Below are 230,686 nucleotides of genomic sequence, written 5' to 3'. Positions count from 1 at the left end.
TCACGATCAGCGGCAACACCGTCGCCATCGGCAGCACCAGCGGCGGCGCCGCCTTCGACCTCTCCGGCAAGCTCCTGTGGAGCCCGAAGCCGACCGACTCCTGCTACGACGCCGGGTACGGCGGCGGCGAGAAGCTGGTCGCGGTGCGCAAGTGCGGCACGTACGAGCAGCGGCAGCTGCACATCCAGACCATCGACCCGAAGACGGGGAAGGTGATCTCGGAGTACAAGATGGCCCAGGGCATCGAGTACGCGAGCATCGTGTCGACCAACCCGCTCGTCGTGGCCGCCGACGTCGGCGACTCCGCGGGCGACGGCAGCGGCATCTCCGACTTCTTCTCCATCGACAACAAGACCGGCAAGCTGCGCACGCGCATCTCGGCGCCGGGCGAGCAGTTCGCGGCCCGCTGCGAGGGCGTCACCCGCATCGAGTCCTGCAACCAGCTGGCCGTCGGCAACGACCGGCTGTACCTGCCGACCGAGGAGCACGACGGCACCGGCGAGTACAGCCAGACCAACGAGATCGTCGCCTTCGACCTCAGCACCGGCAAGCAGACCGGGCAGCGGGCCGACGCGGGCGACGGCTACACGATCTCGCCGCTGCGCATGGACGGCGGCAACCTGATCGCGTACAAGCGGCCGCCGTACGACAAGGGCGGGCAGATCGTGAGCATCGACGGGGGCAGCTTCAAGCAGACGAAGCTGCTGGAGAACCCGGCGAACGACTCGGTGCGGGACGTGGAGGCCGGGATGTCGCCGGAGTACTCCGAGTTGCTGTACGGCGACGGGCACCTGTTCATGTCCAAGGTGTACGCCAGCAAGCGGACCAGCAGTACGAGGGAGAAGGAGTACCTGGCGGTCGGCTTCGGTACGAGCTGATCGATCGGTGTCCGCTCGATGACCGACTGAGTGCGGGTACGGTCCCGTCCCTGTTCAGGGGCGGGACCGTTCGCGTTTGGCGCGGTCAACACCGAAGGAGAGGAATTTCGGCGATCGGGGCGATTCTCGCCGGTAGGGGGAGCGCAACGTCGAACAAGCGTGTAGCTTCCGGGGGCATGAAGGCGGGGGCCGGGGGGCTTCCATCTGGGGGGTCCGGGGTGACTGGGGGGTTGCTCGATGGGAGTGCGGCTCATGGTGGTCGACGACCACCGACTGCTGGCGGAGGCGCTGGCCTCGGCGCTGAAGCTGCGGGGGCACCGGGTGCTGGCCGCGGCGGCGCCGGCCGCGGGGGCGGCGGAGCTGGTGATCACACGGGCGCCGGAGGTGTGCCTGCTGGGGACGGCCACGCCGGCGGAGCCGGGGATCTTCGACCCGGTGGTGCGGATCAAGCGGGAGCGTCCGCAGGTCGCGGTCCTGGTCCTGGGGCCGGTACCGAGCCCGCGCGGCATCGCGGCAGCCTTCGCCGCGGGCGCTTCCGGCTACGTACGTCACGATGAGCGCATAGAGGGTGTCGAGCGGGCGATCATGAAGGCCCGGGCGGGGGAGGCGGCGGTGGCGCCGCAGCTGTTGCAGGGGGCGTTCAGCGAGTTGCTCAACCCGGCGGCCCAACCGGACGACGAGGGCCAGCGGTTGCTGTCGATGCTGACGCCGCGGGAGGTGGAGGTCCTGGTCCGCGTCGCCGACGGCGAGGACACCCGCCTGATCGCGGCGGGCATGGGCATCGCCCCTTCCACGGCCCGCACGCACGTCCAACGGGTCCTGATGAAACTGGGTGTCGGCTCCCGCCTGGAGGCAGCGGCCCTGGCGGCACGCACGGGCTTGCTGGACCGCGCGGGGTCACTACAGCGGACGGTGACGCCCGATCCGGGGCCGGACACCCCGTAGCCGTCCTGCCTTTCATGAGCGGAGTACCCGCTGACCGTTGCCGGAGGACGGCGGGTGGGGCGGCCAGGGCCCGAGCGCGGGTAGTCCGTGTGCCGCTACCGGTGAGACCGCGGGCGGGCGTCCGGCCAGCCAGGCCGCCAGGTCGCGCACCCGCCCGGTGACCACCGTGCCCGGCCGGGCGCCGACGGACCACTCGCGGCGCGCATCTTCGGCGTACAGGCGCGTGCCTGCCGGCAGACGGCCCAGGAGGAACGCGATGACGTGAGTGGCCAGATCCTCGGGCCAGTCGTCCGACCGCACGCCGAGGTCCAGGTCGGCCATGTGGATCCATGCCTCGCGCCAGCGTGCCCGGACGGTCGCGGCCAGGTCGGCGTTCCGGAACGTGACCGGACGTTTCCAGTCCTCCTCGCCGGCGCGTGCCCAGACCGCCTCCAGGCGGGCTGTGTGTGCGGCGAGTCGGGCCCGGTGCTCGGCGGCGCTGCGGCCGGCCGTGGCCTCGATGATCGCGTCGCGCTCGTCCACGCCACCGTCGTAGGCCGCCACCAGGTCCCCGCGCAGGGCATGCTCCGCGAGACGGGCGAACATCCTCGCGTTGTCGGTGAGATGCGCCAGTACATGGCCACGGGACCAGCCGGGAAGGGCGGACGGTTCGGCGAGCTGCTGGTCGGTCACGTGGGCGACGAGCCGTTCCAGGGTGCCGTGGGCTTCGACCACGGCCGCGACGGGTGGTTGCATGGGCTGCCCTCCTACGAGGCGGGAAGCCGGTCCACGACCGCGGGGGCCTCGGCGGCGAGGTGCTCGAGGGGCTCACCGCTGAGTCGGCATACCGTCCACTCGTCCAGGAGTTCGACCCCGAGTGACTTGTAGAACGCGATCGTCGGCTCGTTCCAGGCCAGGACCCACCATTCGAAACGCTCGTAGCCCTTGCTCCGGCAGATCGCGGCGAGCGCGGCGAGCAGCGCCCTGCCGTGTCCCGCGCCGCGGGCGTGCGGACGTACGTAAAGATCCTCCAGGTGCATGCCGCGTGTGCCGGTCCAGGTCGAAAAGCGCGGGAACCACAGGGCATAGCCCACGGCCTCACCCGTGTCCTCGTCCTGGGCGATCAGGACGGACGCTGCCGGATGTTCGCCGAACAGCGCCTCGTGGAGCTGTTCCTCAGTGGCTCGGGCCTGCTCGGCGGCCCGTTCGTACGCGGCGAGCTCGCGGATCATCGCGCGGATCTCCGGGACGTCGCTCGTAGTGGCGGCACGGATCATTTCGGCTGGTTCTCCTCACAGATGGTCAGGTCCGAGGGGAAGGCGTGGCCCCGGCCCGGCAGTCCGGCGATCGCCTCGGCGGCGCGGTCGAGTTCGGCCTCGGTGGTGTAGTAGTGCGGCGACAGCCGGACCAGGGGGTGCACGCCGCGGTCCTCGGTGTCGAACGGCGTGTGTCCCGGGGAGGTCGTGCTGACGTTGATCCCGTGCCGGGCGAGCGCGGCGGCCACCTCGGCGGCGGGCACGCCGTCGACCTTCGCCGTGACGATGGCGCAGCGGTGCTCACCCTGGTCGTGCACGGTGACGCCGGGCAGGCCGGCCAGCCGGGACCGCAGCGCGGCGCCGAGCGCCAGCGCCCGGTCGCCGATGGCGGTCAGGCCCAGATCCAGCGCCTGCCGCACGGCGGCGCCCAGGCCGAGGACGGCGGCGTAGTTCTTCTCCCACGTCTCGAACCGGCGGGCGCCGTCGTGCCAGCTGAAACCGCGGCCGCCGTCCCAGGTGGCGGCCGCGATCTCGGTGACGAACGGGTCGAGGCGCTCCAGCATCTCGGGCCGCACCCACAGGAAGCCGATCCCGCGCGGCCCGCGCAGGAACTTGCGGCCGGTGGCGGTGAGCATGTCGCAGCCGATCTCGCGGACGTCGACCGGGAACTGGCCGACCGACTGGGTGGCGTCGAGCAGGAACGGCACCCCGGCGGCCCGGGTGATACGGCCGATCGCGGCGGCCGGATTGATCAGGCCGCCGCCGGTGGGGACGTGGCTGACGCCGACCAGCCGGGTGCGTTCGTCGATCATCCCGGCGAGCGCGGCGGTGTCCAGCTGCCCGTAGGCGTCGTCGGGGACGACCACGATCTCGGCGCCGGCGCGCCGCGCTGTCTGGAGGTATGCCAGTACGTTGCTGCCGTACTCGGCGCGGCCGGTCAGGATGCGGTCTCCGGGCCGGAAGGAGAGGGAGTAGAACGCGGCGTTCCAGGCGTGCGTGGAGTTGTCGAACAGGGCTGTCTCGGCAGGCCGGCCGCCGACGAGTTCGGCGATGTCGGCGTAGGTGCGGTCGATGCGGTCGCGTTCCCGCTCGGCCGCCTCGTAGCCGCCGATCTCCGCCTCCAGCTCCAGGTGGGCGGTCATGGTCCGTAACGTGCGCCGAGAAAGCAGGCCGGCGCCCGCGTTGTTCAGGTGCACCCGGTGCGCGACCCCAGGCGTGTCCCGGCGCAGTGCCTCGATATCCATGCGCCCCACGCTGCATGAGCCCCCTTGCATCAGTAAAGTGAATCTTTCCGGGCATGATCGGCCAGAAAAACTGATGCTTACGGGGATGAAGGCACCGTGTACAACCTGCGCCGGCTGCAGATGCTGCGGGAGCTGAAGCACCGCGGCACGCTGGCGGCCGTCGCGACGGCCTTGTCCTACAGCCCGTCCGCCGTCTCCCAACAGCTCTCCCTGCTGGAGAACGAGGTCGGCGCACCACTGCTCCAGCCGCACGGCCGCCGGGTGCGGCTGACCCCGCAAGCCGACATCCTGGTGGCCCACACCGAGGCGGTACTGCGCCAACTGGACCAGGCCGCGGCCGACATCGCCGCGTCCCTGGCGGAGGTGACCGGCACCCTGCGGGTGGCCGGGTTCCAGACGGCCGCACTGGCGCTCCTGCCGCGCGCACTGACCTGGCTGGGCGAGACCCACCCGGGCGTGCGGGTGACGTTCACCCAGGCCGAGCCGGACACCGCGCTGCCCGCCCTCCTCGCACGGGACTGCGACCTCGTCATCGACGAGGTCTTCCCCGGCCGGCCACAGGCCCGCGCGACCGAGGTCGAACACCAGTTGCTCGCGCGCGACCTCATGCGGCTGGCCACACCCGGTCCGGCGGAGCTCGCGGAGCTGGCCGGCCGGCCGTGGGCGATGGAGCCGGCGGGCACGCCCGCCCGGGAGTGGACGACGGCCGTGTGCCAGGAGGCCGGATTCGAGCCGGACGTCGCGTTCGAGACCGCCGACATGCTGGTGCACGCCGAGCTGGTGGCGGCCGGGCACGCGGCGGCGTTCCTGCCGGACCTGTTGTGGCACGACCGCCGGCCGCCGGTCGCGCTGTACCACCTGGAGGCCCGTCACCACCGGGACATCCTGGTCACCGTCCGCTCCGGAGCGGCCGGCCACCCGCTCATCCGCGCCCTGCTGGCCGCGTTGTCCGCGGCGGCGGACGACGCCCGGGCCGCCGCGCACCGCCACCTCACCGGACGACGCGCACCGGCGCGCACTCCGCAGGAGTGACCGGTCCGCGGTACGGAGGTGGCCCGGGCCGCGCGGAACGAGTTCAGCGCGTGGTCGTGGCCAGGCGCAGCCCCAAGGCGACCAGCACGCCTCCGCTGACCGCGTCGACGCGACGCCGGATCCGCGGCCGGCGGAACCAGGCTCCGGTGCGGCCCACCACAGCGGCCAGGCTGAGGTAGAACACCGTTTCGATGAGCACCTGCACCGCGGCCAGCAGCGCGGTCGTGGCGAACAGCGGACGGCTTGCCGGAACGAACTGCGGATAGAACGCGATCATGAAGAAGGCGGCCTTGGGGTTGGCCAGCATCACCACTGTTCCTTCGCCGAAGGCCGCCCACCATCCCCCTCGGCTCGCGGGAGGCGTGATCGGCTCTTCCGCGTCTGCCGGTGCGGCCTCCGGGCGGGTGCGGCTGCGCCACGCCGTGCGCCATGCCTTGACGCCGAGGTAGACCAGGAACACCGCACCGACCATGCGCAGCACGACGAACGCCACCTCGGAGGCCGCCACGAGAGCGGTCAGACCGGCACCGGCGGCCAGCGCCCACACGTACAGACCTGCTTCGAGCCCCAGGACGGTGGGTACGGCCGCCCGCCACCCGCGCAACGCCGCCTGCCGGAAGATCAATATCATCGCCGGCCCCGGCGACGCCGAGATGAGGAGCACGGCGACCACGAACGGGGGTAACAACCCAAGGAGATCCATGAGTTGATCGTGCCAGCGCCCGGTTGCCCGCTCAACGGCTCACCCACCGAGGGCCCGACCAGGGCCACCGGGCGCCCGCCGTCACTCCGTCGGTTCATCCCCCGGCACGGCATCCGGCGGCACAGGTGCCACCGGCCGCAGCTTCAGCCAGACCAGGAAGAACACCCCCAGCGCGAGCATCCCCAACCCGGTCCACAGGTTGATGTTCACACCCTCCGCCTTGTCGAGGTCGGCGTCGGACGCGGTGAACCCCGCGATCGTGACGATCACGCCGTAGACCACGAACAGCCCACCGATGATCCGCCGGATGTCGAACAGCCGCGCCGCCGTCGCCGACTTGCCCTGCAGCTCGGTGACTTCCCGCTGCACGTCCTTGTCGGAGTAGAACTCGGACATCTGTCAATCCTCCCTCGGTCAGAACGAGAACGGGATGTAGCAGGCCGCGGCCAGCACGATCGCGCCCCAGCCCAGCAGTGCCGGCCTGCGATACCAGGCCTCGTCCCCGGGTGCCGGCGGCTCCGCCATGCCGGGCGAGGTCGTGCCGTAGACCAGCCCCCGGAGTTCCCCGACCGGCTTCGGCGCGGTGAAGAGCGACACCGCCACCATGACGACCGCGCCCGCGACGAACCCCGCGATCGCCGAGACGAAGTTGGCCCCCCTGGTCGGAGGGGATGTCGATGATGCCCTGCTTGTAGATGACGAAGTAGTTGACCATCGCGGCGGTGGTGCCTGCGAGCAGGCCCCAGAAGCCCGACTTCATGGATGTCCGCTTCCAGAACATGCCGATGATGAAGACGACGAACATCGGCACGTTGAAGAAGGAGAACAGCGTCTGGAGGTAGCTCATGATGTTGGAGAAGGACGCTGCCAGGAACGCCGTGCCGATGGAGGCCAGGACGCCGATCGCGGTGATGAGACGGCCGAAGCGCACGTAGTACGCGTCCTCCCGCCCCTTCACCACGTACTTCGCCCAGATGTCCGTCGTGAACACCGTGTTGAACGACGACACGTTCGCGGCCATGCCCGCCATGAAGGCCGCGAGGAGACCGGTCACGGCGATGCCCAGCACCCCGTTGGGCAGCAGCTGCTCCATCAGGTACGGGATCGCGTCGTTGTACTGCAGGTCGGAGCCGGACGTACCGATCTTCGGGACCAGCACCGCGGCGACCAGACCCGGGATCATCACCAGGAAGACGATGAAGATCTTCGGGAACGCGGCGATGAGCGGGGTGCGCTGGGCCGCCGAGAGGTTCTTCGCCGACAGGGCGCGCTGCACCTCGGCGAAGTTCGTCGTCCAGTAGCCGAAGGAGAGCACGAAGCCCAGGCCCAGGACGATCGTCAGCCAGTTCGCGCCCAGCGGGTTGGCGCTGCCGATGCCCGTGCCGCCCCAGGAGGTCATGAAGTCGGCGCCGTGGGACTTCGTGAGGGAGTCGGACAGGCCGTCCCAGCCGCCCACCTTCTTCAGGCCGAGGGCGGTGATGGGGATGAGCGCGGCGAGGATGACGAAGAACTGCAGGACCTCGTTGTAGATCGCCGAGGACAGACCGCCGAGGGTGATGTACGCCAGGACGAAGAAGCCGGCGACCACGATCGCCACCCACTCCGGCCAGCCGAGCAGCGCCTCGACGACGATGGCCATGGCGTAGAGGTTGACGCCGGCGATGAGGATGGCGGCGAAGGCGAAGAGTCCCGAGCTGAGCAGGTGCGCCGCCCTGTCGAAGCGCAGCAGCAGGAACTCCGGGACCGAGCGGACCTTGGAGCCGTAGTAGAAGGGCATCATCACCAGGCCGAGGAAGACCATGGCCGGGATGGCGCCGATCCAGTACCAGTGCGTGGTGTAGACGCCGTACTGCGCGCTGTTGGCGGCCATGCCGAGGATCTCGGTGGCGCCCAGGTTGGCGGCGATGAACGCGAGGCCGGTGACCCAGGCGGGCAGGGAACGGCCGGAGAGGAAGAAGTCGAGGCTGGTCTTCACCGAGCGGCGGGCGGCGAAGCCGATGCCGAGGACGACGACGAAGTAGATGCCGAGGATCGTGTAGTCGAGCCAGTTCGTGGGGAGCCGCAGTTCGGCTGCCAGGTGGACGGGGGGATGCGTGGGGGGATGCATGAGCCCTCGCTTCGTTGCGTGAACCGATACCTCGCGGAATCTACGCCTCGGTCTTCAGATGTTGAACACGTCTGATGATGCTCTTTGTTTGATTGTGATGTTGACGATTGGGGGGAGTCGTGTTTTGATATGTTTGGTTATGTTTGAAGGATGAGGAGTCCGGCGTGAAGAAGACCTCGACCCGGCTGGCCGACGGTCGCGAGCTCATCTACTACGACCTGCGTGACGACACCGTGCGGGACGCGGCCGACCGCCGCCCGCTGGACCGCACCGTCACCACGTCCGAGATCCGCCGCGACCCCCTGCTCGGCGACTCCGTCGCCGTCGCCTCGCACCGCCAGGGCCGCACCTACCATCCGCCGGCCGACGAGTGCCCCCTGTGCCCCTCCGAGGGCGACCGGCTGAGCGAGATCCCGGACTCGTCGTACGACGTCGTCGTGTTCGAGAACCGCTTCCCCTCGCTGGCCGGCGACTCGGGCCGCTGCGAGGTCGTCTGCTTCACGTCCGACCACAACGCGTCCTTCGCGAGCCTGAGCGAAGAGCAGGTCGGCCTGGTGCTGGAGGCGTGGACGGACCGTACGTCGGAGCTGTCCCATCTGCCCTCCGTCGAGCAGGTGTTCTGCTTCGAGAACCGGGGCGCCGAGATCGGCGTGACCCTCCAGCACCCGCACGGACAGATCTACGCCTACCCCTTCACCACCCCGCGCACCGCCCTGATGCTCCGCTCCGTCGCGGCCCACAAGGAGATGACGGGCGGGGAGAACCTCTTCGACGCCGTCCTGGAGCGGGAGCTCGCCGAGGAGCGGGTCGTCCTGGAGACCGACCACTGGGTGGCCTTCGTGCCGTACGCGGCGCACTGGCCGTACGAGGTCCACCTGTACCCCAAGCACCGCGTGCCCGACCTGCTCGGGCTGGACGAGGCCGCGCGCACAGAGTTCCCCAAGATTTATCTGGAACTCTTGAGTCGCTTCGACCGGATCTTCGGTGAGGGCGAGCCTCCGACCCCGTACATCGCGGCCTGGCACCAGGCCCCGTTCGGCGCGCTGGAGGAGTTCGACGGGGTCGTGCGGGAGGACTTCGCGCTTCACCTCGAGCTTTTCACCATCCGCCGCACTTCCGGCAAGTTGAAGTTCCTCGCGGGTTCCGAGTCCGGTATGAACGTCTTCATCAACGACGTGCCGCCGGAGCGCGCGGCCGAGCGACTGCGAGAGGTAGCGAGTTCATGAGCGGGAAGTACCTGGTGACAGGCGGCGCGGGTTACGTCGGCAGCGTGGTTGCCCAGCACCTGCTGGAAGCCGGCCACGAGGTCGTCGTCCTCGACAACCTCTCCACCGGCTTCCGCGAGGGCGTCCCCGCGGGTGCCTCCTTCGTGGAGGGCGACATCCGCGACGCCGCCAAGTGGCTGGACTCCTCCTTCGACGGGGTCCTGCACTTCGCCGCCTTCTCGCAGGTCGGCGAGTCGGTCGTGAAGCCGGAGAAGTACTGGGACAACAACGTCGTCGGCACCATGGCCCTGCTCGCGGCGATGCGCGAGGCGGACGTCCGCAAGCTCGTCTTCTCCTCGACGGCGGCGACGTACGGCGAGCCGGAGCAGGTTCCGATCGTCGAGTCGGCGCCCACCTCCCCGACCAACCCGTACGGCGCCACGAAGCTCGCGGTGGACCACATGATCAGCGGTGAGGCGGCCGCCCACGGCCTGGGCGCGGTCTCGCTGCGCTACTTCAACGTGGCCGGGGCGTACGGCGAGTACGGCGAGCGCCACGACCCCGAGTCCCACCTGATCCCGCTCGTCTTCCAGGTCGCGCAGGGCAGGCGCGACGCGATCTCCGTCTTCGGCGACGACTACCCGACGCCGGACGGCACCTGCGTGCGCGACTACATCCACGTCGCGGACCTGGCCGCGGCCCACCTGCTGGCGCTGGACGCCGCCACCACCGGCGAGCACCTGATCTGCAACCTCGGCAACGGCAGCGGCTTCTCCGTCCGCGAGGTCATCGAGACGGTCCGCCGGGTGACCGGCCACCCGATCCCGGAAGTGGTCGCCCCCCGCCGGGGCGGCGACCCGGCGGTCCTGGTGGCATCGGCCGCCACGGCCCGCGAGAAGCTGGGCTGGAACCCGTCCCGCGCGGACCTCGACGCGATCGTCGCGGACGCCTGGGACTTCGCGCAGCGGCGCGACAACTAGTACGGAACGAAGGGTCAGGGGTCAGGCATGAGCGAGGCTGTTGCCGACAAGGCCGCCGGGGCGGTCGCCGAGCGGTTCACGGAGCTTTACGGCGCCGAGCCGCACGGAGTCTGGGCGGCACCGGGCCGCGTCAACCTCATCGGTGAGCACACCGACTACAACGACGGCTTCGTCATGCCGTTCGCCCTGCCGCACCAGGCGGTGGCGGCGGTCTCCCGCCGTGCGGACGGCGTGCTCCGCCTCCACTCGGAGGACGTCGAGGGCGGGGTGAGCGAACTCCGCCTGGACGACCTGTCCCCCCAGTCGGACAAGAACTGGACGGCGTACCCGGCGGGCGTGGTGTGGGCCCTGCGCGAGGCCGGCCACGCGGTGACCGGCGCGGACATCCACCTGTCCTCCACGGTCCCGTCGGGCGCGGGCCTGTCGTCCTCGGCGGCGCTGGAAGTGGTCGTGGCGCTGGCCCTCAACGACCTCTTCTCCCTCGACCTCCGCGGCTGGCAACTGGCCCGCCTGTGCCAGCGCGCGGAGAACGTCTACGTGGGTGCCCCGGTCGGCATCATGGACCAGACCGCCTCGGCGTGCTGCGAGGCCGGCCACGCCCTCTTCCTCGACACCCGCGACCTCTCCCAGCGCCAGATCCCCTTCGACCTGGCGGCCGAGGGCATGCGCCTCCTCGTGGTCGACACGCAGGTCAAGCACTCCCACAGCGAGGGCGAGTACGGCAAGCGCCGTGCGGGCTGCGAGAAGGGCGCGGCCCTGCTCGGTGTCAACGCCCTGCGGGACGTGCCGTACGCGGAACTGGACGCGGCCCTGGCCCGCCTCGGCGACGAGGAGGAGGTCCGCCGCCTGGTCCGCCACATCGTCACGGAGAACGAGCGCGTCGAACGGGTGGTGTCCTTGCTGGAGTCGGGCGAGACCCGCGCGATCGGCCCGGTCCTGGCCGAGGGCCACGCCTCCCTCCGGGACGACTTCCGCATCTCCTGCCCCGAACTGGACCTGGTCGTCGACACGGCCCTCGCCTCCGGCGCCCTGGGCGCCCGCATGACCGGCGGCGGCTTCGGCGGCTCGGCGATCGTCCTGGCGGAGGAGGCGGACGTGGACGCGCTCACCAAGGCCATCCAGGAATCCTTCGCCGCGGCGGGCTTCACGGCACCCCGCGTCTTCGAGGCGGTCCCGGCGGCGGGGGCCCGCCGCCTGCGCTGACGGACGGACCGATCGGGCGCCCGGTCCTCCACGAGGAAGGGCGCCCGGTCATCTCTCCGCGAGGTCAGCGGTTGACGGCCTGGTACTCCTGGACCGCCACGTCGGTGGTGGTGGCGAACGTGCCGCTGGGCAGGTCACCGCCCGTGCCGCCCGCGCCTTCCCAGCTGATCTCCCAGGTGAGAGTCGCCTTGAGGCCGTAGGAGCCGTCCCCCGAGGACCGCAGGTACCGCACCCCGCACGGAGGCGTCAGCTCCGCTTTGCCCCTGGCGTACGGCTCTCCGATCGACCCGTCGTCGTTGATCCCGCACTCACCGGACGCCGGAAGGCTCTCCGCGTCCTCCGTCCCCGGATCGAGGTGCAGGCTCACCGGCTTGGCGGTCGTGGTCGCCCACAGCCCGGTCCCGGGCAGACTCGCCGTGACGGAAACCGGCTTGAAGGTGCCCTTGTCCAGCCAGACCCACGTGGGGGCGTTCACCGTCGACTTGCCGTTCGGCGCGAGGGAGACCTCGGTCGGCGGCACGACGGTCCGCTGATGGGCAAGCCCGGCGAGCGTCTCGGTGTCGATGGCCTGCGGGACGTCGGGGTTCTCGCCGTTGTCCACCCAGAAGGGATCACGCGTGCAGGCCTTGGCCGCCGGGTCGTCCTTCATCTCCGGGTTCCTGACAGCCACCCACCACATGCCCTTGTCGTTCTTGTCGACGTTGAAGTCCTTGTAGGGGTGGCCTCCCTTGTAGCGCGCCTTGAGGTCGGCGATGCCCTCGGGCGCGCCGCCGGCCGACTCGTACATGGACCACTTGGCCTCGTTGAAGGTCTTGAAGTCCTCGGCCTTCCAGTACGGCTCGTACCAGCAGGCCGGCGGCTCCCAGTCCACGGCCGTAGAGGTGATCGGACCGCTGTCCTTCGCCTTGGAACCCGGGGCCTTGATGGTGACGCGGGATTCCAGGACCCGGCCGGACGAGTCGCCGGAGGTTTTCCTCTCCTGGGGGCCGATGGTGTCGAACCCTCCGGCCGCGGCCGGAAGCGTCCCGAGGCCGACCAGCGCCGTGGTGAGCGCGGTCACTCCCACGCACCGCGTCAGGGCTGGCACTTCTGCGACCCCCGGTCCTCGGTGAGATCCCACGTCTGCCAGACCCCGTCCTCGTTCTTCTTCAGGCCGAGGTTGTAGAAGACGTAGCTGTTGGGCGTGGTCTTGGTGCCCTGCAGCTTGTTCGTCTCGCGGTTCTTGAGGTCAGCCTTGCTCTCGTCGACGCAGTACGTCAGCGCCGCCGACTTCTTGTCGAACACCGTCACTTGGCGGTCGAAGTAACGCAGGGTGCCGGCCCAGCTGGTCTTCTTGGCGATGGCGCCCTTCGCGTACTGGTAGATGCCCACCAGCGCGTTGTCCGTGTAGTAGAAGGCCATGCCCGACTTCTTCATGTCCCCGTAGGCCATGGCCTGCCACACCGTGCTGACGGTTCTCTCGTTGTCCGCCAGGATCGCGTCCTTGACGGCGTCGCCCGTCTGCTGCCCCTCGAAGACCAGCTTCATATCCGAAGGCAACTTGATCTCCGGCCGATCGATCCCGTCCGCCGTCGCGGACACCGACGGCGAAGCCGAGGGCGAATCGGCCGAATCCGCACCGGCGATCTTGTCGGACGACGCCCCGTCACCTCCCCCCGAGCCGCAGGCGGTCAGCAGCAGGGCCGCGGAAGCGGTGAGCGCGGCTGTCACGAGCCGAGCAGGGCGGTTCACGGTGTTCTCCCGTTGAAGTGGGGGGACAAGTCAAGCGAACCAACGCTATCGGTGGGCCTGACCGCGACGGCGACGAGGGCTTCAGCCCAGCCGCTTGGTCAGCGTGTACTCCGTGATCCCCGGCGGATAGTCCGGCACCACGCACACCACCTCGTACCCCTGCTTCTCGTAGAAGCGGGGGGCCTGGAAGTCCCATGTCTCCAGGCGGGCCGCGTGACAGCCCCGGTCGCGGGAGGCGATGCGTTCCGCCTCCGAAAGCAACCGGGCACCCATGCCCCGGCCCCGGTGGCGTTCGTCGACCCACAGGTACGTGACGTGGAGCCAGGACGCCCAGGTGTATCCGACGAGGCCGCCCGCCAGGCCGTCGTCCGTGTCGTTCACAGCCCACACGTGCAACGGGACGTCCCTTTCGTCCGGTGTCCCGCGCAGGGCGCGCAGCACCGGAGATGCGGCCGTGTTCGTTTCCCGCAGGCGTGTACGGAGCAGATCACGTCGGGCCTTGTCGACTTCTGTCTCAAGACGGAACATGCGGCACACCATAAACGCGCAGGGCAGTCAGTTCTGCAAATAACCTTCCGCTCCGGGCCCCCGGCCGTACTCTGATGAACAGCACCGGTGGGGGCCGGTGCCGATCAGGGGGCGAGACAGCCGGGTACGACACCCGGGGTGGGGGTAGCGGTTTCTGCACGGCGGCGGCCGTGCGGCTTCGGCGACCCGGCCGGACTGCTGTGAGGACGGACGGACAGATGCAGCAGATCCGGGCACCCCGGTGTCGTACCCGCGCGGTGCCGTCTTCCGACGATGGGGTATCCCCTGCTCTTATGGAGCCTGGGGGAGGGGGTTACGTGGTTCGCATCCGAGTCCTGGTCGTCGACGACCATCGCATCTTCGCCGAGTCACTCGCGGCGGCCCTTGCCGCCGAGCCCGATGTCGACGTCTCCGCGGCCGGCAGCGGCCCGGCCGCGCTGCGCAGTCTGGAGCGGGCGGTCGCCGAGGGGCGGCGGTTCGACGTGCTGCTCGTCGACGCCGATCTGGGCGGCAAGGTGCCGGGCGCCCGCCCGGCCGTACCCGTGCAGGAGGGCAACGAGGACGGTCTCGTCGACGGGATCTCCCTCGTCACGGGCGTGCGGTCCGCGCAGCCGAACGTACGGATCGTCGTGCTCGCCGAGAAGGACGACCCGCGCCGGGCCGCGCTCGCCCTGCAGGCCGGGGCCTGCGGATGGGTCGCCAAGGACTGCTCGCTGTCCCGGCTGCTCACGGTCATCCGGGGCGTGCTGCGTGACGAGACGCATCTGCCGCCGGCCCTGCTGACCGGCGTGCTGCGGGAACTGACCGCCGCGCGCAAGCACCGCACGGAGAGCGAGCGGCTCGTCGAGTCCCTCACTCCGCGTGAGCGGGAAGTGCTGCGGTGCATGGTGGCGGGGCTGGGGCGCAAGGCCGTCGCCGAGCGCCTCTTCCTGTCGCCGCACACGGTGCGGACGCACATGCAGAACGTGCTGGGCAAGCTGGGCGTGCACTCCACGCTCGCCGCCGTCGCCCTCGCCCGGCGTGCCGGAGTCGGCCCCGCCGACCTAGCCGGGGATGTTGTCGAACGGGGCGGTCAGCTGGCGTAGCAGCCCCGCCAGTTCGCCGCGCTGGGCGCGGGAGAGCTCCGCGAGGATCGCGCGCTCCTGGTCCAGCAGCCCCGCCAGGGCCTGGTCCGCGCGGTCCCGGCCCTCGGCCGTCAGCCGGACCAGGACGCCTCGGCGGTCGCTGGGGTCGGGGAGGCGTTCCACCAGGCCCTTCTTCGCCAGGCGGTCGATGCGGTTCGTCATCGTGCCCGACGTGACCAGGGTCTGGGTGAGGAGCTGTCCCGGCGAGAGCTGGTACGGCGTGCCGGCGCGGCGCAGCGCCGTCAGGACGTCGAACTCCCACGGCTCCAGGCCGTGCTCCGAGAAGGCCAGCCGGCGTGCCCGGTCCAGATGCCGGGCCAGTCTGCTCACGCGGCTGAGCACCTCGAGCGGTTCGACGTCGAGGTCCGGGCGCTCCCGGCGCCATGCTGCGACCAGCCGGTCGACCTCGTCCTCCATGGCGATCAGTGTAGTGGTTGTGTCGACGTAGAGTCTCTTGATGTTGATTTTCTTGACGTCAAGATAAATCTGGTGTCACGCTGTGTGCGCGTCCCTTACGGTCATCACGGACACCAGGAGGACCCATGCCCGCAGCCGCCGCCCCCACCTGGGACCCCGCCCAGTACCTCCGCCACGCCGGCCACCGCGCCCGCCCCTTCGCCGACCTCCTCGCCCGCGTCCCCGACCTCCCCGGCGACCCGCCCCGGATCGCCGACCTCGGCTGCGGCCCCGGCCATGTCACCGCGCTGCTCGCCGCCCGCTGGCCCGCCGCCCGGATCACCGGCTACGACAACTCGCCCGAGATGCTCGACAAGGCCCATGTCGATCACGAGGGGCCCACTCCGGGCGGCGGCCGTCTCGACTTCGTCCACGCCGACGCCCGCATGTGGGCGCCGGACGAGCCCTGCGACCTGATCGTCAGCAACGCCACGCTCCAGTGGGTGCCGGGGCACCTCGACCGGTTCGCCGACTGGGTGGCCGGACTGCAACCCGCCGGGACCTTCGCCTTCCAGGTGCCCGGGAACTTCGACGCCCCCAGCCACCGGCTCATGCGCGACCTCGCGCACGCACCGCGCTGGCGCGACCGGCTCGCCGGCGTCCTGCGCCACGGCGACGCCGTCCACACCCCCGAGGCCTACCTGGAGCGGCTCACCTCGCTCGGCTGCACCGCCGACGTGTGGGAGACGACGTACATCCATCTGCTCCAGGGCGAGGACCCCGTGCTCGACTGGGTGAAGGGGACCGGCCTGCGGCCCGTGCTGACCGCCCTCGCCGACGACCCCGAGGCGCGGGACGCCTTCCTCGCCGAGTACCGGGCCGCCCTGCGCGAGGCCTATCCGACGGGGCCGCACGGCACGCCGTTCCCGTTCCGGCGCCTGTTCGCCGTGGCCCGGAAGGAGGCGTGATGATCACCGCCCTCGACCATGTCCAGCTCGCCGCCCCGCCCGGAAGCGAGGAGCGGCTGCGGGCCTATTACGTCGATGTCCTCGGCATGACCGAGATCCCGAAGCCGCCCCTGCTCGCCCGGCGCGGCGGATGCTGGTTCCAGGCCGGTGCCGTGCAGCTGCACCTGGGGATCGAGGAGGACTTCCGGGCGGCGAAGAAGGCCCATCCCGGTCTGCGGGTGACGGGCATCGACGCGTACGCCGCCCGGCTGGAGGCCCACGGGGCGCCCGTCACCTGGGACTCCGCCCTGCCGGGGCACAAGCGCTTCTACGCGCAGGACCCCGTCGGCAACCGCCTGGAGTTCCTCGAACCTCTCTAGGCCTTGCGGCGCCCTATCAGGTGCGGCTTGGCCTCCAGTCCGTCCAGGCCGTGCCACGCCAGGTTCACCAGGTGCGCGGCCACCTCGGCCTTCTTGGGCTTGCGTACGTCCAGCCACCACTGGCCGGTCAGGGCGACCATCCCGACCAGGGCCTGGGCGTACAGCGGGGCCAGCTTGGGGTCAAATCCGCGGCTCTTGAACTCGCGGCCCAGGATGTCCTCCACCTGGGTTGCGATGTCCGAGATGAGGGAGGCGAAGGACCCCGTCGACTGGGGGATGGGGGAGTCACGGACCAGGATGCGGAAACCGTCCGTGTACTCCTCGATGTAGTCCAGCAGGGCGAAGGCGGCCTGTTCGCACAGTTCGCGGGGGTGACCGGCCGTGAGAGAGCTGGTCACCATGTCCAGCAGGCGGCGCATCTCGCGGTCCACGACCACCGCGTACAGCCCTTCCTTGCCGCCGAAGTGCTCGTACACCACCGGCTTGGAGACCCCAGCCTTCGCCGCGATCTCCTCCACCGACGTGCCCTCGAAACCCTTCCCGGCGAAGAGCGTGCGACCGATCTCCAGCAGCTGCTGGCGGCGCTCGGCACCGGTCATCCGGGTGCGACGCACTCGCCGCGGCTTGTCGTTGCTGGGGGTGCTGCTCGAGTCGGTCGCCACAGCGACCATCATGCCGCCTTGACGGGCTCCTTCCCGCGCCGGGAGCCGCCTTCCCCGGTGTTACGGCGCGAATCGATACGCGAGCGTGACGGCCAGCGCACGTCGTACGCCCAGCCGAGCATTTCGAACCAGCGGATCAGCCGGGCGGAGGAGTCCAGCTGGCCGCGCATCACCCCGTGCCGCGCGGAGGTGGGGTCGGCGTGGTGCAGGTTGTGCCAGGACTCACCGCAGGACAGGACCGCCAGCCACCACACGTTGCCCGAGCGGTCACGCGACTTGAAGGGGCGCTTGCCCACCGCGTGGCAGATCGAGTTGATCGACCAGGTCACGTGGTGCAGCAGGGCCACCCGGACGAGCGAGCCCCAGAAGAACGCCGTGAACGCGCCCCACCAGGACATCGTGACCAGCCCGCCGATCAGCGCCGGAAGGGTCAGGGACACGACTGTCCACAGGACGAACTGGCGGGAGATCGCGCGGAGCGTCTTGTCCTTGATCAGGTCCGGGGCGTACTTCTCCTGCGATGTCTGCTCCTCGTCGAACATCCATCCGATGTGCGCCCACCACAGGCCCTTCATCAGGGCCGGGAGCGTCTCGCCGAACCGCCACGGCGAGTGCGGGTCGCCCTCCGCGTCGGAGAACTTGTGGTGCTTGCGGTGATCGGCCACCCAGCGGACCAGCGGGCCCTCGACCGCCATGGACCCGGCGATCGCCAGCGCGATCTTCAGCGGCCGCTTGGCCTTGAAGGAGCCGTGGGTGAAGTGACGGTGGAAACCGATCGTGATGCCGTGGCACCCCAGGTAGTAGAAGAACACCAGCAGACCGAGGTCCAGCCAGCTCACGCCCCAGCCCCAGGCCAGCGGGACCGCCGCCAGCAGCGCGAGGAACGGGACGGTGATGAAGAGGAGGAGGGCGATCTGCTCGATGGACCGCTTCTGCTCGCCGCCCAGCGTGGCGGCGATGGCTTCTGGGTCGGTTTCCTGACCGGGCGCCTTCGGGGCGTTTTCGATCACGTCGGAACTACTGGTCATACGCGTCCCCTGGGGGGTATGTGGATGATGGAGAGGGTGCCGGGTCACGGGAACCCCGCAGTGCTTCCTACGGTTCCGTAACCTACGGCTTCGTAAGTATGGCAGCGCGTCGCCCGGCGGCAAGAGCCCGAGAGATGCGCGTCCCGGCCGACACCTATCCTGGAGTCGGTCGGACAGCGCGGTCCGCTCTGATTTCCTCCCGGATGTCCGATCCGTATGCGGCACCCGCCGCGCGAGACGCCGTCCGGGTACCCCCTCCCAGACGAGCTTCAACACTGCAAGGAGCCGCACCTGTGAGCAGTGCCGACGACCAGACCACGACGACGAGCAGTGAGCTGCGTGCCGACATCCGCCGACTGGGTGACCTCCTCGGAGAGACCCTCGTCCGGCAGGAGGGTCCCGAGCTCCTGGAGCTCGTCGAGAAGGTCCGCCGCCTCACCCGTGAGGACGGCGAGGCCGCCGCCGAGCTGCTGCGCGGCACCGAACTGCAGACCGCGGCCAAGCTGGTCCGCGCGTTCTCCACCTACTTCCACCTGGCCAACGTCACCGAGCAGGTCCACCGCGGCCGCGAGCTGCGCGCCCGCCGCGCCGCCGAGGGCGGACTGCTCGCCCGTACGGCCGACCGGCTCAAGGACGCCGACCCCGAGCACCTGCGCGAGACGGTCCGCAACCTCAACGTCCGCCCCGTGTTCACGGCCCACCCGACCGAGGCCGCGCGCCGGTCGGTCCTGAACAAGCTCCGGCGCGTCGCCGCGCTCCTGGAGACCCCGGTCATCGAGTCCGACCGCCGCCGCCTCGACATCCGCCTGGCCGAGAACATCGACCTCGTCTGGCAGACCGACGAACTGCGCGTCGTCCGCCCCGAGCCCGCCGACGAGGCCCGCAACGCCATCTACTACCTGGACGAACTGCACGCCGGCGCCGTCGGCGACGTCCTGGAGGACCTCACCGCCGAGCTGGAGCGCGCCGGGGTCAAGCTCCCCGACGACACCCGCCCCCTCACCTTCGGCACCTGGATCGGCGGCGACCGCGACGGCAACCCGAACGTGACCCCCCAGGTCACCTGGGACGTCCTCATCCTCCAGCACGAGCACGGCATCAACGACGCCCTGGAGACCATCGACGAACTCCGCGGCTTCCTGTCCAACTCCATCCGCTACGCCGGCGCCACCGAGGAACTGCTGACCTCCCTCCAGGCCGACCTGGAGAACCTCCCCGAGATCAGCCCCCGCTACAAGCGCCTCAACGCCGAGGAGCCCTACCGGCTCAAGGCCACCTGCATCCGGCAGAAGCTGGAGAACACCAAGCAGCGCCTCGCCAAGGGCACCGCGCACGTGCCCGGCCGCGACTACCTCGGCACCAGCGAGCTGATCAGCGACCTGCGGATCATCCAGAGCTCCCTGCGCGAGCACCGCGGCGGCCTCTTCGCCGACGGCCGCCTCGCCCGCACCATCCGCACCCTGGCCGCCTTCGGCCTCCAGCTCGCCACCATGGACGTACGCGAACACGCGGACGCCCACCACCACGCCCTCGGTCAGCTCTTCGACCGGCTCGGTGAGGAGTCCTGGCGGTACGCGGACATGCCCCGCGACTACCGCGCCAAGCTCCTCGCCAAGGAACTCCGCTCCCGCCGCCCCCTCGCGCCCACCCCGGCACCCGTCGACGCGCCCGGCGAGAAGACCCTCGGCGTCTTCCAGACCGTCAGGCGGGCCCTGGAGGTCTTCGGACCCGAGGTCATCGAGTCGTACATCATCTCCATGTGCCAGGGCGCCGACGACGTCTTCGCCGCCGCCGTCCTCGCCCGCGAGGCCGGCCTGATCGACCTGCACGCCGGCTGGGCCAAGATCGGCATCGTGCCGCTGCTGGAGACCACCGACGAGCTCAAGGCCGCCGACACCATCCTCGAGGACATGCTCTCCGACCCGTCCTACCGGCGCCTCGTCGCGCTGCGGGGCGACGTCCAGGAGGTCATGCTCGGCTACTCCGACTCCTCCAAGTTCGGCGGCATCACCACCAGCCAGTGGGAGATCCACCGCGCCCAGCGCCGCCTGCGCGACGTCGCCCACCGCTACGGCGTCCGCCTGCGCCTCTTCCACGGCCGCGGCGGCACCGTCGGCCGCGGCGGCGGCCCCACCCACGACGCCATCCTCGCCCAGCCCTGGGGCACCCTGGAGGGCGAGATCAAGGTGACCGAGCAGGGCGAGGTCATCTCCGACAAGTACCTCATCCCGTCCCTGGCCCGGGAGAACCTCGAACTCACCGTCGCAGCCACCCTCCAGGCCTCCGCCCTGCACACCGCACCCCGCCAGTCCACGGAGGCTCTGGCCCGCTGGGACGCAGCGATGGACGTCGTCTCCGACGCCGCCCACGCCGCCTACCGCCGCCTCGTCGAGGACCCCGACCTGCCGACGTACTTCCTCGCGTCGACGCCGGTGGACCAGCTCGCCGACCTGCACCTGGGCTCCCGGCCCTCCCGCCGCCCCGGCTCCGGCGTCTCGCTCGACGGCCTGCGCGCCATCCCGTGGGTGTTCGGCTGGACCCAGTCCCGGCAGATCGTCCCCGGCTGGTTCGGCGTCGGCTCCGGCCTCAAGGCCCTGCGCGAGGCCGGCCTGGACACCGTGCTCGACGAGATGTACGGACAGTGGCACTTCTTCCGCAACTTCATCTCCAACGTCGAGATGACCCTGGCCAAGACCGACCTGCGGATCGCCCAGCACTACGTCGACACCCTCGTCCCCGACGAGCTCAAGCACGTCTTCGACACCATCAAGGCCGAACACGAACTGACCGTCGCCGAGGTCCTCCGCGTCACCGGCGAGAACGAACTGCTGGACGCCGAACCCGTCCTCAAGCAGACCTTCGCCATCCGCGACGCCTACCTCGACCCCATCTCCTACCTCCAGGTCGCCCTGCTCAAGCGGCAGCGCGACGCGGCCGCCGCCGGCGAACAGCCCGACCCGCTGCTCGCCCGAGCCCTGCTCCTCACCGTCAACGGCGTGGCAGCGGGCCTGCGCAACACCGGCTGACCCGCTCCCCGGACACGACCGTGCCCCCGAGCCCGTACGGGCTCGGGGGCACGGTCGCGTTCCACGTCAGCCGCGGCCGAGCTTCCGGCGACGGAACACCAGGAAGCCGCCACCAGCGACCAGCGCCGCGGCCACACCGGACAGCAGACCCACCGGCGCCCCGTTGCCCGTCTCGGCGAGATCACCGTCGGCACCGCCCTGCGGCGACGCCGACGCCGACGCGCCCCCGCCGGCCGACGCACTCGGGGACGCCGAGGAGGTCGGGGACGCCGACGAGCTCGGCCCGGCCGACGGCGACTCGGACGCCGAGGACGAGGACGAGGGCGACGGCGACCCGGACGGCGTCGAACCGCCGGGCTCCTGCTCGTCCTCACAGTCCGTCCAGAACACCTTGTGCTTGGCGGCACCCTTCTCGCCGTCGAAGTTCCAGAACAGCTTGTAGTGCCCGTCGGGCAGCGACAGATCCTCCGTACGGCCATGGCCCTGGCCGTCCAGCGTGAGCGCGCCGGACTTCACCGTCTCCCCCTTGTTCTCGCTCGGGGGGATCGCGTTGATGTGCCAGTCGACCTCCTGGACGCCGTCAAAACCGAAGGCGTCCAGGTAGAACGTGCACACGTGAGGCTCGTTGCGGCGCAGTTCCTCGCCCGTCGAAGCGTCGTGGATCTTGACCGTGCCGTTGTCACCGGGAGGGGTCGCGTGGGCGGCCGGAGCGAGCAGGAGGACCGCGGAAGCGGCGGCGCAGACAGCGCCGGCGGGCATGAGGGTTCGCATCGAGAGGACGTCCATCTTCGTGAAGGGATCGGGAAGATGTGGAGGGGGCGGCTCAGCTTCCAGCCTCGCCCGAGGCCCCGTCAAGCACGAACGCGCAACGCTCGTCCCCTCCACAGAAGGGAAGAACGCCACAACACCTCAGACGGTCACTCAGGCGGTCATTCAGGCGGTCATTCAGGCGGTCATTCAGGCGGTCACTCAGGCAGTCACTCAGACGGCCACGAAAGCCGCCGTCAGCAACGCCACCCCCGACAACGCCATCACCCACGCCCCCCGCGTGCGCAGCAGACCGCCCGCCACCACCACCGACGCCAGCAACAGCGCACCACCCAGCGGAATCCACGCGTACAGCACCCCGGCCGGACCCGAACGCACCGCCTCATCGCTGCCCGGCTTCATGACCACCGTGTAGGTCTGGCCCTTGCGCACCGCGACCGACTTCTCCAGGACCACCCGCGACCGCGGCTGCGAACCCTCCGACAGCGGCGCGTACCGGCCCGTACACGTGTCCGGCCCGCACCGCGTCACATCGACCGTGCCGTGCTCCCGGCCCTTCGTCAGCATCACGTGCTGCGCCGTACCCCACGACGCCCACACACCCGCGATCAGGATCAGCACCGCCACCGTGCCCATCGCCGCGAACCGACCCAACCGCAGCACGGCATGGGCGCTCTGGTGAGTGGTGGCGGCGGCGGAGGCAGGCATGGCCGGGATCATTGGCCATACCCGCACGGCCGGTCAACTCCCGTGGGTGACAAGTCAGGAGTTGTACGTGCTTTGCGCCCGCTCCAGCCCCTCGATCACCAGACACTCCACCGCGTCCGCCGCCCGATCCACGAAGTAGTCCAGCTCCTTGCGCTCCGCCGACGAGAAATCCCGCAGCACGAAATCCGCCACCGGCATCCGCCCCGGCGGCCGGCCGATCCCGAACCGCACCCGGTGATAATCCGCCCCGAACGCCTTCGTCATCGACTTCAGCCCGTTGTGCCCGTTGTCCCCGCCACCCAGCTTCAGCCGCAATATCCCGTAATCGATGTCCAACTCGTCATGAATCGCCACCACATGGGCGACCGGCACCTTGTAGAAATCCCGCAGCGCGTTCACCGGCCCGCCCGACAGATTCATGTACGACATCGGCTTCGCCAGGATCACCCGCCGGCTCAACGGCCCCGGCGGCCCGATCCGGCCCTCGACGACCTGCGCCTGCGCCTTCCCGGCCCGCTTGAACCTCCCCCCGACCCGGTCCGCCAGCAGATCGGCCACCATGAAACCCACGTTGTGCCGGTTCCCCGCGTACTCCGGCCCCGGATTGCCCAGCCCCACGATCAGCCACGGAGCGGCCGCATCGGTCGTCACGTCCATGTCTCCTTCATACGCGTCGGCCGCTGCTCCGCACGGGAACAGCGGCCGACGAAACGACGACGAAGAGGATCAGGCCTCGGCGGCCTCGTCGCCCTCGGACTCCTCGCCCTCGGACTCCTCGGCCTGCGCGGCCAGGACCTGCAGGACGACCGTGTCCTCCTCGACGTCCAGCGTCGTGCCCTTCGGCAGCGGGATGTCCTTGGCGAGGATGGAGTCACCCGCCGTCAGACCCTCCACGGAGACCGTCACCGACTCCGGGATGTGGGTCGCCTCGGCCACCACCGGCAGCGCGTTCAGCACGTGCTCCAGCAGGTTGCCGCCCGGGGCCAGCTCACCCTCGGTGTGCACGTAGATCTCGACGTTGACCTGCTCGCCACGCTTCACCAGCTGCAGGTCCACGTGCTCCAGGAAACCCTTCAGCGGGTCACGCTGCACGGCCTTCGGAATCGCCAGCTCGTTCTGCTTGCCGTCGATGTCCAGCGCGATCAGCACGTTCGGCGTACGCAGCGCCATCAGCAGGTCATGACCCGGCAGGGTCAGGTGCAGCGGGTCCGAACCGTGCCCGTACAGAACACCCGGAACCTTGTCTTCACGACGGATACGGCGCGCGGCACCCTTGCCGAACTCGGTGCGCGTCGCGGCGGAGATCTTCACCTCGGACATACTCACTCCTCGAAGTCAGAAACGGACGTGGTCACCCGGCCACGAACGGCCTGCTACGAAGAGCGCGTCGATAACGGACCGCCGCACAAGCTTCCAGAAGAAGCGGTACGGCCTCCCTCGCCGAGCAACTTCAGCAGTCTACTCGGCGACGGAGGCCGCACCCAAAACGATCTACACAACCCCGGTCAAGAGGACCAGGGGTTCCTACTGCTCGTCGAACAGGCTCGTCACCGAACCGTCCTCGAACACCTCACGCACCGCACTCGCGATCGTCGGCGCGATCGACAGCACCGAGATCTTGTCCAGGTCCGCACTCAGCTCACCCGGCGTCGGCAGCGTGTTCGTGAACACGAACTCACTCACCCGCGAGTTCTTCAGCCGATCCGCCGCCGGACCCGACAGCACACCGTGCGTCGCCGTCACGATCACGTCCTCCGCGCCGTGCGCGAACAGCGCGTCCGCCGCGGCACAGATCGTCCCGCCCGTGTCGATCATGTCGTCCACCAGGACACACACGCGCCCCTTCACCTCACCCACGACCTCGTGGACGGTGACCTGGTTCGCGACATCCTTGTCCCGGCGCTTGTGCACGATCGCCAGCGGCGCGCCCAGCCGGTCGCACCAGCGGTCCGCGACCCGCACCCGGCCCGCGTCCGGAGACACGACCGTCAGCTTCGCCCGGTCCACCTTCCGGCCCACGTAGTCCGCCAGCAGCGGCAGCGCGAACAGATGGTCCACCGGACCGTCGAAGAAGCCCTGGATCTGGTCCGTGTGCAGATCCACGGTCAGCAGCCGGTCCGCACCCGCGGTCTTCATCATGTCCGCGATCAGACGCGCCGAAATCGGTTCACGTCCCCGGTGCTTCTTGTCCTGCCGCGCGTAACCGTAGAACGGCACGATGACGGTGATGGAGCGGGCCGACGCGCGCTTCAGCGCGTCGATCATGATCAACTGCTCCATGATCCACTTGTTGATCGGAGCCGTGTGGCTCTGGATCAGGAAGCAGTCGGCACCACGTGCCGACTCCTGATAACGCACATAGATCTCCCCGTTCGCGAAGTCGAAGGCCTTCGTCGGGACAACCCCGACACCCAACTGCTGGGCGACCTCCTCGGCAAGCTCGGGGTGGGCGCGGCCGGAGAAGAACATCAACTTCTTCTCGCCGGTCGTCTTGATCCCGGTCACAGCACTGTCTCCTCAGAGGTGTCGCAGCTGGGTGTCGAGAGACCTCTCAGCCGGCTTGCTAGAGGCCGTCTCCACTGGTGGGGGTGCGGGTATGCACTTATCACCGTACGCCGTGTTTGAGGCACCGGTTTCCGGTCAGCCCTCCTCGGCCGACCCCCGGGAAGCCGCCTCGGCCGCCTTCGCAGCCGCGCTCCCCGGACGCTTTCGAGCCACCCAACCCTCGATATTCCGCTGCTGACCACGGGCCACGGCCAGCGAACCGGGCGGCACATCCTTGGTGATCACGGACCCGGCGGCGGTGTACGCGCCGTCCCCGACCGTGACAGGCGCCACAAACATGTTGTCCGAGCCCGTACGGCAATGGGAACCGATGGTCGTGTGGTGCTTCTCCCGACCGTCGTAGTTCACGAACACGCTCGCGGCGCCGATGTTGGAGTACTCACCGATCGTCGCGTCACCGACATACGAGAGATGGGGCACCTTCGTCCCCTCCCCGATCGACGCGTTCTTCGTCTCGACGTACGTCCCGATCTTGCCCTTCGCACCCAGCCGCGTCCCCGGACGCAGATACGCGTACGGCCCGACGGACGCCCCGGGCCCTACCTCCGCACCCACGGCCACCGTGTTGTCGACGCGCGCACCGGCACCCACCCGGGTATCGGTCAGCCGGCAGTTGGGCCCGACCTCCGCACCCTCCCCGAGATGGGTCGCCCCGTGCAGCTGCGTGCCCGGGTGGACGACAGAGTCCTGCTCGAACGTGACGGTGACGTCGATCCAGGTGGTCGCCGGGTCGATCACCGTCACACCGGCCAGCATGGCCTCGGTGAGCAGCCGGTCGTTGAGAATGCGACGGGCCTCCGACAGCTGCACGCGGTTGTTGATGCCGGCGATCTCACGGTGGTCGCCCGCGACGGACGCCCCGACCCGGTGCCCGGCCTCACGCAGAATGCCGAGGACATCGGTCAGGTACTCCTCGCCCTGGCTGTTGTCCGTCCGCACCTTCTTCAGCGCCTCGGCGAGCAACTGCCCGTCGAACGCGAACACCCCCGAGTTGATCTCCCGGATCGACCGCTGGGCGTCGGTGGCGTCCTTGTGCTCCACGATCGCCGTCACGGCACCCGAGTCGTCCCGCACGATCCGGCCGTAGCCGGTCGCGTCCGGCACCTCGGCGGTCAGCACGGTGACCGCGTTGCCGTCTGCCGTGTGGGTCGCGGACAGGGCCCGCAGCGTCTCGCCGGTCAGCAGGGGGGTGTCCCCGCACACGACGACGACCGTCCCGTCGACGGACCCGCCGAGCGCCTCCAGCCCCATCCGCACGGCGTGCCCCGTGCCGTTCTGCTCCGCCTGAACCGCCGTGCGGACGTCCGGGGCGATCTCGCCGAGGTGGGCGGTGACCTTCTCCCGGGCGTGGCCGACCACGACGACCAGGTTCTCGGGCTGCAGCTCGCCCGCGGCGGCGAGCACGTGTCCCACGAGACTGCGGCCGCAGAGCTCGTGCAGGACCTTGGGTGTGGCCGACTTCATACGGGTGCCCTCACCCGCTGCGAGAACGACGACGGCTGCCGGGCGGTTGGCGCTCACGGGATGCCCTTCGGCTGTGGATGGGGTGGGGTGACATCCGCAGGATACCGGGGGGTTTTGTGGGGGGTGGGGGTGTGGGGCCTGACCGGGGGGTCATCGGTCAGGACCCGAACCGAGGCTGTGTCTTCTGTGGGCTCCCGGAGAAGGATTCGAACCCTCATTCAACGGACCAAAACCGTTTGTCCTACCCTTAGACGATCCGGGATAAAGTGCGCGCTATGTCCGGTTTGGGTGATCGGCATTGCGCGCGGACTCCACTATGCCGTACCAGGACCCCTCGATGCGACGGTACAGATCGGCACCCTTCAGGACTTTGATGACAAGGCAACCCCGATAGGAATCGCCGACGTTCTTGCGGCGCGTCTTCGGGTTGTGCTTCTTCAGTGTCGTCTTGTTGAAGGCGGAGCGACCGGCGCCGACGACGCCTGCCCAGTACCTCTCGGCGCCCGCCACGTCGGCCGACTCGTGGATCATCACGGTGAACCTGAGGCGCTCACGTTCCACTCCCAGCAGGTCGAGCCAGGCCAGGAACACCCAGATCATGCCGGGGTCGCTATTGACGAAGCAGACGTTCTCGCGGCGGTCGTAGGGCTTGTCCTTGCCTCCCTCGGCCCAGTAGAGGCCGACTCCCAGCAGGAACAGCTCTCGGGGCGACAGATCGCCGACCGCCTGCTTGGCAGCCTCCTTGGTGCGCTGCCGTTCCTCGTCACGCAGGCGCATGGTGGCTTCCCAGCCCCGCCTCGCGATCGCCGACGCCTCCTCGGGGGTTCGCTTGCGCTCGGGCGTCGGCAGATCCCGTACCCACAGCGAGATCGAACTCTTCGAGCACCCCAGCTCCACCTGGATCTGGTCGTACGTCCAGCCCTGGAGTCGGAGCTCCCGGGCCCTCTCGCGGAGGTCGTCCTTCGCGTTCGGGCGCTTGGTCCATTCCGGCGGCGGCTCGCCTTCCAGCAGGCGGTTGAGGATGTCGTTGTTGTCGACGTGTAGTCGGTCGCGGATCTGGCGCCGGCTCAGCCCTGCGCGTCGCAGCGCCACTGCCCGTTCCCGCAGTCCCTCGAAGTCGGCGTATTTGCCGGTGGCATGTGTCATACGCATACCGTCCGGGCGGAATGGAGGGTTCCGGGGTCGAACGGTGAGCGATTCAGCAGTTCGAGGGATATCGGGCCGTATCGCAGCCGAACGGTCACGGAGTGTGGTGTGGGCCAGTGCGGGAAACTCGCCGGAAAACCGGCGCGGGCCGCCCGTAGGCTGGGAGGCATGACCGCGACGGGGGAAGACCATGTGACGGCCCGGGGAGGGCCGTGGTGGTGGGCCAGGCGGCGTAGTGCCGTGTTCGATGTGAGCCTGGCCGTGGTGTCCGCGCTGGAGTGCGGGCTGGAGGGGGTCCCGTTCGCCAGGGACGCCGGGATTCCGGCGCCGGCGGGGGTCCTGTTCGGGCTGGTGGCCGGTTCCGTGCTGCTGGTGCGGCGGCGGTGGCCGATCGCCGTCGTGCTGGTCTCGATCGCCATCACGCCGGCCGAGATGGGTTTCCTGATGGGCGTGGTCGGCCTGTACACGCTGGCCGCGGCCGAGATGCCCCGGCGGATCCTCGCCTCGCTGGCGGGGATGTCGCTGGTGGGGACGTTGATCGTGACGTTCGTGAAGACGCGGCAGGACGTGTCGCGGGGGGATTTGGACCTGGGGGACTGGTTCGTTCCCTTCGCCGCCGTCACGATGTCGCTGGGCTTCACGGCGCCCCCGGTGCTGCTGGGTCTGTACGTGGGGGCGCGGCGGCGGCTGATGGAGAGCCTGCGGGAGCGGGCGGACAGTCTGGAGCGGGAGCTTCAGCTGCTCGCGGAGCGTGCGGAGGAGCGGGCCGAGTGGGCCCGGAACGAGGAGCGGACGCGGATCGCCCGGGAGATGCACGATGTGGTCGCGCACCGGGTGAGCCTGATGGTCGTGCATGCGGCCGCGCTGCAGGCGGTGGCGCGGAAGGATCCCGAGAAGGCGGTCAAGAACGCCGCGCTGGTGGGGGACATGGGGCGGCAGGCGCTGACCGAGTTGCGGGAGATGCTGGGGGTGCTGCGCAGTGGCGGGGAGCCGCGGCGTGAGCGTGCTGCCTCGGTGCCGCTGGCGGCGGTGGGGGTGGCTGCCGCGGCGGCGGCTTCGCGGGCGGCCGATGACGAGGGGCCGTGTCTGGCGGAGATCGAGGAGCTGGTGGGGCAGTCGGCCGCGGCGGGGATGGTGGTCGATCTGACGGTGGAGGGGGATGCGCGGTCGTATGCGCCGGAGGTGGAGCAGACGGCGTACCGGGTGGTGCAGGAGGCGTTGACGAACGTCCACAAGCACGCGGCCGGGGCGAAGACGTATGTGCGGCTGGCGCATCGGGTGTCGGAGATCGCGATGCAGGTGGAGAACGAGCCGCCCGAGGCGGCGGCGTCGTCGGCGCGGTTGCCGTCCGGGGGGAACGGGCTGGTGGGGATGAAGGAGCGGGTTGCCGCGCTGGGCGGGGTGTTCGTGTCGGGGCCGACGGACGCGGGGGGTTTTCGGGTGTCGGCGGTGATTCCGGCGTCGTAGCCGGGCAGGGGCGTCAGCCTGTGGTCAGGCGTGTGGGTTCCGTGCCGGCGATGAGGGTGGACAGGGCCTGGTCGATGTCGGGGCCGAGGTACCAGTCGCCGGTGTGGTCGAGGGTGTAGACGCGGCCTTCGGTGTCGATGGCGAGGAGGGCCTGGCTGTCGGTTTCGGCGCCGAGGGGGCAGACCTCGGTGCCGAGGGCGCGGCCGAGGTCGCCGAGGGTGCGGGCCATGTGGAGGCCGTGCAGCGGGTCGAGGTGGAGGGTGGCGGGGGCGACCTGGCGGCCGGGGCCGGTGGGGGTGATGTGGAGTCCGCCGAACTCGGCCCAGGCTTCGACGGCCGCGGGGAAGACGGTGTGGCGGTGGCCGGCGGGTGAGACGTGGTCGCGCAGGGCGTCCGCCCAGATCTCGGCCTGTTTGATGTCCCAGCGTCCGGGTTGCCAGCCGGCGGCGCGCAGGGCGGCGTCGACTTGTACGGCGAAGCGGGTGGTGGACGTGCGGTCGGTGTGCATCTGCCCTTCGTCTCGTCGAGGTCATGGGGGGCGTGGCGCAGTGGTGCCGGTGGTGTTTTCCGGTGTGCGTGAGGGGCGTGTCAGCCGGTGGTGGCCGCCGGGTCGACTATGCGGACACCGAAGTGGGCGCTGAGCGCGGTGCAGGCGCGGCAGGGGGCGGCGAAGCTGCCGTGGAGGGGGTCGCCGTCCTCGCGGATGCGGCGGGCGGTGAGTTTGGCCTGCTTGAGGGCTTTGCGGGCCTCGCCGTTGGTCATGGGTTTGCGGGCGGCGCGTTTGCTGCGGGCGGCGTCGGCGGCGGTGATGTGCCGGGAGATGAGGATGGTCTCGGCGCAGCGGCCGGTGAAGCGGTCGCGTTGGGTGCTGGTGAGGGTGTCCAGGAAGTCCTGGACGAGGGGGTGGAGGGCCGGGGGTGTGTCGCCGCGGGCGGCGGTGCCGGTGAGGGTGGTGCCGCGGACGGAGAGGGCGGCGGCGATGGTGGGGAGGATGCCGTCGCGGCGGTGGTGGAGGACGGGGGCGTGGGCCGCTTCGGTGGCGCTCCAGCCGATGCGGGGGTCGCCGCCTCGCGGGTCGGCGGACCTGCCGGTGTGTGGTCCCGTCTGTGTCGCGTTCATGATCGCCTTCCCCTCCGTGCATCCCCCCGGGGGTCACAGACTGCCAAATGGCGTGGCTGGTGCGGAAGCTGGGGCGCGGTGACACGCCCGTACCGGGGCGTGCCGTCACGGTGGGGTGACGGCTGGTCACGGAGGCGGAGGGGGTGGCGGACCGGTGCCGGTGACCGGTGTCGTCGTACCGCATAGGCTGTCGGCACCGCGGGCGATGCGGTGATCCGTTCGGAGATCGATGTGGTGAACCGGAGGGTGATCCGTGAGGTGGGCGCGTGCGGTGACGTGCACCGAGGTGCACGGCAGTTGAGACAGAAGACGTGACAGTCGATACGGGTCGTAGTGCGCCGAAGGTGGTGAATACGGGCCGTACAGAGTGCCGCAGGGGGCAACCGCCATGACGACAGGTCGGCTCGGGCAGCAAGCCGCGCCGCCGAACGCGGCCTACGCCGGGCAGGTCGTGCATTTCCCGGATCCGGTCCGGGCGGCGCGTCACCCGAGAGGGGTACGGGTCGACGAGGGTGGTTACCCCGACTTCTCGCCCTACGCGCGTGCGGCCGCGGAGATCGCGGAGCCGCCGGAGGGTTTCGGCGTCGACGAGTTGCGGCTGACGGACTACGTGTCGGCGAACATGGCGCTGGCGTCGTCCGGGCACGAGCTGTGGGACACGGTGCCGGCGGTGGCGACGCCGCACGGCTGGACGTGGCACCACGCGGTGGGCACGCGGCGGCTGGAGCTGGTCCCGGTCGAGGTGAAGGCGTTGCTGCGGCACCACGGCGGCGTGGCGACGTCGGGTGTCGACCAGTCCAAGCGGGGCACGCGGCCGTTGCAGGAGACGCGTCCGGCGCATTTCGGGCTGCCGAAGTCGGGCGTGGCGGTGACGGAGGCGCAGGTGCAGGGGGCCGAGGAGGACCTGGGCTACCGGCTGCCGGGCCCGTACCGGTCGTTCCTGAAGGCGGCGGGGGGTTGTGCGCCGGTGGGTGCCGCGCTGGACGCGGAGCTGGGGCTGCTGATCGACCAGCCGTTCTTCACGGTGCGGGACGAGGCGGCCGTGAACGACCTGGTGTACGTCAACAAGTGTCTGCGTGACCATCTGACCAAGGACTACCTGTGTGTCGGGTTCGTCCAGGGCGGGCTGCTGGCCGTGAAGGTGAAGGGCGAGCGGATCGGTTCGGTGTGGTTCTGCGCGTACGACGACGCCCGGGACGTGGATCCCGCGCTGCCGCCGGCGGAGCGGGTGGAGCGGCTGCTGCTGCCGTGCGGGGACGACTTCGACGTCTTCCTGTCGCGGCTGGCCGGTAATCCGCCGGAGTTGGAGACGGTGGCGAATCTGATGGTGGACGGCGGGTTCGCGCGTGTGGTGCCGGTGGGTGCGGTGTCGTCCTCGGCCGTGGGGGAGTGACTTCAGCGATGGTGACGTTCGCGCAGGCGCAGGAGCGCGCGGAAGAGTGGATCAACGGGGACGTGCCGTCGTACCAGCATCGTGAGGTGCGGGTGCGGGAGTTCGACCTCGGGTTCGTGGTGTGGGCCGAGGACCGGGCGGACGGGCCGCGTTCCGACGGTGGCGCGCAGCGGCTGGTGATCGCGCGGGACAGTGGGGAGGCGACGCTGTGGCCCGGGCTGCCGGTGGGTGAGGTGATCCGCCGGTACGAGGAGGAGTACGGCCGTCGGGACACGGCGGAGGAGCCGGCGCCGGCTCCCGCGGCCCGGGTGGATCTGAACCAGACGTCCTTCCTGCTGACTCCGCCGGAGTGGTTGCAGGACGCGGCGGACAAGCTGGGGATTCCGGATCGGCGGGGGGCGGGTACGCAGGCGGGTGCCGCGTCGGCTTCTGCATCTTCTGTTTCTGCTGGTGATTCCGCTTCCGGTGCCTCGTGGCCTGCTGCCGTGGGGAGCGACCCGGGGAGTGACCCCGGGGCGGGGGCGCCGGGTGCGCCGGCCGGGGCTACGCCCTGGGCCGGTACGGACACCAACGGCGATGCCGGTGACGACCGTTCCGTACCGCTGCCCGCGACGGTCTTCGCGCCGCCGCTGAGCGAGACCGACGGTGAGACGCCGCCGCCGGCGACGCCCGACGCCAAGACGGCGCTGATGTCGGGCGGCAGCCAGCTTCCGCCGACGGCGGTCTCACCGGCGATCGACGATCATGCCGGTCCCGCCGGTCCCGCCGGTCCTTCCGGTGTGCCGCAGCCGCCGGCCGGGCCGGGTGCGCCGGCGCGGCCGCTCGCGCCGAACGCCGGGGACATCGCCGACGCCGCGACCAGCAAGGCGACTCCGCCGCCGGGGCGTGGCCGGGGTACGGGTCCGGCGACGCCGCCTCCGCCGGGCGCTCCCGGGACGCCGGGTGCGCGGCCTGGCAGTACGCCTCCGCCGTCGGGGCCCGGGGCGCCGGGTACGCCCGCGGGTGGTTACGTGCCTACGCAGCTCGTGTCGGCGCTTGGGCCGGAGGGGCCCGGGGGGCCTGCGGGGCCTGGGGGGCCGGGCAGCGAGGGCGCCGGTGCGCCGCTGCCGCCCCAGCAGCCGCCGGGTCCTCCCGGTGCGCCGAACCAGCCCGGTGCGCCGCAGCCTCCGGGTGCTCCGAACCCGCCCGGCGCTCCCGGTGGTACGCCTCCGGGTGGTGTCCACCATGCCGCGACGATGCTGGCCGACCCCGGTCGCGGCGCCCCGGGTGCGCCGCAGCCTCCCGGGCCTCCGGCTCCTCCGGGCGTGCCCGGTGCGCCTGGTGCGCCCGGCAGGCCTGGTGGGCCTGGAACCCCCCAGCCTCCTGGTGCCCCGGGTGCGCCCGGCGGCCCGGGTCCCGTGCACCACGCGGAGACCATGCTGGCCACGCCTCCGGCGGGCGGCCCTGGCGTGCCCCCGCCGCCGCAGGCCCCCGGCACACCACCGGCCGCCCCGGGTGCGCCGGGCGCTCCTGGCGTACCCGGGGCGCCGCCGATGCCGCCGCCCGGTGGGATGCCGCAGGGCGGGATGCCGCCCGGCCCGATGCCCCCGGGCGGGATGCCGCCCGGCCCGATGCCCCCGGGTGGGATGCCGCCCGGCGCGATGCCGCCGCCCGGTCAGCCGGCCCCCGGGCAGCCTCCGGCGTACGGCTATCCGCCCGCGCCCACCGGGCAGCCGACGGTCGGGCCCGGCTACCAGGCCGTGCTGCGCTACCGCGCGCAGGACGGGTCCGAGCAGCAGCTGATCCGGCGTTCGGCGCCGGGTACGCCGCACCCGGAGTGGCAGATCTTCCACGAACTGCGGGCCATGAACGTGCCGCCGGACCAGGTGCTGGAGCTGCACACCGAGCTGGAGTCGTGCGAGCTGCCGGGTGCGTACTGCGCGCGGATGATCCGGGAGCAGTGGCCGCAGGCGCGCATCACAAACATCGCGCCGTACGGTACGGACCACGCGAGCCGGCAGCAGGGCATGCAGCAACTGCTGGCTCACCAGGGCGAGTTGCACCAGGTGGCGGACGGCCCGGCGCGTCCGGCCCCGGTGCGGGCGCCGTTGCCGCCGGTGCAGGCGGTGCCGCCGGTTCCGCCGGAGGCCATCGCGCAGGAGCTGGGTGCCGCGTTCGGGCCGGGGGTGTTCCGGTTCGAGCAGGCCGCCGTGTCCCGGCAGGGTGTGCCGCCGGTCGTGGCGCACACGCTGGTGGCGGCGGGCCTGCCGATGGACATGGGCCCCTTCTTCTGGGCGCAGGCGCAGCCGGGCCGGCCGGTGCCGACGCTGGCGGAGCTGGCGGCCGAGCGCGGTGTGCAGCCGGCTCCGGACGCGGGTTCCTACCTGGTGATGGGCAGCGACTTCGGCAAGGCGATCTGCGTGCAGTACGGCACGGCGAACATCGTCGCCGTGCCGGTGGAGGCGGGGCCGGGCGGGGCGCCCGTACCGCCGCAGTTCGTGAACACCGGGCTGCCGGAGTTCGCGCGCTGTCTGGCGCTGCTCGGGCGGATGTGGCGGCTGCGGTTCGGGCTGAACCAGGAGCAGGCGGGCCGCTGGACCGTCGACTTCCAGGCCCAGTTGGCCGCGCTCGACCCGGCGGCGCTCGGGTCGCCGGAGAGCTGGTGGTCGGTGCTGCTGGAGCAGATGTGGGACGGGCTGCTGTGACGCGTCGGCGCTGAGGCGTTCTCGAGTGACCCCGGTGCGGAGTGTCGCGTGAGGGACACTTCCGTCTGATCCGCCAAGATGTGCGCGAAATCATCCCGTTTCGTGCTCGATCGCGCCTCGGCGTGGTGGAGAGGGGCCCCAGCATGAGCAGCGCATCGGCGTCCCCGCACGGCTTCCTTGCCGTGCGGGGACGCGGTTACCGTCCCGAGCAGGTCGACGAGTACGCCGAGGCCCTCTCCGACGACCGTGACGCGGCCTGGGAGAGGGCCGCCCGGCTGACGGTGCTGGCCCGGCAGATGGACGCGGAGCTGGAGCGGCTGCGGGAGGCCGTCGCGGGGCTGGTCCCGCAGACCTACGAGTCGCTCGGGGAGCGGGCGCGGCGGCTCTTCGAACTCGGCCGGGAGGAAGCGGCGGCCGTGCGGGAGGGGGCGCGGCGGGAGGCGCGGCACCTTGTGGACGGGGCGTGCGCGTCCGCGGTCGGCGTGCGCGAGTCCGCGCAGACGTACGCCGATGCCGTACGCGCCGACGCCGACGAACGCGCCCGGCAGCGGCTGCTCGCGGCGCACGCCGAGGCGGACGAGATCCGGGCCGCGGCGGGCCGTGAGGCGGACGAGCAGCGGGGCGAGGCGCAGGCAGCGTTGCGGGAGATGCGGCAGCGCACCTCCGGGATGCTGGCCGATCAGGCCAAGGAACACGCCGAGCGGTGGGCGGAGTGGGACGAGGAGGAGGCCGCCCGGGCAACCGCGCTGGACGCCCGCCACGCGGAAGCGGTGACGCGCGCCGAGGGGGCGCTGACCGAGGCCGAGCAGGCCTTCGCCGACGCCGAGGACTCCGCCCGGGACCAGCAGGACGAGGCGGCCGCGCGCGCCGCGGAGCTGCTCGCCGAGGCCCGCGGCCACGCGGAGTCCGTCGAGCAGGAGACGCGACGAGTGCTGCGCGAGCACGCCGAGCGCGGGGACGACGCACGGGCACACATCGACCGCGTACACACCAGCCTGACGGCGTGGGCGGGCAGGGCGGAGGCGGAGTAAGTGGCCACCGGCCGGCCGGCGCGTGTTGCCGAGGCTGTCGTCTGCCGTCCGTTGGCCGTCGCTTCTGCGTGGCGCGGCGGGGCGTCGTCGAGCACCGGCCGGCGGCTGCGGGTTGGTGTCGCCGCGAGCACCGGCCGGCCGGCGCCCGTCGCCGACACTGCCGCCTGCCGCCCTGCCCTCCGGGTCAGCGGTCCCTGCGGGCCGCGCCTGCCAGGATCCAGGCCTCCACCGCCTCGTACTCGTGGCGTTGTTCCTCCGAATTGCGGCGGCCGGAGGCCAGTGTGCCCAGCCAGCCGCAGGCGAAGCCCAGGGGGATGGAGAGCAGTCCCGTGGTGGTGAATGGGAACCAGTTGAAGTCGGCGTCGGGGAAGGCGGAGACGGGCGAGCCGGAGACCAGGTTGGTGCCCGGCATCAGCAGCAGGACCGCCAGCGAGCCGCCGATGAGGGTGCTCAGCAGGCCCGTTCGCGTGAAGCGGCGCCAGAAGAGGCTGTAGACCAGGGCGGGCGCGATGGCCGAGGCGCCCAGGCAGAACGACAGCGTCACCAGGGGTTGCAGGCTGCGGTGCTGGACGAGCGTGGCCAGGAGGATCGCCGGGATGCCCACGGCCAGTGCGGAGAGGCGGGCCAGCGTCATCTCGCGGCGGGGCGACATCTCCCGCACCCGGGCCGCGAACACGTCGTGCGCGAGGGAGTTGGCGCAGGCGAGGATCATCCCGGCGACCGAGGCGAGCAGCGTGAGGAAGACCGCCGTGGTGACGGTCGTGAACAGGAACGTCTCCGCCGATGACACGTCCGCGCCGAACGCCGCCTGCGAGCCCAGCAGATACGCCGTGTTGCCCTGCGGGTCGACCTGCGCGATCACCGCCCGGCCGACCAGCGCGGTCGCGCCGAAGCCGACGACCGTGATGATCAGCACGAACAGGGCCACGCCCGACACCGCCCAGGACATCGAACGCCGCACCTGCCGGGCGCTGGAGGCGGTGTACATGCGCATGGTGACGTGCGGCAGTACGCCGCCCCCGAGGACGACCGTCAGCTGCGCGGTGATCATGTCCAGGTCGGGGCTGGGGCCGCCCGCGAACTGCAGGCCCGAGGAGAGGAACGCCGAGCCCACGCCGCTGTGCGCGGCGGCCGCGTCGAACAGGGCCCCCGGGTCCCAGCCGAACCGGTTGAGGATCAGCACGGCGACCACCATGCCGGAGCCGAGCAGCATCACGATCTTCAGGATCTGGATGAGGGCGGTGCCCTTCATCCCGCCGATCGCCGCGTAACTGATCATCAGCGCGCCCACGCCGATGATGCAGCCCGTCTGCAGCGACTCGCCGGAGAAGCCGAGGACGAACGCCATCAGCTGCCCGGTCCCCGCCAACTGCACCACCATCAGCGGCAGCAGCGCCGCCAGGGTCACCGCGCAGGCCGCGATCCGGACGCCTCGTCCCGGCATGCGGCGGGTCAGCGCGTCGCCCATGGTGAACCGGCCCGCGTTGCGCAGCGGTTCGGCCAGCAGGAACATCAGCAGCATCAGGGACAGTGCCGTACTGAGGGCCAGTACGGTCCCGTCGTAGCCGAACAGGGCGATCACGCCGCCCGTGCCGAGGACGGTCGCGGCGGAGATGTAGTCGCCGGCGATCGCCAGGCCGTTGCGCATGGGGGACAGGGAGCTGTAGCCGGTGTAGAACTCGTCGAGGTCGTCCCGGTCCGGGCCCGTCATCACGCACAGCAGGAGCGTGATCGTGGCCACCGCCGTGAAGCCCACGAGCGACATCGACTGGGCGTTTCCGCTGAACTCGGTGGTCACCGGCTTCCCTCCCGCCTGGCGTCCAGTTCGGCCTGCTTGCGTATCCGGTCCGCGATCGGGTCGACGCGGCGGCGGGCCGTCTGCTCGTACAGGGCGATCGCCAGCCAGGTCACGGGGACCTGGACGAGCGCGAGCAGCAGACCGGTGGGCAGGCCGTCGGTGACGGTGCTCGTCATGAACGACGGGGCGAACGCCGACAGGATCAGGAACAGGACGAAGTAGCCGAGAGCGGTGAGCGTGGCAACGCGCCGCTGCCGGCGGTAGGCGCCGCGCAGCACGCGCAGGTCGCTGTGGTGTCCGAGCGCGGTGTGGCGCTGGGGACGCCTGCCGGCCGGTTCGGGCTCCTGCTGTGGCACCCAGGGATAGCTGTCGTAGGAGGGCATGGAATCCGGCGGTCGGTAGGGGTAGGACGGTGGCGGCGGGTCGTAGGACATCCCGGTGCTCCTTGCGCGGGTCGGATCCGGTGCGGCGGACCGCAGGGAGGTGGGGGCGGGCGGCCCCGCACGTTACTTCGGAGTACCCGGGCTGCGCGAGGGTTTCGGCAAACTGATCGGTCGGTGTGCGCTTACCTTTTTGACCTCGGGTGTTACTCGGGATGACCCGTGTTCGCCGGAGGTGCCGGTGGCGCGGAGACCAAGTTCCGCCGCAGGAAACGGCGTCCGGGCCGGCCGCCCACGGTGGTGTCCTCGACGTGGGTGAAGCCGTTGCGGGCCAGGACCGTCATGGAGGCCCGGTTGTCCAGGGTGGTGACCGCGGTGAGGGAGGTCAGCCCGTAGCCGGTGGCGGCCAGGCGGCACACCTGCGCGACGGCCGTCGTGGCCACGCCCCGGCCCGCGGCCCGTTCGCCCACCCGGTAGCCGAGTTCGGCGCAGCCGTCCGCCAGGTCGAGCAGGTTGACCCGGCCGACCAGGTTCCCCTCCTCGTCCAGGACGACATGGAAGCGGCACACGCCCGCGTCCTGCTCCGCGAGGAGCGCCCGGAGGCGTTCGGCGAACCCCTCCGCCGTGAAGTAGGCGTCGCCGCGGTCCGGCACCGTGCGGGCGAAGTACGCCCGGTTCTCCTGCTCGAAGGCCAGCAGGGCGTCCGCGTGATCGGCCCGGAGCGGTTCCAAGGTCAGCATGCCCGGGAGGATACGTACCGTCAGTCCTTGAGCACCGGGAATTTCCGGGGCGCGAGGAACAGCAGCACCAGGAACGCCAGTGCCGCCGCGCAGGAGGCGCCCAGGTAGACGGCGTGTACGGCCTCGGCGATGGCCCGCCGGGTCGCCTCCGGCGCGGTGCCCGCGTCCAGGGCCCGGGTCACCGAGTCGAGGTCGCCCGCACTGCCGAGCCGGGCGGCCAGCACCCCGTTGGCGACCGCGCCGAAGACCGCCGCGCCGACCGTCTGGCCCGTCTGACGGCAGAACAGCACGGACGCGGTGGTCGTGCCGCGCTCCGCCCAGCCCACCGTCGACTGCACGCCGACGATCAGCGGCAACTGGAACAGGCCCAGCGCGGCGCCGAGCAGCAGCATCAGCAGGGTCGGCTGCCAGGCCTGCCCGGGGTACGGCAGGAAGGGGAACGCGAACAGGATCAGCGCGGCCGCTCCGATGCCCAGCATCGCGGTGTTGCGGAAGCCGATCCTGCGGTACACGTGCTGGCTCAGGGCCGCCGATACGGGCCAGCTCAACGTCCATACGGAGAGCACGAATCCGGCGGCCACGGGCGCCAGGCCCAGCACCGACTGGGCGTAGGTGGGCAGGAACACCGACGGCGCCACCATCAGCAGGCCCAGCGCGCCCAGGGCCAGATTGACCGCGGCGATCGTACGGCGCCGCCACACCCAGCCCGGGATGATCGGCTCCGCCGCCCGGCGCTCCACCAGCACCACGACCGCGACCAGGGCGAGTCCCGCACCGAACAGGGCGAGTGAGGGCGCCGACAGCCATGGCCACGCCACCCCGCCCTGCACCAGGGCCGTGAGCAGCATACCGCCGCAGGCGAACACCGCGAGGGCGCCGGCCCAGTCCACGCGCGCGTGCCCGCCGCTTTCCCGCTGCGGCTCGTGGAGGTGACGGACGATCAGCCACAGCGCGACCGCGCCGATCGGCAGGTTGACCAGGAAGATCCAGCGCCAGTCCGCGTAGGCGGCGAGCACACCGCCGAGACCCGGGCCGGCGACCGCCGAGACCGCCCACACCGTGGACAGCTTCGACTGGATCCTGGAACGGTCCTTCAGCGGGTAGAGGTCGGCGGCGAGCGTCTGCACGGTGCCCTGGAGCGCGCCGCCGCCCAGGCCCTGCACGACGCGGAACGCGATGAGCGCCCCCATGTTCCAGGCCAGCGCGCACAGCAGGGAGCCGGCGAGGAAGACCACCGAGCCCGCGACGAGGACCGGTTTGCGGCCGAAGGTGTCGGAGAGCTTGCCGTAGACGGGCAGGGTGACGGTCACGGCCAGCAGATAGCCGGAGAACAGCCAGGAGAAGACGGAGAAACCGCCGAGGTCCCCGACGATCTGCGGGACGGCGGTCGAGACGATGGTGGCGTCGAGCGCCGCCAGCGCCATCGAGAGCATCAGCGCGGCGACGACCGCTCCGCGTCGGCCCGTCGCGGCGGGACGTGCGGCCTCACGCGCCGCGGAACTGGTGCTGCCCACCCCGGTCCTCCCCCTCGTGTCTGCCTGCCCCTTGCACCTACCTGCCGCCGGACAGCTTCCCACTTGAGCCTGACGTAGCGGGAGGGTGGAGCCTGGACGGGCCGGAGGGTGGAGCGAACCCTGAGGCGGCCTCCACCCTCCGGTGGACTGCCCCTAGGGGTACCTCCGTACTACGACCTGGGGAGGGTTCGTACCGGCGGAGGACGAGACGCGCGGGGGGCGGTCCTTAACCTGGCTTTATGCCGCCGGGGGGGCGGTTGTGCACACCGGCGGGGGTGGGGTTTTCCACAGGGAAAGACTGCGCTGAGCACCAGGGCGCGGGACCCCTCCCCGCCGCGAGACTGAAACGCGTCGGACGGATTCGTCGTCCGGCCTCGCGTACCAGCGGCTGTCGAACAGGCGACCGCCTTCACCATCTGCTGACCGATATAGGAGACATACCGTGACTTCGGCTGTGACCATTCCCAGGCACGGGGGTACTGGAGGGCGTACGGCCGTTGCCGCGCGGGCGCGGCAGGTCGTGAAGGCGTACGGGACCGGTGAGACCCGCGTCGTCGCGCTCGACCACGTCGACGTGGACATCGCACGTGGCCAGTTCACCGCGATCATGGGCCCCTCGGGGTCCGGCAAGTCCACGCTCATGCACTGCCTCGCCGGGCTCGACACCGTGACCGAGGGGCAGATCTACCTCGACGAGACCGAGATCACCGGTCTGAAGGACAAGAAGCTCACGCAGCTGCGCCGGGACCGGATCGGGTTCATCTTCCAGGCGTTCAACCTGCTGCCGACGCTGAACGCGATAGAGAACATCACGCTGCCCATGGACATCGCGGGCCGTAAGCCGGACAAGCAGTGGCTGGCGCGGGTCGTGGAGACCGTCGGGCTCGCCGACCGGCTCAAGCACCGGCCCACCCAGCTCTCCGGCGGCCAGCAGCAGCGCGTCGCCGTGGCGCGGGCGCTGGCGGCCCGGCCCGAGATCATCTTCGGGGACGAGCCGACCGGAAACCTCGACTCGCGCGCCGGCGCCGAGGTGCTCGGCTTCCTGCGGCGGTCCGTGGACGAGCTGGGCCAGACCATCGTGATGGTCACGCACGACCCGGTCGCCGCCAGTTACGCGGACCGCGTCCTCTACCTCGCCGACGGCCGCATCGTCGACGAGATGTACAAGCCGACCGCCGAGGCCGTCCTCGACCGCATGAAGGACTTCGACGCCCGGGGGCGCACGTCATGACCGTCATGAAGACCTCGATGCGCAACTTCCTCGCGCACAAGGGGCGGATGGCGCTCTCCGCGATCGCCGTCCTGCTGTCGGTGGCCTTCGTCTGCGGCACGCTCGTCTTCACGGACACCATGTCCACGACGTTCGACAAGCTCTTCGCGGCCACGTCCTCGGACGTGACGGTGAGCGCCAAGGGCGCCTCCGACAGCGGCGAGACGACCGCCGACAACGGCAAGCCGCCGGTCATGCCGGCCTCCGTGCTCGGCGAGGTCCGCAAGGCGCAGGGCGTGAAGTCCGCCGAGGGCGCGGTGTTCTCCACCTCCGTGACCGTCGTGGACGCCGACAAGGACAGCCTGTCGCCCTCCAGCGGCGCCCCGACCATCGTCGGCGGCTGGAACAGCAACGAAGCCCGCACCATGAAGATCACCTCCGGTGCGGCCCCCGAGAGCGCCGACCAGATCATGGTCGACGCCGACACCGCCGACAAGCACGACCTGAAGCTCGGTGACGAGATCGGCGTGATCAGCGCCGTCGGCACGCACACCGCGAAGATCTCCGGCATCGCCGACTTCACCGTCACCAACCCCGGCGCGGCGATCTTCTACCTCGACACCAAGACCGCCCAGCAGGCCCTGGTCGGCGAGAGCGGCGTCTACACCAACGTCAACGTCACCGCGGCCTCCGGCGTCAGCGACGCGCAGCTGAAGAAGAACGTCTCGGCCGAACTGGGCTCCGGCTTCCAGGTGCAGACCGCCAAGGAGACCGCCGACGCCAACCAGAAGGACGTCGAGGGCTTCATGAACGTCATGAAGTACGCGATGCTCGGCTTCGCCGGGATCGCCTTCCTCGTCGGCATCTTCCTGATCATCAACACCTTCTCGATGCTGGTCGCCCAGCGCACCCGCGAGATCGGCCTGATGCGGGCGATCGGCTCCTCCCGCAAGCAGGTCAACCGCTCCGTGCTGGCCGAGGCGCTGCTGCTCGGCGTCGTCGGATCGGTGCTGGGCGTGGGCGCGGGCGTCGGCCTCGCGGTCGGCCTGATGAAGCTCATGGGCCAGATGGGCATGGAGCTGTCCACCGACGACCTGACGGTGGCCTGGACGACCCCGGTGGTCGGCCTCGTCCTCGGCGTGGTCGTCACCGTCCTGGCCGCCTACCTGCCCGCCCGGCGCGCCGGCAAGATCTCCCCGATGGCCGCACTGCGCGACGCGGGAGCCCCCGCGGACGCCAGGGCCGGCTGGATCCGCGGCGTGATCGGCACGGTCCTCACCGGCGCCGGCGGTGCCGCCCTGTACCTGACGGCACAGGCCGACAAGGCCACCGAGGGCTCGCTGTGGCTCGGCCTCGGTGTGGTGCTGTCGCTGATCGGCTTCGTCGTCATCGGCCCGCTGCTCGCCGGCGGTGTGGTCCGGGTCCTCGGCGCCGTCCTGCTGCGGATGTTCGGCCCCGTCGGCCGCATGGCCGAGCGCAACGCCCTGCGCAACCCGCGCCGCACCGGCGCGACGGGCGCCGCGCTGATGATCGGCCTCGCCCTGGTGGCGTGCCTGTCCGTGGTCGGCTCCTCGATGGTGGCCTCCGCCACCGACCAGCTCGACAAGACCGTCGGCGCGGACTTCATCGTCCAGTCCGACAGCGGCCAGCTGATCACCCCGCAGGCCGTCAAGGCCGCGAAGTCGGCGCCGGACGTGGAGCGGGTCACCGAGTACAAGTGGACGAAGGCCGACTTCACCACCCCCGACGGCAAGACGCTCAAGGACACGGCGATCACGGCGGCCGACCCGTCGTACGCGACGGACCTGCGCACCGAGACGGTCGCCGGCAAGCTGCCCGACGCCTACAAGCCCGACTCGATGTCCGTCCACGAGAAGTTCGCCAAGGACCACGGCATCAGCCTCGGGTCCAAGATCAAGGTCGCCTTCAAGGACGGCTCCACGGCCGCCCTGACGGTCCGGGCGATCACCAGCAGCGACGTCGTGATCGACGCGGGCGCGATGTACACGTCCGTCTCGACGCTGGCCAAGTACGTCCCGGCCGACAAGATGCCGCTGGACTCGCTGCTCTTCGCCAGCGCCAAGGACGGACAGCAGGACGCCGCCTACAAATCCCTGAAGTCGGCGCTGCACGACTACCCGCAGTACACCGTGCGCGACCAGACCGACTACAAGGAAGCGCTGAAGGACCAGATCGGCCAGCTGCTCAACATGATCTACGGCCTGCTGGCCCTGGCGATCATCGTCGCCATCCTGGGCGTGGTGAACACCCTGGCCCTGTCGGTGGTGGAGCGCACCCGGGAGATCGGCCTGATGCGGGCGATCGGCCTCTCCCGCCGTCAGCTGCGCCGCATGATCCGCATGGAGTCGGTCGTCATCGCCCTCTTCGGCGCCCTGCTGGGCCTCGGACTGGGCATGGGCTGGGGCGCCACCGCACAGCAGCTCCTCGCCCTGGAGGGCCTGGGAGTCCTCGAGATTCCCTGGCCGACGATCATCGGCGTCTTCGTCAGCTCGGCGTTCGTGGGGCTGTTCGCGGCACTCGTCCCGGCGTTCCGGGCGGGCCGGATGAACGTCCTGAACGCGATCGCGACCGAGTAGCCGCCCAAGGCCACCGCACACGGGGGTTGCGGAGGACGGGCCCGCCCCGGAGGTTTCGGCCTCCGGGGCGGGCCCGGTGTTCGACAGGGCGGGAGCACCCATGGTCAGCCCGCCGTCAGCCGCTCCAGGAGGACGTACCCGTCGGCCTTGCCCGCGACGGCGTACTCGGCGCCGGGGTGCAGCCGCCGGGCGTAGCCCACGGGGTCGCGGTACCTGCCGTCGATGTTCTCCAGGGCGATGTACCCGGGGGTGACGCCCTGGGTGCCGCCGAGCCAGAGGACCCGGCAGCGCGAGGTCAGGCGGCTGATCGGACCGATGTTGGCCTCGACGGTGGCGCCGTCGGGGATCCGCGCCAGGAGCCGCTCGACGCCGGAGACCGGGGCGGGCTTGCGGTAGACCTCGGCCTGCGCGAGCTGCGCCAGCGGCAGCGAGGTGGTCAGCGCCAGGGCCGCCGCGACGACGGCGGACGGCAGCTGGGCGGCGTACGAGCTCAGCCACGGACGCGGGCTCGTGCGCGCCGCCGCGAGGGCGTCGACGAGGGCCAGGAAGACGACCGGCATCAGGACCGCGCTGTAGTGCCAGTCGGTGCCCCAGTAGTGCTCGTCCCCGGACAGGAAGCGCCAGCCGAGCGTCGGCAGGGCCACCAGCAGCAGCGGGGAACGCAGGGCGAGCAGCCCTGTGGTGGGGATCAGCAGCCAGGCGAGGGTGCGCAGCTTGGTGCCGAGGCCGTCGACGGGGCTGCCCGACTCGCTGACCTTGTTCCAGTAGTCGTAGGTCCCGGAGGTGTTGAACGACGGGATGACCACGGTGAGGACGAGCAGCGTCGCCGCCATGCCGAACACCGCGGCACCGAGCGCGTACGCAGCCGTCCGGGGCGACGAGCCGCGCGCCCGCCACGCGACGACCAGCGCGATCACGGCCAGCGTCAGCCCCAGGTCCTCCTTCACCAGCACCAGGGGAAGCGCCCAGTACAGGGCCGCGCGCCGGCGGTCCGCGAGCAGGGCCTCCAGGGAGAAGGCGATCAGCGGGACGGCGAAGCAGATCTCGTGGAAGTCGAAGTCGACGGCGCGCTGGACGCCCCAGGACAGCCCGTAGGCCAGGCCGAGCGCGAGACCGCGGCGGCGGCCGAGCAGCCGGGCGGCGGCGCGGGTGACGGGTACGGCGGACAGGGCGAAGAGCGCGGCCTGCGCGACCAGCAGCGTGACCGGCGAGGGAAGCAGCCGGTACACCGGCGCGAGCAGGGCCGTCACGGGGCTGAAGTGGTCACCCAGGATGTCGAACCCCGGCCCCTTGAGGTCGGCCACCGGAGCCCGCAGGTGCGCGTACGCCCGCACGACCTGCTCGAAGATGCCCAGGTCCCAGGAGAGGGTCGTCATGTGCCGGTACCGGCCGACGGAGACGGCCGCGTAGGCGGCGCAGAGGGCGGTGGCGAGGATCCACGGGTCCCACCGCGCGCGGTCCGGGGGCGGGTCGTCGCGGGGCAGGACGACCGGCGTCGGTATGGGGGGCTCTGAGACCTGGAGGGTGGGGGTGGGCATGCCGGGCCTTACGGGTGGGGGTACCGCTCGGGGGACCGGACCGATCTTGCCGTGGCGAAAACGACCGGTGGGGGTGATGTTGTGAAGGTTGGGCGGCTGATTCCCTCTTGACCGGCCGCACGGGCGTGACCATGACGCCGCACGGGCTTGCCGGAACAGGCGTTGTCCACAGCCCCGCCGCGCGGACGCGCATCGTCGTACGCTGGAGACCCCCGGCCCGCGGCGCGCGTCGGGCCCGTCGTGTTGCCCACCCCTGGACGGAAAAATCCCCGAATGAGCCTGCACGGTCTGCTCGACGCCGTAACCAAGGACGCCGCCCTCGCGGAAGCGATCAACGCGGCCGCAGACGGCAACCGCATGCATGTCGACCTGGTCGGCCCCCCTGCGGCCCGCCCCTTCGCGGTCGCCGCCCTGGCTCGCGACACGGGCCGCCCGGTGCTGGCGGTGACGGCGACGGGCCGCGAGGCGGAGGACCTGGCCGCGGCCCTGCGCTCCCTCCTCCCGCCGGAGGGGATCGTGGAGTACCCGTCCTGGGAGACGCTCCCGCACGAGCGGCTCAGCCCCCGCAGCGACACCGTCGGCCGCCGCCTGGCCGTGCTGCGCCGCCTGGCCCACCCCCGCCCCGACGACCCCGAGACCGGCCCGGTCTCCGTCGTCGTGGCGCCCGTGCGGTCGGTTCTCCAGCCGCAGGTCAAGGGCCTCGGCGACCTGGAGCCGGTCGCCCTGAGGACCGGACAGACCGCCGATCTGAACGAGATCGTCGACGCCCTCGCGGCCGCCGCCTACGCGCGCGTGGAGCTCGTGGAGAAGCGCGGCGAGTTCGCCGTGCGCGGCGGCATCCTCGACGTGTTCCCGCCCACCGAGGAACACCCCCTGCGCATCGAGTTCTGGGGCGACGACGTCGAGGAGATCCGCTACTTCAAGGTCGCCGACCAGCGCTCCCTCGAAGTCGCCGAGCACGGCCTGTGGGCGCCGCCGTGCCGCGAGCTGTTGCTCACCGAGGACGTCCGCGCGCGGGCGCGTGCCCTGGCCGAGGAGCACCCCGAGCTCGGCGAACTGCTCGGCAAGATCGCCGAGGGGATCGCGGTGGAGGGCATGGAGTCCCTCGCGCCGGTCCTGGTCGACGAGATGGAGCTGCTGCTCGACGTGCTGCCCAAGGGGTCCATGGCCGTCGTGTGCGACCCGGAGCGGGTCCGCACGCGTGCGTCGGACCTGGTGGCCACGTCGCAGGAGTTCCTCCAGGCCTCCTGGGCGGCCACCGCCGGCGGAGGCGAGGCGCCCATCGACGTCGGCGCGGCCTCCCTGTGGTCCATCGCCGACGTCCGGGACCGGGCCCGCGAGCTGGACATGATGTGGTGGTCGGTGTCGCCGTTCGCCGCGGACGAAGAACTCGACGCCGACACGCTCAAGCTGGGGATGCACGCCCCGGAGACCTACCGCGGGGACACCGCCAAGGCCCTCGCCGACACCAAGGGCTGGCTCGCCGACGGCTGGCGCGCGGTGTTCGTCACCGAGGCGCACGGCCCGGCGGCCCGAACGGTCGAGGTGCTGGGGGGCGAGGGCATCGCCGCCCGTCTCGACACGGATGTGGCCGAGATCTCCCCGTCGGTCGTGCACGTGGCGTGCGGCTCGATCGAGCACGGCTTCGTCGACCCGGCCCTCGGACTCGCCGTCCTGACCGAGACGGACCTGACGGGCCAGAAGGCGGCGGGCCGCGACGGCGCCCGGATGCCGGCCCGCCGCCGCAAGACCATCGACCCGCTCACCCTGGAGCCGGGCGACTACATCGTCCACGAGCAGCACGGCGTAGGCCGCTACATCGAGATGGTGCAGCGCACCGTGCAGGGCGCGACCCGCGAGTACCTGGTCGTCGAGTACGCGCCCGCCAAGCGCGGCCAGCCCGGCGACCGCCTCTACATCCCCACCGACCAGCTGGAGCAGATCACCAAGTACGTCGGCGGCGAGGCCCCCACCCTGCACCGCCTCGGCGGCGCCGACTGGACGAAGACGAAGGCCCGCGCGAAGAAGGCCGTCAAGGAGATCGCGGCCGACCTCATCAAGCTCTACAGCGCCCGCATGGCCGCCCCCGGCCACGCCTTCGGCACGGACACCCCCTGGCAGCGCGAACTGGAGGACGCCTTCCCCTACGCGGAGACGCCCGACCAGCTCACCACCATCGCCGAGGTCAAGGAGGACATGGAGAAGTCGGTCCCGATGGACCGGCTGATCTGCGGCGACGTCGGCTACGGCAAGACCGAGATCGCCGTCAGGGCCGCCTTCAAGGCCGTCCAGGACGGCAAGCAGGTCGCCGTCCTGGTGCCCACGACCCTGCTGGTGCAGCAGCACTTCGGGACGTTCAGCGAGCGGTACGCGCAGTTCCCGGTGAACGTGAAGGCGCTGTCCCGCTTCCAGACCGACACGGAGGCCAAGGCGGTCCTGGAAGGCCTGCGCGAGGGCTCGGTGGACATCGTCATCGGCACCCACCGCCTGTTCTCGTCCGAGACCAAGTTCAAGGACCTGGGCCTGGTCATCGTCGACGAGGAGCAGCGCTTCGGCGTGGAGCACAAGGAGCAGCTGAAGAAGCTCCGCGCGAACGTCGACGTGCTGACCATGTCCGCCACCCCGATCCCCAGGACGCTGGAGATGGCGGTGACCGGCATCCGCGAGATGTCCACGATCACGACGCCTCCGGAGGAACGGCACCCGGTGCTGACCTTCGTCGGCCCCTACGAGGAGAAGCAGATCGGCGCCGCCATCCGCCGCGAGCTGCTGCGCGAGGGCCAGGTCTTCTACATCCACAACCGCGTCGAGTCCATCGACCGGGCCGCGGCCCGGCTGCGCGAGATCGTCCCCGAGGCGCGCATCGCCACCGCCCACGGCCAGATGTCCGAGCAGGCCCTGGAGCAGGTCGTCGTCGACTTCTGGGAGAAGAAGTTCGACGTGCTGGTGTCCACGACGATCGTGGAGTCCGGCATCGACATCTCCAACGCCAACACCCTGATCGTGGAGCGCGGCGACACCTTCGGCCTGTCCCAGCTGCACCAGCTGCGCGGCCGGGTGGGCCGGGGCCGCGAGCGCGGGTACGCGTACTTCCTCTACCCGCCGGAGAAGCCGCTCACCGAGACCGCGCACGAGCGGCTCGCGACCATCGCCCAGCACACGGAGATGGGCGCCGGTATGTACGTGGCGATGAAGGACCTGGAGATCCGCGGCGCGGGCAACCTGCTCGGCGGCGAGCAGTCCGGCCACATCGCGGGCGTCGGCTTCGACCTGTACGTCCGGATGGTCGGCGAGGCCGTCGCCGACTACCGGCGCCAGCTGGAGACCGGCGAGATCGAGGAGGAGCCGCCGCTCGAGGTCAAGATCGAGCTGCCCGTCGACGCGCACGTTCCGCACGACTACGCGCCCGGCGAGCGGCTCCGGCTCCAGGCGTACCGGGCCATCGCCTCCGCCAACACGGAGGAGGACGTCAAGGCCGTACGCGAGGAACTCGTCGACCGCTACGGCAAGTTGCCCGAGCCGGTGGAGAACCTGCTGCTCGTGGCCGGTCTGCGGATGCTCGCGCGGGCGTGCGGCGTCGGCGAGATCGTGCTCCAGGGGACCAACATCCGGTTCGCGCCCGTGGAGTTGCGCGAGTCGCAGGAGCTGCGGGTCAAGCGGCTGTACCCCGGGGTCGTCATCAAGCCGGCGACGCACCAGGTGCTGGTGCCGCGCCCGAAGACCGCGAAGGTCGGCGGGAAGCCGCTGGTCGGGCGCGATCTGCTGGCGTGGGTCGGGGAGTTCCTGACGTCGGTGCTGGGCTCCTGACGCCGACGTTCTGTCAGGCCACCGGTCGTACGCGTGCGCCGGTGGCCTCGCGCAGGGCCGCCGCCAGCCGGTCGCGGACCGCGGCCTGCGCGGCGATGCGCGCGTCCAGCACCGCGAGCCGGCCGGCGGCGACCCGGAGCGCCTCCTCGGAGGCGGGCCCGGCCGTGACGTCGCCGTCCAGGCAGGGCAGGAACACCCGTACGTCGTCGAGCGTCAGGCCCACGTCCAGCAGCCGGCGGACGTTGCGGACGCGGACGGCCGTACCGGCGTCGTACAGGCGGTAGCCGTTCGCGGCGCGTTCGGAGGTGATGAGCCCCGCCTGTTCGTAGTGGCGCAGGGCGCGCGGCGTCGCGCCGGTCGCCGCGGCGAGTTCGCCGATCCGCATACGAGGTTCCGCCATGCGCGTCAGTCTCATGTGACGACCGCTCCGCCGTCCACCGGAAGGACCACGCCGGTGACGAACGATGCCTGCGGCGAGGCCAGTTGGGTGATCGCCCACGCCACCTCCTCGGGGCGCCCGACCCGGCCGAGCGGTGTGTGCGCGAGCTGCCAGGAGCGGATCGCGGCCCGCTGCTCGGGCGTGTAGCCCGCGTGGTCGGCGATGGGCGTGCCGATCGCGCCCGGCGCCACGGCGGCGACCCGGATCCCCAGCGGGGCGAGCTCGACCGCCCAGCTGCGCGTGAGCACCTCCAGGGCCGCCTTCCCGGCCGCGTACAGGGAGTTGCCCGGCCAGCCGCGCTGCCCGACGGCCGTCGTCACGTTCACGATCACGCCCCGGCTGTCCTCCAGAGCCGGGAGCGCGGCCTGCACGAGCAGCACGGGGGCGAGGAGGTTCGTCGCGAGCTGGGGCTCGACGGCGGCCCGCGTGTAGGTGCGCAGGGACTGGGTGTTGACGATGCCCGCGTTGTTCACGAGCACGTCGATGCGGCCGTGACGGTCGAGCGCCGTACGGACGATGCGTTCGGGACCGTCGTCGGCCGTGATGTCGGCGACGAGCGGGCTGATGCGGGCCGGGTCGTGAGCGGCGGTCTCGGCGAGGGGCGCCGCGCGGCGGCCCACCGCCACGACGTGTGCGCCCTCGTCGGCGAAGGCGTGGGCGGTGGCCCGGCCGATGCCGGTACCGGCGCCGGTGACGAGCACGGTGCGGGGGGTCTTCGAATCCGGGGATGCCATACGGGGATCGTCGGACCCTGACGTCAGTGTCAAGGTCAAGCGAAGCCGCCCGCAGGAGCTGTCTCTCCACGGACGGCCTCTGAGGGCGGAGGGCTACTGCTGGTCGGGCCGTTCGCGGTCGCGGTCGCGGTCCATGCCGAGCGATCCCTCGACCCGCTGCTGCCCGGCGTCGATCTGGTCCTCGTACCTGCCGCCGGTCCTCTCGTTCATCTCCTGTTCCGCGGAGTCGGAGCGATGCTTGCCCTTGTTCCGCGCCTGGCTCTTGAACTTGTCGAAGATGCCCATTCAGAAAACTCCCTCCGGAGGTAGCTCAGAACCGACGATACGCGTGGCATGCGAGGAATGCCCGTTTAAGTCCGATGTGGTCTGGACCTCTCCCTCGCTACCGTGGGAGCAGGCACACGCCGCCCGTGCGGAGGCGGAACAGGCAAGCAGGGGAGGGACGCACGGTGAGGCGTCTGAGGCGCGGGGCGGCACTGGCCGTCGCGATGATGTTCGCCGGTTCGGCACTGGCCGGCTGTGAAGGCCTGACCCCGCCCGCGGACGGCGGCGGAGCCTCGGGCTCCGGCGTTCCGGCGGCCGGCGACGGACGGGCCGTGAACCCGCTGGACAACCCGGACGGCACGAAGCCGGGCCTGGCGGCGATCACGTCCGCCGGGGACAAGGAGAGGGCCCGTGCCCTGATCGGGAAGGTGGAGACGAAGGGACGCGGCCCCAGGACGGGCTACGAACGGGACAAGTTCGGCTACGCCTGGATGGACTCGGCACCGGCCGACGTCCCCTTCGCCCGCAACGGCTGCGACTCGCGCAACGACCTCCTGAAACGCGACGGGGAGGACCTCCGCTTCCGGTCCGGCTCCGACTGCGTCGTCATGGCGCTGACGCTGCACGACCCGTACACCGGCAAGGTCATCGAGTGGACCAAGTCCCGTGCGACGAAGGTCCAGATAGACCACGTCATGCCGCTGTCCTACGACTGGCAGATGGGCGCCTCGCGCTGGACGAAGGACAAGCGGGAGGCCATCGCGAACGACCCGCTCAACCTCGTCCCGGTGGACGGGCCGACCAACGGCTCCAAGAGCGACTCCGGTCCGGCGTCCTGGCTGCCCCCGAACAAGCGGATCCGCTGCGCCTATGCGGTGCGCTTCGCCCAGGTGTCGCTGAAGTACGAGCTTCCCGTCACGGCGGCGGACAAGCGGATGATGCTGAAGCAGTGCGGAGGCTGAAGCCGGGTGAGGTGAGCCCGGTCGGAGCCTCCCGGATGCCGGGCGGACTCGTCGCGCTGGCGCTCGGCGGGTTCGGCATCGGTCTGACCGAATTCCTCATCGCCGGGTTGCTGCCCCAGGTGGCGTCGAGCTTCACGGTGTCCGAGGCGGCCGCCGGCCGGCTGATCTCCGGATACGCGCTGAGCGTCGCGGTGGGAGCGATCGCGCTGACCGCGGCGACGGCACGGCTGCCCCGCAAGCAGGTCCTGGTCGGCCTGGTGGCCTTGTTCGTCGCCGGCAACCTGCTCTCCGCCGTCGCGCCGAACTACCCGGTGATGCTGCTCGGGCGGATCGTCGCGGCGTTGTGCCACGGTTCGTTCTTCGGCATCGGCTCGCTGGTCGCGCGCAGTCTGGTCGCGCCGGAGAAGAAGTCCCAGGCCGTGGCGGTCATGTTCGCCGGGCTGACGGTCGCGAACGTGCTGGGCGTGCCGTTCGGCGCGCTGGTCGGTGAGCGCTGGGGCTGGCGGGCGGCGTTCTGGGCGGTCACCGCGATCGGCGTCCTGGCCTTGGCGGGAATCGCCGCGCTGGTGCCCGCGCGGGCCGGCCGGACACCCCCGCCCACGGGGACGGCCGGGTCGGACCCGGTGCCGCCCAGCGGCCTGCGGGCGCAGCTGCGGGCCTTCCGCTCCTGGCAGGTCTGGCTGACGCTGACGGCCACCGCCCTCGGCTACGGCGGGATGTTCGGTGCCTTCACCTACATCGCCTACACCTTCACCGAGGTCAGCGGCTTCGCCTCGGCGGATGTCGCCTGGCTGCTGATGGTCTACGGCGTCGGCCTGGTCGTCGGGAACCTGGTCGGCGGGCGCGCGGCCGACCGCGACCGTGACCGTGCCCTGGTCCTCGCCCTGTTCGGACTCACCCTCACCCTGGCCCTGTTCGGGCTGCTCGCCGGCAGCGCGACCGCTTCGGTCGTCCTGGTGTTCGTGATGGGGGTGACAGGGTTCGCCAGTGTGCCCGGGATGATCACGCGTGTCACCGACTTCGCGCACGGGGCGGCCCTGGCCGCCAGCGCCAACGTCTCCGCGTCCAACGTCGGCAACGCCCTCGGCGCCTGGCTCGGAGGCCTGGCCATCACCGCGGGCCTGGGCTACACCTCACCGCTCTACGTCGGCGCCGGCATCGCCCTGCTGGCCACGGTCGTCATGGTCATCGCCGCCCGGCAGGCCAGGACCGGCCAGGTCGCGGACCGGGTCCCCGCACGGTAATTCGGTGCGGGCCGTGCGCCCGCACACCTACCGTGGCCGCATGCAGCCGAAGACATCGAGCCTCGCCGACCGCCCGGAGATGCGGGAGCGGGTCGTCGGGATGGCGAACAGCTGGCCGGAGTTCGTGATCCAGGACCTCGTCGGTGCCGCGCACTTCCCGCGGATCGCCGCCGAACTCCCGGAGTACGTCCTGTTCGCCGAGGACGAGCAGGGCGAGGTCGTGGCGAACGGTTTCAGCGTGCCCTTCGCCCTGAATGCCGAGGGCCGTGGCCAACTGCCCGGGAACGGCTGGGACACGGTCCTCGTGTGGGCGTTCTCCGACCTGCGCCGCGGAGTGAGCCCCGACACCGTCAGCGCGATCTCGATCTCCGTCGCCCCGCACGCCCAGGGCCGCGGCCTGTCCGCGCTGATGCTCTCGGCCATGCGCGACAACGCCCGGGCGCGCGGTTTCCGGGAGGTCGTCGCCCCGGTCCGCCCCAACGCCAAGCACCTGGAACCGCACACGCCCATCGAGGAGTACGCGCACCGGGTCCGCCCCGACGGCCTGCCCCAGGACCCGTGGCTGCGGGTCCACGCCCGGGCCGGTGCCACCATCGACTCCGTGGCACCGGCGTCCATGACGGTGGCCGCCTCACTGGCGGACTGGCGCCGCTGGACGGGGCTGCCCTTCGACACCCGGGGCGACATCGAGGTGCCCGGTGCCCTGGTACCGGTGCGCTGCGAGCCGGAGCGCGGGTACGCGGTGTACGTCGAGCCCAACGTGTGGATGCGGCATCCTCTGTGACCACGTCGCGGGCGCATGGCGCAGGGGGCCTGACCGGCCCGGAGACCCGGACACCCCGGACCCCGGAGACCCCGGAGGACAGCCGCGCCGGCCCCCGGTCGCGGCTCCCCTCACGGACCGGTCCGCGCGGCGGTGCCGGAAGTCCCGGTGAATCGTTGGTCGAATGGGTTGGCCAGAGCCTGGCCACTGCCTACCATCGATCACCGCAAGACCTTGTGCGCCCGCCCGTCGCCCGACCACCACCCCTGATAGAGGCGCTGCGCGCCGCACCTGTCATTGCAATCTCCTCGGGAGGTCTCCTTGCACCGCCGCCGTCGCACCGCGCTCGTCCTCACCGCCGCGATCGCCGCCGCGGCGCCCCTGCTCACCGCCTGCGGCAATGACGCGCATCCCGGCGCGGCGGCCGTGGTGGGCGGCCGGCGGATCACCGTGTCCCAGCTGGAGGACCGGGTCGGCGAGGTGCGCGCGGCCCAGCGGGCTGCCGTGCGGGACGACGCCCAGTACCAGCAGGCCATCGCCGGGACGGGCAAGCTCACCCGCGACACCCTGCACACCATGGTCCTCGACCGGGTGCTGCACCGCGCCGCCCAGGACGCCGGTGTGACCGTCACCCGCAGGGAGATCCAGGAGATGCGGTCCGGCCTCGAGGAGCAGGCCGGCGGCGCCAAGGCGCTGGAGACCACCTGGCTCCAGCAGTACGGCATCCCGCCGCAGCGCCTGGAGGAGAACCTCCGCCTCCAGCTGGAGGCCCAGAAGCTCGCTCAGAAGCTCGGCACGGACACCAACCGTCCCGAGTTCTGGAAGGCCCTGTCCGAGGCCTCCAAGGACCTGAACGTCGACCTCAACCCGCGCTACGGCACCTGGGACGTCCAGAAGAGCAGCCGAGCCGACGCGAAGACGCCGTGGGTGCGGGACGTGTCGGCGGCGCAGGCGCAGCAGAACATGTAGGTGCCCAGGCACCGAGGGCCCTGTGGATAACTTCCGGGGCTGTCGGCGGCGTGGGATAGCTTCGAATCGTGAACGCCAACAGCCCCGAAGCCACCCCGCGCCCCGGGCAGGCCGGCCCCGGCCGCATCGTCCTGCTCACCACCAGCCACCGCGTCGCCCCCGGTCTGCTGTCCTGGCCTGCCTGGCAGGCGCTGCACGCGGCCGACCAGGTGCTGTGCGCGGACGGCGCGCACCCGCAGCTGCCGTATCTGCGCGAGGCGGGGATCATCGTCGACGAGGCGTCCCCGACGGCCGAGGAGCTGGTCGACGCCTGCGCCGGCGGCCGCACGGTGGTCGTCGTGGCGACGGGCGAGGGCGAGCCGGCCCTGACGGACGGCCTGGCCCGCCTCGCCGGCACCGGCCGCGTCGCCATGCCCGAACTGGAGCTGCTCCCCGCCTCCTACGACCTGCCGGGCGCCCGCCTGCTCGATCTCGTCCAGGTCATGGACCGCATCCGCGCCGAGTGCCCGTGGTCGTCCCAGCAGACGCACAAGGGCCTGGCCAAGTACGGCATCGAGGAGGCGTACGAACTCGTCGAGGCGATCGAGGAGGGCGACCGCGACGAACTGCGCGAGGAGCTCGGTGACGTCCTCCTCCAGGTCGTCTTCCACGCCCGGATCGCCGAGGAGGACCTGGACGCTCCCTTCTCCGTCGACGACGTCGCCGCCGGCATCGTCGCCAAGCTGATCCACCGCCACCCGCATGTCTTCGGCGACGAGACGGCCACCACGCCCGAGGAGGTCAAGGCGCACTGGCTGCGCACCAAGGCGGTCGAGAAGCAGCGCAGGTCGGTCACCGAGGGCATCCCCCTCGGCCAGCCCGGCCTGGCCCTCGCCGCCAAGCTGGCGTCCCGCGCCCGCACAGCCGGCCTGGACATACCGCTCCCGCCGGTGGAGGGCATCGGCTACGACCTGCTGGCCCTGGCGGTCCGCGCGGAGTCGGAGGGCGTCGACCCGGAGGCGGCCCTGAGAGCGGCGGCCCGCGCGTACCGGGACGCGATCAGGGAGGCGGAGCAGGGCTGAGAGCGGCCGGGGGCAGGGCACAGGGGGCGGAGGCCGGCTGGGGCTGGGGACGGACCGAGGGCAGGGCAGGGCAGGGAGGCGGAGGACCGCTGAGACCGGCCGGGGGAGGGGAGGGGGCGGGGAGCCGGATACCGTCGGGGAGTGACCGACCAGCCCCAGCCCAGCAACCCGTCCGCCGCTCCCGACCTCTTCACCTGGGAGTTCGCGAGCAACCCCTACCCCGCCTACGCCTGGCTCCGCGAGCACGCCCCCGTGCACCGCACCAAGCTGCCCAGCGGCGTGGAGGCCTGGCTGGTCACGCGGTACACCGATGCCAAGCAGACGCTCGCCGACCCCCGGCTCTCCAAGAACCCGGCGCACCACGACGAGCCCGCGCACGCCAAGGGCAAGACCGGGATCCCCGGGGAGCGCAAGGCCGAGCTGATGACGCATCTGCTCAACATCGACCCGCCGGACCACACCCGGCTGCGGCGGCTCGTCTCCAAGGCGTTCACGCCCCGCCGGGTCGCCGAGTTCGCGCCGCGGGTGCAGGAGCTCACCGACGGGCTCATCGACGGGTTCGAACGGAAGGGGTCAGCCGACCTCATCCACGAGTTCGCGTTCCCGCTCCCCATCTACGCCATCTGCGACCTGCTCGGCGTCCCCCGCGAGGACCAGGACGACTTCCGCGACTGGGCGGGAATGATGATCCGTCACCAGGGCGGGCCGCGGGGCGGCGTGGCGCGGTCCGTGAAGAAGATGCGCGGCTACCTCGCCGACCTCATCCACCGCAAGCGGGAGGCGCTCCCCACCGAGCCCGCCCCCGGGGAGGACCTCATCTCCGGCCTCATCCGCGCCTCCGACCACGGTGAGCACCTCACCGAGAACGAGGCCGCGGCCATGGCCTTCATCCTGCTGTTCGCCGGCTTCGAAACCACCGTGAATTTGGTCGGTAACGGTGTCTACGCCCTGCTCACCCACCCCGAGCAGCGCGCGCGCCTCCAGGCCTCCCTCGCCGCCGGGGAGAGTGGCCTGCTGGAGACCGGCGTCGAGGAGCTCCTGCGCTACGACGGCCCGGTCGAACTCGCCACCTGGCGGTTCGCCACCCAGCCGCTCACCATCGGCGGGCAGCACATCGCGCCCGGCGACCCGGTCCTCGTCGTCCTGGCCGCCGCGGACCGGGATCCGGAGCGGTTCGCCGATCCGGACGTGCTCGACCTCGCCCGCCGCGACAACCAGCACCTCGGTTACGGCCACGGCATCCACTACTGCCTCGGCGCCCCGCTCGCCCGCCTGGAGGGCCAGACCGCGCTCGCCACGCTCCTCACCCGCCTCCCGGACCTGCGGCTGGCGGCGGATCCGGCCGAGCTGCGATGGCGCGGCGGCCTCATCATGCGCGGGCTGCGCACGCTGCCCGTGGAGTTCTCACCGGTCTAAACATGACACGCCGTCATGGCTGTGATCTTCACGTGATCTGCGCGGCATGAACTTGTGACAAGTGATCGTCTGCCGATACGTTCACCCATCATCAGCGCGGCCTGGGGGGACCCTGCGCCGCGCCGGTCACTGCTGTCTCGCGAAAGGTCTCCGTATGCTCTCCGGGAACGGTCGGCACCGTCGCCCCCGCCAGGCTCCGGCTCTCCTCGTCGCGGCCGGGGTCACCGGCTCCGCCATCGCGATCCCGCTCCTCGGGGCCTCCGGTGCCAGCGCGGCCGACGGCACGACCTGGGACCGGGTCGCGGACTGCGAGACCGGCGGCGCGTGGAGCCAGAACAGCGGCAACGGATACTTCGGCGGCCTCCAGTTGTCCCAGGAGGACTGGGAGAACCACGGCGGCCTCGACTACGCCCCGAGCGCCGACCTGGCCAGCCGCTCCCAGCAGATAGCCGTGGCCGAGAGAATCCTCGCCGACCAGGGGGTCGGCGCGTGGCGCACCTGCGGGCTGCTCTCCGGCCTGGAGCAGGACAAGAGCCCGGACACGTCCGACTCGTCCGCTCCGACGGACTCGCCCGGACTGCTCGACTCCGTCGAGTCGTCTCCTGACGGGCAGTCGACCCCGGAGGGCGAAACCACCAAGTCCGACAAGTCATCCGATTCTGCCGACTCCTCGACGCAGGACCCGTCGCCCGCCCCCGAGAGTGACAAGCCCGACAACTCCCGTCAGGGCGACGACTCTTCGGCACCCGCCGCAACCGGAACGGAAACCGAACCCGACACCGCCGCCGGCCGCCACCGCGGCCCCAGCGCCGACGAGGGCACCGCGGCCGAGGACGGCCGTACGTCCGGGTCCGCCGGACGGCACGCCTCGCGCGCCGGCGAGGCCTCGCGGGAGGCGACGGACGGCTCCTACATCGTCCGCCCCGGCGACAGTCTCTGGTCCATCGCGAACTCCCTTGACCTGAGTGGCGGGTGGCACGCGCTCTACGTCGGGAACGAGACGGCCGTCGGCACTGACCCGAACTTCATCCGCCCCGGTCAGAAGCTCACGGTAGAGGGCGAAGCGGACGAGAAGTAGCCGGTGGGGCAGTCCGGAAACGGGGGCGGAAGTCACCCCGAAACCGTGCGAGTTCACGTCACGGTTCGCGCTGAATGTCCCTTATCGGTGCGGTGAGAGATAGATCTCAGAAGCCCTGATCGTCTTTGAAATTCCGCGGATCGCGTGTCTACGGTCATGACCGCTCGTCACCGCGAGCCCCGGCTGCCGCAACGCCGAATCCTGCCAGCGGCCGCACGGGAACAGTCGTCGCGTCAAGCGCCGTAGGCAGGAGCGGGGGACCCAAGGTAAGTGCCCGACCGGCCGGTTGTGCCGGAAGGGCTTGGGGTGAAGCCGTGTCCCGGGAGGGGCGCGGCCGGGCAACTCAACCGGCCCGAACCCGACAGCTCACCTCGCAGGCGTCGGTGAGGGGATCTCTCCATGCTGTTTTCCGGCAAGGGCACGCACCGCCGTCCGTCCAAGACCTCTCGGGTCATCGCCATCGCCGGTGTCACCGGTGCCGCCGTCGCCGCCCCGCTGATGGCGTCCGGCAGCGCCTCCGCCGCCACCGCCTCCGAGTGGGACGCCGTCGCCCAGTGCGAGTCCGGCGGCAACTGGTCCATCAACACCGGCAACGGTTACTACGGCGGTCTGCAGTTCTCCGCCTCCACCTGGTCCGCGTACGGCGGCACCCAGTACGCCTCCACCGCCGACCAGGCCAGCAAGGACCAGCAGATCCAGGTCGCCGAGAAGGTCCTGGCGAGCCAGGGCAAGGGTGCCTGGCCGGTCTGCGGCAAGGGCCTGTCGAGCGCCGGCTACAGCGGCGGCTCCGAGCAGAGCAGCGGCTCCACCGAGACCCGCCAGACCGAGCAGCAGCCGGCCTCCCGCTCCGACGAGCGCCCGGCCCAGACCCAGAAGACGGTCACCACCCCGACCGGCAAGAAGGTCAAGAAGGGTGACGGCGAGTACAAGGTCGTCAAGGGCGACACCCTCAGCTCGATCGCGACCGAGCAGAAGGTCGAGGGCGGCTGGGAGAAGCTGTTCGAGCTGAACAAGGACATCGTCACGGACGCCAACCTGATCTACCCGGGCCAGCAGCTGCACCTGAAGTAAGCGGCGGCCCGCCCCGTCCCCACGGGCTCCCCGCCCCGGTGCGTCTTCCCCCGTACGCACCGGGGCGGGGTTTTTTCTGCCGGTCTTTGCGATCCGGCTTTGTTCCGTTCGGAAACAATTTACTCTCGGTTCTGTCCATGGGGTGGGCGACCCGGTGGCCGATCGCCCGGAGCCGGTTAGGCTCATGTCGCGAGCCACCGCGGCCCGCGCCTCGCCGGGTCCACGCGGCCCGCGTACCCGCGTCACATGAAGAAGGAGATGCTCGTGCCGTCCATCGACGTCGTCGTAGCCCGGGAAATCCTGGACTCCCGAGGCAACCCCACGGTCGAGGTCGAGGTCGGCCTCGACGACGGCAGCACCGGCCGTGCCGCCGTCCCGTCCGGCGCCTCCACGGGCGCCTTCGAGGCCATCGAGCTGCGCGACGGCGACTCGAACCGCTACCTCGGCAAGGGTGTGGAGAAGGCCGTCCTCGCGGTCATCGAGCAGATCGGCCCGGAGCTCGTCGGCTACGACGCCACCGAGCAGCGCCTGATCGACCAGGCCATGTTCGACCTGGACGCCACCGACAACAAGGGCTCCCTCGGCGCCAACGCCATCCTCGGCGTCTCCCTCGCCGTCGCCCACGCCGCCTCCGAGGCCAGCGACCTGCCGCTGTTCCGCTACCTGGGCGGTCCCAACGCGCACCTGCTGCCGGTGCCGATGATGAACATCCTGAACGGCGGCTCGCACGCCGACTCCAACGTGGACATCCAGGAGTTCATGATCGCCCCGATCGGCGCGGAGTCCTTCTCCGAGGCCCTGCGCTGGGGCGCCGAGGTCTACCACACGCTGAAGAAGGTCCTGAAGTCGAAGGGCCTGGCCACCGGCCTCGGCGACGAGGGCGGCTTCGCCCCGAACCTCGGCTCCAACCGCGAGGCCCTCGACCTCATCCTCGAGGCGATCAACGAGGCCGGCTACACCCCCGGCGAGCAGATCGCCCTGGCGCTCGACGTCGCCGCGTCCGAGTTCTACAAGGACGGCGTCTACACCTTCGAGGGCAAGGAGCGCTCGGCGGCCGAGATGACCGAGTACTACGCGGAGCTCGTCGACGCGTACCCGCTCGTCTCCATCGAGGACCCGCTGTTCGAGGACGACTGGGAGGGCTGGAAGACCATCACCGCCAAGCTCGGTGACAAGGTCCAGCTCGTCGGTGACGACCTGTTCGTCACCAACCCCGAGCGCCTGGCCCGCGGCATCGAGGAGGGGGCGGCCAACGCGCTCCTGGTCAAGGTCAACCAGATCGGATCCCTGACCGAGACCCTGGACGCCGTCGAGCTGGCCCAGCGCAACGGCTTCAAGTGCATGATGTCCCACCGCTCCGGCGAGACCGAGGACGTCACCATCGCCGACCTGGCCGTCGCCACGAACTGCGGCCAGATCAAGACCGGCGCCCCGGCCCGCTCCGAGCGCGTCGCCAAGTACAACCAGCTGCTGCGCATCGAGGAGATCCTCGACGACGCGGCGGTGTACGCCGGCCGCTCGGCCTTCCCGCGCTTCAAGGGCTGACCCGGCCCGTAAGTAGCAGCGTCGTACGTACGTCCTCGTACTCGGTCCCGTACCGTGTCCGGGGACGTACGCGCGTATGACGGTGGAGCGGGAGGCGGACAGATGGCCGTGAAGGACCGGGACCGGTTCTCCACCGCGACCAGGATCCGGCTGCTCGGCGAGCAGACCGCGGCCCGGGTCTACCGCTCCCAGACCAAGCGCCAGGCCCGCCGCTCGCGGCTGACCGGCCGGGCGGCGCTGCTCGCCCTGGTGATGTGCTCGCTGATCGTGGCCCTGGCCTACCCGATGCGGGAGTACGTCTCGCAGCGCGCCGAGATCGACGACCTCCAGCGCGAACAGCAGCAGGCCCGGCAGCGCGTCGAACGGCTCCGCGACCAGAAGGCGCGCTGGCAGGACGACGCGTACGCGGAGCAGCAGATCCGGCAGCGGTTGCACTACGTCATGCCGGGGGAGACGGGGTTCATCGTCGTCGACCCGCACGCGGCGAAGCAGTCGCACTCCGACCTCGGGGCGGCCGACCGCCCCTGGTACTCGAACGTCTGGGACGGGGTCGACAAGGCCGACGCCTCCGACCAGTGAACCCGGACCCCAGCCAGTGACCTGAACCCAGAAAGACAGCCTGAACACAGTCATGGAAACGCCCCCGCCGACCACTCCGCGCACCGAGCCCACCGACGCGGACGTCGAGGCCTTCAAGCAGCAGCTCGGCCGGCCCCCGCGCGGCCTGCGCGCGATCGCGCACCGGTGCCCGTGCGGGCAGCCCGACGTCGTCGAGACGGCCCCGCGGCTGCCGGACGGGACGCCCTTCCCGACGCTGTACTACCTGACGTGCCCGAAGGCGAACTCGGCGATCGGCACGCTGGAGGCGAACGGCGTGATGAAGGAGATGACCGAGCGGCTGGCCGCGGACCCGGAGCTGGCGGCGGCGTACCGGGCGGCGCACGAGGACTACATCCGGCGTCGTGACGAGATCGAGGAGCTGAAGAACTTCCCGAGCGCGGGCGGCATGCCGGACCGGGTGAAGTGCCTGCACGTGCTGGTGGCGCACTCGCTGGCCGCGGGGCCGGGCGTGAACCCCCTGGGCGACGAGGCGCTGGCCATGCTGCCCCAGTGGTGGCGCAAGGGTGCGTGTGTGACGACCGTCGAGGAGGACGCCCAGTGAGCCGTGTCGCCGCCGTGGACTGCGGTACGAACTCCATCCGGCTCCTGGTCGCCGACGCGGACCCGGCCACCGGGGAGCTGACCGACCTGGACCGCCGGATGACGATCGTGCGGCTCGGGCAGGGCGTCGACCGCACCGGCCGGCTCGCCCCCGAGGCGCTCCAGCGGACCTTCGCGGCCTGCCGCGAGTACGCCGGGGTCATCAAGGAGCACGGGGCGGAGCGGCTGCGGTTCGTGGCGACCTCCGCCTCCCGGGACGCCGAGAACCGGGACGAGTTCGTGCGCGGCGTGCTGGACATCCTGGGCGTCGAGCCCGAGGTGATCTCCGGGGACCAGGAGGCCGAGTTCTCCTTCACCGGCGCCACCAAGGAGCTCGCCGGGCGCGATCACCTGCCGAAGCCCTACCTCGTCGTGGACATCGGCGGCGGCTCGACCGAGTTCGTCGTCGGCGACGACCGGGTGCGGGCGGCACGCTCGGTGGACATCGGCTGTGTCCGCATGACCGAGCGGCACCTGGTCCGGGACGGGGTGGTGAGCGACCCGCCCTCCACGGAGCAGATCGCGGCCATGCGGGCGGACATCGAGGCCGCCCTCGACCTCGCCGAGGAGACGGTCCCGCTGCGCGAGGCCCGCACGCTGGTGGGCCTCGCCGGCTCCGTGACGACCGTGTCGGCGATCGCCCAGGAGCTGCCCGAGTACGACTCGGCCGCCATCCACCACTCCCGTGTCTCCCATGACCGGGTCCGCGAGATCACCGAGTGGCTGCTGCGCTCCACGCACGCCGAGCGCGCGGCCGTGCCCTCCATGCACCCGGGCCGGGTCGACGTGATCGGGGCGGGGGCCCTCGTCCTGCTGTCGATCATGGAGCGGATCGGCGCGGAGGAGGTCGTCGTCAGCGAGCACGACATCCTCGACGGCATCGCGTGGTCCGTCGCCTAGGGCACCCAGGACGGGCTCCAGGCCGCTTCTGAGCAGGCATGGATCACGTTTGAGCGCGTCCGGGGGGCTCGCGCGAGCCCCCCGGACGCAGCCCTCCGGAAAAGTTCGTGAAGTTCTTCACAAGGAATTCGGCACTCCAGGGCGACGAGAAGGGTCGCGTTGACCCTTCTGGGGGCCCAAGAGGCCTTTGAACGTGTTCAGAAGCATGGTATGGGCGTCCCTGGGCAGGTGCGCGGAAGAGGGTCCGACGGAGGGCTCACAGGGGGGTCCGCGGGCCAGAGAGGCAGCTCACGCGGCATTGACAACGACCCGCAGTGCACAATCGATCCGGGTTGTCACCATGACATGGATCACGGGGGTCGCGGAGGATAACACACACCCTGCCGGAGCTTGTGAAGGGGCGCACGAGCCACCCCCCTGAAGCGGGTGGATACTCGATGGCATGAGCACCACGGAGCGTCCCAGGATCCTCGTAGTAGGCGGTGGGTACGTAGGCCTGTACGCAGCTCGGCGCATCCTCAAGAAGATGCGTTACGGAGAGGCGACCGTCACGGTCGTCGACCCCCGGTCGTACATGACCTACCAGCCCTTCCTCCCCGAAGCCGCAGCCGGCAACATCTCCCCGCGCCACGTCGTCGTCCCGCTGCGACGCGTGCTGCCGAAGGCGGAGGTCCTCACCGGCCGGGTCACCAGCATCGACCAGGACCGCAAGGTCGCCTCGATCGCCCCGCTGGTGGGCGAGGCGTACGAGCTGCCCTTCGACTACCTGGTCGTCGCGCTCGGCGCGGTCTCCCGCACCTTCCCGATCCCCGGCCTCGCCGAGCAGGGCATCGGCATGAAGGGCATCGAGGAGGCCATCGGCCTGCGCAACCACGTCCTCGAGCAGCTCGACAAGGCCGACTCCACCACCGACGAGGAGATCCGCCGCAAGGCGCTCACCTTCGTCTTCGTGGGCGGCGGATTCGCCGGTGCGGAGACCATCGGCGAGGTCGAGGACATGGCCCGGGACGCGGCGAAGTACTACAAGAACGTGTCCCGTGAGGACATGCGCTTCATCCTCGTCGACGCCGCCGACAAGATCCTCCCCGAGGTCGGTCCCAAGCTCGGCAAGTACGGCAAGGAGCACCTCGAGGGCCGCGGTGTCGAGGTCTACCTGTCCACCTCCATGGACTCCTGCGTCGACGGCCACGTGGTGCTGAAGAACGGCCTCGAGGTCGACTCCAACACGATCGTCTGGACCGCCGGCGTCAAGCCCAACCCGGTCCTCTCCCGCTACGGCCTGCCCCTCGGGCCCCGCGGTCACGTCGACTGCGAGACCACCCTCCAGGTCAAGGGCACCGACTACATCTGGGCCGCGGGCGACAACGCCCAGGTCCCGGACCTCGTCGGCCGCAAGGCGGGCAACGAGAACGCCTGGTGCCCGCCGAACGCGCAGCACGCGCTGCGGCAGGCCCGCGTCCTCGGCGACAACGTCCTGTCCGGCATGCGGGGCTTCCCGCAGAAGGACTACTCCCACGCCAACAAGGGCGCGGTGGCCGGACTCGGCCTCCACAAGGGCGTGGCGATGATCGTCATGGGCAAGATGAAGATCAAGCTCAAGGGCCGTCTCGCCTGGTACATGCACCGTGGCTACCACGGCATGGCGATGCCGACCTGGAACCGCAAGATCCGCGTCTTCGCCGACTGGACGCTCGGCATGTTCCTCAAGCGCGAGGTCGTCTCGCTCGGCGCGATCGAGACGCCGCGCGAGGAGTTCTACGAGGCCGCGAAGCCGGCCCCGGTCGCCGCCGCGCCGAAGGAGAAGTCCGAGGCCAAGGCCAAGGAGAAGACCGAGGAGAAGGCCAAGGCCTCCTGACCTCCGGTCGGCCGCCCGCCTGACGAAGGACTCCGCCGAAGGACCTCCCGCCATCCGTGGTGCGGGAGGTCCTTCGGCGTTCCCGTTCCTTCGGCGTGGTGGTTTTGCCCAGTCATGACGCGTGCCGGGGACTGCGCGAAGGCCCCGCAGGTGTTTACGTGGTGTCGGACATTCCGGGATTCCTCGTCACGGAGGTGTACACCATGGCAGACGCCGCGCCGCGGCTCCAGGGCCTCTTCGCACAGTTGCTGGGAGCACCGCTTCCCGTGCGCATCCGCGCCTGGGACGGTTCGCAGGCGGGCCCGCCGGGCGCGCCGACCCTGGTCGTACGCAACCGCCGCGCTCTGCGCCGCCTGCTGTGGAAGCCGGGCGAACTCGGCCTGGCCCGGGCCTGGGTGGCGGGCGATCTCGACATCGACGGCGACCTCTACACCACCCTCGACCTGCTGGCCGGTCACATCTGGGAGCGCGGCGAGGACGCCCGCACCCTCGCCCAGGCCCTGCGCGACCCCGAGGTCCGCGCCGCCGTACGCGGGCTCGTCAAGCTCGGCGGGACCCCGCTGCCGCCCGCCCCGCCCCGCGAGGAGGCCCGCCGGCCCCGCCGCAACCTGCACACCAAGCGCAGCGACAGACGCGCCATCAGCCACCACTACGACGTCGGCAACGACTTCTACGAGATCGTCCTCGGCCCGTCCATGGTGTACTCCTGCGCCTACTGGCCCAGCCCCGACAGCACCCTCGAACAGGCCCAGCACGACAAGCTCGAACTGGTCTGCCGCAAGCTCGGCCTGAGCCCCGGTCAGCGGCTGCTCGACGTCGGCTGCGGCTGGGGCTCCATGGCCATCCACGCCGCCCGGGAGCACGGCGTGAGCGTCGTCGGCGTCACCCTCTCCCAGGAGCAGGCCGCGTACGCCCGCAAGCGCGTCGCCGACGAGGGCCTCACCGACAAGGTCGAGATCCGCGTCCAGGACTACCGCGACGTCCGCGACGGGCCCTACGACGCGATCTCCTCCATCGGCATGGCCGAACACGTCGGCGCCGAGCGGTACCTGGAGTACGCCGGCGACCTGCACGAGCTGCTCAAGCCCGGCGGGCGGCTCCTCAACCACCAGATCGCCCGCCGCCCGCAGCGCGACGAGACGGCGTACGACGTCGACGCCTTCATCGACTCCTACGTCTTCCCCGACGGCGAGCTCCAGCCCGTCGGCATCACCGTCGCCATGCTGGAGCGCGCCGGGTTCGAGGTGCGCGACGTCGAGTCGATCCGCGAGCACTACGCCCTCACCCTGCGGCAGTGGGTCGCCCGCCTGGAGGCCGGCTGGCAGCGCGCCGTGCAGCTCACCAGCCCGGGCCGGGCCCGCGTCTGGCGCCTGTACATGGCCGCCTCCGCGCTCGCCTTCGAACGCAACCGCATCGGCGTCAACCAGGTCCTGGCCGTCCGCACCCCCGAGTCCGGGGCGTCGGGCATGCCGCTGCGCGCCCGCACCTGGAACTGAACACGGCAGGACCCCGGTTACCTGCCGGCGGGACCGGGGGCCGGTTCGGTGGTGGCCGGGGAGAGGGAAAACCGGGACCGCACTCGCGGCCCGTTCCTGGGCGGGGCCGCGAGCCCGCGGAGCTGCCGAACGGGTGACGCGGCCCCCGAATCCCCTCCGGGCCGCGCGGCCCCCCGGCACCCGAGACGTCGAAGGCCCCCTTCCACCGTGGGAAAGGGGCCTTCGCAGGTCTGGCGCTACTCCGCCTTGATCGCCTCCAGCATGTTCAGCCGGGCCGCCCGCCTGGCCGGCCACAGCGCGGCGAGGACACCCACCGTCGCGGCCAGCAGCAGGAAGATCCCGATCCGCGCCCAGGGCAGGATCAGTTCGTAGGTCGCCAGCTTCGTGGCCAGCAGCTCACCGGCCGCCCAGCCGAAGAACACGCCCAGGCCGATGCCGAGCACCGCGCCGAACAGGGAGATCACCAGGGACTCCAGGCGGACCATCCGCTTGATGCCCTTGCGGTCCAGGCCGATCGCCCGGAGCATGCCGATCTCCTGGGAGCGCTCGAAGACCGACATGGCCAGGGTGTTGACGACACCGAGGACCGCCACGATCACCGCCATGGCGAGCAGGCCGTAGACCATGTTCAGCATCAGCGTGAACATCTGCGCGATCTCGTTGGAGATGTCCTGCTTGTCCTGGACCTTGACGGCCGGGTTGGTGCCGAGGGCCTTCTCCAGCTTGTCCTGGGTCGCGCCGGACGTGCCGTCGGCGGTCTTCACCATGACCTTCATGTTGTACGGGTCCGACTCGTGCGGGGCGAGGACCTTCTCGTCGAGCAGGATGCCGCTCAGGAAGTCGTTGCTCTCGTAGGTCCCGGCGACCGTCAGCTTCTGCTTCTTGCCGTCCTCGAAGGCGACGGTGAAGGCGGAACCGGCCTTCCAGCCGTAGGTCTTGGCGGTCTCGCTGTCCACGACGACGTCGCTGCCGCCGACCTTGAAGGAACCGGTGTCGAGCTTCGGGCCGGCCAGCTCTCCGATCGCGGCGCCGTTGACGCCGGTCAGGTACTCGGTCTGACCCCCGATCCGGGAGGCGGCGTTGAGCATCGGGCTGGTGGCGGTGACGCCGTCGGTGCGCTCCAGCTTCTTCTCGACGTCCGGCGACAGCGCGTTGCCGTTCGCCATGGACACCACGTAGTCCGCCTTGATCGACGAGGACGCCATCTTCTCGATGGCCTGCTGGAGGCTGCCCGCCATCACCGTCATGCCGGTGATCAGGGTCAGGCCGATCATCAGCGCGGAGGCGGTGGCGGCCGTACGGCGCGGGTTGCGCACCGAGTTCTGCCGGGCCAGCTTGCCGGAGACCCCGAAGACGCGCAGCACGGGCGCCGCGGCGGCGATCAGCGGGCGGGACAGCAGCGGGGTCAGGATGAACACGCCGATGATCAGCAGCACCGCGCCGAGGCCCATCGGCATCTGGCCGTCCGAACCGTCCATGGTCGTGGCCACGAGGACCACCGCGACACCCGCGGCCGAGACCAGGGCGCCCAGCGTGTTGCGCAGCACCAGCGACTTGGTCGTGGCCTTGGCGTGCACGCTGTTCATGGCCGCCACCGGCGGGATCTTCGCGGCCCGGCGGCCCGGCAGCCACGCCGCCAGCATGGTCACCAGGATGCCGACCGCGAGCGCGGCGACGATCGTGGCGGGCTTGACGACCAGCGGCCCGTCGGGCACGGACCCGCCGAACGTCCCCATCAGGGAGCGCAGTCCGGCTCCGATGCCGATGCCCGCGACCAGACCGGTGACGGCGGCGACCGCGCCCACGACGAACGCCTCGACGAGCACCGACCGCGTCACCTGGCGGCGGGAGGCGCCGACCGCCCGCATCAGCGCCAGTTCCTTGGTGCGCTGGGCGACCAGCATGGTGAAGGTGTTGGCGATGATGAACGTGCCGACGAACAGGGCGATGCCGGCGAAGACCAGCAGGGCCGTCTGCATGCCGCTCATCGACCGGGCGATGTTCTCCGCCTGGTCGTCGGCGAGCTGCTTGCCGGTGGTGGTCGAGACGGTGCCCTGGGGCAGCGCCTTGTCCAGCTCCGCTTTCAGCGCGGCCTGCGTGACGCCCGGCTTCGCCTTGACGTCGATCTGGTCGTAGACGCCCGCCTTGCCGAACAGCTTCTGGGCGGTCGCCGTGTCGAAGAGGGTGAGGCTGCCGCCGGCCGCGACGTTGCCGTCGTCGGTGGTGAAGATGCCGGTGATCTCCGGGGTCATCACCGGCCCGTCGACCGACATCCGCACGGTGTCGCCGACCTGGTAACCGGCGCGCTTCGCCGTCTCGGCGTCGATGAGGATCTCGCCCGGGCCCTTGGGGGCGTGCCCGCTGACCAGGGGGTAGCGCGGGTCCTTGGCGCCCCAGTAGTTGCCGCCCTGCGACTGGAAGCCCTCGCCGATCAGCTTGCCGTCCTTGTCGGCGATGGCGGTGAAGCCCTGCACGACCCCGATGGCGGACGCGGCCCCGGGGACCCGCTCGCTCTTGTCGAGGGTGGCCTGGGTCAGGTCGTGGGGCTTGCCGACCCGGTCGCCCTCGGCCTCCTGGTAGTCCGCCGTCATGGCGACGTCGACCTGGTCGAAGCCCTTGGCGGAACTCTTCTGGAAGGCGTCGGAGATGGTGTTGGTGAAGACCAGGGTCCCCGACACGAAGGCCACGCCGAGCATCACGGCGAGGACGGTCATCAGGAGCCGGGCCTTGTGCGCGAGCACGTTGCGCAAGGCGGTACGGAACATGGGTTTCTTCTTCTCAGTCCTGTCGGTCCTGACGGGGGATCAGCTGGTGCGGCCCTTGGCGTCGAACGCCTTCATGCGGTCCAGGACCGACTCGGCCGTCGGCCCGTACATCTCGTCGACGACCCGGCCGTCCGCCAGGAAGAGCACCCGGTCCGCGTAAGCCGCGGCCACCGGGTCGTGGGTCACCATCACCACCGTCTGGCCCAGTTCGCGCACGGAGTTGCGCAGGAAGCCCAGCACCTCGGCGCCCGAGCGCGAGTCGAGGTTTCCGGTGGGCTCGTCACCGAAGATGATCTCGGGCCGGGAGGCCAGCGCCCGTGCCACGGCGACGCGCTGCTGCTGACCGCCCGACAGCTGGGAGGGCCGGTGGCCGAGCCGGTCCGCCAGACCGACCATCCGGATGACGGAGTCCAGCCACTGCCGGTCCGGCTTGCGGCCCGCGATGTCCATCGGAAGGGTGATGTTCTCCAGGGCCGTCAAGGTCGGCAGCAGGTTGAACGCCTGGAAGATGAAGCCGATCTTGTCCCGGCGCAGCTTCGTCAACTGCTTGTCCTTCAGGGAGCCGAGCTCGGTGTCTCCGATGCGCACCGACCCGGAGGAGAAGGTGTCGAGACCGGCCACGCAGTGCATCAGGGTCGACTTGCCGGAGCCGGAGGGGCCCATGATCGCGGTGAACTCGGCCTGCCGGAAGTCGACGGAGACCCGGTCCAGGGCGACCACCTGGGTCTCACCCTGTCCGTAGATCTTCGACAGATCCGTGGCGCGCGCGGCCACGGTGGTGGCCCGGTCGGTGAGCGGTGCGGTGGTCACGGGATGGCACTCCTGTCGGACGGCGGTGTTCTTGAAGGACTCGTTCCATCGTCCGGGTCCCACGCCGCCGTGTAGTCACCCGTTGTTCCGGTTCCGAGGGCCGACTGGGGTCTGACCGCGAGGGCCGGTGTCATACCTGGGGATGACGAACGCCCCTGAGGGGACCGGGTGTCGGGAACCGCGTGTTCCGGATGTTGGGAAACCGAGTGGTCAAGTGTCAAGAACAGGTGGAGTGCCCTCGTTCGAGCGGTGAAATTCCGTCATTCCGGCTGCGCCGCCGACGGCCGCACGCAAGGCTATTGGCAAGTGCGGATGGCGCGTTCCGTGTGCTGATGCACCCTCAGACGTCAATAAAATAAGACAACATCGGTCCGCCCTTCCGCTGTTCGGGGGACACGTCCCGATAGTCTCGGAACCTCGATGCGGAGCCCATGGCCTGCCCGGATGGTGGAATGCAGACACGGCGAGCTTAAACCTCGCTGCCCCTTCGCGGGCGTGCCGGTTCGAGTCCGGCTCCGGGCACCTTCCGATCCCTGTGTGGTCCATTGAGAAGTTCGCGGCATGACCGTTGACAGCGGTCCCATGCCGTCAGACACTCACATCCGACAACGGTGAAGAAATTTTCACCTGACGAACAGACGGACGAACGGATGGGAAGGGGTCGCCCGATGCGCACCACCGTCGGCATCATCGGAGCCGGCCCCGCCGGCCTCCTCCTCGCCCGGCTGCTCCACAACGCCGGCATCGACTCGGTCGTCCTGGAGAGCCGCGACCGCGCCTACGTCGAACGGCGGCAGCGCGCCGGGATCCTGGAGCAGGGCACCGCGGACGTGCTGCGTGCGGCCGGCGCCGGGCAGCGCATGGACCGCGAGGGGCTGCGCCACGACGGCATCGAACTGCGTTTTGACCGCAGGCGCCACCGCGTCGACTTCCCCGCCCTCACCGGCGGACGCTCCGTGAGGGTCTACGCCCAGACCGAGGTCTGCAAGGACCTCATCGCCCTCCAGCTCGCCGAGGGCGGCCCGCTGCTGTTCGAGGCGGAGGCGCTGGCCGTGGAGGGCGCCGGCACCGACGCCCCGCGCGTCCGCTTCCGGCACGAGGGCCGCGAGGACGTCCTGGAATGCGAGTACGTCGTCGGCTGCGACGGCTTCTGGGGCGTGGCCCGCAAGGCGATCCCGGCCGAACTCACCCAGGTCTTCGAACGGACGTACCCCTTCGGCTGGCTCGGCATCCTCGCCGACGTGCCGCCCTCGCACGACGAGTTGGTCTACGCCCGCCACGACCGCGGCTTCGCCCTCCTCTCCATGCGCTCTCCGTCGGTCTCCCGCCTCTACCTCCAGGTGCCCGACGGCACCGATGCCGAGGCCTGGAGCGACGAGGAGATCTGGGACGAGCTGGAGCGCCGCTTCGAGACCGCCGACGACTGGCGTCTGGAGCGCGGCCCGATCACCCAGAAGTCGGTCACGCCCATGCGCTCCTACGTCCACGAGCCCATGCGCCACGGCCGCCTCTTCCTCGCGGGCGACGCCGCGCACATCGTGCCGCCCACCGGGGCCAAGGGGCTGAATCTCGCCGTCGGCGACGTCGTGACGTTCGCCCGGGCCCTGGCCCATCAGAAGGAGACCGGCTCACCGGAGCTGCTCGACGCCTACTCGCAGACCTGCCTGCGCCGTGTCTGGCAGGCCGAGCGCTTCTCCTACGACATGACGACCCTCCTGCACCGCGCCCCCGGCGCGACCGGCTTCGAGGACCGGCTCCAGCTCGCCCGGCTGGACCGGATCGCCTCCTCCCGCGCCGCCGAGACCGACCTGGCCGAGGGGTACACGGGCTTCCCGTTCGGGTGATGCACCGGTCGATGTAGGGGCGGTGTCAGCGGGTGATCTCCGTCCGGTTCCGGACGTGTCGCAGCTTGGTGATGAATGACCCCCTCCGGTGGGGGGAATCACGAAGCCGCGTAGCGTGTTGCGCAGCACGACGAGGGAAAGATCCTCCCCAAGCACTAGGGTCATTCCTTTGCCTACCTATTACTCTTGAGCCAAGGTCACGCAGTGTTGGCCATGGAGGAGTGAAATGAGGAGCAGAAACCCGGTCTTCTCGCGACGGGGGTTCAGCCGCGACAACGGCTACGCGGGCTTCAACACCGCGCCGCAGGCCGGGGGTCCCGCTGTCGCCACCCAGGGCAACCCGTACGCACAGCCGACGGGCAACCCCTACGCGCAGAACCCGTACGCGCAGAACCCTTACGCCCAGCAGGACCTGCAGTACGGCGCCCCGCCGCAGGCCCCGGCCACCACCGGCCGGATGACCATCGACGACGTCGTCCTGCGCACGGCGAGCACGCTCGGTGTGCTCATCCTCACCGCGGCGCTCTCCTGGGCCCTGCTGCCGGTCGACGACGCCAACATCAGCCGTAGCTACGGCATCGGCATCGGCGCCGCTCTGATCGGCATGGTCCTGGCGTTCGTGCAGTCCTTCAAGCGCAAGGCCTCGCCCGCGCTGATCCTCACGTACGCCGCGTTCGAGGGTGTCTTCCTCGGCGTCGTGTCCAACATCGTCGACAACCGCATCGCCGACGGTGCGGCCATGCAGGCCGTGATCGGCACGATGGCGGTCTTCGCCGGTGTGCTGATCGCCTACAAGGCCGGCTGGATCCGCGTCAACCGCCGCTTCTACGGCTTCGTGATGGCGGCCGCGCTCGGCTTCATCCTGCTGATGACCGTGAACCTGCTGTTCGCGGTGTTCGGCGGCGGTGACGGCCTCGGCTTCCGCAGCGGTGCCCTCGGTGTCGTCTTCGGCGTCATCGGCATCATCCTCGGCGCGTGCTTCCTCGCCCTGGACTTCAAGCAGGTCGAGGACGGCGTCGCCTACGGCGCCCCGCGCGAGGAGGCGTGGCTCGCGGCCTTCGGCCTGACGCTGACGCTGGTGTGGATCTACATGGAGTTCCTGAGGCTCATCTCGATCCTCAACAGCAGCGACTAGTACGGACCAGTCGTGCGCGAAGGGCCCCGGCATTGCCGGGGCCCTTCGTCGTGTGCGCGCCTAGAGCAGTTTGCGCGCGGCCCTCCTCATGTCGTACTCGTGGACGATCGCCTTGGCGTGGCCGTACGCGAGGTTGTGTTCGTGCCGGAGCCAGCTGACCTTTTCCTCGAAACGGAAGAGTGCCGGGCCTTCTTCGACGGTGCGCAACCAGTCGGAGATCTCACGACCGGTGCAGTGGGGGATGCGGGCGAGCATGTTGCGATGGGTCTCTTCGGAGAAGACTTGGGACATCGGCGCCTCCGGACGCTGGGATGTAAGCCGGTCCTTCAGGTCACCGTGCCTGAGTGTTCGCCCGTTGGCAACAGTCCCGGTGCGACGCGTACGCTCGCGGCGTGGTTGATACGACGCCTCTGACCCGTGCGGTGGATCACTTCGCCGATCGTTTGAGGGCTGCGCCCCAGAGCCGGTTGCAGCGGGGCGCTGCCGCTGAGGCTCTCGGGCTGGCCCGGGAGTTGGCCCGGAGGGCGCAGGTGCTCGAGGGTCTGGAGCCTCGGGAGATGCCGGATGCGGGGATGTTTGCAGCGGCAGATCAGATCACTGTTGCTGCGCATGATCTGGCGGTGGTGATTCCCAGTGGTGCCGATGTCGATGACGCGGTGCGGTTGGTGGAGGAGGCGCAGAAGCGAGCGGGGGTGTGACCTACAGCCCCGCGCCCCTTCGGGGCGCTTCCCTAGAGGGACGCGATGACCCTGTCGGCCAGGATGTACACGTTCTCCTCGCCGCACTCGAACGTCAGGGTGTACGCGCCCGAGACGCCTGAGCCGCCCAGGAGGGTCGGGGTCTCGCCCGCACGCAGGGCGGTGGCGAGGCGCTCCGCCGTCTCCCGGTGGCCCGGGGTCATGCACAGGGTCGTGCCGTCGGCGAAGACGTAGACGTCGAGGGTGCCCAGCGGGCCCGGGCGGACGTCCGTCAGTTCCACGCGTGAGGCGGCCAGCTCCTCCAGCGTGGCGACCGTGCGCTCGTGGTCGTTCGCCACCGGCGACTGCGTCGGCACGAAGTCCGGGTGGGAGGGGTGGCGGCGGCGGGCCGCGGCCAGCTCCGGGGACTCGGTGGCCGGCTCCTCGGTGTCCGCGCCGGGCTCGGACACCGGCTCCAGACCCGCGAAATCGGTCTGGCGGGGCAGGAACAGGTCGGTGTCGGGCAGACCCGGCAGGGGCGGCGCGTCGGAGGCGTCACGGGCCTCCTGGGCGGCCCAGAACGCCCGTGCCTCGGCGAGCTCCCGCTCGCGCTCCTCCGCGAGTGCCGCCGCCACGGCGGCCCGTATCTCGTCGGTGTCGGCGGACGTGCGGGCGGCGGGCAGCAGGGCACGGGTGGTCGCGGCGCGGTTCTCGGCCAGCGCGGTGTGCAGGGCCGCGACCTGTCGGCGCAGCTGGAGGACGGTGCGCAGGACGGCGACGCCCACGGCGCCCGTGGCGGCCGTGGTGACCAGCAACGCGATCGGCATGGCGCTCACTGACGTACTCCCGGTTCAAAGTCGACCCCCGACTTCCTACATCAGCTTGAAGGGCGGACTAACCAGCTGTCAGTGCGTAACGTCACGAAACGGACAGGGCTTCGGTGCCGGGGAAGGGGGTGGGGCTGTTGTGACCTGGGCTTCTCTGCGTGTAGAGGGAGATAGGTCACATCCTGAGGGAGATTGGATCACAAAACAGCCCAGAACCCCGGAGTTTCCGGGGTTCTGGGCCAAGACCTCACGGTCGGTGCTATGGCGGCTACGGTCGGGCGCTCAGCTGAGGCGCTCGATGACCATGGCCATGCCCTGGCCGCCGCCGACGCACATCGTCTCCAGGCCGAACTGCTTGTCGTGGAACTGGAGGGAGTTGATGAGCGTGGTGGTGATGCGGGCGCCGGTCATGCCGAAGGGGTGGCCGACGGCGATGGCGCCGCCGTTGACGTTCAGCTTCTCCAGCGGGATGCCCAGGTCGCGGTAGGAGGGGATCACCTGGGCGGCGAACGCCTCGTTGATCTCGACCAGGTCGATGTCGTCGATGGTCAGCCCGGCCCGCTTCAGGGCCTGGTTGCTCGCCTCGACCGGGCCGAGGCCCATGATCTCGGGCGACAGGCCGGAGACGCCGGTCGACACGATGCGGGCGAGCGGGGTGAGGCCCAGCTCGCGGGCCTTGGTGTCGGACATGATCACGAGCGCGGCGGCACCGTCGTTCAGCGGGCAGCAGTTGCCGGCCGTGACCATGCCGTCGGGGCGGAAGACCGGCTTCAGGCCCTGCACGCCCTCCAGCGTGACGCCGGCGCGGGGGCCGTCGTCCTTGCTGACGACCGTGCCGTCGGGGAGGGTCACCGGGGTGATCTCGCGCTCCCAGAAGCCGTTCTTGATGGCCTCTTCGGCGAGGTTCTGTGAGCGGACGCCGAACTCGTCCATGTCCTGGCGGGTGACGCCCTTGGCGCGGGCCAGGTTCTCGGCGGTCTGGCCCATCGCGATGTACGGGTCGGGCAGCAGGCCGTCCTCGCGCGGGTCGTGCCAGGTCGACCCCTCGGACTGGGCAGTCGCGACGGTGCGGGCCTCGGCCTCGGCGAAGAGCGGGTTGTGCGTGCCGGGCATGTCCGAGCTGCCGTTTGCGTACCGGGAGACCATTTCGACGCCTGCCGAGATGAAGACGTCGCCCTCGCCCGCCTTGATGGCGTGCAGCGCCATGCGTGAGGTCTGCAGGGAGGACGAGCAGTACCGGGTGATGGTGCAGCCCGGCAGGTGGTCCATCCCCATCTGCACGGCGACGATCCGGCCGAGGTTGTGGCCCTGCTCGCCGCCGGGCAGGCCGCAGCCGAGCATCAGGTCGTCGATGTCCTTCGGGTCCAGCTCGGGGACCTTGGCCAGGGCGGCCTGGACGATCGTGGCGGTCAGGTCGTCCGGGCGGAGGTCCTTGAGGGAGCCCTTGACGGCGCGGCCGATGGGGGAGCGGGCGGCTGAGACGATCACGGCTTCGGGCATCACGGCTCCATTGACGTACCGGGTGGTCTGGCTGGGCTGTCTGGGAAGTTACCCGTACGTATGGGCTGGGTCACGGGTGGGGCGGTGTGACCCTGGCCGCAGTTTTCTAAGCGCTTGCTTTTTTCGGCCTCCCGGGACTTTCGTCAGTTCGACGGCGAGGCGGGAGCCGGCTCCTGCTCGGGTACCCGCCGGCGCCGCCGGCGCTTCAGCAGCGCCCACGGACCCCTCGGACCGCTCGGCATCGCGGCCGTGACCTCCGTACCCGCCTCCGACGCGGCCTCCGCCGCCGCCCGGGCCACCGGCAGGAAGCCCTCGCGACGGGAGGCGTCCGGACGCTCCTCCTCGGCCGGCCACAGGCCGAGCGAGGCGCAGACGGTCGGCAGGACCGCCATCGCCGCCGTCGCGTAGCCCTCGGCGGAGGGGTGGTAGCTGTCCGGGCCGAACAGCTCGCGCGGGTTCGCGGCGAACTCGGGGCCGAGCAGATCGCCCAGGGACACGGTGCGGCCGCCCTGTTCGACGACTCCGATCGTCTGCGCGGCCGCCAGCTGGCGGGAGGCCCGTCGGGCCAGCCAGCGCAAGGGTTGCCGGACCGGCTCGATCGTGCCCAGGTCGGGGCAGGTGCCGACCACGACCTCCGCGCCGGCCGTGCGCAGCCGCCGTACCGCCGAGGACAGGTGGCGGACCGAGCGGGTCGGGGGCATGCGGTGGGTGACGTCGTTCGCGCCGACCATGATCACGCAGATGTCCGGCACCGGGTCGGGAGCGGCCAGCACCAGGGTCACCTGGCGCTCCAGGTCGTCCGAGCAGGCCCCGGGCGTCGCCACCGTGCGCAGCTCCACCGGGCGTTCCGCCAGGGCCGCCAGGCCCGAGGCCAGCAGCGCGCCCGGCGTCTGCCCGGCCCGGTGCACGCCCTGGCCGGCGGCCGTGGAGTCGCCCAGCATCGTCAGCCGCAGCGGCTCCTGACCGGGACTGGCGTACGTAGGGCCGTACCGCCCGTCCGCGTGCGGCACATGCGGCGACGTGCCGTTGCCCACCCGGCGCCGCGCCAGCTGGACCTCCGCCAGCACCAGCCCGGCGGCCGCCGCCCCGGCCAGACCGATCCCGCCGCCGCCGTATGCCGCGCCCGCCGCGATCCGCCGGGCCACCCGCGCCCTCGACATGCTCGTCATGCGTCGCCGCCACCTCCTCGAACCCGTACACCCAGTGCTTGCCCCGTACAGACCGTCGCCCAATCTCAACGGGGAGTGAACGACCGTCACGGATGACTGGTGCAGGCCATAGGCTGGCGGGATCAACCAAGACCACTTCTGCGGCAACCGGAGACAACGGTGCAGTTCCACGACTCGATGATCAGTCTCGTCGGCAACACCCCGCTGGTGAGGCTCAACAGCGTGACCAAGGGCATCAGGGCGACCGTCCTGGCCAAGGTGGAGTACTTCAACCCCGGCGGGTCCGTGAAGGACCGCATCGCCCTGCGCATGATCGAGGCGGCCGAGGAGAGCGGCGCGCTGAAGCCGGGCGGCACGATCGTCGAGCCGACCAGCGGGAACACCGGCGTGGGCCTCGCCATCGTGGCGCAGCAGAAGGGGTACAAGTGCATCTTCGTGTGCCCCGACAAGGTGAGCACCGACAAGATCAACGTGCTGCGCGCCTACGGCGCCGAGGTCGTCGTCTGCCCGACCGCCGTGGACCCCGAGCACCCGGACTCCTACTACAACGTCTCCGACCGGCTGGTCCGTGAGACGCCCGGCGCCTGGAAGCCCGACCAGTACTCCAACCCGAACAACCCCCTCTCCCACTACCACTCCACCGGCCCCGAGCTGTGGGAGCAGACGGAGGGCAGGATCACCCACTTCGTGGCGGGCGTGGGCACCGGCGGCACCATCTCCGGGACCGGCCGCTATCTGAAGGAGGTCAGCGACGGCAAGGTGAAGGTCGTCGGCGCCGACCCCGAGGGCTCCGTCTACTCCGGCGGTTCCGGGCGGCCGTACCTCGTCGAGGGCGTCGGCGAGGACTTCTGGCCCACCGCCTACGACCGGACCGTCGCGGACGAGATCGTCGCCGTGTCCGACAAGGACTCCTTCCAGATGACCCGCCGCCTGGCCAAGGAGGAGGGCCTGCTGGTGGGCGGTTCCTGCGGCATGGCGGTCGTCGCCGCGCTGGAGGTCGCCGAGCGGCTCGGCCCGGACGACGTCGTCGTGGTCCTGCTGCCGGACAGCGGCCGCGGCTACCTCAGCAAGATCTTCAACGACGAGTGGATGGCCGACTACGGCTTCCTGGAGGACGCGGGCCCGAGCGCCCGCGTCGCCGACGTCCTGAACGACAAGGAGGGCGACCGCATGCCCTCCCTCGTCCACATGCACCCGGACGAGACGGTCGGCCAGGCCATCGAGGTGCTGCGCGAGTACGGCGTCTCGCAGATGCCCGTCGTCAAGCCGGGCGCGGGCCACCCCGACGTGATGGCCGCCGAGGTGGTCGGCTCGGTCGTGGAACGCGAGCTGCTGGACGCGCTGTTCAGCAAGAGCGCCTCGCTCGACGACCCGCTGGAGAAGCACATGTCCGGCCCGCTGCCCCAGGTCGGCTCCGGCGAGCCCGTCGCCGACCTGATGGCCGTCCTCGGCAAGGCGGACGCGGCGATCGTCCTCGTCGAGGGCAAGCCGACCGGTGTGGTCAGCCGGCAGGACCTGCTGTCCTTCCTCGCCCGCTCGGCGAAGTGACGGCGAACGGCCGGTGAACCACCCGTGAAGCGGGTGCACTTGCCGTTCGTCCGCGATCTTCGTGGACTTCGCGGAAGTGGTACGAGCGCGTCACGTTCGCGCAGCACCCGCTTAACACGAGTCCTGCACATTAGGGGTGTCGGCAGGGCGGGAGCGGCTCCCCGCCCCGGCCGGCGCCGTTGGCGTCAAGGACCTCCGGAGCGGCTCCCGGACCTCCACCGACGTCACAGACGCGCAAGCCCGGCCTGACCAGGCCCGCGTCTTACGCGGGGACCGCCGTCGTCCCGCCCCCCGGTCACGGGGGTGCGGCGGTCCCCGCGCTTTTCTGTGTGCGGAGGTCAGCCGGGCTGCTTCTTCGTGTGTGTCAGCCGGTCCGGCTCGTCACCCAGCTCCCCAGCAGCGCGAGCCGTTCCGCCGTCTCCGAGCCCGGTTCGGGCGTGTACACCACGATCGTCTGGTCCGGGGCCGCCGGGATCGTGAGGGTCTCGTACGGGAGGGTCAGCAGGCCCGCGACCGGGTGCCGCAGCTGCTTCACCCCGTGGTCGCACGGCTTGACCAGGTGGTCGGCCCACAGGCGGCGGAAGTCGTCGCTGGCACGGGAGAGTTCGCCGACGAGCCGGCCCATCGCGGCGTCGTCCGGGTGGTGGCCCGCCTGCAGACGGAGGTGGGCGACCGTCTGGGAGGCGATCGCCGCCCAGTCCGGGTAGAGGTCACGGGCGCTCGGGTCGAGGAAGACGCGGCGGGGCATGTTGCGCTCGCCGGGGGCGTGGTCGCTGAGGCCGACCACGGCGTCACCGAGGGCGTTCCAGGCGAGGACGTCCATGCGGTGGTCCAGGACGTACGCCGGGTTGCGGTCCAGGCCGTCCAGGATCAGCTGGACGCCCGGGCGCACCCGGGACGCGGCTGCGGCCTCCCGGTTCGCGGACTCGCGGGCCGCGTCCTGGCCGCCCTCGGCGCGCCGACGGGGCCGGGCGACGGCCCGCAGGTACTCGTGTTCCGCCTCGTCCAGCCGCAGGACCCGCGCGACCGCGTCCAGCACGGCGTCCGAGACGCTCGGTCCCCGGCCCTGCTCAAGCCGGATGTAGTAGTCGACGCTCACCCCGGCCAGCTGCGCCACCTCCTCACGACGCAGACCGGGGACCCGGCGGCGGCCGTACGAGGCCAGCCCCACCTCCTCCGGCTGGATACGGGCGCGGCGCGAGCGCAGGAAGTCTCCCAGTTCTCCGTCCATGGGCCTGAGCCTAGGCGTCTTTACGCCGGCGATCCTGGTACTGCCGGACCCAGGAAAAGCGCAGCCCTGGGTCCGGCCGCCGATCAGGCCGAAGGTGGTGGACGACGCCGGGGAGACGCCCCGGCCACCACCGAGGGGACACTCCATGCCGTACGAGAACCTGGCCGGCCGTACCGCCGTCGTCACCGGAGCCGCCAGCGGGATCGGCGAGGCCGTCGCCGTACTGCTCGCCGCCCAGGGCGCACGGGTGGCGCTGCTGGCCCGGCGTGAGGAACGGCTCGCGGTGATCGCCGGGAAGATCCGCGCCGACGGCGGGCAGGCCCTGGCCGTCGCCGCGGACGTCACCGACGAGGCGTCCGTGGCCGACGCGGCCGACCGGATCCACGCCGAGTACGGGACGGTCGACCTGGTCGTGAACGCCGCCGGCGTCATGCTGCCGCACCCCGTCGACGCCCGGCGCGCCGACGAGTGGCAGCGGATGCTCGACACCAACGTCGCCGGCGTGCTGCGGATGATCGGCGCCTTCACCGGTGACCTGGTGGGCGCCGCCGCGGACGGCCGTACCGCCGACATCGTGAACATCTCGTCCATCGCCGCGCACGTCAGCTTCCCGAACTACGCGGTGTACGGCGCGACCAAGGCCGCCGTCACCTATCTGTCGGAGTCCCTGCGCGGCGAGTTCGGGCCGCGGGACGTCCGGGTCACCAACATCGAGCCCGGGTTCGTCGAGAGCGAGCTGCGCACGCACATCGCCGACGCGGAGCTCTCCCGGCAGGTGGAGGGCATGCTGGACGAGGTGGGCGCGCTGTCCGCCGAGGAGCTCGCCGACCTGGTCGCCTATGTGACGAGCCGCCCGCGCCGGGTCAACCTGCGGCAGATCGTCGCGCTGCCGACCCGGCAGGTCTAGGACCGTGCGCCCGCTCCGTCCTCCCAGCCGCTGCCCTGGGAGGACGTGCGCCGGCCCCCGAACAGGCCCGGGTTGGTGCGGGCGGCCTGCACGACGTTGACGCCGACGATGCCCGCCCAGGTGGCGAGCAGGCCGGGCAGATGGGCCAAGCCCCCGCCGATCACGGACAGCGGCACCGCGAGGACGAGGGAGACGATCCCGAAGCCGAAGCGCTCGCCCCAGGAGTCCGTGGCCCGCGGCGACCGGGAGTCCCGGGCCGTCTGCATCTGCTGCTCGGCGAGCTGCCGGCGCACCCGGCGCTCCACCGCGCCGTCGATCCGCTGGTCGACCTTCTCCAGGAACGAGTCGACCAGGGCGGACTCGTACTCGTCGCCCAGTTCCCTGCGCGCGTGCAGGGTGGCGTCGAGTTCCTTCTTCAGGTCGGTGTCCCGCGCGTCCGTTCCGGTCATGCCCCTCACGGTAGGAAGCCGGGGCGCCGACCGCACTGGGGTTAGCCCCCCTGTCCGGGCTGGGGCTGTCCCAGTCAACCGGTGATACCCGGAACGGAACAGCAGGCCAGGACGAGCGGAGTCAGGGCTGCCGCCGCGGTGAGTGCCACGAACACGGTCCGCGGTGCCGGAGAGCACGGGGCGTGCGGTGTGAGGATGCGGCGCATGCGCAAGACCGCCGACGGCCCGCCCGCCGCGAAGGCCATGGGGGGTGTCTGACCTGATGCCACCGCGTACAGGGCGGTGGCGAGTGCGTCCCGCGAACACCGGCGCAGCGCCCGGTCGTCGGCCGCCATCTCGAGCAACAGCGGTACCTCGGTACGAGCGAGCCGGGCCAAGGGCAGTGTGCGGAAACTGGCACCGAAGGCCCTGGCCGCGGCCACCAGCAGATGGTGGCGGCCGGCGATGTGCGCCCGCTCGTGTTCCAGCACCGCCGTCACCTGCTGCCCGGTCAGGACCTGGAGTGCCCCGGAGCTGACCACGATGTGAGGTGCACGACCCGGCAGGCAGTACACGGCCGGGGTGTCGTGCTGCAGCACGGTGGCACGCAACCCCGGTCGCCTGCTGCCGACGAGGCGCAGCAGTTCGGCGTGACGCACCCGCAGGCGCCTCGCCCTCAGCAGTTCACGTACGAGGACGACCGCGAAAGCCGCGGGCACGAAGGCCGCCGCGCAAAGGGCCGCCCACACGCGGGTGTCCACGCCCGCCAGGCCGTTCGGGAGGAGAGGCCCGCGATGCGCGCCGACGGAGACGAGGCAGGCGTCGGCGAAGCGGGACAGGTGGTGGCTGCCTGCTGTCGGAAGCAGGAGGTGCAGGGCCGTCAGGGACACGGAAGCGATGAGGGACACCCCGAGCAGGGTCCACACCGTGAGAGCCAGCCGGGGTATTCGGTGCGCCCAGTCGCTGCCGGCGAGCGTCTTCGGCAGCAGCACCCCGACCACCAGGGTCGTGGTCAGAGGCGGCAGCACATGATGGCCGGGGACCAGGAACGGGCCCGAGTAACCGAGGAGTCCGGTCACGCGGGCGCTCCGGGCTCCTCGGCGCCGCCGGGAGCGCGGCCCATCGCGCGCAGAGCGGCGGCCAGTGCGGAGACGTCCTCCGGGGACATGTGCTCCACGAATCGCTGCAGCGCGGCCTGGCGGTCCTCGGTGTTGCCGAGCGCGTCCTGCATGAGGGCGGCGGTGTACTCCTCACGGCTGCGCTCGGGCTCGTACAGCCAGGCGCGCCCGGCCTTCTCGCGGCGGAGCAGGCCCTTGCGGTGGAGTATGTCCGCGACCGTCATCACCGTCGTGTAGGCGACGGGACGCACGTGGTTGATGTCGTCGACGATCTCCCGGACCGTGGCAGGGCGGCCCCAGCGCCAGAGCCGGTCCATGATTTCGGCTTCGAGGTCACCCAGCCGTCGCACCCTTCCCCCTCTTCTTCCCCGTCACCGGGGTGCCTCACATCGTAGGGCACCCCTGGTCTGCGGAAGAGGGTCACATCATGGCGTCCCGTATAGGGGTAGGGGGTATGTTGGATCGAGTGATCGTATGCGCCGGAACCGGAGTGGCGGCGACGATGTACCAATCCACTTAGTAGTATCGCGGTAGGTCGAGTACGGAAGGCAGGTCGGCATGAGCGGGCGGCTGCGGGCAGGCGGGGCCTTCGGGTATCTCCTGCTGGTCGTCATGCTCGCGCTGGGCGTGTTCGCCATGCACACGATGGGCCACCCGGATGAGTCGTCCGGGCACGGTATGAGGGGTGCTGTTCCCGCTGCCGCGGGTGTGCACCACGACGCCATGGCCCGGAAACCCGCGGCCCTGGCCGGGCCCGAGGTGACGGCCGAGCACGGGACCGCGACGTCGGCTGCCATGTCGCCGGTGCACGGGATCCCGGACGGCATGGACCCGATGTCCGTGTGCTTGGCGGTTCTCACCGTGTGGCTGCCCGTGCTGTTCCTGCGTGCGCCGGCGGTCCGCCGGCATGAGCGGCTGACCGCCCTTCTCGCCCGGTCGACGGCCCTGGCGCGCCCCGGCACTCCACCACCGAGACCGCTCCTCTCCCAGTTGTCAGTTCTCCGGATATAGGCCGCACCACGGCGCGGCCCACGCAGTGCTGCCCGCGCAGACGCCTGCTCCGCACAGCCAGAAACTGACGACAAGAGGTATCTCGCACATGACTGCCCACAAGCACGCTCTCAACCGTCGCCTGAGCCGCCGTCTCGCGGTGGTGGGCGCCATCACGGCGGGCGGGCTGCTGCTCGCCGCCTGCGGCGGGAACGACATGGAGGGCATGGACCACGGGAGCGGCAGCTCCGCCTCCGCCTCCGCCTCACCGACCCCGGCGACGGGTGAGAAGCCGGCGTCCGGCGCGTTCAACGACGCGGACGTGATGTTCGCCCAGATGATGATCCCGCACCACGAGCAGGCCCTGGAGATGGCCGGGCTCGCGGACGGCCGGGTCTCCGACGCCGAGGTCAAGTCCCTGGTCGCGGACATCGAGAAGGCGCAGGACCCCGAGATCCGGACCATGAAGTCCTGGCTGAAGGCCTGGGGCAAGCCGGAGTCCGCCGGGGAGGGGATGCCCGGCATGGACCACGGGTCCGGCGGCATGGACCACGGGTCCGGGATGTCCGGAATGATGTCCGACGAGGACATGAAGAAGCTCGAAGGCGCCAAGGGCACCGAGTTCGACCGGATGTTCGCGGAGATGATGATCGAGCACCACAAGGGCGCGATCACCATGGCGGAGGACGAGCAGAAGAACGGCCGCAACGCCACGGCCAAGAAGCTCGCCGCCGACGTCGTGAAGGCCCAGTCCGCCGAGGTCGAGAAGTTCGAGAAGATCCTCGACCGGCTCTGATCGTCACCACCCACTGACCGCCCAGGGCTCCGCGGCGCGCCCGAGGAGCCCGGGCGGTTGCCTCCCCAGGCCGCCATGACGGTGACGCCCCAAGGGGGAGCCCGAGCTGGTGGGCGACAGTGAGGATGACTTCAGGCGGCCATCATGACGAGCATGGCGCACATGGTGCCGCCCATGCCGATGTGGGCCGTCAGCGCCGCTCCCGGTGACGTACCGGGTGGGCGACGGCGGCTCCGGTTGCCCGCCGCAGCGTGTGCCCGGCGCTGGTCGCCTCCCGGCCGGGCCTTGTCCCAGACGGAGATGGCCAGGGACGCGGCGAACACCACGATCGCGTCGGGCAGGGCGAGGAGCCGCCTGGCCCAGCGGCCCTTGCCCGCGGCGCGGCCCGCACCCGCTCGCCGGTCGGTGCCACGCAGCCGCGCCCGCACGGGCGCGACGATCGACAGCAGGAAGTACACGGCGAGGGCGATCAGGGCGACACGCCACACAGAAGCGGAGTCTCCCGGCGGGGAGCCATGGGCGGCGCCGGTCGTCATGTCGTGGGCGGTCGCGCCCGAGGAGTGGCCCGTGCCCTCCATCCCGGCCATGCCCGCCGTCCCCACGGTGCCGGACGCGTGCCCGTGATCCATGCCGGCCATCGAGTGCCCGCCCAGAGCGAGGACCGGCGCGGAGTCGGTACCCGGCATGGCGAGCGTCATGATCACCATGGCGGCACTGCCGATGATGTGATGCGTCCAGCGGCGGCCGTGCCGCCAGCCGTGCAGCCGGGCGTGTTGTACGGACAGGGCCACGCCCCCCAGGCCGACGGCGGTGAACGCCGCCACCCACCACAAGCCGTGGTCCCCGAAGCCGGCCGCCGTCGCGGGCAGGAACATCGCGGCCATGCCGCCGGCCATGACCAGGTCGCCTCCGGCCGCGAACCGGGCCTCTCTGCTGTCGGCGGCGGCCAGCCGGGCCGCGCTCACGACGGCCACGAGCGCGGCGACCGCCGCCAGCGTCCCGTTCAGGGCCGGACTTCCCATCGCTGCCTCCGCGTCGACCGTCTCTGGCTGCTGTCTACCAATGTCCTTAGTACGTCGAGGCGCCGAAAGGCGTTCAGCTGAGGGTCCCGCTTGCCCGTCTGCATATGCTCATGCAGAATCCTCAGCTACTGAATAGGCGAGGGGGAGCACGTCATGAGCGTGACCGACAGCCCTGCCGCGCGGTTGCAGGCGCTCTTCGAGGGACACCGGCTGACGCCGACCCAGCGGCGCATCGCACACAGCATGGTGCGGCGCGCAGCCGACGTGCCCTTCCTGTCGAGCGTGGAGCTCGCCGAGCTGGCCGGGGTCAGCCAGCCGTCCGTGACCCGCTTCGCCGTCGCCCTCGGCTTCGACGGCTACCCGGCCCTGCGCCGCCACCTGCGCGAGGTCGCCCCCGCCGAACCCGCCGCGGACGCCGGGTCCGCCAACGAGTACCAGCAGGCCGTCGAGGCCGAGATCGAGAACCTGCGGCACCTGGCGGAGGTCCTGGCCGACCCCCGGCCCGTGCAGCGCGCGGGGCGCCTCCTCGCGGCCTCCCGGCCGCTTCCCGTGCTCGGACTGCGGGCGGCGGCCGCCCAGGCGCACGGCTTCGCCTACTTCGCCGCCAAGGTCCACCCCGACGTGCGGCTCCTCAACGAGGGCGGCACCATGCTCCACGACCGCATCGACGCCGCCGTCCGGGCCGGCGCGACCGCACTGCTGTGCTTCGCGCTGCCCCGGCACCCCCGCGAGGTCGTCGACACCCTGGACTACGCCAGACAGGCCGGGCTGACCGTCGTCACGGTCGCCGACTCCGCCTTCGCACCGGTGGCCAAGGTGTCCGACCTGCTGCTCCCCGCCGCCGTCGGCACCGGCCTCGCCTTCGACACGGCCTGCGCCCCCATGCTGCTGGGCCGGGTCCTGCTGGAGGCGATGTGCGACGACCTGCCCGAGGCCCAGGCCCGCCTGGAGGAGTTCGACGTGAAGGCGGCGGCGCGGGGGCTGTTCGTCGACTGACGGCACGGGCAGCGCGTTCCCGGAGTCGTCGGACTCGGACTCGTCATTCTCAGACTCGTCTCACGTTGTGTCGCTAATGTGCTTCTCCTGAAACGCCCTTCAGACGCTTCGGAGACGAACGGAGGCTGAACGTGACGCGCGGAGGACAAGGGCTGGCTCGGGTGGCCGTCGTCGTACGGGCGGGGGCGGCCCCGCTGTGGTGGCTGGGTGTGTTCGCGGCGGGCATCGGCCTGCTGCCCCCGGGACTGACGGGGCGCCGCATCGGCGTCCTGGCCGGGGCGGCACTGTTCGTCCTGGCGACGGCCGCGGTGGCCTACGGGCGCCGCAAGCGCTACCTCGCCCTGGCCGCCTCCGCGGCCCGCGCCGGCAAACACGACGTGCTCCAGGACCGCGCGGTCACGGCCCGCAACTGGCGCCGCGCCCACCGCTGGTGGCTTCTCCTCGCCTTCCTGGCCGCCCTGGGCAGCGCCTTCGCCGTGCCCGCCGCGGCGGGTCTGCTCCTGGCCGGGTGCGGCGCGGGCCTGTGGCTGAAGGCCGCGTGGCTCGGCCGCCGCGAGCGCGCGGACGAGGTGCTGCTGTGGGTGCGGGTGGACTGGCTGCGCGGCGGAGCGGGCGGCCCCGCGGGCAAGCGGGTCAAGAGCTACCGCAGCACGGGCATCGCGGCGGGCGACGCGGCCCCGGGCGGGGCAAGGAAGAAAACGCCGGCCCTCGTCTGATCGGACAAGGGGAGGTCGGCCCACGGGCGCGAGGCCGCATTTCGATCTGCGACTGCCGCCGCGCGGGCGAAGACCAGCGACAACGAACCCGCGGCCGGGTGCTACGGAAGCCCCCACGGCGCCCGGCCGCCCACCAGCACGTCGACCTGTGCCCCTCCGGACTCGGCCACCACCTCCTCGACCGTCTGCGCCTGGCGCACCACCGCGAAGGAGACCCGCCCCTCCCCACCCGGCTCGAACCCGTAGATCGCAGGCCGGACAAGCGAGTTGTACGCATAGTGGTGCGCGAAGTAGTACGCCCCCGTGTCCAGCGCCGCCGCGAAGTCCCCCTGCTCCAGCAGCGGCAGCGCGCACCCCTCGGCGAGCAGGTCGCCCGAGAAGCACGCCGGTCCGGCCACGTCCTGCACCACCGCCGGGCCCTCCTTCGGGCGCCCCTTGGCGTCGTACGCGGCGATCCTCAGCGGCCAGACCCCCGGCGCGTACACCGTCCGCGTCGCGACCTGCACGCCCGCGTGCGTGACCGCCACCGGCCGGCCGCCCGCGCTCTTGGCGTATTCGACCCGCGCCACGACCGCCCCGTGCTTCGCCAGCAGTGACCGTCCGAACTCCGTCACCAGGCCGTACCGCCCGTCGAACAGCCCGGGCACCTCCTCGGCCAGCATCCGCGCGTACTGCGCGTACGTCGGCGTCGTCGCGTCCGACGCGAAGTTCACCGGCAGCCCGCCGCCGATGTCGAGCGTGTCGATCTGCCGCCGCCCGGCCCGCCGGTTGATCTCCTCCGCCAGCTCGTACGTCTCCGCCACGCCCCGCGCCATCAGGGACAGCGGAACCCCCTGGGACCCGGTGTGCGCGTGCAGCCGGGTCAGCCACGGCCGGTCCAGATACGCCCGTACGACCCACTCCCGGGCACCCTGGTCGCGCAGCGCCACCCCGAACTTCGACGTCGCCGTGGCCGTCGACGTCGCCTCGATGGAACCCCCGCCGATCTGCGGATTCACCCGAATCCCGAGCGGGGAGCGGCTCCCGCTGGACCTCATCAGACCGTCGATGCGCTCCAGCTCCTGCGGATTGTCCGCGTTGACGGCGATGCCCAGCGCCAGCGCCTCGCGCAGCTCCCCGGGCGTCTTGGCCGGCGAGTCCAGCACCGTCATCTCCGGGCCCAGCCCCGCCGCCCGCGCCAGCGCCAGCTCGCCCGGGCTCGCCACCTCCGCGCCGACGCCCTCCTCGCGCAGCAGCCGCAGCACCGGCACCAGCGGGGTCGCCTTCACCGCGAAGGCGTGCAGCACGGGCGTGCCCGGCGCGACGACCGCGTCGAACGCGGCCCGCAGCTCCGCCGCCGACTCCCGGATGCCGGTGACGTCCAGCAGCCCGACGATGGGGCTGCCGGGCCCGAGCAGCCCCTGTTCCACGGCGGCCCGCACCGCCTCGTCCCGCCGGGTCGCCCGCCCGGCGCCGGAGTCGCCCGCCCGACCGTCGTCGCCCATGCCGTCCCCCGCCGCCCCGGCGTCCGCTCCGGTCGCCTCGGATCCCTCGATGTGTGCGCCCATGCATCCAGCCAAACATCCACGGCAGCGCCGCGCCGACCCCCGGATGTATTGACTAGCTCTATTCAGACGGCCAGGATGTGAATAGCCACAGCAACAATGACCGCAGCACCACCCGCCGGGAGCACCACGCACCCACCCAGGAGGCAGACCATGTCAGGACCCCGCCCTGTCCGAGCGCCGCGCGGCACGGAACCGAGCGCCCTGGGATGGCCGCAGGAAGCCGCCCTGCGCATGCTCCAGAACAACCTCGACCCGGAGGTCGCCGAGCACCCCGACAAGCTCGTCGTCTACGGCGGCACCGGCAAGGCGGCCCGCGACTGGCGCTCCTTCGACGCGATGGTGCGGACGCTCAAGGGGCTGAAGCAGGACGAGACCATGCTGGTCCAGTCCGGCCGGCCCGTCGGTGTCATGCAGACCCACGAGTGGGCCCCGCGCGTCCTCATCGCCAACTCCAACCTCGTCGGCGACTGGGCGAACTGGGAGGAGTTCCGCCGCCTGGAGGCCCTCGGCCTGACCATGTACGGGCAGATGACGGCCGGTTCCTGGATCTACATCGGCACCCAGGGCATCCTCCAGGGCACCTACGAGACCTTCTCCGCCGTCGCCGCGAAGAAGTTCGGCGGCACCCTGGCCGGGACGATCACGCTGACCGCCGGCCTCGGCGGGATGGGCGGCGCCCAGCCGCTCGCCGTGACGATGAACGACGGTGTGGCGATCTGCATCGACTGCGACCCGCGTGCGATCGAGCGGCGCATCGAGCACCGCTACCTGGACGTGCGGGCCGACTCCCTGGACCACGCCCTGCGGCTCGCCGTGGAGGCCCGCGACGCCCGCCGCCCGCTGTCCATCGGCGTCCTCGGCAACGCCGCCGAGCTGGTGCCGCAGCTGCTCGCCATGGGCGCCCCGATCGACGTCGTCACCGACCAGACCTCCGCCCACGACCCGCTGGCCTATCTGCCCCTCGGCACCGCCTTCGAGGACATGGCCGACGCCGCCGCCAAGGACCCGGCCGGCTTCACCACCCGGGCCCGCGAGTCCATGGCCCGGCACGTCGAGGCCATGGTCGGATTCATGGACGCCGGCGCCGAGGTCTTCGACTACGGCAACTCCATCCGCGGCGAGGCGCAACTGGCCGGATACGACCGGGCCTTCGCCTTCCCCGGCTTCGTCCCCGCCTACATCCGCCCGCTGTTCTGCGAAGGCAAGGGACCTTTCCGCTGGGCCGCCCTGTCCGGCGAGGCCTCCGACATCGCCAAGACCGACAAGGCGATCCTCGACCTCTTCCCGGAGAACGAGTCCCTGGCCCGCTGGATCCGCATGGCCGGGGAGCGGGTCCACTTCCAGGGCCTGCCCGCCCGCATCTGCTGGCTCGGCTACGGCGAGCGGGACAAGGCCGGTGAGCGGTTCAACGACATGGTCGCGAGCGGGGAACTGGCCGCGCCGGTCGTCATCGGCCGCGACCACCTCGACTGCGGCTCCGTCGCGTCCCCCTACCGGGAGACCGAGGCCATGCTCGACGGGTCCGACGCGATCGCCGACTGGCCGCTGCTGAACGCGATGGTGAACGTGGCGTCGGGGGCGTCCTGGGTGTCCCTGCACCACGGGGGCGGGGTCGGTATGGGGCGGTCGATCCACGCGGGGCAGGTCACGGTGGCCGACGGTACGAGGCTGGCCGGCGAGAAGATCCGGCGGGTGCTGACGAACGACCCGGGCATGGGGGTCATCCGGCATGTGGATGCCGGGTACGACATCGCGGAGACGGTGGCTCGGGAGAAGGGCGTCCGTGTTCCGATGCGTGAGGGTGACTCGGCGTGACCGCACCCAACGGCAACCCTCCGGTGGGGGCTGGTGCATCGTCGCCGCCCGCGGGTCCGGCTGTGCCCACTCGTTCCGCCCCGCGGAAGGACTGCCCACAGCCTGCACGGCCTGGTGGCGCCTCCTTCCACCAGATGTGGCGCGACCTGCTGCCCATCGGCCGCCACCCCGCCTCCGACGGCTACCGCCGATTCGCCTGGACCGGGGTCGACGGCGACTGCCGGGCCTGGTTCGAAGAGCAAGCCGTCGCCCGTGGGCTGCGCTACGAGGTCGACCGGAACGGGAACCAGTGGGCCTGGCTCGGTGACCCCGCCGTCGGGGACGCGGTCGTCACCGGGTCGCATCTGGACTCCGTGCCGGACGGCGGCGCCTTCGACGGGCCCCTCGGAGTCGTGTCCGCCTTCGCCGCGCTGGACGAACTGCGCGGCCGGGACGCGCGGTTCACCCGGCCCCTCGGCATCGTGAACTTCGGCGACGAGGAGGGCGCCCGGTTCGGGCTCGCCTGTGTCGGGTCCCGGCTCACCGCCGGGCAGCTCACCCGCGAGCAGGCGCACCGGCTCACCGACGGCGAGGGCGTGACGCTGCCTCGGGCCATGGAGGCCGCCGGACACGACCCGGACGTCATCGGGCCCGACTCCGAGCGGCTCGCCCGCATCGGTGCCTTCGTCGAACTGCACGTCGAGCAGGGCCGGGCCCTCGACCTGTCCGGCGACCGGGTCGGCATCGCCAGCGCGATCTGGCCGCACGGCCGGTGGCGGTTCGACTTCCGGGGCGAGGCCAACCACGCCGGCACCACCCGGCTCGCCGACCGGCGCGACCCCATGCTGTCCTACGCCGAGACCGTGCTCGCCGCCCGGCGCGAGGCCGAACTCGCCGGTGCCGTCGCCACCTTCGGGAAGATCGCCGTCGAGCCGAACGGTGTCAACGCCATCCCCTCCCTGGTGCGCGGCTGGCTCGACTCGCGCGCCGCCGACCAGGAGAGCCTGGACGCCGTGGTCGCCGGCGTCGAGAAGGCGGCCGGGGAGTACGCCGCCGCCCACGGTGTCGATCTCGCCGTCGTGCGCGAGTCGTTCACCCCCGTCGTCGAGTTCGACCACGCCCTGCGCGGCGAACTCGCCCGCATCCTCGGCAAGGACACCGGCCTCACGGTCCCCGTCCTCGGCACCGGCGCCGGACACGACGCCGGGATCCTGTCGGGGAGCATCCCGACCGCCATGCTGTTCGTGCGCAACCCCACCGGCGTCTCCCACTCACCGGCCGAATCCGCCACCGAGGACGACTGCGTGGCCGGGGTACTCGCACTCGCCGACGTACTGGAAGGACTGGCGTGCAGGTGACCAGAGCAGCCACGCGCACGTACTGGCTGGAGCACGCCTGGCTCGGCACGCACGTCGAGCCGGGCGTGGCCCTCGACGTCCGGGACGGCCGCATCGCCGCCGTCCGCCCCGGCACCCCCGCCCCGACCCCCGGCGCCGAGGTCCTGCGCGGCCTCACCCTCCCCGGCCTCGCCAACGCCCACAGCCACGCCTTCCACCGTGCCCTGCGCGGCACCGTCCAGGTCGGCTCCGGCACCTTCTGGACCTGGCGCGAGGTCATGTACGCCACGGCCGCCCGGCTCACCCCGGACAGCTACCACGCCCTCGCCCGCGCCGTGTACGCCGAGATGGCCCTGGCCGGCATCACGGCGGTCGGCGAGTTCCACTACGTCCACCACGCCCCCGGCGGCACCCCCTACGCCGACCCCAACGCGATGGGCGAGGCCCTCGTCGCGGCCGCCGCCGAAGCCGGGATCCGCATCACCCTCCTCGACACCGTCTACCTCTCCTCCGGCTTCGGACAGCCGCCCACCGCCCCCCAGCTCCGCTTCTCCGACGGCACGGCGGACGCCTGGGCCGAACGCTGTTCAGTTCTCAAGGAACGAGATCACGCGCGGATCGGAGCGGCGATCCACTCCGTGCGGGCCGTGCCCGCCGACCAGCTGGCGACCGTCGCGCGGTGGGCCGAGGAGCGGCGGGCCCCGCTCCATGTGCACCTGTCGGAACAGACGGCCGAGAACGACGCCTGCCGCGAGGCCCACGGCCGCACCCCCGCCCGGCTCCTGGCCGACCACGGCGTCCTCGGCCCGCGTACCACCGGCGTCCACAACACCCACCTGACCGCCGACGACATCTCCCTCATCGGCGGCAGCGGCACCGGCACCTGCATGTGCCCCACCACCGAGCGGGACCTCGCCGACGGCATCGGACCCGCCGTCGCCCTGCAGCAGGCGGGCTCGCCGCTCTGTCTCGGCTCCGACAGCCACGCCGTGATCGACCTGCTCGAAGAGGCGCGGGCCATGGAGCTGAACGAGCGCCTGCGCACCCGTACCCGAGGCCACTGGACGGCGGCAGCCCTCCTGCGGGCCGCCTCGGCGGACGGGCACGCGGCCCTCGGCTGGGAGGACGCGGGCGCCCTGGAGCCCGGCGCGCTCGCCGACTTCACGACGATCGCGCTCGACTCGGTCAGGACGGCAGGGCCGCTTCCGCGGCTCGGGGCCGAGACGGCCGTATTCGCCGCGTCGGCAGCGGACGTGTCGCATACGGTCGTGGGAGGGCGGCACGTCGTACGGGACGGGGTCCACTCGCTCGTACCGGATGTGCCGCGAGCCCTCGCGGACGCCGTCGAAGCCCTGCGCGGATGACCCCGGGCCGCTCCTTCGAGCGGCCGGCCCCCGAACCCGACCCCACCGCCGACCAGGCCACCAAGGACGCCATGAGCAACGCGACGACCGTCAGCCCCGCCCACTCCGCGAGCACCGCAAGCACGCTCATCACCAACATCGCCGCCTTGGTCACCAACGACCCCTCCCTCGGTTCCCCCCTCGGACTGGTCCAGGACGCGGCCGTCGTCATCGAAGGCGACCGCATCGCGTGGACCGGTGATCAAAGCAAAGCACCCGCCACTGACAATCGGGTCGACGCCGGCGGCCGGGCGGTCCTCCCCGGCTTCGTCGACTCCCACTCCCACCTCGTCTTCGCCGGCGACCGGACGCAGGAGTTCAACGCCCGGATGTCGGGGCGGCCGTACAGCGCGGGCGGCATCCGCACGACCGTCGCGGCCACCCGCGCCGCGACGGACGAGGAACTGGAAGCCAACGTCACCCGTTACCTCGCCGAGGCCCTCCGCCAGGGCACGACCACCTTCGAGACCAAGTCCGGCTACGGCCTGACGGTCGAGGACGAGGCCCGGGCCCTGCGCGTCGCCGCCGCCCACACCGACGAGGTCACCTACCTCGGCGCCCACATCGTCGCCCCCGAGTTCGCCGAGGACCCGGCCGCCTACGTCGCCCTCGTCACCGGCGAGATGCTCGACGCCTGCGCCCCGCACGCCCGCTGGATCGACGTCTTCTGCGAGCAGGGCGCCTTCGACGGTGACCAGGCCCGCGCGATCCTCACCGCCGGCCGGGAACGCGGCCTGCACCCCCGTATCCACGCCAACCAGCTCTCCTACGGCCCGGGCGTGCGGCTGGCGGTCGAACTCGACGCGGCCAGCGCCGACCACTGCACCCACCTGACGGACGAGGACGTCGACGCCCTGGCGAACAGCCGCACGGTCGCCACCCTCCTGCCCGGCGCCGAGTTCTCCACCCGTGCCGAGTGGCCGGACGCCCGCCGCCTCCTCGACGCGGGTGTCACCGTGGCCCTGTCCACCGACTGCAACCCGGGCTCGTCGTTCACCTCTTCCGTCCCGTTCTGCATCGCGCTCGCCGTACGGGACATGGGCATGACGCCGGACGAGGCCGTCTGGTCGGCCACGGCGGGCGGCGCCGCGGCCCTCCGGCGCACCGACATCGGCCGCCTCACCCCGGGCGCGTACGCCGACCTGATGCTTCTCGACGCCCCGAGCCACGTCCACCTGGCCTACCGGCCCGGCGTCCCGCTGGTCACCGGGGTCTGGCGGCGCGGCGAGCGGGTGCTCTGAGCATCGACGGAAGGCCGGATCCGATGAGCAGACGGTGGCAGGCGGCCCTGGGCGCCAATGTGCTCCTCGGCATCCCGGGCGTCATACCGATCTGGATGCTGTGGTTCCTCGCAGCGAGCTGGACGGGCGGTCCCGAGCCGACGGACAACGACCCCCTGGTGCTCTGGCTGCCGATCGCGGCCGTCATCGTCGTCCCGTACGTCCTGCTGTGGCTCTCCGTGAACCGCTCACTCGCGCGCCGGAGTTCGCTCACCCCACGGACCTACTGGTGGCTCAGCGCCCTGGCCACGTTCCTGCCGACCACGGCACTGATCATCTACTCACCGTAGGACGGGAACCAGGACGTGCACGCGGAGAGGGCAGGAAACGCGCCCGGGGGCGGACCGTTCGGTCCGCCCCCGAAAGACAGCGTCACCGGGCACAGCGTCGTGCAGTGAGGATCCTCGGCGGAGGACCTCCTCGGAGGATCACTCCTCGACGGTCAGCCCCTTGCGCAGCCGTACCAGCGTGCGCGACAGCAGCCGCGAGACGTGCATCTGGGAGATGCCCAGTTCCTCGCCGATCTCCGACTGGGTCATGCCCGCGACGAAGCGCAGCGACAGGATCTTGCGGTCGCGCGGCGGAAGTTCGGCGATCAGCGGCTTCAACGACTCGACGTACTCGATGCCTTCGAGCCCGTGGTCCTCGTAGCCGATGCGGTCCGCGAGCGCGCCCTCGGAGTCGTCCTCCTCCGGCTGGGCGTCCAGCGAGGAGGCGGTGTAGGCGTTCGACGCGGCCATGCCCTCGACGACCTCGTCGTTGGAGATGCCGAGGCGCTCGGCCAGTTCCGTCACCGTCGGGGCGCGGTCCAGCTTCTGGGCCAGCTCGTCACCGGCCTTGGCCAGGTCGAGCCGCAGCTCCTGGAGCCGCCGCGGAACGCGCACCGACCACGAGGTGTCGCGGAAGAAGCGCTTGATCTCGCCGACGATGGTCGGCATCGCGAATGTGGGGAACTCGACACCCCGAGACAGCTCGAAGCGGTCGATCGCCTTGATCAGGCCGATGGTGCCGACCTGGATGATGTCCTCCATCGGCTCGCTGCGGGAGCGGAACCGGGAGGCGGCGAACTTGACCAGTGCGAGGTTCAGTTCGACGAGCGTGTTGCGGACGTACGAGTACTCGTGGGTGCCTTCCTCCAGCGACTCGAGGCGCTCGAAGAGGGTCTTGGACAGGGCCCGTGCGTCGACCGCGTCGACTTCCTCGTACGGGGGGATGTCCGGAAGTCCGGCGAGAAGGCCGTCCTGTGTGACGAGCATCTCGTCCTGCTCGATGGGATCCAGATGTTCCGGAGGGGGTGTCGACGTCGCTTTCTGGGTACGCGATGCGTCGAGCCGGGGTGACATGATGTCCTCCATCGTTCTCGGCATAAGGCTGCCGGAGCCGTAAGGTGCACTGCGGTGTGCGGCGCCTCCAAAGCCGGCCGTGTCGGGTACGTGTCCTTACTAGGCCTACCCGCTTTCCCGAGCCCACCGCAAGTGCGTTCTGTGGGCATATGTCCGTTTGTGTGTAGTTGTTCGGGTGTCGAAGCGTGGCGGGAAGGCGTAGTGTTCGAGGGCGTCAGCAGCAGTCACGACGTCGGGAGAGAGAGACGGCATGGACCGCGGGACAGTCGGCAGCGCACAGTCTGGCCGGCTTCTGGTGGAGGTGCGGGAAGAGGGCTCTAGCGCCGTCGTGACCCCGGCGGGTGAGCTGGATCACCACACCGCCGATCTGTTGCGTGAGCCACTCGAGGACTGCCTCGCCAAGGGATTCAAGCGCCTGGTCATCGACTGCGCGCGGCTGGAGTTCTGCGACTCCACGGGGCTCAACGTGCTCCTGGGTGCCCGGCTGAGGGCCGAGGCCGCGGGCGGTGGCGTGACTCTCGCCGGGATGCAGCCGGTAGTGGCACGCGTGTTCGAGATCACTGGCGCGGATGCAGTGTTCACCGTCCATGACACGCTTGAGGCGGCCCTGGCCGACGAGTCGGGCTGACCGGCGTTGCGTGGGCGCGCCGAGCCTCGGCCATCCCTCTGTGACCGGTGTCCTGCCCCTGGCACGCCTTTCGCGCCGAATACGGGGGTGTTCCCCCGGTCCGCCCGGGCAGGAGACATCCTGGAACGGTCGGCCGCCAGGGCGGCGGGGGCGTCGCGAAACCGTCGTGCCGCGCACTGCGTGACTGACTGTGGAATGAATTTTTTGAATCGTGAACTGGTGAATCGGTGAGGTGAAGCGCTGATGAGCACCACCCGGCCCTACTCGCCGGGCGACCGCGGGCCGGAGCCCAGCGGCGCTTCCGGGGCGTCCGAGGGTGGCGTGCCGGCGGGCGGTGCGTCCGGCGAGGACGTGGCCGCGCCGTCCGGAGCCGCGGCACCGCCGGGGGGCCGGCAGGTGCGCCGGCTGAGCTTCGACGGGGCGAGCGGCGTCGTCCCGCTCGCCCGCGACTTCGCCCGCCAGGCGCTGTACGCGTGGGGCTGGCTGCCGGCCGCCTCCGCGGACCAGCGGGCCGCCGCCGAGGACGTCCTGCTCGTCGTCTCCGAGCTGGTCACCAATGCCTGCCTGCACGCCGAGGGGCCGGACCAGCTGTGGATCACCTGCGACAACAAGGTGATCCGCATCGAGGTCGCCGACCGGGGCACCGGCCAGCCGTCGCCCCGCACCCCGCACCGGGCCGGCCGCCCGGGCGGCCACGGCATGTTCATCGTCCAGCGACTGTGCCTGGACTGGGGCGTGGTCCGCACGCCGGGAGTCGCCGGCAAGACGGTGTGGGCCGAACTGGGGGCTCCTGCCTGATCCGGGGCCTTGGCTGTTCCGGGGCGCCGCGAGCGCGCCGGGCGCGGGCTCGGGCTGGTTCTTGGGCTGGGGGACCGGCCGGGTGGTGGGCTCGGGCTGGTTCTTGGGTGACCGTCCCGGTGGTGGGGGTTTCGGCTGTTTCCTGGGTGCTCGTCCGGGTGGCGGGCTTCGGCTGTCTCCCGTGGACCGTGCGGGGTGGACCCGGGCCCTCCCCGCAGGGCCGTTCGGGTGAAGGGTCGAGCCGGCGGTTCGCCGACGGCTGCCCGGCCGCCGGACCGCCCCGACCATCCCCTTCCACTCCCAGGGAACCTCCACGCCGGATCGCCACAGATCCACCCCGCACCGTGTCTTCCTTCCTCAACGCCCCGGGCGTACCTTGACGGCCCGATCTGATGTGCCGTCAGGAAACAGGAAGGGGAGCGGCTCCGTGTCGTACCGGAATCGAACCGCCGCACTCGCGTCCGCCGCGGCCCTGGCCGGCTCGGCGGTGTTGATGGCCGCCCCCACGGCCCGGGCCGAGGTCGTCGACGTCAACTACCAGTGCAAGACGCCGATCGGCGACAAGAGCGCCGTCTCGCCCATCGACATCAAGGGCGTCAAGAGCGGCAGCGGGTACCGGATCACCATGTCGTGGCAGAAGGGCGTCTCCTCCAGCCCGGTCGAACTGGGCAAGGGTGCGATGACCCCGAGCGCCACCATCGCCCTGGGCGGCGCGGACAGCGGCACCCTGACGGTGACCGGCCCCGCCAACGACGCCGCGATCCCCGCCAACACGCCGATCAAGATCAACGACCTGAGCGGCACGTACACGCCGAAGAAGAGCGGCGAGGTCACCTTCACGGCCGGCGTGCTCACCATCAAGGCGCTCGGCACGACGACCACGTGCACGCCGACGAACGACCCGGGCCCGTCCCTGACCCTGGACGTCACGGCCGCGAGCGGCGGCGGCGCCACCGGCTCCACCCAGGGCGGCGGCTCGGATCCGGGATCCGGTTCCGGCTCCGGCGACGAGCTCCCGCAGACCGGCCCGGAGGACTCGGCCGTCGCGCTCGGCACCCTCGGCGGCACCGTTCTGCTCGCCGGCGCGGCGGGCACCCTGTGGCTGACACGACGTCACCGGACAGCGCGCGTACGCCACTGAGCGCACACCCGCACGACCGTGGAGCCGCCGATGCCGCACGTCGCCCGTGTTCCGTACCTGTCCCTGCGTCTCCTGCTGCCCCTCCTGCTGGTGCTCCTGCCGGGCCTGGCGGGCGCCGGGCCCGCCGGGGCCGCGGACCGGCCGGTCGTCGAGCTGTCCAGGACCCAGGCCGGGACGGGCGGCTCGGTCACCGTCACCGGCAGCGGCTGGCGTCCGCGTGCCCTGCTGACGCTGCTGGTCTGCGGGCAGGCCGAGCCGTCCCTGGGCGTGACCGGCGGCACCAACTCCTGCGCCAACGCCGACGGCCGGACCGTCACCACCGACGCGAAGGGGCGCTTCCGCCGCGAACTGCCCGTCGTGGAACCGCCCGTGCCGTGCCCCTGCGTGGTGCACGTGGCGACGGTGACGGGGGCCGGGGCCGAGGCCGACGCGGCCCTCCGGGTCGCCGGGCACGCGGTCGAGCCGCTGCCCGCGGACCGGGCCGGCGGACGGCTGTCCCTGCTCGCGGACACCCGGCTGCGGGGCTCCAGCGGGCTGCTGACCTGGTTCGGCTCCCCGCCCGCCCGGACACTCGTGGTCACCGTCGGGAACGTCGGGACGTCCCCCGTGAAGGACCCCGTCTTCCAGGTCGGCACCTCCCACGGCGTGTTCGCCCCGCAGTGGCAGGACCAGCGCTGGCGCGGCACGATCCGGCCCGGCGGCAAGGCGCGCGTCGAACTCCCCGTGGAGCTCGCGGCCGGGGCGCACGGCGACTACACCGTGTCCCTGAAGTACGGCGGCAAGGTCCTCGCCGAGCACCCCTGGGGCGTGGGCCGCCCCTGGGGCGTGACCCTGTTCTGGGTCCTCGTCTGCCTGGTCGTCCCGGCGGCGCTGTTCCGCGCCGGCCTGGCCGTCGTGGACCACGCCCGCCCCCGCCACCCCGTCCACGCGGCCCGCCCGCGCCGTCGGCGCCTGCGTCTGCCTGCCGAACGCCTGCCCCCGGCCCTGCCGTGGGTCTCCCCGGACGCCGAACCGCCGAGCTCGACGAGGACGTGAGCCACGGACATGAGACAACACATGAGGCAATGAGAAGGGCCGCCGCACCTTCGAGGTGCGGCGGCCCTTTCGTCAGGGTCCGGTGGGACGCCTCAGTGGACGTCGCCCATCAGCGCCTTGACCTTCCTGCGGTACATGTACACCGCGCCACCCGCCAGGGCGGCGAGGACCGCCTCGGCCGCGACCGCGCCCGTGCCGCTGAGGTCGACGCCCCCGACGGCCGGGTTGGAGAGCAGACCCGTCACCGAGTCGCCCGCCGTGACCGCGAGGAACCAGACGCCCATCATCTGGCTGGCGTACTTGGCCGGGGCCATCTTCGTCGTCACCGACAGGCCGACCGGCGAGAGGCACAGCTCGCCGACGGTCTGGATCAGGTAGATGCCCACCAGCCACATCGGGCTGACCAGCGTGTCACCGCCGGCCATGCCCATCGGCAGCAGGAAGAAGAAGAACGAGACACCGACGAAGAACAGCGCCGCGGCGAACTTGGCGACCGTGCTCGGCTCCTTGCCCTTGCGGTTCAGCCACAGCCAGAACCAGGCGAAGACCGGGGCCAGGGCCATGATGAACACCGGGTTCAGCGACTGGTACCAGGACGACGGGAAGTCGAAGCCGAGCAGCGAGCCGGAGGCCTTCGTCTCACCGAACGCCTGGACCGTGGAACCGCCCTGGTCGTAGATCATCCAGAAGGCGGCGGCCGCGACGAAGAACCAGATGTAGCCGGTCATCTTCGACTGCTCGACGTCGCTGAGCTCCTTGTCCCGCTTGATCCGGATCAGCACGCCGGCCGGGATGATCAGGCCGATCACCGTGAGCGGGATCATCGCCCAGTTGAGCGTGAAGTGGCCGGTGAGGCCGACGACGCCGTAAAAGACCGCCGCGACGGCCAGCCAGAGCAGGCCCTTGCGCAGCCAGGACGCGCGCTCCTCGGCCGCCAGCGGCTTGGGCACGACGTTGCTCTGCGGGCTCAGGTTCCGGGTGCCGACCAGGAAGGCGACGAGGCCGATGCCCATACCCACCGCGGCCAGACCGAAGCCGAGGTGCCAGCTCACCTGCTGGCCGACCGTGCCGATGATCAGCGGCGCGAAGAAGGCACCCATGTTGATGCCCATGTAGAAGATCGTGAAGCCGCCGTCACGGCGCGGGTCGTCCGGGCCGTCGTAGAGGTGTCCGACCATGGTGGAGATGTTGGCCTTGAGCAGGCCGGAGCCCAGTGCCACCAGGGCCAGGCCGGCGAAGAAGGGCGCCTGGCCGCCGGGCAGGGCCAGCACCAGGTGACCGGCCATGATCGTGACGGCCGCGATCGCCACGGTCTTGCGCGGACCCCAGACCCGGTCGCCGAGCCAGCCGCCCGGCATGGCGAGCAGGTACACCATCGACAGGTACACCGAGTAGATCGCCGTGGTGGTGGCGAGGTCCATGCCGAGCCCGCCGCCCATGCTGCCCTTCTTGGCGTCGGGCCCGCCGGAGAGCAGGTACACGACGAGCAGAGCCCGCATGCCGTAGAAGCTGAACCGCTCCCACATCTCGGTCATGAACAGAGTGGCCAGTCCGCGGGGGTGGCCGAAGAAGGTCTTCTCGGAGCCGGGGATGCCCGGGCGGGCCGAGTCCTTCGTCAGGCTGGACGCCATGGTCGTTCCTTGCTGGTCGGGACGCGCTCCGCTGACAGCGGTGGGTGCGCCCGGGGGGAGCTGCCGGCACCGGTTCGTACGGCCGTCCGCCCGACGCCTACGGGGGTCCGCTCCGGGTCACGGAGCGGTGGGCGGTCGCCACCGGGATCCACGCCTCTACGCGCGTATCCGCACGACGAGGCCCGGCCACAGGTCGTTTCAGGTCCGGGGAGCCGGTGAAGCCGGCCCGCGCACGAACCCGCACACAAAAGAGACCTCCAGGGGCAATCAGCCTCCGAAGGTCGCCGTGGTGCTACAGGCGTTGATTCACCATACGGCAGGACACCGCCGTATATGGAAGGACTTGAGACACGGATCACAGGTGTAGAGGGAACCGTAAGCCCTATTTCCAAGGTCTTTACCAGGATCACACCCCACAGGCAGAGGTCTGTGCGCGTACCCGCCGATCGTAAGAAGCGGGTTTGCCGCGGGTAAGAATCAAGGCTTCCGGTCACACCCCAGCTCAGGGGCTTGCAGGTCTACCATCACCACATGACCCGTGTACTGCTCGCCGAGGACGACGCGTCCATCTCGGAGCCGCTGGCCCGTGCTCTGCGCCGGGAGGGCTACGAGGTCGAGGTGCGTGAGGACGGACCCACCGCCCTCGACGCCGGAATGCAGGGTGGCGTCGACCTGGTCGTGCTCGACCTGGGTCTGCCCGGCATGGACGGTCTGGAGGTGGCCCGCCGCCTGCGTGGCGAAGGCCACAGCATCCCGATCCTCATCCTGACCGCGCGCGCCGACGAGGTGGACACCGTCGTCGGGCTCGACGCGGGCGCCGACGACTACGTCACCAAGCCGTTCCGGCTCGCCGAACTGCTCGCCCGCGTCCGCGCCCTGCTGCGCCGCGGCGCTTCCGAGCCGCAGCAGCCGCCCGCCACCCACGGCGTGCGGATCGACGTCGAGTCGCACCGCGCCTGGATGGGCGAGGAGGAGCTCCAGCTCACCGCCAAGGAGTTCGACCTGCTGCGCGTGCTGGTGCGCGACGCGGGCCGGGTCGTCACCCGCGACCAGCTGATGCGCGAGGTCTGGGACACCACCTGGTGGTCGTCGACCAAGACCCTCGACATGCACATCTCCTGGCTGCGCAAGAAGCTCGGCGACGACGCGGCCAACCCCCGGTACATCGCCACGGTGCGCGGTGTGGGCTTCCGTTTCGAGAAGAGCTGAGCCGCGGGACGGGCACGGGTAGACACGGGTAACGGGACATGCGCCGCCGACTGATCCAGTCCACGCTCGCCGTGGTGCTCGTCGTGATCGCCGTCTTCGGCGTCTCCCTCGTCATCGTCGAGACCAGGACGATCAGCAACAGCGCCCAGGAGCGGGTGGAGTCCGAGGCCGTCCGGCTGGCGAGCATCGTCGACAGCCGGCTCTTCGGGGCGCAGCAGGTCGACGCGGAGGTGCTGCGCGACCAGATCACGCAGAACCGCTACTACGCGGTGATCCGGATCCCCGGCGAGGCGCCCATCGAAGTCGGCTCCAAGCCGTCCGGTGACGTGATCAGCGCCAGCGCGCCCGGCGAGGAGGGCGAGACGGTCACCGTCCAGGAGCCGCGCTCCTCGGTGACCCGCGAGGTCGGCCGCACCCTGCTGATCATCGCGCTCGTGGCGCTGCTCGCCGTGGTGGCCGCGGTGCTGCTGGCCGTCCGCCAGGCGAACCGGCTGGCGTCGCCGCTGACCGACCTCGCGGAGACGGCCGAGCGGCTCGGCTCGGGCGATCCGCGCCCGCGCCACAAGCGGTACGGCGTGCCCGAGCTGGACCGGGTCGCGGACGTGCTGGACGGCTCGGCCGAGCGCATCGCCCGCATGCTCACCGCCGAGCGGCGGCTGGCCGCGGACGCCTCCCACCAGCTGCGGACGCCGCTCACCGCGCTGTCCATGCGGCTGGAGGAGATCACCCTCACCGACGACCCGGACACGGTGAAGGAAGAGGCGACGATCGCGCTGACCCAGGTCGAGCGGCTCACGGACGTCGTCGAGCGGCTGCTGACGAACTCCCGCGATCCGCGCACCGGCTCCGCCGTCACCTTCGACCTCGACGAGGTCATCCAGCAGCAGCTCGCCGAGTGGCGCCCCGCCTACCGCAGCGCGGGCCGGGCCATCGTCAGCTCCGGCAAGCGGCACCTGGAGGCCGTCGGCACACCGGGAGCGGTCGCGCAGGTGCTGGCCGCGCTGATCGAGAACTCCCTGATGCACGGCGGCGGCACGGTGGCGCTGCGCACCCGCGTCACCGGCAACCAGGCCGTCATCGAGGTCACGGACGAGGGCCCCGGGGTCCCCGCCGATCTCGGCGCCCGCATCTTCGAGCGGGCCATCAGCGGCCGCAACTCCACGGGCATCGGCCTGGCCGTGGCCCGCGACCTGGCGGAAGCGGACGGTGGGCGTCTGGAGATGCTCCAGACCAAACCCCCGGTCTTCGGCCTCTTCCTGTCCCGCACGCCCGTCCGGACGTCCCTCGGCGACGACGACGAGCCGATGATCCGCTGACGCGCGCGGCAGGAAACGCGGCAGGAAAGCGGGAAACGGGCCTACGGCACCCGCTGCCCGGACTCCCGCGACCGCTTGGCCCGCTCGCCCTTCAGGATCGACTCCGCGTCCGCCACCGCCTCACGGGCGGGAAGGGCGCGGAAGACCCAGCTGCGGTACGACCAGAAGCGGAAGAGCGTGGCGACGCCGATGCCGAGGAACTTGAAGATGTTGTTCTGCAGCGGGGTGTCCCAGCCGAAGCCGTACGTGGCCACGTACAGGATGCCGTTCTCGATGACCAGCCCGATCGCGCTGAACAGCAGGAACAGGGTCATTTCCCGCGTACGGCGGCTCTTGTCGCGGTCGCGGTAGGTGAAGTAGCGGAAGCCGACGTAGTTGAAGACGATCGCCACGACGGTCGCGATGACGCTCGCGCGCACCACCTGGAGGTCGGTGACATGCCGCACCAGGTTGAACACGAGGAGGTTGACGAGCACCCCGGCACCGCCCACCGCGCCGAACTTGGCGACTTCGTGGACGAGCCGTCGGAGCCGCGAGGCACCATGTCCCATGGTCATGCAGGCCCCCGTCCGTGGTTGGCATCAACCCAGCCATGCTATCCACCTTCCACCGCGATCTTCCTGCGGGCGGCGGTGGGCGGCCGGAGATGGTCCGGGCCGGGCCGGGGTGGGGCAGGAAACCGGCCACCTTGGCGCGGCCGATACCCTGGGGGCGTGACGTTTCCGGTAGTCGGCATGGTCGGCGGGGGCCAGCTCGCTCGTATGACACACGAGGCAGGCATCCCGCTGGGCATCAGGTTCAAGCTCCTCAGTGACACCCCGCAGGACTCAGCTGCGCAGGTCGTGAGCGATGTCGTCGTCGGCGACTATCGCGACCTGGAGACGCTGCGCGCCTTCGCACGCGGGTGCGATGTGATCACCTTCGATCACGAACACGTGCCCACCGAGCACCTCAGGGCCCTGGAGGCGGACGGCATCCCCGTGCGCCCTGGCCCCGACGCGCTCGTGCACGCCCAGGACAAGGGTGTGATGCGCGCGAAGCTCGACGCGATCGGCGTGCCCTGCCCCAGACACAGAATCGTCTCCGATCCGCAGGACGTGGCGGCCTTCGCGGCCGAGGGCGAGGGCTTCCCCGTCGTCCTCAAGACCGTCCGCGGCGGCTACGACGGCAAGGGCGTGTGGGTCGTCGGCTCCGTCGAGGAGGCCGCCGACCCCTTCAAGGCCGGTGTCCCCGTGCTCGCCGAGGAGAAGGTCGACTTCGTCCGCGAGCTCGCCGCCAACGTCGTCCGCTCCCCGCACGGCCAGGCCGTCGCCTACCCGGTCGTCGAGTCCCGCCAGGTCAACGGCGTCTGCGACACGGTGATCGCCCCGGCCCCGGACCTCGACGAGGCCCTCGCCCTGCGGGCCGAGGAGATGGCGCTGAACATCGCCAAGGAACTCGGCGTCGTCGGGCACCTCGCCGTCGAGCTGTTCCAGACGCGCGACGGCCGCATCCTCGTCAACGAGCTGGCGATGCGCCCGCACAACTCCGGCCACTGGTCGATGGACGGCGCCGTCACCAGCCAGTTCGCCAACCACGTCCGGGCGGTCCTGGACCTGCCCCTCGGCGACCCGCGCCCGCGCGCCACCTGGACGGTCATGGTCAACGTCCTCGGCGGCGACTACCCGGACATGTACTCCGCGTACCTGCACTGCATGGCCCGCGACCCCCAGCTCAAGATCCACATGTACGGCAAGGACGTGAAGCCCGGCCGCAAGGTCGGTCACGTCAACACCTACGGCGACGACCTGGACGACGTGCTGGAGCGCGCCCGTCACGCAGCCGGCTACCTGAGAGGCACCATCACCGAATGAGCCCTGTTGTTGGCATCGTCATGGGGTCGGACAGCGACTGGCCCGTCATGGAGGCCGCCGCCAAGGCCCTCGACGAGTTCGAGATCGCCTACGAGGTCGACGTCGTCTCCGCGCACCGCATGCCGCGCGAGATGGTCGCGTACGGCGAGCAGGCCGACGAGCGCGGGCTCAAGGTGATCATCGCCGGAGCCGGCGGCGCCGCCCACCTGCCCGGCATGCTCGCCTCCGTGACACCGCTGCCGGTCATCGGCGTGCCCGTGCCGCTGAAGTACCTCGACGGCATGGACTCCCTGCTGTCGATCGTGCAGATGCCGGCCGGTGTCCCGGTCGCCACGGTCTCCGTCGCCGGCGCCCGCAACGCCGGTCTGCTCGCGGCCCGCATCCTCGCCGCGCACGACGACGAGCTCCGCGCCCGCATGCGCGAGTTCCAGCAGGAGCTCAACGACCAGGCCACCGAGAAGGGCAAGCGCCTGCGCTCCAAGGTCGAGGGCTCGGGCGGCTTCGGCTTCGGCGCGGGGAAGTGACGACGATGACCTCCGTGGAGGCGGTCCGGGAACTCCTGAGCGAGTTCCCGGTCGTCGACGGGCACAACGACCTGCCCTGGGCGCTGCGCGAGCAGGTCCGCTACGACCTCGACGCCCGCGATGTCGCCGCCGACCAGAGCGCCCACCTGCACACCGACATCCCGCGGCTGCGCGCGGGCGGTGTCGGCGCGCAGTACTGGTCGGTGTACGTCCGCACGGACCTGCCCGACCCGGTCGCCGCCACGCTCGAACAGATCGACTGCGTACGGCAGTTGATCGACCGCCACCCGCAGGACCTGCGGCCCGCGCTGACGGCCGCCGACATGGAGGCCGCGCGCCGGGAGGGCCGGATCGCCTCCCTCATGGGTGCGGAGGGCGGCCACTCGATCGCCAACTCCCTGGGCACCCTGCGGGGTCTGTACGGGCTGGGCGTGCGCTACCTCACGCTCACTCACAACGACAACGTCGACTGGGCGGACTCCGCGACCGACAAGCCGCGGTCCGGCGGCCTCACCGCGTTCGGCCGGGAGGTCGTGCGGGAGATGAACCGGCTCGGCATGCTCGTCGACCTCTCCCACGTGGCGGCGACGACCATGCGGGACGCGCTCGACACGAGCTCCGCCCCGGTGATCTTCTCCCACTCCTCGGCGCGGGCCGTGTGCGACCACCCGCGCAACATCCCGGACGACGTCCTGGAGCGGCTGCCCGCCAACGGCGGCATGGCCATGGTGACGTTCGTGCCGAAGTTCGTGCTCCAGGCCGCCGTCGACTGGACGGCCGCGGCCGACGAGAACATGCGCGCCCACGGCTTCCACCACCTCGACACCACCGCGGCGGCCATGAAGGTCCACCGCGCCTTCGAGGAGCGGCACCCGCGCCCGGTCGCCACCGTCTCCACGGTCGCCGACCACCTGGACCACATGCGCGAGACGGCCGGCATCGACCACCTCGGCATCGGCGGCGACTACGACGGCACGGCCTTCACCCCCGACGGCCTGGACGACGTCTCCGGTTACCCGAACCTGCTCGCGGAACTGCTGGACCGTGGCTGGTCCAAGGCCGACCTGGCGAAGCTGACCTGGAAGAACGCGGTCCGGGTGCTGGACGCCGCGGAGGACGTGGCCCGGGGGCTTCAGGCGACCCGGTCGCCGTCCAACGCGACGATCGAGTCGCTCGACGGCGACGCGTCGAGGGCGGGGTAGTCGGTGTAGCCGGTCGCCCCGCCCACGTACATGAAGTACCGGTCGCGCATCTCGTTCAGGGGCGCCCCGAGCCGCAGCCGCGTCACCAGGTCCGGGTTGGCGAGGAAGGGCCGGCCGAGCGCGATCAGGTCGGCCCCGGCGGCCAGCAGTTCCTCGGATGCCCGGAGCACACCGTCCGTGGAGATCTCCTTCAGGACCGGGTTGGCGACGATCACCCCGGGCCAGGCGGCGCGCACCTTGCGGAACACCGGCGTGTCCGGGTCGGCGTACACCAGGTGCAGATACGCGAGCCCCAGCCCGCCCAGCCGCTCGGCGAGCGCCGGGTAGATCTCCTCCGTCTCGCCCTCCTCGATGCCGTTGACGGTGTTGCCGGGGGAGACCCTCAGACCCACCCGCTCCGCCCCGATCTCGGCGGCCACGGCCTCGGTCACCTCGGCGGTGAACCGGATCCGGGCGGCGACCGGTCCGCCGTAGCCGTCGGTGCGGAGGTTGGTGTTGCGGGCGAGGAACTGGTGGAGCAGATGGCCGTTGGCGGAGTGCACCTCCACGCCCTCGAACCCGGCGTCCAGGGCGTTGCGGGCGGCCTTCGCGAAGTCCGCGACGGTGCTGCCGATGTCCTCGGCCGTCATCTCCCGCGGCACGGGGGCCGGCTGGTGTCCCTCCGGCGTGAAGATCGTCTCGGGGAGCGGGACGGGTGAGGGGGCGACCGGGGTGAGCCCGCTGGTCGCGGGGTGGCCGACCCGGCCGCCGTGCTGGAGCTGGAGGAACATCCGGCCGCCCGCCTCCCGCACGGCGTCCGTGACCCGCCGCCAGCCGGCCACGTGCGCCGGGCGGTGGACGGCGGTGATGTTCGGGTAGGTCTGCCCGACCGCGTTCGGCGTCGCGGCCTCGGCGATGATCAGCCCGGCCGAGGCGCGCTGGGCGTAGTACGTGGCCATGAGCGCGGTCGGGGTTCCGTCCGCCTCGGCCCGGTTGCGGGTCAGGGGCGCCATCACCAGACGATTGGGCAGGTCCAGCCCGGGGAGACGAGCCGGTTCGAAGAGTGCTGTCGTGTGCTGCGTCATGCCCGTACGCTAGAACCTGACACCAATGTCAGAATCAAGCCCGGGAGTGGGACGTGCGGATCGGTGAACTGGCCCGGCGCACCAACGTCAGCGAGCGGTCGCTGCGCTACTACGAGAAGCAGGGGATGCTCACCGCCGAGCGGACGCCCGGCGGGCACCGGGAGTACCCGGAGGCGGCCGTGGACCGGGTCATCCGGATCCAGGAGCTGTTCGCGGCGGGGCTGTGCAGCGAGAAGATCGTCCAGTTGCTGCCGTGCATGCGGGACACGGACGGCGGGCCCTCGGTCCGCGCCACGCCCCACCTGGTCGCCGAGCTCACCGCCGAGCGCGCCCGCATCGACCGGATGATCGCCGACCTGATCCGCTCCCGGGACACCCTGGACGAGGTGATCGAGGCGGCGCGGGTGCCTTGAGAGCATCGCCGCACGAGGCCGGGGCCGTACTCCGAACGCCCCGCCCACCAGGAACCCCTCGGCGCTCCGTGCGACGGTGACCGTACCTCACGAGCGACCGTACGGAGCCGCCATGGCAGACCTCCAGGACGACCTGCGTCCCACCGCCGCGGCCGGTGAGTTCGACGACCTGTCCGAGCCGTACCCCGACGAGGCCGTCATGGCGGCGGACCGGGCGGACGCGGCGGAGCCCTATGAGCCCGTCTCCGACCCGGACGACGCGCCGATGACCCGGGCCCACGCCATCCTCGCCGCCTATCCCGTCGCCGACGGCTACAACGGACTGCCCTGGGCGCTCAAGCGCCTGTCCTACTACGACCTGGAGGAGGGCGAGAGCACCGTCGCCACGGACGTGCCCCGCCTGCGCCGCGGGCATGTGGGGGCGCTGTTCTGGTCCCTGCACCTGCCCGAGGGCCTGGACGGCGACCGGGCCGTCGGCGCCACCCTGGAGCAGCTTGACCTGGCCAAGACCGTCGCCCGGACCTGCGACGACGGACTGCGGCCGGCCTGTACGGCGGGGCAGGTCGCGGACGCCCGCAACTGCGGCCGCGTCGCCGTGCTCCTCGGTCCCGCCGGGGCCCCGGCCGTGGGCGACTCGCTGGGCATCCTGCGCCAGCTGCACCTCCTCGGCCTGCGCGTGCTGACGCTGACCGGGGTGTCCTGGGCGAGCGACGCGGGGCTGACGCGGTTCGGCGAGGAGGTCGTGCGCGAGATGAACCGGATCGGCGTGATCGCGGACCTCTCCGGGGCCTCCGCGCCGACCGTCCGCCGGGTGCTGAGCCTGTCCCGGGCGCCCGTGCTGTTCAGCCGCTCCGCCGCCCGGGCGCTGCGCCCCCACCCGGTCAACCTCCCCGACGACCTGCTGGCGGAGCTGGGCGCGGCCAAGGGGTTGTGCCTGGTGCCGCTGACCGCCGAGCAGACCGGCCCGGCCGTCCGCGACGTCGCCGACCATCTCGACCACATCCGGGGCGTGGCCGGGGCGCAGTGCGTCGGGCTGTCCGGCAAGTACGACTCGGGCTCGGCCCACCCCCAGGAGCTCGGCGACGCCTCCTGCTATCCGCGGCTCATCGCCGAGCTGCTGCGACGCGGCTGGGACGAGGCCGACGTGGCCTTGCTGACCTGGGGCAACGTCCAGCGGGTGCTGCGCGGTGCCGACTTCACCGCCCGCGCCGCCCAGCAGCGACGCGAGCCGTCGACGGCGACCATCTCCGAGCTGGACGGGTGACCGGCGGGTGACTCAGGCGGTGTGCTCGATCCGGCACAGGCAGAAGGGATGCCCCGCCGGGTCGGCGTACACCCGGAAGTCCTTCTTCTCGTAGTCCTCCCGGTCCAGCACCCGCGCCCCCAGCGCCAGCACCCGCTCCTCGGCCGCGTCGATCTCCTCCCAGGTCGACCCGCCGTCGAAGTCCAGGTGGAGCTGCTGGGCGTTGCGGTCGGACCGGGGCCACTCCGGCGGGGTGTACCCGGGGGAGCGCTGGAAGGCGAGCCGCGGCCCGTCGGGGATCCGCAGCACCACCCAGTCGGGGTCGTCGTCCTCGGGCGTGCCGCCCCCGACCTGCGCGTAGAAACGGGCCAGCGCGCGCGGGTCGGGGCAGTCGACGACGACCGAACGGAAACGTGCCACAGCAGGCATGGGGCCTCCCGGTGTCAGCAGGCGCAGAGGCAGAACGGGTGCCCGGCCGGATCGGCGTAAACCCGGAACGTCCGCGTCCGGTCCTCGGCGTCCAACGGCTTCGCGCCGAGCGCCAGCACGCCCTTCTCGGCCGCGTCCAGGTCCTCCACGACCAGGTCGAGATGGAACTGCTGCGAGCCGTCGGGCGACGGCCACGTCGGCGGCACGTACCCGGGGGATTCCTGGAAGGCCAGGGCCGCTCCGCCCGGCACCTTCAGGTCGACCCACTCGCCCGAGTCGTCGGCCTCCACCGTGGGAGTGCCGCCGAGCACCTCGGCGTAGAAACCGGCCAGTGCGCGCGGGTCGGGACAGTCCAGGACGACGACATCCAGCTTGGCGAGTGCCATGACTTCCTCCTTGAAGCAGGCTGTTACCTTCGGGGGTTACCTCCATGAGGCGGGTAACCGGTAACCGTTACTGCATCCTCCCGCATTGCCGGTAACCTCGCAAGGGAAAACGCGAGAGGTACGGTCCAGCCATGACGGAGAGAGCGCCCGCGCCCGGCGGCCTGGCCCTGGTCGAGGCCCTGGTGAACACGCTGGACGTCGAGTCGGGTGCCGACTCGCTGGACACGGCGGAGGGCCTGGCACGCTTCGGGATCACGCGGGACGAGGTGGAGGACGCCCGGGCCCTGCGCGAGTCCCTGCGCGTGGTCCTGCTCGCCCACGCGGGCCACCCGCCGCACCGCGAGGTGACCCCGCTCGGCGACCTGCTGGCAGGGGCGCCGCTCCTCGTGGCAGTGGACCGGCGGGACGGCTCGGCGGCCCTCGCCCCGGCCGACGAGGGCCCCCTGCTCTCCCGTGTCGCGGCGGCCGTCGCCGAGGCGCTGGTCGCCGGCACCTGGAGCAGGCTCAAGGCCTGCGAGGCCGCCGACTGCCTCTGGGCGTACTACGACCGCAGCCCGGCCGGCCGGGGCCGCTGGTGCTCGATGCAGGTCTGCGGTGCCCGGGCGAAGATGCGACGCTACCGGGCGAAGGGCTGACCTGGGGCGGGTCCGCGAAGTCCCGCCTGCCCTCCGGGCGGACGACGGGACTTTACGGACACGCCCTAGGCTTCCTCCTCCCGGGGCGACCGGGGCGCCGATGCCCGCGAGCCGACCAGGAGCAGGCACAGCACCGCGACACCCGCGACGACGCCGGTCAGCATGAGCAGCGGGTCGAGCGGGCGGGTGGATGAAGCGGCTGTCTGGGTCTGCGGCTGCTGGGCGGCCTGTGCGGCCGGGGACGACGGGGACGCCGGCGGTGACTGGCCCGCGGCCGCCGCGGAGGCGGTGGACGAGGCGGACGCGGTGGGGGACGGCGACGATGACGGCATGCGCATCGTCGGCGTCCCGCCGCCCGGCGTGGTGCGGCTCGGCGCGGTGGGCCGGTTGCCCGAGGAGGAGCCGGTGTGCTCGTGCGCCGTCGGTGCCGCCGTCGTCGCCGGTGCCGCCGCGCGGACCGTGATCCCGGCCGTCATGTTCGGGTGGACGGTGCAGACGTAGCCGTACGACCCGGCCGTGGTGAACGTGAAGCTCCAGCTCTGCCCCTTGTCGAGCATCGGGGAGTGGATCGAGACCGGGCCCGAGGTGGTCTTCACGTCGTGCGGCGCCGTGTCCTGGTTGGTCCAGGTCACCGTGGATCCGGCCGGGATACTCAGGCTCGCGGGCGAGAAGGCGTACCCCTTCATCGTCACGCTGTACGAGGCTGCCGAGGCCTGCCCGGCCGGCAGCAGCGGCAGGGCGAGGAGCGTGAGGACGGCGGACACGGCGGCACCCCGGGCCGTCCGCCGGGCCGCCCTCATGCGAACTCCGCCGCGACCAGCAGCCGCAGCCGGGTGGCCGGCCGGTGCCATGGCAGGCGGAACCCCGTGGCGCGGCGCAGCAACCGGTACGGCAGCCGGGCGTACCCCACGACCAGCAGCCGGTCGTCGGCCCGCTCGACCACCCGCAGCCGCATCAGGACGGGGAAGGCGGTGCCGTCCAGGTCGAGCTCGCCGGTGAGCTGGAGACGGCCGTGGACCTCGTCGACCTGCTCCGAGGTGAGCACGGCGCAGAGCCGGCGGTCGTCGAACTCGTAGCGGAACGACGGGTTTTCGGCGTCCTCCGGCACGGTGAGGGACGCCTCGCCGAGGGTGACGCGACGGCGCAGCACCGGCATCGGTCCGCACCAGGCGGTGAGTTCGGTGAGCGAGCGGCCGGGGGCCACGGTGTACCGGCCGGGCAGCGGCAGCCGGCGGCCGGCGCCGTCGAGCGACGGTGCCGGGGGAGGGACGGTGGGCAGGGTGACGGTTGTCATCCCGGTCTCCTTGAAAGCGGTTCCCGAAGCATGGTGAGGGTGTGGAGAATGGAGCGGGCGCCGCTCCGGCCGGCTGAGCCCCGGCCGGAGCGGCGCCCTCCTGCTGTCGCGGACGGCGTCAGCAGTTGCTGGTGAGGAAGTCCGTCGTGGGCTTGAGCATCTGCCCGGCCCAGACCGTGTGCATCTTCACGTAGCTGTCCGGGTTCAGCAGATCGGTGACCTGCTGTCCGGGCGACTCCTCCAGGTGCGCCTTGTTGATGTGGTTCAGCAGCACACCGAGCGTGTCGTCGAGCACCGAGCCGCCGTCCTCGACAGCGGGCTTGAGGATGCTCTCGACCCACACCGTGTGCGTCTTGAGGTACGAGTCGAGCGCCAGCGCGTCCTGCACCTGCTGCCCCGGTGACCGCTCGAGGTGCGCCATGTAGAGGTGCTGGAGGATCGGCAGCAGCTCGTTCTGCACGCTGGCGCACTGCTTGTCGCTGCCGCCGTCCGAGCCGCCCGAGCCGGTGCCGCCCGTGGGGGCCGGGCCGGTGGTGGGCGCGGTGGTCGGTGCGTGCGTGGGGGCGGGACCGGCCGTGGGCGTGCCCGTGGGAGCCGCCGTCGGGGCGGGCGTCGACCCGCCACCGCCACCGCCACCGCCGCCACCGCCGCCACCGCCGGCTTCGACGACCTTCACCGAGGCGGTCATGTCCGGGTGCACCGCGCAGTAGTACTCGTACGTCCCGGCCTTGGTGAAGGTGTACGACCAGGAGTCGCCCTTCTCCAGCGTCCCCGAGTCGAACTTCACCGGGGCCTTGGTGGTGGTGACCGTGTGCGGCACGCTGTCGTGGTTGGTCCACTGGACGGTCTGGCCGACCTCGACGACGAGCTGCTTCCCGTCGCCGAACTTGTTGCCCATGATGTCGACCTGGTAGTCGGCCTTGGCGGCGGCGGGCTGTGCCTCGGCGGCGGCCACGGGCGCCTGAGCCGCGCCCGTGACCTGCTCCGAGTCCGAACCGGAGACCGCGCTCAACAGCCCGAGGCTGAGCACGGCGGCCAGCGCCGCACCGAGCCCGGCGACCAGCAGACCCCGGTTCCCGGCAGGCGGCCTGCGCTGCCCCTGACCGGTCTCGTCGCTCTCGTTCTTTCGTTTCACTTCTGCTCCTTGTGCTTTTTGGGGGAGTTCAGCGGCCGGGGTCGGCCGTGACCAGCAGACTCGTCACGGCGAGCACGACGAGGACGAGCCCCGTCTCGGCCGCGACCGAGTAACCGAAGGGCCGCACGGTGGCGGCGTCGCCGCGCAGCAGCACGGCGAGATCGAGGCGGGTGCGCACCCACTGGCGGCTCGCGAGCGCGGCGAGCAGGACGGCCGCGAGCACGCCCGTCTTCAGCAGGAGGAGATGCCCGTACGAGGTGTGCAGCAGGGCGTCGTACGACCCCACCACCTGCCAGGCGAGGACCAGCCCGGCGCCGACGATGCCGGCGACACTCACCGCCGCGAGCCGCGAGTAACCCGGCACCACCACCGCCAGCTCCCGGGCTCGCCGACGTGGCAGCACGGCCAGCGCGAGCACGGCCAGCCCGCCGATCCACAGCGAGGCGCCGAGCAGGTGGACGAAGTCGGCGACGGCACCCCACGTGGGCTCGGCGCCCTCGGAGCTGTGGCCCGTCATGCCGGTCGTCCGCAGCAGCCCGAACGTCACCGCGAGGGCGCCCACCCGCCAGCCCGGGGAGCGGGAGGTGCCGGCCCCGCCCTGGAGCAGGGCGCCGAGCACCACGGCCGCCAGCACCCACACCAGAGCGCGGGCGGCGAGCACGACCCCGGGCTCGGTGGCCAGCAGATCGGCGTACGTCACCGGGCGCAGCGCGTCCCGCAGTCCGCCGAGCGTGCTGTACGCGCCCTGCAGGCCGATGCTCGCGACGGTGGCCAGCAGCCCGACCGTCCAGGCGAGCACGAGCAGCGCCCGGGACCGCGGCTCGTCCGCGCCGCGCGGCCACAGCAGTACGACGAAGGCGAGACCGCCGACGAACAGGGCGAGCGCGAGATAACCGGCCCAGCGGGCGGCGACGAGGGCCTTGTGCAGCGAGGGGGAGGGGGCGGCCACGGGGGCGGCGGCCTCGTCGCCGCCCGCCTTGGCGGCCGGTGCGCCGATGGTGAAGGCGATCCGGCCGGAAGAGGCGTGTCCGTCCTCGGCGTCGACGATGGACCACGTGACGGCGAGCTTCCCGTGCTCCTTGGCGGGGAGCGCGACCCGCACGGCGTCGGCGCCGCCGCGCGGGCTACGGGACACCGGCAGCCGGTCGCCGTCCACCGTCAGCACCCGGACGTCGTCGAGGTCGACGGCCTCGTCGAAGGTGAGCGTGAGGTGGCCCGGGGCCTTCTTCAGGTCCGCCCCGTCCTTCGGGGAGGAGGAGACCAGCTCGGTGTGGGCGAAGGCGGCCTGGGGCGCTCCGGCCAGGATGTAGAGGAGCGGGGTGAGCAGGAGCAGCAGCAGGGCGCGGCGGACGGTCGTGGTCACGGGGTCGCCTCCGGTCCGGGGGACGCGGTGCCGCCGAGGAGGCTGCCGACCGGGGCCAGGCCGACACAGGGGGAGGGCTGCGGCGCGGGCGTCTCGCCTCCGCCGTCGAGCAGCCCGAACACGGGCTCGGTGAGCCCGCCGAGGAGCGGTTGTACGAGGGTGACCTCGCCGTCCTCGCAGGTGTCGCCGTCGGCCGGGGCGGACCCCGACGGGGTGGGCGTGGGGGAGGGGGAGCCGGTGCCGGGGCTGGTGTCGGAGGGCGGGGAGGGCGTGTGGCCGGTGTGGCCGGACCCGCCCGCGCCGCCGGTGCCGTACCCGGGGCCCGCGCCGATTCCGCCGACACCGCCGTATCCGGGCAACGAGCCGCCGACGGGCATCTGGCCCGCGCCGGTGCCCGGGTCCGATACGCCGGGGCCGCCCGGCGCGGCCGGTGTGGGGTCCGCCGGCGCGGTGGCCGCGGGCGGTGCCGCGGGAGGAGCGGCGGTCTGCGTGCTGCCGGAGGCGGAGGGGGCACCGATGCCCGACGCGTAACCCAGCACGATGACCACGGCGCCGACGAGCGCGCCGGCCACCAACTCGTCGCGGTGATCCCGCGGCCACTCCGCCGGGGAGAACAAGGGCATGGGGCACTCCTGGCATGGTCGGGTCAAGCCAATGAAACGTGTGGCGAATGACGACCAGTGGAGTGGAAGGGGGATTCCGCGCAACTACGCGTCGGTTAATCGATTGTTGCCTGACCCTCTCTCCCGGTGGGTCGGCCTGTGAGAAAGGTCGATTCCGCGTGCTGCTCGAATAAAATTCGAACTCATATTGATGATTTCGAGGGCGACGGCGTATGCCGAGGCAGGAGGGGGGACTGCACCCTTGGGAGACCTGCCCCGAGCCCGGCCCGGGCGCCCGGGTGCGACAGCGGAATGCGCACAGAAAATCCCCATGGATCGGCTCGGTCCTTCACCGGTTCCGCGAGAATTCCCGAATCTCCCGCAAAGCCGTCAGAAATTCACGGAACCCGGACCGAATTCGAGCGACCGACCGCACTCGGGGTCATCAGCTCAGGCGGTCGGCCGCCCCATCGCCCGGTACGTCCACCCGGCCTTGCGCCAGCGCTCCGGGTCGAGGGCGTTGCGACCGTCGAGGATGACCCGGGCCGCCGCGACCTCGCCGAGCGCCTCCTCGTCCAGCTCGCGGAACTCCCGCCACTCCGTCAGGTGCAGCACGATGTCGGCACCGCGTACCGCCTCCAGCGCCGAGTCGGCGTAGCCGAGGGTCGGGAAGACGCGGCGGGCGTTGTCCATGCCCTTGGGGTCGTAGACCGTGACCTGGCCGCCCTGGAGGTGGATCTGCCCGGCGACGTTCAGCGCGGGGGAGTCCCGGACGTCGTCCGAGTCGGGCTTGAAGGTCGCGCCCAGGACCGCGACGCGCTTGCCGAGGAACGGTCCGCCGCCCAGCGCCTGCCGGGTCAGCTCGACCATCTGCCCGCGCTGGCGCATGTTGATGGAGTCGATCTCCCGCAGGAAGGTCAGCGCCTGGTCCGCGCCCAGCTCGCCGGCGCGCGCCATGAACGCCCGGATGTCCTTCGGCAGACAGCCGCCGCCGAAGCCGATCCCGGCCCGCAGGAACTTCTTGCCGATCCGGTCGTCGTAGCCGATGGCCTCCGCCAGCTTGGCCACGTCACCGCCCGCGGCCTCGCACACCTCGGCCATGGCGTTGATGAAGGAGATCTTCGTCGCGAGGAAGGAGTTCGCGGAGGTCTTCACCAGCTCGGCGGTCGGGAAGTCCGTCACCACGAACGGCGAGCCCTCGGCGATCGGCGTGGCGTACACCTCGCGCAGCAGCTTCTCGGCCCGCTCGCTGCGCACCCCCACCACGATCCGGTCGGGGTGCAGCGTGTCCTTGACGGCGAAGCCCTCGCGCAGGAACTCCGGGTTCCACGCCAGCTCGGCGCCCTCGCCGGCCGGCGCGTGCGCGGACAGGTAGGCCGCCAGCCGGTCGGCGGTGCCGACGGGCACGGTCGACTTGCCGACGACCAGGGCGGGACCGTGCAGATGCGGCGCGAGCGAGGCGAACGCCGAGTCGACGTAACTCATGTCGGAGGCGTACTCGCCGTGCCGCTGCGGGGTGTTCACACAGACGAAGTGCACATCGCCGAACGCGCCGATCTCGGCCCAGTCCCGGGTGAAGCTCAGCCGGCCGCTGGCGCCCTCGATCCCCGCGACATGACGCCGCAGCAACTCGTCGAGCCCCGGCTCGTACATCGGGGCCTCGCCGCGCTCCAGCTTCTCGATCTTCTCGGGCACGACGTCGAGGGCGAGCACCTCGAAGCCGAGCTCGGCCATGGCCGCCGCGTGTGTCGCGCCGAGATAACCGGTGCCGATCACGGTGATCTTCAGGGCCATGGGTGCTCCAGGGGTCTACGGCAGGTGCGCGCCCGAGCATATCCGGGGCATGGGAGCGCGCTTCACGGGGCAACTTTCCCGCTGTCGTCTAGGTCACGTATCCCTCCCGTGAGCGACCCCATAAACTTTTGATTACTTAACGGTAGTTAGCGCCACCATCGCAGCGTTTTGGAGCGTGAGAGACCTTGGCCGGATCGGCTGACTTCGACCTGTACCGCCCGTCCGAGGAGCACGACATGCTCCGCGACGCCGTCCGCTCGCTGGCCGAGGCGAAGATCGCGCCGTACGCCGCCGCGGTGGACGAGGAGGCCCGCTTCCCGCAGGAGGCGCTCCAGGCACTGGTCGCGAACGACCTGCACGCCGTGCACGTACCCGAGGAGTACGGCGGCTCGGGCGCCGACGCCCTGGCGACCGTCATAGTGATCGAGGAAGTCGCGCGCGTCTGCGCCTCCTCCTCCCTCATCCCCGCGGTGAACAAGCTGGGCTCGCTCCCGGTGATCCTCTCCGGCTCCGAGGAGCTGAAGAAGAAGTACATGGCCCCGCTCGCCAAGGGCGACGGCATGTTCTCGTACTGCCTGTCCGAGCCGGACGCCGGCTCGGACGCCGCCGGCATGAAGACGAAGGCCGTCCGCGACGGCGACCACTGGGTCCTCAACGGCGTGAAGCGCTGGATCACCAACGCGGGTGAGTCCGAGTACTACACGGTCATGGCGGTCACGGACCCGTCGAAGCGTTCCAAGGGCATCTCGGCCTTCGTCGTCGAGAAGTCGGACGAGGGTGTCTCCTTCGGTGCCCCGGAGAAGAAGCTCGGCATCAAGGGCTCCCCGACCCGCGAGGTCTACCTCGACAACGTCCGTATCCCCGCCGACCGCATGATCGGCGAGGAGGGCACCGGCTTCGCCACGGCGATGAAGACCCTCGACCACACCCGTATCACCATCGCCGCCCAGGCCCTCGGCATCGCCCAGGGCGCCCTGGACTACGCCAAGGGCTACGTCCAGGAGCGCAAGCAGTTCGGCAAGCCGATCGCCGACTTCCAGGGCATCCAGTTCATGCTCGCCGACATGGCCATGAAGATCTCGGCCGCCCGCGCCCTGACCTACCAGGCCGCAGCCGCCTCCGAGCGCGGCGACGCCGACCTCACCTACCTGGGCGCCGCCGCCAAGTGCTTCGCCTCGGACACGGCGATGGAGGTCACCACGGACGCCGTCCAGCTCCTCGGCGGCTACGGCTACACGCGCGACTACCCGGTGGAGCGCATGATGCGCGACGCCAAGATCACCCAGATCTACGAGGGCACGAACCAGGTCCAGCGCATCGTGATGGCGCGCAACCTGCCGTAACAGGCCCTGGGACGAGCGAGTGGGCCTCCCGCCCCCTGGCCGGAGGCTCGCTCAGTCCTCGAACCCCTCCGCCGCCCGCTTCTCGCGCAGTTCCATGATCGCCCGGCGGCGGGCCAGGCGGTGGGTGCGGCGGATCTGGGCCTCCTGGTAGCGGCGCTTGTCGCGTTCGGTCTCCGGGAGGACCGGGGGAACCCGGCGCGGCTTGCCGTCGGCGTCGACGGCCGCGAAGACGAGGTAGGCGGAGCCGACCTGCGTGGGCGGGGCCGACTCGTTCCAGCGTTCGGCCAGGACGCGGACGCCGACCTCCATGGACGTGCGGCCGGTCCAGTTGACCTGTGCCTTGACGTGGACCAGGTCGCCGACGCGGACCGGCTCCAGGAACGCCATCTCGTCCATGGACGCCGTCACCGCCGGCCCGCCGGAGTGCCGGCCGGCCACGGCACCCGCCGCGTCGTCCACCAGCTTCATGATCACTCCGCCGTGGACCGTCCCCAGAAGGTTCGTGTCGTTGTGGGTCATGATGTGGCTGAGGGTGGTGCGGGAGGCCGAAGTCGGCTTGCCCGGGATATCCGCAGTGCCGGAATCCGCGGCTGGGGCCTGGTCTGTCATGGCCCCTACCTTATGCCGAGGCGGTATGAGGGGGTTTTGTGTCAGCTTCGCCACAGCCGTGCTCTGATTTTCCGACGACTCTTGTATGGCCCACTACGGGGACCTGCACACTGGGGCGCATGACTGATTGGCCCGAGGGATTCTCCGGTGACAACCGCGGCAACCGCTACGGACGCGGCAGCTCGAGCGCACAGCCCGAGAGCGCCCGTGTCATGCGGCAGGTCCGCCGCGGTCCGGCGGCATCGCCCGGGCAGGCCGGCTACGGCGGCGCCCCGCCGTACCAGGGCGGCGTGCCGCAGCAGCCGTCGTACGTCGACGGCGGCGGCTACGGCCCCGGCGACGGCTACGACAGCGGCTACAACACCGGCCAGGTCTACGGCTCACCCGGCGGCAGAGGCCCCGGCGGTCCGGGCGACGGCATGCACGAGCCGCGCCCCGCGCCGAACTGGCGCCGCCGCATCAAGGTGACGGCCATCACGCTCGTGACGTTGCTGGTCGTGACGAGCGTCGGCACCTACTTCTGGGCCGACTCCAAGCTCAACCGCGACGTCGACCTGTCGAAGGTCATCGACCGGCCGGAGGCGGGCGAGGGCACCAACTACCTGATCGTCGGCTCCGACAGCCGCGCGGGCATGTCGGCCGAGGAGAAGAAGAAGCTGCACACCGGGTCCGCCGAGGGCAAGCGCACGGACTCGATGATGATCCTGCACACCGGCGGCAACGGCCCGACGCTGATCTCGCTGCCGCGTGACTCGAACGTCACGATCCCGTCGTACAAGGGCTCCGACTCCGGCAAGCTCTACCCGGCCACCGGCCGCCAGACCAAGCTGAACGCGGCGTACGCGGAGGACGGCCCCGAGCTGCTGGTCCGTACCGTCGAGGCCAACACGGGCCTGCACATCGACCACTACGTGGAGATCGGCTTCGCCGGCTTCGCGAACATCGTGGACGCGGTCGGCGGGGTCGAGATGGACATCCCGCAGGACATCAAGGACACCAAGTCCGGCGCGGACTTCAAGAAGGGCAAGCAGACCCTCAACGGCGACCAGGCCCTGGCCTTCGTCCGCACGCGCTACGCGCTCGCCGGCTCCGACCTGGACCGCACGAAGAACCAGCAGAAGTTCCTCTCCGCGCTGGCCAACCAGGTCGCCACGCCGAGCACGGTCCTCAACCCGTTCAAGCTGTACCCGACCATGGGCGCGGGCCTGGACTCCCTCGTGGTCGACAAGGACATGGGCCTGTTCGACCTGGCGTCCATGTTCTGGGCGATGAAGGGCGTCAGCGGCGGCGAGGGCAAGTCGATGAACATGCCGATCGCGGGCAACTCGGCGAACGGCAACCTCCAGTGGGACACCGCGAAGGTGAAGACGCTGGTCAACCAGCTGAAGAACGACGAGACGGTCACCGTCTCGGGCAACTGAGCACCGGCATGCGTCGGGGGCACCCGCGGGGGTGCCCCCGACCGCTGTGAGGCGGTCCTCACATCGCGGCGGCCGACATCGACCGGCACGTCTCGGCACAGCGGCGACACGCCTCGGCGCAGCGCATCATCTGGGCGTCGTCCGGCATGGACATACACGCCTCGGCGCACATGTCACAGGCCCGGGCGCACATCGCGCACATCTCGGCCGACAGCGGCGAGCGGCGCATCATCATGTCGGCGCACAGACGCGTCATCTCGGCGCAGTCCATGACGGCGCGCATGATCTGCATCTGGGCCTGGCCGCCCATCTGCAGGCAGGAGCTCATGGTCTCCTCGCACACGCTGTGGCAGGTCATGCACGCCTGGACGCACTCCTGCATCTCCTTGCTCAGCGGGGGCATGGTGGCGGGCTGCTGGGTCATGATTCCTCCCGGGGGACGGGCGAGAGCCGCGTTCGGTTCTCGTGCCCTTCCGTCCTACGCCTGCCGGGACCCGACCGCCATGGGGCGGAAGGAACCAATCCGCCATGCGTGCGTCACGGCCCCTACGCGCACGCCACCTCGTCCCCGCGTACCACCCCGACCTCGCCCTGCCCCGGGTCCTCGGCCCGTACCCTGCGTACGCGGTCGAAATCCGTGCCCGCGATGACTTTCAGGGTCGCGCCCAGGCCGTTGACGGGGCGGAGTTCGCTGCCCGGCAGGGCCGTGGCGAGGGACTTGGCCGAGCGGTCCCAGCGGGGGTCGTAGGCGATGATCGTGCGCTTGACGTCATGGGCGGCGGCGTTCACCGGGGCCCGGGTGGTCCGGAAGCCCGTCGAGGCCAGGGCCGCGTCCACCCGGCGGCCCAGCCCGGGTGTGCGCGTCCCGTTCTCCACCTGGACGCGGATCTGCTGCGGGGCGACCGAGACGATCCGGGCCGCGCCGCGCGCCTTGTGCACGGACAGCGGCTGGTCCTCGCGCAGGGCGCGGAAGAGCCGCTCCGCCTTGACGGGGTCCCACTTCAGCGTCGAGCCGACGCCCTTCACGGCGAATTCCATCTGCTCGATCGGGACGGTCGCGAACTCGGAGGAGGAGGGGGAGAAGTTCCGCATGGCCCGGCCGAGGTCCAGCATCTCGTGCGTGCCGAAGCCCTTGTCCGCCCGCACGGAGCCGAGCACCGCACGCGTCACGTCCCGGAATTTCATCGGGTTGAGGAGGATCCCCGAGGAGGTGATCCGTTCCACGAGCGCCGCCATGAAGCGCTGCTGGCGTTTCATCCGGCCCAGGTCCGAGGCCCCGTCGAGGTGGCGGGCGCGTACGTACTGGAGCGCCTGCCCGCCCGCCAGCGTGTGCCGCCCGGCCGGGAGGTCCAGGCCGGTGTAGCTGTCCCTGAGCGGGGCGGCGGTGCAGACCTGTACGCCTCCGACCACGTCCACCGTCCTCATGAAGCTGGTGAAGTCGACCTCCAGATAGTGGTCGATCTTCACCTTCGTCATGCTCTCGACCGTCCGCACGGTCAGCTGCGGCCCGCCCTCCGCGTACGCCGCGTTCAGCTTGACCGGGTGCCCGCCGTGCCGCTTGCCCGTCGTACGGTCGACGTGCGTGGGCGTCACCGCGTACGAGTCGCGCGGCAGGCTCACCACACTCGCCCGTTCCCGGTCCGCCGAGATGTGCACGATCATGATCGTGTCGGTGCAGTGGCAGGGCGCCCCGCCCAGCCGGTACTTCCGCCGCTCCTCCTTGCTGATCTTCTCGCGGCCGTCCGTGCCGACCAGCAGCACGTTCATGCCGTGGCCCGCCTGCGGCCGGTTCTTCATGTCCTTGAAGGGGTCGACCCGGGCGATGTCCGCGTCCAGGCTGGTCATCACGGCGTGCCCGATACCGGCGGACGCGAGGACCACCACGGACAGGGTGGTGACCACCCGCAGGCCCCAGCGCGGCTTGCGGCGCCGTGCGGGCGGCGCGGGCCTGCGCGGGATGCGCCCGGGGGAGGGCTGCGGGCGGCGCTGCGGGGCGGCGGTGGACCGAGGGGACCGCGGCGTGGGCAAGGGGGCACCTCCGGACGACGGCCGTGCGTGGGATCAGTGAAACCGTAGGCCGATACGATCTGCGGCCCGCTGTATCGCCCCTGCGGCGCGCACCGGTGTCCCTCGTTCGCGGTAACGTGAGGCCCCTATGAACGCCAATCCCGACGTGCGGCTCCCCGCCGTTTCCGTGATCATGCCCGTCCTCAACGAGGAACGGCATCTGCGGGGAGCAGTCCAAGCGATCCTCGCGCAGGAGTACGCCGGCGAGATGGAGGTCGTGATCGCCCTCGGTCCGTCCACGGACCGCACGGACGAGATCGCCGCCGAGCTCGTGGCCGAAGACCCGCGTGTCCACACCGTCCCCAACCCCACCGGCCGTACGCCCGCGGCGCTGAACGCGGCGATCAACGCCTCCCGCCACCCGATCGTCGTCCGCGTCGACGGGCACGGCATGCTCTCGCCCGACTACATCGCCACCGCCGTACGGCTCCTGGAGGAGACCGGCGCGCAGAACGTCGGCGGCATCATGCACGCCGAGGGCGAGAACGACTGGGAGCACGCCGTCGCCGCCGCGATGACCTCGAAGATAGGGGTCGGCAACGCCTCCTTCCACACGGGCGGACAGGCGGGCCCGGCCGAGACCGTCTACCTCGGGGTCTTCCGGCGCGAGGCGCTGGAGCAGCAGGGCGGCTACAACGTGGAGTTCATCCGCGCCCAGGACTGGGAGCTGAACTTCCGGATCAGGGAGGCCGGGGGCCTCATCTGGTTCTCACCCGAGCTGAGGGTGTCGTACCGGCCGCGGCCGAGCGTGAAGGCCCTAGCCAGGCAGTACAAGGACTACGGCCGCTGGCGGCACGTCGTCGCCCGCTTCCACGAGGGCTCGATCAACCTGCGCTACCTCGCCCCGCCGACCGCCGTGTGCGCGATCGCGGCCGGCACCCTGGTGGGCGCACTGCTGACGCCGTGGGGCTTCGTCGTGCCCGGCGGCTATCTCGCGGCGATCCTGCTCGGCTCCGTCCCGGCCGGCCGGGGGCTGCCGCTGAAGGCGCGGCTCCAGATCCCCGTGGCGCTCGCCACCATGCACATGTCGTGGGGCTGGGGCTTCCTGACCAGCCCGCGGTCGCTGGCGAAGAAGGTCATCGCCTCCCGGCGTCCGGCGGTCCGGGCGGACGCGGACGCGACCGCGAGCTGACCGGGGCGCACTCACGGGCCCCTTCCCGTTCGGGAGGGGCCCGTTCGTCGTCACCAGGTGAAGTTCGGGTTCACGTGCATGCAGGCCTTGTCGTCCGCGCCGTTGAGCGCGTCGGCCGACTTCGGGGTCCGGTCGTCCCGCTTCGGTGCCTTGTAGTCCGCGCCCTCCCGCCAGTCGGCGCCCACGACGAGCGTGACGCCTGAGACGCCGGTCGACCGCTTGACCGAACTCAGCGGAATTCCGAGGGCCTTGGCGACCCGCTGTGCGTCGCCCTCCAGGTCGGCGCTCGGGTAGCGGACGACGGTCCGCTCCTCGCTCCACGAGCCGGTGGTGTCGGCGACGGCCTGGGCGAAGCCCTGCTCCGTCAGCAGCCCGGCCACCGTGCTCGCGCGCCCGCGCGCCGCGGCCCGGGTGTCGGTCCGGGTGCCGTTGCGGACCTGCACGGGAATCTCGTCGTCGGCCGCGGCCGGGTCGGCGGAGACCTTCTCCTCCGCCTTCTTCCTGTCCTTGTCCTTGCCGTCCAGCGCGATGTCGTCCCGCACCAGCCGGAACAGCTGCTCGGCGTCCTCCGTCGGCTCCACACGGGCGCCCACGTACCGGTTGGGCATCGTGGTCATGGTGATGCGCGCCGGCTCGACCTTGCGCAGCTCGTCGCTGAGGTCGTAGAGCTTCTTGACGGTGTCGAGGCCGGGGTCGACCGTCAGCGCCCGGGTGGCCTCCTCGGCCAGTCTGCGGAGCTTGTTCGGGCTGCTGAGGGTGGCGTTCTCGCGCAGCCGGCGGACCATCGCGTTCATGTACATGTGCTGGGCCTTGGCGCGGGCGAGGTCGCTGCCGTCCTCGAAGCCGTAGCGGGTGCGCAGCCACTGGAGGGCCTGCTCGCCCTGGATGTACGAGGTGCCCTTCTCCAGCTTCAGGCCCGAGCCCTTGCCGTCGGAGGTGCGGGAGTGGATGTTGGCGTCGACGCACACGGGGACACCGCCGACGGCGTCGGCCATCGCCACCACGCCTGCGAAGTCGACCATGATGAAGTGGTCGATGTGGATGCCGGTGAGCTCCTGCCAGGTGGCCACCGTGCAGCCCGGGCCGCCGTGCCCGAGGCTCTGGTTGGTCATCCTCCGCCCCTGGCTCTCCGGGTACACGTCCCCGTCGTCCGGGTCGGTGCACTTGGGGATCTTCACGAGCGTGTCGCGGGGCATGCTGATGACCGACATGTTGGTGCGGTCGGCGGACAGGTGCAGCAGCATCTGCACGTCCGCCAGCGGTGCGGCGCCGAACGTCTCACGGGCGCCGCCGAGTTTCTGGTTCTCCTTGCTGTCCCGCGCGTCCGAGCCGATGAGCAGGATGTTCAGCGGGGTCTGCCCGGCGGCGTTCGGCGTCGGCGCGGCGACCTTGTGGTCGCCGAGGTTCAGCGCGTCCTTCTTGATGTTGCCGTTCAGATGCCGGTAGTAGAGGTATCCGGCCCCGGCCGTCCCGAGTATGAGGACGGCGAGGACGGCCGCGGACCACCTCAGCAGCCGCCTGGGACGCCGGCGCGGCCCCTCGCCGCCGGGCGTGCCGCCCCTCGCCGACGGGGTCCCACCCGGGTCCGGTTCCCGGCGGACGCCCTGCCGCGATTCGTTCTCCCGCACACCGCTCTGCGTCACTTTCCGGTCCTTCCCGCCCCCCGCGCACGCGACAGGCCCGTCCTGCCTCCTGTTAGACGCACGACGGGCCTGTCAGTTGCCCTCAGTGGGTCAACTCGCGCACTTCACCTTGTCGGCGGTGGACTTCTCCACGTCCGCCGTCTCGACCGGGGCGTCGAGCTTCACGCCGGCGCCCTTGAAGTCCTTGCCGAGGGTCAGGGTCATGGCGGGCAGCCCCTGGGCGTTCCGCACGCTCTCGCCGGGCTTCATCGCCGCCCCGGACAGGCCCATGATGTCGGCGAGGCGGCGGGCCTGGTCGGCCTGGTCGGGGGCGTACTCCAGCGTGGTCCTCGCCAGTTCGGCGGGGGCGTTGCCGCCGTTCTCCGACTTGGTCACGCCCTCCTCGACCTGGAGGTACTGGAGGGTCTTCTGCGCGGCACCGGAGACGGCACTGCCGTTGAGGACCCGGACCCGGACCTCGGAGGCCGGGGCCTTGGTGCCCTTCAGCCGGGCGGCCTCGGCGTCCTTCTCCTTCTTCTTGCGCTGCTTGACCTCGGTGAGCGAGACATCGTTTCGGATCATGTCGAACAGCTGGGGAGCCTTCGACTCCTCGAGGACGACCGTCGCCTTCACCACCGTCTCCGCCGGGTTGTCCTTCACCGGGACGGTCGTGAAGGCGATGTTCTTCGTCGGCACCTTCTTCAGCTCCAGGGCGATGTCCTTGAGCGTGCCGACGTTGCCGATGGCCTTGTCCACGGTCAGCGCCTTGGTCGCGGCCTCGGCCAGCTTCAGCAGCTTCGAGGGGCTGGTGAGGGTGTCACCGGAGGACATCTTGCGCATGAGCGAGCCCAGGAACTGCTGCTGCACCTTGATGCGGTCCAGGTCGCCGTGGTTGCCGAAGCTCTTGCGGGTACGGACGAACGCGAGGGCCTGCTCGCCCTCGACCTTCGACGGGCCCGCGGGCAGGACGAGCTTCGACTCCTTGTCGTTGACCGGCTTCTCCACGCAGACGTCGACCCCGTCCACCGCCGTCGTCAGCGTCTTCACCGCGTTGAAGTCGGCCATCATGAAGTGGTCGACCTGGATGCCGGTGTTCTCCTTGACCGTGCGCATCGTGCAGCCCGGGTCCCGGCCGTTCTCCCCGAGGCTCCGGTTGAAGCGGACGCCCCGCTGGCCCGGGACGACCTTCTCCGAGCCGTCCTCCAGCTTCGTCGGGCAGTCGGGGATGTTCACGATCAGGTCCCGGGGGATGCTGAGCGCGGTCGCGTTGGAGCGGTCCTCGGCGACGTGCAGCAGGATCGTGGTGTCGGCGTGCCCGACACTGCCCTTGTCGCCGTAGCCCTCGTTGCCCTCACCGGTGCGTTTGTCCGTGCCGATGATGAGGATGCTGAAGGCCTCGTCCTTGCTGAAGTTGCTGGCGCCCGCGCTGCCGACGTCGGTCGTCGTGACGTTGCCCTCCAGGTGCCGGAGGTAGAAGTAGCCGGCCCCGCCGACCCCGACCAGCACGAACGCCATCGTGCCGCCGGTCCACATCAGCACCTTCTTCGCCTTCTTGGGCTTTTGCTGCACCGGCCGGCGGCCACCGCGCCGCCCGGGAGGCGGCTCCTGGGGCGCACCGCGCCGCCGGCGCTGGGGCGGAACGTCGGTGCGGGTGCCGCCCGCCCTCGTCGGGGGAGTGGATCCGCGTGCTCCGGACACCGGCGACTGCGTTCCGGAGGGAGTCAGTCGCAGTTCGTATTCGCCGGTGTCCGGATTGAGTACCCACTGGTCTGCCGGGTCGATCTGGTCCCCCCGGCCACGGCGTTGCGCGTCCACGGTTGTCTGTTTCCTCCGTCGGGGCACGCGGCGCCTTCTCCCCCGGAAGGCGCACGGGTACGGTCATCACAGAAGCTCTGGATCGCTCACACTATCCGCCCAGTTGAACGTCGATGTGCGCTGAATGACAAATTCAAGGTCCATGCATGCGGGCAATTCCCCCCAATTCCCTGTACGGGGGTGGAAGGAAGTCGTCGACCGGTGTGCGCGTCGCTCCTCCGGTCGCTACCAGCGGTAGGGCTTGTACACGTCCATGCACTTCCCGGTGTCCGAGCCGTTGAGGGCGTCCACGTCGCCGGGCAGGTCCCCGGCCTTCGGAGCCGACTGCTTCGGATAGGCCGTACCCGTACGCCAGTCGGCGCCCACGACGACCGTGACGCCGGAGACGTCCGTCGACCGTCGCACCGAACTCGCCGGAATACCCAGCGACTTGGCGACCCGCTGCGCGTCGCCCGCCAGTTCGGCGCTCGGGTAGCGCACCAGGGTCCGCTCCTCGGACAGCGCGCCCGAGGTGTCCGCGGCGGCCTTCGTGAAGCCCTTCTCCACCAGCGACCGGGTGATGGCGCCCGCGCGGCCGGTCACCGGGCCGAGGGTGGCCGAACGCGTGGCGTTCTGCACCAGGACACCGATCGAGTCGTCCGCGGCGGCGGGGTCCTTGGACGTCTCGGGCGCCTTGGAGGTCTTGGAGGCCTTCTTCGCGCCCTTGCCGTCGAAGGGCACGTCGTCGCGGATCATGTCCCACACCCGGTCGGCGTCGGCGCCTGCCGGGATCAGGTGGTTGGGATCCTCGGGGTCCTCGGTCGTGGGCAGCGTCGTCATGGTGATGCGGTCCGTCGGGACCGTCTTCAGCTGCATCCCCAGGTCGTACAGCTTCTTCACCGTGCCGAGCTCCTCGGACACGTGCAGCGACTTGGTCGCCGCCTCGGCCAGGTCCGTCAGCCGGCCGGTGTCGGTGAAGACGTTCTGCGCCTTGAGCGTGCGGATCATCGAGTTCATGTACATGTGCTGCGCCCGGGCCCGCAGCGGGTCGCTGCCCCAGGCGTGCCGGGTGCGCAGCCACTGGAGGGCCTGCTCGCCCTCGACCTTCTTCCGGCCGGCCGTCAGCTTCAGACCCGAGCCGCCGGGCACGCCGGGCAGCGGTCGGTCCCACACGTTCTGCCGCACGCACACCTCGACCCCGCCGATGGCGTCGGCCATCTTCACCACGCCCGCGAAGTCGATCGTCATCCAGTGGTCGACGTAGATCCCGGTGAGGTTCTCCCAGGTCGCCAGCGTGCAGCCCGCTCCGCCCCGGGCCAGCGAGGTGTTGATGATCGTGTTGACCGGCGGGTAGGTCCGCCCGGTCTTCGGGTCGGTGCACCTGGGTATGTCGACCCGGGTGTCGCGCGGAATGCTCACCACGGCGGCGCTCTTGCGGTCCGCGGCCAGGTGGATGAGCATCTGCACGTCGGCCAGCGGCGGATTGCCGCGGTCCTTGCGCGCGCCGCCCAGCTTCACGTTCTCGTCGGAGGCACGGCTGTCGGAGCCGATCAGCAGGATGTTCAGGGGCGTCTGCCCGGCTGCGTTCGGGGCGGCCTTCGTCGCCTTGGAGTCGCCGCTGCTGCGCCGGCCCTTCTCGATGTTGCCGTTGAGGTGCTTGTAGTAGAGGTAGCCGGCGCCGGCGGTCGCGAGGATCAGCACGGAGAGGGACGCCGCCGACCAGCGCAGGACGCGGCGGCCGCGACCGCGGCCGGGCCTGCGGCCTCCCCGGCGGTGCCCGTCGCCCGGCCGGGCCGGGCTGCCCGGGGCACCAGGGCCGCCCGCGACCGGCTCGCCCGGGACGGCTCCCGGCTCGGTCCCCTCCTCGTACACACTGCTGCTGCGTGCCATCTGCTCTTCCCCACCCCCGTGTCACCGGACAAGGTCTGCCGTACGCCCTGTGAGACGTACGGCAGGCCCGTCAGGTCACTCGGCGCACTCGACCTTGTCCGCCGTGGACTTCTGAACACCCTCCGGCGCCTTCGACGGAGCGGTGAGGGAAGCGCCCGCACCCTTGAAGTCCTTGCCCAGGGTCAGCGTCATCGCCGGCAGCCCCTGGGCGTTCTCCACGCTTTCGCCCGGCTTCATCGCCGACCCGGACAGTCCCATGATGTCGGCGAGGCGGCGGGCCTGATCCGCCTGGTCAGGGGCGTACTCGAGGGTCGTCTTCGCCAGCTTCGCGGGCGCGTTGCCGGCGTTCTCCGACTTGGTCACGCCCTCCTCGACCTGGAGCCAGCTGAGCGTCTCCTGGGCGCTGCCGGGGTCAGCGCCGCCGTTGAGGATCCGCACCCGGACCTCGGAGGCCGGCGCCTTGCTGCCCTTGAGGCGGGCGGCCACCGCGGCCGCCTCCTTCTTCTTCTTGTCCTTGACCGCGGTGAAGGAGACGTCGTTCTTGATCATGTCGAAGACCTGAGGGGCCGTCGACTCGTTCAGCACGACCGTGGTCTTGACCTTCTCCGCCGGGTTGTCGATCACCGGGGTCGTGGTGAACGTCAGGTTCTTGGTGTCGAGCTTGCCCAGCTCCAGACCGAGGTCCTTCAGCTTGCCGATGCTGTCCAGCTGCGAGTCGACGGTCAGGGCCTTCGTGCCCGCCTCGGCCAGGTCGAGCATCTTGGACGGGCTGGAGAGCGTGTCGTTGGACTTCAGCTTGCGCATCAGCGCGCTCAGGAACTGCTGCTGGAGCCCGATCCGGCTCAGGTCGCCGCCGAAGCCGACGGCGTGCCGGGTCCGCACGAACGCCAGCGCCTGCTCGCCCTCGATGGTGTGCGTGCCCTTCGACAGCTTCAGGTGCGAGTCCGGGTCGTCGATGTCCTTGCCCAGACAGACCTCGACCCCGCCGACCGCGCTGGTCAGCGTCTTGACCGCGTTGAAGTCGGCCACCATGAAGTTGTCCGGCTTGACCCCGGTCAGCTCGGTCACCGTCCGCATGGTGCAGCTGGGCGTGCGGCCGTCCTGGCCGAGGCTGGTGTTGAAGCGGGCCTTCTGCGTGCCGGGGATGACCTTCTGCGAGCCGTCCTCCTGCGTGGTCGGGCAGTCCGGCACGTCGACGATCAGGTCACGCGGGATGCTGAGCGCGGTCGCGTTCGAACGGTCCTTGGAGACGTGCAGCAGGATCGTGGTGTCGGCGTGCCCGACACTGCCCGCGTCGCCGTAGCTCTCGTTGCCCTTGCCGGTGCGCTTGTCCGTGCCGATCAGCAGGATGTTGATGGCCTTGTCCTTCTGGAAGCCACCGGTGCTCGCGCCGTCGTCGGAGACGGACGCGATGTTGCCGTTCAGGTGCTCGATGTAGAAGTACGCGGCGCCCGCCCCGGCGACCAGCACGAACGCCATCGTGCCGCCGGTCCACAGCAGGACCTTCTTCCCCTTCGCGGCCTTCTTGGCCGGCCGCCGTCCGCGCCGCCCCGGCAGTGGCTCCTCCGGCGCCCCGCGGCGCCTGCGCGGCGGGGCACCGCGCCCGGGCGTCTCGGGCCGCGGGCGGCCGGGCGCGTCCGTGCGACTGCCGGCATCCCCGCGGCCGCCGGAATTCCTACGGCCGCGCTCCGGCGGGACCCCGTCGGAGGCCGCTGGCCGGCGAGGGCTGGGGACGCCCGACTGCGGTGCGGAAGGGGGCAGTCGCAGTTCGTATTCGCCGGTATTCGGATTGAGCACCCACTGGTCTGCGGGATCGATATCGTCCGCCCGCCCACGGCCTTGCGCGTCCACGGTTGTCTGTTTCCTCCGTCGGGGCACGCGGCGCCTCCCCTCCAAGGCACCCGGGTCTCGGTCACACAGTGCGCGACCTCAGGACCGTCCTCAGAGCCGGGCGCACCGGATCGCTCACACTAACCGCCCAGTTCAGTGCCGAACGACGACGGTGACAAATTCCACGTCCCTACACCTGGGCAATTCGCCCATTTCCTGGGTGAAGAGTCCATTGCTTTGGAGCGGCCTTGGTGCCCGCTTTACTCACAGGTGTCCTCGGCTGCCGTGTTCCCCCGGAACGTCGGTGGAGGAGAAACGGTGACGGCGGGCTCGGTAAACGGCCCCGGATGCGAATCCCCGTACGACCCGTCACGCGAATCGGTAGGCCTCAGGGGGGCGGAACCATGTGGAACGTTCCCGGCCACCACCACGGGTGTGTCCGTACGCAGCCGCTCGAACAGTCTCTCCGCCTCGGGCTCCACGAGTTGGTCGCGATTGGCGTCGTACGCGTACGACTCCCGTGGAACGGTCAGGAATTGCACACGTTCCATGGGGATGTCGCGCAGCCCGCGCACGAGTTCGTACAAACCGCGAAGGCTGGCCAGATCCGGGTCGGTTGTGAGGGAGGACGTGGCGGCGTCCAGCACGGGATACAGCTTCGCCGGATTCAGCAGGACGTCATTGCTGCGCACCTTGTTGACGAGTGCTCCGAGGAACCGTTGCTGCCGTTCCATCCGCTCCGTGTCACTGCCGTCACCGAGCGTCTTGCGGGCGCGGACGTAGCCGAGCGCCTGCTCGCCGTCGAGGGTCACCCGTCCGGCGGGGAGCCGCAGCTTGGCGGCCCGGTCGTCGATCGGCTCCCGCAGGCACACCTCCACGCCGTCGACCGCGTCGACCATCTCCTTGAAGCCGTGGAAGTCGACGACGACGTGGTTGTCGACGCGGATGTCGGTGAGCTTCTCGACGGTCCGGATGGTGCAGGCCGAACCGCCCACCTGGAACGCCCGGTTGAACATGGTGAACCGCGGCGCGCTGCGCGACCCGTCCGGGCGCCGGCAGCCCGGCACGTTCACCATCAGGTCCCGGGGCAGGGAGACGGCGGTGGCGCTGCCCCGGCCCGCGGACAGGTGCAGCAGGATCGTGGTGTCCGACCGCTCGGTCCCGGAGTCGCGCCCGTAGCGTGCGTTGTCCTCTCCCTCGCGCGAGTCGGACCCGATCAGCAGGATGTTCCGCGCGTCCTTGACCAGTGAGGTGGGCCGCTCCTTCTCGTACCGCGCGAGCTCCGCGGCGGCGGCCTCGTCGGGCGTGATGTTGCCGCTGAGCTTCGCGTACAAGGCCCATCCGGCCCCGGCTGCCGCGGCGACGACACCGGCGACCGCGAACGCCCCGATCCGCACCCACCGCCGCCGACGCCGCCGCACCAGCCCCGGCCCACTGGCGGAGGCCCCCGCCGGCCCAAGCCTCCCGGTGTCGCCCACGACAGAGACCACCCCTCACGACGTACGAACGTGCGCGCGCACTGCTCCTACGACTGTGGCGTGGATGGGGGGTGGGGGTGGGGTGGGGATGGGCTGAACGGGGGAATCGGCCTGGCTGCGGGCAGTCGTGCCTCCCTCAGCAGAAACCGGCCTACCGGGCAATAGCCGTAACCCGCTCGCTCTCCACCCGCTTGTCCAGCACGCCCTCCCCGGCCTGCTCAAGATGCCGGCACAACACCACAGACCCCCCCGTGGCCAGCGGCCCGTACAACCCCGCGTTCAACCCCTCCCACGTGTCATACGGCAACCCCGACAGGATCCGCGACCCCGGCCCCGTCAGCCCCAGCCCCGCCGCCTCCGCCCGAGCCCGCTCGACCACCTCGGCCCCGCTGAACTCCCGCCCCGCCACGATCAGCGCGGGCCCGTCCGGATCCACCGGCGCGTACGGCACGAACCGGTCCCCCTGCCCCGGCACCTCCACCGCGTAGTCGGCAAACCCCTCGGGTGCCTGCGGAAACCGCCCCCCGAGCGGCCGCAGCGCCATCGCGATCCGCGCCCCGGAACACGCCCGCGCCGCCTCCAGTCCGTCCGGCCCGCTCACCACGACATCGGCCGCCCGCGCGTCCCCCGCCACGTCGGCGACGACTCCCACCGACGAACACGCCAGCAGCCACACGGCCGTCTGCCAGTGCGCGGGCAGCAGCAGCGCCACCCGGTCCCCGGGCTCGACGGACAGCTCGTCCTGGAGGAGGTTGGCGGTCTTGGCCACCCAATTGGCGAAGGTGGCCACGGACAGTTCGACACGTTCGCCCGTGGCGTCGTCGTAGAAGGTCACCAGGGGACGTCCCGGATCCGCGGAGAGCGCGGAATTCAGCAGGTCGGCAGGGGTGCGATCGGTGGCGTTCACCCGCGCAAGCGTACGCGGCGCCCGAGCCGCCGCCCAACGTCCCGGCCCCCGCCCCGCCGTGAATCCGCCACCGGTTCGGCCGAACCCCGACCGATGGTCTGTCAACTCCCAAATGGACAGACTTATACGACTATGTCCAAGATCGGGAGCATGCGTGGATTTCTTGCTTCTTCGATCGGTGTCACCTGTGCGGCCGCTCTGGCCCTCCCGCTCACTCCGCCCGCCGTCGCTGCGACGGCGAGACCGGTGCCGCCCACGCAAGCCGCCACGGCAGCGAGACCCGCGCCCCACGCGGGGACACCGGACACGACCCTCACCAGCCGGCGCGCGGCCGAACCGTACGCTCCCGGCGGCACCCAGTCCCTCCCCCTCGAACCCCTCACCCGCAACCGCGCCACCCCCACCGCCCCCGACACCCCCGAACTCGGTCTGACCCGCCGCTCCGTACGCCACTTCTCCCTCGTCGGCATCGTCTGGGACGACCCGGCGGCCGAACTGCACGGCCGGGTCCAGGTCCGCACCCGCGCCGCCGGCACCGGCACCTGGTCGGGCTGGCAGGACGTCGAGACGCACAACGCCGACCACGCGGCCGATCCGGACACCCTTGAGAGAACCTCCGGCCGCGTCCGCGGCGCCACGGCACCGCTGTGGGTCGGCGACTCCGACGGCGTGGAACTCCGCGTCCGCTTCGCACCCGAGAGCGCGGAAGCCGGCACCGCGCGTCCCGGCGCGCGTACCCGCGACCTGCCCGCCGCGCCTTCGCTCCCCTCCGGCCTCCGCCTCGAACTCGTCGACCCGGGCGATGACGCCCCACCGGCGGACGCCCCCGAGGACGACTCCCGCACCACCGGCCTCGCCGACGAGATCTCCGCCGCCGACGAGACCGCCGCCGACGAGACTGCCGCCGATGAGACCGCCGCCGACGAGACTGCCGCCGATGAGACCGCCGCCGACGCCGCCTCCGCCGCCACCGAAGCCTCTGCCGCCAACGCCGGCCTGGCCCCCCTCGACGCCACCGAGATCCCGGAACTGAACCGCGCGGAGAGCGAGCAGGAGTTCTTCGCCCTCAACACCGGTGAGCTGACGGAGCAGCAGCGGGTGAGGCCGTTCGTCGGCCCGCGCCCGCGCATCGTCACGCGGCGCGGCTGGGGCGCGAACGAGGGGCTGCGGGAGCGGGGTTTCCGGTACACGAAGAAGGTCAAGGCGGCCTTCGTGCACCACACGGCCAGCGGCAACAAGTACCGCTGCTCGCAGTCCCCGTCCCTCATCCGCAGTATCTACCGCTACCACGTCAGGAGCATGGGCTGGCGGGACATCGGCTACAACTTCCTCATCGACAAGTGCGGAAAGATCTACGAGGGCCGCGCCGGAGGCGTGGCCAGGCCGGTCCTCGGCGCCCACACCCTTGGTTTCAACAGCAACAGCATGGGGATCGCCGTCCTCGGGTCGTACGGCGCCAAGAAGCCGTCGTCCGCCGCGGTCAAGGCCATCGCCCGGCTCACGGCCTGGAAGCTGGGCCTGTACGGGGTGAATCCGCGGGGAAAGACCTACCTGAAGTCGGCTGGTAGCAATCTCTACCGAAAAGGTAAGAAGGTGCGACTGAACGTGATTTCCGGTCACCGGGACGGATTCAGGACGTCCTGCCCGGGACGCAAGCTCTACGGCAAGCTCGGCTCGGCCCGCTCCAAGGCGGCCCGGTACCAGGGCCGCTGAGACACACGTTCACCGCCGCCGGGGGGAGCGGGCGGAATGCCGCACGGCCAGCGAAGGCGCCACGGAACGGTCTGCATACACTGACCGGCCGAAAGACAGTTCGGCCGGTCCCGGCAGGAAGCAGAGACGACACGTGACAGAAGCGATCCTCCTGGTCGGCGGCAAGGGCACCCGACTGCGCCCGCTCACGGTGCACACGCCCAAGCCCATGGTGCCGGCGGCCGGGGTGCCCTTCCTCACGCACCAGCTGGCGAGAGCGAGAGCGGCGGGCGTCGAGCACATCGTCCTCGCCACGTCCTATCTGGCCGAGGTCTTCGAGCCGTACTTCGGTGACGGTTCCGCGCTGGGGCTCCACCTGGAGTACGTGACGGAGGAGGAGCCCCTGGGCACGGGCGGCGCCATCCGCAACGTGGCCTCCCGGCTGCACTCCGGCCCCGACGACCCGGTGCTGATCTTCAACGGCGACATCCTGACGGGCCTCGACATCCGGGCCCTGGTCGACACCCACGAGTCGACGGGCGCGGACATCTCCCTGCACCTCACCCAGGTCACGGACCCGCGTGCCTACGGTCTCGTCCCCACCGACGACACGGGCAGGGTCCTGGCGTTCCTGGAGAAGCCGCAGACGCCCGAGGAGATCGTCACCGACCAGATCAACGCGGGGGCGTACGTCTTCCGCCGCTCGGTCATCGACACGATCCCGCCGGGCCGGCCGGTGTCGGTGGAGCGCGAGACGTTTCCGGACCTGTTGACCGCCGGCGCGCACCTCCAGGGCATGGTCGACTCGACGTACTGGCTGGACCTGGGCACACCGGCGGCGTTCGTCCGGGGCTCGGCGGACCTGGTCCTGGGCCGGGCCCCGTCCCCGGCGGTCCCCGGCCGCTGCGGCGACCGCCTGGTCCTGCCGACGGCCACGGTCGCGGCCGACGCGAAGCTGTCCGGCGGCACGGTGGTCGGCGAGGGCGCGTTCGTCGCGGAGGGCGCCCGCGTCTTCGGCAGCACGATCCTGCCGGGCGCCGTGATCGAGCCCGGCGCGGTCATCACCGACTCCCTCATAGGCACCCGGGCCCGCGTCGGTGAACGCTCCGTCCTCACCGGCACGGTCATAGGCGACGGCGCGGTCATAGGCCCCGACAACGAACTCCGCGAGGGCGCCCGCATCTGGTGCGACGCCCACATCCCAGCAGGAGCAGTCCGCTTCTCTTCGGACCAGTAGCGCAGACCGCCGCTGCGGGCAGTCGTGCCTCCCCCAGTGCCTCAAGGGCCTGGGAGGTACCCCCAGGGCGGCACGGGTGGGCGCAGCGGCACCCCGCTCCGCCGGGCTGCGCAACGCCCCGCCCCGGCACCTACGCCGCAGCACCACAAAACGGGCAGCGCATCACAGCGCCCCGATATCCCACCGCGGCATCTTCGGCGCCCTCCGCCCCGGCACCGCCCCACTCAGCAGAATCAACCGAGCCGCCCGATGCCGCTGCCCCGCATACGGCTCCAACAACTCCAGCATCACGGAGTCATCCGCATCCCGGTCCCCGGCCAACGCCCACCCCACGATCCGGGGCAGATGCAGATCCCCCACGGTCACCTCGTCCGGCGCCCCATGACTGCGCTGCACCGTCTCCGCCGACGTCCACGGCCCCACCCCCGGCACCACTTCCAGCCGCGCCCGAGCCGCCCCCGGCTCCATCCCGGCCGCCTCCTCCAACCGCCCGGCCACCCGAACCGCACGCAGAATCGTCGACGCCCGCTTGTTGTCGACCCCGGCCCGATGCCACTCCCACGACGGGATCAACGCCCACTCCCGAGGCGCCGGCATCACACACATCCGCCCGGGCGCGGGCCCCGGCGCCGGCTCCCCGAACTTCCGCACCAGCAACCGCCACGCCCGATACGCCTCATCGGTCGTGACCTTCTGCTCCAGAATCGACGGGATCAGCGACTCCATCACCAGCCCGCTCCGCGTCAGCCTGAGCCCCGGCCGCCGATGCCGGGCCAGCGCCACCAGCCGGTGCCGGGGCACGAACACGGACGGGTCATCGGCGGCCCCGAGCAGCTCCGGCAACCGGTCCAGCAGCCACTGCGCCCCGGGCCCCCAGGCCTGGCCGCGCACCCCGCCGCCGTAGGCGCAGACCCGTAGCGTCCCGGGCCCGGCGGGCGTACGGCAGGCCCGCCACACGGACCCGTCCGGCATCGCCCGGAACGTCGGATCACCCGGTCCGCGCCGCAGCGGCCCGAGCACCAGCCCGAGATCCAGCGGCCCGTCCGGCACCCAGTCGCGCACCCGCCCCGGCCCCGCGGCCTGCCGCGGCACGCCCCCGGCGACGCCGACGTGCCCGCCGCGCATGGTCGTACGCGTGGGCCGGGGAGCGAACCGTCCTGCCATGAGTGAAGTCCCTGGGAAACGATGCGAAGCGAGAGGAGCCCTACGAGCGTAGGCGCCGGCCGGCGCCGGTCACCGCACCTCGATGAAGGCCCCCGCATCCCGCTCCGGCCGCGGTCGCGGTTCCTCCGCCGGATGCCCGACCGCCACCGCGCCCATCGGATCCCAGTCGTCCGGCAGCCCCAGCACCTCGCGCACCACGTCCCGGCAGAACATCGTCGAGGACACCCACGCCGAACCCAGCCGCTCCCCGGCCAGCGCGACCAGGAAGTTCTGCACGCCGGCGCCCGCGGCGACCACGAACATCTCCCGCTCGGCGCCGTCGCGCCGCGCGTCGCCGTAGGTGTGCGAGCCGTCCATGACCAGACAGGGGACGACGAGGTACGGCGCGTTCCGCAGGACGTCCCCGCGCCGCACCCGCTTGGCGATGGACTCCTCCGGCTTGCCGTCCCGCCGCAGATCGGCGATCCACGCGTCGCGCATGGCGTCGAGCAGCCGCGTCCGCGACTCCTCGGACTCCAGCAGCACGAAGCGCCAGGGGGTGGTGTGGTGCGGCGCCGGCGCCGTCACTGCCGCGGCCACCGCCCGCCGTACCGCGCCGGGGTCGACGGGCTCGTCCGTGAAGGCCCGGACCGTGCGCCGCTGGGTGACTGCCAGCCGTACCGCCTCCGACGTGCCGAGCCGGAACATGTCGTCGCGCGCGCCGCGCACCATGGCCCGCGCTCCCTCGCCGTCGCCCGGCGCGAGCACATGCGGCAGGCCGCGCACCACGGCGACGGGAAGCCCGGCCGCCTTGCCCTTGACCAGGTCGCCGGCCGCGGCGAGTTCGTCGGCCGTGGCGACGACGGTGGCGCTGAGCGGGTTGCCGTGCGCGTCCGTGCCCCCGCGCAGATCGTCCAGTACGCGCACCCCGGCGGCGCCGATCGCGACGTCCGTGAGCCCCGCGCGCCAGGGCCGCCCGAACGTGTCGGTGACGACGACACCGACCTCGACACCGAGGACGTCGCGCAGCCCGTCGCGGATCGCGCGGGCGGAGGCGTCCGGGTCTTCGGGCAGCAACAGCACCGTCCCGGCAGGGGTGTTGGACGCGTCCACACCGGCCGCGGCCATGACGAGGCCCTGCCGGTTCTCGACGATCCGGAGACTGCCCCGCCGGGCGACCACGCGGACCGTCTCGGCGTCGATGGCCGCCTCCCGGTCGTCCGCCCGGACCGCCCGGCCCTCCGCCTTGGACACGATCTTCGACGTGACCAGCAGGATGTCCCCGTCGGCCAGACCCGGCTCGGCGGCCGCGATCAGCTTGGCCAGGTCGTCCCCGGCCGCGACCTCGGGCATCCCGCCCAGGGCCCACACCCGGTACCCGTCGGCACCCTGCCGGTTCTCCGGGACCTCGCCGCTCAAGCTGCCCGCACCTCCTCCGCCAGTGCCAAGGCCTCCCGCGCCATCCGCGCGGTCGCGTCGGTGTCGGTCATCATCAGCGGCACGGCCCGGCAGCGGATCCCGGCCGCCTCGACCCGCTCCACCGCGCCGGCGTCCACCGTGTCGACCAGCCAGCCGTCCAGCAGGCCCGAGCCGTAGTGCTCGGCCACCGCCGGCGCGGTCGACTCGACGCCCACCGCGGCGAGCACCTTGTCGGCCATGCCCCGCACGGGCGCGTCACCGACGATGGGGGACAGGCCGACCACCGGCACCCCGGCGTCGGCGATGGCCTCCCGGATGCCGGGCACGGCGAGGATCGTGCCGATCGACACGACCGGGTTGGACGGCGGGAAGAGGATCACGTCCGCCTCGGCGATCGCCTCCAGCACCCCCGGCGCGGGCTTGGCCTGGTCGGCACCGACCGGCACGATCGCCTCCGCGGGCACCGAGGCGCGCAGCCGCACCCAGTACTCCTGGAAGTGGACCGCCTTGCGCTCGCCGTCGACCTCGACGGCCACGTGGGTCTCGACGCGGTCGTCGGACATCGGGATCAGCCGCACGCCCGGCTGCCACCGGTCGCACAGCGCCTGGGTCACGGCGCTCAGCGGGTACCCGGCGCCGATCATCTGCGTCCGCACGATGTGCGTGGCGAAGTCACGGTCGCCGAGGCCGAACCACTCGGGCCCGACGCCGTACGCCGCGAGCTCCTCCTTGAGGTGGAAGGTCTCGTCGGCACGCCCCCAGCCCTGCTCCTCGTTGATGCCGCCGCCGAGCGTGTACATCACCGTGTCGAGGTCCGGGCAGACCTTCAGCCCGAAGAGGTGGATGTCGTCCCCGGTGTTGCCGATGACCGTGATGTCCGCGTCCGGCACGGCACGCTTCAGACCACGCAGGAACCGGGCACCACCGATGCCGCCTGCCAGAACCACAATGCGCATGGAAGCCAGTCTTGCAGGCGCCTGTGACAACCGGTCGGCGGCTACGGCAACCGGTCAGGCGGTCACGCCAACCGGTCGGACGTGTCGCGCCGACCGGTCAGGCGGTCACGGCACCCGGCAGAGTCCGGGCCTCGCAGTGCTGGGCCGTGTGCATCGGCATCTCCGTCAGGCCCGGGTAGTAGACGTGCAGGCTGACCGCCGGCTCCAGTGCGTCGTTGACGACTTCGTGCACGTACCCCGGCGCGAAAACGCGCTGCGCGCCTGCCCGCAAGGCGCGTGTGCCCCGCTCCGTGCGCTCGGTCAGGGTGCCGTCCAGCACGGTCAGCACACCGGAGGAGGCGCCGTGGTCGTGCGGCCCGCTGCCCTGCCCGGGCACCCAGGTCAGCAGCCACACCTCGTAGCCCGGGCCGGTGCGCAGCCGGTGGTACCAGCGGCTGGCCGCGTCGTACCGGACGAGGTGCTCCCACCGGGAGCGGTCGTCGGCGATGGAACGGGCGAGTCCGACGAACTCGGCGACGGTCGCCGGGTGCTCGCGCGGGGTCTGGAGAAGATGCGGGACCTCGAGGATGTCGCCGGCGATCTGGAGGTCGCTGTCGCTGTTCATGGGTGGTGGTGGTTCCTCAGTGAAAGAAGGTCAGAGGGAACAGAGACCGAGAGACGGGTGGCTCGGCCTTCAGCTGGAGCAGGTGGAGCTCAACAGCCGGAACAGCAACAGCTACAGCGAGCGCGGGCAGCACCGTGGGACCCGGCGGTGCGGGTCGAGGTGAGTGCCGAGTTCGCGAGCATGCCCACAAGGACACCGGTTCACACCTTCACTGTCAACTCGACACCCGCCATGTGGGATGTGGTTCACCTCATCCGGTCGTTCACTCAGATGAAAGGTTTGTTCACGGCCCGCCCGGGACACATGGCGTCCAACCGGGCGCACGAAACCCCGTTGCGTACTCGTGATCCGACTGTGATCCGTTTCGCTTCGTGGTGCGTGCCGGAACGAGATCGAACCTCTGGGCGTCCTTCTTCGTAAGGCTCTGCGAGGGGTCCGGCGGACGGCGTGAGCCCTTGCGGGCTCCGTCGGTGTGTCAGGTTTTATGGTGATTTGAACACTTTCCGCTTGGGCTTGGTTCCGCAGAGTGAATAAGGGGCTCAATAGCAGATCTCGGCTTGACTCGCCCGGAGCAGCACACTTGTAATTTCACTCGTGTCGTTCAGCCGGAATCGGTAACGGCTAGATCACGGGGACGCGAAAGACAGACGAGGGGCGCACATGACCGAGACGGTGCAGCAACTGCTGGTCGACGACGCGGACGAGGAACTCGGCTGGCAGGAGCGCGCACTGTGCGCCCAGACCGACCCCGAGTCCTTCTTCCCCGAGAAGGGCGGCTCGACCCGGGAGGCCAAGAAGGTCTGCCTCGCCTGTGAGGTCCGCTCCGAGTGCCTCGAGTACGCCCTCGCCAACGACGAGCGATTCGGCATCTGGGGCGGCCTGTCCGAGCGGGAGCGCCGCCGGCTGAAGAAGGCCGCTGTCTGACCGGCGTCCCGGTCAGTACGTACGGTTCGAACGGCCCGTCGCAGGTGGGTTGTCCACAGGCGGCGGGCCCCCTTGTTGCGCAGCCGATAGTGTGGTCGCTCGTCCGAGACGCCCCGCTGCCCCCACCGGTCGCAGGCGTCCACCGCAGTCCACCGAACCGGGGCCCGTACCTCGATGTCCGTGCACAGCCACTCGGCAGCTCATCACGACAGCGCTGCCACACCTGAGTTCCCGCGTCATGTGGTGACCGCGGTCCTCGTCTCCCACGACGGCGCCCGCTGGCTGCCCGACGCGCTCGCCGGGCTGCTCGGCCAGGAGCGACCCGTCCAGTACGCGATGGGCGCCGACACCGGCAGCGCGGACGACTCCGCCCAGCTGGTCACCGACGCCCTCGGCGCCGACCGCGTGCTGCACCTCGCCCGCCGCACCGGCTTCGGCCAGGCCGTCGAGGAGTGCGGCCGCACCGCCCCGGTCCTCACTCCCGAGCAGCTGCCGTATCTGAAGCGGCCCAGCGGCTGGGACCCGGTCACCCGCTCCTGGCGCGACGACGCGTACGACCTGCCCGAGCTCCCGCACGGAGAGCCGGTCCAGTGGCTGTGGCTGCTGCACGACGACTGTGCCCCGGAGCCCGACGCCCTGGCCCAGCTGCTGCGCGTCGTGGACAACGAGTACGAGCTGGGCCGCGAGGACGTGGCCGTCGTCGGCCCCAAGCTCCGCGGCTGGTACGACCGGCGGCAGCTGCTGGAGGTCGGCGTCAGCATCGCCAACTCCGGCCGCCGCTGGACCGGCCTGGACCGCCGCGAGCAGGACCAGGGCCAGCACGACCACGTCCGGCCCGTGCTGTCGGTGTCCACCGCCGGCATGCTGATCCGCCGCGATGTCTTCGAACAACTCGGCGGCTTCGACCGCCACCTGCCCCTCATGCGCGACGACGTCGACCTGTGCTGGCGCGCGCACGCGGCGGGCTACCGCGTCCTGATCGCCCCCGAGGCCGTCGTCCGGCACGCCGAGGCGGCCTCCCGCGAGCGCCGCACGGTCGACTGCGTGGGCCGCACGGCCGCCTCCCCGCACAAAGTCGACAAGGCCGGCGCCGTCTACACCCTCCTCGTCAACGCGCGTACGGCCGTGCTGCCCTGGGTGCTGCTGCGGATCGTGCTCGGCACACTGCTGCGGACCGTCGCCTACCTCGTCGGCAAGGTCCCCGGGCAGGCCGTCGACGAGATCCGCGGCCTCCTGGGCACCCTGCTCAGGCCCGAGCGGATCCTCGCCGGGCGGCGCGGCAGAGGCGCCCCCCAGGTCGACAAGGAAGAGCTGCGGGCGCTGTTCCCACCGCCGGGAGCGACCGTCCGCATGACCGTCGAGCAGCTCGCGAGCAATCTCGTGGGCCGCTCCGACCCCGAGATCGCCTCCGGCGCCGGACGGCACGGCGGTGCCGTCGAGTCGGGCCCCGGCGGCGACGACGCCGACTTCCTGGAGATCGAGCAGTTCGCCCGGCTCAAGCGCATCGCGCGCAAGCCCGGCCCGGTGCTCTTCCTGGTGCTGCTGGTGGTCTCCCTGGTCGCCTGCCGCGAACTCCTCGGCGGCGGCGCGCTCTCGGGCGGCGCCCTGCTGCCCGCCCCGGCCGACTCCTCCGAGCTGTGGGCGCGCTACCTGGACGCCTGGCACCCGGTCGCCGCCGGCGGCACCTCCGCCGCGCCGCCGTACCTCGCGCTCGTGGCGATGCTGGCCTCCCTGCTGTTCGGCTCGACCGGCCTCGCCGTCACGCTGCTGCTGGGTCTGCTCGGTGCCGCTCGCCGGTGTCACCGCCTACTTCGCCTCCCGCCCGCTGGTCGAGTCCCGGCTGCTGCGCGCGTGGGCGGCCGTCGTCTACGCCTTCCTGCCCGCCGCCACCGGCGCCCTCGCCGGCGGCCGGATCGGCACCGCCGTCCTGGCCGTGCTGCTGCCGCTCATCGCCCGCGCGGGCATCGCCGCCAGCGGCCTGGCGCACCCCTCGGGGGCGCGTGGCAGTTGGCGCGCCACCTGGGCGTACGCCCTGCTGCTGACCATCACCACCGCGTTCACCCCGATCGTGTGGCCCATCGCGCTGCTCCTCGGCGCCGGGCTGCTGGTCCTGCGCCGGTCCGACATCACGGCGTACGGGCTGCGGTTCCTCGCCCAGCTCGGCACGCCCCTGCTGGTCCTCGCGCCCTGGTCGCTGTCGCTGCTCCCGTTCGGCTTCTTCCAGGAAGCCGGCCTGGAGTACGGCCCGTCGGCCGCCTCCGCCCTGGACCTGCTCGGCGCCAGCCCGGGCGGCCCCGGCACCGTCAGCGGCCTCATGCTGATCGGCATCGTCCTGGCCGCGCTCGCCGCCCTGCTCCGCTCGGAACGCCGGCTGGGCATCTGGACGGCCTGGACGGCCGCCCTGACCGGCTTCGTCTTCGCGGTCCTGGCCAACAGCTCCACCTGGTCCGGCCCCGCGACCCTCGTCTACGGCATCGCCCTCCTGGCGGCCGCCGCGCTCGGCGCCGACGGGGCCCGCTCGCGCGTGGCCGAGCAGAGCTTCGGCTGGCGCCAGCCGGTCGCCGTGCTGATCGCCTTCGCCTCGGCCGCGGGGCCGCTGCTCGTCGCCGCGGGCTGGATGATCCGCGGCGCCGACGGGCCTCTGGAGCGGCGCGACCCGACCCAGGTCCCCGCGTTCGTCGCCGAGGAGAGCGGCGGCAGCGACCAGGCCCGCACCCTCGTCCTCGACAGCGACTCCGCCTCCCACGTCGGATACATGCTGGTCCGCGGCTCCGGCGCCCGCCTCGGCGACAGCGAGATCGCCGCGGCCGACGGCGAGAACAGCAGGCTCGACAAGGTCGTTGCCAACCTCGTCGCGGGCTCCGGCGCCGACCAGTCCGACCAGCTCGGCGGCTTCGCCGTGCGCTACGTCCTCGTCCACCAGGGCGCGCCCCGCGACGTCACCCGCGTCCTGGACACCACGCCCGGCCTGACCCGGCTCAGCCAGCAGGACGGCGGCGCGCTGTGGCAGATCGACCAGGAGGTCGCGCGCGCCACCATCGTCCCGGCCTCCGGCTCCGGCACCCCGCAGACCGTCGCCGCCGGGCCCGTCGACATCCACACCACGATCCCGGCCGGCTCCGGCGGGCGCGTGCTGCGCCTGGCCGACACCGCCTCCGACGGCTGGACCGCCACGCTCGACGGCAAGCCGCTCACCCGCACCACGGTCGACGGCTGGGCCCAGGGCTTCGAACTGCCCGCCACCGGCGGCACGCTGGACGTCACCTACGACGACCCCGTCGGCCACACAGCGTGGCTGTGGGCGCAGGGCCTCCTCGCCGTCGTCCTCGTCGTGCTCGCCCTGCCCGGCCGGCGCCGTGACGTCGACGACGACCTGCCCGAGGAGCCGGCCGTCCCGGCCCAGCCGGTCGCGGGCGAGGGCCGACGGGCCCGCCGCCTGCGCGCCCAGGCGGAAGCCGGGGCCGAAGGGGCGGCCCAGCCCGATGAGTTCCCGCCCCCGCAGCCCGACCAGCCCCCGGCCCCCGTGCCCCAGCAGAACCACGGACAGTGGGAGAACGCCGGCTACCAGAGCGGCGAGTACGCGAACTACGGCGACCAGTACCAGGGCGCCCAGTACCCGGCGGACGCGTACGGACAGCAGTACCAGGCGGATCCGTACCAGGGCGGCCAGTACGACCCGTACGCGTACGGCGGCCAGCCCCAGAACCCGTCGTACGACCAACAGGGCTACGACCAGACGGGCTACAACCAGGCCTACCCCCAGGGCTACGGCACGCCGTACGACCCGGCGCAGCAGCAGCACCCCCACGGCACGGGCAGTGAGCGTCCCGACGGGAGCCAGCAGTGAACCGCACCACCCTGTCCCTGATCGCCGGCGCGACCGCGCTCGCCGCCGTCACCGGCTTCGCCGCGCTGTCCGCCCCGGACACCCCGGGCGCGGACACCACCGCCAAGGCGGCCGCCCAACTGCCCGTGGAGCGCACGAGCCTGCTGTGCCCCGCGCCGAGCCTGTCCGACATCGCGGAGACGTCGTACACCTCCTTCACCCCCGTCACGAAGGGCACCGGGAGCGGCGGCAGGGCCGAACTCCAGGCGGCCGTCCAGGAGTCGAAAGACGGCGCGGGCGGCGACAAGGGCAAGGACGGCGGGAAGTCCGGCGAGCGGAAGCCCGGCAAGCCCGTGCTGACCCCCAAGGAGCCCGGCAAGCCGGTCACCGGGGACGGCTCGGGCGCCGAATCGCCCGCGCTGGTCGGGACCGCGGACGGCAGGTTCGCGCCCGGCTGGACGGTCCAGGAGACGACGGAGGTCGCCGCGGGGACCGGGCGCGGCCTCCAGGGCGTCAACTGCACCGCCCCGGACACGAGTTTCTGGTTCCCCGGCGCCAGCACCGCGGCCGACCGCACCGACTACGTCCATCTGACGAACCCCGACGACTCGGCCGCCGTGGTCGACATCGAGCTCTACGGCAAGGACGGCACCCTCCAGTCGACGGTGGGGGAGGGCATCACGGTCCAGCCGCACTCCAGCGACCCGGTCCTGCTGTCCACCCTCACCGACGAGGAGCAGGCCAACCTCACCGTGCACGTCAACGTCCGCAGCGGGCGGGTCGGCGCCGCCGTGCAGGCCCTGGACGACAAACTCGGCGGCGACTGGCTGACCGCGTCCACGGACCCGTCGGGCAGCCTGGTCCTGCCCGGCATCCCCAAGGACGCCACCTCCGTGCGCCTGGTCGCCTTCACCCCGGGCGACGCCGACGCGGACCTCAAGGTGCGCCTGGCCTCCCCCTCCGGGCTGATCACCCCGGCCGGACACGAGACGGTGCACGTCAAGGGCGGCATGACCACCGCCGTCGACCTGGGCGACGTGACGCGCGGCGAGGCGGGCTCCCTGGTGCTGACGCCGACGGACCGGTCCGTGCCCGTCGTGGCGGCCCTGCGGGTCGTACGCGGCAAGGGCGACAAGCAGGAGACGGCCTTCATCCCGGCCACCCGCCCCGTCGGCACGCGCGCGACGTCCGCGGACAACAGCGCCAAGGGAAGCACGCTCTCCCTGACGGCCCCCGGCCGCGCGGCCACGGTCGAGGTCACGGCCTCGGCGGGCAGCGAGGGCGGCACGCCGGTGTCGAAGACGTACACGATCAAGGCCGGCACCACCCAGGACATCGAGCCCCCGGTCCCCAGCGGCCTGAAGGGCACCTACGCGCTCACGGTCGAGCCGAAGTCCGGCGGCCCGGTCTACGGCGCCCGCACCCTGGCGGCGACGGAGGGCGGCGTCCCCGGCTTCACCGTGCAGACGCTCCCCGACGACCGGGGGACGGTGGCGGTGCCGGAGGCGGACGAGGACCTGTCGGTGCTCAACTGAGGCACCGCGTCGGGTTCACAGCAGGGACTCGGCCACATCGGCCACGTCTTCGGGCGGCATGTGGGCCCAGGTGGGCAGCCACATCGCCGTCCGGGAGACCTCCGAGGCGTGGACGCAGGGCCGGGGTGCATAGCGGCGGTACAGGGGCAGATCACTCAGCGCCGGCCACACGGCGCGGGCGTCCACTCCGCTGCGCCGCGCGCGTTCCACGGCGGCGTCCCGCTCGGCTGATGTGACGCAGTGCAGCCAGCAGGACGGCGAGGCCCACGGTTCCGCCGGGCGAGGGGAGAAGCCATGTCCGGCGAGTCGGGCCCGGTAGAGGCGGGCGACCTCCGAGCGGCCGGCCACCAGTTCGTCCCAGCGCTCGGCTTGGGCGGCACCGACGGCGGCAGACAGGTTGGTCATCCTGCCGTTGCGCCCGGCCATGCTGTGGTGGTAGCGCCGGCTCGGGTTCATGCCGTGATGCGTGAGGAGACGGACCCGGTCGGCCAGTTCCGGATCGTCGGTGAGCACGGCCCCGCCCTCGCCGGAGGTGATGGCCTTGTTCACGTGGAAGCTGAAGACCGACGCGATGCCGAAGCTGCCCGTCGGACCCTTCCGGGTCCGCGCTCCATGGGCCTGGGCGGCGTCCTCGATGATCGGCACTTCCAGTTCGGAGAGGCGCTCGTACTCGCAGGGATGGCCCATGAGGTCGACGGCTATGACGGCTCGGGTGCGGGTCGTCAGCAAGGCGCGAGCCGCGTCGGGGTCGATGGTCCAGTTGCCCGGTGTGATGTCACACAGGACAGGAGTGGCCCCCACGGTGAGCACGGCGGCGGCGGGCGCGGCGAAGGTCAGCGCGGGCACGACGACCTCGTCACCCGCGCCGATTCCCAGGGCCGACAGCACGATCTCCAGAGCCGTGGTGCCACTGGACACGGCTGTCGCGGACGTTCTGCCGGTCCGCTGCTCCAGCGACCGTTCGAAGGCGCTGACATAGGGGCCGGTTCCCGAGATCCAGCCCGATGCCATCGCGTCCCGGACATTTTCGGACTCCTTCTCGCCCAGGGACGGTTGGGACAGCGGGAACCTCATCCTCACCTCGTGACCGGTCGTCGGTTGTCGATGGCCAGGGATGAGGCGCGTCACCCGAGGCGGAGAACGCCAGCCCCTGTCTGCCCTGTGCGCCCGGCCGCACCCGCTTCGGCCAGGACGTCGGTCAGACTGGTGGCCAGCGGGATCGTCGCCTGCCATCCCGTCAGCCCCCGGGTCTTCCCGGGGTCCCCGACCAGACTGGGTGCGTCGGTTCCGCGCACCAGGCCGGGGTCCTGGCGGCACTCCAGCGGACGCCCCATGAGGAAGATCATCGTTTCGACCAGTGCGCGGACCGGGACGCCGACGCCAGTGCACAAGTTGTAGACCTCGCCGGGTTGCCCGTTCCGCATGAGCAGCCGCAGGCCGCGCACCGCGTCCCGGACGTCGAGGAAGTCCCTCCGGGCGTCCAGGTTGCCGACCGTGATGTGGCCGCGGCCGGACGGTGCGGCGGAGACGATGCGGCGTGCGAGGGAAGGAACCAGGTAATCCGGTCCCTGTCTCGGCCCGATGACGTTGAAGGGCCGGATGATGACCACCCTCAGCCCGTGTGCCGCGAGGTAGTGCCGGGCCAGCGACTCGACCGCCAGCTTGCTCGCCGCATAAGGCGAGAGGGGGGCGGGCGTGCGGTCTTCGTCGATGGGCGAGTCGAGGCGGGCTCCGTCGAACACTCCGGCACTGCTCATGACGATGATCCTCGCCCTGGGAGAGGCGGAGCGGGCGGCTTCGAGGAGGGAGACGGTGCCCCCCGCGTTCGAGCGCCACGTGAGGGCGGGATTCTCCCACGACCGCCGGACACTTGCCTGGGCCGCCAGGTGGTAGATGTGATCGGGCTCGGCCTTCTCCAGCACCTGTGTCAGGCGGACCGTGTCACCGATGTCACAGTGTGGAAGGTCCACCTCCACCACATCCTCCCCCTGGGCGCGGAGGAAGTCGCAGAGTTGGGAGCCGATGAAGCCCGACCCCCCGGTGACAACGGCTCTCATCGTGAGCTACCCGGAAAGATCATGATCCTCCAGCCGCTGCCTGCCGAGTGGGCTGGAATGATATGGCCCTGACACCCGCTACGGTCAACAGGGCCTCCCAGGAAGTGGTTTGACCAGGCGTCAAGAGCGAGGGCCGTCGAGAGCACATCCCGTCAGTACCGGAGAAGCGCGTCCGTCCCGAGTGGAATGTCGGTATCTTCGACTGGGCCGCTGCCGCCCGCCGCAGCTGCTGAAGGAGTCTGCGTGGACCATCAGTTCGCCGTGCTCTCCGACCCCGCCGACGTCCCCGCGCCCCCCGAACCCGACCGGTTGCGCATCAGCGGCTGCTCCGTCGTCATCCATTTCGCACACCGGCTGACCGATGGCCTCGACTTCTCGCAGATCTTCGAAGCCGGCGGCTTGCCGACGATCGACGACGACCGCTCGTACAACACGAAGGTGCGGGCCGGTTCCGGGCTCGTGTACTCCGCACTGTTCGATTGCGGGCCTCTGCCTGCGGCGCTCGCTCGCGTGGTGGGCAGCAGCCACGCCGACGGGCTCCGGCAGGCGGTCGTCTCGCTCGGCGGGGAATACGTGGTGACGGCCCTGCCCATCATCTTGTCCATGCCCGGACCGATCACTCAGGAGACCGCGGCGGTAGAACTCACCACTCCGCTGACCACCGACACACTCCTGCGTTTCGTCTCCTTGCTCGGCGCCCCGGACACCTCGCGCCTTCTTGCGGAGCAGTCCGCCAGGGCGTTCGCCCGGGCCGTTGGCATCGAACAGAGCGACATCGAGGAAACCTGGGCTGTGGAGGGGGCTGTCGCGATCCAGGTGTGGAATCTCGATGGCACGCGGGGCCGCGTCAGTACGAGCATGTACGCGGGCATAGACGAGTCCGCCCTGTACGCCTGGGAGATCTCCGCACTGCTCTCCTACGCGACGGACCATCTCCTGGAGGACGGCCTGTGGCTGCGGCGCAGCCCGCGAAGCGTCTTCGGCCTCGTGCGAACGGGCATGGCCTTCTTCGACGACCACATGGTGTTCGTCAACTCTGACTGCTGCCTGGAGATGGCGCACTTGCCGGCGTGGCTGCGGGGAAGATCGCAGTTCCGCCTCTCGGCGTACGGCTACGACTCCTCGTCCATCTTCGTGTGGACGGTGGGCATTCTGCGCAGGATCGTCTGCTACGACCTGAGCACCCGTTACCGGTCGGTGCTCGCGGATCTCGCGATACGCGACGAGATATCCCCGACGGAACAATCCCTGTTGACCCGCCGGAGGGTCCAGCGCGCCGCACTCCTCGATCGGTGCGACGGCTTCCGCGAGAAGCTGATCGAAAGCAGGAACCGGCGCCTGGACGAGTGGGCGGAACGGGAGCGGCCGACCGAGCAAGTGGTGGCCACCCTCAACAGAGACATGGAGAAATGCGAAACGGTCTCGCTGAGTCTTCTCAGGGTCCGTGAGGACCGGGAGAAGAACCGGCGGGACTCCTTGATCGCCATGATGGGAATCGTCCTGGCCGTCGTGCAAATCCCCGATTTCGTGGATCAGGTGGCGGGCTGGCTGGACAGCCGCCGATGGGGTCTGCTGGGCGTGTCGGCATCGCTGATCCTCCTGCCGCTCGCGGTGCTGCTGCGAGTGCGGCGGCGCAGGGTCCAGTGAGGACGGGTCGTGGCGGACATCGCCAGGGCACCGGTCGAATGTGCCCCAGGGGCAACGGAAGAGGGACGATGGACGACAGTCTGAGCAGCACGATCATGGCCGTCGACGAGCGGTTGACCCACGCCACGGTCACGTGGTTGGACCCGTCCGCGGCACTCGGCGGCGGGCACGCCGGCGCAGCCGACAGCGGGGACGGTCGTACTCCGCGGGACGGAACCGCAACGGACGACGAGGACGCCTACCTCGTCGCCGCCATGGCCTCCGCGGCCCTGGCGGCGGCCGAGGCACGGGCGGGTTTCGGCGACGGCATGTCGTTGAACGACCGCAAGGTCACCGTGGACGGCGCGGCCACGGAGGCGGCGGAGAAGATCCTTGGGCGCGCCCCCTTCAGGATCCGCGTCGCGGCGGGCGAGGGGGAGCGCGACGACAGCCCGGGGGCCCACACCGGCCAGTGGCTCGGTCTGCCGGACGAAGGCTCACCCGTGATCGATGGGGTGTTCGACTATGTGGACGGTACCGAGCTTGCCGCGACGGACCAGCCGGGCGCACTTGCCCTGGGCGGCTTCGGCAGCGGCGTCCGGCCGGTTCCCGACCTTCAGGCATACGCCGCCCTGGCACCCACCCATGCGTTGCGCGGCTTGGACATCATGGCCAGGCCGGAGGACGGCGTCGTCCCTCTGCTGGAGCGCATCGCAGCAGCCGTGGGGAAGAGCCCGGACGAGCTGACCGTCTCCACCCACTCGCTCGCGTCGAAGCCGATGCACCGCACGCTCATCGACCTCATGCGGGGGCGGGTGCGACAGGTCCTCGTACCCGAGCGTGTCACCGTGGAGCCGCCCTACCTCTTGTCGCTCGCCGGCCTGAGCGAGCCCCGGATCGACAGCATGATCGGTGCCATCGGTCTGTCGGAGCTCGCCTTCGCCGCCGGTCTGGTGGACCTCGTGGCACCGGAGCTCGGTTTCGTGTTCCGGCTGGCGTCGGTCACCGGACCACGCGCGGAGCCGGGCCTGACCAGCCTTGACGCGCTGTTCAAGTTCTCCGAGGATGAGGAGGTTGCGCTCAGGGCGGGGGGCTGGCGCAAGGATCGCCAGTACACGAGCGAGGACTTGGTCCGGCCGGGAACCAGCCGGGCGGCCACCCTGTTCGCCGTCACGGACAACCCTGCCCTCGGTCTCCGCGGACCGGAACCGCGAGGGGGAGACGTTGCTCACGTGGAAGGGTTTCTGGTCAAGCCTGCGGCGAGGATCGGCAGTATCAGGCTCAGCTACCGTAGGTGAGCTCGCCCGGCCGACGAGCATGAAGAGAAGGATGGCGCATTGGTACTGTCGACTCGCATCGTGATGTTCGACTTGGACGACACTCTGGCCCTCTCCAAGGCGAAGATCACTCCACGAATGGCCCAGTGTCTGACGCGCCTCCTGAACCACAAGCACGTGTGCATCATCTCCGGCGGCCGCTACGAGCAGTTCCAGACGCAGGTTCTGGAGGAGTTGCCGCTCACTCCCGAACTGGCAGAGCGCCTCCATCTCATGCCGACCTGCGGCACGCGGTACCTGAGATGGGAATCGGGCGGCTGGCAGGACGTCTACTGCGAGAACCTCACGGACGAGGAGAAGTCCCTCATCGTGAGCGTTCTGACACAGGGAGCGCAATCTCTGGGGCTGTGGGCGGAGAAGACCTGGGGCGAGGTGATCGAGGATCGCGGCAGCCAGGTGACCTTTTCCGCCCTCGGCCAGCAGGCTCCGCACACGGCGAAGGCGGCTTGGGACCCGGACGGCTCCCGCCGCCGGGCCCTGAGGGAGTACGTGGCGGCACGACTGCCCGATCTGGAAGTCCGAAGCGGTGGCTCCACGTCCATCGATGTGACGAAGAAGGGCATCGACAAGGCATACGGCGTGCAACGGCTCCTGGAGTTCCTCGATCTTCGCGTGGAGGACGTCCTCTTCATCGGCGACCGACTCGACGAGGGCGGCAACGACTACCCCGTGCGGGAGCTGGGCGTGCCGTGCGTGGCCGTCACCGGGTGGGAGCAGACCGCCGATTACATCGAGGCCATGCTCGCGTCGGACTCCGAGCGTCCGGCCCTCCCGCTGCTGGCTCCGCTGGACCCGAGGTGACCGGAAGCGGAGCATCCGTGGGGCCGCCGGGCCCTCATGCGCCCTGGCAGGAGCTGTCCCGTACAACGGTGTACGAGAAGTACGGCCGTTCCGTGGTGGAGGTGAGGTACCGCCTCCCCTCGGGCTCGGTGGACACCTTCAGCGTCCGCGAGGACCGGCCGAGCGTCGCTGTCCTGGCCCTGACGCCTGCCGGGGAGATCCTCCTCACCAGGCAGTTCCGACCAGGCCCCGGTCAGTTCGTCTACGAGCTGCCCGGCGGCTATGTCGGCAACGAGGAATCACCCCTGGACGCCGCGGAGCGCGAGTTGCTGGAAGAGACGGGCTACCACGGAGACACGGCGGTGGTCGGGCACTGTTTCGGTGACTCGTACAGCTCGTCGGTGAAGTTCTGCGCGATCGCCCGCAACTGCACCCTCCGACAGCCGCCGCAGCCGGACGACACGGAGTTCATCGAGGTGCTGAGCGTCCGGCCGCAGCAGCTGCGGGGGCTGCTTCGGGCGGGCGACGTCACCGATGTCGACCTCGCCTACTTGGGGCTGGACGCGCTCGGCTTGCTCTGACGTCGACTGCCCGTCCCGGGGGAGCGGGCGTCCGCTCAGTCCTCGCCGTACCGCGGATCCACCGTCTCCGGCGTCAGCCCCAGCAGCTCGGCGACCTGCTCGACGACGACCTCGTGCACCAGCGCCGCACGCTCGTCGCGGCCCTTGGTGCGGATCTCGACCGGCCGCCGGTAGACCACCACGCGCGCGGGGCGGCCCTCGCGGGCAGTGATCGTGCCGCCCAGCGGGACCGCCTCGTCGTTCCAGGCCTGGCCGGGCCCGTCGAGCCGCGGCACCTCCAGCACCAGGAAATCGATGTCGGCGAGCTGTGGCCAGCGCCGCTCCAGGCGCTCCACGGAGTCCTGCACCAGATCGGCGAACGCCTCCGCGCGGCTGGCGGCGAGCGGCACCTGCGGCGGTGCGATCGGGCCGCGCATGCCCCGCCCGTGGCGATCACGGCGGCGGGGCCCGGGGGCGGCGGCTCGGGGCGTTACGGGCTTGTCCATCACTGCTGAAGGGTAGTCCCAGCCGCGTCCCCGCGCCCGGCACAGCACGGCGGTACGGACGGCTTCCGGCCGACCGGTACGGCATGTCGTTACATGACCATTCCAGCCAAGGTTGGGCTCGATTCCGTATCCCGCTGAGACTGGCAGTCACAAGGCAATTGAGGGTTTTGTGACGACTCTTGACCGCTTGCGAGGTCGTTCGACACCTTGGACGACACTGTCCGGGCAGGTCAGCAGGGTGTGCCCGAAGGGCGGTGTGGGACGTTTCACAGCACGACACGGGGGAGTGACCTGGTGGAGAGTCGTCGCGGCCCGCTCAAGAGTGCGGTACCGTCCAACATCGTGAGCCCTGTACGTCGCTGTTCGCGCACCGCCTGCGGCCGTCCCGCCGTCGCGACGCTGACGTACGTCTACGCCGACTCGACCGCGGTCCTCGGCCCGCTCGCCACCTACGCCGAACCCCACTGCTACGACCTGTGCGCCGAGCACTCCGAGCGCCTCACCGCCCCGCGCGGCTGGGAGGTCGTCCGGCTTCTGGACGGTTCGGCTCCGGCCCAACCCAGCGGTGACGATCTTGAGGCGCTTGCCAATGCCGTGCGCGAGGCGGCCCGGCCCAAACAGCGCGCAGCCGGGGACGGAGGCGACGGGGCGCGGTCGGTCGGTCCGGTTGAGGTCACACGCCGCGGCCATCTCCGCGTGCTGCGCTCACCGGAACCCTGAGCTCACGGGGCTCTCAACCCTTTCAGGGACCGCTCAACCTCCGCACAGGCCCGGCTATAGGCTGACCCCCAGCCGTCGATTCCCTGGTCTGACCGTGAAGGACACCACACGATGCCGCTCCTCGAACCCAGCCTGCTGGACATCCTCGCCTGCCCGGCCTGCCACGCCCCCCTCAAGGAGCAGGACACCGAACTGCTCTGCACCGACCAGAACTGCGGCCTGGCCTACCCGGTCCGCGACGGCATCCCCGTCCTCCTGGTCGACGAGGCCCGCCGCCCCGCCTAGGCCGCCCGGGCAGACACACCCGCGTGAACCCGGTGCACATACACCCCGGGCACAGCGGGCACCGACGTAGGACATCCCAAAAACGGACCCGGACCGGACTCCGGCGATCGGAGGCTGCCGCCCATGCTCGACGAATCGCTGCTCGACTCCCCGGAGGGCCTCTCCGAGGCAGACCACCGCGGGCTGCTCCGCGGCGCCGCGGAAGCCGGCGCCCGCGTCCGCACGGCCGCCCGTCACTCCGCCGAGGCCGGTATCAACGACCTCAAACCCGACGGCCGCCCCCGCGCCGTCCTCATCGCCGGCCCGGGCGCCGCCGCCACGCACGCCGCCGACCTCCTCGGCACCCTCGCCGGCGCCGGCAGCCCGGTCACGCGGCTGGCCCCCACCGGTGTCGCCTCCGCCGCGGGCGCCCTGCGCTGGGAACTGCCCGGCTGGGTCGGCTCCGTCGACCTCCTCCTCATCACCACCCCGGACGGCAGCGAACCGGGCCTGTCCCTCCTCGCCGAGCAGGCCTACCGCCGCGGCTGCAACGTCGTCGCCGTAGCCCCCAGCGGCTCCCCGCTCGCCGACGCGGTGAACGGCTCGCACGGACTGTTCGTCCCCATGGCGACCGCCCCGTACGACCAGGACGAGCCCCTCGCCGCCTCCGCCCCCGGCGTCCTGTGGGCACTGCTCACCCCACTGCTCGCGCTGCTGGACCGCACCGGTGTGCTCGCCGCCCCGCCGGACGCCCTCGGCAAGGTGGCCGACCGCCTCGACCGCATCGCCGAACGCTGCGGCCCCGCCATCGCCACCTACAGCAACCCCGCCAAGACCCTCGCCGCCGAACTCGCCGACGCCCTCCCGATCGTCTGGACCGAGGGCACCTCGGCCGGCCCGGCAGGCCGCCGATTCGCCGCCGCGCTCGCCGAACTGTCAGGCATCCCCGCGGTCGTCGCCGAGCTCCCCGAGGCCCTCGCCGCACACAGCGCCCTGCTCGCCGGCCCCCTGGCAGCCAGCGCCGACCCCGACGACTTCTTCCGCGACCGCGTCGAGGAACCACCCGCCCTGCACGCGCGCGTGGTGCTCCTCCGCGACCGCCCCATCGGCGGCCTCACCGCCGCCCCCGGCGCCCGCGACCTGGCCCTGAGCCACGACACCCCGATCAGCGAACTGGAACCGGAGGCGGGCGGCGAACTGGAGACCCTCGCGGAACTGATCGCCGTCACGGATTTCGCCGCCGTTTACCTGGCGCTCGCTTCCAGGGGCTGATCATGCCCGGGACACCCTGACGCGCCCGCACGCCCGAACCTCCAGAGAGACCCCATGGACCGCCTCGACAACGCCATCCGCCCCTACGCCTGGGGTTCCCCCACCGCCATCCCGCACCTGCTCGGCACCGAGCCGACCGGCGAGCCGCAGGCGGAGATGTGGATGGGCGCCCACCCGGGCGCACCCTCACGCACCGGCCGGGGCACCCTCGTCGAGGTCATCGACGCCGACCCGGAGAAGGAACTCGGCCCGGCCGCGGTCGCCAGGTTCGGCCCCCGCCTGCCCTTCCTCCTCAAGATCCTCGCCGCCGGCGCCCCGCTCTCCCTCCAGGTCCACCCCGACCTGGAGCAGGCCAAGGAGGGCTACGCGGACGAGGAGCGCCGCGGCATCCCCGTGGACGCCCCGCACCGCAACTACAAGGACGCCAACCACAAGCCCGAACTGATCTGCGCCCTCACCGATTTCGACGGCCTGTGCGGCTTCCGCGCCCCGCTCGCCGCCGCGGGCCTGCTCGACGACCTCGGCATCGACTCCCTCAAGCCGTACGTCGACCTGCTGCACGCACACCCCGAGGACGCCGCCCTGCGCGAGGTCCTCACGGCGATCCTCACCGCCGACCCCGAGGAGATGTCCCGCACGGTCGCGGAGGCGGCCACCGCCTGCACCCGCCTCGGCGGCGCCTACGCCCCCTACGCCGACATCGCCCACCACTACCCGGGCGACCCCGGTGTCATCGCCGCGATGCTGCTCAACCACGTCCGGCTCCAGCCCGGCGAGGCCCTCTACCTGGGCGCCGGCGTCCCGCACGCGTACCTGAACGGCCTCGGCGTCGAGATCATGGCCAACTCCGACAACGTCCTGCGCTGCGGCCTCACCCCCAAGCACGTCGACGTCCCCGAGCTCCTGCGCATCGTCCGCTTCCGGCCCAGTGACCCCGGCGTCCTGCGCCCCGAGGCCTCCCCGGACGGCGAGGAGCTCTACGAGACCCCGATCGACGAGTTCCGCCTGTCCCGCTATGTCCTCCCCGAGGCCGGCGGCGCGCACGACCTCACCCGCGCGACCCCGCAGATCCTGCTCTGCACGGCCGGCACTGTACGGGCCGGCGAGCACGACCTGACCCCGGGCCGGTCCGTCTTCGTCCCGGCCGGCGAAAAGGCCGAAGTGTCCGGAACGGGAACGCTTTTCCGGGCCACCGTCGTCGCCTGACCGTTTCGACGCCCCCTGTGCTGGTGACCTGAAGCACCGCGGCCCGAGCGGGCTGCAACAATGGCCCACCGTCAAGCACGGGCAAAGTCACGGGCGGCTCACCAAGGCGAGCGTCCGGGCCCTGGAACGGCGTACGAAGGGACAACGCGAACACATGAGCGCGTCAGGCGGCACCAAGGCGATCGTGGCGGCACTGGGCGCCAACCTCGCCATCGCGGTAGCGAAGTTCGTGGCGTTCCTCTTCAGCGGCTCGTCGTCGATGCTCGCCGAGTCCGTGCACTCGGTGGCCGACTCCGGCAACCAGGCACTGCTCCTGGTCGGCGGCAAGAAGGCGAAGCGCGAGGCCACCCCGGAGCACCCCTTCGGCTACGGCCGCGAGCGCTACATCTACGCCTTCCTCGTCTCCATCGTCCTGTTCTCGGTCGGCGGCATGTTCGCCCTCTACGAGGGCTACGAGAAGATCAAGCACCCGCACGAGCTGGAGCACTGGTACTGGCCGGTCGGCGTCCTGGTCTTCGCGATCATCGCCGAGGGCTTCTCCTTCCGCACGGCCATCAAGGAGTCCAACACCCTGCGCGGCGGCCGCTCCTGGAAGCAGTTCGTCCGCCACGCCAAGGCCCCCGAGCTCCCGGTCGTCCTCCTGGAGGACCTCGGCGCCCTCGTCGGTCTGGTCCTCGCCCTCGGCGGCGTCGGCCTCGCCCTGCTCACCGGCGACAGCGTCTGGGACGGCATCGGCACCCTCTGCATCGGCGTCCTGCTCATCCTGATCGCCCTGGTCCTCGCCGCCGAGACCAAGTCGCTGCTCCTCGGCGAGTCCGCAGGCGCCGAGGAGAGGCAGAAGATCGAGGCCGCCGTCGTCGACGGTGACACCGTCACCCGCATCATCCACATGCGCACCCTCCACCTCGGCCCCGAGGAACTCCTCGTCGCCGCCAAGATCGCCGTCCAGCACGACGACACGGCCACCGAGATCGCCGCCGCCATCGACGCCGCCGAGTCCCGCATCCGCGAGGCCGTCCCGATCGCCCGCGTGATCTACCTCGAGCCGGACATCTACAGCGAGGCCGAAGCCGCCAAGGGCCCCGACCCCGAGGCGAGCCCCGGCGGCCCCACCCCGCACCCCGCCGACCACTGACACCCCCTCCCACGACTCCTCCGGCCACGGGGCCCGCCGAACCACTCGGCGGGCCCCGCCGCCTTTCCCCGCCCCCCGCCCGTCACGGGATCGGCTCGATGTGTTTCCCTGCGGGCTGGGGATCGCAGGCGCCCCCGGTGTAGCTTGGGACGGAGCCAGACGTCGCTGCTGATGGCGGTCGGGCGGTCCCACTGCGGACCGGCCGAGGGAGAGAGGGCCTCCGACGGACTGCGCTGCGCACACGCGGGCATGCCTGTGTCCTCTTTCGGGCACCCCTGTGTCCGCCGCCGCGCAGACCAGCCGTACCCACCTCGACCCAACCCCGAGGAGCAGCTCGCAATGACGACTGTCGAAAACCGACAGGACTTCAAGGTCGCCGACCTCTCCCTGGCCGAGTTCGGCCGCAAGGAGATCACCCTCGCCGAGCACGAGATGCCCGGCCTGATGGCGATCCGCAAGGAGTACGCCGAAGCGCAGCCCCTGGCCGGCGCCCGCGTCACCGGCTCCCTGCACATGACCGTGCAGACCGCCGTCCTCATCGAGACCCTGGTCGCCCTCGGCGCGCGGGTCCGCTGGGCGTCCTGCAACATCTTCTCCACCCAGGACCACGCCGCCGCGGCCATCGCCGTCGGCCCGAACGGCACGCCCGACAACCCGCAGGGCGTCCCGGTCTTCGCCTGGAAGGGCGAGACCCTGGAGGAGTACTGGTGGTGCACGGAGCAGGCGCTGACCTGGCCGGACAGCCCCACCGGCGGCCCGAACATGATCCTCGACGACGGCGGTGACGCCACCCTCCTCGTCCACAAGGGCGTCGAGTACGAGAAGGACGGCAAGGTCCCGTCCGTCGACACGGCCGAGTCCGACGAGCACCGCGTCATCCTCGAACTCCTGCACCGCACCATCACGGACGGCTCGCAGAAGTGGACCCAGCTCGCCTCCGAGATCCGCGGCGTGACCGAGGAGACCACGACCGGTGTCCACCGCCTGTACGAGATGCAGCGCGACGGCACCCTCCTGTTCCCGGCGATCAACGTCAACGACGCCGTCACCAAGTCGAAGTTCGACAACAAGTACGGCTGCCGCCACTCGCTCGTCGACGGCATCAACCGCGCCACCGACACCCTCATCGGCGGCAAGACCGCGGTCGTCTGCGGCTACGGCGACGTGGGCAAGGGCTGCGCGGAGTCCCTGCGCGGACAGGGCGCCCGCGTGATCATCACCGAGATCGACCCGATCTGCGCCCTCCAGGCCGCGATGGACGGCTACCAGGTCACGACCCTCGACGAGGTCGTCGACAAGGCCGACATCTTCATCACCACGACCGGCAACAAGGACATCATCATGGCCGGCGACATGGCCAAGATGAAGCACCAGGCCATCGTCGGCAACATCGGCCACTTCGACAACGAGATCGACATGGCCGGCCTCGCCAAGATCCCCGGCATCGTCAAGGACGAGATCAAGCCGCAGGTCCACACCTGGACCTTCCCCGACGGCAAGGTGATCATCGTCCTCTCCGAGGGCCGCCTGCTGAACCTGGGCAACGCCACCGGCCACCCGTCGTTCGTGATGTCCAACTCCTTCGCGGACCAGACCCTGGCCCAGATCGAGCTGTTCACCAAGCCCGACGAGTACCCGACCGGTGTCTACGTGCTGCCCAAGCACCTCGACGAGAAGGTCGCCCGCCTCCACCTGGACGCGCTCGGCGTGAAGCTGACCACGCTCCGCCCCGAGCAGGCCGAGTACATCGGCGTGCAGGTCGAGGGTCCGTACAAGCCGGACCACTACCGCTACTGAGCCGAGCAGCACCGCTGCCGGTCAGTTCGCTGCCGGTCAGATCGCCGAGGCAGGCCCCCGCACCCCCGTGCCGGGGGCCTGCCCCGTTCGCCGGACCAGCGACCCGGCCCAGCCCGTCAAGACCCAGGACCCCCATGCCCCGCGGCCGATATTCGCTTCACGATCCGCACGATCACACCCCCCTCGCAGAAGAACACTTCCAGTGCGCCCCCGGCCCGTCCGGCTGGCGCTACGTCTCCCAGCTGACCACCCCCTCGGGCGATCACCACGGCTCCGTCGACCTCACCCTCGACGAACTCGGCCGCCCCATCCGCCTCGAACTCCACGCCGCCGCCTGGCAGGTCCGCGGCGCCGCCCTCGACGGCGTCACCTGGGTCCGCACCGACCCCACCGGAACCGACGCAACCGAAGGCAATGTGCGCGCCCACGCCTTCACCGGCACCTCCCCGGCGTTCCTCGTCGCCACCACCCGTCTCCTGCGCCTCACCCCCTCCTCAGCAGGCACCCGCGTACGCCTCGTCGCCTTCACGGACCCGGTCCTCGCCCCGCGCACCGTGGACCAGTCGTGGACCTTGCTGAAAAGAGAAGCACACGCCACTGACAACGGCCCCCTGACCGTGGACGAATACCAGGTCACAGCCCTGGACACGGGCGAGCGGCACTCCGTGCACATCGCCGGGGACGTGGTGCTCGCGGCCCCCGGCATCGAGCTCGAAGACCTCGAATCACCGCCGTCGGTGTTCACCTGAGGCAGGCCCTCGCTGAACGGGCAGCCCGCCCTCCCCTACGCCGGCGGCACGAACCCGGTCCCAGGACGCTCACCCGCAGGCACCTCAGGCGACTCCGCGGGCCGAGCACCGCCGGCCGACTCCACAGCCTCACCGGGCGACTCCACAGCCGCACCGGACGGCTGAGCCACGGCACCAGGCGGCACAACCGGCGGTCGTCCGTATGCATCGGACGCCGCGCCCGCAGCCGAAGCGGTCCCAGCAACCGGAGTCGCATCGGCAGCCGTAGCGGCCGCGGCAGCCGGACTGGCCGACGAGGACGACCCGCTCCCGAAAGCCCGCCGAGCCTCCCGCGCCTGCCGTTCATGCACGACCGCCGCCAGATACGCCGCCGGCGGTACACCCTGCGGCACCGGAGACCCCGTCCGTTCCGCGAGATCCGCCGCCAGCCGCTCCGCCATGGACCACCCCACCTGCGGGTCCAACTGCTGCATGCGCGTCAGATACTGACGCACGGCGAGCCACAACCCGTCGGGCACCGCAGACAGATCGAGCCCCGAGAACCGCCCCGCCAGCCAGGGCGGGGGAGGCGGCACGAAGCCGGTCCGCGCGACCGGAATCCGCTCCCGGACGACGAGGGTCCCCGCGAACACATCCCCGAGCCGCCGTCCACGCGCCGACACGAACGAGGCGATACAGGCGACGACACCGAAGGTCATGAGGATCTCGATCACCCCGATCAAGCCCCTCACCAACGCATGCCGGAACCGGATCGGCCCCCCGTCGTCCCGCACCACACGCAGCCCGCAGGCCATCTTCCCGAGCGAGCGCCCATGACTGAGCGTCTCCACCGCGATCGGCCCGCCCACCAGCACGAGAACGAACGTCGCGATCGACAGCGCCGTCTGCGCCGCATCGTCCAGCGAGGCAGTGGAAACCACGACCGCGATGGTCACCGCGACGTAGACGGCCACGGCCGCCACAAGATCCAGCAACACGGCCAGCGCCCTGCTGGGCAACCTCGCGGGGCGCAGCTCCAACGCCACCGCCTCGCCCGTCACCAGCTCACTCACGCCCGCCGTCCTTCCCCTGCCCTGCCCCCGACAGGGGCCAGTCTGCCAAGCTGTGGGCGCATCGCGCCGCAGTACGACAAGCTGATCCACGACGAGCCGCCGACGAACAGCCGAGGAGCAGGCAGACCGATGGACCTCGACGTCTTCGTCTCCGCCCACCGAGCGGAGTGGGACCGCCTCGAAGCCCTGCTCCGCCGCCAGCGCCGCCTCAGCGGTGCCGAAGCCGACGAACTCGTCACCCTCTACCAACGCGCCGCAACGCACCTCTCCCTGATCCAGTCCAGTGCCCCTGACCCCCAGCTGACCGGCAGGCTCAGCCAACTCGTGGCACGCGCGCGTAGTGCCGTGACAGGCACCCGCCGCGCCTCCTGGCGCGATGTCACGCGTTTCCTCGCCCACGGCTTCCCGGCCGCCGTCTACAAGTCGCGCCACTGGTGGGTACCCACCGCGCTGCTGTCCACGGCGGTCGCGGCCCTCCTGGGCTGGTGGATCGGCACCCATCCCGAGGTACAGGCCTCCATCGCGGCCCCCAGCGAACTGCGTGACCTCACCCGCCCCGGCGGCCAGTACGAGACGTACTACTCCAGCCACCCGGCCGCCAGCTTCGCCGCCCAGGTCTGGACGAACAACGCCTGGGCCGCGGCCCTGTGCCTGATCCTGGGCGTTTTCCTGGGCCTCCCTGTCATCTGGATCCTCTTCCAGAACATGCTCAACCTGGGCATCGGCTGCGGCCTGATGTCCTCGGCCGGCCGCCTCGACACGTTCCTCGGCCTGGTCCTCCCGCACGGCCTGCTCGAACTGACCGCCGTCTTCGTGGCCGCCGGCACCGGCCTGCGCCTCGGCTGGACCCTCATCGACCCAGGCCCCCGCACACGACGCACAGCTCTCGCGGAAGAGGGCCGCGCCGCCATCGGCATGGCCATCGGCCTGGCGCTGGTCCTCTTCGTCTCCGGCGCCATCGAAGGCTTCGTCACCCCCTCCGGCCTCCCCACCTGGGCCCGCATCACCATCGGAGTCACCGCCGAGCTGGCCTTCTTCGCCTACGTCTATGTCCTGGGCGGTCGCGCGGCCCGCGCCGGCGACACCGGTGACGTCGAGGCATCGGAACGCAGTGCCACCGTCCCGACAGCTGCCTGAACGGCCCTACGGCCACCGGATGTGCGACCACGTCCGTTCAACTGCTAGTGTCCTCTTCGCCCCACAGGAGCCATTGACACGGCTCATGCGGGGAGGTAGATTTGAACAGTTGCCTGGACGTGGGGTACAGCCCCAGATCGGCGACAGTGAGCATCTGTCTGCTTCGTGAAACGCTGATTTCATTGAAGCCACCTCCCGATGAATCGGAAACGAGCGGCCGGTCAGTCCGGCTCAAAACTTCTGATAAAGTCGGAACCGCCGGAAAGGGAAACGCGGAAGCGGGAACCTGGAAAGCACCGAGGAAATCGGGTCGAGAAAAGATCTGATAGAGTCGGAAACGCAAGACCGAAGGGAAGCGCCCGGAGGAAAGCCCGAGAGGGTGAGTACAAAGGAAGCGACCGTTCCTTGAGAACTCAACAGCGTGCCAAAAGTCAACGCCAGATATGTTGATACCCCGTCTCCAGCATCTGCTGGGGCGAGGTTCCTTTGAAAAAACACAGCGAGGACGCTGTGAACGGCCGGGCTTATTCCGCCTGGCTGTTCCGCTCTCGTGGTGTTCATCCCGATTACGGGAAAACATTCACGGAGAGTTTGATCCTGGCTCAGGACGAACGCTGGCGGCGTGCTTAACACATGCAAGTCGAACGATGAACCACTTCGGTGGGGATTAGTGGCGAACGGGTGAGTAACACGTGGGCAATCTGCCCTGCACTCTGGGACAAGCCCTGGAAACGGGGTCTAATACCGGATACAACCACTAGGGGCATCTCTTGGTGGTGGAAAGCTCCGGCGGTGCAGGATGAGCCCGCGGCCTATCAGCTAGTTGGTGAGGTAATGGCTCACCAAGGCGACGACGGGTAGCCGGCCTGAGAGGGCGACCGGCCACACTGGGACTGAGACACGGCCCAGACTCCTACGGGAGGCAGCAGTGGGGAATATTGCACAATGGGCGAAAGCCTGATGCAGCGACGCCGCGTGAGGGATGACGGCCTTCGGGTTGTAAACCTCTTTCAGCAGGGAAGAAGCGAAAGTGACGGTACCTGCAGAAGAAGCGCCGGCTAACTACGTGCCAGCAGCCGCGGTAATACGTAGGGCGCGAGCGTTGTCCGGAATTATTGGGCGTAAAGAGCTCGTAGGCGGCTTGTCACGTCGGTTGTGAAAGCCCGGGGCTTAACCCCGGGTCTGCAGTCGATACGGGCAGGCTAGAGTTCGGTAGGGGAGATCGGAATTCCTGGTGTAGCGGTGAAATGCGCAGATATCAGGAGGAACACCGGTGGCGAAGGCGGATCTCTGGGCCGATACTGACGCTGAGGAGCGAAAGCGTGGGGAGCGAACAGGATTAGATACCCTGGTAGTCCACGCCGTAAACGGTGGGCACTAGGTGTGGGCAACATTCCACGTTGTCCGTGCCGCAGCTAACGCATTAAGTGCCCCGCCTGGGGAGTACGGCCGCAAGGCTAAAACTCAAAGGAATTGACGGGGGCCCGCACAAGCGGCGGAGCATGTGGCTTAATTCGACGCAACGCGAAGAACCTTACCAAGGCTTGACATACACCGGAAAACCCTGGAGACAGGGTCCCCCTTGTGGTCGGTGTACAGGTGGTGCATGGCTGTCGTCAGCTCGTGTCGTGAGATGTTGGGTTAAGTCCCGCAACGAGCGCAACCCTTGTCCCGTGTTGCCAGCAGGCCCTTGTGGTGCTGGGGACTCACGGGAGACCGCCGGGGTCAACTCGGAGGAAGGTGGGGACGACGTCAAGTCATCATGCCCCTTATGTCTTGGGCTGCACACGTGCTACAATGGCCGGTACAATGAGCTGCGATACCGCGAGGTGGAGCGAATCTCAAAAAGCCGGTCTCAGTTCGGATTGGGGTCTGCAACTCGACCCCATGAAGTCGGAGTCGCTAGTAATCGCAGATCAGCATTGCTGCGGTGAATACGTTCCCGGGCCTTGTACACACCGCCCGTCACGTCACGAAAGTCGGTAACACCCGAAGCCGGTGGCCCAACCCCCTTGTGGGGAGGGAGCTGTCGAAGGTGGGACTGGCGATTGGGACGAAGTCGTAACAAGGTAGCCGTACCGGAAGGTGCGGCTGGATCACCTCCTTTCTAAGGAGCACTTCTCACTCGGACCTAGTCCGGGTCAGAGGCCAGTACATCAGCGAATGTCTGATGCTGGTTGCTCATGGGTGGAACGTTGACTACTCGGCCGGATTCTGGGTCGGAGGCTGCTAGTACTGCTCGCAAGGGCGTGGAACGCATGATCTTCGGGCGGGAGCTGGTCGGGCACGCTGTTGGGTGTCTGAGGGAATGAACTTTCCTCAGTGCCGGCCCCGGTAAAGGTTCGCGTAAGCGGGCTGTGACGGGTGGCTGGTCGTTGTTTGAGAACTGCACAGTGGACGCGAGCATCTGTGGCCAAGTTTTTAAGGGCGCACGGTGGATGCCTTGGCACCAGGAACCGATGAAGGACGTGGGAGGCCACGATAGTCCCCGGGGAGTCGTCAACCAGGCTTTGATCCGGGGGTTTCCGAATGGGGAAACCCGGCAGTCGTCATGGGCTGTCACCCGCTGCTGAACACATAGGCAGTGTGGAGGGAACGCGGGGAAGTGAAACATCTCAGTACCCGCAGGAAGAGAAAACAACCGTGATTCCGGGAGTAGTGGCGAGCGAAACCGGATGAGGCCAAACCGTATGCGTGTGAGACCCGGCAGGGGTTGCGTATACGGGGTTGTGGGATCTCTCTTTCATGGTCTGCCGGCCATGAGACGAGTCAGAAACCGTTGATGTAGGCGAAGGACATGCGAAAGGTCCGGCGTAGAGGGTAAGACCCCCGTAGTCGAAACGTCAGCGGCTCGTTTGAGAGACACCCAAGTAGCACGGGGCCCGAGAAATCCCGTGTGAATCTGGCGGGACCACCCGCTAAGCCTAAATATTCCCTGGTGACCGATAGCGGATAGTACCGTGAGGGAATGGTGAAAAGTACCGCGGGAGCGGAGTGAAATAGTACCTGAAACCGTGTGCCTACAAGCCGTGGGAGCGTCGGAATGAAGACTTGTCTTCATTCTCGTGACTGCGTGCCTTTTGAAGAATGAGCCTGCGAGTTTGCGGTGTGTTGCGAGGTTAACCCGGGTGGGGAAGCCGTAGCGAAAGCGAGTCCGAATAGGGCGATTTTAGTAGCACGCTCAAGACCCGAAGCGGAGTGATCTAGCCATGGGCAGGTTGAAGCGGAGGTAAGACTTCGTGGAGGACCGAACCCACCAGGGTTGAAAACCTGGGGGATGACCTGTGGTTAGGGGTGAAAGGCCAATCAAACTCCGTGATAGCTGGTTCTCCCCGAAATGCATTTAGGTGCAGCGTCGTGTGTTTCTTGCCGGAGGTAGAGCACTGGATAGGCGATGGGCCCTACCGGGTTACTGACCTTAGCCAAACTCCGAATGCCGGTAAGTGAGAGCGCGGCAGTGAGACTGTGGGGGATAAGCTCCATGGTCGAGAGGGAAACAGCCCAGAGCATCGACTAAGGCCCCTAAGCGTACGCTAAGTGGGAAAGGATGTGGAGTCGCACAGACAACCAGGAGGTTGGCTTAGAAGCAGCCACCCTTGAAAGAGTGCGTAATAGCTCACTGGTCTAGTGATTCCGCGCCGACAATGTAGCGGGGCTCAAGCGTACCGCCGAAGTCGTGTCATTGCAGCATATACGGCCAACGCCGGCTGTGATGGGTAGGGGAGCGTCGTCTGCCGGGTGAAGCAGCACCGGAAGGTAGTTGTGGACGGTTGACGAGTGAGAATGCAGGCATGAGTAGCGATTCACACGTGAGAAACGTGTGCGCCGATTGACTAAGGGTTCCTGGGTCAAGCTGATCTGCCCAGGGTAAGTCGGGACCTAAGGCGAGGCCGACAGGCGTAGTCGATGGATAACCGGTTGATATTCCGGTACCCGCTGTGAAGCGTCAAACATCGAGCATCGTGATGCTAAGGCCGTGAAGCCGCCCCTGATCTCTTCGGAGTGAGGGGGAGTGGTGGAGCCGCCGAACCAAGCGGTTAGTAGGTGAGTGATGGGGTGACGCAGGAAGGTAGTCCAGCCCGGGCGGTGGTTGTCCCGGGGTAAGGGTGTAGCCCGTCATCTAGGTAAATCCGGGTGACATGAGGGTGAGACCTGATGCCGAGCCGATTGTGGTGAAGTGGATGATCCTATGCTGTCGAGAAAAGCCTCTAGCGAGTTTCATGGCGGCCCGTACCCTAAACCGACTCAGGTGGTCAGGTAGAGAATACCGAGGCGTTCGGGTGAACTATGGTTAAGGAACTCGGCAAAATGCCCCCGTAACTTCGGGAGAAGGGGGGCCACATCCGGTGATGAGCTTTGCGCTCTGAGCTGGGGGTGGCCGCAGAGACCAGCGAGAAGCGACTGTTTACTAAAAACACAGGTCCGTGCGAAGCCGTAAGGCGATGTATACGGACTGACGCCTGCCCGGTGCTGGAACGTTAAGGGGACCGGTTAGTCACTCTTCGGGGTGGCGAAGCTGAGAACTTAAGCGCCAGTAAACGGCGGTGGTAACTATAACCATCCTAAGGTAGCGAAATTCCTTGTCGGGTAAGTTCCGACCTGCACGAATGGCGTAACGACTTCTCGACTGTCTCAACCATAGGCCCGGTGAAATTGCACTACGAGTAAAGATGCTCGTTTCGCGCAGCAGGACGGAAAGACCCCGGGACCTTTACTACAGTTTGATATTGGTGTTCGGTTCGGCTTGTGTAGGATAGCTGGGAGACTGTGAAGCGCTAACGCCAGTTAGTGTGGAGTCGTCGTTGAAATACCAGTCTGGTCGTGCTGGATGTCTAACCTGGGTCCGTGATCCGGATCAGGGACAGTGTCTGATGGGTAGTTTAACTGGGGCGGTTGCCTCCTAAAGAGTAACGGAGGCGCCCAAAGGTTCCCTCAGCCTGGTTGGCAATCAGGTGTTGAGTGTAAGTGCACAAGGGAGCTTGACTGTGAGACCGACGGGTCGAGCAGGGACGAAAGTCGGGACTAGTGATCCGGCGGTGGCTTGTGGAAGCGCCGTCGCTCAACGGATAAAAGGTACCCCGGGGATAACAGGCTGATCTTCCCCAAGAGTCCATATCGACGGGATGGTTTGGCACCTCGATGTCGGCTCGTCGCATCCTGGGGCTGGAGTCGGTCCCAAGGGTTGGGCTGTTCGCCCATTAAAGCGGTACGCGAGCGTGGGTTTAGAACGTCGTGAGACAGTTCGGTCCCTATCCGCTGTGCGCGTAGGAGTCTTGAGAAGGGCTGTCCCTAGTACGAGAGGACCGGGACGGACGAACCTCTGGTGTGCCAGTTGTTCTGCCAAGGGCATGGCTGGTTGGCTACGTTCGGGAGGGATAACCGCTGAAAGCATCTAAGCGGGAAGCCTGCTTCGAGATGAGGACTCCCACCTCCTAGAGAGGGTAAGGCTCCCAGTAGACGACTGGGTTGATAGGCCGGATATGGAAGCACGGTAACGTGTGGAGTTGACCGGTACTAATAGGCCGAGGGCTTGTCCTCAGTTGCTCGCGTCCACTGTGTTGGTTCTGAAACCACGAACAACCAAAGTGCCGGTTGTCAGTTTCATAGTGTTTCGGTGGTTATAGCGTAGGGGAAACGCCCGGTTACATTCCGAACCCGGAAGCTAAGCCTTACAGCGCCGATGGTACTGCAGGGGGGACCCTGTGGGAGAGTAGGACGCCGCCGAACAATTATTGGGAAAACCCCCGCATCTTCGGATGCGGGGGTTTTCTGCGTTTAGGGGCCTCTCTTGCGAGGGGCCCTTACCGTCACAGGCGTCCAGCTGCCTTCAATGCCAAATACGCGTCTGCCAGTGCCGGCGCCAGGTCGTCCGGTGTCGCGTCCACGACCGTCACGCCGTGGCGGCGGAGTTGTTCTGCCGTTCGGTGACGTTCGGACTGGGCCTGGGCGGCTGCGGCTGCCTCGTAGACGGCGTCGACGTTTCCGCGGGCCTTGGCCATTTCGGTGATGTGTGGGTCCGCTACTGATGCCAGCAGGACCGTGTGGCGCTGGGTGAGCTGGGAGAGGACCGGGAGGAGGCCCTCTTCGACGGGAGCCGCGTCCAGGCTCGTGAGGAGCACGATGAGAGAGCGGCGGGGGGACGTGCGCAGGGCTGTGGCCGTGAGGCCTCGGGCGTTCGTTTCGACGAGCTCGGGTTCGAGCGTGGCCATCGCGTTGACCAAGGACGGAAGGACGTCGCCTGCCGTGCGGCCCTGAACGAGGGCGCGGACCTTGCGGTCGTAGGCGAGGAGGTCGACGCGGTCGCCGGCGCGGGAGGCGAGGGCTGCGAGGAGCAGGGCCGCGTCCATGGAGGCGTCGAGGCGGGGCGCGTCGCCCACGCGGCCTGCCGAGGTGCGGCCGGTGTCGAGGACCAGGAGGATGTGGCGGTCGCGTTCGGGGCGCCAGGTGCGTACGGCGACCGCGGACTGGCGGGCGGTGGCGCGCCAGTCGATGGAGCGGGTGTCGTCGCCGGGGACGTACTCGCGCAGGCTGTCGAATTCGGTGCCCTCGCCGCGGGTGAGCAGGCTGGTCCGGCCGTCCAGTTCGCGGAGGCGGGCCAGTTTGGAGGGCAGGTGCTTGCGGCTGGTGAAGGGGGGCAGGACGCGTACCGTCCAGGGGGCTTTGTGGGTGCCCTGGCGGGAGAAGAGGCCGAGAGGGCCGTAGGAGCGGATGGTGATCCGGTCGGCCTGGCGGTCGCCTCGGCGGGTGGGGCGCAGGCGGGTCGTCACGCGTCGGCGTTCGCCCGCGGGGACCGTGAGGCGGTGGCGGGAGGCCGCCGTTTCCATGCCCGGCTGCCAGGCGCTCGGCGGCCAGGCGTCGCGGAGTCGGGCACGGAGGGGGCGGCGGGACGGGTTGGTGATGGTCAGGGTCACGTCCGCGGTGTCGCCGAGGCGTACGGAGGTGTCGCCGGACCGGGTGAGGCCCAGGCGCCGTACGGGGGCGGCCAGGGCGAAGTCGCAGGCGCAGGCCACGGCCAGGGGCGCGTTGACCGCCAGGATGCCCGTCCAGCTGGGTTCCCAGATGCCTACGGGGAGGGAGCCCAGGGCTGCGAGCAGGGCGGCGCGTCCGGTGAGTGTCATCAGCGGGGGACGGGGACGTGGGAGAGGATCGCGTTGATGACGGAGTCGGCCGTCACGCCTTCCATTTCGGCCTCCGGGCGGAGTTGTACGCGGTGGCGGAGTGTGGGGAGGGCGAGGGCCTTCACGTCGTCGGGGATGACGTAGTCGCGGCCGGTCAGCCATGCCCAGGCGCGGGCGGTGGCCAGGAGGGCCGTGGCGCCTCGGGGGGAGACGCCGAGGGTGAGGGACGGCGACTCGCGGGTGGCGCGGCAGATGTCGACCACGTAGGCGGTGATCTCCGGGGAGATCGTCGTCTTGGCGACCGCGGCGCGGGCTGCTTCCAGGTCGGCCGGGCCCGCCACGGGGCGTACGCCGGCGGCGTGCAGGTCGCGCGGGTTGAAGCCCTCGGCGTGGCGGGTGAGGACGTCGATCTCGTCCTGGCGGGAGGGGAGGGGGATGGTGAGTTTGAGGAGGAAGCGGTCCAGCTGGGCTTCGGGGAGGGGGTAGGTGCCCTCGTACTCCACCGGGTTCTGGGTCGCGGCGACCAGGAACGGGTCGGGGAGGGGGCGAGGGGTGCCGTCGACCGTGACCTGGCGTTCCTCCATGGCTTCCAGGAGGGACCGACTGGGTCTTGGGGGGCGTGCGGTTGATCTCGTCGGCGAGGAGCAGGTTGGTGAAGACCGGGCCGGGTTGGAAGGAGAACTCGGCGCTGCGGGTGTCGTAGACCAGGGAGCCGGTCACGTCGCTCGGCATCAGGTCGGGGGTGAACTGGACGCGCTTGGTGTCGAGTTCGAGGGCGGAGGCGAGGGCGCGGACCAGGAGGGTCTTGGCGACGCCGGGGACGCCTTCGAGGAGGACGTGGCCGCGGCAGAGCAGGGCGACGACGAGGCCGGTCACGGCGGGGTCCTGGCCGACCACGGCCTTGGCGATCTCGGCGCGCAGGGCCTCCAGGGCGGCTCGGGCGGCGCCCGGGTCCCCGCTCTGCCCGGCGTTGTCAGTGGTCGGGTCCATCATGGACGGCGTACCTCTCTTTCGAGGGCGTCGAGTCGGTCGGCGAGTGCGATGAGTGCTGCGTCGTCGCTGGGCGGTGGCCCGAAGAGCAGGGTGTGCAGGTCCTGGCCGTCGCCGTGGAGGTGGGCGGACAGGGCGGGGAGCAGGGCCTCGGGCGTGTGCGCCTGGGTGACGGGGACGCCTGTGAGGGGGGCGAGGCGGGTGCGGGTGGTGGAGCGAAGAGCGTTGGCCGCGCGGTCGCGGGCGTCGGCCTTGCGGTAGAGGCGGGCTCGGCCTTCGGCGGTTTCGGAGGCGCGGATCGCGACGGGGAGTTTTTCGGGCACGAGGGGGCCGAGCCGGCGTGCCCGCCAGAGGGCGGCCAGGCCTGCGGCGATGAAGAGTTGCAGGGTGCCCCAGAGCCAGCCCGAGGGGAGCAGGTCGAAGAAGCTGCGTTCGTCGTCGGTGCCGGTGGCCGACGTGTCGGAGAGCGAGGGGAGGTACCAGACCAGATGGGGGCGGGAGCCGAGGAGCTGGAGGGCGAGCGAGGCGTTGCCCTGCTTGTCGAGGCGGTCGTTGAGGAGGATGTCGGGCGCGCCGAGGACGACGGTGTCGCCGTCCCCGGTCGCGTCCGGGATGCGCAGCAGGGTGGCCAGTCGCTCGCTGGGGTAGCACGCGTCGGCGCTGAGGTGGGTGGTGGTGTAGCGGACGCCGCCCGTGTCGGCGGTGCCCGCGCGCCGGGCGGCGGGCAGGCCGCAGTCCGGGGCGAGCGTGGAGCCGAGGCTGGTGGCGGGGTCGGCGGTCACGCCGGGGGCGAGTCGCTCGACGGAGGCGCTGCTGGAGGCGACCAGGACGGTGCGGCCGCGGGAGTCGGCGAACGCGTTGTGCAGCCGGGTCTGCTGACTGCGGGTCAGCAGGTCGGGGACGGCGACCAGGAGGGTCGTGTCCGGGCCGGCCGCGGCGGCTGCCTCGTCGAGGGTGGTGACCACGCGTGTGTCCACGCCCCGGTCGGCGAGGAGTTCGGCGACGGCGCGGCTGCCATTGGGGTCGGCGGAGCGCGGGTCGAGTTCGCCGTGCCGGGCGTCGGAACGGAGCACGGCGATGGCGATGGCCCCGACCAGGAGCAGCACGAGGGCGAGCGCGATGCCGCGCGCGCGGGTCCAGATCTGGCGGGCGGTGGGCGAGGCCGAGGTGGACGGGAGCGTGGCCTCGGTGGTCATTCGGCGGCTCCCTGGCGGGTGTTGGGGGCCGTGCTGTGGGCGCTGCTCGCGGCAAGCTGGGGCTTGGTGCGTTCCAGGTCGCGGTCGAGTTCGGCGATGCGGTGGTACGACTGCTCGGTCGCGGACCGGCCGCCGTATGTCACGTCGTCGAAGTCGCGGGCGGCGGCGCGCAGTCGGTCGGTGTGGGCGGGCAGGGCCCGGCCGGCTTCGGCGGCGGCCTCGTCGGCGGTGCGGCCGGGGCGGATGTCGAGGAGGGCGCGTTCCTCCAGGGCGCGGACGAGGGCGCGCATGCGTTCCTGGACGGCCTGGTTCCAGTGGCCCTGGGCGGCGTGTGCCTCGGCGGCCGCTCGGTGGTCGGCGGCGCTGCGGGGGCGGTCATCGAACAGGGTGGCGGACGAGGTGGGTTGGCGGCGGGGGGTGCCCAGGCGCCACCACAGGGCGGCCAGGATCGCGACGACGGCCAGGATGATGACGGCCAGTCCGAGTGTTCCGCCGGGCGTGGCGGTCGAGGCGGCGTTGAACAGTTTGTCGAGCCAGTCCCAGAAGGCGTCGAGGGCGCGCTGGAACAGGCTGGGGTCGTTCTCGTGGTACATGCGCTTCGACAGCTCGCGCCGGGCCGCCTCGCGCGCGGGGTCGCGCGGGATGGTGAGGGGCGGTTCGTCGGCGGAGCGGGCCGACGGCAGTACAGAGGTGCCGTCGGCGCGCAGCATGGTGCGTATGGCGGCGCGTGGCAGCGCCGATGTGAGAACGTCCCCCGCCCAGCTCACCGCATCAGCTCCCCGGGACGGCGCCGGGGGCGGCGGAGCCGTAGCCCTGGACACCGGCGGCGCGGGCCAGTTCGAGGTCGAGGGCCTCGCGGCGGATGCGCTGGTCGATGTAGAGGAGCACGGTGACGCCGGCCGTGATCGGGAACGTGATCATGGAGCCGATCACCGCGCCGATGCCGCTGACGATGAGGAAGGTCCAGCCGAGGCTGGAGCCGCCGCTGTTGAGCCAGCCGGTGATGCCATCGCCGCTGAGGGCCGCGGCGAGGAAGGTGAACGGGATGACGATGATCGAGGCGACGACGTTCGCGATGATCGTGGCGAGCAGCTGGATGCCGAAGATCCGCCACCAGGTGCCCCGGACCAGCTTCGTGGAGCGGCTCATCGCCTTCTTGATGCCCTGCTTCTCCAGCATCAGGGCGGGCGAGGCCAGGGAGAAGCGGATCATCAGCCAGAGGGCGACGATGCCGGCGCCGATGACGCCCAGGACGGTCAGGGCGACGCCGGCCCCGGTGCTGCCGGCGGCGACGACGAGGAGGCCGGGCAGGGTGCCCACGGTGACGGTGCCCGCGGTGATGAGCAGCAACAGGCAGATGAGGCCGAAGAGTTTGACGACTTGAGGGCGGGCGTCCCGCCAGGCCTCGCCGATGGTCACCGACTTGCCGAGCACGGCGCGGCTGGTGACGGTGGTGAGCAGTGCGGTCGCGATGACCGTGCCGACCAGGGAGATGACGAAGACGACGGTGGAGTTGAGCATGGCGTCGCCCAGGGCGCGGCTCAGTTCGCTGAGGGTGGCGCTGGGGTCGTTGAGGGCCTCGGTGCTGGCGTCGTCCAGGACGAGGCCCTGGAACAGCACGACGATGATCTCGGTGATGACCGCGACGGTCAGGGAGATGCCGAGGACCGTGCGCCAGTAGGTGCGCATGGTGGAGACGGCGCCGTCGAGGATCTCGCCCACGCCGAGCGGGCGGAGCGGGATCACGCCGGGCTTGGCCGCGGGCGGGGGGCCGCCCCAGGCGTTGCCCCAGCCGCCGTAGCCACCGGGACCGCCGGGGCCCGCGTATCCGCCGGGGGTTCCCGGACCGCCGGGGCCGTAGCCGCCGGGCCCGCCGGGGCCGTAGCCGCCTGGGGGCTGGGTGCCCCAGCCGGGGCCGGGAGGCGGGGGCGGGGGAGCCTGGCCGGGGACGGCCGGGCCTCCGGGGCCGCTGGGGGCGGACCACTGGGCGGGTGGCGGCTGGTCCTTGGACCATTGCGGGCTGGGGCCCTGCGGCACCTGGGTCGGCTGGCCCGGCTGGTCCGCGGGCTGCGCCGGACCGGGGCGGTCGGTCGGCTCGGCGTGGTTGGGGCGGTCGGCGGGCTCGGCAGGGCCGGACGCGTCCGGCTTCTGCCCGTCGGACGGGGCGGATCCGGGCGAGGCCCAGCCCGGAGTGTCGTTCATCGTCGCTCCTTCACGGTGCCCGTCCGCGGTCGCGGCGGCAGGTTGGCAGCCATCGTGCCATGGGGTGGTCTTGGAGTGACCGGCCGCGGTACGGGCTGCGTACCTTCAATTGTCCGTGCGATAGGGGGCAGACTGACCGCATGGCTGATCAGTACGCGTACAGCGGCGACGACAAGCGGCCGACCGAGATCCCGGCGATCCGTTGGGAGGAGCCACCGGAAGGGCCCGTTCTGGTCCTTCTCGACCAGACGAGGCTGCCGGCCGAGGAGGTCGAACTGGTCTGTACGGATGCGTCCGCGCTCGTGGAGGCGATCCGCTCGCTCGCCGTGCGCGGGGCGCCCCTGCTCGGCATCGCGGGGGCGTACGGCGTCGCGCTCGCCGCCGTGCGGGGCTTCGACGTGGACGAGGCCGCCGCGGCGCTGGCGAGTGCCCGGCCGACCGCGGTGAACCTGGCGGTGGGTGTGCGCCGGGCGCAAGCGGCCCACGAGGCCGCGCTGGCCGATGGCGGTGACATCCGGCAGGCAGCCGCGGCGGCACTGGCGGCGGCGCGGCAGTTGCACCGGGAGGACGCCGAGGCCAGCGGGCGGATGGCCGAGCATGGGCTGGCGTTGCTGGACGAGCTGCTGCCCGCCGGCGGGCACCGGATCCTGACGCACTGCAACACCGGTTCGCTGGTGTCGGGCGGCGAGGGGACGGCGTTCGCGGTGGCGCTCGCGGCGCACCGGGCGGGCCGGCTGCGGCGTCTGTGGGTGGACGAGACGCGTCCGCTGTTGCAGGGCGCCCGGCTGACGGCGTACGAGGCGGCGCGCAGCGGGATGGCGTACACGCTGCTCACCGACAACGCGGCCGGGTCGCTGTTCGCCGCCGGGGAGGTGGACGCGGTGCTGATCGGGGCGGACCGCATCACGGCGGACGGTTCGGTGGCGAACAAGGTCGGGAGTTATCCGCTGGCGGTGCTGGCGCGGTATCACCATGTGCCGTTCATCGTGGTGGCGCCGGTGACGACGGTGGATCCGGACACTCCGGACGGGGCGTCCATCGAGGTCGAGCAGCGTGCGGGTCACGAGGTGACCGAGTTCGTGGCGCCGCAGGTGCCGGTGACCGGGGCTGAGGCGGGCGGTGGCATTCCGGTGGCGCCGCTGGGGACGCAGGCGTACAACCCGGCGTTCGACGTCACCCCGCCCGAGCTGGTGACGGCGATCGTCACGGAGGAGGGTGCGGTTTCGCCCGTCACGGCGGAGGCGCTCGCCGAGGTGTGTGGCCGGTCCCGCCGGGCGGCGGCGGGCTGAGCCGGGCGGTTGCCGGAGCGCGTGCGAAGGGGCGCGGGCTCCGGCGACCTCGTCCCTTCGCGGGGCGAGGGGCCTGCCGCCGGCCGTCGTCGAGATCAACAAGGGGGCGGGCGAGGGCAGACAGTAGCGCTTGCTGCGACTATGGTCACTGGCCGGTGACCTACCTCACCGCTGCCTTCGCCACCGTTATGAGAATGGGATGATGTCGTTTATGAAGGGACGAGTCCTTGTCGTCGACGACGACACCGCACTTGCCGAGATGCTCGGCATCGTGCTGCGTGGTGAGGGTTTCGAGCCGTCTTTCGTGGCCGACGGCGACAAGGCGCTGGCCGCCTTCCGCGAGTCCAAGCCCGATCTGGTGCTGCTCGATCTGATGCTGCCCGGCCGGGACGGTATCGAGGTGTGCCGTCTGATCAGGGCGGAGTCCGGTGTGCCCATCGTGATGCTCACGGCGAAGAGTGACACGGTCGATGTCGTCGTGGGCCTGGAGTCGGGTGCCGACGACTACATCGTGAAGCCGTTCAAGCCGAAGGAGCTGGTGGCCCGCATCCGGGCGCGGCTCAGGAGGTCGGAGGAGCCCGCTCCGGAGCAGCTCGCCATCGGTGACCTGGTCATCGACGTGGCCGGGCACTCCGTGAAGCGGGACGGGCAGTCGATCGCGCTGACGCCGCTGGAGTTCGACCTGCTGGTCGCGCTCGCGCGCAAGCCGTGGCAGGTGTTCACGCGCGAGGTGCTGCTGGAGCAGGTGTGGGGCTACCGGCACGCGGCGGACACGCGGCTGGTCAACGTGCACGTGCAGCGGCTGCGCTCCAAGGTCGAGAAGGACCCGGAGAAGCCGGAGATCGTGGTGACGGTCCGTGGTGTCGGGTACAAGGCAGGGCCGAGCTGACATGTCCGGCGACAGTGCCGCTCCGGCGCCCGGACGGTCCGGGGCCCGCCCGGGGCGGCCTGTCGGACGGAAGAAGCCCGGCTCCCGCTGGGCGCGGTTCCTGGAGAGCGGGCTGCTGCTCCAGGGCGGGGTCCAGGGCAGCCCGGTCATCCGGCTGTTCATGCGGTGGGTGCGTCGGCCGCTGCTCCCCGTCATGCGGCTGTGGCGGCGCAACATCCAGCTCAAGGTCGTCGTCACCACGCTGCTGATGTCGCTGGGCGTGGTCCTGCTGCTCGGCTTCGTCGTCATCGGGCAGGTGCGCAACGGCCTGCTGGACGCCAAGGTGAAGGCGTCCCAGAGCCAGGCCACGGGCGGGTTCGCGGTGGCCAAGCAGCGGGCCGACGAGGCGTCGAGCGGCACGGGCGGCGATGTCGCCACGGCGGACGGGCGGCCCGCGCAGAACGTCACCGAGTGGATGAGCGACCTCGCGTCCTCGCTGTCCAGCGGCGGCCAGGGCGCCTTCGACGTGGTGACGCTCCCGGCCTCCGACGAGGACGGCGCGGGCGGCCGTGGGCAGCGGGCCTCCGGCGAGGTGGACTGGAGCAGGAGCGTGCCCGCCGACCTGCGCGAGCGGATCGGCAGTAGTACGACGGCCGCGCAGAGCTACGCCCGCATCACCTACAACAACCCGACCAAGGACTCCCAGCCGGGCCTGGTCATCGGCAAGCAGGTCAACGACCCCAACGGGGACCCGTACCAGCTGTACTACCTCTTCCCGCTCACCCAGGAGGAGAAGTCGCTGAGCCTGGTCAAGGGGACCCTCGCGACGGCCGGGCTGTTCGTCGTCGTCCTGCTGGGGGCCATCGCCTGGCTCGTGGTGCGGCAGGTCGTCACGCCGGTGCGGATGGCGGCGGGGATCGCCGAGCGGCTGTCCGCCGGGCGGCTTCAGGAGCGTATGAAGGTCACCGGCGAGGACGACATCGCGCGGCTCGGCGAGGCCTTCAACAAGATGGCCCAGAACCTCCAGCTGAAGATCAGCCAGCTGGAGGACCTGTCGCGGATGCAGCGCCGGTTCGTGTCGGACGTGTCGCACGAGCTGCGTACGCCGCTGACGACAGTACGGATGGCCGCGGACGTCATCCACGAGGCGCGTGAGGACTTCGACCCGGTGACCGCGCGGTCGGCGGAACTGCTCGCCGACCAGCTGGACCGGTTCGAGTCGCTGCTCGCGGATCTGCTGGAGATCAGCCGGTTCGACGCGGGTGCCGCGGCGCTGGAGGCGGAGCCGATAGACCTCCGGGAGGTCGTGCGGCGGGTGGTCAGCGGGGCCGAGCCGCTCGCGGAGCGCAAGGGCACGCAGATCCGGATCCTGGGCGACCAGCAGCCCGTCGTCGCCGAGGCCGACGCCCGGCGCGTGGAGCGCGTGCTGCGCAACCTCGTCGTGAACGCCGTCGAGCACGGCGAGGGCAGGGACGTGGTCGTCAAGCTCGCCGCGGCGGGCGGCGCGGTCGCGGTCGCGGTGCGGGACTACGGGGTCGGGCTCAAGCCGGGCGAGGCGACCCGGGTGTTCAGCCGCTTCTGGCGGGCCGACCCGGCACGCGCGCGTACCACGGGTGGTACGGGCCTGGGGCTGTCCATCGCCCTGGAGGACGCGCGGCTGCACGGCGGCTGGCTTCAGGCGTGGGGCGAGCCGGGCGGCGGCTCCCAGTTCCGGCTGACGCTGCCCAGGACGGCCGACGAGCCGCTCAGGGGCTCGCCGATACCGCTGGAGCCCAAGGACTCACGGCGGAACCGGGGGCTCGACGACGCCGGGCTGCCGTGCGGCGGCGGGGACGGTGAGAAGCGGGCGACCGTGCCGGCACAGTCGGCGAGCGGGCCGGTGCCGTCGGGGTCGGCGCGGGACCCGATACCGCCGCGGGCGGCCTCCGCGGCCCCCACGGCCGATCCGACGGCGCTGCCGGGCAACGGGGCGCGCGTGGTGCCCCGGCCCGCTTCGGGCACGCGGCGGCAGGACGATCCGCAGGCGACCCCGGAGCGGCCGGCTGGCGACGGGGGCGCGGGCGGCCCGGCGGCCAATGGTGTCGTGAGTGGTGCGGCGGGTGCGGCCGGGGACCGCGAGCCGAGTGGCCCTGGTGGGGCCTCTCGGGACCGGGATGTGAGCGGGCCGCGGGACGCGGACAGGGACGGCGGATCCGCGGACTCGGGCAGGGAGAACGAGGCAGAGAGCGCGGACAGGCATGGGGAGGCATCTCGTGGGCGCTGACCGTGGGGGGCGTGGTCGGCGTACGCCCGCGCGTGTGATGGCGTACGCCGCCGGTGGCGTCCTGCTGCTGGCGGGGTGTGCGTCGATGCCGGACAGCGGAGATCTGCGGGATGTGGAGTCCACGCCGCGCCAGGACACCCAGGTGCGGGTGTTCGCCGTGCCGCCGGGGGAGGACGCGCCGCCCTCGGAGATCGTGCAGGGCTTCCTGGAGGCGCTCACCAGCGACGATCCGCACTACAAGACCGCGCGGCAGTATCTGACCGGCGAGGCCGCCAAGACCTGGCAGCCGGAGGCTTCCACCACCGTGCTGACGGACGGGCCGGGTGCAAAGCCGGAGGCAGGGGGCGGCGGGGAGGACACCGGGGAGATCTCGTACACGCTCACCGGCACCAAGGTGGCCACCGTGGACGCGCAGCAGGCGTACGCGCCGGCCACCGGGGCGTACGGCCGCACCGTGCACCTGACGCAGGACGCCAAGAGCCGGCAGTGGCGGATCGACACGCTGCCGCAGGGCGTCGTCATGGGTGAGTCGGACTTCCAGCGCAACTACATGTCCGTCAACAAGTACTACTTCGCTTCGAACACCACGGCGGCCGAGGCGGACAGCCAGCCCACCGCGGTCGCCGACCCTGTGTACGTCCGCCGGCGGGTGGACCCCATGACGCAGGTGGTGCGCTCCGTCCTGAGCGGGCCCACACGGTGGCTGGGGCCCGTCGTCAGGTCGAGCTTCCCCACCGGTACGGCGCTGCCGAAGAAGACCGGTGCGCTGACGCCGGACGACCGGAACAAGCTGACGGTCCCCCTCAATGACAAGGCCGCGGGCATCGGCACCAACCGGTGCGAGGAGATGGCGGCGCAGCTGCTGTTCACGTTGCAGAGCCTCAGCCCCGCGGTGGAGGAGGTCGAGCTGCGGGTCGGCGGGGAGGAGCTGTGCTCGCTCAGACAGGGCGCGGTCGATGCCGCCGCCTTCCGGAGCTCGACGCGGCGCCCCGACTTCCTGTACTTCGTCGACGGCAAGGACCGGCTGGTACGGATCCCGGCGGGCAGCAGCGACCCCGAGTCGGACCCCGCGCCGGGGGCGCTGGGTGAGGGCGACACGGCACTGCGGTCGGTGGCCGTGTCGCGCGACGAGCACACCGCGGCCGGTGTCAGCCTCGACGGCAAGTCGCTGTACGTGGGGTCGCTGGTCTCGGGCGGTTCGCTGGGCGAGCCGGTACTGCGCAGCCATGGCCGGACCGAGGCCGACCGGCTGACGACCCCCAGCTGGGACGCGCACGACGGCCTGTGGGTGGCCGACCGCGACCCGGACGACCCCCGTCTGCTCCTGCTGGAGGAGGGCAAGGGGGATCCGCTGGAGGTGCGCGTGCCGCGCCTGGACGGGCGGGTCCAGGCCGTGCGGGTGGCCGCCGACGGGGTGCGGATCGCGCTCGTCGTGGAGAAGGGCGGCAAGAAGACCCTGCTCATCGGGCTGATCGAGCGGGAGGGGAAGCCGGGCGAGCAGCCTGCCGTCAGGGTGGTGGAGCTGCGCTCCGCGACGCCGGAGTTGGAGAAGGTCACCGCCATGTCGTGGGCCGGGGACAACCGGCTCGTGGTGGTCGGGCGTGAGCACGGCGGCGTGGAGCAGATGCGGTACGTCCAGGTCGACGGCTCCACGCCGGACGTACCGGCGCCCGCGGCCCTGACGGGCGTGAAAGAGGTCACCGCCGCCGAGGACGAGCGGCTGCCGCTGGTGGCGTACTCGGTGGACGGCATCGTCCGGCTGCCGTCGGGCGCGCAGTGGCAGAAGGTGACGGAGGGGACGGCGCCGGTCTATCCGGGATGAGGTGTGGCGCCCCCGTGGCCGGTGCCCGGGGGCGCGCTTGTGGGAGCGGTCGCTTCTGCCGGGCGAGGCCTGGGAGGGGCGGCCGCTGTCGTTCGGGAGCGGGTGTGGCCGGTGCCCTTCGGGGTTGGCTCCGTGGGCGGCCCCGGGCCCCCGGGCCCCAGGGCCCATCGGCCCCCGCGCCCCCCGGGGCCGCCTCTCGGGCCGCCTCCCGGAGTCGCTGGATGAAGCCGAACGGGCCGTTCAACCGGCCCGTCACTCGTGTGGGGGGCGAGCGGTTCGTGGGGCGGGGAGTTGTCCACAGGCCGTTGTCCACAGGGGTGGCAGGGCAGGGCACGGGGCGGCACAGTGGTGGCCATGCGGGGGTGGTGGCAGGACCTCACCGACCTGGTGCTCCCGGCCGAGTGCGGGGGCTGTGGGAGGCCTCGTACGGTGCTGTGCCCTAAGTGCCGTGCGGTGCTGAGCGGAGTCGCGGCACGCCGGGTGCGGCCGGTGCCGGAGCCGCCCGGGCTGCCCGTGGTGCATGCGGCGGCCCGGTACGCGGACGAGGTGCGGGCGACGCTGCTGGCCCACAAGGAACGGGGTGCCCTGGCGCTCGCAGGCCCCCTCGGAGTGGCCCTGGCGGGAGCCGTGCGGGCGGGGCTCCGGACGGCGTGGGGCGGCTCCTGGGCCGGGGCCGAGGGGGCGTGGTCCCGGGCTGCCGGGGCTCCTGTCCTGCTCGTGCCCGTTCCGTCGGGGCGGCGGGCCGTGCGGGCCCGGGGGCATGATCCCGCGCGGCGGATCGCGCTCGCGGCGGCGGGGGAGCTGCGGCGGAGCGGGGTGCCGGCCCGGGTGCTCGGCGTGCTGCGGCAGCGGCGGGCCGTGGCCGACCAGTCGGAGCTCAACTCCCGGCAGCGGCTGGACAATCTCGCGGGCGCGCTGGCGGTGGTGCCCGGGGGTGCTCGGCTGCTCTCCGGTGGGCCGGTCGTCCTCGTCGACGACGTGATGACCACGGGGGCGTCCTTGGCGGAGGCCGCGCGGGCCGTGCGGGCGGCGGGGCCGGTTTCGAGCGCTGCGGGGGCTGCGGCCGTGTACGGGGGAGAGACGTGGGAAAGCAGAGAGGAACAGAACGTCGGAACGAGGCGGGAGAGGACGGGCCGGCGGCCCGGCCGGCAGGGAATGACGGGCGCTGGAGGCGCCGGCGGAACTGTTGACATGGTGTGCGCGGCAGTGGTCGCGGCATCACCGGACTCTTTTGAAATAAACCGGAACTGACTGAGATCTTGCGTCGTTGCAGGTAGCGAGAAGGCTTATTCACCTGAACGGAGGTACGCCGCAGTAGAGGGTGACGACATCCGTCCAGGCGAGATATGTTCGGTTGAGAGGGAAAGCCGCAGGCCACACCTCTCGAATCCGAATGCCGTGCCGTGGGTTTTTCTTCATCACTCGCGACGGTGGAGTGGAGATCTCACCCACGGGGGAGGAGGTGGAAGTCACCGAGTCCGAGGTCCCGGGGCACACCGGGACCTGGTGCAAAAGGGAGACGCTCCGCAGCGCAGCGGAGCGATCCGGGAACGGAGTTCTGCGTGGACATCGTCGTCAAGGGCCGCAAGACCGAGGTGCCCGAGCGGTTCCGGAAGCACGTGGCCGAGAAGCTGAAGCTGGAGAAGATCCAGAAGCTCGATGGCAAGGTGATCAGCCTCGACGTCGAGGTGTCCAAGGAGCCGAATCCCAGGCAGGCCGACCGCTGTGACCGAGTGGAGATCACGCTTCGCTCCCGCGGACCGGTGATCCGGGCGGAGGCAGCGGCGAGCGATCCGTACGCGGCGCTCGACCTGGCGGCGGAAAAGCTGGAAGCGCGGCTGCGCAGGCAACACGACAAGCGGTTCTCGCGCCGTGGCGCGCGCCGCATCTCGGCCGCGGAGGTCGCCGATCACGTCCCGGGTGTGGCGACGCTCAACGGAAACGGCCTGGTGCCGACTCCGGAGGAGGAGCCCGAAGAGGCCGTCCCCACGAAGAAGATCGGCTCGCTGGAAGTACAGGGTGACGGCCCCATCGTCGTCCGCGAGAAGACCCACGTCGCAGCCCCCATGACCCTCGACCAGGCTCTCTACGAGATGGAACTGGTCGGGCACGACTTCTATCTGTTCGTCGACTCCGAGACCAAGGAACCGAGTGTCGTCTACCGACGGCACGCCTACGACTACGGCGTGATCCACCTCCGGACGGACACGATGGTCACACAGGCGCACGCCCCCGAGGCAGGCGGTGCGCTCGGCGGCTGACCATGCCGGGTGACAGCGGAGCAGGTGCCCCTGGAGCGCGTGTGCGCCCCCAGGGGCACCCTCGTGCGACCTCTTACGCCCCGCTCCGTCACCCCGGTGTCGTCCGGGCATGAAATCATGGTTGGCCACGGCCCAACCGGTGGGTCGTTGCTCTGGGTTGGCGATGGCTCAGGACCACAGGCCACAGCCTTCAGGGGGAGGAACGATGGCGGACAGCTTCGGACCGATGCGTGACGAGGATGCCGACGACGGCGTCGTCGGCATGGGCCCGGACACGGACTCTCCACGCAAGGAACCGATCAGAGTCCTTGTGGTCGACGACCACGCCCTGTTCCGCCGTGGCCTGGAGATCGTGCTGGCGGCCGAGGAGGACATCCAGGTCATCGGGGAGGCGGGCGACGGCGCCGAGGCCGTCGAGAAGGCCGCCGACCTGCTGCCCGACATCGTCCTGATGGATGTGCGGATGCCCAAGCGCGGCGGGATCGAGGCCTGCACCTCCATCAAGGAGGTCGCCCCCAGCGCCAAGATCATCATGCTGACGATCAGCGACGAGGAAGCCGATCTCTACGAGGCCATCAAGGCGGGCGCGACCGGCTATCTCCTCAAGGAGATCTCGACGGACGAGGTGGCCACCGCCATTCGCGCGGTGGCCGACGGGCAGTCGCAGATCAGCCCGTCGATGGCGTCGAAGCTGCTCACCGAGTTCAAGTCGATGATCCAGCGCACGGACGAGCGCCGGCTGGTGCCCGCGCCGCGGCTCACGGACCGCGAACTGGAAGTCCTCAAACTCGTCGCGACGGGGATGAACAACCGCGATATCGCCAAGGAGTTGTTCATCTCCGAGAACACCGTGAAGAACCATGTGCGCAACATCCTGGAGAAGCTTCAGCTGCACTCCAGGATGGAAGCGGTGGTGTACGCGATGCGGGAGAAGATCCTCGAGATCCGCTGACGGTCAGGCGGTCAGGCGGTCAGGCGGGCCAGCTCTGTTGCGAGGGGATCGCGCAGGTCCGGTGCGTCGACCCGTTCCACGCGTACGTCCGTGCAGTCCACCCAGGTCGCCGCCTCGGCCAGGGCCTGGGCCACGGCCGGGACCGCCTTCGCGCCGTCGAGCGTGACCTGCTTGGCCACCAGCGTGCGGCCCTCGCGGGCCGGGTCCACGCGACCGACCAGCCGGCCGCCGGCCAGGACCGGCATCGCGAAGTAGCCGTACACCCGCTTCTGTCTGGGGACGTAGGCCTCCAGGCGGTGGGTGAAGCCGAAGATCCGCTCCGTGCGCGCCCGCTCCCAGATCAGGGAGTCGAAGGGCGAGAGCAGCGTGGTGCGGTGGCGGCCGCGCGGGGGTGTCTCCAGGGCCGCGGGGTCGGCCCAGGCGGGCTTGCCCCAGCCCTCGACCGTGACCGGGACGAGGCCTGAGTCGGCGATCACCGCGTCGACCTGCTCGCCCTTGAGACGGTGGTAGTCGGCGATGTCCGCGCGGGTGCCGACGCCGAGGGACTGGCCCGCCAGGCGGACCAGACGGCGCAGGCACTCGGTGTCGTCCAGCTCGTCGTGCAGCAGGGCCTCCGGGATCGCGCGCTCGGCGAGGTCGTACACGCGCTTCCAGCCGCGGCGCTCCACGCAGACCACCTCGCCGTACATCAGGGCGCGTTCGACCGCGACCTTCGAGCCGGACCAGTCCCACCAGTCGTTCGTCTTCTTCGCGCCGCCCAACTCCGTGGCCGTGAGGGGGCCTTCCGCGCGGAGCTGCTTGATGACCTCGTCGTAGGCACCGTCCGGCAGGTCGTGGTTCCAGTGCGGGCGGTTGCGGTAGGCGCGGCGGCGGAAGGCGAAGTGCGGCCACTCTTCGATGGGGAGGATGCAGGCCGCGTGGGACCAGTACTCGAAGGCGTGGGTGTCCCTCCAGTAGGCGTTCTCCACTGTCTTTCGGCCTACGGCGCCCAGGCGGGCGTACGGGACGAGTTCGTGGGAGCGGGCCAGGACCGAGATGGTGTCGAGCTGTATCGCGCCCAGGTGGCGGAGGATGCCGCGGACGCCGGCGCGGCGGGGTGGGGCGCCGAGGAAGCCCTGGGCGCGGAGGGTCAGTCTGCGGGCCTCGTCTGCGGAGAGCTCTGTTGCGGGGCGCGGGGTGGTCATGGTTTTGCACCATAGGGGGTGGGACTGACAGAGGTGGCGTGAGCTGCGAGGTCGGGCGTCGGGGTGCTGTGCGTCGGAGCTGGGGCGGGGTGGGTGCGCAGCCCGGCGTGACGGGGTGCCGCTGCGCCCACCGTGCCGCCCTGGGGGTACCTCCCAGGCCCTTGAGGCACTGGGGGAGGCACGACTGCCCGCAGCTCAGCAGCTCAGGCAGCTATGCGCGCGCCGGCAAGTACGGGGCCGTCGACGGGAGGCCCAGGTCCGAGGGGAGCAGGGAGCCGATCCAGGTGTCGCGGCGTACGCCCTTGTTGTTGGTCGCGGCGCGCAACGTGCCTTCGATGGTGAAGCCGGCTCGTTCCGCCACCACGCGGGAGGCGCGATTGCCCACCTCGGCGCGCCATTCGACGCGGTCGATCGCCGCATGGACGAAGACCCATCGGCAGGCCGTGAGGACGGCCTCCGTGATGTAGCCGCGGGAACGGTGCTCCTTGGCGGCCCAGAAGCCGATCTCGCCCACACCCAGGGCGCGCAGGGTGATGCCGACCATGCCGGCGAGTTCTCCGGAGAGGAGGAGGACGCCGAAGGTGTACATGGATCCGTCCGCCCAGCCGTCGGGGACCAGTTGTTCCGTGAAGGCCTCGGCGTGCTCGCGGAGGTACGGGGAAGGGATCGTGGTCCAGCGCTGGATGCCGGGGTCCTGGCAGGCGTCGTACACCGCGTCGGTGTCCTGGGCGCCGACCGGGCGCAGCAGGAGGCGGTCCGTGGTGAGGGTGACGGGGTCCATCGGCCGATTGTGGTGGGAGGTCCCCGGAAGCGCCATATGTTCGCTGTGGGTGAGGGTGCGATCACGCTTCGCGTAATTCGGGTGCGGGATGCGGCACTATCCGAGGGGCCCGGACGTTGTCCCCTTTGAAGCAGAGTGAAAGCGAAATGAAGCAGCGGACGGTCGCCGTCACGGCAGGCCCTCCCGGCGCGGCGGGGTCCTCGCATACGATGGCCGTTGCTCAGTAAGTCAAGTGGTAACCGACCGTCCCAGGCCCGACCGGCAAGGAGACCAACCCCCGTGTCCGTCCTCTCGAAGATCATGCGTGCAGGCGAAGGCAAGATCCTGCGCAAGCTGCACCGCATCGCGGACCAGGTCAACTCCATCGAAGAGGACTTCGTCGACCTCTCCGACGCCGAGCTGCGGGCCCTCACCGATGAGTACAAGCAGCGCTACGCGGACGGCGAGACGCTGGACGACCTGCTTCCCGAGGCGTTCGCCACCGTCCGCGAGGCCGCCAAGCGCGTCCTGGGCCAGCGGCACTACGACGTGCAGATGATGGGCGGCGCCGCCCTGCACATGGGGTACGTGGCCGAGATGAAGACCGGTGAGGGCAAGACCCTCGTCGGCACGCTGCCGGCGTATCTGAACGCGCTGTCCGGCGAGGGCGTCCACATCATCACGGTGAACGACTACCTGGCCGAGCGCGACTCCGAGATGATGGGCCGCGTCCACCGCTTCCTCGGCCTGACCGTCGGCTGCATCCTCGCCAACATGACGCCGGCTCAGCGCCGCGAGCAGTACGCCTGCGACATCACGTACGGCACGAACAACGAGTTCGGCTTCGACTACCTGCGCGACAACATGGCGTGGTCCCAGGAAGAGCTCGTCCAGCGCGGCCACAACTTCGCCATCGTCGACGAGGTCGACTCCATCCTCATCGACGAGGCCCGTACGCCGCTGATCATCTCCGGCCCGGCCGACCAGGCCACCAAGTGGTACGGCGACTTCGCCAAGCTGGTCAAGCGCCTCAAGCGCGGCGAGGCGGGCCAGCCGCTCAAGGGCATCGAGGAGACCGGCGACTACGACGTCGACGAGAAGAAGCGCACGGTCGCGATCCACGAGTCCGGCGTCAGCAAGGTCGAGGACTGGCTGGGCATCGACAACCTCTACGAGTCGGTGAACACCCCGCTGGTGGGCTACCTGAACAACGCCATCAAGGCCAAGGAGCTCTTCAAGAAGGACAAGGACTACGTCATCATCGACGACGAGGTCATGATCGTCGACGAGCACACCGGACGTATCCTCGCGGGCCGCCGTTACAACGAGGGCATGCACCAGGCGATCGAGGCGAAGGAAGGGGTGCCGATCAAGGACGAGAACCAGACGCTCGCCACGATCACGCTCCAGAACTTCTTCCGTCTCTACAAGCGCCACGACCACAAGGGCAAGGAAATGCCCGGTCTGTGCGGCATGACCGGTACGGCGATGACCGAGGCCGCCGAGTTCCACCAGATCTACAAGCTCGGCGTGGTGCCGATCCCGACCAACCGGCCGATGGTCCGCAAGGACCAGTCGGACCTGATCTACCGGACCGAGGTCGCCAAGTTCGAGGCTGTCGTCGACGACATCGAGGAGAAGCACCGCAAGGGCCAGCCGATCCTCGTCGGCACCACCTCGGTCGAGAAGTCCGAGTACCTCTCGCAGCAGCTCAGCAAGCGCGGCATCCAGCACGAGGTGCTGAACGCCAAGCAGCACGACCGTGAGGCGCAGATCGTCGCCCAGGCCGGCCGCAAGGGCTCCGTCACGGTGGCCACGAACATGGCCGGCCGTGGTACGGACATCAAGCTCGGCGGCAACCCCGAGGACCTCGCCGAGGCGGAGCTGCGCCAGCGCGGCCTCGACCCCGAGGAGCACATCGAGGAGTGGGCGCAGGCCCTGCCCGAGGCGCTCAAGCGCGCCGAGAAGGCCGTCCAGGCCGAGAAGGAAGAGGTCGAGAAGCTCGGCGGCCTCTACGTGCTGGGCACCGAGCGGCACGAGTCGCGCCGGATCGACAACCAGCTGCGCGGTCGTTCCGGCCGTCAGGGCGACCCCGGCGAGTCCCGCTTCTACCTCTCCCTCGGCGACGACCTGATGCGGCTGTTCAAGGCCCAGATGGTCGAGCGCGTGATGTCGATGGCGAACGTCCCGGACGACGTGCCGATCGAGAACAAGATGGTCACGCGCGCGATCGCCTCCGCCCAGTCGCAGGTCGAGCAGCAGAACTTTGAAACCCGTAAGAACGTCCTGAAGTACGACGAGGTCCTCAACCGCCAGCGTGAGGTCATCTACGGCGAGCGGCGCCGCGTCCTGGAGGGCGAGGACCTGCACGAGCAGGTGCAGCACTTCATGGACGACACGATCGACGCCTACGTCCAGGCCGAGACCGCCGAGGGCTTCCCCGAGGACTGGGACCTCGACCGGCTGTGGGGCGCCTTCAAGCAGCTCTACCCGTGCAGCGTCACGATCGAGGAGCTGGAGGAGGCGGCCGGCGACCGGGCCGGGCTGACCGCCGAGTTCATCGGCGACTCCGTCAAGGACGACATCCACGAGCAGTACGAGGCGCGCGAGGCGCAGCTCGGCTCCGAGATCATGCGTGAGCTGGAGCGCCGGGTCGTGCTGTCGGTCCTCGACCGCAAGTGGCGCGAGCACCTCTACGAGATGGATTACCTCCAGGAGGGCATCGGCCTGCGCGCGATGGCGCAGAAGGACCCGCTGGTCGAGTACCAGCGCGAGGGCTTCGACATGTTCACCGCCATGATGGAGGGCATCAAGGAGGAGTCCGTCGGCTACCTGTTCAACCTGGAGGTCCAGGTCGAGCAGCAGGTCGAGGAGGTCCCGGTCGAGGACACCAAGCCGGTGGCCGACCTGGAGAAGCACGACACGGTGCCGGCCCAGGCCGGTGCCCGCCCGGAGATCCGCGCCAAGGGGCTCGACGCCCCGCAGCGGCGCAACCTCCACTTCTCCGCCCCGACGGTCGACGGCGAGGGCGGCACCATCGAGGGCGACTTCGCCGCCGATGAGGAGCCGGTGCGTTCCCAGGCCGACGGTCTCACGCGCGCGGAGCGCCGCAAGCAGGCGCGGAGCCGAGGCCGTCGTAAGAAGTGACAGTCGCTGAGGCGCCGTAGTGGCATGAAGGGCCGGACACCCCAGAGTGTCCGGCCCTTCGGTTTGGCGGGATCGGCGGCTCTTCGGCCTACGGCGATGGCTCAGTCGGCCTCTGCGCGGGGCGGGCGGGGGCCGCCGAGTTCCACCGCCGTGCAGCGCCAGCGGAGGTCCTGGCCGAGTTCCAGGCGGAAGGCCATGGCGCGCAGCCGGTCGCCGGCGCCGATGCGGGCGAAGGCCTCGATGGCACCGGGGCGGGGTTCGAAATAACCGATGTCGCGGACGACGGGTCGGGCGCCCCGGGTGCGCAGGGGGCCGCGTTCGGCGAGCCAGGCCAGTTCGTCGTAGGCGCGGCCCCGGGTGTGGCGGAGCATCGAGTGGACGGGGCGGTGGCCGCTGAGGACCGCCAGCAGGAGGTCGGCGAAGAGGTCGGTGGGGAGGAGGCGGGGGACCGGCGCCGGGCGGTGGGGGTGCCGGCCGGGGACGCGTGGGGCGGTGCCCCGCGGGGCCGGAACGGGGGTGGTGTTCCGGGGGGCCGGGGCGGTGGTTCGTGTCGCCCTGCGGGGTGCTGTGGGGGTGGTGGAGGGTGTCGGCGGGCGCGTGTCCGTGGGACGGGTGCGAGGGCCCGTGGTGCGGGCTGAGCCGGGAGGACGGCCGTCGGCTGCCGGGGTGCGGGCGGGGCCTCCGCCGGGGGTACGGGGTGGGGCGGTGCCGCCCGGGGCGCGGGGAGTGGGGGTTCCAGTGGTGCGGGGGGTGGTGCTGCCGGGTGTGCGTGCGCCGGCGTTGCCGCCGGGGCGGCGTGGGTCGCGGCGGGCTGGTGGGCGGGTGGCCGGGCGCTGCTGTGCCCTGGTCATGACCTTGTGCATGGGGGTCCCCGTTTCGTGAGCCCGGTGGATACCGGGGAGTAACTTCGGGTCGGTGATCTTGTACGGGCCCGACGGGGGCAGGGGCAAGGAAGCGGATCTCGGGTGTCGGGCGGCGGAATGTTCACCTATCCGGGTGGCGTGGAGGGCGTGGAACCAGTCAGTGCGGGGGTGCGCCGGGTGAATGCCGGGCCTGGAGTTGCCGCGTCCGGCGTCACAGGGCGGAACTCGAAAGGGGACGCGCCGCACGTATCCTGAAGGCCCTCCGGAGCCCGCCGGAGCCCTCCGAGCGTGACCACGACCACGAAACGACCACGAAAAACGACCACGAAAGAAGCGGCCAGCCATGCGTGTCTACGTCCCCCTGACCCTCCCCGGTCTCGCCGAGGCGTACAAGACGGGTGAGCTGGGAGCCGGGCCGTTCGTCGCCTACGCCGTGACGCCCGGGCTGCGCGAGTGGTACCTCTCCGACGACATCGAGGAACTGGAGTACGCGGCGCTGAGCCGGGCCGCGCTGGCCTCGCTGCGGCTGCTGGCGGCCGAGCCGGAGGCGCCGCGGCGGCGGGTCGTGGTGTCCGTGGACGTGCCCGACCGGGCCGCGAGCGCGGACCCCGACCGGGGGCTCGACCCGGCGGCACTGGGGGAGGTGCGGGTCACCGGCCCCGTCGCGCTGGCCAAGGCGGCGTCCGTGCATGTCGACGCCGCGGACGCGGAGGCGGATGTGACGGCGGCGGCCGAGGCGCTGCCGGCGGCGGACGGTGGGGACGACGACGCGCAGTTCGTCGTGGACGGGGCGGAGGACCACGAGCTGCTGTGGTTCGCCACTCAGGAGATTCCGAACCTGGTGGAGCGCGGGGACTGAGCGCCGGGGCGGGTGCTCTCGCCGTTCAGGGGGCGCGTTGAGTCGCCTTTCTCTTGATTGTCAGTGGGGGCGGGTACGTTTTGGGCATGGGGAAGCAGACGGGCGCGCACATTGTCTGGGACTGGAACGGAACGCTGTTCCATGACATCGACGCGATCATCGGGGCGACGAACGCGGCCTTCGCCGAGCTGGGGCTGGAGCCGCTGACGCTGGAGAAGTACCGGGCGCTCTACTGCGTGCCGGTGCCGAAGTTCTATGAGCGGCTGATGGGACGGCTGCCGACCGAGGCCGAGTGGGAGGTCATGGACGACATCTTCCATCGGTACTACGCGGAGCACCGGGTGCGCTGCGGGCTGACGGTGGGAGCGGTGGAGCTGCTGTCCGGGTGGCGGTCGGCGGGACGGAGTCAGTCGATCCTCAGCATGTACGTGCACGAGGAGCTGGTTCCGTTGGTGCGAGGGTTCGGGATCGAGCCGCACTTCATACGGGTGGACGGGCGGACCGGGCCGTCGGGGGGCAGCAAGGCCGAGCACATGGTGCGGCATCTGGGGTCACTGAGAGTGGATCCTGAGCGGACCGTGGTGATCGGGGATGCCGCGGATGATGCGGTGGCTGCGGAGCATGTGGGAGCCCGGGCCGTGCTGTACACCGGCGGGTCGCACAGTCGGGCGAGTCTGGAGGCAGTGGGGGTGCCGGTGGTGGACACGCTGGAGGAAGCGGTCGCCGAGGCGGAGCGGCTGGCGGCGTAGCCGGGTGCGCGGCGTCGGTGCTGGGGCCGGGTGGGTCCGCAGCCCGGCGGAGCGGGGTGCCGCTGCGCCCACCCGTGCCGCCCTGGGGGTACCTCCCAGGCCCTTAAGGCACTGGGGGAGGCACGATGGCCCGCAGCTAGGCCCGTCGCCCTGTAGTGGCACTGTGCAGAACGTCAAACTTCCAGGCCTGGTTTTGTACACATACGGCTCATGACGGGCCCCCTGTAAGGAGCGATAGCCTTGGTGGCGTGATCAGCGCGATAGTTCGCGGGGACGTCGTCGTCCCTGCCCTGCGCCCGGAGAGCACGGACTACATCCGTGACCGGGCGGCGGTCGCTGGTCTTCGCGGGCGGGACGGGGCTTCGATGACTCCCGGGACGCCGAGCACCATCCGGACCGAGGCGTCGCAGAGAGCAGCCTCACACCCGTGGGGCGGCTCAAGATTGGCTCAGACACCCCCGCTCATCTCACCTTGCGGCATAGCGTCGGAACAGACCGGATACCCCGTGTCACGGCGTGACGTCGTAAGCGCAGAGGCCGTACTTCCTTCTACGTCACGCAACGGCGCGCGACAGGAGCCAGAGGACAATGCAGACCAAGCTGGACGAAGCCAAGGCCGAGTTGCTCGAGAGGGCCGCCCGGGTTGCTGAGAACAGCCCGGTCGGGGGGCACCTACCGACCGGGTCGACGGGCGAGGAGACCCCAGACGCCCAGGAAGCCCCGGATCGCGAGTCCCTGCTCTCGTTCCTCCAGCGTTACTACCTGCACACGGCCCCGGAGGACCTCACCGACCGCGACCCGGTCGATGTCTTCGGAGCCGCCGTCTCGCACTACCGGCTGGCCGAAAACCGTCCCCAGGGCACGGCCAACGTGCGGGTGCACACCCCCACGGTCGAAGAGAACGGGTGGACGTGCAGCCACTCCGTGGTCGAGGTCGTCACCGACGACATGCCCTTCCTCGTCGACTCCGTCACCAATGAGCTGACGCGGCAGGGGCGCGGCATCCACGTCGTCATCCACCCGCAGTTCGTCGTGCGGCGCGATGTCACCGGCAAGCTCGTCGAGGTGCTGCCCAAGCCCGCGACCGGCATGCGCGACCTACCGCACGACGCGCACATCGAGTCCTGGATCCATGTCGAGTTCGACCGCGAGACCGACCGGGCCGATCTGAAGCAGATCACCGCCGACCTGCTGCGGGTGCTGTCCGACGCCCGTGAGGCCGTCGAGGACTGGGGCAAGATGCGCGAGGCGGCGATCCGGCTGGCGGAGGGGCTGCCGGACGAGCCCATCCCCGGTGACCTGCCCGGTCCCCAGGTAGAGGAGGCCCGCGAGCTGCTGCGCTGGCTGGCCGACGACCACTTCACCTTCCTCGGCTACCGCGAGTACCAGCTGCGCGGGGACGACTCCCTGGCCGCCGTGCCCGGCACCGGCCTCGGCATCCTGCGCGCCGACCCGCACCACTCCGACCAGGAGAGCCACCCGGTCAGCCCGTCCTTCGAGCGGCTGCCCGCCGACGCCCGGGCCAAGGCGCGCGAGCACAAGCTGCTCGTCCTGACCAAGGCGAACAGCCGGTCGACGGTGCACCGGCCGTCGTACCTGGACTACATCGGGGTCAAGAAGTTCGACGCCGAGGGCAATGTCGTCGGCGAGCGGCGGTTCCTCGGGCTGTTCTCCTCCGCCGCCTACACCGAGTCCGTGCGCCGGGTCCCGGTCATCCGGCGCAAGGTCGAGGAGGTCCTCGAACAGGCCGGGTTCTCGCCCAACAGCCACGACGGGCGCGACCTGCTGCAGATCCTGGAGACGTACCCGCGCGACGAGCTGTTCCAGACCCCGGTCGACGAGCTGCGGTCGATCGTCACCTCCGTCCTCTACCTCCAGGAGCGCAGGCGGCTCCGGCTCTACCTGCGCCAGGACGAGTACGGGCGCTACTACTCGGCCCTCGTCTACCTCCCGCGCGACCGCTACACCACGGCCGTCCGCCTGCGGATCATCGAGATCCTCAAGGAGGAACTGGGCGGCATCAGCGTCGACTTCACGGCCTGGAACACCGAGTCGATCCTGTCCCGGCTCCACTTCGTGGTCCGGGTCCCGCAGGGCACCGAGCTGCCCGAGCTGTCCGACGCCGACAAGGAGCGCATCGAGGCCCGGCTGGTGGAGGCCGCCCGCTCCTGGGAGGACGCCTTCGCCGAGGCGCTCAACGCCGAGCTCGGCGAGGAGCAGGCGGCGGAACTGATGCGCCGGTACGCGCACGCCTTCCCCGAGGGCTACAAGGCCGACCACAACCCGCGCGCAGCGGTCGCCGACCTCGTCCACCTCGAACAGCTGAACGCCGAGGAGGGCCAGGACTTCGCGCTCAGCCTCTACGAGCCGGTGGGCGCCGCCCCCGAGGAGCGCCGCTTCAAGATCTACCGCACGGGTGACGCCATCTCCCTGTCGGCCGTGCTGCCGGTCCTCAACCGGCTCGGCGTCGAGGTCGTCGACGAGCGGCCGTACGAGCTGCGCTGCTCGGACCGGAGCGTGGCCTGGATCTACGACTTCGGCCTGCGCATGCCCCGCTCCCGCAGCGGCGGGGACCACCTCGGCGACGACGCCCGCGAGCGGTTCCAGGACGCCTTCGCCGCCACCTGGACCGGCAAGGCGGAGAACGACGGCTTCAACGCCCTGGTGCTGAGCGCCGGGCTGACCTGGCGCCAGGCGATGGTGCTGCGGGCGTACGCGAAGTACCTGCGGCAGGCGGCGTCCACGTTCAGCCAGGACTACATGGAGGACACCCTCCGCAACAACGTCCACACCACCCGCCTGCTCGTCTCCCTGTTCGAGGCGCGGATGTCGCCGGACCGGCAGCGCGCGGGACACGAGATCGTGGACGCGCTGCTGGAGGAGGTCGACGCGGCCCTCGACCAGGTGGCCTCGCTCGACGAGGACCGGATCCTGCGGTCGTTCCTCACCGTCATCAAGGCGACGCTGCGGACCAACTTCTTCCAGGAGGCGGCGGGCGGCAAGCCGCACGAGTACGTCTCCATGAAGTTCGACCCGCAGGCCATCCCCGACCTCCCGGCGCCGCGCCCGGCGTTCGAGATCTGGGTGTACTCGCCGCGCGTCGAGGGCGTGCACCTGCGCTTCGGCAAGGTCGCGCGCGGGGGCTTGCGCTGGTCCGACCGGCGTGAGGACTTCCGTACGGAGATCCTCGGCCTGGTCAAGGCGCAGATGGTGAAGAACACCGTCATCGTGCCGGTCGGCGCCAAGGGCGGCTTCGTCGCCAAGCAACTGCCCGACCCGAGCGTCGACCGGGACGCGTGGATGGCCGAGGGCATCGCCAGCTACAAGACGTTCATCTCGGCGCTGCTCGACATCACCGACAACATGGTGGCCGGCGAGGTCGTGCCCCCGGCGGACGTCGTGAGGCACGACGAGGACGACACCTACCTCGTCGTCGCCGCCGACAAGGGCACCGCGACCTTCTCCGACATCGCCAACGGGGTCGCCGAGCAGTACAACTTCTGGCTCGGTGACGCCTTCGCCTCCGGCGGCTCGGCCGGCTACGACCACAAGGGCATGGGCATCACCGCCCGCGGCGCCTGGGAGTCCGTCAAGCGGCACTTCCGGGAGCTGGGCGTCGACACCCAGACCGAGGACTTCACGGTCGTCGGCATCGGCGACATGTCCGGTGACGTGTTCGGCAACGGCATGCTGCTCTCCGAGCACATCCGGCTGGTGGCCGCCTTCGACCACCGGCACATCTTCATCGACCCGAACCCGGACGCCGCCACCTCCTACGCCGAGCGCCGCCGCCTGTTCGAGCTGCCGCGCTCCAGCTGGGAGGACTACGACAAGGAGCTGCTGTCGGCCGGCGGCGGCATCTTCCCGCGCACGGCCAAGGCCATCCCGGTCAACGCGCACATCCGCGAGGCCCTCGGCATCGAGGCCAAGGTCACCAAGCTGACCCCGGCCGACCTGATGAAGGCGATCCTCCAGGCGCCGGTGGACCTGCTGTGGAACGGCGGCATCGGTACGTACGTCAAGTCCTCCGCCGAGTCCAACGCGGACGTCGGCGACAAGGCCAACGACGCCATCCGCGTCGACGGCAAGGACCTGCGCGTCAAGGTCGTCGGCGAGGGCGGCAACCTGGGCCTGACCCAGCTCGGCCGGATCGAGTTCGCGCTGCACGGCGGCCGGATCAACACCGACGCCATCGACAACAGCGCGGGCGTGGACACCTCCGACCACGAGGTGAACATCAAGATCCTGCTCAACGGCCTGGTCGCGGACGGCGACATGACCGTCAAGCAGCGCAACAAGCTGCTCGCCGAGATGACCGACGAGGTCGGCCACCTGGTGCTGCGCAACAACTACGCGCAGAACACGGCGATCGCCAACGCCCTCGCCCAGTCCAAGGACATGCTCCACGCCCAGCAGCGCTTCATGAAGCACCTGGTCAGGGCGGGCCACCTCGACCGGGCGCTGGAGTTCCTGCCCACCGACCGGCAGATCCGCGAGCGGCTCGCCCAGGGGCAGGGCCTGACCAGCCCGGAGACGGCCGTCCTGCTGGCGTACACGAAGATCACGGTCGCCGAGGAGCTGCTGCACACCTCGCTGCCCGACGACCCGTACCTGCGGGGCCTGCTGCACTGCTACTTCCCGACCGCGCTGCGCGAGCAGTTCGCCGAGCGCATCGACGGCCACCCGCTGCGCCGCGAGATCACCACGACCGTCCTGGTCAACGACACGGTCAACACCGGCGGCACGACGTACCTGCACCGCCTGCGCGAGGAGACCGGCGCCTCCCTGGAGGAGATCGTCCGGGCCCAGACCGCGGCGCGTGCGATCTTCCGCTCCGCCGAGGTGTGGGACGGGGTCGAGGCGCTCGACAACAAGGCCGAGGCCGACGTCCAGACCCGCATCCGGCTGCACTCGCGCCGCCTCGTGGAGCGCGGCACGCGGTGGCTGCTCAACAACCGGCCGCAGCCGCTCCAGCTCGCCGAGACCGTCGACTTCTTCGCCGACCGGGTCGAGCAGGTCTGGGCGCAGCTGCCGAAGCTGCTGCGCGGCGCCGACCTGGAGTGGTACCAGAAGATCTACGACGAGCTGACGGACGCCGGCGTCCCGGACGAACTCGCCACCCGCGTGGCCGGGTTCTCCTCCGCCTTCCCGACGCTCGACATCGTGTCGGTCGCCGACCGCATGGGCCGGGAGCCGCTGGACGTCGCCGACGTCTACTACGACCTCGCCGACCGGCTGCGGATCACCCAGCTCATGGACCGCATCATCGAGCTGCCCCGCGCCGACCGCTGGCAGTCCATGGCCCGCGCGGCGATCCGTGAGGACCTGTACGCGGCGCACGCGGCGCTGACCGCGGACGTCCTGGCGGTGGGCAACGGCACCTCGACGCCCGAGCAGCGCTACAAGGCGTGGGAGCAGAAGAACGCGGCGATCCTCGGCCGGGCCCGCACCACACTGGAGGAGATCCAGAGCTCCGAGGCGTTCGACCTCGCGAACCTGTCGGTGGCGATGCGGACGATGCGGACACTGCTGCGGACGCATTCCTAGGAGAGCGCGCCCCGGGCCGGCAGCGGCCCGGGGCGCTTTCTTCTTGGCGTGCCTTAGGGCGGTTCGAGTGGAGGACTTACCGTTTCCGGCTAAGGCTTAGGGCGTGACAGTGAACCTCTCCGGGGAGCGAGTGGCCGCTCCCGCCCCGCCGGTGAAGCGCGTCGTCGTCGAAGTGGCGCGCTTCGCGCTGGTCGGCGGGAGCGGCATCGCGGTGAACTTCCTGGTGTTCAACGTGCTCCTGCACGGGCTGCACCGGGCCGCCATGCCGGCGACCGTGCTGGCCAGCCTGATCGCCATGGGCACCAATTACCTCGGGTTCCGGTATTTCGCCTACCGGGACAGGGCGTCCCGGACCCGGCGCCAGATCGCGCTGTTCTTCGGCTTCAGCGGAATCGGCGTGGCCATGGAGACCGGGCTGTTCTACGTCGGATATCACGGGCTCGGCCTGACCGGTCCCTTCGAGTCCAACGCGGTCAAGGCGGCTTCCATCGTGCTGGCCTCCGCCTTCCGCTTCCTCGTCTACCGCACCTGGGTGTTCCAGCACGATGCACACCGCACCTAGACCGGCGGCCCTCGCCGCGCAGGCGGCCACCGCGGTGGTCGTCCTGCTGCTGGTCCTCGTGATCGTCCGGCTGCCGTGGGCCGGGGACCTCGGCATGCACGCCGCGACCGTCCAGCGGCTGCGCCACGATCTCGTCGACCCGGGCAACCCGCTCGTCGACGCGGACACGCCGAGCCCGTACTACTCGCCCTGGATGCTGGTGCTCGGCTGCGTCGCCCGGGTGAGCGGACTGTCGGTCTTCGTGGTGCTGCGGCTGGGGGCGCTGGCCGGGCTCGCGCTGCTGCTGTCGGGGGTGTGGCGGTACGTGCGGACGCTGAGCGGCCATCGTGCCGCGCCCCCACTGGCCGTACTGAGCCTGCTGTTCCTGTGGGGGACGGTCCTGTTCAACTGGAGCGGCTTCTACGGGCTCAACTCGCTCGCGCTGACGGTGTCGTATCCGAGCGTGTTCGCCCTGGGGCTCGCGTTCCACTTCTGGGCGTGGCTCGCCCGGGCGGCGCGCGGTGACGGTGGGGGTGACGCGGGGTGGGACGTGTGGCTGGGGCTGGGGGCACTGTGGGCGGTGATCCTGCTGTGCCATCAGTTCTCGGGGGTGGTGGCCACGCTGGGGGCGCTCGCGACCGTGGTGGCCGCGCGGCCGGGCCGGGCGGTGTGGCTCCGGCTGGGTGGTGGGCTGGTGCTGGGGCTGGTCGTGCTGCTGCTGTGGCCGTACTACGACTTCTTCGCGCTGTTCGGGGCCGGGGCTGATCTGGAGTCGGTCCATCGGCCGTTGTACGAGGACCTGGTCGGGCGGTACTGGCTGGTGCTGCTCGGGGTGGCGGCGCTGGGGATGCGGTGGCGGCGGGACCGGTGGGATCCGCTGGTGCTGTTCTTCGTGCTGGGGGTCGCTGTGGTGGCGGCGGGCGGGGTGAGCGGGCACTGGTCGTGGGGGCGGGCGCTGCCGGCGGCGCTGATTCCGGCGCAGGTGGCTGTGGCGGTACAGGTGGGGGAGGCCGGGCGGCGGGGAGCTCGGGTGGGATGGGCGTGTGTGCTGGGGGCGGCGTTGGTCGTGGGGGCTTGGACACAGGTGGGGACGGTCGGGTACGTGGTGAAGCGGGGGGATCTGCCGGAGGCCGTCGCGGAGAAGTACCGGCGGCCTTGGGCGGGCTACTTCTGGATGACGCCGTGGGTGAAGTACGGGGATGTGGTGATGGCCCGGGAGGGCCGGCCGGCCCGGCAGATCCCGGCGTACGGGGCGTACACCGTGGCGCCCGGGTATCCCGACTTCTTTCTGGCGGGGGAGAGGCGGCGGGCGGCGGCTGTGCGGAGGTATTTCGGGGAGGGGACGCCGGGCCGGGAGCGGGAGGAGATTCTCCGCGAGTACGGGGTGCGGTGGGTGGTGGACAAGGGGGCGGCCGGGAAACGTGGTGTGGGGTTGCGTGAGGTGACGCGGGGGCCGGAAGGGCAGGTGTTGTACGCGGTGGTGCGGTGACCGGTGCTCGGCGCTTGGAGCCTCAGGACGCCGCCCCCGGCCGGGCCCGTCAGCGGTCTCGGCGGGCGTTGAGCCGGGCGGCCTGGCGTGTCAGGTGGTCCCGCTCGGCGAGGTTGGGTGCCTTGTGGGCCGCCTCGGCGTACAGCCGTGCCGCTGTCGCCGGGTCGCCGTCGCGCTCGTGGAGGTACGCCGCCACCGCGGTGTGGCGGGGCAGTGAGGCGTCCAGCGCCGCGAGTGCCGCGAGGCCCGCGCGCGGTCCGTCGGCCTCCCCGACGGCGACCGCGCGGTTGAGCCGGACGACCGGGCTGTCGGTCAGGCGCGCGAGCTCGTCGTACCACTCGACGATCTGGACCCAGTCTGTCTCCTCGGCGGTGGGCGCGTCGGCGTGGAGTGCCGCGATGGCGGCCTGGGCCTGGAACTCGCCCAGTCGGTCCCGGGCGAGGGCCGCCTGGAGGATCCCGACGCCCTCGGCGATCAACGCGGTGTCCCACCGGCCGCGGTCCTGCTCGGCGAGCGGCACCAGGCTGCCGTCGGGCGCGGTCCGGGCGGCGCGCCGGGCGTGGTGGAGCAGCATGAGGGCGAGCAGCCCGGCCACCTCGGGGTGGTTGATGGACGCGGCGAGCTGCTGGGTGAGCCGGATGGCCTCGGCGGCGAGGTCGACGTCGCCGGAGTAGCCCTCGTTGAACACGAGGTAGAGGACGCGCAGCACGGTGGCGACGTCGCCGGGCCGGTCGAAGCGCACGTCGGAGACGGTGCGCTTGGCCCGGCTGATGCGCTGCGCCATGGTCGCCTCGGGCACCAGGTAGGCCTCGGCGATCTGGCGGGTGGTCAGCCCGCCGACGGCGCGCAGCGTGAGCGCGACCGCCGATGCCGGGGTCAGCGACGGGTGGGCGCACAGGAAGTAGAGCTGGAGCGTGTCGTCCACCGCGGGCGCCGGCCCGGGCGCCGGCTCCTCCTCGACGCGGTCCTCACGCCGTCGGCGGGCGGTGTCGGCGCGCGTCGCGTCGAGGAACTTGCGCCAGGCCACGGTCACCAGCCAGCCCTTGGCATCCCGCGGGGGATCGGACGCCCAGACCCGGAGCGCCTCGACCAGAGCGTCCTGCACGGCGTCCTCGGCCGCCGCGAAGTCGGCTCCGCGGCGGACGAGAACGGTGAGCACGCTCGGCGTGAGGCTCCTGAGCAGGGCCTCGTTCATCCCGGTCACCCGAGAGGTCACTCCGTGATGGTGGTCTGCACGCCGTAGAACGGGCGCAGTTCCAGCCACTCGTGGATGGGCTTCCCGCCCGCACCGGGGGCGGCCGACAGTTCCCCGGCCAGCTCCACGGCCCGCTCGTAGCTGTCGACGTCGATCACCATCCAGCCGGCGATGAGGTCCTTGGTCTCGGCGAACGGCCCGTCGGTGACCGGCGGACGCCCCTCACCGTCGTAGCGGACCCACGTTCCCTCGGGCGCGAGCGCCTGGCTGTCGACGAACTCGCCGGTCTTCTCCAGCTTGGCCGCGAAGTCGCGCATGTACTGCAGGTGGGCCGAGATCTCCTCCGGGCTCCACTGGTCCATCGGCACGTCGTTGGCCGAAGCCGGGGCACCGCGGTAGTGCTTCAGCAGCAGGTACTTGGCCATCGTGGTTCTCCTCGGTCCTGGTGCGACCCATTGTGGTCGCGTTCACCCCGGGGACGGAGCCGGACGCGGGTTCTCGACATCCCCGTCGACATCCGCGTGGATTTTTTTGGCCCGGCCCATTTCTGGTGGCCCGGCTCACTTCAGCGCGCTCGCCACCAAGCGTGCCGCCCTCTTCACCCGGGGCCGTGCCACGCGGCGGGTCAGCGGGCGGATCAGGGCCGCCGTCAGGCCGAGTGGTTCCCAGCGGACCTGCAGGCGGCCCGGGCCGTGCCCCTCCGGTTCCAGGGTCAGACGGTGGTGGGGGACCTGCGTGGTCAGGGTCGGGAACGTCAGGGGCGCCAGGAGCAGGCCCGTGTGGCCCAAGCCCTGGTGTTCCAGGCGGAGCAAGGGGTGACGGACTCCGGCGAAGCCATGGAAGGGGAGCGGCGCCGCCGCCAGGTCCAGATGGGCGTGGCCCTCGAAGATGCCGGGGCGGACGGGCGAGAGGCGGAACGGGACGCGCAGCCGGCGTCGGCCCGGGGCGATGAGGAGGGTCGCGCGTTGCGGGCCGACCGGGAGGCGCAGGGCCGGATCGTAGGTGCGGACGGTGAGGTCGACCGAGGCGCCCGGGCCCCGGGTGATCTCCGTGATCTCGTGGCGGAACTGGGCGCTCGGGAAGGGCCGCGTCTCCAGCTCCAGATCCGAGATGTCCAGTTCGCGGCGGGACCAGGCGGAGGCGGGGATCCGGTCGCCCCAGTACATGCGGCCCTCCCCGTCCGTCGTGACCTGCCTCGGGGCCACGCCGTGGCCCAGGCCCCGTGCCGCCAGCCTCGCCTCCGGCAGACGGCGGTCGCGGATCAGCTGGAGGACCACGCGCTCGGCGCGGGGGAGGCGGGCGAACGCGCCCGGCGTGAGCGTGTCCAGGTACGGCGTGACGATGTCCGCGAAGGAGGACAGCCACTCCTCGTCCCGGTAGGGCAGGTCACCGGCGTACATCCGGAAGTCGTGCTTGAGGAACTTGTGGTCCTTGTCCTCCCGCAGCGACTCGTGGCCGCTCTCCGCCAGGAACGCGTCGATGAGGTGCTGGACGTGGATGCGGTCGCGGACGTTGGCGAGCTTGTGCCGCTGGTTGGATATCGAGGCCGCGTCAAAGGCGGCGAACGGGGCGACGTACCAGCGGTAGACCGGCTCCGGGATGATCGTGAACGCCTTGGCCAGGCAGTACGCCTGCGCCGAGAACAGCTGGTCCTCGTAGTGGATGCCCTCGGGGAAGCGCAGGCCGTGCCGGTCGAGGAAGGCGCGGGCGTACATCTTGCTGGTGGAGAGGTGCTCGAAGAACAGCCGCGGGTCGGCCTCGATGCCCTCCAGGGTGCGGCGCTCGGCGACCAGGTGCGGCATCCACGTCGAGCGGCGGCCGTTGTCGACCCGGATCCGCTGCACCGCGCCCATCGCGAAGTCGATCTCGCGTTCGCGGTGCGCGGCGAACAGCAGTGCGACGGCGTCCTCGGGGAGTTCGTCGTCGCTGTCGAGGAACATCAGGTACGGCGCCCGGGCGATCTCCAGGGCGCGGTTGCGCGGAGCGCTGCATCCGCCGCTGTTGCGTTCCAGGCGGAGGTGGCGGATGCGGGGATCCTCGGCGGCCAGACGCCGTGCGACCTCGGGGGTCTCGTCCGTCGAGTGGTCGTCGCTGATGACGATCTCCACGTTCGCGTGGGTCTGCCGGCGGACCGAGTCGACCGCGCGGGTGAGGCGTTCGGCGTCGTTGTAGACGATGACCGTCACGGTGACGTCGGGGGTGCTCATGCGGTCGCCTCCTGCGGGGTCGGGGCCGGGGTGCGTTCCTCGATGGGCAGCACCGGCGGCAGGGACCGTTCGTCCTGGCCGAGGAAGACCCGGCGGACGACGCGTTCGGCGGCACGTCCGTCGTCGTACTCGCAGAACCGGCGCCGGAAGACGGCCCGGGTCTTCGCCGCGCCCTCGTCGCGCCAGGCCTCGCCGGCGAGGATCTGCGTCAGCTCCTCCTGGGTGCGGGCGACGGGGCCCGGGGCCTCGGCCATCAGGTCGAAGTAGACGCCGCGGGTGGTGCGGTACGTCTCCCAGTCGTCGGCGTGGATCACGATCGGGCGGTCGAGGTTGGCGTAGTCGAACATGATCGAGGAGTAGTCCGTGACCAGGGCGTCCGCCGCCAGGCACAGCTCCTCCACGGGGTCGTAGGAGGAGACGTCGATGATCCGGCCCGTGCGGCGCAGGTTGGTGAGCGGGGAGGCCGCGCCGCCGTAGAAGTAGTGGCCGCGGACGAGCAGGACCGTGTCCTCGCCGAGGCGGTCGGCGAGGGCGGCGAGGTCCAGGCGGGGGGTCCAGCCGGCCTCGTAGTCGCGGTGGGTGGGCGCGTAGAGGACGGCCCGGCGGCCCGGCGCGATGCCGAGCCTGTCGCGGACCCTGCGGATGTCCTCGGCGCCGGCCGTGTAGTAGACGTCGTTGCGCGGATAGCCGTGGTCGAGGGAGACGTAGTGCGACGCGGTACGCGCGCTCCCACATGCGCGTGGTGTGGCTGTTGGCGGAGACGCTGTAGTCCCACTTGTCGATGCGCTCCAGCAGGGCCTGGAAGTCCAGGCCCTGCGCGGCCGCCGGGTACGCCATCTGGTCGATGCCCATGCGCTTCAGCGGCGTGCCGTGGTGGGTCTGGACGTGGATCGCGTCGGGGCGTTTGACCACCGCGTTGGGGAAGTTGACGTTGTTGACGAGGTACTTGGCGGTCGCCAGCACCTCCCAGTAGCGGCGGGTGCCGGGCACGACGTGGTCGGTGCCGGGCGGCAGCAGGGCCGCGTTCTCCTCGGTCACCACCCACACCGGGTGGATCTGCGGGGCCAGTTCGGCGAGCTTCGCGGCGATCGCGGCCGGGTTGCAGGCGACGCCGCGGTTCCAGTAGGCCGCGAACACCGCCAGGTGGGGGTTGACCGGGCGGCCGAGCGCCCTGCGGTACTGGTGGTCGCGGAGCTTGGCGCCGGCCTGCCGCCTGCGGGCCCGTACGGCCGACTTGGCGGTGCGGCGGGTGCGGTTGACGGCCTGGAAGGCCCGGTACCTGCCGTAGGCGCCCTCTTCAAGCAGGGAGCGGCGGACGCCTTCGAGTCCGGCCGGGCGCCGGTAGCCCTCGGGGCGGCGGCGCAGGGCGGCCAGAGACGCCCGGCGGAAGAACTCCCGCGCGATCTCCTCCGGCATGCCGCCGCGCGCGAAGGTGCGCAGACAGTCGCGGACCATCACGTCGTAGAGCACGGCGTGGGCGGCGCGGCGGTCCCGGGTGAGGTCGAGGAGCGACTCGTAGCGCCCGACGAGGCCGTAGTGCTGCTCGGGGGTAGCCGGGGGCAGGCTCGCGGGGCGCAGCCGGCGGTCCTCGTAGGCGACGTGCGGGAGGCAGGCGACGCGCTCGGCGAGCAGCAGGGCGGCCAGGGCGGCGTACGGCTCGTCGTCGGTGGTGAGCTGCTGCTCGTGCGCCCGCCAGAAGTCCGCGCGCAGCACGCGGGTGCCGAGCAGCGGGGTCAGGCGCAGCAGCGGCGCGCAGTCGTCGAGGGCGACGTCGGCACGGCCCGCCCGGGCCAGCAGGGAGCCGTCCTGGGAGGGCATGCCGGAGGTGTGCCAGGTGCTGCGGACGTGGTCCAGGAGCAGGACGTCCACTTCGCCGGGCAGCTCGGCCACCCGCTCGGCGACCGTGCGCGGGGCGCCGGCGGGCAGGCCGTCCTTGGCGTGGACGAAGTGCAGCCAGCGCCCGGAGGCCCGCGCCGCGCCCGCCGCCCGGGCCGCGGCGTCGCCCGTGCCCTCCGCCAGCGGGACGACCTGCACATCCGGGGCGTGCCGCTCGGCCGTCTCCCGGGCCCAGTCGCCGACCGCGGCCACGATCAGCTCGGCGTCCGGCAGCGGATGGGCGGCGAGGGAGTCGAGGAGTTCCGTCAGATGGTCCTGAACGTTCGGCCCGTGGACGATGACGCTGAGCTCGGGCATCACGGGGCTCCTCCCTCTCGGCGCACCAGGCGGGCCTTATGCGGTCATGGTGTCATCAATGCGGCAAAAGGACCGGCCGGGGTGCGCCTCACGAGGGAACGGGCGCCTTGGGCTTCGGCTTGGCCTGGGGGGACTTGTCGCCGGTGAACGCCTCGTACTCCTTCAGGACGTCCTCCGTCGGCCCGTCCATACGCAGTTCCCCGCGCTCCAGCCACAGCACGCGGTCGCAGGTGTCACGGATCGACTTGTTGTTGTGGCTGACCAGGAACACCGTGCCGGCGTGCTTGCGCAGCTCGCGGATGCGGTCCTCGGAGCGCTTCTGGAAGGAGCGGTCGCCGGTGGCCAGTGCCTCGTCGATCAGCAGCACGTCGTGGTCCTTGGCGGCGGCGATGGAGAACCGCAGCCGCGCGGCCATGCCGGAGGAGTACGTGCGCATCGGCAGCGTGATGAAGTCACCCTTGTCGTTGATGCCGGAGAAGTCGACGATCTCCTGGTAGCGGTCCCTGACCTGCTCGCGGGACATGCCCATGGCCAGGCCGCCGAGGTGCACGTTGCGCTCCCCGGTCAGGTCGTTCATCAGGGCCGCGTTGACGCCGAGCAGGGAGGGCTGGCCGTCGGTGTAGATATGGCCGTTCTCCACGGGGAGGAGCCCGGCGACGGCCTTCAGCAGGGTCGACTTGCCGGAGCCGTTGGTGCCGATCAGGCCGATGGCCTCGCCCCGGTAGGCGACGAAGGACACGTTCCTCACGGCGTGCACCCGGCGCACGCCCGACGCCTTCTCCGTCTGCTTGCGGCGCACGATGCGGTTGAGGGCGGCGGTCGCGGAGCCGCGTCCGGCGCCGGTGCCGTTGACGCGGTAGACGATGTCGACGCCGTCGGCGACGACGGTGGGGATCCTGTCGTTGGTGAGGTCAGCCACGGCCGTACGTCTCCTCAGCCTTCCAGAAGTAGATGAAACCGCCGACACCGGCGACCAGTGCCCAGCCGGCGGCGAGCGCCCACACATGGGGCGGGAGCTGGCTCGCGTGGAAGCTGTCGATCAGGGCGAAGCGCATCAGGTCGATGTAGACGGCGGCCGGGTTGGCGGCCAGCGCGAGTGTCACCACGTGGGGCAGGCTGTCCTTCTGCGCCAGCTTGTCGATGCTCCACATGACGCCCGACACGTACATCCAGGTGCGCAGCACGAACGGCATCAGCTGGGCGATGTCCGGGGTCTTGGCGCCCATCCGGGCCATGACCATGGAGACGCCCGCGTTGAACGTGAACTGCAGGAACAGTGCCGGCAGCGCCAGCAGCCAGGACACGCCGACCGGCACGCCGAAGCAGAGCAGGATGACGACCAGGGCGCCCATGGAGAACAGCAGCTGCTGGAGCTGCTGGAGGCAGAACGACAGGGGCAGCGCGGCGCGCGGGAAGTGCAGGGCGCGCACCAGGCCGAGGTTGCCGGAGATGGCGCGGGTGCCCGCCATGATCGAGCTCTGCGTGAACGTCCAGATGAACACGCCCGTGACCAGGAACGGGATGTAGTCCGGCACGCCGTGCTTGGTGCCGAGCAGCACGCCGAAGATGAAGTAGTAGACCGCCGCGTTCAGCAGCGGGGTCATCACCTGCCAGACCTGGCCGAGCTTCGCCTGGCTGTACTGGGCGGTGAGCTTGGCGGTGGCGAACGCGGTGATGAAGTGGCGGCGGGCCCACAGCCGGCGGACGTACTCGGGCAGGGCGGGACGGGCGCCGCTGACGGTCAGGCCGTGGCGAGCGGCGAGGGCCGCGAGGTCGTCGTCGGCCGGGGCCGGTGCTTGGGGCGGTGTGTGGAGGACCTGGCTCACATCCGCTGCTTTCGTTCGGGGGGTGTGGGACCTATGGGGTCGTGAAGAGTGAGGGGACGGGGCGGTTCTTACCGGACTCTTCACGACTTCTTGCGTCGGGACGGGACCGTATCGTCGCAACGCGAGCGTATGTCGTCGGCACGTCGGAACGCAACCGTTTCGTCGTGACGCCCTATGCTGTCGGCATGACGACGAAGCCCGACGAGCCCCAGCAGCCCCCGCGCCGCCGGGCCCCCGCGGGGGCCGCCGTACTGCGGGAGGACGTGACGGAAGCCATCCGGGCGGCCGTCTTCGAGGAGCTCGCGGCCGTCGGCTACGCGCGGATGTCCATCGAGGGGATCGCGCGCCGGGCGGGGGTCGGGAAGACGGCGGTGTACCGCCGCTGGCGCTCCAAGCTGCACCTGGTCCTCGACATCGTCTCGGCACTCGCCGTGCAGGGCCTGCCCGTGCCGGACACCGGCTCCCTGGAGGGCGACCTGCGGCTGCTGTACGAGGTGACGTCCCGGGCCCTGCGACACCCCGTCGCCTCGCAGGTCATCCCCGACCTCCAGGCCGAGGCGGCCCGCAATCCCGAGATCGCCGAGGCCCTCCAGAAGGCCCTGCGCGAGGGCCAGGACGGGGTCGCGACCGGCATCGTCACGGCGGCCGAAGCCCGCGGTGAAGTCCGCCGGGGCCTCGACCACGACCTGGCCCTCGACCTGATCTCCGGCCCGCTCTACTGGCGCTCGGTGGTGATCCGCAGCCCGAAGCTGCCCAAGGGGTACCTGGGGTCACTGGCCCGGGCCACGGCGGGGGCGTTGAAGGCGTTGTAGTCCTGCCGGACGGCTCGGATCAGGCCCGCGCCGCCTCCGGATGCAGACGCACCCAGCCCTCCCACGCCGAGGTGATCATGTCCTGGACGTCGTGCCGGGCCTTCCAGCCCAGCTCCGCGGCCGCGCGGTCGGCCGAGGCCACGACGCGGGCCGGGTCGCCCGGGCGGCGGGGCATGACCGTGGGCGGCCGGTCGTAGCCGGTCACCGCGTTGATGCGGTCGATCATCTCGCGGACGGAGACGCCCTCGCCCCGGCCGATGTTGAGCGTGAGGCCGCGGCCGGGGGAGGAGCGCAGCGCCCGGGCCGCGGCGACATGAGCCTCGGCCAGGTCGACGACGTGGATGTAGTCGCGTACGCAGGTGCCGTCCGGGGTCGGGTAGTCGTCGCCGAAGACCCGCGGCGAGGCGTCCTCGGTGAGCTTCTCGAAGACCATCGGGACGAGGTTGAACACGCCGACGTCCGCGAGCTCCGGGCTCGCCGCGCCGGCCACGTTGAAGTAGCGCAGGGACGCGGTCGACAGCCCGGTCGCCCGGCCCGTCGCCCGGACCAGCCACTCACCGGCCAGCTTCGTCTCGCCGTAGGGCGACATGGGCACGCAGGGCGTCTCCTCCGTGACCAGGTCCACGTCCGGCATGCCGTACACCGCCGCCGAGGAGGAGAAGACGAAGGACGGCACCTGAGCCGCCGTCACGGCGTCCAGCAGGACCCGCAGGCCCTCGACGTTCTCCCGGTAGTAGTGCAGCGGCCGCTCCACCGACTCGCCCACCTGCTTCTTCGCCGCGAGGTGGAGGACGCCGGTGACCGAGTGCTCCGCGAGGGCGCGCGCGAGCCGCTCGCCGTCCAGCGTCGAGCCCACCACCAGCGGCACCCCGGCGGGCACGCGCTCGGCGATGCCGGTGGACAGGTCGTCGTACACCACCGCCTGTTCGCCCGCCGCGGTCATCGCCCGTACGACGTGCGCTCCGATGTAGCCGGCGCCGCCGGTGATCAACCAGGTCATGTGCGGCCGTCCCCCTCGTCAGTTGGCCCAGGGTGGTGCTCGTTGGTGGTGCTCTGTGCCGATACGCCGTCGTGCTCTCAGTGAAGCAGGCGGCGCAGCCTTCCGCGTACGACGGACAGCACACCACGTACGCCGGGTGCCACGCGCAGCGCCAGCGCGGCCGAGTGGGTGGCGTACGGCTGTACGAGTACTACGCCGTGCCGGGCGCTCGGGACGGCGCTGCGACGCAGCAGACCGGCGCCCGTAAGGGCGTGCGCCGTGACCTCGCGGCTCACGCCGTCGCGGAAGCGGATCCGAAGGCGCAGGTCCCAGGTGCCCACGCCGGGCGCGGCCAGCGCGGCAAGGTCCACGGTCGTCTCCGCCGACCAGGCGCCGGCCGACGGCACCAGCGCGGTCGTGCAGCGGACCGCCTCGCCCCCGTCGTCCCGGTGCCGCCACTCCACCTCCACCGCCTCCGGGCCCGCCCGCGCCACACGGCCGTACAGCTCGTGCAGGCGCAGCCGGAGCCGGGCGCCCCGCGCGCGTGGCCGCAGTTCCGCGTCGACGGCCAGGGGCAGCACGTGCACGGGCCGGGTGAGCAGGGGCTCCAGGGAGACCTGCGGGAGGTCCGCCGACCAGACGGGCGTGCCGTCCGCGGCCCGGGCGTACGGCGGGTACAGCCGGGCCGGGCGGGCCGCCAGCTCCCGCAGCCGGGCCAGGTCGCGCGGCTCCGGGGAGGCCAGGACGACCCGCCCCAGCAGCCGGCCGGGAGCGGCCGGGTTGCGGGCCCAGTCGTCCGCGTCGTACTCCGCGAGATGCGCCCGCGTGAGCTCCCACCACGTGCGCCGGTAGGCGACGTCGCGCAACCCCAGTTCCCGCACGTACATCCGCAGGTCGTGGTCGAGGAACTTGGCGCGCGCGACCCGCGCGAGTTCCTTCTGCCCGGCGCCCAGCAGGGCCTCGTAGGCCTGCCGGCACGCCTCCGTTCGGGCCCGCCAGTTCCCGACGCCGGCCCGGTCCAGCGAGATCGACAGCCGCTCGGCGGAGCGGCGCACGTGCCAGACGTACACCCGGTCCGGGACCAGGGCGATGCGCGGGGCCGCGGCCAGCACGCGCGCGGTGAAGACGACGTCCTCGTAGGGGAAGCGGCCCTCGGGGAAGCGGATGCCGTGCTCGCGCAGGAAACCGGTGCGGTAGAGCTTGTTGACGCAGAGCGTGTCGTGGACCAGGAGCGGGCGCTGCGCCGGGTGCGGTACCACGGCGTGCAGCGTGTACAGGCGCGCCTGCCAGGGCACTTCGCGCCCCGACGGCAGTTCCCGGCGCACGCACAGGCCGCTCGCGACCTCCGCGTGCGCGCCCGTCGCGGCGTCGAGCAGCGCGTCGACCGCGCCGGGCGGCAGCACGTCGTCGCTGTCCAGGAACATCACGTACGGCGACGTCACCGCGTCGAGTCCGGTGTTGCGCGGGGTGCCGCAGCCGCCGCTGTTGGCCCGGCGGCGGATGACCTTCAGCCGGGGCTCCGACGCGGCGAGCCGGCCGAGCAGCTCGGCGCTGCCGTCCGCCGAGCAGTCGTCCACGGCCACGACCTCGCGCACGGCCGGGCCCTGGGCGAGCGCCGAGCGCACGGCGTCCGTCACATGGGCGGCGTCGTCGTAGCCGATGACCACGACGGCGACCTGGGGGAGCGGCCTCGGCCTCTCGGGGTGCTGTGCGGCATTCATTACGGCGGATCGTAAGCCGGGCGAATGACATGAAAGTGGTAACACACCACCAAGTGTCACCAAAGTCAGAATATCGTCACAGAATCGGGCCGTGATGAGCGGACAGTCGAGGGGGAGCGGCCGGTTCGGTGCGGGGGCGGCTCCCGTGGCGGTTCCCATGGCGGTGATGCTCGCGATCGGGCTGTGGGGCCTGGACCGCGGTGGCATGTGGGGCGACGAGAGCGTCACCTTCCAGGTCGCGCAGCGCACGGTGCCGCAGATCTGGCGGCTGCTGCACGACGTGGACGCGGTGCACGGCCTGTACTACCTGTTCATGCACGCCGTCCTCGCCGTCCACCCGGGCGAGGTCGTCCTGCGGCTGCCGTCGGTGTGCGCGGCGACGGTGACCGCCGGCCTGGTCGCGGCCCTGGGCGTCCGGCTGGCCGGGCCGCGGGTCGGCCTGGGGGCCGGTCTCCTCTACGCGATCACGCCGATGACCGGCCACTACGCCCAGGAGGGACGGTCGTACGCGCTCGTCGCGGCGGGCGTGGCGGGGGCGACGCTGCTGCTGCTCGGGGCGGTGGAGGCGGCCACCGCCCGGGCCTGGTGGCCGTACGGGACCGTCCTCGCCCCGACCTGTCTGCTGCACGAGCTGGCGGTGCCGGTGCTCTGCGCGCACGCGCTGACCCTGGCGCTGCTGCGGGTGCCCAGGGCGGTGTGGTCGGGGTGGGGGCGTGCGGCCGGGGTGGTGGTCCTGCTCCTGCTGCCGCTGGTGTGGGTGTCGCAGGGGCAGTCCGGGCAGGTGGCGTGGCTGGAGTCACCCGGCTGGGACAGCGCCGGGAGGCTGGTGCGGAACTTCTCTCCGGGGCCGGACGGGGTGGCCTTCTGGGGATCGCTGCTGCTGATGGCGGTCGGACTCCGGACGCGGCGACTGGCGGCGGTGGCGCTCCCGCTGCTGCTGGTGCCGCCGGTGATCCTCATGACCGTGTCGCAGGCGCGGCCGCTGTTCCACGACCGGTACGTGCTCTACTCCCTGGCTGGGGCGTCCCTGCTGGTGGCCGCCGGGGCCGGGCAGGTGGCCGGAGCGCTGGGGCGGGTGCGGTGGGACGGACGGCGGGTACGGGTCGGCGGCCGTCGGGTGCGGGCCCTGCTGGGCGTCACCGGCGTCCTCGCCCTCGCCGCCGCCTTCGTCCAGCAGCTCCCCGTCCACCGCCAGCACCGGTCCGCCGCCCACCGCCCCGACAACCTCGCCGTCGTCTCCGCGCTCGCCATCCGCCAGATGCGCCCCGGCGACCCGGTGCTGTTCGTGCCGTCGGTCGGGAGGCTCGCCGCGCTGGCCTACCCGAAGGGGTTCCGGCAGGTCCGGGACATCGCGCTGCGGGAGTCGGCGCCCCGGTCCGGGACACTGTGGGGCCGTGAGGCGACCCCCGTGGAGCTGCGGCACCGGCTGGGCTCGGTGGACCGCGTCTGGATCGTCGCCGAGGCATACGCGCTGGATCCGCGCTGGTCTCCGCGCGATCCGGTCGAGCGCACGAAACTGGCCGTCCTGGCGGAGGAGTTCACGGTCCGGGAGGAACACGCCCGGGACGGGGTGATCCTGCGCCTCCACGTCCGGAAGACCCCGGCGGACACACCGTCCACGGATGACCCGCCCGGCTCCGCTACGACCGCTGGCCTGCCGAAGGCGAACCACCCGCCGGCTCGGCCGGCGCCGCCGCGTCCAGGGCCGTGGTGAGCTCGTCGAGGCGGGCGCGCAGGGCGCGGATCTCGTCCGGGCCGAAGCCCGTCGAGGCGGCGATCCGGCGCGGCACCTCAAGTGCCCGCCCCCGCAGCGCCGTGCCCTCCTCGGTCAGCCGCACCTCCACCGACCGCTCGTCGCGCACACTGCGCTCCCGGCGCACGAGCCCCGCCGCCTCCAGCCGCTTCAGCAGCGGCGACAGCGTGCCGGAGTCCAGGCGCAGATGCTCCCCGAGCTTCTTCACGGGCAGCTCTCCGTGTTCCCACAGCACCAGCATCACCAGGTACTGCGGGTACGTGAGCCCGAGGTCCTTGAGGATTCCGCGGTAGACGCCGTTGAAGGCGCGGGAGGCCGCGTGCAGGGAGAAGCAGATCTGCTGGTCCAGGCGGAGCCAGTCGTCGTCCGGCGTGTTCATGCTTCCAGGGTAGCTCGTGCCCGCCATTCAATTGCACACAACTTAATTGTGTGCTCTAATTCTGGGTGTCAGGCGGCCCGGAAGCGGGTCGCCGAACCATGACGTGAGAGGGAAGGTCTTCCATGGACGCGCTCTACACCGCTGTCGCCACCGCCACCCACGGCCGCGACGGCCGCGCCGTCAGCTCCGACGGTGTGCTGGACCTCGCGCTGGGCGTGCCCCAGGCGATGGGCGGCAACGGCCAGGGCACCAACCCCGAGCAGCTCTTCGCCGCCGGGTACGCCGCCTGCTTCGGCAGCGCCCTCGGCCTCGTCGGCCGCCAGGCCAAGGTCGACGTCAGCGACGCCGCCGTGACCGCCGAGGTCTCCATAGGCAAGCAGGGCGAGGGGTTCGGGCTCGCCGTGATCCTCCGCGTGGAGCTTCCCGACAGCGTGGACGAGGCGACCGGCCGGAAGCTGGTCGAGCAGGCCCACCAGGTCTGCCCGTACTCCAACGCCACCCGCGGCAACATCGACGTCGACCTCGTCATCGAGTAGGCGATCGAGCAGCACCGGCACGTCACCCCCCGACCCGCGCCAGCACCTCCCCCGTCCGTCTGCTCCACGCCACCACCACGGCCTCCTCGGGCACCGGGTGCCAGCGCGTCAGCAGCAGCCAGCGCACGTGATAGCGGCGGACGACGGCGGCCCGCTCGGCGCGGGTCGCGTCGCGGGCCAGGTAGGCGCGCACGTCAGCCGCCCGGCGCTGCCGCTCCCGCTCGTCGAGGGCGGGGTCGGGCCAGATGGGCGCGGCCAGGTTCGGCCCGTACCCGGCGATGGAGTGGCCGGCCAGATACCCGTCGGTGATCACCACCTCGCCCGGCCCGATGTGCCGCGCCGCCCAGTCGTACGACGGCCAGCGCGTCGGCTGCGCGAACCCCACCGGGTCGACCGAGCGCGGCACGACCGCCCCGGCGTGCACGGTGACGAACCCGACGCATACCCCGGCCGCCGCCGCCCCGCCCAGCACCCGCCGGGCCCGCCGCCACGGCCGGGGCGCCGCCAGCTCCACCGCCAGCGCGAACTGCAGCGGCACCAGCACCGCCCACAGGGCCCGGGCGTAGGTGTAGTGCCCGCTCACCCAGCCGTATGCCACGAGCAGGCACTCCAGCAGGAACATCAGCACCAGCGGGTCCCGCACCGACTCGCGGGCCCGCACCCACAGCGCGGGCAGGCCGAGCAGCGCCAGCCAGGAGTTGGCGAGCATCCCCTCGTACAGCCGCCGGTGCATCGCGTCCATGCCGGTGTCGCCCACCAGCGCCAGGACGTCGTAGTACGGCCACGACACGGCGACCGTCACGCAGGCCCCACCGGCGAGCGCCCAGCGCGCCACGACCGGCCGGCACCACCCCCGCTGCCGTGACGCCACGATCGCCACCGCCCCGACGAGCGCCGAGGCCGCCGTGACGGGATGGGTGAGCAGGATCAGCCCGTACAGGGCACCGATCCCGGCGTACCCCCACCAGCCGCCGAGCCCGCTCGGGCCGACGAAGCGGACCGCGGGGGCGTCGTCCCGGGCGCGCACGCAGGTCCAGGCCCACGCCCAGAACGTCACGCCGATCGCGACCGCCGACGGATAGCCCAGGTTCGTCGTCATCGACATCAGGCCGAGGTAGCCGCTCCACAGGATCCGCGCGGTGCCCCACAGCAGCGTCATGAACAGCAGCGCCAGGACCGGCGCCCACGGGCGCGGGGTGAGGGCCCGGACGAAACGGCCGGTCCCCGTCAGCAGCACCAGCAGGTGCACCGGCCCGGCGAGCTTCACGACCGCCCAGCCGGACAGCCGCGTCAGCCGCGCCAGGACGCCCTGGGCGACGGCGTACGGCCCGTAGTACGGGCTGCCCTCGCCCGGCAGATCGGCCATGGTGTGGGCCGGGTGCAGCAGGTCGGCCTTGAGACGCTCGACGACCGCCGCGTGCTGTCCGGCGTCGCAGCACAGCGGGACCCGCCAGTACGCCAGCGTCATCACCAGCCAGAACAGGGCGCCGAAGAACTGGTACGGGGTCGGGCGCCCCACGCGGCCGCCGCGCAGCGCCGTCGCGCCGCGCACGGTCCGCCGGACGAGGACGTGGGCGCTCACCGGACTGTCGGAAGGGGGAGGGACTGGGGCATGCGCCGAATGTTCCCGCCCGTTCCGCGAGCCTGACCCCGGGTCACTTCATCGGGTGAGGCGACTGCACCCACCTGCCGATACACCCGCCTGCCGCCGTCAGTCGCACAGGGCCCGCTCCGCCGCGGCCGGCCAGCGCGCGAACCGGAACCGCGTCCGCTCGACGGCCCCCGTGAGGTTCCGCCAGAACCGCTCGGCGGTGAGCGGCGCGCGCACCGACTCCCTCAGCTCGGCCAGCTCGCCGCAGCCCAGCGCGGCCCGGGCCGCCTCGACCGCCTCCCGCGGGGCCCCGGCCCGCAGCAGATCGCGCTGCGGCGGGTGCCGCACCGCCCACTCCGCGAAGACCCAGTAGTTGCGCAGGAACTTCTCGTGCCCGGGCCAGCTCCACCGCTCCAGCGCGAGATGCGCGCCGACGGGACTGGCCAGCCCCCAGGCGTCGTTGACGTAGGCGTCGAGCGGCGCCGCGGCTCCCGTGACGCCGAGATGACGTCCCACGATCACCACGTGGTACGGGGAGTCCGCGCGCATCGGCGTGGCGTGCAGCCGGCGCGCGGTGTCGAAGTACAGCAGGGTCGGCCGGGGCGCCCGCGTGGCCCGCGCCAGCATGCCGCGCCCCTCCGGCAGGGCCGGCCAGTTGGCCACCCAGGTGGCGGTGCGCACCGGGTTGTGGTCGCCGAGGCCCTCCACGTCGGAGCTGCGCACGTTGAACGAGCCGGGCGTGCTGCGCACGTCGAACGGCGTCCGCAGCGGGCTGACCGCCGCGCACAGCCACACCGCCAGCAGCGCGCTCGCGACCCCCGTGAACCGGGTCGCCGGCACGACCAGCACCGGCAGGAGCAGCAGCAGGAGGGCGGGCAGGATCATGCGGGCGTGCATGTAGTCGCCGCCGACGCGGACGACGTACCCGGCGAGCAGCGCACCCGCCGCGAGCGGCGCCAGCAGCACGGCGAGCGAGGCCCGTCCCGGGGCGCGGTCCCGCCGTTCCAGTCCGGTGCGCCGCACGAGGAGGGCGGCCAGCGCGGCGAGCACCGGCACGACGGGCCACAGCCAGTAGGGCCCGAGCGTCTCCTGGACATAGCCGGCGCCCCGGCCCCAGTCGCTCGCGCTCGCCTCCTTGGCGATGGCGGGCAGCGGCACCAGGATCCCGTAGTACCCCGCCCGGAACACCTCGTACGCCAGCGGCAGCGCCACCGCCGAGGCCGCCATCGCCGCGGTGCCCCGCCGGGACGGGCGCAGCACCCACCACTGCGCCGCCAGGAAGCACACCGTGACCACCGCCAGATCGGGCCGGACCAGCGGCCCCAGCCCGAACACGAACGCGGCGGCGCACGTCACCCGGGCCTGCCGACCCCTCCGGGTGCCCGTCAGCAGCCACCACGACAGGCCGGTCCAGAAGGCGCCGAGGCCGCTCTCCAGGCCGGAGGTCATGTACGACCAGAACGGCGGTACGGCCAGCAGCACGAACACACCCGCGGGAAGCAGCAGCCCCGCGCCCCGGTGCAGCCGGCCCGTGGCGTACAGGGCGAGCCCGAACCCGGCCGTGCTCAGCAGCAGTCCGAGCCCGACCGCGAGGAACGCCGGATCCTCGCCGGTGACCCAGGTGGCGAGCGCGAGCAGCCACTGCCACAGGGTGCCGGTGGAACTCTCCGCCCGTTCCCCGACGTTGAACACCGGCCCGTTGCCCGCCAGGATCTGCCGGACCGGGCGCAGGTAGATCAGCCCGTCGTCGCAGATCCAGCGCCGCCGGTAGCCCAGCACGAACAGGGCCGCGGTCGGTACGGCGACCAGGGCCGCGTGCCACCAGTGCACCGGCCGCAGCCGCTCGACGACGGCCGGAGGCCGGGCCGAGGAGGCCCGCTGACCGGGCAGGGAGGGAACGGCCTCGGGGGTGGCGGGAGTCGTCATCGCTCGATCAGCGCCCCGGACCGGGCAGGCAGCCCCGGCGTGCGGCGGGCAGGGGGCAACAGCGCACCGCCCCGCTCGCCCAGCATCAGCAGGCGTACCACCCGCTCGGCGGCCTGCCCGTCCTCGAACTCGCAGTACCGCTCCCGGAAGTCCGCCCGCAACCGCGCCGACTCCGCGTCCTGCCAGGTGCCGGACGCGAACAGCCAGGCCAGCTCCCGGTACGAGCGCGACACATGCCCCGGCGCGTCGGCCGTGACGTCGAAGTAGGCGCCCCGGCTCGCCGTGAACGCGCCCCAGTCGTCCGCGTGCACCACGACCGGCCGGTCCAGGAGCACGTAGTCGAACATCAGGGCGGAGTAGTCGGTCACCAGCGCGTCGGAGGCGAGCAGCACGTCCTCGACGTGCGGCTCGTCGGTCGCGTCCACCACCACCCCCCGCCGGTGCAGGTCGGCGAGGCCCAGGCCGCGTGCCACGCCCTGGGCCAGCGACGGGTGCAGGCGGACGACGAGCGTGTGGCCGGGGCCGAGGTCCGCGGCGAACCGGGCCAGGTCGAACCGGTCCACGTGCCCGCCCCGCCGGTAGTCGCGGCGGGTCGGCGCGTACAGCACCACCGTGTGATCAGCGGGGATGCCGAGCCGCTCGCGCACGGCCCGGCCCCGCTCCGGGCCGGCGCCGACCAGCACGTCGTTGCGCGGACTGCCGGTCCGCAGCGAGGTGAAGTGGCACGGGTAGGCCCGCTCCCAGGCCCGCTCCGCGTGCCGCCCCGCGACCAGGCTGTAGTCCCAGCGGTCGGCGCGGAGCAGCATCTGCGGCACGTCGAAGCCGTGCCGGGCGCCCGGCTTGGTCAGCAGGTCGGCGCCCATGTACTTGAGCGGGGTGCCCTGGTGGGTGTGGATGTGGACGCTGCCGGGCCGCTTGGCCAGGGTGCCGGGCCAGTTGACGTTGTTCACCCAGTACGTGGCCCGCGCCATGACCTCGTGGTAGCGCCGCGAGCCCGGCGTCACATGGTCGGTGCCGGGCGGCAGCGCGTCCACCGCGTCCTCCCGGACCACCCACACGCCCCGGATGTGCGGGGCGAGCTCGCGCGCCTTGGCGTGGATCGCGGCCGGGTCGCCGGACACGCCCCGGTGGTGGGTCGCCGAGTAGACGGCGAGATGCGGATCGAGGGGCAGCCTCGACTGGGCCCGGTACCAGGTGCGCACGGCGGTCTCCGACGCCTTGCGCACCACCCGCCGCCGCCCGCCCAGGACGGTCGCGCGCACGTCCCGCAGTCCCCGCACCGCCGCGTACGAGGCGTAGGGCGCCGACGCCAGCAGCCGCATCTCGACCCCGCGCCAGCCGTCCGGCTCCGGGAAGCCGCCCTCGGGGAGGTGACGGCGGCGGAAGGAGCGGATCTCACGGTAGAAGTCGCCCCGGTCGGCGGGCCGCACCCGGTCCTCCCGGGACAGCACGAACAGCATGTGGTCCAGGGCCCGCTCCAGCAGCAGCGGCCGGGCCCAGTCGAGGTCGGGGCGCTGCTCCAGGAACGCGAACAGGCCCTCGTACTGCGGGAAGATCTCGAAGTGCCGGCGCCCCGGTGTCTTGGTGATCGCGCCCTGCCGGCGCTGCCGGTACTCCACCCCGATCCGGTCCAGGCAGGCGATACGGTCCGCCAGCACCATCGACCGGTAGGTGACCGGCGCGTCCTCGTACAGCCCCGGCGCGTACCGCAGGCCGTGCTCCTGGAAGAAGGACCGGCGGTACGCCTTGTTCCAGGCGACCAGGAAGAGGTTCAGGTACTGCGGGCTCTCCCGGATGGTGAAGGTGTCCGTGCCCGCCGCGGCCAGCAGGTCCGCCGCCTCGCTGCGCCCGCCCCGGCCCCACCAGTAGGTGCGCACATGGTCGAAGACCAGGATGTCCGGCTCGCCGGTCGCGTCGAGGCGCGCGGCGACGGCCGCCAGCAGGCCCGGCGTGTAGTGGTCGTCGCTGTCGAGGAAGAGGACGTAGTCCCCGGCCGCCTGCTCCAGACCGGCGTTGCGGGCCCGGCCGAGGCCCACGTTCTCGGGCAGGTGCAGCACCCGCACCCGGGCGTCGCTCGCCGCGTACTCGTCGAGGATCGCACCGCTGCCGTCCGGCGAGCGGTCGTCCACGGCGATCACCTCGAAGTCGCCGTACGACTGGCCGAGCACCGAGTCGAGACACTCGCGCAGGAAGCCCTGCACCTTGTAGACGGGGACGATGATGCTGAAGCGGGGCACTTCTTCGGTCAGCTCCTCACGAGGGTGGCGGCGGGGGCCGGGACGCGCTCCGCGAGCGGGATCACGGGCGGGATCGACTCGGGCGGCTGACCCAGCAGCACCCGGCGTACGACGCGCTCGGCGGCCCGCCCGTCGTCGAACTGGCAGAAGCGCTCCCGGAAGGCGGCGCGCAGGGCCGTGGCGGACTCGTCCGCCCAGCCGCCGTCGCGGAAGACGGCCGCCAGTTCCTCGGGCGTGCGGGCGACCCGGCCGGGCGGGATCCGCATCAGGTCGAAGTAGACGCCCCTCAGCTCCCGGTAGACCTCCCAGTCGTCGGCGTACACGACGATCGGCCGGTCCAGGTTGGCGTAGTCGAACATGATCGACGAGTAGTCGGTGATCAGCGCGTCGGCGGCCAGGCACACGTCCTCCGAGGAGCGGTGCCCGGTAACGTCGATGATCCGGCCGCCGCCCCGGCTCGCCCCCTGGTCGTAGAAGTAGTGGGCGCGCAGCAGCACCACGTAGTCGTCGCCGATCGCCTCGCAGAACTCCGCCAGGTCCAGGCCCGACGCGAAGCCGGTGGCGTAGTCGCGGTGGGTGGGCGCGTAGAGCAGGGCCTTCTTGCCGTCCGGGACGCCCAGCTCCTTGCGGACGCGGGCGACGTCCTCGGCGGACGCCGTGCAGTAGACGTCGTTGCGCGGATAGCCGTACTCCAGGGTCTCGTGCGCGCCGGGGAACGCCTTCTCCCACATCTCGGTGGAGTGCCGGTTGGAGGTGAGGTTGTAGTCCCAGCGGTCGACCCGGGCCAGCAGCTTGGCGAAGCTTCCGGTCGCCGCGGCCACCACGGGGTAGGTCGCCTGGTCGGCGCCCATCTTCTTCAGCGGTGTGCCGTGCTGGGTCTGCAGGTGCACGCTGCCGGGGCGTTTGACGACGGCGTCCGCGAAGTTGGCGTTGTTGACGAGGTACTTGGCGCGGGCCAGCACCTGCCAGTGCTTCCGGCTGCCGATCACCGCGTACTCCACGTCCGGCGGCATGGCGTCCACCGCCTCCGGCTCGACCAGGAACACCGAGCGCAGGTGCGGGGCGAGTTCGCGGGCCTTGGCGTGGATCGCGGCCGGGTTGCAGGCGTAGCCGCGGCCCCAGTACGCGCAGTACACGACGAGGTTCTCGTCGAGGGGCAGACGCAGGTCCGCCGCGTACCGCAGGCGGGTGCGCAGCCCCCTCGGGCGCGGGAGCAGCGCGGCGGCTCCCGCGGCCCTCCGGTTGGCGGCGCGCAGGGTGCGGAACGCGGCGTACGATCCGGCCGCCAGCAGCCGGTGCTGAACACCGAGGCTGCCGCCGGGCGGCTGGTAGCCCGCGGGGCGGTGCCGCCGGTAGAGCGCGCTCGCCCGGCGGAAGAAGGCGCGCCGCCCGGCCGTCAGCCGCCGGGGGTGGGCGGCCGTCTTCAGCACGGCGGCGAAGAGCTGCTCGAACAGCGGCCTCAGCCGGTCCGCGGGCAGCCCCTGCTCCGCGGCCCGCGCCAGCACCAGCTCGGTCTGGTCGAGCAGCTGGGCGTGGTGCTCTCCGGGCAGGTTGAGGCGGTTGCCCTGCCGGCGCAGCAGATGCCGGACGACGACCGCGCGCAGGGCCGCCACACGCTCCGCCCGCAGGGTGACGAGACCGCCGAACCCGGTGTCGGTGAAGTGGTCCCCGGGGAAGACGAGGCCCTGCTCGGTGAGGAAGGCCCGGCGGTAGGCCGCGCTCCACGCCGGCAGCGCCACGCCCGTCAGCCGCGGGGCCCGGCCGGGGGAGAAGGCCCCGTCCGGTGTCCCGGCCAGCAGGGGCGCGGCCGGGTTGGCCGGCTCGCCCTCCCACCAGGGGGTGCGCTCGTGCTCGAAGTACAGGACGTCGACGTCGCCGACCGCGCCCAGCCGGGCGTCCAGCGCCGCCAGCGCCCCCGGGACCAGGACGTCGTCCCCGTCGAGGAACAGCACATGGCCGCCGACCGCCGACCGCAGCCCGGCGTTGCGCGCCCCGGCCAGACCGGCCGACGGCGGCGAGTGCACCGGCGTCACCCGGGAGTCCTGCTCGGCGTACCCGGCGACGACGTCCGCCGCGGGTGAGTTGGGCGCGTCGCACACCGGGATCAGCTCGAAGTCGCCGAACGACTGGGCGAGGATCGAGTCCAGCGCCAGGGACAGCCGGCCCGCGACCCCATGGGACGGGACGACGATGCTGAAGCGGGGCATTCTGCTCTTTCTGTCGAGGGGCGAGGCTCTGTCGGGGGGGGGCGAGGGGCTGTGGAAGCGAACGGCCGCGTCAGGCGACGCGACCACGGCGTCCCGGCCTCCCGGACGGGCGCCAGGAGGGCGGCCGGCTCGGGGTCGGCCGCGACGGGCTGGAGGGCATGCGGACTCCCACGCGTGAGAACCGGGTTCAGAGGAGGTCGGTGACGACGGGCGGACCGGCCGGCTGCGAGACCGTGGTGAGCGGCTCGCGCACCAGCGAGGCCGCCGCCGACGGCACCGGCCGGCGCTCGTCGAGCGGCACGACCGGCGGCAGGTCCGACTCCCCGAGGACGACCCGGCGCACGACCCGCTCGGCGGCCCGGCCGTCGTCGTACGTGCAGAACCGCTCCCGGAACGCCGCGCGCAGCTGGGCCGACCGGGAGCCGCGCCAGTGGCCGGTGGCGAAGATGTCGATCAGCTCGTCCTCGCCGCGCGCGACCGCGCCCGGCGGGAAGGAGCGCAGGTCGAAGTAGGTGCCGCGGGCCGCGTCGTACGCCTCCCAGTCGTCGGCGTGGATCACGATCGGCCGGTCGAGATTGGCGTAGTCGAACATCAGCGAGGAGTAGTCCGTGACCAGGGCGTCCGAGGCCAGGCACAGCGACTGGACACTCGGATGGTCGCTGACGTCGACGACCCGGCCGCAGCTGCCGGTCAGCGGGGCGTCGTAGGCGTGGTGGGCGCGGGCCAGCACCATGAAGCGCGGGCCCAGGCGGCGCACGATCCGCTGGAGGTCGAGGGCGTGGCGCTGGGAGCGGCGGTAGTCGCGGCGGGTCGGCGCGTAGAGGATCGCCACCGTGCCCTCCGGGATGCCGAGCGAGGAGCGCAGCCGGGCCACGTCCGCCGGGGTCGCCCTGCGGAACACGTCGTTGCGGGGACAGCCGTACTCCAGCGTGGTGTAGCGGCCGGGGTGGACGCGCTCGTGGGTGAGGGTGGTGTGGCGGTTGGCGGACAGCAGGTAGTCCCACTGGTCGACGCCCTTGAGCAGCCGGGCGAAGTCCCTGCCCCGCGCCGCCGCCGGGCGCTCCTGCAGGTCGAGGCCGATGTGCCCCAGCGGGGTGCCCTGCCCGGTCTGGATCAGGGTCTGGCCCCGGCGCTTGACCAGGCGGTGGTCGAAGTCGGTGTTGCTGACCAGGTAGGCGGAGCGGGCGAGTGCCGTCCAGTAGGCGGCCGTGCCGGGGACGACGCGGCGCGGGCCGGGCGGGATGGTGTGGTGGTGCTCGGGACGGGCGATCCACGCCGTGCGGATGTGCGGCGCGAGATCGCGGAACGCGGACTCCAGCGCGCCCGGGTTGCAGCAGTGGCCACGGCCGTCGTAGGCGGCGAAGACGGCCCGGTCGGCGCGCAGCGGGAGACAGCGCTGGACGCGGTAGTGCAGCCCGAGCGCGGCGGACCGCACCCCGCACAGCAGCTTCCCGGTGGTCCGCGCGACGCGGCGGTGCAGGGCCGAGGCCAGCTGGAGCGTGCGGTAGGTGCGGTGCAGGCCGAAGCGGATCAGGGTGTGGTGGATCCGGCAGCGCAGGGGGACGGGGATACCGGGGGTGCGGTAGCGGCGGTAGTGGGCGCGGGCCCGGCGCATGAAGTCCGCGTGCGTGCCGGGGGGCAGCCGGTCCCGTCGCGCGTACACGATCGCCAGGTGGTGGACCATGCGGCGGAACAACACCGGCCGCCACCGGGCCAGTTCGGGCCGCTCCTCAAGAAACGCGAACACCCGGTCGTACTGCTCGAAGACGTCGAAGTGCCGCTCGCTGGTGGTGCGCAGGATGCTGCCCTGCCGCCGCTGCCGGTAGTGCACGCAGACGCGGTCGAGGGTCGCGATCGACTCCGCGGTCATCAGCACCGGGTACGTCCACGGCGTGTCCTCGTAGTACCCGGGCGGGAAGGCGAACCCCTGCTTCTCGACGAAGTCCCGCCGGTAGGCCTTGTTCCAGGCGACCATCAGCAGCCGCAGCAGACCCGGCCGGTCCTCCAGGCGGAACGGGGCCGGGCCCTGCTCGGTGAGCTGGAGGGCCGCCTGGTTGCGGACCACCTCGCCCGTCCAGTAGGTGCGCGCGTAGTCGAAGACGAGGACGTCCGGCTCGCCGGTCTCCTTCAGCCGGTCGGCGATGGACCGCAGCGCGTCGGGCGTGAGGGTGTCGTCGCTGTCGAGGAACAGCAGGTAGTCGCCGCTCGCGTGGGACACGCCGGCGTTTCTCGCGCGGCCCAGGCCGACGTTCTGAGGCAGATGGACGGGAAGGACGCGCGCGTCGCGGGCGGCGAACTCGTCGATGATCGCGCCGCACCCGTCCGGCGAGCAGTCGTCGACGACGATCAGTTCCAGATCGGGACAGGACTGGGAGAGCACCGATTCGAGGCACTCGTGCAGGTACGCCTGAACCTGGTACGCGGGGACAATGACACTGAACCTGGGCAAGAGGCCATCCATCGGTCGGCGCGGGCGTTCGGCCCGGGAACGGCCGGTGGGCCGAGTTGGTTACGGCGACTACGGCATCCGGGGGAACGCACAAGGGGCGGACCGCGACCGGTCCGCCCCTCCAACTGCCTTGCGCTGAACGCTACTTGACGGCCCCGGCCATCACGCCGGACACGAACTGCCGCTGGAACGCGAAGAAGACGGCCAGCGGGACCACCATCGAGATGAACGCGCCGGGTGCCAGCACATCGATGTTGTTGCCGAACTGCCGCACCTGTGTCTGGAGTGCGACCGTGATCGGCTGGCTCCCGGAGTCCGAGAAGATCAGCGCGACCAGCAGGTCGTTCCACACCCACAGGAACTGGAAGATGCCGAGGGCGGCGATCGCCGGGGCGCCGAGCGGCATCACGACACGGAAGAACAGCCCCAGTTCACCCGCCCCGTCCAGGCGCGCCGCCTCCAGCAGCTCTCTCGGGATCTCCGCGAAGAAGTTCCGCAGCAGGAACACCGCGAAGGGCAGACCGAAGCCGACGTGGAAGAGCACGACGCCGGTCACCGAGCCGAAGATGCCGATGTTGCCGAAGAGTTCGGCGATCGGGATCAGCGCGACCTGCACCGGCACCACCAACAGGCCGACCACGCCCAGGAACCACCAGTCCCGGCCCGGGAACTCCATCCAGGCAAAGGCGTAGCCCGCCAGCGAGCCGATGATCACGACCAGCAGGGTCGCCGGCACGGTGATCCACACCGTGTTCAGCAGCGAGCTGGTGATGTCCTCGTTCTCCAGCAGCTTCCGGTAGCTGTCGAAGGTGATCTGCGACGGCTCGGTGAACACCTTCCACCAGCCGCTCGCCGCGATGTCCTCCGGGGAACGGAGACTCGCCAGCAGCAGACCGATCGTCGGCACCAGCCAGAACAGGCCGACGACGATGAGGAACACCTGCACCAGCCCACCGCTGACCCCCTCGGCGAGCCGGGACCCCAGCGACTGCTTCGCCTTCATCGCCGCACCTCCCGCCTCAGCCGCCTTACGTTGAACCACATCACCGGGATCACGAGCAGCAGCAGGAACACCGAGATGGCGCTGGCGATGCCCGGCTGGTCCTCGGAGAAGCCCTTGCGGTACAGCTCCAGGGCGAGGACGTTCGCGTCGTCCTGGGAGGAGCCCGGGGCGATGATGAAGACCAGGTCGAAGACCTTCAGCACGTTGATCATCAGGGTGACGGCGACGACCGCGAGGACCGGCGCCAGCAGCGGCACCGTGACCCGTCTGAACACCTGCCACTCACTCGCGCCGTCGACCCGGGCCGCCTCCAGCAGTTCGCGCGGCACGCCCGCGAGCCCGGCCGCGATCAGCACCATCGCGAAGCCCGCCCACATCCAGATGTACGAGCCGATGATGGACGGGGTGACCAGGGACGGGCCGAGCCAGTCCAGGCCGTTGTACGGCTCCTTGAAGTTGCTGTCCGGCAGCCGGAGCAGGGCCCCGTCGGCCGAGGCCGGCAGGGTGAAGGTGCCGTCGTCGCCGGCCGTGGTGGAGGCCACGACCTTGCCGTCCTTGACGGCCTCGATCCTCATGCCGGCATAGCCCAGTTCGGACGCATCGACGCTGTTCAGCTTGCCGACGCCCTTGCCCCGCGTGAAGTCCTGCCAGGTCGTGCCGGTGATCTTGTCCGGCTCGGGCTTCGCCGCCACGGCGGGCTTGGCGCCGTCCGGCATCAGGTCCGGCGCGACACCCACCAGGGGCAGCGAGACGGTCTCGCCCGCGCGGACGGGTGACTTGGTGAGGAACGCGCCGCCGCCCGCCGGCTCCAGCGGCGACTGACGGCCCGGGTGGGCCTTCGGGAACGCCGACGCCTGGGTGAACGTGTCGTGCACGCCCACCCACACCGCGTTCGCGACGCCCTTGTCCGGGTCCTGGTCGTACACCAGGCGGAAGATGATGCCCGCCGCCAACATCGAGATCGCCATCGGCATGAAGACGACCAGCTTGAAGGCCGTGCCCCAGCGCACCCGTTCGGTCAGCACCGCGAAGATCAGGCCGAGCGCCGTCGCGACCGTCGGCGCGAACACCACCCAGATGACGTTGTTCTTCAGCGCGGTGCGGATGCCCTCGTCGGTGAAGAGGGACGTGTAGTTGTCGATCCCGGCGAAGCCGTCGCCGGACTGGTCGTAGAAGCTGCGGACCACCGAGTACCCGATCGGGTACACCACGAGCGCGCCGAGCAGGACGAGCGCGGGAAGCAGGAACAGCGCCGCGACCATCCTGCGCGTACCGGTCACACTCTTGCGCGACTTGGGAGCGGCAGGGGGCTTGACGCCCCCTGCCGCCGTGGCCGACGTCATGACGTCAGCCTCCGTAGGCCGCGGCCGCTTCGGCCTCCAGCTTCTGCTGCGTGCCCGCCACGTCCTTCGGGTTCTTCAGGAAGTCCTGGAGGATCTTCCACTCACCCTTGCCGGGCGTGCCGCCGAAGGCCTGGGGGGCCTGGTCGGACATGTCGAAGCGGAAGTCGTCACCGGCGTCGATGAGCGCCTTGGCGATCCTCTGCTGCACCGCGTTCGGGTACGCGGAGTTCGGCACGTTCTTGTTCGGCGAGAGGTAGCCGCCCAGCTTGGCCTGGATCTGCGCCGCGTCCGGCGAGGCGAGCCAGGTGGCCAGGGCCTGCGACCCCTTGGAGTCCTCAAGGATCACGGCCGCGTCGCCGCCCGAGACCACCGGCCCGTTGTCACCGACCGCCGGGAACGGGAACACCTTCGCGTCCGTGCCGATCTTCATGCTCTTCGGGATGTTGACCTGCGCGAAGTCGCCCGCGGCGACCATGGCCGCCTTGGGCTGGTCCCCGCCGGTGAAGACCTGCGTGACGGAGGCCGGGAAGTCGGTCTGCAACGCCCCCTTCGCGATGTAGTCGGGCTTGCCCCACACCTGCGCGAGCGTGGTCAGCGCGTCCTTCACGGACGAGTCCGTCCACTTGATCTCGTGCTTGGCCAGCTGGTCGTACTTCTCCGGGCCGGCCTGGGAGAGGTAGACGTTCTCGAACCAGTCGGTCAGCGTCCAGCCCTCGGCGCCGCCGGCGGAGAACGGGGTGACGCCGGAGTCGTAGACCGTCTGCGCGGTCTTCAGCAGATCCGGCCAGGTCTCGGGCTCACTCGCCCCGGCGTTCTCGAAGACCTGGTTGTTGTACCAGACCAGGGACTTGTTGGCGGCCTTGTAGTAGACGCCGTACTGCTTGCCGCCCACCTTGCCGATGTCCTGCCAGCCCTGCGAGTAGTTCTCGCCGAGTTCCTTCTGCGCCTCGGCGCCGAGAGGCTTGGCCCAGCCCCGGTCGACGGCCTGTTTGATGGCGCCGGGCTGCGGCAGCATCGCGATGTCCGGCGGCTGTCCGCCGGCCACCTTCGAGCCGATGAAGTTGATGATCGGGTCCTGGGCGGGCACGAACGTGACCTTGGCGCCCGTGCGCTTCTCGAACTCCGCCAGGACCTTCTTGAAGTTGGCCTGTTCCGCGCCGGTCCACACGGCGGCGATCTCCAGGCTCGTCCCGTCGAGCTTGGGAAGAGTGACTTTGCTGGCGGCGGCCTCCTCGGTGTTGCCCGGGCTTCCACTGCTGTCCTTGTCGTCGCCTCCGCAGGCGGTGAGCGAGAGCGCGAGCGCTCCCGCGGCGACGGCTGCCGCGGCCTTGGCGGCTCTGCGGTGCTGGGGGGCCGCCTTGTCCCGCTCCGGCGACCGGCGTTTCAGGATGGTGCTGCTCGTCATGCGCATGACTGCCCCGTTCTTCGTTCCCTCGTCGAACGTCGAGCGCGCTCCCGTGCGATCTGGTCTACGCCCGGGTGTGCGGGGGCGGCAAGATGGCATCGGCTGTCAAGCGGGGGATCGTGACCCCCTCGTGACCAGGGACTCGTCCCTGATCAAGGGAGGGGGTCGGCATCCAGCCAGTGCCATGGACGAGTGCCAGGTCCTGTCGTCACATTCCCGTCGTCCGCCCGGAGGCCGGGCAGGCGGGAATGTGACGACAGGACCTTACAGAAGTGACGGCACATGGGCCGCCGCGACCTCCCGCGCCGCCCTTTCCAGCGCGCTGGCCAACAGTGCCAGGTCGGTCGGGCCGTTCCCGAGTTCCCGCACCGGACGGCGGGCCGGAGGGTCACCCATGCGGTGCCATTCCAGGGGTACGACCGTGGGCCGCAGGGTGGCCGTCCGGGGGATACGGCCGGTGACCCGCCCGCCCTGGAACGGCGTGGCCCGCCCGTCCGCCCAGGTCAGGTTCCCCCGTCCGGGCGCCGGCTCGTCCGGACCGGGCTCCGGGGCGTCGAGTGCGACACGCAGGGTGGCCCGGCGCGCCGGTTCCGTCTCCGCCGTCCGGGCGCACGGGCCGGTGGCCGCCACCAGGTGGACGCCCAGCCGCTCGCCCTCCCGGGCCACGGCCTCCAGCGCGCGCATCACCGACCCGGCCGCGGGACGTCCTGTCGAGCCGAGGGCGGGCGAGACCAGCGCGTCCAGGTCGTCCACGACCACGACGAGCCGGGGCAGCGGCGGCGCCGCCTGTGTCTGCCGCCGGGCCGCTCCGGGCCGCAGCCGCATCGTCGAACTGGGCGGGGAGTCGAGATCCCCGGCCCCGGCGGCCGTCCCGGCACGTGCCTCGGCCTGGGCGCCGCCCCGGGCCGTCGCCGTGCGCTGGGCGACCATACGGCCCGACAGCTCGCGCCCGGTGTGCCACTCGGCGAAGTCGGACCGGCCCAGCAGTTCGGCGCGCCGCTTCAGCTCGGCGCTCAGGGACTGCGCGAACTCGCGCATCCGGACCGGGTCGTGGGCCGTGAGGTACGTGGTGACATGCGGGACGTCCGTACATACGCGCAGTCCCTCGCCTGCCCCGCCGCCCGCGCCGGGGCCGCCCCGGCCGTCGACCAGCACGATGCCCAGCCGGTCCGGCCGCTCGGCGGCGGCCAGGGACGCGATGATCGCCCGCAGCAGCTCCGTACGGCCGCTGCCCGGCGGGCCCTCGACCAGCAGATGCGGTCCCTGGGCCGCGAGGTCCGCGCACACCGGGCCGCGCGGCCCGGCGCCCAGCACCGCGCGCACCCGCCCGCCCAGCGCCTCGGTGTCGTCGGCCGCGTCCGCCCAGCGCGCCATCAGCGACGCCGGCGTGGCCCTGGCCAGGCCCAGCTCGTCCAGCAGCCGTGCCGCCTGGGGCAGCGGCGCGGAGACACGCGGCTGCCGCTCGCTCGCCGAGCCGTCCGTACGCAGCGGCGCCAGCGCCCGCGCGAACCGCTCGGCCCAGGCGGGGGAGACGGCGTCGACGGTGGCGATCGTGCCGTGCCCAACGGGTCCGGCCGGTGAGTCCTCGCCCCCGACCCGGGCCACACGCATCAGCCGCAGGGCCGTCGCCACGTCCCCGCTGAGCAGCGCGACGGCACCGCACTGCCGGAACGTCGGCGCCACCGAGCAGGCCGCCTCGTAGGTCTCCGTCACGGGCGAGGCGGGGGAGGCGGCGGCGGTCTCGGCCAGGCAGACGACATGGATCCCGGCCCGGGGGCCCTCCAGTGCCAGCCGCGCCACGGCCGCGCGCAGGTCGGCGCCGCCGGGGTCGCCGTCCACGACGACGACGGTGTAGGGGCCGGGGAAGCCGGCCACCTGGTCGGGGGCGGGAGCGGGGGTCTCGTCCCGGGCCCAGGAGGGGCGGCGGGTCACGGGGCCGGCGGTGCCGCTCGCCTGGGTGTCACCGCCCTGGCCGTCGGTCCCCGGTGCTCGGGAGAACCGGACGTTGCCCGGCAGCCCGCCGACCCCTGCGGCGCCGCCTCCCGCGTCCGCCAGCTGGTCCTCCAGGCGGCGCATGAGCTCGTCCGTGCGGGCGGCGGCCTGTTCCCGGTCGTAGGCGAGCAGGAGGCGGCAGTCCTGCCCGTGCCCGGGACGGACATGCGGCAGCCAGCCCAGCCAGGACCACTCGGCGGTGCGCTCCGCCAGGGGGCGGGAGCGGTCCGCTGCGATCAGGACGATCTCCAGTGTGTCGGGGGAATGCAGCGCGGTGAGCTGCGCCAGCACGGCACGGGCCAGCCCGGCGAGCCGTGCCCGGGGCCCGGCCAGACCGAGTGCGCCGACCTCGCGCAGCCCGGCGGTCACGGGCACCGCGGGCAGCAGTCCGGAGCCGTCCGGCGCGGCCCGGTCGGCGGTGCCGAGGCGCACCGCGAGCGCCTCCGGGTGGCCCGGCCCGCGCTCCCACAGCCGGGGGCCCGGCCCCAGCGCCGTCAGCAGCAGCGTGGCCGGATCCGGCCAGGTCTCCGGCACGGCCGGCCCGACGACCGGCGAACGCTCCGCCGCCACGTCGGCCGGCTCGTCCTCGTACGTCCCGCGCGCGGGAGCCCCCTGCTCACCACGCCCCCCGGCCAGCCGCCGCGCCCACGCCCCGAGCCCGCCCCGCCTGCGCGTCCCCGGCGGAACATCGGTGCCCCGGAGAGGAGTGCCCTTGCGCCCACGCCCGGACCGCTCGTCCGGGACGCCCGCACGGCTGTCGTCGCCGGGGCGACTGCCCCTGGCAGGTCCGGCACTGGCAGCTGCTTGGCCTCCGCCCGGGGCGTACGGGCTTGCGCCCGTGCCGCTGTCGTTGCCGGGGCGCCAGTCCCTGTCCGTACCGGAGCCGGTGGACGCTGTCGGACGGTGGGCCGCTTGGCCTCCGGCCGGGGCATGCGGGCTTACACCCATGCCGCTGTCGTTGCCGGGGTGTCCACCCCTGTCCGGTCCGGAGCCCGTGGGCGCCGTCGAACCCGGGGCCGCCTGGGCCCCCGCCGGGGCATGCGGGCCTACGCCCATGCCGCTGTCGTTGCCGGGGTGTCCGCTCCCGTCCGGACCGGAGCTGGTGGGAGGCGTCGGGCGGGGAGCTGTTCGGCCTCCGGCCGGGGCGTACGGGCTTGCGCCCGGGCCGCTGGTGCTTCCGGGGTGCCCGTTCCCGTCCGTACCGGAGCCGGTGGGCGCTGTCCGACGGTGGTCTGCTTGGCCTCCGGCCGGGGCATGAGGGCCTGTGCCGTCCGCCGTTCCGGCGCCCTGGCCCGAACCGCCCGCACGCCCGTCATCGAACGCCCCGCCCAGCGCCCCGGCTCCGGAGCGTCCCGCGTGCGTGTCCCCGGCACCGAGCCCGTGCTGCGTCGCACCATGCTGCCGGGGAGTGCTGGTGACGCCGTCGGGGGAGCCCACCGCCGACGAGTCCCCGGCGTTGCCGCGCTGGCGGGGAGCCCGGACCACGCCTTCCGGCGACGCCGTACTCGCCCCCTCCCGGGGTGCCGTACGCGCTGGGTCTCCGCCGGGGCCGACGGGCCCCGAGTTCCCCTGCCCCCGGGCGATGCCCGGCCCGTGCTCACCGGCAGCGGCACGGAACCCGCCCTGCGCGGCACCCGGCCCGCCCTCGGCAGCCGGACGCGGAGCCTCCGCGGCCGTTCCGGCACCCCTGCTCTCGACCCGAGGCGCCCCACTCCGCCCCGGCACCACCGCCGAGTCCGCGGAGCCGTGCCCCGCGGCGCCCGGCGTGCCCCAGGCCGCCGAGCCGTGAGCGTGATGGGTATGCCCGGCAGGCCCGGAGGCCCTGGCAGCCCCACCAGGCCCGGAGATCCCTGTGGCCCCGGAAGCCCCAGCTGCCCGGGAAGGCCTGTCGGCCCCGGTAGCCCCCGAAGCCCCGGCAGATTCGAGATGCGCGCCAGCCCCGGATGGCCCGGGACCCCCGAAAGACCTGTCAGCCCCGGAAGCGCCCGAAGCCCCGCCAGAGTCGACATGCGCGTCGGCCCCGGAAGACCCGGCAGTCCCGGAAGAC

185 protein-coding genes, 2 tRNA genes, 3 rRNA genes, 4 pseudogenes and 1 riboswitch (2 of these 195 running past the window's edge) are annotated in these 230,686 nt (G+C 71.3%); of the genes and pseudogenes, 97 read left to right on the top strand and 97 right to left on the bottom strand.

Annotation, left to right across the window (positions count from 1 at the left end; genetic code table 11):
• A protein-coding gene (locus QF034_RS16410; RefSeq protein WP_307175674.1) for an outer membrane protein assembly factor BamB family protein crosses the window boundary here: on the top strand, positions 1 to 878 show its end. It extends 925 nt beyond the left edge of the window; the window shows 878 of its 1,803 coding nt (coding positions 926–1,803); its start codon lies beyond the left edge, outside the window; it ends in the stop codon at positions 876 to 878.
• A 237-nt stretch (positions 879 to 1,115) separates the two neighbouring features.
• Positions 1,116 to 1,823: a helix-turn-helix transcriptional regulator gene (locus QF034_RS16405; RefSeq protein ID WP_307175673.1), complete on the top strand. Its 708-nt coding sequence runs from the start codon at positions 1,116 to 1,118 to the stop codon at positions 1,821 to 1,823.
• A 12-nt stretch (positions 1,824 to 1,835) separates the two neighbouring features.
• Here the strand turns inward: QF034_RS16405 and QF034_RS16400 are convergent, their stop codons facing one another.
• Genes QF034_RS16400 through QF034_RS16390 form a run of 3 tightly spaced genes read right to left on the bottom strand, consistent with a single transcriptional unit; the run spans position 1,836 to position 4,302 of the window.
• On the bottom strand, positions 1,836 to 2,558 hold the full coding sequence (locus QF034_RS16400; protein ID WP_307175672.1) for a maleylpyruvate isomerase family mycothiol-dependent enzyme: 723 nt from the start codon (positions 2,556 to 2,558) through the stop codon (positions 1,836 to 1,838).
• Positions 2,559 to 2,569: 11 nt separating this feature from the next.
• A complete protein-coding gene (locus QF034_RS16395) occupies positions 2,570 to 3,079 on the bottom strand; it encodes a GNAT family N-acetyltransferase (RefSeq protein ID WP_307175671.1) in 510 nt (169 codons plus the stop codon).
• A complete protein-coding gene (locus tag QF034_RS16390; RefSeq protein WP_307175670.1) occupies positions 3,076 to 4,302 on the bottom strand; it encodes an aminotransferase class V-fold PLP-dependent enzyme in 1,227 nt (408 codons plus the stop codon). The genes QF034_RS16395 and QF034_RS16390 overlap by 4 nt, the downstream gene beginning before the upstream one ends.
• Before the next feature lie 96 nt (positions 4,303 to 4,398).
• Here QF034_RS16390 and QF034_RS16385 point away from each other — a divergent pair, with 96 nt between their 5' ends.
• Complete coding sequence (locus QF034_RS16385) at positions 4,399 to 5,334, top strand: LysR family transcriptional regulator (RefSeq protein ID WP_307175669.1); 936 nt, start codon at positions 4,399 to 4,401, stop codon at positions 5,332 to 5,334.
• 43 nt (positions 5,335 to 5,377) lie between these two features.
• Here QF034_RS16385 and QF034_RS16380 read toward each other — a convergent pair whose 3' ends face one another.
• The 3 genes and pseudogenes from QF034_RS16380 to QF034_RS16370 all read right to left on the bottom strand — a co-directional run bounded on the left by QF034_RS16380 (position 5,378) and on the right by QF034_RS16370 (position 8,144).
• On the bottom strand, positions 5,378 to 6,037 hold the full coding sequence (locus QF034_RS16380; RefSeq protein ID WP_307175668.1) for a LysE family translocator: 660 nt from the start codon (positions 6,035 to 6,037) through the stop codon (positions 5,378 to 5,380).
• 81 nt (positions 6,038 to 6,118) lie between these two features.
• The gene (locus QF034_RS16375; protein WP_307175667.1) at positions 6,119 to 6,433 is read right to left on the bottom strand and encodes a hypothetical protein; all 315 of its coding nucleotides are present in this window, start codon (positions 6,431 to 6,433) and stop codon (positions 6,119 to 6,121) included.
• An 18-nt stretch (positions 6,434 to 6,451) separates the two neighbouring features.
• A pseudogene (locus QF034_RS16370) lies at positions 6,452 to 8,144 on the bottom strand (sodium:solute symporter family protein).
• A gap of 164 nt (positions 8,145 to 8,308) precedes the next feature.
• Here QF034_RS16370 and galT point away from each other — a divergent pair.
• From galT to galK, 3 genes are read left to right on the top strand one after another with little or no spacing between them, the layout of a single operon-like run.
• A complete protein-coding gene (gene galT / locus QF034_RS16365; protein WP_307175666.1) occupies positions 8,309 to 9,370 on the top strand; it encodes a galactose-1-phosphate uridylyltransferase in 1,062 nt (353 codons plus the stop codon).
• Complete coding sequence (gene galE, locus QF034_RS16360; protein ID WP_307175665.1) at positions 9,367 to 10,329, top strand: UDP-glucose 4-epimerase GalE; 963 nt, start codon at positions 9,367 to 9,369, stop codon at positions 10,327 to 10,329. The genes galT and galE (QF034_RS16360) overlap by 4 nt, the downstream gene beginning before the upstream one ends.
• 27 nt (positions 10,330 to 10,356) lie before the next feature.
• Positions 10,357 to 11,532, top strand: coding sequence for a galactokinase (gene galK / locus QF034_RS16355; RefSeq protein WP_307175664.1), 1,176 nt, complete (start codon positions 10,357 to 10,359; stop codon positions 11,530 to 11,532).
• Positions 11,533 to 11,596: 64 nt separating this feature from the next.
• Here the strand turns inward: galK and QF034_RS16350 are convergent, their stop codons facing one another.
• From QF034_RS16350 to QF034_RS16340, 3 genes are all read right to left on the bottom strand, one after another.
• Complete coding sequence (locus QF034_RS16350; RefSeq protein ID WP_307175663.1) at positions 11,597 to 12,592, bottom strand: hypothetical protein; 996 nt, start codon at positions 12,590 to 12,592, stop codon at positions 11,597 to 11,599.
• A 14-nt stretch (positions 12,593 to 12,606) separates the two neighbouring features.
• Entirely contained in the window at positions 12,607 to 13,263 is a 657-nt protein-coding gene (locus tag QF034_RS16345) for a hypothetical protein (protein WP_307175662.1), read from the bottom strand.
• An 81-nt stretch (positions 13,264 to 13,344) separates the two neighbouring features.
• On the bottom strand, positions 13,345 to 13,803 hold the full coding sequence (locus QF034_RS16340) for a GNAT family N-acetyltransferase (protein WP_307175661.1): 459 nt from the start codon (positions 13,801 to 13,803) through the stop codon (positions 13,345 to 13,347).
• Between the two features lie 305 nt (positions 13,804 to 14,108).
• Here QF034_RS16340 and QF034_RS16335 point away from each other — a divergent pair, with 305 nt between their 5' ends.
• Positions 14,109 to 14,876, top strand: coding sequence for a LuxR C-terminal-related transcriptional regulator (locus tag QF034_RS16335; RefSeq protein ID WP_307175660.1), 768 nt, complete (start codon positions 14,109 to 14,111; stop codon positions 14,874 to 14,876).
• Here the strand turns inward: QF034_RS16335 and tamR are convergent.
• Positions 14,835 to 15,332, bottom strand: a complete 498-nt coding sequence (tamR, locus tag QF034_RS16330) for a MarR family transcriptional regulator TamR (protein WP_037667999.1) — start codon at positions 15,330 to 15,332, stop codon at positions 14,835 to 14,837. The genes QF034_RS16335 and tamR overlap by 42 nt on opposite strands.
• 125 nt (positions 15,333 to 15,457) lie before the next feature.
• Between tamR and QF034_RS16325 the strand changes: the two genes are divergently transcribed.
• Together QF034_RS16325 and QF034_RS16320 are read left to right on the top strand one after the other, a co-directional pair.
• Positions 15,458 to 16,279: a trans-aconitate 2-methyltransferase gene (locus QF034_RS16325; protein WP_307175659.1), complete on the top strand. Its 822-nt coding sequence runs from the start codon at positions 15,458 to 15,460 to the stop codon at positions 16,277 to 16,279.
• Positions 16,279 to 16,638 (top strand): VOC family protein, encoded by a 360-nt coding sequence (locus QF034_RS16320; RefSeq protein ID WP_307175658.1) that lies wholly within the window; start codon positions 16,279 to 16,281, stop codon positions 16,636 to 16,638. Before QF034_RS16325 ends, QF034_RS16320 begins: the two co-directional genes overlap by 1 nt.
• Here QF034_RS16320 and QF034_RS16315 read toward each other — a convergent pair.
• Positions 16,635 to 17,312 (bottom strand): TetR/AcrR family transcriptional regulator, encoded by a 678-nt coding sequence (locus QF034_RS16315; RefSeq protein ID WP_307175657.1) that lies wholly within the window; start codon positions 17,310 to 17,312, stop codon positions 16,635 to 16,637. The two genes, QF034_RS16320 and QF034_RS16315, sit on opposite strands and share 4 nt — an antisense overlap.
• Positions 17,309 to 18,328: an acyl-CoA desaturase gene (locus QF034_RS16310; protein ID WP_307175656.1), complete on the bottom strand. Its 1,020-nt coding sequence runs from the start codon at positions 18,326 to 18,328 to the stop codon at positions 17,309 to 17,311. Before QF034_RS16310 ends, QF034_RS16315 begins: the two co-directional genes overlap by 4 nt.
• A 293-nt stretch (positions 18,329 to 18,621) precedes the next feature.
• On the opposite strand from QF034_RS16310, the gene ppc reads away from it, so the two are divergent.
• Positions 18,622 to 21,354 (top strand): phosphoenolpyruvate carboxylase, encoded by a 2,733-nt coding sequence (gene ppc / locus QF034_RS16305; RefSeq protein ID WP_307175655.1) that lies wholly within the window; start codon positions 18,622 to 18,624, stop codon positions 21,352 to 21,354.
• A gap of 66 nt (positions 21,355 to 21,420) precedes the next feature.
• Here ppc and QF034_RS16300 read toward each other — a convergent pair whose 3' ends face one another.
• The 8 genes from QF034_RS16300 to QF034_RS16265 form a co-directional block, all read right to left on the bottom strand.
• Positions 21,421 to 22,125 carry an LAVTG motif-containing sortase-dependent surface protein gene (locus QF034_RS16300; protein ID WP_307175654.1) on the bottom strand — a complete coding sequence of 235 codons (705 nt, stop codon included), beginning with the start codon at positions 22,123 to 22,125 and terminating at the stop codon, positions 21,421 to 21,423.
• Between the two features lie 210 nt (positions 22,126 to 22,335).
• Positions 22,336 to 22,842, bottom strand: a complete 507-nt coding sequence (locus QF034_RS16295; RefSeq protein ID WP_370880947.1) for a hypothetical protein — start codon at positions 22,840 to 22,842, stop codon at positions 22,336 to 22,338.
• Positions 22,843 to 22,884: 42 nt separating this feature from the next.
• A complete protein-coding gene (gene pth, locus QF034_RS16290; RefSeq protein WP_307175651.1) occupies positions 22,885 to 23,487 on the bottom strand; it encodes an aminoacyl-tRNA hydrolase in 603 nt (200 codons plus the stop codon).
• 69 nt (positions 23,488 to 23,556) lie between these two features.
• A complete protein-coding gene (locus QF034_RS16285; RefSeq protein ID WP_307175650.1) occupies positions 23,557 to 24,150 on the bottom strand; it encodes a 50S ribosomal protein L25/general stress protein Ctc in 594 nt (197 codons plus the stop codon).
• Between the two features lie 204 nt (positions 24,151 to 24,354).
• On the bottom strand, positions 24,355 to 25,335 hold the full coding sequence (locus tag QF034_RS16280; protein ID WP_307175649.1) for a ribose-phosphate diphosphokinase: 981 nt from the start codon (positions 25,333 to 25,335) through the stop codon (positions 24,355 to 24,357).
• A gap of 135 nt (positions 25,336 to 25,470) precedes the next feature.
• A complete protein-coding gene (glmU, locus tag QF034_RS16275; protein ID WP_307175648.1) occupies positions 25,471 to 26,916 on the bottom strand; it encodes a bifunctional UDP-N-acetylglucosamine diphosphorylase/glucosamine-1-phosphate N-acetyltransferase GlmU in 1,446 nt (481 codons plus the stop codon).
• A gap of 134 nt (positions 26,917 to 27,050) precedes the next feature.
• A tRNA-Gln gene (locus QF034_RS16270) sits at positions 27,051 to 27,121 on the bottom strand.
• Between the two features lie 11 nt (positions 27,122 to 27,132).
• Positions 27,133 to 28,005, bottom strand: a complete 873-nt coding sequence (locus tag QF034_RS16265) for a hypothetical protein (protein ID WP_307175647.1) — start codon at positions 28,003 to 28,005, stop codon at positions 27,133 to 27,135.
• A gap of 168 nt (positions 28,006 to 28,173) precedes the next feature.
• Between QF034_RS16265 and QF034_RS16260 the strand changes: the two genes are divergently transcribed.
• Complete coding sequence (locus QF034_RS16260) at positions 28,174 to 29,472, top strand: sensor histidine kinase (protein ID WP_307175646.1); 1,299 nt, start codon at positions 28,174 to 28,176, stop codon at positions 29,470 to 29,472.
• Between the two features lie 13 nt (positions 29,473 to 29,485).
• Here the strand turns inward: QF034_RS16260 and QF034_RS16255 are convergent, their stop codons facing one another.
• Together QF034_RS16255 and QF034_RS16250 are read right to left on the bottom strand one after the other, a co-directional pair.
• Positions 29,486 to 29,980 (bottom strand): SUKH-3 domain-containing protein, encoded by a 495-nt coding sequence (locus tag QF034_RS16255; protein WP_307175645.1) that lies wholly within the window; start codon positions 29,978 to 29,980, stop codon positions 29,486 to 29,488.
• Positions 29,981 to 30,060: 80 nt separating this feature from the next.
• The gene (locus QF034_RS16250) at positions 30,061 to 30,591 is read right to left on the bottom strand and encodes a YwqJ-related putative deaminase (protein ID WP_307175644.1); all 531 of its coding nucleotides are present in this window, start codon (positions 30,589 to 30,591) and stop codon (positions 30,061 to 30,063) included.
• Positions 30,592 to 30,979: 388 nt separating this feature from the next.
• Here QF034_RS16250 and QF034_RS16245 point away from each other — a divergent pair, with 388 nt between their 5' ends.
• The 3 genes from QF034_RS16245 (at position 30,980) to QF034_RS16235 (ending at position 35,699) form a co-directional block, all read left to right on the top strand.
• The gene (locus QF034_RS16245) at positions 30,980 to 31,984 is read left to right on the top strand and encodes an SMI1/KNR4 family protein (RefSeq protein ID WP_086565835.1); all 1,005 of its coding nucleotides are present in this window, start codon (positions 30,980 to 30,982) and stop codon (positions 31,982 to 31,984) included.
• An 8-nt stretch (positions 31,985 to 31,992) separates the two neighbouring features.
• Positions 31,993 to 34,668, top strand: coding sequence for an SUKH-4 family immunity protein (locus QF034_RS16240; RefSeq protein ID WP_307175643.1), 2,676 nt, complete (start codon positions 31,993 to 31,995; stop codon positions 34,666 to 34,668).
• A gap of 143 nt (positions 34,669 to 34,811) precedes the next feature.
• Positions 34,812 to 35,699 carry a cellulose-binding protein gene (locus QF034_RS16235; RefSeq protein ID WP_307175642.1) on the top strand — a complete coding sequence of 296 codons (888 nt, stop codon included), beginning with the start codon at positions 34,812 to 34,814 and terminating at the stop codon, positions 35,697 to 35,699.
• Positions 35,700 to 35,883: 184 nt separating this feature from the next.
• On the opposite strand, the gene QF034_RS16230 is transcribed toward QF034_RS16235, so the two are convergent.
• The 4 genes from QF034_RS16230 to QF034_RS16215 all read right to left on the bottom strand — a co-directional run bounded on the left by QF034_RS16230 (position 35,884) and on the right by QF034_RS16215 (position 40,131).
• Positions 35,884 to 37,497: a sodium/solute symporter gene (locus tag QF034_RS16230; protein ID WP_307175641.1), complete on the bottom strand. Its 1,614-nt coding sequence runs from the start codon at positions 37,495 to 37,497 to the stop codon at positions 35,884 to 35,886.
• A complete protein-coding gene (locus QF034_RS16225; protein ID WP_307175640.1) occupies positions 37,494 to 37,931 on the bottom strand; it encodes a DUF485 domain-containing protein in 438 nt (145 codons plus the stop codon). Before QF034_RS16225 ends, QF034_RS16230 begins: the two co-directional genes overlap by 4 nt.
• 152 nt (positions 37,932 to 38,083) lie before the next feature.
• Complete coding sequence (locus QF034_RS16220; RefSeq protein WP_307175639.1) at positions 38,084 to 38,617, bottom strand: GNAT family N-acetyltransferase; 534 nt, start codon at positions 38,615 to 38,617, stop codon at positions 38,084 to 38,086.
• A 20-nt stretch (positions 38,618 to 38,637) separates the two neighbouring features.
• Positions 38,638 to 40,131, bottom strand: coding sequence for an MFS transporter (locus QF034_RS16215; RefSeq protein WP_307175638.1), 1,494 nt, complete (start codon positions 40,129 to 40,131; stop codon positions 38,638 to 38,640).
• 442 nt (positions 40,132 to 40,573) lie between these two features.
• Between QF034_RS16215 and QF034_RS16210 the strand changes: the two genes are divergently transcribed.
• A complete protein-coding gene (locus tag QF034_RS16210) occupies positions 40,574 to 41,362 on the top strand; it encodes an ABC transporter ATP-binding protein (RefSeq protein ID WP_307175637.1) in 789 nt (262 codons plus the stop codon).
• A complete protein-coding gene (locus QF034_RS16205; protein ID WP_307175636.1) occupies positions 41,359 to 43,938 on the top strand; it encodes an ABC transporter permease in 2,580 nt (859 codons plus the stop codon). Before QF034_RS16210 ends, QF034_RS16205 begins: the two co-directional genes overlap by 4 nt.
• Before the next feature lie 104 nt (positions 43,939 to 44,042).
• Here QF034_RS16205 and QF034_RS16200 read toward each other — a convergent pair whose 3' ends face one another.
• Complete coding sequence (locus QF034_RS16200; protein ID WP_307175635.1) at positions 44,043 to 45,476, bottom strand: DUF2079 domain-containing protein; 1,434 nt, start codon at positions 45,474 to 45,476, stop codon at positions 44,043 to 44,045.
• A gap of 273 nt (positions 45,477 to 45,749) precedes the next feature.
• On the opposite strand from QF034_RS16200, the gene mfd reads away from it, so the two are divergent.
• Positions 45,750 to 49,283 (top strand): transcription-repair coupling factor, encoded by a 3,534-nt coding sequence (gene mfd / locus QF034_RS16195; protein WP_307175634.1) that lies wholly within the window; start codon positions 45,750 to 45,752, stop codon positions 49,281 to 49,283.
• A gap of 13 nt (positions 49,284 to 49,296) precedes the next feature.
• On the opposite strand, the gene QF034_RS16190 is transcribed toward mfd, so the two are convergent.
• The 3 genes from QF034_RS16190 to QF034_RS16180 form a co-directional block, all read right to left on the bottom strand.
• Complete coding sequence (locus QF034_RS16190; RefSeq protein ID WP_307179890.1) at positions 49,297 to 49,668, bottom strand: MerR family transcriptional regulator; 372 nt, start codon at positions 49,666 to 49,668, stop codon at positions 49,297 to 49,299.
• A 26-nt stretch (positions 49,669 to 49,694) separates the two neighbouring features.
• Positions 49,695 to 50,456, bottom strand: coding sequence for an SDR family NAD(P)-dependent oxidoreductase (locus tag QF034_RS16185; RefSeq protein WP_307175633.1), 762 nt, complete (start codon positions 50,454 to 50,456; stop codon positions 49,695 to 49,697).
• A 93-nt stretch (positions 50,457 to 50,549) separates the two neighbouring features.
• Complete coding sequence (locus QF034_RS16180) at positions 50,550 to 50,741, bottom strand: Rv0909 family putative TA system antitoxin (RefSeq protein ID WP_307175632.1); 192 nt, start codon at positions 50,739 to 50,741, stop codon at positions 50,550 to 50,552.
• Positions 50,742 to 50,905: 164 nt separating this feature from the next.
• On the opposite strand from QF034_RS16180, the gene QF034_RS16175 reads away from it, so the two are divergent.
• The 14 genes from QF034_RS16175 to QF034_RS16110 all read left to right on the top strand — a co-directional run bounded on the left by QF034_RS16175 (position 50,906) and on the right by QF034_RS16110 (position 66,280).
• Positions 50,906 to 51,682 (top strand): HNH endonuclease family protein, encoded by a 777-nt coding sequence (locus tag QF034_RS16175; protein WP_307175631.1) that lies wholly within the window; start codon positions 50,906 to 50,908, stop codon positions 51,680 to 51,682.
• Positions 51,683 to 51,717: 35 nt separating this feature from the next.
• Positions 51,718 to 52,926: an MFS transporter gene (locus tag QF034_RS16170; RefSeq protein WP_307179889.1), complete on the top strand. Its 1,209-nt coding sequence runs from the start codon at positions 51,718 to 51,720 to the stop codon at positions 52,924 to 52,926.
• 40 nt (positions 52,927 to 52,966) lie between these two features.
• Positions 52,967 to 53,710, top strand: a complete 744-nt coding sequence (locus QF034_RS16165; RefSeq protein WP_307175630.1) for a GNAT family N-acetyltransferase — start codon at positions 52,967 to 52,969, stop codon at positions 53,708 to 53,710.
• 300 nt (positions 53,711 to 54,010) lie between these two features.
• The gene (locus QF034_RS16160; RefSeq protein ID WP_307175629.1) at positions 54,011 to 54,658 is read left to right on the top strand and encodes a SurA N-terminal domain-containing protein; all 648 of its coding nucleotides are present in this window, start codon (positions 54,011 to 54,013) and stop codon (positions 54,656 to 54,658) included.
• 68 nt (positions 54,659 to 54,726) lie between these two features.
• The gene (locus QF034_RS16155) at positions 54,727 to 55,719 is read left to right on the top strand and encodes a nucleoside triphosphate pyrophosphohydrolase (RefSeq protein WP_307175628.1); all 993 of its coding nucleotides are present in this window, start codon (positions 54,727 to 54,729) and stop codon (positions 55,717 to 55,719) included.
• 141 nt (positions 55,720 to 55,860) lie between these two features.
• Positions 55,861 to 57,135 (top strand): cytochrome P450 family protein, encoded by a 1,275-nt coding sequence (locus tag QF034_RS16150; RefSeq protein WP_307175627.1) that lies wholly within the window; start codon positions 55,861 to 55,863, stop codon positions 57,133 to 57,135.
• 154 nt (positions 57,136 to 57,289) lie between these two features.
• A complete protein-coding gene (locus QF034_RS16145; protein WP_307175626.1) occupies positions 57,290 to 58,213 on the top strand; it encodes a LysM peptidoglycan-binding domain-containing protein in 924 nt (307 codons plus the stop codon).
• Between the two features lie 228 nt (positions 58,214 to 58,441).
• Positions 58,442 to 58,608: riboswitch (cyclic di-AMP (ydaO/yuaA leader) on the top strand.
• A 4-nt stretch (positions 58,609 to 58,612) separates the two neighbouring features.
• On the top strand, positions 58,613 to 59,284 hold the full coding sequence (locus QF034_RS16140) for a LysM peptidoglycan-binding domain-containing protein (RefSeq protein ID WP_307175625.1): 672 nt from the start codon (positions 58,613 to 58,615) through the stop codon (positions 59,282 to 59,284).
• A 264-nt stretch (positions 59,285 to 59,548) separates the two neighbouring features.
• Positions 59,549 to 60,829, top strand: a complete 1,281-nt coding sequence (eno, locus tag QF034_RS16135; protein WP_128092713.1) for a phosphopyruvate hydratase — start codon at positions 59,549 to 59,551, stop codon at positions 60,827 to 60,829.
• A 102-nt stretch (positions 60,830 to 60,931) separates the two neighbouring features.
• Positions 60,932 to 61,408 (top strand): FtsB family cell division protein, encoded by a 477-nt coding sequence (locus QF034_RS16130; protein ID WP_086565041.1) that lies wholly within the window; start codon positions 60,932 to 60,934, stop codon positions 61,406 to 61,408.
• Between the two features lie 52 nt (positions 61,409 to 61,460).
• A complete protein-coding gene (locus QF034_RS16125) occupies positions 61,461 to 61,991 on the top strand; it encodes a DUF501 domain-containing protein (protein ID WP_307175624.1) in 531 nt (176 codons plus the stop codon).
• Positions 61,988 to 62,929 (top strand): Ppx/GppA phosphatase family protein, encoded by a 942-nt coding sequence (locus tag QF034_RS16120; protein ID WP_307175623.1) that lies wholly within the window; start codon positions 61,988 to 61,990, stop codon positions 62,927 to 62,929. The genes QF034_RS16125 and QF034_RS16120 overlap by 4 nt, the downstream gene beginning before the upstream one ends.
• A 442-nt stretch (positions 62,930 to 63,371) precedes the next feature.
• Positions 63,372 to 64,784: an NAD(P)/FAD-dependent oxidoreductase gene (locus tag QF034_RS16115; RefSeq protein WP_307175622.1), complete on the top strand. Its 1,413-nt coding sequence runs from the start codon at positions 63,372 to 63,374 to the stop codon at positions 64,782 to 64,784.
• Between the two features lie 203 nt (positions 64,785 to 64,987).
• On the top strand, positions 64,988 to 66,280 hold the full coding sequence (locus QF034_RS16110) for an SAM-dependent methyltransferase (protein WP_307175621.1): 1,293 nt from the start codon (positions 64,988 to 64,990) through the stop codon (positions 66,278 to 66,280).
• A gap of 236 nt (positions 66,281 to 66,516) precedes the next feature.
• On the opposite strand, the gene QF034_RS16105 is transcribed toward QF034_RS16110, so the two are convergent.
• Entirely contained in the window at positions 66,517 to 69,045 is a 2,529-nt protein-coding gene (locus QF034_RS16105) for an ABC transporter permease (protein WP_307175620.1), read from the bottom strand.
• A gap of 39 nt (positions 69,046 to 69,084) precedes the next feature.
• Positions 69,085 to 69,855, bottom strand: coding sequence for an ABC transporter ATP-binding protein (locus QF034_RS16100; RefSeq protein WP_307175619.1), 771 nt, complete (start codon positions 69,853 to 69,855; stop codon positions 69,085 to 69,087).
• 438 nt (positions 69,856 to 70,293) lie between these two features.
• Here QF034_RS16100 and QF034_RS16095 point away from each other — a divergent pair.
• The 3 genes from QF034_RS16095 (at position 70,294) to QF034_RS16085 (ending at position 72,834) form a co-directional block, all read left to right on the top strand.
• A tRNA-Leu gene (locus tag QF034_RS16095) sits at positions 70,294 to 70,377 on the top strand.
• A 146-nt stretch (positions 70,378 to 70,523) separates the two neighbouring features.
• On the top strand, positions 70,524 to 71,699 hold the full coding sequence (locus tag QF034_RS16090) for a 4-hydroxybenzoate 3-monooxygenase (protein ID WP_307175618.1): 1,176 nt from the start codon (positions 70,524 to 70,526) through the stop codon (positions 71,697 to 71,699).
• 226 nt (positions 71,700 to 71,925) lie between these two features.
• Positions 71,926 to 72,834 (top strand): Bax inhibitor-1/YccA family protein, encoded by a 909-nt coding sequence (locus QF034_RS16085; RefSeq protein WP_086559356.1) that lies wholly within the window; start codon positions 71,926 to 71,928, stop codon positions 72,832 to 72,834.
• Between the two features lie 60 nt (positions 72,835 to 72,894).
• Here the strand turns inward: QF034_RS16085 and QF034_RS16080 are convergent, their stop codons facing one another.
• On the bottom strand, positions 72,895 to 73,125 hold the full coding sequence (locus QF034_RS16080) for a DUF4287 domain-containing protein (protein WP_307175617.1): 231 nt from the start codon (positions 73,123 to 73,125) through the stop codon (positions 72,895 to 72,897).
• A 101-nt stretch (positions 73,126 to 73,226) separates the two neighbouring features.
• Between QF034_RS16080 and QF034_RS16075 the strand changes: the two genes are divergently transcribed.
• On the top strand, positions 73,227 to 73,532 hold the full coding sequence (locus tag QF034_RS16075; protein ID WP_167537356.1) for a hypothetical protein: 306 nt from the start codon (positions 73,227 to 73,229) through the stop codon (positions 73,530 to 73,532).
• A gap of 32 nt (positions 73,533 to 73,564) precedes the next feature.
• Here QF034_RS16075 and QF034_RS16070 read toward each other — a convergent pair whose 3' ends face one another.
• From QF034_RS16070 to QF034_RS16060, 3 genes are all read right to left on the bottom strand, one after another.
• Positions 73,565 to 74,347: a hypothetical protein gene (locus QF034_RS16070; RefSeq protein WP_307175616.1), complete on the bottom strand. Its 783-nt coding sequence runs from the start codon at positions 74,345 to 74,347 to the stop codon at positions 73,565 to 73,567.
• A gap of 273 nt (positions 74,348 to 74,620) precedes the next feature.
• Positions 74,621 to 75,838, bottom strand: a complete 1,218-nt coding sequence (locus QF034_RS16065) for an acetyl-CoA C-acetyltransferase (protein ID WP_307175615.1) — start codon at positions 75,836 to 75,838, stop codon at positions 74,621 to 74,623.
• Between the two features lie 143 nt (positions 75,839 to 75,981).
• Positions 75,982 to 77,007 (bottom strand): SGNH/GDSL hydrolase family protein, encoded by a 1,026-nt coding sequence (locus QF034_RS16060; RefSeq protein WP_307175614.1) that lies wholly within the window; start codon positions 77,005 to 77,007, stop codon positions 75,982 to 75,984.
• 159 nt (positions 77,008 to 77,166) lie between these two features.
• Between QF034_RS16060 and QF034_RS16055 the strand changes: the two genes are divergently transcribed.
• A complete protein-coding gene (locus QF034_RS16055) occupies positions 77,167 to 78,555 on the top strand; it encodes a cystathionine beta-synthase (protein ID WP_307175613.1) in 1,389 nt (462 codons plus the stop codon).
• Between the two features lie 364 nt (positions 78,556 to 78,919).
• Here QF034_RS16055 and QF034_RS16050 read toward each other — a convergent pair whose 3' ends face one another.
• Positions 78,920 to 79,786, bottom strand: a complete 867-nt coding sequence (locus QF034_RS16050; protein WP_307175612.1) for a helix-turn-helix transcriptional regulator — start codon at positions 79,784 to 79,786, stop codon at positions 78,920 to 78,922.
• A gap of 145 nt (positions 79,787 to 79,931) precedes the next feature.
• Between QF034_RS16050 and QF034_RS16045 the strand changes: the two genes are divergently transcribed.
• Positions 79,932 to 80,693, top strand: coding sequence for an SDR family oxidoreductase (locus QF034_RS16045; protein WP_307175611.1), 762 nt, complete (start codon positions 79,932 to 79,934; stop codon positions 80,691 to 80,693).
• On the opposite strand, the gene QF034_RS16040 is transcribed toward QF034_RS16045, so the two are convergent.
• From QF034_RS16040 to QF034_RS16030, 3 genes are all read right to left on the bottom strand, one after another.
• On the bottom strand, positions 80,690 to 81,142 hold the full coding sequence (locus QF034_RS16040) for a hypothetical protein (RefSeq protein ID WP_307175610.1): 453 nt from the start codon (positions 81,140 to 81,142) through the stop codon (positions 80,690 to 80,692). The two genes, QF034_RS16045 and QF034_RS16040, sit on opposite strands and share 4 nt — an antisense overlap.
• Positions 81,143 to 81,216: 74 nt before the next feature.
• The gene (locus QF034_RS16035; RefSeq protein WP_307175608.1) at positions 81,217 to 82,200 is read right to left on the bottom strand and encodes a M56 family metallopeptidase; all 984 of its coding nucleotides are present in this window, start codon (positions 82,198 to 82,200) and stop codon (positions 81,217 to 81,219) included.
• Complete coding sequence (locus QF034_RS16030; protein ID WP_307175607.1) at positions 82,197 to 82,589, bottom strand: BlaI/MecI/CopY family transcriptional regulator; 393 nt, start codon at positions 82,587 to 82,589, stop codon at positions 82,197 to 82,199. The genes QF034_RS16035 and QF034_RS16030 overlap by 4 nt, the downstream gene beginning before the upstream one ends.
• 208 nt (positions 82,590 to 82,797) lie before the next feature.
• Between QF034_RS16030 and QF034_RS16025 the strand changes: the two genes are divergently transcribed.
• Both QF034_RS16025 and QF034_RS16020 read left to right on the top strand, forming a co-directional pair.
• A complete protein-coding gene (locus QF034_RS16025; protein WP_307175606.1) occupies positions 82,798 to 83,250 on the top strand; it encodes a DUF6153 family protein in 453 nt (150 codons plus the stop codon).
• Positions 83,251 to 83,338: 88 nt separating this feature from the next.
• The gene (locus tag QF034_RS16020) at positions 83,339 to 84,025 is read left to right on the top strand and encodes a DUF305 domain-containing protein (RefSeq protein WP_307175605.1); all 687 of its coding nucleotides are present in this window, start codon (positions 83,339 to 83,341) and stop codon (positions 84,023 to 84,025) included.
• A gap of 131 nt (positions 84,026 to 84,156) precedes the next feature.
• Here QF034_RS16020 and QF034_RS16015 read toward each other — a convergent pair whose 3' ends face one another.
• Complete coding sequence (locus QF034_RS16015; protein WP_307175604.1) at positions 84,157 to 85,047, bottom strand: DUF5134 domain-containing protein; 891 nt, start codon at positions 85,045 to 85,047, stop codon at positions 84,157 to 84,159.
• A 153-nt stretch (positions 85,048 to 85,200) separates the two neighbouring features.
• Here QF034_RS16015 and QF034_RS16010 point away from each other — a divergent pair, with 153 nt between their 5' ends.
• Together QF034_RS16010 and QF034_RS16005 are read left to right on the top strand one after the other, a co-directional pair.
• Positions 85,201 to 86,043 (top strand): MurR/RpiR family transcriptional regulator, encoded by an 843-nt coding sequence (locus QF034_RS16010; RefSeq protein ID WP_307175603.1) that lies wholly within the window; start codon positions 85,201 to 85,203, stop codon positions 86,041 to 86,043.
• A 131-nt stretch (positions 86,044 to 86,174) separates the two neighbouring features.
• Positions 86,175 to 86,759: a hypothetical protein gene (locus QF034_RS16005; protein ID WP_307175602.1), complete on the top strand. Its 585-nt coding sequence runs from the start codon at positions 86,175 to 86,177 to the stop codon at positions 86,757 to 86,759.
• Between the two features lie 101 nt (positions 86,760 to 86,860).
• On the opposite strand, the gene QF034_RS16000 is transcribed toward QF034_RS16005, so the two are convergent.
• Entirely contained in the window at positions 86,861 to 88,243 is a 1,383-nt protein-coding gene (locus tag QF034_RS16000) for a type III PLP-dependent enzyme domain-containing protein (RefSeq protein ID WP_307179888.1), read from the bottom strand.
• Positions 88,244 to 88,456: 213 nt separating this feature from the next.
• Here QF034_RS16000 and hutU point away from each other — a divergent pair, with 213 nt between their 5' ends.
• From hutU to QF034_RS15975, 5 genes are all read left to right on the top strand, one after another.
• Positions 88,457 to 90,121, top strand: coding sequence for a urocanate hydratase (gene hutU / locus QF034_RS15995; protein WP_307175601.1), 1,665 nt, complete (start codon positions 88,457 to 88,459; stop codon positions 90,119 to 90,121).
• Positions 90,122 to 90,255: 134 nt separating this feature from the next.
• On the top strand, positions 90,256 to 91,458 hold the full coding sequence (locus QF034_RS15990) for an allantoate amidohydrolase (protein WP_307175600.1): 1,203 nt from the start codon (positions 90,256 to 90,258) through the stop codon (positions 91,456 to 91,458).
• Positions 91,449 to 92,801 carry a formimidoylglutamate deiminase gene (locus QF034_RS15985; RefSeq protein WP_370880805.1) on the top strand — a complete coding sequence of 451 codons (1,353 nt, stop codon included), beginning with the start codon at positions 91,449 to 91,451 and terminating at the stop codon, positions 92,799 to 92,801. Before QF034_RS15990 ends, QF034_RS15985 begins: the two co-directional genes overlap by 10 nt.
• Entirely contained in the window at positions 92,798 to 94,081 is a 1,284-nt protein-coding gene (gene hutI / locus QF034_RS15980; RefSeq protein WP_307175598.1) for an imidazolonepropionase, read from the top strand. Before QF034_RS15985 ends, hutI begins: the two co-directional genes overlap by 4 nt.
• Before the next feature lie 23 nt (positions 94,082 to 94,104).
• Positions 94,105 to 94,410, top strand: a complete 306-nt coding sequence (locus QF034_RS15975) for a hypothetical protein (RefSeq protein ID WP_307175597.1) — start codon at positions 94,105 to 94,107, stop codon at positions 94,408 to 94,410.
• Between the two features lie 138 nt (positions 94,411 to 94,548).
• On the opposite strand, the gene QF034_RS15970 is transcribed toward QF034_RS15975, so the two are convergent.
• On the bottom strand, positions 94,549 to 95,475 hold the full coding sequence (locus QF034_RS15970; RefSeq protein WP_307175596.1) for an RNA polymerase sigma factor SigF: 927 nt from the start codon (positions 95,473 to 95,475) through the stop codon (positions 94,549 to 94,551).
• A 238-nt stretch (positions 95,476 to 95,713) separates the two neighbouring features.
• On the opposite strand from QF034_RS15970, the gene QF034_RS15965 reads away from it, so the two are divergent.
• The 4 genes from QF034_RS15965 (at position 95,714) to QF034_RS15950 (ending at position 99,065) form a co-directional block, all read left to right on the top strand.
• Positions 95,714 to 96,091, top strand: a complete 378-nt coding sequence (locus QF034_RS15965) for an STAS domain-containing protein (protein WP_307175595.1) — start codon at positions 95,714 to 95,716, stop codon at positions 96,089 to 96,091.
• 243 nt (positions 96,092 to 96,334) lie between these two features.
• Positions 96,335 to 96,889, top strand: a complete 555-nt coding sequence (locus QF034_RS15960; protein WP_307175594.1) for an ATP-binding protein — start codon at positions 96,335 to 96,337, stop codon at positions 96,887 to 96,889.
• A 427-nt stretch (positions 96,890 to 97,316) separates the two neighbouring features.
• On the top strand, positions 97,317 to 98,030 hold the full coding sequence (locus QF034_RS15955; RefSeq protein WP_307175593.1) for an LPXTG cell wall anchor domain-containing protein: 714 nt from the start codon (positions 97,317 to 97,319) through the stop codon (positions 98,028 to 98,030).
• A gap of 30 nt (positions 98,031 to 98,060) precedes the next feature.
• Complete coding sequence (locus QF034_RS15950; RefSeq protein ID WP_307175592.1) at positions 98,061 to 99,065, top strand: hypothetical protein; 1,005 nt, start codon at positions 98,061 to 98,063, stop codon at positions 99,063 to 99,065.
• A 92-nt stretch (positions 99,066 to 99,157) separates the two neighbouring features.
• On the opposite strand, the gene QF034_RS15945 is transcribed toward QF034_RS15950, so the two are convergent.
• Positions 99,158 to 100,696, bottom strand: coding sequence for a peptide MFS transporter (locus QF034_RS15945; protein WP_307175591.1), 1,539 nt, complete (start codon positions 100,694 to 100,696; stop codon positions 99,158 to 99,160).
• Positions 100,697 to 101,227: 531 nt separating this feature from the next.
• Between QF034_RS15945 and QF034_RS15940 the strand changes: the two genes are divergently transcribed.
• Complete coding sequence (locus QF034_RS15940; RefSeq protein ID WP_086564785.1) at positions 101,228 to 101,905, top strand: response regulator transcription factor; 678 nt, start codon at positions 101,228 to 101,230, stop codon at positions 101,903 to 101,905.
• 38 nt (positions 101,906 to 101,943) lie between these two features.
• Positions 101,944 to 103,221, top strand: a complete 1,278-nt coding sequence (locus tag QF034_RS15935; RefSeq protein ID WP_307175590.1) for a sensor histidine kinase — start codon at positions 101,944 to 101,946, stop codon at positions 103,219 to 103,221.
• 41 nt (positions 103,222 to 103,262) lie between these two features.
• Here QF034_RS15935 and QF034_RS15930 read toward each other — a convergent pair whose 3' ends face one another.
• Positions 103,263 to 103,772 carry a GtrA family protein gene (locus tag QF034_RS15930; RefSeq protein ID WP_307179887.1) on the bottom strand — a complete coding sequence of 170 codons (510 nt, stop codon included), beginning with the start codon at positions 103,770 to 103,772 and terminating at the stop codon, positions 103,263 to 103,265.
• A gap of 162 nt (positions 103,773 to 103,934) precedes the next feature.
• On the opposite strand from QF034_RS15930, the gene QF034_RS15925 reads away from it, so the two are divergent.
• From QF034_RS15925 to QF034_RS15915, 3 genes are read left to right on the top strand one after another with little or no spacing between them, the layout of a single operon-like run.
• Positions 103,935 to 105,074: a 5-(carboxyamino)imidazole ribonucleotide synthase gene (locus QF034_RS15925; RefSeq protein ID WP_307175589.1), complete on the top strand. Its 1,140-nt coding sequence runs from the start codon at positions 103,935 to 103,937 to the stop codon at positions 105,072 to 105,074.
• Positions 105,071 to 105,598 carry a 5-(carboxyamino)imidazole ribonucleotide mutase gene (purE, locus tag QF034_RS15920; RefSeq protein ID WP_307175588.1) on the top strand — a complete coding sequence of 176 codons (528 nt, stop codon included), beginning with the start codon at positions 105,071 to 105,073 and terminating at the stop codon, positions 105,596 to 105,598. The genes QF034_RS15925 and purE overlap by 4 nt, the downstream gene beginning before the upstream one ends.
• 5 nt (positions 105,599 to 105,603) lie before the next feature.
• Positions 105,604 to 106,800: a dipeptidase gene (locus QF034_RS15915; RefSeq protein WP_307175587.1), complete on the top strand. Its 1,197-nt coding sequence runs from the start codon at positions 105,604 to 105,606 to the stop codon at positions 106,798 to 106,800.
• On the opposite strand, the gene QF034_RS15910 is transcribed toward QF034_RS15915, so the two are convergent.
• Entirely contained in the window at positions 106,731 to 107,864 is a 1,134-nt protein-coding gene (locus QF034_RS15910) for an alkene reductase (RefSeq protein ID WP_307175586.1), read from the bottom strand. The genes QF034_RS15915 and QF034_RS15910 overlap by 70 nt on opposite strands.
• A 53-nt stretch (positions 107,865 to 107,917) precedes the next feature.
• Between QF034_RS15910 and QF034_RS15905 the strand changes: the two genes are divergently transcribed.
• Complete coding sequence (locus QF034_RS15905) at positions 107,918 to 108,277, top strand: MerR family transcriptional regulator (protein ID WP_307175585.1); 360 nt, start codon at positions 107,918 to 107,920, stop codon at positions 108,275 to 108,277.
• Between the two features lie 112 nt (positions 108,278 to 108,389).
• Entirely contained in the window at positions 108,390 to 109,541 is a 1,152-nt protein-coding gene (locus tag QF034_RS15900) for a dipeptidase (RefSeq protein WP_307175584.1), read from the top strand.
• A gap of 12 nt (positions 109,542 to 109,553) precedes the next feature.
• Here QF034_RS15900 and QF034_RS15895 read toward each other — a convergent pair whose 3' ends face one another.
• Together QF034_RS15895 and QF034_RS15890 are read right to left on the bottom strand one after the other, a co-directional pair.
• The gene (locus QF034_RS15895) at positions 109,554 to 109,949 is read right to left on the bottom strand and encodes a VOC family protein (protein WP_086565683.1); all 396 of its coding nucleotides are present in this window, start codon (positions 109,947 to 109,949) and stop codon (positions 109,554 to 109,556) included.
• Between the two features lie 14 nt (positions 109,950 to 109,963).
• Complete coding sequence (locus tag QF034_RS15890; protein ID WP_307175583.1) at positions 109,964 to 110,335, bottom strand: VOC family protein; 372 nt, start codon at positions 110,333 to 110,335, stop codon at positions 109,964 to 109,966.
• A 131-nt stretch (positions 110,336 to 110,466) separates the two neighbouring features.
• Between QF034_RS15890 and QF034_RS15885 the strand changes: the two genes are divergently transcribed.
• Positions 110,467 to 110,970 carry a CGNR zinc finger domain-containing protein gene (locus QF034_RS15885; protein WP_307175582.1) on the top strand — a complete coding sequence of 168 codons (504 nt, stop codon included), beginning with the start codon at positions 110,467 to 110,469 and terminating at the stop codon, positions 110,968 to 110,970.
• Between the two features lie 65 nt (positions 110,971 to 111,035).
• Here QF034_RS15885 and QF034_RS15880 read toward each other — a convergent pair whose 3' ends face one another.
• The 6 genes from QF034_RS15880 to QF034_RS15855 form a co-directional block, all read right to left on the bottom strand.
• The gene (locus tag QF034_RS15880; protein WP_307175581.1) at positions 111,036 to 111,770 is read right to left on the bottom strand and encodes a cupredoxin domain-containing protein; all 735 of its coding nucleotides are present in this window, start codon (positions 111,768 to 111,770) and stop codon (positions 111,036 to 111,038) included.
• Complete coding sequence (locus QF034_RS15875) at positions 111,767 to 112,264, bottom strand: hypothetical protein (RefSeq protein ID WP_307175580.1); 498 nt, start codon at positions 112,262 to 112,264, stop codon at positions 111,767 to 111,769. Before QF034_RS15875 ends, QF034_RS15880 begins: the two co-directional genes overlap by 4 nt.
• Positions 112,265 to 112,382: 118 nt before the next feature.
• Entirely contained in the window at positions 112,383 to 113,399 is a 1,017-nt protein-coding gene (locus QF034_RS15870) for a cupredoxin domain-containing protein (RefSeq protein ID WP_307175579.1), read from the bottom strand.
• Positions 113,400 to 113,427: 28 nt separating this feature from the next.
• Positions 113,428 to 114,762, bottom strand: coding sequence for a copper resistance CopC/CopD family protein (locus QF034_RS15865; RefSeq protein ID WP_307175578.1), 1,335 nt, complete (start codon positions 114,760 to 114,762; stop codon positions 113,428 to 113,430).
• The gene (locus QF034_RS15860; RefSeq protein WP_307175577.1) at positions 114,759 to 115,385 is read right to left on the bottom strand and encodes a hypothetical protein; all 627 of its coding nucleotides are present in this window, start codon (positions 115,383 to 115,385) and stop codon (positions 114,759 to 114,761) included. The genes QF034_RS15865 and QF034_RS15860 overlap by 4 nt, the downstream gene beginning before the upstream one ends.
• Before the next feature lie 429 nt (positions 115,386 to 115,814).
• Entirely contained in the window at positions 115,815 to 117,158 is a 1,344-nt protein-coding gene (locus QF034_RS15855) for a UDP-glucose dehydrogenase family protein (RefSeq protein WP_307175575.1), read from the bottom strand.
• Positions 117,159 to 117,343: 185 nt separating this feature from the next.
• Here QF034_RS15855 and QF034_RS15850 point away from each other — a divergent pair, with 185 nt between their 5' ends.
• A complete protein-coding gene (locus QF034_RS15850) occupies positions 117,344 to 118,501 on the top strand; it encodes an acyl-CoA dehydrogenase (RefSeq protein ID WP_307175574.1) in 1,158 nt (385 codons plus the stop codon).
• A gap of 51 nt (positions 118,502 to 118,552) precedes the next feature.
• Here QF034_RS15850 and QF034_RS15845 read toward each other — a convergent pair whose 3' ends face one another.
• Positions 118,553 to 119,110, bottom strand: a complete 558-nt coding sequence (locus QF034_RS15845) for an acyl-CoA thioesterase (RefSeq protein WP_037670903.1) — start codon at positions 119,108 to 119,110, stop codon at positions 118,553 to 118,555.
• Positions 119,111 to 119,229: 119 nt separating this feature from the next.
• On the opposite strand from QF034_RS15845, the gene QF034_RS15840 reads away from it, so the two are divergent.
• Positions 119,230 to 120,531, top strand: coding sequence for an LCP family protein (locus QF034_RS15840; protein ID WP_307175573.1), 1,302 nt, complete (start codon positions 119,230 to 119,232; stop codon positions 120,529 to 120,531).
• Positions 120,532 to 120,589: 58 nt separating this feature from the next.
• Here QF034_RS15840 and QF034_RS15835 read toward each other — a convergent pair whose 3' ends face one another.
• Both QF034_RS15835 and QF034_RS15830 read right to left on the bottom strand, forming a co-directional pair.
• Entirely contained in the window at positions 120,590 to 120,955 is a 366-nt protein-coding gene (locus QF034_RS15835) for a four-helix bundle copper-binding protein (protein WP_307175572.1), read from the bottom strand.
• A gap of 122 nt (positions 120,956 to 121,077) precedes the next feature.
• Entirely contained in the window at positions 121,078 to 122,559 is a 1,482-nt protein-coding gene (locus QF034_RS15830) for an LCP family protein (RefSeq protein ID WP_307175571.1), read from the bottom strand.
• A 127-nt stretch (positions 122,560 to 122,686) separates the two neighbouring features.
• On the opposite strand from QF034_RS15830, the gene QF034_RS15825 reads away from it, so the two are divergent.
• The gene (locus tag QF034_RS15825) at positions 122,687 to 123,730 is read left to right on the top strand and encodes a glycosyltransferase family 2 protein (protein WP_307175570.1); all 1,044 of its coding nucleotides are present in this window, start codon (positions 122,687 to 122,689) and stop codon (positions 123,728 to 123,730) included.
• A gap of 50 nt (positions 123,731 to 123,780) precedes the next feature.
• Here the strand turns inward: QF034_RS15825 and QF034_RS15820 are convergent, their stop codons facing one another.
• The 6 genes from QF034_RS15820 to QF034_RS15795 all read right to left on the bottom strand — a co-directional run bounded on the left by QF034_RS15820 (position 123,781) and on the right by QF034_RS15795 (position 133,251).
• Positions 123,781 to 125,373, bottom strand: a complete 1,593-nt coding sequence (locus tag QF034_RS15820; protein ID WP_307175569.1) for an LCP family protein — start codon at positions 125,371 to 125,373, stop codon at positions 123,781 to 123,783.
• 90 nt (positions 125,374 to 125,463) lie between these two features.
• On the bottom strand, positions 125,464 to 127,167 hold the full coding sequence (locus QF034_RS15815) for an LCP family protein (RefSeq protein ID WP_307175568.1): 1,704 nt from the start codon (positions 127,165 to 127,167) through the stop codon (positions 125,464 to 125,466).
• A 225-nt stretch (positions 127,168 to 127,392) separates the two neighbouring features.
• Positions 127,393 to 129,036 carry an LCP family protein gene (locus QF034_RS15810; protein ID WP_307175567.1) on the bottom strand — a complete coding sequence of 548 codons (1,644 nt, stop codon included), beginning with the start codon at positions 129,034 to 129,036 and terminating at the stop codon, positions 127,393 to 127,395.
• Between the two features lie 75 nt (positions 129,037 to 129,111).
• Complete coding sequence (locus QF034_RS15805) at positions 129,112 to 130,887, bottom strand: LCP family protein (RefSeq protein ID WP_307175566.1); 1,776 nt, start codon at positions 130,885 to 130,887, stop codon at positions 129,112 to 129,114.
• Positions 130,888 to 131,126: 239 nt separating this feature from the next.
• On the bottom strand, positions 131,127 to 132,344 hold the full coding sequence (locus tag QF034_RS15800) for an LCP family protein (protein ID WP_307175565.1): 1,218 nt from the start codon (positions 132,342 to 132,344) through the stop codon (positions 131,127 to 131,129).
• Positions 132,345 to 132,495: 151 nt separating this feature from the next.
• Complete coding sequence (locus QF034_RS15795; protein WP_307175564.1) at positions 132,496 to 133,251, bottom strand: TIGR03089 family protein; 756 nt, start codon at positions 133,249 to 133,251, stop codon at positions 132,496 to 132,498.
• A gap of 150 nt (positions 133,252 to 133,401) precedes the next feature.
• Here QF034_RS15795 and QF034_RS15790 point away from each other — a divergent pair, with 150 nt between their 5' ends.
• Entirely contained in the window at positions 133,402 to 134,964 is a 1,563-nt protein-coding gene (locus QF034_RS15790; protein ID WP_307175563.1) for a peptidoglycan recognition protein family protein, read from the top strand.
• Positions 134,965 to 135,097: 133 nt separating this feature from the next.
• Positions 135,098 to 136,180 (top strand): mannose-1-phosphate guanylyltransferase, encoded by a 1,083-nt coding sequence (gene manB, locus QF034_RS15785; RefSeq protein WP_307175562.1) that lies wholly within the window; start codon positions 135,098 to 135,100, stop codon positions 136,178 to 136,180.
• 162 nt (positions 136,181 to 136,342) lie between these two features.
• On the opposite strand, the gene QF034_RS15780 is transcribed toward manB, so the two are convergent.
• From QF034_RS15780 to QF034_RS15765, 4 genes are all read right to left on the bottom strand, one after another.
• Positions 136,343 to 137,344: a DNA-3-methyladenine glycosylase family protein gene (locus tag QF034_RS15780; RefSeq protein ID WP_307175561.1), complete on the bottom strand. Its 1,002-nt coding sequence runs from the start codon at positions 137,342 to 137,344 to the stop codon at positions 136,343 to 136,345.
• A 69-nt stretch (positions 137,345 to 137,413) separates the two neighbouring features.
• Complete coding sequence (locus tag QF034_RS15775) at positions 137,414 to 138,742, bottom strand: coenzyme F420-0:L-glutamate ligase (protein WP_307175560.1); 1,329 nt, start codon at positions 138,740 to 138,742, stop codon at positions 137,414 to 137,416.
• Positions 138,739 to 139,698 carry a 2-phospho-L-lactate transferase gene (cofD, locus tag QF034_RS15770; RefSeq protein WP_307175559.1) on the bottom strand — a complete coding sequence of 320 codons (960 nt, stop codon included), beginning with the start codon at positions 139,696 to 139,698 and terminating at the stop codon, positions 138,739 to 138,741. Before cofD ends, QF034_RS15775 begins: the two co-directional genes overlap by 4 nt.
• 97 nt (positions 139,699 to 139,795) lie before the next feature.
• A complete protein-coding gene (locus tag QF034_RS15765; protein WP_307175558.1) occupies positions 139,796 to 140,302 on the bottom strand; it encodes a cysteine dioxygenase in 507 nt (168 codons plus the stop codon).
• Between the two features lie 660 nt (positions 140,303 to 140,962).
• Here QF034_RS15765 and QF034_RS15760 point away from each other — a divergent pair.
• The 3 genes and pseudogenes from QF034_RS15760 to QF034_RS15750 all read left to right on the top strand — a co-directional run bounded on the left by QF034_RS15760 (position 140,963) and on the right by QF034_RS15750 (position 146,587).
• Entirely contained in the window at positions 140,963 to 141,226 is a 264-nt protein-coding gene (locus QF034_RS15760; protein ID WP_010034659.1) for a WhiB family transcriptional regulator, read from the top strand.
• A gap of 174 nt (positions 141,227 to 141,400) precedes the next feature.
• A pseudogene (locus QF034_RS15755) lies at positions 141,401 to 145,073 on the top strand (glycosyltransferase family 2 protein).
• Complete coding sequence (locus QF034_RS15750) at positions 145,070 to 146,587, top strand: DUF5719 family protein (RefSeq protein WP_307175557.1); 1,518 nt, start codon at positions 145,070 to 145,072, stop codon at positions 146,585 to 146,587. Before QF034_RS15755 ends, QF034_RS15750 begins: the two are co-directional and overlap by 4 nt.
• Positions 146,588 to 146,602: 15 nt before the next feature.
• Here QF034_RS15750 and QF034_RS15745 read toward each other — a convergent pair whose 3' ends face one another.
• Together QF034_RS15745 and QF034_RS15740 are read right to left on the bottom strand one after the other, a co-directional pair.
• Positions 146,603 to 147,661 carry a DegT/DnrJ/EryC1/StrS family aminotransferase gene (locus QF034_RS15745; protein ID WP_307175556.1) on the bottom strand — a complete coding sequence of 353 codons (1,059 nt, stop codon included), beginning with the start codon at positions 147,659 to 147,661 and terminating at the stop codon, positions 146,603 to 146,605.
• A gap of 50 nt (positions 147,662 to 147,711) precedes the next feature.
• Entirely contained in the window at positions 147,712 to 148,644 is a 933-nt protein-coding gene (locus QF034_RS15740) for a GDP-mannose 4,6-dehydratase (RefSeq protein WP_307175555.1), read from the bottom strand.
• 243 nt (positions 148,645 to 148,887) lie between these two features.
• Between QF034_RS15740 and QF034_RS15735 the strand changes: the two genes are divergently transcribed.
• The 4 genes from QF034_RS15735 to QF034_RS15720 all read left to right on the top strand — a co-directional run bounded on the left by QF034_RS15735 (position 148,888) and on the right by QF034_RS15720 (position 152,968).
• Positions 148,888 to 150,291: a hypothetical protein gene (locus QF034_RS15735; protein ID WP_307175554.1), complete on the top strand. Its 1,404-nt coding sequence runs from the start codon at positions 148,888 to 148,890 to the stop codon at positions 150,289 to 150,291.
• A 95-nt stretch (positions 150,292 to 150,386) separates the two neighbouring features.
• The gene (locus QF034_RS15730) at positions 150,387 to 151,568 is read left to right on the top strand and encodes a fructose-bisphosphatase class II (RefSeq protein WP_307175553.1); all 1,182 of its coding nucleotides are present in this window, start codon (positions 150,387 to 150,389) and stop codon (positions 151,566 to 151,568) included.
• 63 nt (positions 151,569 to 151,631) lie between these two features.
• On the top strand, positions 151,632 to 152,408 hold the full coding sequence (locus tag QF034_RS15725; RefSeq protein ID WP_307179886.1) for an HAD-IIB family hydrolase: 777 nt from the start codon (positions 151,632 to 151,634) through the stop codon (positions 152,406 to 152,408).
• A 68-nt stretch (positions 152,409 to 152,476) separates the two neighbouring features.
• Positions 152,477 to 152,968 carry an NUDIX hydrolase gene (locus tag QF034_RS15720; protein ID WP_307175552.1) on the top strand — a complete coding sequence of 164 codons (492 nt, stop codon included), beginning with the start codon at positions 152,477 to 152,479 and terminating at the stop codon, positions 152,966 to 152,968.
• Positions 152,969 to 153,003: 35 nt separating this feature from the next.
• On the opposite strand, the gene QF034_RS15715 is transcribed toward QF034_RS15720, so the two are convergent.
• Entirely contained in the window at positions 153,004 to 153,453 is a 450-nt protein-coding gene (locus QF034_RS15715; RefSeq protein ID WP_307175551.1) for a metallopeptidase family protein, read from the bottom strand.
• Between the two features lie 294 nt (positions 153,454 to 153,747).
• Between QF034_RS15715 and QF034_RS15710 the strand changes: the two genes are divergently transcribed.
• The 7 genes from QF034_RS15710 (at position 153,748) to QF034_RS15680 (ending at position 160,596) form a co-directional block, all read left to right on the top strand.
• Complete coding sequence (locus QF034_RS15710; protein WP_086563533.1) at positions 153,748 to 154,173, top strand: DUF3499 domain-containing protein; 426 nt, start codon at positions 153,748 to 153,750, stop codon at positions 154,171 to 154,173.
• A 111-nt stretch (positions 154,174 to 154,284) separates the two neighbouring features.
• Positions 154,285 to 154,458 (top strand): Trm112 family protein, encoded by a 174-nt coding sequence (locus tag QF034_RS15705; protein WP_307175550.1) that lies wholly within the window; start codon positions 154,285 to 154,287, stop codon positions 154,456 to 154,458.
• Positions 154,459 to 154,581: 123 nt separating this feature from the next.
• Positions 154,582 to 155,709, top strand: coding sequence for an SIS domain-containing protein (locus QF034_RS15700; RefSeq protein WP_307175549.1), 1,128 nt, complete (start codon positions 154,582 to 154,584; stop codon positions 155,707 to 155,709).
• A 54-nt stretch (positions 155,710 to 155,763) separates the two neighbouring features.
• On the top strand, positions 155,764 to 156,915 hold the full coding sequence (gene manA / locus QF034_RS15695; protein ID WP_307175548.1) for a mannose-6-phosphate isomerase, class I: 1,152 nt from the start codon (positions 155,764 to 155,766) through the stop codon (positions 156,913 to 156,915).
• Between the two features lie 154 nt (positions 156,916 to 157,069).
• Positions 157,070 to 158,050 carry a cation diffusion facilitator family transporter gene (locus tag QF034_RS15690; protein ID WP_307175547.1) on the top strand — a complete coding sequence of 327 codons (981 nt, stop codon included), beginning with the start codon at positions 157,070 to 157,072 and terminating at the stop codon, positions 158,048 to 158,050.
• Positions 158,051 to 158,389: 339 nt separating this feature from the next.
• Positions 158,390 to 159,847, top strand: a complete 1,458-nt coding sequence (gene ahcY, locus QF034_RS15685; RefSeq protein ID WP_307175546.1) for an adenosylhomocysteinase — start codon at positions 158,390 to 158,392, stop codon at positions 159,845 to 159,847.
• A gap of 134 nt (positions 159,848 to 159,981) precedes the next feature.
• Positions 159,982 to 160,596 carry a hypothetical protein gene (locus QF034_RS15680; protein ID WP_307175545.1) on the top strand — a complete coding sequence of 205 codons (615 nt, stop codon included), beginning with the start codon at positions 159,982 to 159,984 and terminating at the stop codon, positions 160,594 to 160,596.
• Between the two features lie 35 nt (positions 160,597 to 160,631).
• Here QF034_RS15680 and QF034_RS15675 read toward each other — a convergent pair whose 3' ends face one another.
• Positions 160,632 to 161,648, bottom strand: coding sequence for an RDD family protein (locus QF034_RS15675; protein WP_307175544.1), 1,017 nt, complete (start codon positions 161,646 to 161,648; stop codon positions 160,632 to 160,634).
• A 129-nt stretch (positions 161,649 to 161,777) separates the two neighbouring features.
• On the opposite strand from QF034_RS15675, the gene QF034_RS15670 reads away from it, so the two are divergent.
• The 4 genes from QF034_RS15670 (at position 161,778) to rrf (ending at position 168,512) form a co-directional block, all read left to right on the top strand.
• The gene (locus tag QF034_RS15670; protein WP_307175543.1) at positions 161,778 to 162,785 is read left to right on the top strand and encodes a stage II sporulation protein M; all 1,008 of its coding nucleotides are present in this window, start codon (positions 161,778 to 161,780) and stop codon (positions 162,783 to 162,785) included.
• Between the two features lie 579 nt (positions 162,786 to 163,364).
• Positions 163,365 to 164,892 (top strand): 16S ribosomal RNA (locus QF034_RS15665).
• Positions 164,893 to 165,196: 304 nt separating this feature from the next.
• Positions 165,197 to 168,323: ribosomal RNA gene (locus tag QF034_RS15660) — 23S ribosomal RNA — on the top strand.
• 72 nt (positions 168,324 to 168,395) lie between these two features.
• Positions 168,396 to 168,512 (top strand): 5S ribosomal RNA (rrf, locus tag QF034_RS15655).
• Together the 16S, 23S and 5S rRNA genes form the textbook arrangement of a ribosomal RNA operon.
• An 80-nt stretch (positions 168,513 to 168,592) precedes the next feature.
• Here rrf and QF034_RS15650 read toward each other — a convergent pair.
• The 5 genes and pseudogenes from QF034_RS15650 to QF034_RS15630 form a co-directional block, all read right to left on the bottom strand.
• Positions 168,593 to 169,903, bottom strand: coding sequence for a DUF58 domain-containing protein (locus QF034_RS15650; RefSeq protein ID WP_307175542.1), 1,311 nt, complete (start codon positions 169,901 to 169,903; stop codon positions 168,593 to 168,595).
• A pseudogene (locus tag QF034_RS15645) lies at positions 169,903 to 170,896 on the bottom strand (AAA family ATPase). Before QF034_RS15645 ends, QF034_RS15650 begins: the two are co-directional and overlap by 1 nt.
• Complete coding sequence (locus QF034_RS15640) at positions 170,893 to 172,089, bottom strand: DUF4350 domain-containing protein (protein ID WP_307175541.1); 1,197 nt, start codon at positions 172,087 to 172,089, stop codon at positions 170,893 to 170,895. Before QF034_RS15640 ends, QF034_RS15645 begins: the two are co-directional and overlap by 4 nt.
• On the bottom strand, positions 172,086 to 172,799 hold the full coding sequence (locus QF034_RS15635) for a DUF4129 domain-containing protein (RefSeq protein WP_307175540.1): 714 nt from the start codon (positions 172,797 to 172,799) through the stop codon (positions 172,086 to 172,088). The genes QF034_RS15640 and QF034_RS15635 overlap by 4 nt, the downstream gene beginning before the upstream one ends.
• A gap of 61 nt (positions 172,800 to 172,860) precedes the next feature.
• The gene (locus QF034_RS15630; RefSeq protein ID WP_307175539.1) at positions 172,861 to 174,291 is read right to left on the bottom strand and encodes a DUF7847 domain-containing protein; all 1,431 of its coding nucleotides are present in this window, start codon (positions 174,289 to 174,291) and stop codon (positions 172,861 to 172,863) included.
• Between the two features lie 140 nt (positions 174,292 to 174,431).
• Between QF034_RS15630 and mtnA the strand changes: the two genes are divergently transcribed.
• The 7 genes from mtnA to QF034_RS15595 all read left to right on the top strand — a co-directional run bounded on the left by mtnA (position 174,432) and on the right by QF034_RS15595 (position 183,746).
• Positions 174,432 to 175,580: an S-methyl-5-thioribose-1-phosphate isomerase gene (gene mtnA / locus QF034_RS15625; protein ID WP_307175538.1), complete on the top strand. Its 1,149-nt coding sequence runs from the start codon at positions 174,432 to 174,434 to the stop codon at positions 175,578 to 175,580.
• A gap of 199 nt (positions 175,581 to 175,779) precedes the next feature.
• Entirely contained in the window at positions 175,780 to 176,469 is a 690-nt protein-coding gene (gene mtrA, locus QF034_RS15620; protein ID WP_003990656.1) for a two-component system response regulator MtrA, read from the top strand.
• 1 nt (position 176,470) lies between these two features.
• Positions 176,471 to 178,711: an MtrAB system histidine kinase MtrB gene (gene mtrB / locus QF034_RS15615; RefSeq protein ID WP_307175537.1), complete on the top strand. Its 2,241-nt coding sequence runs from the start codon at positions 176,471 to 176,473 to the stop codon at positions 178,709 to 178,711.
• Positions 178,701 to 180,533: an LpqB family beta-propeller domain-containing protein gene (locus QF034_RS15610; RefSeq protein WP_307175536.1), complete on the top strand. Its 1,833-nt coding sequence runs from the start codon at positions 178,701 to 178,703 to the stop codon at positions 180,531 to 180,533. The genes mtrB and QF034_RS15610 overlap by 11 nt, the downstream gene beginning before the upstream one ends.
• 354 nt (positions 180,534 to 180,887) lie before the next feature.
• Positions 180,888 to 181,784 (top strand): ComF family protein, encoded by an 897-nt coding sequence (locus QF034_RS15605; protein WP_307175535.1) that lies wholly within the window; start codon positions 180,888 to 180,890, stop codon positions 181,782 to 181,784.
• Positions 181,785 to 182,095: 311 nt separating this feature from the next.
• Complete coding sequence (gene hpf / locus QF034_RS15600) at positions 182,096 to 182,794, top strand: ribosome hibernation-promoting factor, HPF/YfiA family (RefSeq protein ID WP_086564143.1); 699 nt, start codon at positions 182,096 to 182,098, stop codon at positions 182,792 to 182,794.
• A gap of 205 nt (positions 182,795 to 182,999) precedes the next feature.
• Positions 183,000 to 183,746 carry a response regulator gene (locus QF034_RS15595; protein ID WP_086564144.1) on the top strand — a complete coding sequence of 249 codons (747 nt, stop codon included), beginning with the start codon at positions 183,000 to 183,002 and terminating at the stop codon, positions 183,744 to 183,746.
• 11 nt (positions 183,747 to 183,757) lie between these two features.
• Here the strand turns inward: QF034_RS15595 and QF034_RS15590 are convergent, their stop codons facing one another.
• On the bottom strand, positions 183,758 to 184,930 hold the full coding sequence (locus tag QF034_RS15590; RefSeq protein ID WP_307175534.1) for a winged helix-turn-helix domain-containing protein: 1,173 nt from the start codon (positions 184,928 to 184,930) through the stop codon (positions 183,758 to 183,760).
• A 211-nt stretch (positions 184,931 to 185,141) separates the two neighbouring features.
• Positions 185,142 to 185,711, bottom strand: coding sequence for a GNAT family N-acetyltransferase (locus tag QF034_RS15585; protein WP_307175533.1), 570 nt, complete (start codon positions 185,709 to 185,711; stop codon positions 185,142 to 185,144).
• A gap of 279 nt (positions 185,712 to 185,990) precedes the next feature.
• Between QF034_RS15585 and secA the strand changes: the two genes are divergently transcribed.
• Entirely contained in the window at positions 185,991 to 188,837 is a 2,847-nt protein-coding gene (gene secA, locus QF034_RS15580; protein ID WP_307175532.1) for a preprotein translocase subunit SecA, read from the top strand.
• A gap of 101 nt (positions 188,838 to 188,938) precedes the next feature.
• Here secA and QF034_RS15575 read toward each other — a convergent pair whose 3' ends face one another.
• Positions 188,939 to 189,700, bottom strand: a complete 762-nt coding sequence (locus tag QF034_RS15575; RefSeq protein WP_307175531.1) for an Rv3235 family protein — start codon at positions 189,698 to 189,700, stop codon at positions 188,939 to 188,941.
• Between the two features lie 343 nt (positions 189,701 to 190,043).
• On the opposite strand from QF034_RS15575, the gene QF034_RS15570 reads away from it, so the two are divergent.
• The 5 genes from QF034_RS15570 to QF034_RS15550 all read left to right on the top strand — a co-directional run bounded on the left by QF034_RS15570 (position 190,044) and on the right by QF034_RS15550 (position 198,885).
• Positions 190,044 to 190,559, top strand: coding sequence for a DUF6912 family protein (locus QF034_RS15570; RefSeq protein ID WP_307175530.1), 516 nt, complete (start codon positions 190,044 to 190,046; stop codon positions 190,557 to 190,559).
• A gap of 86 nt (positions 190,560 to 190,645) precedes the next feature.
• On the top strand, positions 190,646 to 191,308 hold the full coding sequence (locus tag QF034_RS15565; RefSeq protein ID WP_307175529.1) for an HAD family hydrolase: 663 nt from the start codon (positions 190,646 to 190,648) through the stop codon (positions 191,306 to 191,308).
• A gap of 588 nt (positions 191,309 to 191,896) precedes the next feature.
• Complete coding sequence (locus tag QF034_RS15560) at positions 191,897 to 196,855, top strand: NAD-glutamate dehydrogenase (RefSeq protein ID WP_307175528.1); 4,959 nt, start codon at positions 191,897 to 191,899, stop codon at positions 196,853 to 196,855.
• Positions 196,856 to 196,958: 103 nt separating this feature from the next.
• Positions 196,959 to 197,417 carry a GtrA family protein gene (locus QF034_RS15555; RefSeq protein WP_307175527.1) on the top strand — a complete coding sequence of 153 codons (459 nt, stop codon included), beginning with the start codon at positions 196,959 to 196,961 and terminating at the stop codon, positions 197,415 to 197,417.
• Positions 197,401 to 198,885 carry a hypothetical protein gene (locus QF034_RS15550; RefSeq protein WP_307175526.1) on the top strand — a complete coding sequence of 495 codons (1,485 nt, stop codon included), beginning with the start codon at positions 197,401 to 197,403 and terminating at the stop codon, positions 198,883 to 198,885. The genes QF034_RS15555 and QF034_RS15550 overlap by 17 nt, the downstream gene beginning before the upstream one ends.
• Before the next feature lie 49 nt (positions 198,886 to 198,934).
• Here the strand turns inward: QF034_RS15550 and QF034_RS15545 are convergent, their stop codons facing one another.
• From QF034_RS15545 to QF034_RS15520, 6 genes and pseudogenes are all read right to left on the bottom strand, one after another.
• Positions 198,935 to 200,080 (bottom strand): RNA polymerase sigma factor, encoded by a 1,146-nt coding sequence (locus QF034_RS15545; protein WP_307179885.1) that lies wholly within the window; start codon positions 200,078 to 200,080, stop codon positions 198,935 to 198,937.
• 17 nt (positions 200,081 to 200,097) lie between these two features.
• Positions 200,098 to 200,505: a YciI family protein gene (locus QF034_RS15540; RefSeq protein ID WP_307175525.1), complete on the bottom strand. Its 408-nt coding sequence runs from the start codon at positions 200,503 to 200,505 to the stop codon at positions 200,098 to 200,100.
• 135 nt (positions 200,506 to 200,640) lie between these two features.
• Positions 200,641 to 202,287 (bottom strand): glycosyltransferase family 2 protein, encoded by a 1,647-nt coding sequence (locus QF034_RS15535; protein WP_307175524.1) that lies wholly within the window; start codon positions 202,285 to 202,287, stop codon positions 200,641 to 200,643.
• A pseudogene (locus tag QF034_RS41515) lies at positions 202,284 to 203,703 on the bottom strand (CDP-glycerol glycerophosphotransferase family protein). Before QF034_RS41515 ends, QF034_RS15535 begins: the two are co-directional and overlap by 4 nt.
• Before the next feature lie 865 nt (positions 203,704 to 204,568).
• Positions 204,569 to 205,399: an ABC transporter ATP-binding protein gene (locus QF034_RS15525; RefSeq protein ID WP_307175523.1), complete on the bottom strand. Its 831-nt coding sequence runs from the start codon at positions 205,397 to 205,399 to the stop codon at positions 204,569 to 204,571.
• Entirely contained in the window at positions 205,392 to 206,306 is a 915-nt protein-coding gene (locus QF034_RS15520) for an ABC transporter permease (RefSeq protein WP_307175522.1), read from the bottom strand. The genes QF034_RS15525 and QF034_RS15520 overlap by 8 nt, the downstream gene beginning before the upstream one ends.
• Before the next feature lie 185 nt (positions 206,307 to 206,491).
• On the opposite strand from QF034_RS15520, the gene QF034_RS15515 reads away from it, so the two are divergent.
• The gene (locus QF034_RS15515) at positions 206,492 to 207,118 is read left to right on the top strand and encodes a TetR/AcrR family transcriptional regulator (RefSeq protein ID WP_086564412.1); all 627 of its coding nucleotides are present in this window, start codon (positions 206,492 to 206,494) and stop codon (positions 207,116 to 207,118) included.
• A 19-nt stretch (positions 207,119 to 207,137) separates the two neighbouring features.
• Here QF034_RS15515 and galE (QF034_RS15510) read toward each other — a convergent pair whose 3' ends face one another.
• Together galE (QF034_RS15510) and QF034_RS15505 are read right to left on the bottom strand one after the other, a co-directional pair.
• Entirely contained in the window at positions 207,138 to 208,118 is a 981-nt protein-coding gene (gene galE / locus QF034_RS15510; RefSeq protein WP_307175521.1) for a UDP-glucose 4-epimerase GalE, read from the bottom strand.
• A gap of 77 nt (positions 208,119 to 208,195) precedes the next feature.
• Positions 208,196 to 209,818 carry a glycosyltransferase family A protein gene (locus QF034_RS15505; RefSeq protein WP_307175520.1) on the bottom strand — a complete coding sequence of 541 codons (1,623 nt, stop codon included), beginning with the start codon at positions 209,816 to 209,818 and terminating at the stop codon, positions 208,196 to 208,198.
• Between the two features lie 157 nt (positions 209,819 to 209,975).
• On the opposite strand from QF034_RS15505, the gene QF034_RS15500 reads away from it, so the two are divergent.
• Positions 209,976 to 211,532, top strand: coding sequence for a glycosyltransferase family 39 protein (locus QF034_RS15500; RefSeq protein ID WP_307179884.1), 1,557 nt, complete (start codon positions 209,976 to 209,978; stop codon positions 211,530 to 211,532).
• Here the strand turns inward: QF034_RS15500 and QF034_RS15495 are convergent.
• Complete coding sequence (locus tag QF034_RS15495) at positions 211,459 to 211,950, bottom strand: MarR family winged helix-turn-helix transcriptional regulator (RefSeq protein WP_307175519.1); 492 nt, start codon at positions 211,948 to 211,950, stop codon at positions 211,459 to 211,461. The genes QF034_RS15500 and QF034_RS15495 overlap by 74 nt on opposite strands.
• Positions 211,951 to 212,072: 122 nt before the next feature.
• Between QF034_RS15495 and QF034_RS15490 the strand changes: the two genes are divergently transcribed.
• Positions 212,073 to 212,486, top strand: coding sequence for an organic hydroperoxide resistance protein (locus tag QF034_RS15490; RefSeq protein WP_307175518.1), 414 nt, complete (start codon positions 212,073 to 212,075; stop codon positions 212,484 to 212,486).
• Between the two features lie 22 nt (positions 212,487 to 212,508).
• Here the strand turns inward: QF034_RS15490 and QF034_RS15485 are convergent, their stop codons facing one another.
• The 9 genes from QF034_RS15485 to QF034_RS15445 all read right to left on the bottom strand — a co-directional run.
• On the bottom strand, positions 212,509 to 214,068 hold the full coding sequence (locus QF034_RS15485; protein ID WP_307175517.1) for a hypothetical protein: 1,560 nt from the start codon (positions 214,066 to 214,068) through the stop codon (positions 212,509 to 212,511).
• Positions 214,069 to 214,197: 129 nt separating this feature from the next.
• The gene (locus tag QF034_RS15480; protein ID WP_307175516.1) at positions 214,198 to 216,003 is read right to left on the bottom strand and encodes an arabinofuranosyltransferase AftB family protein; all 1,806 of its coding nucleotides are present in this window, start codon (positions 216,001 to 216,003) and stop codon (positions 214,198 to 214,200) included.
• The gene (locus QF034_RS15475; RefSeq protein ID WP_307175515.1) at positions 216,000 to 218,240 is read right to left on the bottom strand and encodes a bifunctional glycosyltransferase/CDP-glycerol:glycerophosphate glycerophosphotransferase; all 2,241 of its coding nucleotides are present in this window, start codon (positions 218,238 to 218,240) and stop codon (positions 216,000 to 216,002) included. Before QF034_RS15475 ends, QF034_RS15480 begins: the two co-directional genes overlap by 4 nt.
• Before the next feature lie 8 nt (positions 218,241 to 218,248).
• Positions 218,249 to 220,447 carry a bifunctional glycosyltransferase/CDP-glycerol:glycerophosphate glycerophosphotransferase gene (locus tag QF034_RS15470; RefSeq protein WP_307175514.1) on the bottom strand — a complete coding sequence of 733 codons (2,199 nt, stop codon included), beginning with the start codon at positions 220,445 to 220,447 and terminating at the stop codon, positions 218,249 to 218,251.
• 187 nt (positions 220,448 to 220,634) lie between these two features.
• Positions 220,635 to 222,896, bottom strand: a complete 2,262-nt coding sequence (locus QF034_RS15465) for a bifunctional glycosyltransferase/CDP-glycerol:glycerophosphate glycerophosphotransferase (RefSeq protein WP_307175513.1) — start codon at positions 222,894 to 222,896, stop codon at positions 220,635 to 220,637.
• A 142-nt stretch (positions 222,897 to 223,038) separates the two neighbouring features.
• Positions 223,039 to 223,899 (bottom strand): carbohydrate ABC transporter permease, encoded by an 861-nt coding sequence (locus tag QF034_RS15460; protein ID WP_307175512.1) that lies wholly within the window; start codon positions 223,897 to 223,899, stop codon positions 223,039 to 223,041.
• Complete coding sequence (locus QF034_RS15455; protein ID WP_370880803.1) at positions 223,896 to 225,242, bottom strand: carbohydrate ABC transporter permease; 1,347 nt, start codon at positions 225,240 to 225,242, stop codon at positions 223,896 to 223,898. Before QF034_RS15455 ends, QF034_RS15460 begins: the two co-directional genes overlap by 4 nt.
• Positions 225,243 to 225,246: 4 nt before the next feature.
• On the bottom strand, positions 225,247 to 226,653 hold the full coding sequence (locus QF034_RS15450) for an ABC transporter substrate-binding protein (protein WP_307175511.1): 1,407 nt from the start codon (positions 226,651 to 226,653) through the stop codon (positions 225,247 to 225,249).
• A 258-nt stretch (positions 226,654 to 226,911) separates the two neighbouring features.
• Positions 226,912 to 230,686 carry the 3' portion of an FHA domain-containing protein gene (locus QF034_RS15445; RefSeq protein WP_307175510.1) on the bottom strand. 827 nt of this gene lie beyond the right edge of the window, so 3,775 of the gene's 4,602 nt are visible here — the last part of the coding sequence; its start codon lies beyond the right edge, outside the window — the gene reads right to left on this strand; it ends in the stop codon at positions 226,912 to 226,914.

The sequence above is a fragment of the Streptomyces africanus genome, assembly GCF_030816955.1.
In the GTDB taxonomy this organism is placed as follows: Bacteria; Actinomycetota; Actinomycetes; order Streptomycetales; family Streptomycetaceae; genus Streptomyces; species Streptomyces africanus.
The sequence above is the reverse complement of the archived record's forward strand: the minus strand, read 5'-3'. Positions and strand labels throughout refer to the sequence as shown.

Coding starts and splice junctions, on each gene's coding strand:
- QF034_RS16285 (WP_307175650.1), bottom strand. CDS start 24,150: ATGTCCGAGGTGAAGATCTCCGCCGCGACGCGCACCGAGTTCGGCAAG.
- QF034_RS15635 (WP_307175540.1), bottom strand. CDS start 172,799: ATGCTGCGCGCCGACGGCACCTCTGTACTGCCGTCGGCCCGCTCCGCC.
- QF034_RS16165 (WP_307175630.1), top strand. CDS start 52,967: ATGCAGCCGAAGACATCGAGCCTCGCCGACCGCCCGGAGATGCGGGAG.
- galK (WP_307175664.1), top strand. CDS start 10,357: ATGAGCGAGGCTGTTGCCGACAAGGCCGCCGGGGCGGTCGCCGAGCGG.
- QF034_RS16110 (WP_307175621.1), top strand. CDS start 64,988: ATGGCAGACGCCGCGCCGCGGCTCCAGGGCCTCTTCGCACAGTTGCTG.
- QF034_RS16325 (WP_307175659.1), top strand. CDS start 15,458: ATGCCCGCAGCCGCCGCCCCCACCTGGGACCCCGCCCAGTACCTCCGC.
- QF034_RS16320 (WP_307175658.1), top strand. CDS start 16,279: ATGATCACCGCCCTCGACCATGTCCAGCTCGCCGCCCCGCCCGGAAGC.
- QF034_RS16245 (WP_086565835.1), top strand. CDS start 30,980: ATGACGACAGGTCGGCTCGGGCAGCAAGCCGCGCCGCCGAACGCGGCC.
- QF034_RS16375 (WP_307175667.1), bottom strand. CDS start 6,433: ATGTCCGAGTTCTACTCCGACAAGGACGTGCAGCGGGAAGTCACCGAG.
- galE (WP_307175665.1), top strand. CDS start 9,367: ATGAGCGGGAAGTACCTGGTGACAGGCGGCGCGGGTTACGTCGGCAGC.
- QF034_RS16395 (WP_307175671.1), bottom strand. CDS start 3,079: ATGATCCGTGCCGCCACTACGAGCGACGTCCCGGAGATCCGCGCGATG.
- QF034_RS15490 (WP_307175518.1), top strand. CDS start 212,073: ATGGACGCGCTCTACACCGCTGTCGCCACCGCCACCCACGGCCGCGAC.
- QF034_RS16050 (WP_307175612.1), bottom strand. CDS start 79,786: ATGGACGGAGAACTGGGAGACTTCCTGCGCTCGCGCCGCGCCCGTATC.
- QF034_RS16390 (WP_307175670.1), bottom strand. CDS start 4,302: ATGGATATCGAGGCACTGCGCCGGGACACGCCTGGGGTCGCGCACCGG.
- QF034_RS15550 (WP_307175526.1), top strand. CDS start 197,401: ATGCACACCGCACCTAGACCGGCGGCCCTCGCCGCGCAGGCGGCCACC.
- QF034_RS16225 (WP_307175640.1), bottom strand. CDS start 37,931: ATGTCCTACGACCCGCCGCCACCGTCCTACCCCTACCGACCGCCGGAT.
- QF034_RS15940 (WP_086564785.1), top strand. CDS start 101,228: ATGACCCGTGTACTGCTCGCCGAGGACGACGCGTCCATCTCGGAGCCG.
- mtrB (WP_307175537.1), top strand. CDS start 176,471: ATGTCCGGCGACAGTGCCGCTCCGGCGCCCGGACGGTCCGGGGCCCGC.
- QF034_RS16340 (WP_307175661.1), bottom strand. CDS start 13,803: ATGGTGTGCCGCATGTTCCGTCTTGAGACAGAAGTCGACAAGGCCCGA.
- QF034_RS16185 (WP_307175633.1), bottom strand. CDS start 50,456: ATGGCATCCCCGGATTCGAAGACCCCCCGCACCGTGCTCGTCACCGGC.
- QF034_RS16130 (WP_086565041.1), top strand. CDS start 60,932: ATGGCCGTGAAGGACCGGGACCGGTTCTCCACCGCGACCAGGATCCGG.
- QF034_RS15935 (WP_307175590.1), top strand. CDS start 101,944: ATGCGCCGCCGACTGATCCAGTCCACGCTCGCCGTGGTGCTCGTCGTG.
- QF034_RS16250 (WP_307175644.1), bottom strand. CDS start 30,591: ATGAACGCGACACAGACGGGACCACACACCGGCAGGTCCGCCGACCCG.
- QF034_RS15565 (WP_307175529.1), top strand. CDS start 190,646: ATGGGGAAGCAGACGGGCGCGCACATTGTCTGGGACTGGAACGGAACG.
- QF034_RS15730 (WP_307175553.1), top strand. CDS start 150,387: ATGGCCGTCGACGAGCGGTTGACCCACGCCACGGTCACGTGGTTGGAC.
- QF034_RS16145 (WP_307175626.1), top strand. CDS start 57,290: ATGCTCTCCGGGAACGGTCGGCACCGTCGCCCCCGCCAGGCTCCGGCT.
- QF034_RS15895 (WP_086565683.1), bottom strand. CDS start 109,949: ATGCCTGCTGTGGCACGTTTCCGTTCGGTCGTCGTCGACTGCCCCGAC.
- QF034_RS16260 (WP_307175646.1), top strand. CDS start 28,174: ATGACCGCGACGGGGGAAGACCATGTGACGGCCCGGGGAGGGCCGTGG.
- QF034_RS15780 (WP_307175561.1), bottom strand. CDS start 137,344: ATGGCAGGACGGTTCGCTCCCCGGCCCACGCGTACGACCATGCGCGGC.
- QF034_RS16310 (WP_307175656.1), bottom strand. CDS start 18,328: ATGACCAGTAGTTCCGACGTGATCGAAAACGCCCCGAAGGCGCCCGGT.
- QF034_RS16080 (WP_307175617.1), bottom strand. CDS start 73,125: ATGTCCCAAGTCTTCTCCGAAGAGACCCATCGCAACATGCTCGCCCGC.
- QF034_RS15605 (WP_307175535.1), top strand. CDS start 180,888: ATGCGGGGGTGGTGGCAGGACCTCACCGACCTGGTGCTCCCGGCCGAG.
- QF034_RS15810 (WP_307175567.1), bottom strand. CDS start 129,036: ATGGCACGCAGCAGCAGTGTGTACGAGGAGGGGACCGAGCCGGGAGCC.
- QF034_RS15480 (WP_307175516.1), bottom strand. CDS start 216,003: ATGACGACTCCCGCCACCCCCGAGGCCGTTCCCTCCCTGCCCGGTCAG.
- QF034_RS15505 (WP_307175520.1), bottom strand. CDS start 209,818: ATGAATGCCGCACAGCACCCCGAGAGGCCGAGGCCGCTCCCCCAGGTC.
- QF034_RS15880 (WP_307175581.1), bottom strand. CDS start 111,770: ATGAGGGCGGCCCGGCGGACGGCCCGGGGTGCCGCCGTGTCCGCCGTC.
- mtnA (WP_307175538.1), top strand. CDS start 174,432: ATGGCTGATCAGTACGCGTACAGCGGCGACGACAAGCGGCCGACCGAG.
- QF034_RS15970 (WP_307175596.1), bottom strand. CDS start 95,475: ATGGAGGACATCATGTCACCCCGGCTCGACGCATCGCGTACCCAGAAA.
- QF034_RS15630 (WP_307175539.1), bottom strand. CDS start 174,291: ATGAACGACACTCCGGGCTGGGCCTCGCCCGGATCCGCCCCGTCCGAC.
- QF034_RS15885 (WP_307175582.1), top strand. CDS start 110,467: ATGACGGAGAGAGCGCCCGCGCCCGGCGGCCTGGCCCTGGTCGAGGCC.
- QF034_RS16040 (WP_307175610.1), bottom strand. CDS start 81,142: ATGACCGGAACGGACGCGCGGGACACCGACCTGAAGAAGGAACTCGAC.
- QF034_RS15975 (WP_307175597.1), top strand. CDS start 94,105: ATGAGCAGACGGTGGCAGGCGGCCCTGGGCGCCAATGTGCTCCTCGGC.
- QF034_RS16000 (WP_307179888.1), bottom strand. CDS start 88,243: ATGGGCGACGACGGTCGGGCGGGCGACTCCGGCGCCGGGCGGGCGACC.
- QF034_RS16140 (WP_307175625.1), top strand. CDS start 58,613: ATGCTGTTTTCCGGCAAGGGCACGCACCGCCGTCCGTCCAAGACCTCT.
- QF034_RS16010 (WP_307175603.1), top strand. CDS start 85,201: ATGAGCGTGACCGACAGCCCTGCCGCGCGGTTGCAGGCGCTCTTCGAG.
- QF034_RS15470 (WP_307175514.1), bottom strand. CDS start 220,447: ATGCCCCGCTTCAGCATCGTCGTCCCGTCCCATGGGGTCGCGGGCCGG.
- QF034_RS15535 (WP_307175524.1), bottom strand. CDS start 202,287: ATGAGCACCCCCGACGTCACCGTGACGGTCATCGTCTACAACGACGCC.
- QF034_RS15915 (WP_307175587.1), top strand. CDS start 105,604: ATGACCTCCGTGGAGGCGGTCCGGGAACTCCTGAGCGAGTTCCCGGTC.
- QF034_RS16405 (WP_307175673.1), top strand. CDS start 1,116: ATGGGAGTGCGGCTCATGGTGGTCGACGACCACCGACTGCTGGCGGAG.
- QF034_RS15595 (WP_086564144.1), top strand. CDS start 183,000: ATGGCGGACAGCTTCGGACCGATGCGTGACGAGGATGCCGACGACGGC.
- QF034_RS15460 (WP_307175512.1), bottom strand. CDS start 223,899: ATGAAGGCGAAGCAGTCGCTGGGGTCCCGGCTCGCCGAGGGGGTCAGC.
- pth (WP_307175651.1), bottom strand. CDS start 23,487: ATGGACGTGACGACCGATGCGGCCGCTCCGTGGCTGATCGTGGGGCTG.
- QF034_RS15860 (WP_307175577.1), bottom strand. CDS start 115,385: ATGCCCTTGTTCTCCCCGGCGGAGTGGCCGCGGGATCACCGCGACGAG.
- QF034_RS15705 (WP_307175550.1), top strand. CDS start 154,285: ATGCCGCTCCTCGAACCCAGCCTGCTGGACATCCTCGCCTGCCCGGCC.
- QF034_RS16115 (WP_307175622.1), top strand. CDS start 63,372: ATGAGCACCACGGAGCGTCCCAGGATCCTCGTAGTAGGCGGTGGGTAC.
- mtrA (WP_003990656.1), top strand. CDS start 175,780: ATGATGTCGTTTATGAAGGGACGAGTCCTTGTCGTCGACGACGACACC.
- QF034_RS15965 (WP_307175595.1), top strand. CDS start 95,714: ATGGACCGCGGGACAGTCGGCAGCGCACAGTCTGGCCGGCTTCTGGTG.
- QF034_RS16205 (WP_307175636.1), top strand. CDS start 41,359: ATGACCGTCATGAAGACCTCGATGCGCAACTTCCTCGCGCACAAGGGG.
- QF034_RS15765 (WP_307175558.1), bottom strand. CDS start 140,302: ATGAACAGCGACAGCGACCTCCAGATCGCCGGCGACATCCTCGAGGTC.
- QF034_RS16235 (WP_307175642.1), top strand. CDS start 34,812: ATGAGCAGCGCATCGGCGTCCCCGCACGGCTTCCTTGCCGTGCGGGGA.
- QF034_RS15745 (WP_307175556.1), bottom strand. CDS start 147,661: ATGAGGTTCCCGCTGTCCCAACCGTCCCTGGGCGAGAAGGAGTCCGAA.
- QF034_RS16090 (WP_307175618.1), top strand. CDS start 70,524: ATGCGCACCACCGTCGGCATCATCGGAGCCGGCCCCGCCGGCCTCCTC.
- QF034_RS16085 (WP_086559356.1), top strand. CDS start 71,926: ATGAGGAGCAGAAACCCGGTCTTCTCGCGACGGGGGTTCAGCCGCGAC.
- QF034_RS16300 (WP_307175654.1), bottom strand. CDS start 22,125: ATGCGAACCCTCATGCCCGCCGGCGCTGTCTGCGCCGCCGCTTCCGCG.
- purE (WP_307175588.1), top strand. CDS start 105,071: ATGAGCCCTGTTGTTGGCATCGTCATGGGGTCGGACAGCGACTGGCCC.
- QF034_RS15590 (WP_307175534.1), bottom strand. CDS start 184,930: ATGACCACCCCGCGCCCCGCAACAGAGCTCTCCGCAGACGAGGCCCGC.
- QF034_RS15875 (WP_307175580.1), bottom strand. CDS start 112,264: ATGACAACCGTCACCCTGCCCACCGTCCCTCCCCCGGCACCGTCGCTC.
- QF034_RS15990 (WP_307175600.1), top strand. CDS start 90,256: ATGTGGCGCGACCTGCTGCCCATCGGCCGCCACCCCGCCTCCGACGGC.
- QF034_RS16060 (WP_307175614.1), bottom strand. CDS start 77,007: ATGACGAGCATGTCGAGGGCGCGGGTGGCCCGGCGGATCGCGGCGGGC.
- galE (WP_307175521.1), bottom strand. CDS start 208,118: ATGACCTGGTTGATCACCGGCGGCGCCGGCTACATCGGAGCGCACGTC.
- tamR (WP_037667999.1), bottom strand. CDS start 15,332: ATGGAGGACGAGGTCGACCGGCTGGTCGCAGCATGGCGCCGGGAGCGC.
- QF034_RS16125 (WP_307175624.1), top strand. CDS start 61,461: ATGGAAACGCCCCCGCCGACCACTCCGCGCACCGAGCCCACCGACGCG.
- QF034_RS15450 (WP_307175511.1), bottom strand. CDS start 226,653: ATGCGCATGACGAGCAGCACCATCCTGAAACGCCGGTCGCCGGAGCGG.
- manA (WP_307175548.1), top strand. CDS start 155,764: ATGGACCGCCTCGACAACGCCATCCGCCCCTACGCCTGGGGTTCCCCC.
- QF034_RS16025 (WP_307175606.1), top strand. CDS start 82,798: ATGAGCGGGCGGCTGCGGGCAGGCGGGGCCTTCGGGTATCTCCTGCTG.
- QF034_RS15835 (WP_307175572.1), bottom strand. CDS start 120,955: ATGACCCAGCAGCCCGCCACCATGCCCCCGCTGAGCAAGGAGATGCAG.
- QF034_RS15495 (WP_307175519.1), bottom strand. CDS start 211,950: ATGAACACGCCGGACGACGACTGGCTCCGCCTGGACCAGCAGATCTGC.
- QF034_RS15670 (WP_307175543.1), top strand. CDS start 161,778: ATGGACCTCGACGTCTTCGTCTCCGCCCACCGAGCGGAGTGGGACCGC.
- QF034_RS15715 (WP_307175551.1), bottom strand. CDS start 153,453: ATGGACAAGCCCGTAACGCCCCGAGCCGCCGCCCCCGGGCCCCGCCGC.
- QF034_RS16200 (WP_307175635.1), bottom strand. CDS start 45,476: ATGCCCACCCCCACCCTCCAGGTCTCAGAGCCCCCCATACCGACGCCG.
- QF034_RS16255 (WP_307175645.1), bottom strand. CDS start 29,980: ATGCACACCGACCGCACGTCCACCACCCGCTTCGCCGTACAAGTCGAC.
- cofD (WP_307175559.1), bottom strand. CDS start 139,698: ATGCGCATTGTGGTTCTGGCAGGCGGCATCGGTGGTGCCCGGTTCCTG.
- QF034_RS16170 (WP_307179889.1), top strand. CDS start 51,718: ATGCCGGGCGGACTCGTCGCGCTGGCGCTCGGCGGGTTCGGCATCGGT.
- QF034_RS15910 (WP_307175586.1), bottom strand. CDS start 107,864: ATGACGCAGCACACGACAGCACTCTTCGAACCGGCTCGTCTCCCCGGG.
- QF034_RS16180 (WP_307175632.1), bottom strand. CDS start 50,741: ATGGGCATCTTCGACAAGTTCAAGAGCCAGGCGCGGAACAAGGGCAAG.
- QF034_RS15825 (WP_307175570.1), top strand. CDS start 122,687: ATGAACGCCAATCCCGACGTGCGGCTCCCCGCCGTTTCCGTGATCATG.
- hutI (WP_307175598.1), top strand. CDS start 92,798: ATGACCCCGGGCCGCTCCTTCGAGCGGCCGGCCCCCGAACCCGACCCC.
- QF034_RS15455 (WP_370880803.1), bottom strand. CDS start 225,242: ATGACGTCGGCCACGGCGGCAGGGGGCGTCAAGCCCCCTGCCGCTCCC.
- QF034_RS16380 (WP_307175668.1), bottom strand. CDS start 6,037: ATGGATCTCCTTGGGTTGTTACCCCCGTTCGTGGTCGCCGTGCTCCTC.
- QF034_RS15500 (WP_307179884.1), top strand. CDS start 209,976: ATGGCGGTGATGCTCGCGATCGGGCTGTGGGGCCTGGACCGCGGTGGC.
- QF034_RS16105 (WP_307175620.1), bottom strand. CDS start 69,045: ATGTTCCGTACCGCCTTGCGCAACGTGCTCGCGCACAAGGCCCGGCTC.
- QF034_RS15560 (WP_307175528.1), top strand. CDS start 191,897: ATGCAGACCAAGCTGGACGAAGCCAAGGCCGAGTTGCTCGAGAGGGCC.
- QF034_RS16015 (WP_307175604.1), bottom strand. CDS start 85,047: ATGGGAAGTCCGGCCCTGAACGGGACGCTGGCGGCGGTCGCCGCGCTC.
- QF034_RS15760 (WP_010034659.1), top strand. CDS start 140,963: ATGACCGAGACGGTGCAGCAACTGCTGGTCGACGACGCGGACGAGGAA.
- mfd (WP_307175634.1), top strand. CDS start 45,750: ATGAGCCTGCACGGTCTGCTCGACGCCGTAACCAAGGACGCCGCCCTC.
- QF034_RS15840 (WP_307175573.1), top strand. CDS start 119,230: ATGACTGATTGGCCCGAGGGATTCTCCGGTGACAACCGCGGCAACCGC.
- QF034_RS15960 (WP_307175594.1), top strand. CDS start 96,335: ATGAGCACCACCCGGCCCTACTCGCCGGGCGACCGCGGGCCGGAGCCC.
- QF034_RS15680 (WP_307175545.1), top strand. CDS start 159,982: ATGCCCCGCGGCCGATATTCGCTTCACGATCCGCACGATCACACCCCC.
- QF034_RS15640 (WP_307175541.1), bottom strand. CDS start 172,089: ATGACCACCGAGGCCACGCTCCCGTCCACCTCGGCCTCGCCCACCGCC.
- QF034_RS15700 (WP_307175549.1), top strand. CDS start 154,582: ATGCTCGACGAATCGCTGCTCGACTCCCCGGAGGGCCTCTCCGAGGCA.
- QF034_RS16220 (WP_307175639.1), bottom strand. CDS start 38,617: ATGCTGACCTTGGAACCGCTCCGGGCCGATCACGCGGACGCCCTGCTG.
- ahcY (WP_307175546.1), top strand. CDS start 158,390: ATGACGACTGTCGAAAACCGACAGGACTTCAAGGTCGCCGACCTCTCC.
- QF034_RS15900 (WP_307175584.1), top strand. CDS start 108,390: ATGGCAGACCTCCAGGACGACCTGCGTCCCACCGCCGCGGCCGGTGAG.
- QF034_RS15570 (WP_307175530.1), top strand. CDS start 190,044: ATGCGTGTCTACGTCCCCCTGACCCTCCCCGGTCTCGCCGAGGCGTAC.
- QF034_RS16190 (WP_307179890.1), bottom strand. CDS start 49,668: ATGCGGATCGGCGAACTCGCCGCGGCGACCGGCGCGACGCCGCGCGCC.
- QF034_RS15950 (WP_307175592.1), top strand. CDS start 98,061: ATGCCGCACGTCGCCCGTGTTCCGTACCTGTCCCTGCGTCTCCTGCTG.
- QF034_RS15545 (WP_307179885.1), bottom strand. CDS start 200,080: ATGAACGAGGCCCTGCTCAGGAGCCTCACGCCGAGCGTGCTCACCGTT.
- QF034_RS15855 (WP_307175575.1), bottom strand. CDS start 117,158: ATGGCCCTGAAGATCACCGTGATCGGCACCGGTTATCTCGGCGCGACA.
- QF034_RS16265 (WP_307175647.1), bottom strand. CDS start 28,005: ATGACACATGCCACCGGCAAATACGCCGACTTCGAGGGACTGCGGGAA.
- QF034_RS15540 (WP_307175525.1), bottom strand. CDS start 200,505: ATGGCCAAGTACCTGCTGCTGAAGCACTACCGCGGTGCCCCGGCTTCG.
- QF034_RS16315 (WP_307175657.1), bottom strand. CDS start 17,312: ATGATGGTCGCTGTGGCGACCGACTCGAGCAGCACCCCCAGCAACGAC.
- QF034_RS16065 (WP_307175615.1), bottom strand. CDS start 75,838: ATGCCCGAAGCCGTGATCGTCTCAGCCGCCCGCTCCCCCATCGGCCGC.
- QF034_RS16400 (WP_307175672.1), bottom strand. CDS start 2,558: ATGCAACCACCCGTCGCGGCCGTGGTCGAAGCCCACGGCACCCTGGAA.
- QF034_RS16045 (WP_307175611.1), top strand. CDS start 79,932: ATGCCGTACGAGAACCTGGCCGGCCGTACCGCCGTCGTCACCGGAGCC.
- QF034_RS15725 (WP_307179886.1), top strand. CDS start 151,632: ATGTTCGACTTGGACGACACTCTGGCCCTCTCCAAGGCGAAGATCACT.
- QF034_RS15585 (WP_307175533.1), bottom strand. CDS start 185,711: ATGGACCCCGTCACCCTCACCACGGACCGCCTCCTGCTGCGCCCGGTC.
- QF034_RS16295 (WP_370880947.1), bottom strand. CDS start 22,842: ATGATCCCGGCCATGCCTGCCTCCGCCGCCGCCACCACTCACCAGAGC.
- hutU (WP_307175601.1), top strand. CDS start 88,457: ATGTCAGGACCCCGCCCTGTCCGAGCGCCGCGCGGCACGGAACCGAGC.
- QF034_RS15945 (WP_307175591.1), bottom strand. CDS start 100,696: ATGGCGTCCAGCCTGACGAAGGACTCGGCCCGCCCGGGCATCCCCGGC.
- QF034_RS15845 (WP_037670903.1), bottom strand. CDS start 119,110: ATGACAGACCAGGCCCCAGCCGCGGATTCCGGCACTGCGGATATCCCG.
- QF034_RS16240 (WP_307175643.1), top strand. CDS start 31,993: ATGGTGACGTTCGCGCAGGCGCAGGAGCGCGCGGAAGAGTGGATCAAC.
- QF034_RS15650 (WP_307175542.1), bottom strand. CDS start 169,903: ATGACACTCACCGGACGCGCCGCCCTGCTCGCAGCCCTGGGCTCCCTC.
- QF034_RS15575 (WP_307175531.1), bottom strand. CDS start 189,700: ATGCACAAGGTCATGACCAGGGCACAGCAGCGCCCGGCCACCCGCCCA.
- QF034_RS15515 (WP_086564412.1), top strand. CDS start 206,492: ATGACGACGAAGCCCGACGAGCCCCAGCAGCCCCCGCGCCGCCGGGCC.
- QF034_RS15690 (WP_307175547.1), top strand. CDS start 157,070: ATGAGCGCGTCAGGCGGCACCAAGGCGATCGTGGCGGCACTGGGCGCC.
- QF034_RS15890 (WP_307175583.1), bottom strand. CDS start 110,335: ATGGCACTCGCCAAGCTGGATGTCGTCGTCCTGGACTGTCCCGACCCG.
- QF034_RS16020 (WP_307175605.1), top strand. CDS start 83,339: ATGACTGCCCACAAGCACGCTCTCAACCGTCGCCTGAGCCGCCGTCTC.
- QF034_RS15930 (WP_307179887.1), bottom strand. CDS start 103,772: ATGGGACATGGTGCCTCGCGGCTCCGACGGCTCGTCCACGAAGTCGCC.
- QF034_RS15740 (WP_307175555.1), bottom strand. CDS start 148,644: ATGAGAGCCGTTGTCACCGGGGGGTCGGGCTTCATCGGCTCCCAACTC.
- QF034_RS15790 (WP_307175563.1), top strand. CDS start 133,402: ATGCGTGGATTTCTTGCTTCTTCGATCGGTGTCACCTGTGCGGCCGCT.